This window comes from Streptomyces fulvoviolaceus (assembly GCF_000718165.1).
Lineage (GTDB): Bacteria > Actinomycetota > Actinomycetes > Streptomycetales > Streptomycetaceae > Streptomyces > Streptomyces fulvoviolaceus.
This window is the reverse complement of sequence record NZ_JOEY01000017.1, coordinates 1-175,846: the sequence shown is the minus strand read 5'-3', so window position 1 is coordinate 175,846 and position 175,846 is coordinate 1. Positions and strand designations below refer to the sequence as shown.

151 protein-coding genes, 2 tRNA genes, 1 other RNA gene and 4 pseudogenes are annotated in these 175,846 nt (G+C 69.7%); 98 read left to right on the top strand and 60 right to left on the bottom strand.

Annotation, left to right across the window (positions count from 1 at the left end; all coding sequences use genetic code 11):
* Window positions 1–144: 144 nt before the first annotated feature.
* The 5 genes from IG08_RS0120255 to IG08_RS0120235 all read right to left on the bottom strand — a co-directional run bounded on the left by IG08_RS0120255 (window position 145) and on the right by IG08_RS0120235 (window position 5,815).
* Entirely contained in the window at window positions 145–1,455 is a 1,311-nt protein-coding gene (locus tag IG08_RS0120255; protein WP_030604162.1) for a DUF58 domain-containing protein, read from the bottom strand.
* Complete coding sequence (locus IG08_RS0120250) at window positions 1,455–2,444, bottom strand: AAA family ATPase (protein ID WP_106980988.1); 990 nt, start codon at window positions 2,442–2,444, stop codon at window positions 1,455–1,457. Before IG08_RS0120250 ends, IG08_RS0120255 begins: the two co-directional genes overlap by 1 nt.
* Complete coding sequence (locus IG08_RS0120245) at window positions 2,444–3,640, bottom strand: DUF4350 domain-containing protein (protein WP_030604156.1); 1,197 nt, start codon at window positions 3,638–3,640, stop codon at window positions 2,444–2,446. The genes IG08_RS0120250 and IG08_RS0120245 overlap by 1 nt, the downstream gene beginning before the upstream one ends.
* Window positions 3,637–4,380 carry a DUF4129 domain-containing protein gene (locus tag IG08_RS0120240; protein WP_030604153.1) on the bottom strand — a complete coding sequence of 248 codons (744 nt, stop codon included), beginning with the start codon at window positions 4,378–4,380 and terminating at the stop codon, window positions 3,637–3,639. Before IG08_RS0120240 ends, IG08_RS0120245 begins: the two co-directional genes overlap by 4 nt.
* Before the next feature lie 76 nt (window positions 4,381–4,456).
* Entirely contained in the window at window positions 4,457–5,815 is a 1,359-nt protein-coding gene (locus tag IG08_RS0120235) for a DUF7847 domain-containing protein (RefSeq protein ID WP_030604150.1), read from the bottom strand.
* Window positions 5,816–5,955: 140 nt separating this feature from the next.
* Between IG08_RS0120235 and mtnA the strand changes: the two genes are divergently transcribed.
* From mtnA to IG08_RS0120200, 7 genes are all read left to right on the top strand, one after another.
* Window positions 5,956–7,104: an S-methyl-5-thioribose-1-phosphate isomerase gene (gene mtnA / locus IG08_RS0120230; RefSeq protein WP_030604148.1), complete on the top strand. Its 1,149-nt coding sequence runs from the start codon at window positions 5,956–5,958 to the stop codon at window positions 7,102–7,104.
* Between the two features lie 175 nt (window positions 7,105–7,279).
* Window positions 7,280–7,969, top strand: coding sequence for a two-component system response regulator MtrA (mtrA, locus tag IG08_RS0120225; RefSeq protein WP_199820881.1), 690 nt, complete (start codon window positions 7,280–7,282; stop codon window positions 7,967–7,969).
* A 1-nt stretch (window position 7,970) separates the two neighbouring features.
* Window positions 7,971–10,031, top strand: coding sequence for an MtrAB system histidine kinase MtrB (mtrB, locus tag IG08_RS0120220; protein WP_030604141.1), 2,061 nt, complete (start codon window positions 7,971–7,973; stop codon window positions 10,029–10,031).
* The gene (locus IG08_RS0120215; RefSeq protein WP_030604138.1) at window positions 10,021–11,853 is read left to right on the top strand and encodes an LpqB family beta-propeller domain-containing protein; all 1,833 of its coding nucleotides are present in this window, start codon (window positions 10,021–10,023) and stop codon (window positions 11,851–11,853) included. The genes mtrB and IG08_RS0120215 overlap by 11 nt, the downstream gene beginning before the upstream one ends.
* A gap of 221 nt (window positions 11,854–12,074) precedes the next feature.
* Entirely contained in the window at window positions 12,075–13,061 is a 987-nt protein-coding gene (locus IG08_RS0120210; protein ID WP_030604135.1) for a ComF family protein, read from the top strand.
* A gap of 310 nt (window positions 13,062–13,371) precedes the next feature.
* Window positions 13,372–14,064 carry a ribosome hibernation-promoting factor, HPF/YfiA family gene (gene hpf, locus IG08_RS0120205; RefSeq protein ID WP_030604134.1) on the top strand — a complete coding sequence of 231 codons (693 nt, stop codon included), beginning with the start codon at window positions 13,372–13,374 and terminating at the stop codon, window positions 14,062–14,064.
* A 202-nt stretch (window positions 14,065–14,266) separates the two neighbouring features.
* Entirely contained in the window at window positions 14,267–15,007 is a 741-nt protein-coding gene (locus tag IG08_RS0120200) for a response regulator (protein WP_030604131.1), read from the top strand.
* A gap of 14 nt (window positions 15,008–15,021) precedes the next feature.
* On the opposite strand, the gene IG08_RS0120195 is transcribed toward IG08_RS0120200, so the two are convergent.
* Window positions 15,022–16,194, bottom strand: a complete 1,173-nt coding sequence (locus IG08_RS0120195) for a winged helix-turn-helix domain-containing protein (RefSeq protein WP_030604129.1) — start codon at window positions 16,192–16,194, stop codon at window positions 15,022–15,024.
* Window positions 16,195–16,435: 241 nt separating this feature from the next.
* On the bottom strand, window positions 16,436–17,008 hold the full coding sequence (locus tag IG08_RS0120190; RefSeq protein ID WP_030604127.1) for a GNAT family N-acetyltransferase: 573 nt from the start codon (window positions 17,006–17,008) through the stop codon (window positions 16,436–16,438).
* A gap of 280 nt (window positions 17,009–17,288) precedes the next feature.
* On the opposite strand from IG08_RS0120190, the gene secA reads away from it, so the two are divergent.
* Window positions 17,289–20,126: a preprotein translocase subunit SecA gene (secA, locus tag IG08_RS0120185; protein WP_030604124.1), complete on the top strand. Its 2,838-nt coding sequence runs from the start codon at window positions 17,289–17,291 to the stop codon at window positions 20,124–20,126.
* 81 nt (window positions 20,127–20,207) lie between these two features.
* On the opposite strand, the gene IG08_RS0120180 is transcribed toward secA, so the two are convergent.
* Complete coding sequence (locus IG08_RS0120180) at window positions 20,208–20,840, bottom strand: Rv3235 family protein (RefSeq protein WP_030604122.1); 633 nt, start codon at window positions 20,838–20,840, stop codon at window positions 20,208–20,210.
* Between the two features lie 324 nt (window positions 20,841–21,164).
* Between IG08_RS0120180 and IG08_RS0120175 the strand changes: the two genes are divergently transcribed.
* Together IG08_RS0120175 and IG08_RS0120170 are read left to right on the top strand one after the other, a co-directional pair.
* Window positions 21,165–21,680: a DUF6912 family protein gene (locus IG08_RS0120175; protein ID WP_030604119.1), complete on the top strand. Its 516-nt coding sequence runs from the start codon at window positions 21,165–21,167 to the stop codon at window positions 21,678–21,680.
* A gap of 58 nt (window positions 21,681–21,738) precedes the next feature.
* Window positions 21,739–22,404, top strand: coding sequence for an HAD family hydrolase (locus IG08_RS0120170; RefSeq protein ID WP_030604116.1), 666 nt, complete (start codon window positions 21,739–21,741; stop codon window positions 22,402–22,404).
* Between the two features lie 202 nt (window positions 22,405–22,606).
* On the opposite strand, the gene IG08_RS0120165 is transcribed toward IG08_RS0120170, so the two are convergent.
* The gene (locus IG08_RS0120165) at window positions 22,607–23,173 is read right to left on the bottom strand and encodes a DJ-1/PfpI family protein (protein ID WP_030604113.1); all 567 of its coding nucleotides are present in this window, start codon (window positions 23,171–23,173) and stop codon (window positions 22,607–22,609) included.
* A 488-nt stretch (window positions 23,174–23,661) separates the two neighbouring features.
* Between IG08_RS0120165 and IG08_RS0120160 the strand changes: the two genes are divergently transcribed.
* Window positions 23,662–28,602: an NAD-glutamate dehydrogenase gene (locus tag IG08_RS0120160; RefSeq protein WP_030604110.1), complete on the top strand. Its 4,941-nt coding sequence runs from the start codon at window positions 23,662–23,664 to the stop codon at window positions 28,600–28,602.
* Between the two features lie 96 nt (window positions 28,603–28,698).
* Here the strand turns inward: IG08_RS0120160 and IG08_RS0120155 are convergent, their stop codons facing one another.
* Both IG08_RS0120155 and IG08_RS0120150 read right to left on the bottom strand, forming a co-directional pair.
* Window positions 28,699–29,553, bottom strand: coding sequence for an ABC transporter ATP-binding protein (locus IG08_RS0120155; protein ID WP_043454758.1), 855 nt, complete (start codon window positions 29,551–29,553; stop codon window positions 28,699–28,701).
* Window positions 29,546–30,463, bottom strand: coding sequence for an ABC transporter permease (locus tag IG08_RS0120150; RefSeq protein ID WP_030604104.1), 918 nt, complete (start codon window positions 30,461–30,463; stop codon window positions 29,546–29,548). Before IG08_RS0120150 ends, IG08_RS0120155 begins: the two co-directional genes overlap by 8 nt.
* 249 nt (window positions 30,464–30,712) lie before the next feature.
* Here IG08_RS0120150 and IG08_RS0120145 point away from each other — a divergent pair, with 249 nt between their 5' ends.
* Entirely contained in the window at window positions 30,713–31,351 is a 639-nt protein-coding gene (locus tag IG08_RS0120145) for a TetR/AcrR family transcriptional regulator (protein WP_030604101.1), read from the top strand.
* Between the two features lie 163 nt (window positions 31,352–31,514).
* On the opposite strand, the gene IG08_RS0120140 is transcribed toward IG08_RS0120145, so the two are convergent.
* On the bottom strand, window positions 31,515–32,198 hold the full coding sequence (locus IG08_RS0120140) for a Crp/Fnr family transcriptional regulator (RefSeq protein ID WP_030604097.1): 684 nt from the start codon (window positions 32,196–32,198) through the stop codon (window positions 31,515–31,517).
* A 118-nt stretch (window positions 32,199–32,316) separates the two neighbouring features.
* Here IG08_RS0120140 and IG08_RS0120135 point away from each other — a divergent pair, with 118 nt between their 5' ends.
* Window positions 32,317–32,592: a YciI family protein gene (locus IG08_RS0120135; RefSeq protein ID WP_030604095.1), complete on the top strand. Its 276-nt coding sequence runs from the start codon at window positions 32,317–32,319 to the stop codon at window positions 32,590–32,592.
* Between the two features lie 45 nt (window positions 32,593–32,637).
* On the opposite strand, the pseudogene IG08_RS59145 reads toward IG08_RS0120135, so the two are convergent.
* The 3 genes and pseudogenes from IG08_RS59145 to IG08_RS0120120 all read right to left on the bottom strand — a co-directional run.
* Window positions 32,638–32,748 (bottom strand): annotated as a pseudogene (locus IG08_RS59145) (ADP-ribosylglycohydrolase family protein); the annotation flags it as partial.
* Between the two features lie 9 nt (window positions 32,749–32,757).
* Window positions 32,758–33,738 carry a UDP-glucose 4-epimerase GalE gene (gene galE / locus IG08_RS0120125; RefSeq protein WP_030604092.1) on the bottom strand — a complete coding sequence of 327 codons (981 nt, stop codon included), beginning with the start codon at window positions 33,736–33,738 and terminating at the stop codon, window positions 32,758–32,760.
* Window positions 33,739–34,321: 583 nt separating this feature from the next.
* Entirely contained in the window at window positions 34,322–34,819 is a 498-nt protein-coding gene (locus IG08_RS0120120) for a MarR family winged helix-turn-helix transcriptional regulator (protein ID WP_043454757.1), read from the bottom strand.
* Between the two features lie 124 nt (window positions 34,820–34,943).
* Between IG08_RS0120120 and IG08_RS0120115 the strand changes: the two genes are divergently transcribed.
* Window positions 34,944–35,357, top strand: coding sequence for an organic hydroperoxide resistance protein (locus IG08_RS0120115; RefSeq protein ID WP_030604087.1), 414 nt, complete (start codon window positions 34,944–34,946; stop codon window positions 35,355–35,357).
* A 130-nt stretch (window positions 35,358–35,487) separates the two neighbouring features.
* Here the strand turns inward: IG08_RS0120115 and IG08_RS0120110 are convergent, their stop codons facing one another.
* The 5 genes from IG08_RS0120110 to IG08_RS0120090 form a co-directional block, all read right to left on the bottom strand.
* Window positions 35,488–37,767 carry a bifunctional glycosyltransferase/CDP-glycerol:glycerophosphate glycerophosphotransferase gene (locus IG08_RS0120110; RefSeq protein WP_043454756.1) on the bottom strand — a complete coding sequence of 760 codons (2,280 nt, stop codon included), beginning with the start codon at window positions 37,765–37,767 and terminating at the stop codon, window positions 35,488–35,490.
* Window positions 37,768–37,901: 134 nt separating this feature from the next.
* Window positions 37,902–38,810 carry a carbohydrate ABC transporter permease gene (locus tag IG08_RS0120105; protein WP_030604082.1) on the bottom strand — a complete coding sequence of 303 codons (909 nt, stop codon included), beginning with the start codon at window positions 38,808–38,810 and terminating at the stop codon, window positions 37,902–37,904.
* Window positions 38,807–40,150, bottom strand: a complete 1,344-nt coding sequence (locus IG08_RS0120100) for a carbohydrate ABC transporter permease (RefSeq protein ID WP_078655664.1) — start codon at window positions 40,148–40,150, stop codon at window positions 38,807–38,809. The genes IG08_RS0120105 and IG08_RS0120100 overlap by 4 nt, the downstream gene beginning before the upstream one ends.
* 4 nt (window positions 40,151–40,154) lie before the next feature.
* Complete coding sequence (locus IG08_RS0120095; protein ID WP_030604076.1) at window positions 40,155–41,543, bottom strand: ABC transporter substrate-binding protein; 1,389 nt, start codon at window positions 41,541–41,543, stop codon at window positions 40,155–40,157.
* Between the two features lie 712 nt (window positions 41,544–42,255).
* A complete protein-coding gene (locus IG08_RS0120090; RefSeq protein WP_030604074.1) occupies window positions 42,256–45,690 on the bottom strand; it encodes an FHA domain-containing protein in 3,435 nt (1,144 codons plus the stop codon).
* A 341-nt stretch (window positions 45,691–46,031) separates the two neighbouring features.
* Between IG08_RS0120090 and IG08_RS0120085 the strand changes: the two genes are divergently transcribed.
* The 4 genes from IG08_RS0120085 to IG08_RS0120070 all read left to right on the top strand — a co-directional run bounded on the left by IG08_RS0120085 (window position 46,032) and on the right by IG08_RS0120070 (window position 51,379).
* The gene (locus tag IG08_RS0120085) at window positions 46,032–47,696 is read left to right on the top strand and encodes a serine/threonine-protein kinase (RefSeq protein ID WP_030604071.1); all 1,665 of its coding nucleotides are present in this window, start codon (window positions 46,032–46,034) and stop codon (window positions 47,694–47,696) included.
* Between the two features lie 111 nt (window positions 47,697–47,807).
* The gene (locus IG08_RS0120080; protein ID WP_030604069.1) at window positions 47,808–49,046 is read left to right on the top strand and encodes a serine/threonine-protein kinase; all 1,239 of its coding nucleotides are present in this window, start codon (window positions 47,808–47,810) and stop codon (window positions 49,044–49,046) included.
* A 293-nt stretch (window positions 49,047–49,339) separates the two neighbouring features.
* On the top strand, window positions 49,340–50,446 hold the full coding sequence (gene prfB, locus IG08_RS0120075) for a peptide chain release factor 2 (RefSeq protein ID WP_030604066.1): 1,107 nt from the start codon (window positions 49,340–49,342) through the stop codon (window positions 50,444–50,446).
* 321 nt (window positions 50,447–50,767) lie between these two features.
* Window positions 50,768–51,379: a hypothetical protein gene (locus tag IG08_RS0120070; RefSeq protein ID WP_030604064.1), complete on the top strand. Its 612-nt coding sequence runs from the start codon at window positions 50,768–50,770 to the stop codon at window positions 51,377–51,379.
* Between the two features lie 107 nt (window positions 51,380–51,486).
* Here IG08_RS0120070 and IG08_RS0120065 read toward each other — a convergent pair whose 3' ends face one another.
* Window positions 51,487–51,678, bottom strand: coding sequence for a hypothetical protein (locus IG08_RS0120065; protein WP_030604061.1), 192 nt, complete (start codon window positions 51,676–51,678; stop codon window positions 51,487–51,489).
* Window positions 51,679–51,901: 223 nt separating this feature from the next.
* Between IG08_RS0120065 and ftsE the strand changes: the two genes are divergently transcribed.
* The 5 genes from ftsE to ssrA all read left to right on the top strand — a co-directional run bounded on the left by ftsE (window position 51,902) and on the right by ssrA (window position 55,903).
* Complete coding sequence (gene ftsE, locus IG08_RS0120060) at window positions 51,902–52,591, top strand: cell division ATP-binding protein FtsE (RefSeq protein WP_030604058.1); 690 nt, start codon at window positions 51,902–51,904, stop codon at window positions 52,589–52,591.
* Between the two features lie 36 nt (window positions 52,592–52,627).
* Entirely contained in the window at window positions 52,628–53,548 is a 921-nt protein-coding gene (gene ftsX / locus IG08_RS0120055) for a permease-like cell division protein FtsX (protein WP_030604054.1), read from the top strand.
* Between the two features lie 67 nt (window positions 53,549–53,615).
* On the top strand, window positions 53,616–54,788 hold the full coding sequence (locus tag IG08_RS0120050; protein WP_199820880.1) for a S41 family peptidase: 1,173 nt from the start codon (window positions 53,616–53,618) through the stop codon (window positions 54,786–54,788).
* A gap of 66 nt (window positions 54,789–54,854) precedes the next feature.
* Entirely contained in the window at window positions 54,855–55,400 is a 546-nt protein-coding gene (smpB, locus tag IG08_RS0120045) for an SsrA-binding protein SmpB (protein WP_030604049.1), read from the top strand.
* A gap of 115 nt (window positions 55,401–55,515) precedes the next feature.
* Window positions 55,516–55,903, top strand: a transfer-messenger RNA (tmRNA) gene (ssrA, locus tag IG08_RS56425).
* A gap of 76 nt (window positions 55,904–55,979) precedes the next feature.
* Here the strand turns inward: ssrA and IG08_RS0120040 are convergent.
* From IG08_RS0120040 to IG08_RS0120005, 8 genes are all read right to left on the bottom strand, one after another.
* Window positions 55,980–56,393 (bottom strand): nitroreductase family deazaflavin-dependent oxidoreductase, encoded by a 414-nt coding sequence (locus tag IG08_RS0120040; protein WP_030604046.1) that lies wholly within the window; start codon window positions 56,391–56,393, stop codon window positions 55,980–55,982.
* A 101-nt stretch (window positions 56,394–56,494) separates the two neighbouring features.
* Window positions 56,495–59,398, bottom strand: a complete 2,904-nt coding sequence (locus IG08_RS0120035) for a glycoside hydrolase family 3 protein (protein ID WP_030604044.1) — start codon at window positions 59,396–59,398, stop codon at window positions 56,495–56,497.
* Between the two features lie 72 nt (window positions 59,399–59,470).
* A complete protein-coding gene (locus IG08_RS0120030) occupies window positions 59,471–60,481 on the bottom strand; it encodes a LacI family DNA-binding transcriptional regulator (RefSeq protein ID WP_030604042.1) in 1,011 nt (336 codons plus the stop codon).
* Window positions 60,481–62,730 carry an alpha-xylosidase gene (yicI, locus tag IG08_RS0120025; protein ID WP_030604038.1) on the bottom strand — a complete coding sequence of 750 codons (2,250 nt, stop codon included), beginning with the start codon at window positions 62,728–62,730 and terminating at the stop codon, window positions 60,481–60,483. Before yicI ends, IG08_RS0120030 begins: the two co-directional genes overlap by 1 nt.
* Before the next feature lie 12 nt (window positions 62,731–62,742).
* Window positions 62,743–63,567: a carbohydrate ABC transporter permease gene (locus IG08_RS0120020; RefSeq protein ID WP_030604036.1), complete on the bottom strand. Its 825-nt coding sequence runs from the start codon at window positions 63,565–63,567 to the stop codon at window positions 62,743–62,745.
* On the bottom strand, window positions 63,564–64,520 hold the full coding sequence (locus IG08_RS0120015) for a carbohydrate ABC transporter permease (RefSeq protein WP_030604033.1): 957 nt from the start codon (window positions 64,518–64,520) through the stop codon (window positions 63,564–63,566). Before IG08_RS0120015 ends, IG08_RS0120020 begins: the two co-directional genes overlap by 4 nt.
* Window positions 64,517–65,812: an ABC transporter substrate-binding protein gene (locus tag IG08_RS0120010; RefSeq protein ID WP_030604030.1), complete on the bottom strand. Its 1,296-nt coding sequence runs from the start codon at window positions 65,810–65,812 to the stop codon at window positions 64,517–64,519. Before IG08_RS0120010 ends, IG08_RS0120015 begins: the two co-directional genes overlap by 4 nt.
* 451 nt (window positions 65,813–66,263) lie before the next feature.
* Window positions 66,264–67,526: an MFS transporter gene (locus IG08_RS0120005; RefSeq protein WP_030604027.1), complete on the bottom strand. Its 1,263-nt coding sequence runs from the start codon at window positions 67,524–67,526 to the stop codon at window positions 66,264–66,266.
* A 116-nt stretch (window positions 67,527–67,642) separates the two neighbouring features.
* On the opposite strand from IG08_RS0120005, the gene IG08_RS0120000 reads away from it, so the two are divergent.
* From IG08_RS0120000 to IG08_RS0119985, 4 genes are all read left to right on the top strand, one after another.
* Window positions 67,643–68,614 (top strand): LysR family transcriptional regulator, encoded by a 972-nt coding sequence (locus IG08_RS0120000; RefSeq protein WP_030604024.1) that lies wholly within the window; start codon window positions 67,643–67,645, stop codon window positions 68,612–68,614.
* Window positions 68,615–69,017: 403 nt separating this feature from the next.
* The gene (locus IG08_RS54305) at window positions 69,018–69,854 is read left to right on the top strand and encodes a hypothetical protein (protein WP_052424795.1); all 837 of its coding nucleotides are present in this window, start codon (window positions 69,018–69,020) and stop codon (window positions 69,852–69,854) included.
* Complete coding sequence (locus IG08_RS0119990) at window positions 69,854–72,055, top strand: bifunctional polysaccharide deacetylase/glycosyltransferase family 2 protein (RefSeq protein WP_030604018.1); 2,202 nt, start codon at window positions 69,854–69,856, stop codon at window positions 72,053–72,055. Before IG08_RS54305 ends, IG08_RS0119990 begins: the two co-directional genes overlap by 1 nt.
* Window positions 72,052–73,275: an acyltransferase family protein gene (locus IG08_RS0119985; protein WP_030604015.1), complete on the top strand. Its 1,224-nt coding sequence runs from the start codon at window positions 72,052–72,054 to the stop codon at window positions 73,273–73,275. The genes IG08_RS0119990 and IG08_RS0119985 overlap by 4 nt, the downstream gene beginning before the upstream one ends.
* Window positions 73,276–73,293: 18 nt before the next feature.
* Here IG08_RS0119985 and IG08_RS0119980 read toward each other — a convergent pair whose 3' ends face one another.
* Both IG08_RS0119980 and IG08_RS0119975 read right to left on the bottom strand, forming a co-directional pair.
* A complete protein-coding gene (locus tag IG08_RS0119980; RefSeq protein WP_030604012.1) occupies window positions 73,294–73,539 on the bottom strand; it encodes a hypothetical protein in 246 nt (81 codons plus the stop codon).
* A gap of 90 nt (window positions 73,540–73,629) precedes the next feature.
* On the bottom strand, window positions 73,630–77,094 hold the full coding sequence (locus tag IG08_RS0119975) for a DNRLRE domain-containing protein (RefSeq protein WP_030604009.1): 3,465 nt from the start codon (window positions 77,092–77,094) through the stop codon (window positions 73,630–73,632).
* 591 nt (window positions 77,095–77,685) lie between these two features.
* Between IG08_RS0119975 and IG08_RS0119970 the strand changes: the two genes are divergently transcribed.
* Window positions 77,686–84,792: a polymorphic toxin-type HINT domain-containing protein gene (locus IG08_RS0119970; RefSeq protein ID WP_234342920.1), complete on the top strand. Its 7,107-nt coding sequence runs from the start codon at window positions 77,686–77,688 to the stop codon at window positions 84,790–84,792.
* Window positions 84,792–85,067 (top strand): hypothetical protein, encoded by a 276-nt coding sequence (locus tag IG08_RS60180; protein ID WP_158812261.1) that lies wholly within the window; start codon window positions 84,792–84,794, stop codon window positions 85,065–85,067. The genes IG08_RS0119970 and IG08_RS60180 overlap by 1 nt, the downstream gene beginning before the upstream one ends.
* A gap of 12 nt (window positions 85,068–85,079) precedes the next feature.
* Here the strand turns inward: IG08_RS60180 and IG08_RS61405 are convergent.
* The 3 genes and pseudogenes from IG08_RS61405 to IG08_RS0119965 form a co-directional block, all read right to left on the bottom strand.
* Window positions 85,080–85,363 (bottom strand): annotated as a pseudogene (locus IG08_RS61405) (tyrosine-type recombinase/integrase); the annotation flags it as partial.
* Window positions 85,364–85,413: 50 nt separating this feature from the next.
* Window positions 85,414–85,632 (bottom strand): DUF397 domain-containing protein, encoded by a 219-nt coding sequence (locus IG08_RS57255; protein WP_078655663.1) that lies wholly within the window; start codon window positions 85,630–85,632, stop codon window positions 85,414–85,416.
* A gap of 11 nt (window positions 85,633–85,643) precedes the next feature.
* On the bottom strand, window positions 85,644–86,498 hold the full coding sequence (locus tag IG08_RS0119965; RefSeq protein WP_030604004.1) for a helix-turn-helix domain-containing protein: 855 nt from the start codon (window positions 86,496–86,498) through the stop codon (window positions 85,644–85,646).
* A 240-nt stretch (window positions 86,499–86,738) separates the two neighbouring features.
* On the opposite strand from IG08_RS0119965, the gene IG08_RS0119960 reads away from it, so the two are divergent.
* Genes IG08_RS0119960 through IG08_RS0119950 form a run of 3 tightly spaced genes read left to right on the top strand, consistent with a single transcriptional unit; the run spans window position 86,739 to window position 88,302 of the window.
* On the top strand, window positions 86,739–87,221 hold the full coding sequence (locus tag IG08_RS0119960) for an ATP-binding protein (RefSeq protein WP_030603999.1): 483 nt from the start codon (window positions 86,739–86,741) through the stop codon (window positions 87,219–87,221).
* A gap of 47 nt (window positions 87,222–87,268) precedes the next feature.
* Complete coding sequence (locus IG08_RS0119955) at window positions 87,269–87,619, top strand: hypothetical protein (protein ID WP_234342918.1); 351 nt, start codon at window positions 87,269–87,271, stop codon at window positions 87,617–87,619.
* Window positions 87,616–88,302 (top strand): nucleotidyl transferase AbiEii/AbiGii toxin family protein, encoded by a 687-nt coding sequence (locus tag IG08_RS0119950; protein ID WP_030603993.1) that lies wholly within the window; start codon window positions 87,616–87,618, stop codon window positions 88,300–88,302. Before IG08_RS0119955 ends, IG08_RS0119950 begins: the two co-directional genes overlap by 4 nt.
* 46 nt (window positions 88,303–88,348) lie before the next feature.
* Here IG08_RS0119950 and IG08_RS0119945 read toward each other — a convergent pair whose 3' ends face one another.
* Window positions 88,349–89,044 (bottom strand): hypothetical protein, encoded by a 696-nt coding sequence (locus tag IG08_RS0119945; RefSeq protein WP_030603990.1) that lies wholly within the window; start codon window positions 89,042–89,044, stop codon window positions 88,349–88,351.
* Window positions 89,045–89,182: 138 nt separating this feature from the next.
* Here IG08_RS0119945 and IG08_RS59135 point away from each other — a divergent pair, with 138 nt between their 5' ends.
* The 4 genes from IG08_RS59135 (at window position 89,183) to IG08_RS0119925 (ending at window position 93,364) form a co-directional block, all read left to right on the top strand.
* Window positions 89,183–90,292: a formylglycine-generating enzyme family protein gene (locus IG08_RS59135; protein WP_030603988.1), complete on the top strand. Its 1,110-nt coding sequence runs from the start codon at window positions 89,183–89,185 to the stop codon at window positions 90,290–90,292.
* Window positions 90,293–90,366: 74 nt separating this feature from the next.
* Window positions 90,367–90,507, top strand: a complete 141-nt coding sequence (locus tag IG08_RS60170) for an FG-GAP repeat protein (RefSeq protein WP_158812260.1) — start codon at window positions 90,367–90,369, stop codon at window positions 90,505–90,507.
* Window positions 90,508–90,664: 157 nt separating this feature from the next.
* Window positions 90,665–92,047 carry a nitrate/nitrite transporter gene (locus tag IG08_RS0119930; protein ID WP_030603984.1) on the top strand — a complete coding sequence of 461 codons (1,383 nt, stop codon included), beginning with the start codon at window positions 90,665–90,667 and terminating at the stop codon, window positions 92,045–92,047.
* A gap of 153 nt (window positions 92,048–92,200) precedes the next feature.
* Window positions 92,201–93,364 carry a uroporphyrinogen-III synthase gene (locus IG08_RS0119925; RefSeq protein WP_030603981.1) on the top strand — a complete coding sequence of 388 codons (1,164 nt, stop codon included), beginning with the start codon at window positions 92,201–92,203 and terminating at the stop codon, window positions 93,362–93,364.
* A 227-nt stretch (window positions 93,365–93,591) separates the two neighbouring features.
* Here IG08_RS0119925 and IG08_RS0119920 read toward each other — a convergent pair whose 3' ends face one another.
* Window positions 93,592–94,068 carry an anthrone oxygenase family protein gene (locus IG08_RS0119920; protein WP_052424794.1) on the bottom strand — a complete coding sequence of 159 codons (477 nt, stop codon included), beginning with the start codon at window positions 94,066–94,068 and terminating at the stop codon, window positions 93,592–93,594.
* A 213-nt stretch (window positions 94,069–94,281) separates the two neighbouring features.
* On the opposite strand from IG08_RS0119920, the gene IG08_RS0119915 reads away from it, so the two are divergent.
* From IG08_RS0119915 to IG08_RS0119890, 6 genes are all read left to right on the top strand, one after another.
* Window positions 94,282–94,878: a CGNR zinc finger domain-containing protein gene (locus IG08_RS0119915; RefSeq protein ID WP_030603977.1), complete on the top strand. Its 597-nt coding sequence runs from the start codon at window positions 94,282–94,284 to the stop codon at window positions 94,876–94,878.
* Between the two features lie 319 nt (window positions 94,879–95,197).
* Complete coding sequence (locus IG08_RS0119910; protein WP_010039908.1) at window positions 95,198–95,719, top strand: sigma-70 family RNA polymerase sigma factor; 522 nt, start codon at window positions 95,198–95,200, stop codon at window positions 95,717–95,719.
* Window positions 95,720–95,766: 47 nt separating this feature from the next.
* The gene (locus tag IG08_RS0119905; protein ID WP_275937271.1) at window positions 95,767–96,543 is read left to right on the top strand and encodes an anti-sigma factor family protein; all 777 of its coding nucleotides are present in this window, start codon (window positions 95,767–95,769) and stop codon (window positions 96,541–96,543) included.
* A 107-nt stretch (window positions 96,544–96,650) separates the two neighbouring features.
* Entirely contained in the window at window positions 96,651–99,089 is a 2,439-nt protein-coding gene (locus IG08_RS0119900) for a HelD family protein (RefSeq protein ID WP_030603969.1), read from the top strand.
* 309 nt (window positions 99,090–99,398) lie between these two features.
* Complete coding sequence (locus IG08_RS0119895; protein WP_030603967.1) at window positions 99,399–100,811, top strand: NAD-dependent malic enzyme; 1,413 nt, start codon at window positions 99,399–99,401, stop codon at window positions 100,809–100,811.
* A 318-nt stretch (window positions 100,812–101,129) separates the two neighbouring features.
* Window positions 101,130–101,411 (top strand): HU family DNA-binding protein, encoded by a 282-nt coding sequence (locus tag IG08_RS0119890; RefSeq protein WP_007382399.1) that lies wholly within the window; start codon window positions 101,130–101,132, stop codon window positions 101,409–101,411.
* A 102-nt stretch (window positions 101,412–101,513) separates the two neighbouring features.
* Here IG08_RS0119890 and murA read toward each other — a convergent pair whose 3' ends face one another.
* A complete protein-coding gene (murA, locus tag IG08_RS0119885) occupies window positions 101,514–102,854 on the bottom strand; it encodes a UDP-N-acetylglucosamine 1-carboxyvinyltransferase (protein ID WP_030603964.1) in 1,341 nt (446 codons plus the stop codon).
* A gap of 254 nt (window positions 102,855–103,108) precedes the next feature.
* Between murA and IG08_RS0119880 the strand changes: the two genes are divergently transcribed.
* From IG08_RS0119880 to IG08_RS0119810, 15 genes are all read left to right on the top strand, one after another.
* Window positions 103,109–103,681 (top strand): YqgE/AlgH family protein, encoded by a 573-nt coding sequence (locus tag IG08_RS0119880; RefSeq protein WP_030603960.1) that lies wholly within the window; start codon window positions 103,109–103,111, stop codon window positions 103,679–103,681.
* A gap of 29 nt (window positions 103,682–103,710) precedes the next feature.
* Window positions 103,711–104,004 (top strand): DUF3039 domain-containing protein, encoded by a 294-nt coding sequence (locus IG08_RS0119875; protein ID WP_234342917.1) that lies wholly within the window; start codon window positions 103,711–103,713, stop codon window positions 104,002–104,004.
* A 182-nt stretch (window positions 104,005–104,186) separates the two neighbouring features.
* A complete protein-coding gene (locus IG08_RS0119870; RefSeq protein ID WP_030603954.1) occupies window positions 104,187–105,479 on the top strand; it encodes an extracellular solute-binding protein in 1,293 nt (430 codons plus the stop codon).
* Between the two features lie 4 nt (window positions 105,480–105,483).
* Window positions 105,484–106,371, top strand: a complete 888-nt coding sequence (locus IG08_RS0119865) for a carbohydrate ABC transporter permease (protein WP_030603952.1) — start codon at window positions 105,484–105,486, stop codon at window positions 106,369–106,371.
* Between the two features lie 14 nt (window positions 106,372–106,385).
* The gene (locus IG08_RS0119860; RefSeq protein ID WP_106980984.1) at window positions 106,386–107,228 is read left to right on the top strand and encodes a carbohydrate ABC transporter permease; all 843 of its coding nucleotides are present in this window, start codon (window positions 106,386–106,388) and stop codon (window positions 107,226–107,228) included.
* Between the two features lies 1 nt (window position 107,229).
* Entirely contained in the window at window positions 107,230–108,870 is a 1,641-nt protein-coding gene (locus tag IG08_RS0119855) for a beta-N-acetylhexosaminidase (protein ID WP_030603945.1), read from the top strand.
* Window positions 108,871–109,126: 256 nt separating this feature from the next.
* A complete protein-coding gene (locus IG08_RS0119850) occupies window positions 109,127–110,020 on the top strand; it encodes an FAD binding domain-containing protein (RefSeq protein ID WP_030603942.1) in 894 nt (297 codons plus the stop codon).
* Entirely contained in the window at window positions 110,017–111,546 is a 1,530-nt protein-coding gene (locus IG08_RS0119845) for a (2Fe-2S)-binding protein (protein ID WP_030603940.1), read from the top strand. Before IG08_RS0119850 ends, IG08_RS0119845 begins: the two co-directional genes overlap by 4 nt.
* A complete protein-coding gene (locus tag IG08_RS0119840) occupies window positions 111,543–113,852 on the top strand; it encodes a xanthine dehydrogenase family protein molybdopterin-binding subunit (protein WP_030603938.1) in 2,310 nt (769 codons plus the stop codon). The genes IG08_RS0119845 and IG08_RS0119840 overlap by 4 nt, the downstream gene beginning before the upstream one ends.
* Window positions 113,849–113,977, top strand: coding sequence for a hypothetical protein (locus IG08_RS62505; RefSeq protein WP_261723875.1), 129 nt, complete (start codon window positions 113,849–113,851; stop codon window positions 113,975–113,977). The genes IG08_RS0119840 and IG08_RS62505 overlap by 4 nt, the downstream gene beginning before the upstream one ends.
* An 11-nt stretch (window positions 113,978–113,988) precedes the next feature.
* Complete coding sequence (locus tag IG08_RS0119830) at window positions 113,989–114,522, top strand: AAA family ATPase (protein ID WP_030603936.1); 534 nt, start codon at window positions 113,989–113,991, stop codon at window positions 114,520–114,522.
* 143 nt (window positions 114,523–114,665) lie between these two features.
* Entirely contained in the window at window positions 114,666–115,781 is a 1,116-nt protein-coding gene (locus tag IG08_RS0119825; RefSeq protein ID WP_030603934.1) for an SUKH-4 family immunity protein, read from the top strand.
* A gap of 3 nt (window positions 115,782–115,784) precedes the next feature.
* Window positions 115,785–116,273 carry a GNAT family N-acetyltransferase gene (locus tag IG08_RS0119820; RefSeq protein ID WP_030603932.1) on the top strand — a complete coding sequence of 163 codons (489 nt, stop codon included), beginning with the start codon at window positions 115,785–115,787 and terminating at the stop codon, window positions 116,271–116,273.
* Between the two features lie 24 nt (window positions 116,274–116,297).
* The gene (locus IG08_RS0119815; protein ID WP_030603930.1) at window positions 116,298–116,846 is read left to right on the top strand and encodes a YciI family protein; all 549 of its coding nucleotides are present in this window, start codon (window positions 116,298–116,300) and stop codon (window positions 116,844–116,846) included.
* A gap of 91 nt (window positions 116,847–116,937) precedes the next feature.
* A complete protein-coding gene (locus IG08_RS0119810) occupies window positions 116,938–117,657 on the top strand; it encodes a DUF6333 family protein (protein ID WP_158812259.1) in 720 nt (239 codons plus the stop codon).
* A gap of 83 nt (window positions 117,658–117,740) precedes the next feature.
* Here the strand turns inward: IG08_RS0119810 and IG08_RS0119805 are convergent.
* Window positions 117,741–117,815: transfer RNA gene (locus tag IG08_RS0119805), tRNA-Cys, on the bottom strand.
* Between the two features lie 217 nt (window positions 117,816–118,032).
* On the opposite strand from IG08_RS0119805, the gene IG08_RS0119800 reads away from it, so the two are divergent.
* The 7 genes from IG08_RS0119800 to dapE all read left to right on the top strand — a co-directional run bounded on the left by IG08_RS0119800 (window position 118,033) and on the right by dapE (window position 125,676).
* Window positions 118,033–119,454 carry an MFS transporter gene (locus tag IG08_RS0119800; RefSeq protein WP_030603926.1) on the top strand — a complete coding sequence of 474 codons (1,422 nt, stop codon included), beginning with the start codon at window positions 118,033–118,035 and terminating at the stop codon, window positions 119,452–119,454.
* 42 nt (window positions 119,455–119,496) lie between these two features.
* Entirely contained in the window at window positions 119,497–119,697 is a 201-nt protein-coding gene (locus IG08_RS0119795; RefSeq protein WP_030603925.1) for a ribbon-helix-helix domain-containing protein, read from the top strand.
* A gap of 5 nt (window positions 119,698–119,702) precedes the next feature.
* Window positions 119,703–120,086 (top strand): type II toxin-antitoxin system death-on-curing family toxin, encoded by a 384-nt coding sequence (locus tag IG08_RS0119790; RefSeq protein ID WP_030603922.1) that lies wholly within the window; start codon window positions 119,703–119,705, stop codon window positions 120,084–120,086.
* Window positions 120,087–120,229: 143 nt separating this feature from the next.
* A complete protein-coding gene (locus IG08_RS0119785) occupies window positions 120,230–122,020 on the top strand; it encodes a DEAD/DEAH box helicase (RefSeq protein WP_030603919.1) in 1,791 nt (596 codons plus the stop codon).
* 356 nt (window positions 122,021–122,376) lie between these two features.
* Window positions 122,377–123,018, top strand: a complete 642-nt coding sequence (locus tag IG08_RS0119780; RefSeq protein ID WP_030603917.1) for an IclR family transcriptional regulator — start codon at window positions 122,377–122,379, stop codon at window positions 123,016–123,018.
* A gap of 154 nt (window positions 123,019–123,172) precedes the next feature.
* Entirely contained in the window at window positions 123,173–124,624 is a 1,452-nt protein-coding gene (locus IG08_RS0119775; protein WP_052424793.1) for an amino acid permease, read from the top strand.
* Window positions 124,621–125,676, top strand: a complete 1,056-nt coding sequence (gene dapE, locus IG08_RS0119770; RefSeq protein ID WP_030603912.1) for a succinyl-diaminopimelate desuccinylase — start codon at window positions 124,621–124,623, stop codon at window positions 125,674–125,676. Before IG08_RS0119775 ends, dapE begins: the two co-directional genes overlap by 4 nt.
* Here dapE and IG08_RS0119765 read toward each other — a convergent pair.
* A complete protein-coding gene (locus tag IG08_RS0119765; protein WP_030603911.1) occupies window positions 125,657–127,198 on the bottom strand; it encodes a PucR family transcriptional regulator in 1,542 nt (513 codons plus the stop codon). The genes dapE and IG08_RS0119765 overlap by 20 nt on opposite strands.
* A gap of 106 nt (window positions 127,199–127,304) precedes the next feature.
* Here IG08_RS0119765 and IG08_RS0119760 point away from each other — a divergent pair, with 106 nt between their 5' ends.
* From IG08_RS0119760 to IG08_RS0119750, 3 genes are read left to right on the top strand one after another with little or no spacing between them, the layout of a single operon-like run.
* On the top strand, window positions 127,305–128,066 hold the full coding sequence (locus IG08_RS0119760) for a chorismate synthase (protein ID WP_030603910.1): 762 nt from the start codon (window positions 127,305–127,307) through the stop codon (window positions 128,064–128,066).
* Window positions 128,063–129,172, top strand: a complete 1,110-nt coding sequence (menC, locus tag IG08_RS0119755) for an o-succinylbenzoate synthase (protein WP_030603909.1) — start codon at window positions 128,063–128,065, stop codon at window positions 129,170–129,172. Before IG08_RS0119760 ends, menC begins: the two co-directional genes overlap by 4 nt.
* A 42-nt stretch (window positions 129,173–129,214) precedes the next feature.
* Window positions 129,215–130,006 carry a YlbL family protein gene (locus IG08_RS0119750; protein WP_030603907.1) on the top strand — a complete coding sequence of 264 codons (792 nt, stop codon included), beginning with the start codon at window positions 129,215–129,217 and terminating at the stop codon, window positions 130,004–130,006.
* Here IG08_RS0119750 and IG08_RS0119745 read toward each other — a convergent pair.
* From IG08_RS0119745 to IG08_RS0119715, 7 genes are all read right to left on the bottom strand, one after another.
* A complete protein-coding gene (locus IG08_RS0119745; RefSeq protein WP_030603905.1) occupies window positions 130,003–130,182 on the bottom strand; it encodes a hypothetical protein in 180 nt (59 codons plus the stop codon). The genes IG08_RS0119750 and IG08_RS0119745 overlap by 4 nt on opposite strands.
* Complete coding sequence (locus IG08_RS0119740; RefSeq protein WP_043454739.1) at window positions 130,182–130,778, bottom strand: ArsR/SmtB family transcription factor; 597 nt, start codon at window positions 130,776–130,778, stop codon at window positions 130,182–130,184. Before IG08_RS0119740 ends, IG08_RS0119745 begins: the two co-directional genes overlap by 1 nt.
* 53 nt (window positions 130,779–130,831) lie before the next feature.
* Window positions 130,832–131,713 (bottom strand): glycine betaine ABC transporter substrate-binding protein, encoded by an 882-nt coding sequence (locus tag IG08_RS0119735; RefSeq protein ID WP_078655666.1) that lies wholly within the window; start codon window positions 131,711–131,713, stop codon window positions 130,832–130,834.
* A 299-nt stretch (window positions 131,714–132,012) separates the two neighbouring features.
* Window positions 132,013–132,867, bottom strand: a complete 855-nt coding sequence (locus IG08_RS0119730; protein WP_030603898.1) for an ABC transporter permease — start codon at window positions 132,865–132,867, stop codon at window positions 132,013–132,015.
* Window positions 132,864–134,144: a betaine/proline/choline family ABC transporter ATP-binding protein gene (locus IG08_RS0119725; RefSeq protein ID WP_030603896.1), complete on the bottom strand. Its 1,281-nt coding sequence runs from the start codon at window positions 134,142–134,144 to the stop codon at window positions 132,864–132,866. The genes IG08_RS0119730 and IG08_RS0119725 overlap by 4 nt, the downstream gene beginning before the upstream one ends.
* Window positions 134,137–134,784 carry an ABC transporter permease gene (locus IG08_RS0119720; protein WP_030603894.1) on the bottom strand — a complete coding sequence of 216 codons (648 nt, stop codon included), beginning with the start codon at window positions 134,782–134,784 and terminating at the stop codon, window positions 134,137–134,139. Before IG08_RS0119720 ends, IG08_RS0119725 begins: the two co-directional genes overlap by 8 nt.
* Before the next feature lie 22 nt (window positions 134,785–134,806).
* The gene (locus tag IG08_RS0119715) at window positions 134,807–135,295 is read right to left on the bottom strand and encodes an Lrp/AsnC family transcriptional regulator (RefSeq protein ID WP_030603891.1); all 489 of its coding nucleotides are present in this window, start codon (window positions 135,293–135,295) and stop codon (window positions 134,807–134,809) included.
* 124 nt (window positions 135,296–135,419) lie between these two features.
* Here IG08_RS0119715 and hppD point away from each other — a divergent pair, with 124 nt between their 5' ends.
* The 4 genes and pseudogenes from hppD to IG08_RS57235 form a co-directional block, all read left to right on the top strand.
* Window positions 135,420–136,574, top strand: coding sequence for a 4-hydroxyphenylpyruvate dioxygenase (hppD, locus tag IG08_RS0119710; protein WP_030603889.1), 1,155 nt, complete (start codon window positions 135,420–135,422; stop codon window positions 136,572–136,574).
* 25 nt (window positions 136,575–136,599) lie between these two features.
* Window positions 136,600–137,076: a phage baseplate protein gene (locus IG08_RS55885; protein ID WP_052424792.1), complete on the top strand. Its 477-nt coding sequence runs from the start codon at window positions 136,600–136,602 to the stop codon at window positions 137,074–137,076.
* 359 nt (window positions 137,077–137,435) lie between these two features.
* Window positions 137,436–137,717 carry an SH3-like domain-containing protein gene (locus tag IG08_RS62500; RefSeq protein ID WP_030603888.1) on the top strand — a complete coding sequence of 94 codons (282 nt, stop codon included), beginning with the start codon at window positions 137,436–137,438 and terminating at the stop codon, window positions 137,715–137,717.
* A gap of 629 nt (window positions 137,718–138,346) precedes the next feature.
* Window positions 138,347–138,535, top strand: a pseudogene (locus IG08_RS57235) (nitrile hydratase subunit alpha); the annotation flags it as partial.
* Here the strand turns inward: IG08_RS57235 and IG08_RS0119690 are convergent.
* Window positions 138,498–139,928 (bottom strand): tetratricopeptide repeat protein, encoded by a 1,431-nt coding sequence (locus IG08_RS0119690; RefSeq protein WP_052424791.1) that lies wholly within the window; start codon window positions 139,926–139,928, stop codon window positions 138,498–138,500. The pseudogene IG08_RS57235 and the gene IG08_RS0119690 overlap by 38 nt on opposite strands.
* A gap of 92 nt (window positions 139,929–140,020) precedes the next feature.
* On the opposite strand from IG08_RS0119690, the gene IG08_RS0119685 reads away from it, so the two are divergent.
* Window positions 140,021–141,427, top strand: a complete 1,407-nt coding sequence (locus IG08_RS0119685; protein WP_030603884.1) for an FAD-binding oxidoreductase — start codon at window positions 140,021–140,023, stop codon at window positions 141,425–141,427.
* 11 nt (window positions 141,428–141,438) lie between these two features.
* Here IG08_RS0119685 and IG08_RS0119680 read toward each other — a convergent pair whose 3' ends face one another.
* Entirely contained in the window at window positions 141,439–141,915 is a 477-nt protein-coding gene (locus IG08_RS0119680) for an SsgA family sporulation/cell division regulator (protein ID WP_030603882.1), read from the bottom strand.
* 253 nt (window positions 141,916–142,168) lie between these two features.
* Between IG08_RS0119680 and IG08_RS0119675 the strand changes: the two genes are divergently transcribed.
* Entirely contained in the window at window positions 142,169–143,707 is a 1,539-nt protein-coding gene (locus tag IG08_RS0119675; RefSeq protein WP_030603878.1) for an RDD family protein, read from the top strand.
* A gap of 89 nt (window positions 143,708–143,796) precedes the next feature.
* The gene (locus IG08_RS0119670) at window positions 143,797–144,453 is read left to right on the top strand and encodes an RDD family protein (protein WP_030603877.1); all 657 of its coding nucleotides are present in this window, start codon (window positions 143,797–143,799) and stop codon (window positions 144,451–144,453) included.
* A gap of 26 nt (window positions 144,454–144,479) precedes the next feature.
* On the opposite strand, the gene IG08_RS0119665 is transcribed toward IG08_RS0119670, so the two are convergent.
* Window positions 144,480–144,740, bottom strand: a complete 261-nt coding sequence (locus tag IG08_RS0119665) for a hypothetical protein (protein ID WP_030603876.1) — start codon at window positions 144,738–144,740, stop codon at window positions 144,480–144,482.
* 353 nt (window positions 144,741–145,093) lie between these two features.
* Between IG08_RS0119665 and IG08_RS0119660 the strand changes: the two genes are divergently transcribed.
* Together IG08_RS0119660 and IG08_RS0119655 are read left to right on the top strand one after the other, a co-directional pair.
* Window positions 145,094–147,436, top strand: a complete 2,343-nt coding sequence (locus tag IG08_RS0119660; protein ID WP_030603875.1) for an immune inhibitor A domain-containing protein — start codon at window positions 145,094–145,096, stop codon at window positions 147,434–147,436.
* A 132-nt stretch (window positions 147,437–147,568) separates the two neighbouring features.
* Window positions 147,569–147,913, top strand: coding sequence for a hypothetical protein (locus tag IG08_RS0119655; RefSeq protein WP_030603873.1), 345 nt, complete (start codon window positions 147,569–147,571; stop codon window positions 147,911–147,913).
* 4 nt (window positions 147,914–147,917) lie between these two features.
* On the opposite strand, the gene IG08_RS0119650 is transcribed toward IG08_RS0119655, so the two are convergent.
* Both IG08_RS0119650 and IG08_RS0119645 read right to left on the bottom strand, forming a co-directional pair.
* Window positions 147,918–148,502 carry an isochorismatase family protein gene (locus tag IG08_RS0119650; RefSeq protein ID WP_030603870.1) on the bottom strand — a complete coding sequence of 195 codons (585 nt, stop codon included), beginning with the start codon at window positions 148,500–148,502 and terminating at the stop codon, window positions 147,918–147,920.
* Window positions 148,503–148,656: 154 nt separating this feature from the next.
* Entirely contained in the window at window positions 148,657–150,003 is a 1,347-nt protein-coding gene (locus tag IG08_RS0119645) for a nicotinate phosphoribosyltransferase (RefSeq protein ID WP_030603865.1), read from the bottom strand.
* A gap of 58 nt (window positions 150,004–150,061) precedes the next feature.
* Here IG08_RS0119645 and clpS point away from each other — a divergent pair, with 58 nt between their 5' ends.
* The 8 genes from clpS to IG08_RS0119605 all read left to right on the top strand — a co-directional run bounded on the left by clpS (window position 150,062) and on the right by IG08_RS0119605 (window position 156,137).
* Complete coding sequence (gene clpS, locus IG08_RS0119640; RefSeq protein WP_030603862.1) at window positions 150,062–150,379, top strand: ATP-dependent Clp protease adapter ClpS; 318 nt, start codon at window positions 150,062–150,064, stop codon at window positions 150,377–150,379.
* A 118-nt stretch (window positions 150,380–150,497) separates the two neighbouring features.
* Window positions 150,498–151,100, top strand: a complete 603-nt coding sequence (locus tag IG08_RS0119635; RefSeq protein WP_030603859.1) for a DUF2017 domain-containing protein — start codon at window positions 150,498–150,500, stop codon at window positions 151,098–151,100.
* 355 nt (window positions 151,101–151,455) lie between these two features.
* On the top strand, window positions 151,456–152,895 hold the full coding sequence (locus IG08_RS0119630; RefSeq protein ID WP_030603856.1) for an amino acid permease: 1,440 nt from the start codon (window positions 151,456–151,458) through the stop codon (window positions 152,893–152,895).
* A 196-nt stretch (window positions 152,896–153,091) separates the two neighbouring features.
* Window positions 153,092–153,514, top strand: coding sequence for a M67 family metallopeptidase (locus tag IG08_RS0119625; protein ID WP_030603853.1), 423 nt, complete (start codon window positions 153,092–153,094; stop codon window positions 153,512–153,514).
* Window positions 153,515–153,548: 34 nt separating this feature from the next.
* Window positions 153,549–154,607, top strand: coding sequence for a LacI family DNA-binding transcriptional regulator (locus IG08_RS0119620; protein WP_030603851.1), 1,059 nt, complete (start codon window positions 153,549–153,551; stop codon window positions 154,605–154,607).
* A 102-nt stretch (window positions 154,608–154,709) separates the two neighbouring features.
* The gene (locus IG08_RS62825; RefSeq protein ID WP_315904032.1) at window positions 154,710–154,805 is read left to right on the top strand and encodes a putative leader peptide; all 96 of its coding nucleotides are present in this window, start codon (window positions 154,710–154,712) and stop codon (window positions 154,803–154,805) included.
* Between the two features lie 86 nt (window positions 154,806–154,891).
* Window positions 154,892–155,170 (top strand): MoaD/ThiS family protein, encoded by a 279-nt coding sequence (locus tag IG08_RS0119610; RefSeq protein WP_030603849.1) that lies wholly within the window; start codon window positions 154,892–154,894, stop codon window positions 155,168–155,170.
* A gap of 16 nt (window positions 155,171–155,186) precedes the next feature.
* Window positions 155,187–156,137 (top strand): PLP-dependent cysteine synthase family protein, encoded by a 951-nt coding sequence (locus tag IG08_RS0119605; RefSeq protein WP_030603847.1) that lies wholly within the window; start codon window positions 155,187–155,189, stop codon window positions 156,135–156,137.
* Between the two features lie 7 nt (window positions 156,138–156,144).
* Here IG08_RS0119605 and IG08_RS0119600 read toward each other — a convergent pair whose 3' ends face one another.
* Window positions 156,145–156,600, bottom strand: a complete 456-nt coding sequence (locus IG08_RS0119600) for a type II toxin-antitoxin system PemK/MazF family toxin (RefSeq protein WP_030603845.1) — start codon at window positions 156,598–156,600, stop codon at window positions 156,145–156,147.
* 235 nt (window positions 156,601–156,835) lie between these two features.
* Between IG08_RS0119600 and IG08_RS0119595 the strand changes: the two genes are divergently transcribed.
* Complete coding sequence (locus IG08_RS0119595; RefSeq protein WP_030603843.1) at window positions 156,836–157,588, top strand: MBL fold metallo-hydrolase; 753 nt, start codon at window positions 156,836–156,838, stop codon at window positions 157,586–157,588.
* Between the two features lie 80 nt (window positions 157,589–157,668).
* Here the strand turns inward: IG08_RS0119595 and IG08_RS0119590 are convergent, their stop codons facing one another.
* Together IG08_RS0119590 and IG08_RS0119585 are read right to left on the bottom strand one after the other, a co-directional pair.
* Window positions 157,669–158,919: a PTS transporter subunit EIIC gene (locus IG08_RS0119590; RefSeq protein ID WP_030603840.1), complete on the bottom strand. Its 1,251-nt coding sequence runs from the start codon at window positions 158,917–158,919 to the stop codon at window positions 157,669–157,671.
* 190 nt (window positions 158,920–159,109) lie between these two features.
* Window positions 159,110–160,396 carry a PTS transporter subunit EIIC gene (locus IG08_RS0119585; protein ID WP_030603838.1) on the bottom strand — a complete coding sequence of 429 codons (1,287 nt, stop codon included), beginning with the start codon at window positions 160,394–160,396 and terminating at the stop codon, window positions 159,110–159,112.
* A gap of 127 nt (window positions 160,397–160,523) precedes the next feature.
* On the opposite strand from IG08_RS0119585, the gene IG08_RS0119580 reads away from it, so the two are divergent.
* The 4 genes from IG08_RS0119580 to rdgB all read left to right on the top strand — a co-directional run bounded on the left by IG08_RS0119580 (window position 160,524) and on the right by rdgB (window position 162,759).
* Window positions 160,524–160,757: a PTS sugar transporter subunit IIB gene (locus IG08_RS0119580; protein ID WP_030603836.1), complete on the top strand. Its 234-nt coding sequence runs from the start codon at window positions 160,524–160,526 to the stop codon at window positions 160,755–160,757.
* Between the two features lie 85 nt (window positions 160,758–160,842).
* Window positions 160,843–161,580: a ribonuclease PH gene (rph, locus tag IG08_RS0119575; RefSeq protein WP_030603833.1), complete on the top strand. Its 738-nt coding sequence runs from the start codon at window positions 160,843–160,845 to the stop codon at window positions 161,578–161,580.
* 144 nt (window positions 161,581–161,724) lie between these two features.
* Window positions 161,725–162,123, top strand: a complete 399-nt coding sequence (locus IG08_RS0119570) for a hypothetical protein (protein WP_030603831.1) — start codon at window positions 161,725–161,727, stop codon at window positions 162,121–162,123.
* Between the two features lie 33 nt (window positions 162,124–162,156).
* The gene (rdgB, locus tag IG08_RS0119565) at window positions 162,157–162,759 is read left to right on the top strand and encodes an RdgB/HAM1 family non-canonical purine NTP pyrophosphatase (RefSeq protein ID WP_030603829.1); all 603 of its coding nucleotides are present in this window, start codon (window positions 162,157–162,159) and stop codon (window positions 162,757–162,759) included.
* A 65-nt stretch (window positions 162,760–162,824) separates the two neighbouring features.
* Here rdgB and IG08_RS0119560 read toward each other — a convergent pair.
* From IG08_RS0119560 to IG08_RS60165, 3 genes are all read right to left on the bottom strand, one after another.
* Window positions 162,825–162,907: transfer RNA gene (locus IG08_RS0119560), tRNA-Leu, on the bottom strand.
* 54 nt (window positions 162,908–162,961) lie between these two features.
* The gene (locus IG08_RS0119555) at window positions 162,962–163,762 is read right to left on the bottom strand and encodes an HNH endonuclease signature motif containing protein (protein WP_234342916.1); all 801 of its coding nucleotides are present in this window, start codon (window positions 163,760–163,762) and stop codon (window positions 162,962–162,964) included.
* A 56-nt stretch (window positions 163,763–163,818) separates the two neighbouring features.
* Complete coding sequence (locus IG08_RS60165) at window positions 163,819–164,442, bottom strand: HNH endonuclease signature motif containing protein (RefSeq protein ID WP_030603825.1); 624 nt, start codon at window positions 164,440–164,442, stop codon at window positions 163,819–163,821.
* Between the two features lie 158 nt (window positions 164,443–164,600).
* On the opposite strand from IG08_RS60165, the gene IG08_RS0119545 reads away from it, so the two are divergent.
* The gene (locus IG08_RS0119545) at window positions 164,601–165,110 is read left to right on the top strand and encodes a GNAT family N-acetyltransferase (RefSeq protein WP_030603824.1); all 510 of its coding nucleotides are present in this window, start codon (window positions 164,601–164,603) and stop codon (window positions 165,108–165,110) included.
* Here the strand turns inward: IG08_RS0119545 and bcp are convergent.
* Complete coding sequence (bcp, locus tag IG08_RS0119540; RefSeq protein ID WP_030603822.1) at window positions 165,107–165,574, bottom strand: thioredoxin-dependent thiol peroxidase; 468 nt, start codon at window positions 165,572–165,574, stop codon at window positions 165,107–165,109. The two genes, IG08_RS0119545 and bcp, sit on opposite strands and share 4 nt — an antisense overlap.
* A gap of 95 nt (window positions 165,575–165,669) precedes the next feature.
* Between bcp and IG08_RS0119535 the strand changes: the two genes are divergently transcribed.
* The 3 genes and pseudogenes from IG08_RS0119535 to IG08_RS0119525 all read left to right on the top strand — a co-directional run.
* A complete protein-coding gene (locus IG08_RS0119535; RefSeq protein WP_030603820.1) occupies window positions 165,670–165,999 on the top strand; it encodes a DUF3618 domain-containing protein in 330 nt (109 codons plus the stop codon).
* Window positions 166,000–166,043: 44 nt separating this feature from the next.
* Window positions 166,044–166,394, top strand: coding sequence for a GroES family chaperonin (locus IG08_RS0119530; protein ID WP_030603818.1), 351 nt, complete (start codon window positions 166,044–166,046; stop codon window positions 166,392–166,394).
* A gap of 66 nt (window positions 166,395–166,460) precedes the next feature.
* A pseudogene (locus tag IG08_RS0119525) lies at window positions 166,461–166,718 on the top strand (DMT family transporter); the annotation flags it as partial.
* Window positions 166,719–166,722: 4 nt separating this feature from the next.
* On the opposite strand, the gene IG08_RS0119520 reads toward IG08_RS0119525, so the two are convergent.
* A complete protein-coding gene (locus IG08_RS0119520; RefSeq protein ID WP_030603813.1) occupies window positions 166,723–169,143 on the bottom strand; it encodes a transglycosylase domain-containing protein in 2,421 nt (806 codons plus the stop codon).
* A gap of 213 nt (window positions 169,144–169,356) precedes the next feature.
* Here IG08_RS0119520 and IG08_RS0119515 point away from each other — a divergent pair, with 213 nt between their 5' ends.
* The 4 genes from IG08_RS0119515 to IG08_RS0119500 are packed head-to-tail and all read left to right on the top strand — an operon-like array spanning window position 169,357 to window position 172,808.
* Window positions 169,357–170,157, top strand: coding sequence for an ABC transporter permease (locus IG08_RS0119515; RefSeq protein ID WP_030603811.1), 801 nt, complete (start codon window positions 169,357–169,359; stop codon window positions 170,155–170,157).
* Window positions 170,150–170,971 (top strand): ABC transporter permease, encoded by an 822-nt coding sequence (locus tag IG08_RS0119510; protein WP_030603808.1) that lies wholly within the window; start codon window positions 170,150–170,152, stop codon window positions 170,969–170,971. The genes IG08_RS0119515 and IG08_RS0119510 overlap by 8 nt, the downstream gene beginning before the upstream one ends.
* Window positions 170,972–170,981: 10 nt before the next feature.
* Window positions 170,982–171,953, top strand: a complete 972-nt coding sequence (locus IG08_RS0119505) for an ABC transporter ATP-binding protein (protein ID WP_030603806.1) — start codon at window positions 170,982–170,984, stop codon at window positions 171,951–171,953.
* 33 nt (window positions 171,954–171,986) lie between these two features.
* Window positions 171,987–172,808, top strand: a complete 822-nt coding sequence (locus IG08_RS0119500) for a DUF1707 SHOCT-like domain-containing protein (protein ID WP_030603803.1) — start codon at window positions 171,987–171,989, stop codon at window positions 172,806–172,808.
* 27 nt (window positions 172,809–172,835) lie between these two features.
* Here the strand turns inward: IG08_RS0119500 and IG08_RS0119495 are convergent, their stop codons facing one another.
* Window positions 172,836–174,170, bottom strand: a complete 1,335-nt coding sequence (locus IG08_RS0119495; protein ID WP_030603800.1) for an SGNH/GDSL hydrolase family protein — start codon at window positions 174,168–174,170, stop codon at window positions 172,836–172,838.
* Window positions 174,171–174,365: 195 nt separating this feature from the next.
* Here IG08_RS0119495 and IG08_RS0119490 point away from each other — a divergent pair, with 195 nt between their 5' ends.
* Window positions 174,366–175,718, top strand: coding sequence for a DUF445 family protein (locus IG08_RS0119490; RefSeq protein ID WP_043454761.1), 1,353 nt, complete (start codon window positions 174,366–174,368; stop codon window positions 175,716–175,718).
* Window positions 175,719–175,846: the final 128 nt, after the last annotated feature.

The following is a 175,846-nucleotide window of genomic DNA, read 5'->3' as shown; positions in this document are numbered from 1 at the left end:
TGGTACTGCAGGGGGGACCCTGTGGGAGAGTAGGACACCGCCGAACAAATTTTGGGAAAGGCCCACACCTTATGGTGTGGGCCTTTTCGCATTTCCGGGCCGATTACATAAATACAAATACGGGGTGCCCCGATACCCCTCCTATTACAGACGCCCCGCAGCCTTCAATGCCAGATACGCGTCCGCCAGTGCAGGGGCCAGGTTGTCCGGCGTTGCGTCGACGACCGTGACACCGTGGCGACGGAGTTGCTCCGCGGTGCGATGGCGCTCGGTCTGAGCCTGTGCGGCGGCCGCAGCCTCGTAGATGGAGTCGGTGGTTCCCCGAGCTGTGGCCATTTGGGCGACGTGGGGATCCGCCACCGACGCCAGCAGGAGCGTATGCCGTTGGGTGAGCTGGGGGAGAACCGGCAGCAGGCCCTCTTCGACCGGTGCTGCGTCGAGGCTGGTGAGCAGCACGATCAGGGATCGGCGGGGAGCCGCCCGGAGCGCTGTGGCCGTGAGACCTCGGGCGTCCGTCTCGACGAGCTCGGGTTCGAGCGTTGCCATCGCGTTGACCAGGGAAGGGAGCACGTCGCTTGCCGTGCGGCCCTGGACCAGGGCGCGCACCCGCCGGTCGTAGGCGAGCAGGTCCACTCCGTCGCCGGCGCGGGATGCCAGTGCGGCCAGGAGCAGGGCCGCGTCCATGGAGGCGTCGAGGCGTGGGGCGTCGCCCACGCGGCCTGCCGACGTCCGGCCGGTGTCCAGGACCACGAGGATGTGCCGGTCGCGTTCGGGGCGCCAGGTGCGTACGGCGACCGTGGAGTGGCGGGCTGTGGCGCGCCAGTCGATGGAACGGGTGTCGTCGCCGGGGACGTACTCGCGAAGGCTGTCGAACTCCGTGCCTTCGCCGCGGGTGAGGACGCTGGTGCGGCCGTCCAGTTCGCGTAGGCGCGCGAGCTTGGAGGGGAGGTGCTTGCGGCTGGTGAACGGGGGCAGGACGCGCACCGTCCACGGCACTCTGTGGGTGCCCTGGCGGGAGAAGAGGCCGAGAGGGCCGTAGGAACGGATCGTGAGGCGATCGGCCTGGCGGTCGCCGCGGCGGGTGGGGCGTAGGCGGGTCGTGAGCCGTCGGCGCTCGCCGGCGGGGACCGTCAGGCGGTGACGGGAGGCTTCTACTTCCGTGCCGGGCTGCCAGCTGCTGGGAGGCCACGCGTCGCGCAGGTGGGCGCGCAGCGGGCGGCTGGAGGGGTTGGTGACCGCGAGGGTGACGTCGGCGGCGTCGCCCAGGCGTACGGAGTTGTCGCCTGCGCGAGTCAGGCCGAGACGTCGTACGGGTGCCGCCAGCGCGAAGTCGCAGGCGCAGGCCACGGCCAAGGGCGCGTTGACCGCGAGGATGCCCGTCCAGCTGGGCTCCCAGATGCCGACGGGGAGGGAGCCCAGAGCCGCGAGGAGAGCGGCGCGTCCGGTGAGGGCCATCAGCGGGGGACCGGGACGTGGGCGAGGATCGCGTTGATGACGGAGTCGGCCGTCACGCCTTCCATCTCGGCCTCCGGGCGGAGCTGTACGCGGTGGCGGAGGGTGGGGAGGGCCAGTGCCTTCACGTCGTCGGGGATGACGTAGTCGCGGCCCGTCAGCCAGGCCCAGGCGCGGGAGGTGGCCAGGAGGGCCGTGGAGCCGCGTGGAGAGACGCCCAGGGTGAGGGACGGGGACTCGCGCGTGGCGCGGCAGATGTCCACCACGTACGCGGTGATCTCGGGGGAGATCGTCGTCTTGGCGACCGCGGCGCGCGCGGCTTCCAAGGCTGCGGGTCCTGCCACGGGGCGTACGCCGGCTGCGCGCAGGTCGCGGGGGTTGAAGCCCTCGGCGTGGCGGGTGAGGACGTCGATCTCGTCCTGGCGGGAGGGCAGCGGGATCGTGAGCTTGAGGAGGAAACGGTCCAGCTGGGCTTCGGGGAGGGGGTACGTGCCCTCGTACTCGACCGGGTTCTGGGTCGCGGCGACCAGGAACGGGTCGGGGAGGAGGCGTGGGGTGCCGTCGACCGTGACCTGCCGTTCCTCCATGGCTTCCAGGAGGGACGACTGGGTCTTGGGCGGGGTGCGGTTGATTTCGTCGGCCAGGAGGAGGTTGGTGAAGACCGGGCCGGGCTGGAAGGAGAACTCGGCGGAGCGGGTGTCGTAGACCAGGGAGCCCGTCACATCGCTCGGCATGAGGTCCGGGGTGAACTGGACGCGCTTGGTGTCGAGTTCGAGCGCGGATGCGAGCGCGCGGACGAGCAACGTTTTGGCGACTCCGGGGACTCCTTCTAGCAGGACGTGTCCGCGGCAGAGGAGGGCGACGACGAGGCCGGTCACGGCGGGGTCCTGGCCGACCACGGCTTTGGCGATCTCGGCGCGCAGGGCTTCCAGGGAGGCCCGGGCGGTGTCCGGGTCCCCGGCGTACCCGGCGTTGTCAGTGGTCGGGTCCATCATGAACGGCGTACCTCTCTTTCGAGGGCGTCGAGTTGATCGGCGAGGGAGATGAGGGCTGCGTCGTCTCCGGGCGGCCGGCCGAAGAGGAGGGGGTGCAGGGACTGTCCGTCGCCGTGTAGGTGGTCGGACAGGGCGGGGAGCAGGGCTTCGGGCGTGTTTGCCTGGGCGACGGGGACGCCTACGAGGGGGGCGAGGCGGGTGCGGGTGGTGGAGCGAAGAGCGGACGCCGCGCGGTCGCGGGCGTTCGACTTGCGGTAGAGGCGGGCGCGGCCTTCGACGGTTTCGGAGGCGCGGATCGCCACGGGGAGTTTTTCGGGCACGAGGGGGCCCAGTCGGCGTGCCCGCCAGAGGGCGGCGAGGGCTGCCGCGATGAAGAGCTGCAGTGTGCCCCAGAGCCATCCCGAGGGGAGTAGGTCGAACAAGCCGCGTTCGTCGTCGGGGTCGGCGGCAGAGGTGTCGGACAGCGAGGGGAGGTACCAGACCAGATGGTGGCGGGAGCCGAGGAGTTGGAGGGCGAGCGAGGCGTTGCCCTGCTCGTCGAGGGTGTCGTTGTAGAGGATGTCGGGAGCGCCGAGCACGACCGTGTCGCCGTCCCCGGAGGCCGCCGGGACGTGCACCAGGGTGGGCAGGCGCTCGCTGGGGTAGCACTCGTCGGGGCCGGGGTGGGTGACGGTGTAGCGGATGCCGCCGGTGTCGGCGGTTCCCGCGCGCTGGGCGGCCGGCAGGTCGCAGGCGGGGGAGAGCGTCGAGTCGAGGCTGGTGGCGGGGTCTGCGACGACGCCGGGGACGAGCCGTTCGACGGACCAGCTGCCGGGAGCGACGAGGACGGTGCGGCCGCCGGAGTCGGCGGTCGCGGAGTGCAGCCGGCTCTGTTGACGGTGGGTCAGCAGGTCGGGGACGGCGATCAGGAGGGTGGTGTCCGGACCGGCCGCAGCTCCGGCCTCGTCGAGGGTCGTGACCACGCGCGTGGAGACACCTCGATCGGCCAGGAGTTCGGCGACGGCTCGGCTGCCGTACGGGTCGGCGGAGCGTGGGTCGAGGCTGCCGTGCCGGGTGTCGGAGCGGATCACGGCGATCGCGACGGCCGCCGCCAGCAGGAGCACGAGGGCGAGTGCGACGCCTCGCGCGCGGGTCCACGCCTGGCGGGCGGTGGGCGAGGCCGAGGTGGAGGGGAGCGTGGCCTCGGTGGTCATTCGGCGGCTCCCTGGCGGGCGTTGTGGGCCGCGCTGTGGCTGCTGCTCGCGAGCACCGGCCTGGTGCGCTCCAGGGCACGGTCGAGTTCGGTGATGCGGTGGTACGACTGCTCGGTCGCGGCCCGGCCGCCGTACGTCACGTCGTCGAAGTCCCGGGCGGCGGTGCCGAGTCGGTCGGCGTGGGAGGGCAGGGTGCGGCCCGCTTCGGCGGCGGCCTCGTCGGCGGTGCGGCCGGGGCGGATGTCGAGGAGGGTGCGCTCCTCCAGGGAGCGGACGATGGCGCGCATGCGTTCCTGGACGGCCTGGTTCCAGTGGCCCTGGGCGGCGTGCGCCTCGGCTGCCGCGCGGTGTTCGGCGGCACTGCGGGGACGGTCGTCGAACAGGGCGGCGGCGGAGGTGGGTTGGCGGCGGGGGGCGCCGAGGCGCCACCACAGCGCGCCCAGGACCGCGAGGACGGCCACGATGACGACGACCAGGCCGAGCGCTCCTCCCGGCGTCGCGGCCGAGGCGGCGTTGAACAGCTTGCCGACCCAGTCCCAGAAGGCGTCCAGGGCGCGCTGGAACCAGCTGGGGTCGTTCTCGTGGTACATCCGCTTGGACAGCTCGCGTCGAGCCGCCTCCCGCGCGGGGTCACGTGGGATCGTCAGCGGCGGTTCGTCGTCCGAGCGCGCCAGTGACAGGGCGGACGCGTCGGAGGTGCGCACCAGCGTCCGTACGGTCGTGTCGGCGGTGTGCAGCAAGCTTCGTACGGCTCTGTCGGCGGCGTGCGGCAAGGCGTGTGCCGCGGTGAGAACTCCCCCCGTCAGGTTCACCGCATCAGCCCCCGGGCGTGGGGCCGGTGCTGTAGCCCTGGACGCCCGCCGCGCGGGCCAGTTCGAGGTCGAGGGCCTCGCGGCGGATGCGCTGGTCGATGTAGAGGAGCACGGTGACGCCCGCCGTGATCGGGAAGGTGATCATGGAGCCGATCACCGAGCCGACGCCGCTGATGATGAGGAACGTCCAGCCCAGATCGCCGGTGCCGTTGACGAGGCCGCCGATGCCGTCGCCGCTCAGGGCGGCGGCGAGGAAGGTGAAGGGGATGACGACGATCGCCGCGACGATGTTCGCGATGATCGTGGCGAGCAGCTGGATGCCGAAGACCCGCCACCAGGAGCCGCGGACCAGCTTCGCGGAGCGGCTCATCGACTTCACGATGCTCTGCTTCTCCAGCATCAGCGCAGGCGAGGCCAGCGAGAAGCGGATCATCAGCCACAGCGCGACGATCCCGGCACCGAGGCCGCCCAGGACGGCCAGGGCGGCACCGGCGCCACCCGCGCCCGCGACGGCCACGAGGATGCCGGGCACCGTGCCCACGAGGACCACGCCGAACGTGATGAGCAGCAGCAGGAAGATCAGGCCGAACAGCTTCGGGACCTGCGGGCGGGCGTCGCGCCAGGCCTCGCCGGTGGTGACCGACTTGCCGAGCACGGCACGGCTGGTGACGGTCGTGAGCAGGGCGGTCGCGGCGACCGTGCCGATGAGGGAGATCACGAAGACGACGGTGGTGCCGAGCATGGCGTCGCCCATGGCCCGGGTGAGTTCGTCGAAGGTGGCGCTCGGGTCGTTGAGGGCTTCGGTGCTGGTGCTGTCGTTCAGGACGAAGCCCTGGAGCAGGATGACGAGGATCTCGGTGACGACCGCGACGGTCAGGGAGATGCCGAGGACCGTGCGCCAGTGGGTGCGCATGGTGGAGACCGCGCCGTCGAGGATCTCGCCCACGCCGAGTGGGCGGAGCGGGATCACGCCGGGCTTGGCGGCCGGCGGGGGACCGCCCCAGCCACCTCCCCACGCGGGGTATCCGGGAGCACCGTAGCCCGGGTGGCCGCCGGGACCGGGAGCGCCGTAGCCACCGGGACCGGCGGGCGGCTGGGTACCCCAGCCCGGGCCGGGCGGTGGGGGTGGCGGAGGCGTCTGGCCGGGGCCGGTGGGCGCGGACCACTGGCCCGGGGGCGGCTGCTGCGGGGACCACTGCGAACCGGGGCCCTGCGAGCCGGTGTTGTTCGGGTCCGGGCTCGGCTGGTCCTCGGGCTGTGGAGCATCGGCGCGGTCGTTGGGCTCGGCAGGACCGGACGCGCCGGGCTCGTGCCCGTCGGAGGGGGCGGATCCGGGCGAGGCCCAGCCCGGAGTGTCTTTCATCGTCGCTCCTTCACGGTGCCCGTCCGCGGTCGCGGCGGCAGGTTGGCAGCCATCGTGCCATGGGGTGGTTGTCGACGGACCAGCCGCGGTATGGGCTGGACACCTTCAATTGTCTGCCGGATAACGGGCAGACTGACCGCATGGCTGATCAGTACGCGCAATCCGGTGAGGACAGCAGGCCGACCGAGATACCGGCGATCCGCTGGGAGGAGCCACCCGAGGGCCCTGTTCTGGTGCTTCTGGACCAGACGAGGTTGCCGGCAGAGGAGGTCGAACTGGTCTGTACGGATGCGTCCGCACTGGTGGAGGCGATCCGCTCGCTCTCCGTGCGCGGGGCGCCGTTGCTCGGCATCGCGGGGGCGTACGGCGTCGCGCTCGCCGCCGCGCGTGGGTTCGACGTGGACGAGGCGGCGACCGTACTGGCGGGCGCCCGTCCCACCGCGGTGAACCTCGCTGTCGGGGTGCGCAGGGCTCAGTCCGCGTATCGGGCCGAGCTCGCCAAGAGCGGCGATGCCGGACAGGCGGCCGGGGCGGCGCTGGCCGCTGCGCGCGGGCTGCACCGGGAGGACGCCGAGGCGAGTGCCCGGATGGCCGAGTGCGGGCTGGCGCTCCTGGACGAGCTGTTGCCCGGTGGCGGGCACCGGATCCTGACGCACTGCAACACGGGATCGCTCGTGTCGGGCGGCGAGGGGACGGCGTTCGCGGTGGCGCTGGCGGCGCACCGGGCGGGGCAGCTGCGGAGGCTGTGGGTGGACGAGACGCGTCCGCTGCTGCAGGGTGCCCGTCTGACGGCGTACGAGGCGGCGCGCAGCGGCATGGCGTACACCTTGCTGACCGACAATGCGGCGGGCTCGCTGTTCGCGGCGGGGGAGGTGGACGCGGTGCTGATCGGGGCGGACCGTATTGCTGCCGACGGGTCGGTGGCGAACAAGGTGGGAAGCTATCCGCTCGCGGTGCTGGCGCGGTACCACCATGTGCCCTTCATCGTGGTGGCGCCGGTGACGACGGTGGATCCGGACACGCCGGACGGGGCGTCGATCGAGATCGAGCAGCGCCCCGGCCATGAGGTGACTGAGGTCACAGCACCCCAGGTGCCGGTGGCGGGTGCAGAAGCGGGAGGCGGGATTCCGGTGGCGCCGCTGGGGACGCAGGCGTACAACCCGGCGTTCGATGTGACGCCGCCCGAGCTGGTGACCGCGATCGTCACGGAAGAGGGCGCTGTTTCGCCCGTGACGGCGGAGGCGCTGGCTGAGCTGTGTGCCAGGTCGCGGCAGGTGACGATCGGTTGAGCGGGGTGAGTGGGTCACGCGTGGATGGCATGGACCGCACGCGCTGCCGTCGGCTCGAGCACCGCCACCTGATCCTCCCGAGTCACGAACCGCAGACAGTAGTGACGTCGTACGACTATCGTCACAGGTCAGTGACCTCGCTCACCAGCGCCCCGGTCACTGTTACAAGAATGGGATGATGTCGTTTATGAAGGGACGAGTCCTTGTCGTCGACGACGACACCGCACTGGCCGAGATGCTCGGCATTGTGCTGCGTGGTGAAGGTTTTGAGCCGTCTTTCGTAGCCGACGGTGACAAGGCGCTGGCCGCTTTCCGTGAGTCCAAGCCCGATCTGGTGCTGCTCGATCTGATGCTGCCCGGGCGGGACGGTATCGAGGTGTGCCGCCTGATCAGGGCGGAGTCCGGGGTACCGATCGTGATGCTCACGGCCAAGAGCGACACCGTCGATGTCGTCGTGGGCCTGGAATCGGGTGCCGACGACTACATCGTGAAGCCGTTCAAGCCGAAGGAGCTCGTGGCCCGTATCCGGGCACGGCTGCGGAGGTCGGAGGAGCCGGCGCCCGAGCAGCTCGCCATCGGCGACCTGGTCATCGACGTGGCCGGTCACTCCGTGAAGCGGGACGGGCTGTCGATCGCGCTGACGCCGCTGGAGTTCGACCTGCTGGTCGCGCTCGCGCGCAAGCCGTGGCAGGTGTTCACGCGTGAGGTGCTCCTCGAGCAGGTGTGGGGCTACCGGCATGCGGCGGACACCCGCCTGGTCAACGTGCATGTGCAGCGGCTGCGCTCCAAGGTCGAGAAGGACCCGGAACGGCCGGAGATCGTGGTGACCGTCCGTGGGGTGGGATACAAGGCAGGACCCAGCTGACATGTCCGGAGACAGTGCCGCTTCGTCGCCCGGGCGGACCGGGGCTCGCGCGGGGCGGCCTGTCGGCCGGAAGACGGCGGGCTCGCGCTGGGGACGTTTCTTCGAGGGCGGGCTGCTTCAGGGCGGAGTCCAGGGCAGTCCGGTCCTCCGGCTGTTCATGCGCTGGGTGCGCCGGCCGTTGCTGCCCGTCATGCGGTTGTGGCGGCGCAACATCCAGCTCAAGGTCGTCGTCACGACCCTGCTGATGTCGCTCGGTGTGGTGCTTCTACTGGGCTTCGTCGTCATCGGACAGGTGCGCAACGGTCTGCTGGACGCGAAGGTGAAGGCGTCGCAGAGTCAGGCCACCGGCGGGTTCGCGGTGGCCAAGCAGAAGGCCGACGAGGCCGGGACCGACGACGACGCGAGCACGGTGGACGGGCGGCCCGACCAGAACGTCATCGAGTGGATGAGCAACCTCGTCTATTCGCTCTCCAGCGGCGGCCAGGGAGCGTTCGACGTGGTGACCCTGCCCGTGGGCGACGACAGCGGCAGCGGGCGTGGACCGCGCGCCTCCGGTGACGTCGACCCGTCGGCGAGTGTGCCCGAGGACCTGCGCGAGAAGGTCGACGACAGCACGGCGGCGGCCCAGAGCTACACCCGCATCGTCTACGACGCCGACAAGGAGTCCCAGCCGGCGCTGGTCATCGGCCAGCAGGTCAACGACCCGAACGACGACCCGTACCAGCTCTACTACCTCTTCCCGCTCACCCAGGAGGAGAAGTCGCTGAGTCTGGTCAAGGGCACACTCGCGACGGCGGGGCTGTTCGTCGTCGTACTCCTCGGGGCCATCGCCTGGCTCGTGGTGCGTCAGGTCGTCACCCCGGTGCGGATGGCGGCCGGGATTGCCGAGCGGCTGTCGGCGGGGCGTCTGCAGGAGCGTATGAAGGTCACCGGTGAGGACGACATCGCCCGGCTCGGTGAAGCCTTCAACAAGATGGCGCAGAACCTGCAGCTGAAGATCCAGCAGCTGGAGGACCTGTCGCGGATGCAACGGCGGTTCGTGTCCGACGTGTCGCACGAGCTGCGGACGCCGCTGACGACCGTACGGATGGCCGCGGATGTCATCCACGAGGCGCGGGAGGACTTCGATCCGGTGACCGCGCGGTCGGCGGAGCTGCTCGCCGACCAGCTGGACCGGTTCGAGTCGTTGCTCGCGGACCTTTTGGAGATCAGCCGCTTCGACGCGGGTGCGGCGGCGCTGGAGGCCGAGCCGATAGACCTCCGGGAGGTCGTGCGGCGAGTCGTGAGCGGGGCCGAGCCGCTCGCGGAGCGCAAGGGCACGCACGTACGCGTGGTCGGCGACCAGCAGCCGGTCGTCGCCGAGGCGGACGCCCGGCGCGTGGAGCGAGTGCTGCGCAATCTCGTCGTCAACGCCGTGGAGCACGGCGAGGGCAAGGACGTCGTCGTCAAGCTCGCCTCGGCGGGCGGGGCGGTCGCCGTCGCGGTGCGCGACTACGGCGTCGGGCTCAAGCCCGGCGAGGCGACCCGGGTCTTCAGCCGTTTCTGGCGGGCCGACCCGGCACGCGCGCGTACCACCGGTGGTACGGGTCTGGGGCTGTCCATCGCCCTGGAGGACGCGCGGCTGCACGGCGGCTGGCTGCAGGCGTGGGGTGAGCCGGGTGGCGGTTCGCAGTTCCGGCTGACGTTGCCGCGGACCGCGGACGAGCCGCTGCGGGGCTCCCCGATACCGCTGGAGCCCAAGGACTCGCGCCGCAATCGTGGACTTGATGACGCCGGTCTGCCGCGCGGGGGCGGGGACAAGGCGGCCACCGTGCCCGCCCAGCCGACGGGCGATCCGGCGTCGTCACGGGACCCGATCGTGCCGCGGGCGGCCGCTGTGGCGCCCACGGCCGATCCGACGGCGCTGCCCGGCAACGGCGCGCGCGTGGTGCCCCGGCCCGCCTCGGGTGTGCGACGGCAGGACGACACGGCCGCTGCGGAGGGGCAGCGTGAGACCGCGAGCCGTGCGGACACCGGGTCGGCGAACTCGTACGAGCAGGGGGAGGCATTTCGTGGGCGCTGACCGCGAGGGGGGCGCCCGGCGCACGCCGGGGCACGCGGTGGCGTACGCCGTCTGTGGCGTCGTACTGCTGGCAGGGTGCGCCTCCATGCCCGACAGCGGGGATCTGCGCGGCGTCGACTCCACGCCGCGCCAGGACACACAGGTGCGGGTCTTCGCCATGCCGCCGCAGGAGGACGCCGAGCCCACGGATATCGTGCAGGGCTTCCTTGAGGCGCTGACCAGCGACGATCCCAACTACGAGACGGCGAAGAAGTACCTGACCCCCCGCACCGCGCAGACGTGGCAGCCGGAGCTGTCCACCACGGTGCTCGACGACGGGCCCGGTGCCAGGTTCGAGCCTTCGGTCGACCGGGAAGAGACCGGCGACGCCTCGTTCGTGCTGACCGGCACCAAAGTGGCCGTGGTGGACGCGCAGCAGTCGTACTCGCCCGCTTCCGGTGACTACAGCGAGTCGGTGCACCTCACGCAGGACCAGAAGACCAAGCAGTGGCGCATCGACGTGCTGCCGTCGGGTGTCGTCATGGGCAAGTCGGACTTCCAGCGCAACTACATGTCCGTCAACAAGTACTACTTCGCCTCGAACACGACGACTGCCCCGCAGATCACGGCCGTCGCCGATCCCGTGTACGTGCGCGAGCGCGTGGATCCCATGACGCAGCTGGTGAAGTCCCTGCTCAACGGGCCCACGACCTGGCTCGACCCCGTCGTCAGGTCGAGTTTCCCGACCGGTACGACGCTGAGGAAGGGGGTCACCTCGCTGACGCCCGACGATCAGAACAAGCTGACGGTGCCGCTGAACGCGAAGGCCGCCGGGGTCAGTTCGACCAAGTGCGAGGCGATGGCCTCTCAGCTGCTGTTCACCCTGCAGGACCTGACCCCCGTCGTGGACGAGGTCGAACTGCGCTCGGGCGGGAAGCAGTTGTGCGCCGTTACCGAGGGTCGGGCCGACGCCGTCGCCGCGCGCGGTTCGGTGCAGCACCCCGAGTACCTGTACTTCATCGACGGCAAGCACCGGCTCGTACGGATCGCGGCCGGACAGGACGTGAGTGGCGCGACTCCCGATCCGGTGCCGGGGGCTTTGGGCGAGGGCGACAAGGATCTGCGGTCGGTGGCGGTGTCGCGTGACGAGCACACCGCGGCCGGGGTCGGCATTGACGGCAAGGCGCTGTACGTCGGTTCGCTGGTCTCGGGTGGTTCGCTCGGGGATCCCGTGCTGGTCAGCGCCGGCAAGACCGCGGACGACCGGCTGACCGCCCCCAGTTGGGACGCGGAGGGCGATCTGTGGGTGGCCGACCGCAATCCCGAGGACCCGCGGCTGCTGGTGCTTCAGGAGGGTTCGGGCACGCCACTGAAGGTGGACATGCCCGGGCTGGACGGACGTATCAAGGACCTTCGCGTGGCCGCCGACGGCGTACGGATCGCACTCGTCGTGGAGAAGGACGACAAGCAGTCCCTGCTCATCGGGCGGATCGAGCGGGAGGGCAAGTCCGGGGAGCGGCCGACCGTCGCGATCCAGGAACTGCGTTCCTCGACCCCGGGGTTGGAGGAGGTCACGACCATGTCCTGGGCGGGTGACAGCCGGCTCGTGGTCGTCGGGCGCGAGCATGGTGGCGTGCAGCAGGTGCGGTATGTCCAGGTCGACGGCTCCACGCCGGAGGGGCCCGCGCCCGCGGCTCTGACCGGGGTGAAGGAGATCGCCGCGTCCGAGGACGACCAGCTGCCGTTGGTGGCGTATTCGGAGGACGGGATCGTACGGCTGCCGTCCGGGGCGCAGTGGCAGAAGGTGGACGCGGACGGGACGGCGCCGGTCTATCCGGGGTGAGCGGTTCGGATCGTTGAGAGAGGCGGCCGTTTCCGCCGGGGGAAGCCCTGGTGGGGGCGGTGCCTTTCGCATGGGCAGGTACGGGTGGCGGTGGTCGCGTTGCTGCGCGGGGACCGGGGATTCCTCGTGGGTAGGGCCTCTCGTGTCGGCGTCCGGAGTTTTCCACAGGGAGTTATCCACAGGGGTGGCCGGTCGGCGTCGCCGTTGGCACAGTGGTGGGCATGCGGGGGTGGTGGCAGGACCTCACCGATCTGGTGCTGCCGGCCGAGTGCGGAGGCTGCGGGAGGCCTCGCACGGTGCTCTGCCCGGAGTGCCGTGCCGTCCTGAACGGGGCCGCACCGGGCCGGGTGCGACCGGTGCCGGAGCCGCCCGGACTGCCGGTCGTGCACGCGGCGGCTCGGTATGCGGACGCGGTGCGGGCGGTGCTGCTGGCCCACAAGGAACGGGGTGCGCTGGCGCTTGCGGCACCGCTCGGCGCGGCTCTGGCGGGTGCCGTGCGGGCGGGGCTGCAGGAGGCCTGTGCGCCGGTCGACGGGGTGGGGTGGGCCGGATGGCCGGGGATGCCTCGGGAACGGGGTGACGGGGCCGTGACGGGGCTTGACGGGGCGCATGGCGGACAGCTCCCGGCCGACGGCGAGAGGTCGGCCCGGAGCGTCGGCGCGCCTGTGCTGCTGGTTCCCGTTCCGTCCGCGCGCGGGGCGGTGCGGGCGCGGGGGCACGACCCGGCGCGGCGGATCGCGCTCGCGGCGGCGGGTGAGCTGCGGCGGGCGGGGACGCCGGCACGTGTGCTGGCCGTACTGCGGCAGCGGCGTGCCGTGGCCGACCAGTCGGGGCTCAACTCCCGGCAGCGGCTGGACAATCTCGCGGGCGCCCTGGCGGTGGCCCCCGGTGGCGGGCGGTTGCTGTCCGAAGGGCCGGTCGTGCTGGTCGACGACCTGATGACGACGGGTGCGTCCCTGACGGAGGCGGCGCGTGCCGTGCGGGAAGCGAGGGCGGCAGGGGCGGTCGCGTACGGCGAAGCGGCGACCGGTGTGTACCGGGTGGTGGCTCGGGAAGGCAGAGGGGAAGGGATGGCTGGAGCGACGGAGGAGGCGACGGGCCGGGAGCGCGTCGGGCCGGGAACGACGGCTGTATGCGGCATCCGTGACGTGATCTGCGCAGCTGTGGTCGCAGCCCCGCCGGATTCCTTCGAAATAAACCGGAACTGACTGAGAACTTGCATCGTTGCAGGTAATGAGAGGGCCAATTCACCTGAACGGAGGTACGCCGCGGTAGAGGGTGACGACATCCGCCCAGGCGAGATATGTTCGGTTGTGAGGAAAGGCCCAGGCCACACCTCTCGCACCCGAATGCCGTGCCGCGGGTTTTTCACTATCACCCGCCTCGGTGGAATGGAGATCTTGCCCGCGGGGGAGGAGGTGGAAGTCACCGAGTCCGAGGTTCCGGGACTCACCGGAGCCTGGTGCAAAAGGGAGATGCTCCGCAGCGAAGCGGAGCGATCCGGGAACGGAGTTCTGCGTGGACATCGTCGTCAAGGGCCGCAAGACCGAGGTGCCCGAGCGGTTCCGCAAGCACGTGGCCGAGAAGCTGAAGCTGGAGAAGATCCAGAAGCTCGATGGCAAGGTGATCAGCCTCGACGTCGAGGTGTCCAAGGAGCCGAACCCCCGTCAGGCCGACCGCTGTGACCGAGTGGAGATCACGCTCCGCTCCCGCGGTCCGGTGATCCGGGCGGAAGCGGCAGCCAGCGACCCGTACGCGGCACTCGACCTGGCGGCGGAGAAGCTGGACGCCCGACTGCGCAAGGAGCACGACAAGCGCCACACACGCCGCGGCGCACGGCGGCTCACGGCCGCCGAGGTCGCCGACCACGTTCCGGGCGCGGCGACGCTCAACGGCAACGGCCACGCCGTTCACGAGGAAGAGTCGGACGGCGTGCCCACCAAGAAGATCGGCTCGCTGGAGGTCAAGGGTGAAGGTCCCCTGGTCGTCCGCGAGAAGACCCACGTCGCCTCCCCGATGACCCTCGACCAGGCGCTCTACGAGATGGAACTGGTCGGACACGACTTCTATCTGTTCGTCGACTCCGAGACCAAGGAACCGAGTGTCGTCTACCGGCGACACGCCTACGACTACGGCGTCATCCACCTCAGCACGGACCCGATGGTCGCCCAGGGGCACTCTCCCGCGGCGGGTGGCACGCTGGGGGGCTGACCCTCCCGGATGACAGCTGAGCCGGTGCCCCTGGAGCGCGTGTGCGCCCCCAGGGGCACCAGTGTGCGACCACTTCGCGCCCCGCTCTGTCACCTCACTGTCGTCCGGGCATGAAATCATGGCCCCACCGGCCCAACCGGTGGGTCGTTGCCTTGGGTTGGCGATGGCACAGGACCAGCCACAGCCTTCAGGGGGAGGAACGATGGCGGACAGCTTCGGACCGCTGCATGACGAGGACGCCGGCGACGGCGATATGAGCCCGGACGTGGGTTCCCCACGCAAGGAGCCGATCCGTGTCCTGGTCGTGGATGACCATGCCCTCTTCCGCCGCGGTCTGGAGATCGTGCTGGCGGCCGAGGAGGACATCCAGGTCGTCGGGGAGGCGGGAGACGGTGCGGAAGCCGTCGACAAGGCCGCCGACCTGTTGCCGGACATCGTCCTGATGGATGTGCGGATGCCCAAGCGGGGCGGGATCGAGGCGTGCACCTCGATCAAGGAAGTGGCGCCCAGCGCCAAAATCATCATGCTGACGATCAGCGACGAGGAAGCCGACCTCTACGACGCGATCAAGGCCGGCGCGACCGGATATCTCCTCAAGGAGATCTCCACCGACGAGGTGGCCACCGCCATTCGCGCGGTGGCCGACGGACAGTCGCAGATCAGTCCGTCCATGGCGTCGAAACTGCTCACCGAGTTCAAGTCGATGATCCAGCGCACCGACGAACGCCGTCTGGTGCCGGCTCCCCGGCTCACGGAGCGTGAGCTGGAGGTTCTCAAGCTCGTCGCCACAGGCATGAACAACCGGGATATCGCCAAGGAGTTGTTCATCTCCGAGAACACCGTGAAGAACCACGTGCGCAACATCCTGGAGAAGCTGCAGCTGCACTCCAGGATGGAGGCCGTGGTGTACGCGATGCGGGAGAAGATCCTAGAGATCCGGTAGCAGCCGGACAGGGATCAGCCCAGGGCTCGGGTGAGTTCCTTCGCCAGGGGCTCGCGCAGTTCCGGCGCGTCCACCCGTTCCACGCGTACGTCCGTGCAGTCCACCCAGCTCGCCGCCTCGACCAGCGCCTGGGCCACCGCGGGGACCGCCTTCGGGCCGTCCAGGGTGACCTGCCTGGCCACCAGGGTGCGGCCCTCGCGGGCCGGGTCCACGCGGCCGACGAGGTGGCCGCCGGCCAGCACCGGCATCGCGAAGTAGCCGTACACCCGCTTCGGCTTGGGGACGTAGGCCTCCAGGCGGTGGGTGAAGCCGAAGATCCGCTCCGTGCGCGCGCGTTCCCAGATCAGGGAGTCGAAGGGGGACAGCAGCGTGGTGCGGTGACGGCCGCGCAGGGGTGTCTCCAGGGCCGCGGGGTCGGCCCAGGCGGGCTTGCCCCAGCCCTCGACGGCGACCGGTACCAGGCCGGAGTCGGCGATCACCGCGTCGACCTGTTCGCCCTTGAGACGGTGGTAGTCGGCGATGTCCGCGCGCGTGCCGACACCCAGGGACCGGCCCGCGAGGGCGACCAGGCGGCGCAGGCACTCGGCGTCGTCCAGATCGTCGTGCAACAGGGCCTGAGGGACGGCGCGTTCGGCGAGGTCGTACACGCGCTTCCAGCCGCGGCGCTCCACGCACACCACCTCGCCGTACATGAGGGCGCGTTCGACGGCGACCTTCGCGCCCGACCAGTCCCACCACTCGCTGGTGCGCTTCGCGCCGCCCAACTCCGTGGCCGTGAGGGGGCCCTCGGCGCGGAGTTGCTTGATGACCTGGTCGTAGGCGCCGTCCGGGAGTTGGTGGTTCCAGTGCGGGCGGTTCCGGTAGGCGCGCCGGCGGAAGGCGAAGTGGGGCCACTCCTCGATGGGGAGGATGCAGGCCGCGTGGGACCAGTACTCGAAGGCGTGCGTCTCGGTCCAGTAGGCGTGCTCGACCGTCTTGCGGCTCACCGCGCCGAGGCGGGCGTACGGGATGAGTTCGTGGGAGCGGGCGAGGACGGAGATGGTGTCGAGCTGGACCGCGCCCAGGTGGCGGAGGATGCCTCGGACGCCGCCCTTGCGGTCGGGGGTGCCGAGGAAACCCTGGGCGCGGAGGGCGATGCGGCGGGCTTCGTCTGCCGAGAGGGTGGCCGTCGGGCGCGGGGTCGTCATGGGCCGCACGATAGGACGTGGCACTGACAGTGGGGGGTGAGCTGCGGGTTTGCCGCTACGCGCTCCGCTGGGGGTGCCGCGCTATGCCGTCGTTCGTCTGCGGTGCTGTCGTGGCTGGTCGCTCGCCCACTCCCGGCTTCTCCCCCATGAGCGGGGGCCCCATCGCGGCAGAGCCGCATATAGACACAGCCCAACGCCCCTCAGGGCGTCGGCGAACCGCAGTGGACTTCGCCGGACCCGCCTAGTCGCGTGCGGGGAGGTACGGCGCCGTCGACGGCAGTCCCAGGTCCGAGGGCAGCAGTGCGCCCACCCAGCAGTCCCGTCGGGCGCCCCGATGGATGATCGCGGAGCGCAGGGTGCCCTCGATGACGAATCCGGTGCGCTCCGCCACCGCGCGGGAGGGCTTGTTGCCGACTTCCGCCCGCCATTCCACGCGGTCGATCGACAGGTCGGTGAAGGCCCAGCGGGAGACGGCGAGGACGGCCTCGGTGACATAGCCGTTGCCGCGGTGCTCCTCGGTGCCCCAGAAACCGATCTCGGCGCCCCCCAGGGAGCGCATGGAGAGGCTGAGCATGCCCACCAGGTCCTCCCCTACGGAGAGGAAGATGCCCCAGGTGAGCAACGAGCCGTCCACCCAGCCTTCGGGGACCAGCTGATCCGTGAAGCTCTGGGCGTGCTCGCGCAGGTACGGCGAGGGGATCGTGGTCCAGCGCTGGATGTCGGGGTCCTGGGCGGCCTCGTACACGGCATCGGTGTCCTGCGGGCCGACCACGCGCAGAAGGAGTCGGCCGGTGGTGAGCGTGACGGGTTCCATCGGCCGATTCTGCTCGGGGGTTCGCCAAGGACGCCATCTTTTTGCCGTGCGTGAGCGGGTGATCACAATTCGCGCAATTCGTGGGCGGCTCGCGGCACCATCGGCGGGGCCCGGGCGTTGTCCCCTTTGAAGAGATTTGAATCAGGTGCGTGAAGCGACGGACGGTCGTCGTCCCAGCAGGCTCCCGACGCGGCGGGGTCCTCGCATACGATGGCCGTTGCTCAGTAAGCCAAATGGAAACCGACCGTCCCAGGCCCGACCGGCAAGGAGACCAACCCCCGTGTCCGTCCTCTCGAAGATCATGCGTGCAGGCGAAGGCAAGATCCTGCGCAAGCTGCACCGCATCGCGGACCAGGTCAACTCCATCGAAGAGGACTTCGTCGACCTCTCCGACGCCGAGCTGCGGGCCCTCACCGATGAGTACAAGCAGCGGTACGCCGACGGCGAGACCCTGGACGACCTGCTCCCCGAAGCCTTTGCCACCGTGCGTGAAGGCGCCAAGCGCGCGCTCGGCCAGCGCCCCTACGACGTGCAGATCATGGGCGGCGCGGCCCTCCACCTCGGCTACGTGGCCGAGATGAAGACCGGTGAGGGCAAGACCCTCGTCGGCACGTTGCCCGCGTATCTCAACGCGCTGTCCGGCCAGGGCGTCCACCTGATCACGGTCAACGACTACCTGGCCGAGCGCGACTCAGAGATGATGGGCCGCGTCCACAAGTTCCTGGGCCTGAGCGTCGGTTGCATCCTCGCCAACATGACGCCGGCCCAGCGTCGCGAGCAGTACGCGTGCGACATCACGTACGGCACGAACAACGAGTTCGGCTTCGACTACCTGCGCGACAACATGGCGTGGTCCAAGGACGAGCTCGTCCAGCGCGGCCACAACTTCGCCATCGTCGACGAGGTCGACTCGATCCTCGTGGACGAGGCCCGTACGCCGCTGATCATCTCCGGCCCGGCCGACCAGGCCACCAAGTGGTACGGCGACTTCGCCAAGCTGGTCACGCGCCTGAAGAAGGGCGAGGCCGGCAACCCGCTCAAGGGCATCGAGGAGACCGGCGACTACGAGGTCGACGAGAAGAAGCGCACGGTCGCCATCCACGAGTCCGGTGTCAGCAAGGTCGAGGACTGGCTGGGCATCGACAACCTCTACGAGTCGGTGAACACCCCTCTGGTGGGCTACCTGAACAACGCCATCAAGGCGAAGGAGCTCTTCAAGAAGGACAAGGACTACGTCGTCATCGACGGCGAGGTCATGATCGTCGATGAGCACACCGGCCGTATCCTCGCCGGCCGCCGCTACAACGAGGGCATGCACCAGGCGATCGAGGCGAAGGAAGGGGTGGACATCAAGGACGAGAACCAGACGCTCGCCACGATCACCCTGCAGAACTTCTTCCGCCTCTACAAGCGCCACGACCAGGAGGGCAAGGAACAGCCCGGCCTCTCCGGCATGACCGGTACGGCGATGACCGAGGCAGCCGAGTTCCACCAGATCTACAAGCTCGGCGTCGTCCCGATCCCGACCAACCGGCCGATGGTCCGCAAGGACCAGTCGGACCTGATCTACCGCACCGAGGTCGCGAAGTTCGAGGCGGTCGTCGACGACATCGTCGAGAAGCACGAGAAGGGCCAGCCGATCCTCGTCGGTACGACGTCGGTCGAGAAGTCCGAATACCTCTCGCAGCAGTTGAGCAAGCGCGGCGTCCAGCACGAAGTGCTGAACGCGAAGCAGCACGACCGTGAGGCGCCGATCATCGCCCAGGCCGGCCGCAAGGGCGCCGTGACGGTCGCCACCAACATGGCCGGCCGAGGTACGGACATCAAGCTCGGCGGCAACCCCGACGACCTCGCCGAGGCCGAGCTGCGTCAGCGCGGCCTCGACCCCGAGGAGCACATCGAGGAGTGGGCCCAGGCCCTGCCCGCCGCCCTGGAGAAGGCCGAGCAGGCGGTCAAGGCGGAGTTCGAGGAGGTCAAGGACCTCGGCGGGCTCTACGTCCTCGGCACCGAGCGGCACGAGTCGCGCCGTATCGACAACCAGCTGCGCGGTCGTTCCGGCCGTCAGGGCGACCCGGGTGAGTCCCGCTTCTACCTGTCGCTCGGCGACGACCTGATGCGCCTGTTCAAGGCCCAGATGGTCGAGCGCGTGATGTCGATGGCGAACGTCCCGGACGACGTGCCGATCGAGAACAAGATGGTCACGCGCGCGATCGCGTCCGCCCAGTCGCAGGTCGAGCAGCAGAACTTCGAGACCCGCAAGAACGTCCTCAAGTACGACGAGGTCCTCAACCGCCAGCGCGAGGTCATCTACGGCGAGCGGCGCCGCGTCCTGGAGGGCGAGGACCTGCAGGAGCAGGTCGTGCACTTCATGGACGACACGATCGACGAGTACGTCGGTGCGGAGACCGCCGAGGGCTTCCCGGAGGACTGGGACCTCGACCGGCTGTGGGGCGCGTTCAAGCAGCTCTACCCGGTGAAGGTCACCGTCGAGGAGCTGGAGGAGGCGGCCGGCGACCGCGCCGGACTGACCGCCGAGTACATCTCCGAGTCCATCAAGGACGATGTCCACGAGCAGTACGAGCAGCGTGAGACCCAGCTCGGCTCCGAGATCATGCGTGAGCTGGAGCGCCGGGTCGTGCTGTCGGTCCTCGACCGCAAGTGGCGCGAGCACCTCTACGAGATGGACTACCTCCAGGAGGGCATCGGCCTGCGCGCCATGGCGCAGAAGGACCCGCTGGTCGAGTACCAGCGCGAGGGCTTCGACATGTTCACCGCCATGATGGAGGGCATCAAGGAGGAGTCCGTCGGCTACCTGTTCAACCTGGAGGTCCAGGTCGAGCAGCAGGTCGAGGAGGTCCTGGTCGAGGACGAGAAGCCGTCGCTCGACAAGCAGGACTCGGTTCCGGCGCAGGCCGGCTCGCGTCCCGAGATCCGCGCCAAGGGGCTCGACGCTCCGCAGCGCCGGGACCTGCACTTCTCCGCGCCCACCGTGGACGGCGAGGGCGGCATCGTCGAGGGCGAGTTCGCCGACGACGACGCGGTGCGCTCGGAGTCGGACGGCCTCACGCGCGCGGAGCGGCGCAAGCAGTCCCGTGGCGGGCGACGCCGCAAGAAGTGACGCCGCGGTCGCCTGCGGCGCCGTAGCGGCTTGAAGGGCCGGGTCACCTGCGAGGTGCCCGGCCCTTCGGCATGCCGACCCTCAGTCGTCGTCGGTGTACGGAGTGCGCGGGCCGCCCAGTTCCACCGCGGTGCAGCGCCAGCGGAGGTCCTGACTCTGTTCGAGGCGGAAGGCCATGGCACGCAGCTGGTCGCCGGCGCCGATGCGGGCGAAGGCCTCCACGGCGCCGGGGCGGGGGACGTAGTAGCCGACGTCGCGGACCACGGGGCGGGTGCCGCGGGTGCGGAGGGGGCCGTGTTCGGCGAGCTGGGCGAGTTCGTCGTAGGCGCGGCCGACGGTGTGTCGGAGCATCGAGTGGACGGGACGCTGACCGCTGAGCACCCCGAGGAGGAGGTCGGCGAAGACGTCCGTGGGGCGGGGCTGGGGCACCGGCGGCCTGCGGGGGGTCTGGAAGGGGACGACCGGTGCGGTGGCGCTCCTTGCGGGGCTTGCGGGGCTCGTGCCCGGTGCGGCCGTCGGGCGGCCGTCGGCGGGCCTCGTGCGGCTGCGTGGGCCGCCGTCTCCGGGGGAGCCGGGCGGGCGTCCGCCTGCCGTCGTGCGGGCCGAGTTGCCGCCGGGGGAGCGGGGCGGGGTGCCGCCCGGGCGACGCGGGTCGCGGCGGCCCGGCGGACGGGCGCCGGAGGGGTGCTGTGCCCTGGTCATGACCTTGTTCATCGGTGTCCCCGCTCGGTGGGCCCGGGTGATACCGGGCAGTAACTTGCTGGTGGGGATCTTGTACGGGGCGGCCGAGGGCGGCGGCAAGCGGACTCGCGCTCGGGGCGGGGGCCCGGAATCTTCACTTATCCGGGTGAGCGAGGGGTGCGGGAGCCCATGACTGTGGGCCTTCACCGGGTGAATTCCGGGCCGGAGGTGGACGCCTCCGCAGGGCTGGGTGGGGACTCGAAAGGGGACGCCCGCACGTATCCTGAAGGCCTTTGCGGGGTCTTCCGACCACGTCCTGCGATCAGGTCCTGCGACCACGAACGAAAGCGGCCAGCCATGCGCGTCTACGTCCCCCTGACCCTCTCCGGTCTCGCCGAGGCGTACAAGACGGGGGAGCTGGGATCCGGGCCGCTCGCCGCGTACGCCGTCACGCCCGGGCTGCGCGAGTGGTACGTCTCCGACGACATCGAGGAGCTGGAGTACGCGGCGCTGAACCGTGCCGCGCTGGCCTCGCTGCGGCTCCTGGCGGCCGACGCCGGAGCGGTACGGCGCCGGGTCGTGGTCGCCGTCGACGTGCCCGACGGTGCGGCCAGCTCCGATCCCGACCGGGCGCTCGATCCGAAGGCGCTCGGCGAGGTGCGGGTCGCCGGGCCGGTGGCGCTGGCCAAGGCGGCCTCGGTGCACGTCGACTCGGGGGACGCGGAGGAGGACGTGACCGCCGCGACCGAGGTGCTCGCGGCGGCGGACGGCGGGGACGACGACGCGCAGTTCGTCGTGGACGGGGCCGAGGACCATGAGCTGCTGTGGTTCGCCACCCAGGAGATCCCGAATCTGGTGGTGCTGGGCGGCTGAGAGGCAGCGCTGACCTGCGGGTCTCTTGATTGTCAGTGCGGGCGGGTACGTTTTTGTCATGGGGAAGCTGACAGGCGCGCACATTGTCTGGGACTGGAACGGGACGCTGTTCCACGACAATGACGCGATCATCGGGGCGACGAACGCGGCGTTCAACGAGCTGGGGCTCGAGCCGATCACGATGGAGCAGTACCGGGCGCTGTACTGCGTGCCGGTGCCGAAGTTCTACGAGCGGTTGATGGGGCGGCTGCCGACCGATGCCGAGTGGGAGGTCATGGACGAGACCTTCCACCGGTACTACGCCGAGCACCGCATAGGGTGCGGGCTCACCGAGGGGGCGACCGACCTCCTCGCGGGGTGGCGGTCGGCGGGACGCAGCCAGTCGATCCTGAGCATGTACGTGCACGACGAACTCGTCCCGCTGGTCCGGGGGTTCGGGATCGAGGCGCACTTCCTGCGCGTCGACGGGCGGACCGGGCCCTCCGGCGGCAGCAAGGCCGAGCACATGGTGCGGCACCTCGGTGCGCTCGTCGGCGTGGATCCGGCTCGTACGGTGGTGATCGGGGACGCGGCGGACGACGCGGTGGCGGCGTTGCATGTGGGGGCGCGGGCCGTGCTGTACACCGGGGGGTCGCACGGTCGGGCCAGCCTCGAGGAGGTCGGGGTGCCGGTGGTGGACACGTTGGGGGAGGCGGTCGTGGAGGCGGAGCGGTTGGCGGCGTGAGGGGCTGGCCGGGCTGAGCTGGCTGTGAGGGCGCCCGGGGTTTGTGCCGGCCGGGGGTGGGTGCGCCCGGACGGGGTGTGCAGGTGCCCGGCGTGGGGCTGGGAGGGGTGGGCTCGCTTGCCCGCGCTGGCGGGGTGCCGCTTCTGTGGGTCGGGAGCCGCCCCAGCGGCACGACTACCCGCAGCTACGCCGGCCGGCGGAGTCAGGTCACCGGCGCCTTCGCCCTCAGTACCGTCAAGAACTCCCGCATCCACCCCGAGTGGTCCGGCCACGCCCGTGACGAGACCAGGGTGCCGTCGACCACCACCTCGGCGTCCTGGAAGGCGGCGCCGGCGGTCTGCATGTCCGGTTCCAGGGCCGGGTACGCCGTGACGCGGCGGCCGCGGAGGCCGTCGACCGCGGCGGTGAGCAGGGGGCCGTGGCAGATCTGGGCGATGGGCTTGTCGGAGTCGAAGAAGGACTTGAGGATCTTGCGGAGTTCGGGGTCGTTGCGCAGGTACTCGGGGGCCCGGCCGCCGGGGATGACGAGGGCGGCGTACTGACCGGGGTCCACCTCGGCGAAGGCGAGATCGGCGGGCCAGGTGTAGCCGGGCTTCTCGGTGTAGGTGTCGAAGCCGGGTTCGAAGTCGTGGACGACGAACCGGAGCTTTTTGCGGGTGGGAGCCGCGATGTGGACGTCGTAGCCCTCTTCGCGGAGGCGCTGGTAGGGGTACAGGACCTCCAGTGACTCTGCTGCGTCGCCGGTGACGATGAGGATTTTCGCTGTCATGTCGGCAACGTGCATCCGCGGGGGCCGCTTGCCAAGGGGGTGGGCGCGGCCGGGCGAGCGCACTGTGCAGACTGTCAAAGTTCCACCCCCGGTTTTGTACACATACGGCTCATGACGACCCCCCGGTCCGGAGCGATAGCCTTGTGGCGTGATCAGCGCGATAGTTCGCGGGGGCGCTGTAGCCCCTGCCCCGCGCCCGGAGAGCACGGACCACATCCGTGACCGGGCGGCGGTCGCTGGTCTTCGCGGGCGGGACGGGGTCCACCGGGCCCCCAGGACGCCGATTGCACCCCCGGGACCGGCGCCGCAGAGAGCAGCGTCACACCCGTCGGGCGTGTCGAGAATGGCTGATATCCCCCCGCTCATCTCACCTTGCGGCATAGCGTCGGAGCCGACCGGAGAACCCGGGCCGTGGCGTCGAGCCGCAGGGGAAGACACCGTACTTCCTTCTACGTCACGCAACGGCGCGCGACAGGAGCCAGAGGACAATGCAGACCAAGCTGGACGAAGCCAAGGCCGAGCTGCTCGAAAGGGCCGCCCGGGTAGCTGAGAACAGCCCGGTCGGGGGGCACCTACCGACTGGGACGACGGACAAGAGCAGCCCCGACCGGGACACCGTGCTCGCGTTCCTCCAGCGCTACTACCTGCACACCGCCCCGGAGGACCTCACCGGCCGCGACCCGGTCGACATCTTCGGAGCCGCTCTCTCCCACTACCGGCTGGGCGAGAACCGGCCGCAGGGCACGGCCAACGTGCGGGTCCACACCCCGACCGTCGAAGAGAACGGGTGGACCAGCAGCCACTCCGTCGTCGAGGTCGTCACCGACGACATGCCCTTCCTCGTCGACTCGGTGACGAACGAGCTCACACGCCAGGGGCGTGGGATCCACGTCGTCATCCATCCGCAGATCATCGTCCGGCGCGATCTCACCGGCAGGCTCATCGAGGTCCTCGCCGCCCCGCCCGCCGGGGCCGACCTCCCGCACGACGCGCACACCGAGTCGTGGATCCACGTGGAGTTCGACCGCGAGACCGACCGCTCCGACCTGAAGCAGATCACCGCCGATCTGCTGCGCGTCCTGTCCGACGTCCGTGAGACCGTCGAGGACTGGGAGAAGATGCGGGACGCGGCGCTCCGGATGGCCGACGAGCTGCCGAAGGAACCCGTCGCCTCCGACCTGCGCGAGCAGGAGATCGAGGAGGCCCGAGAGCTGTTGCGCTGGCTGGCCGCAGACCACTTCACCTTCCTCGGCTACCGGGAGTACCAGCTGCGGGAGGACGACTCCCTCGTGGCCGTCCCCGGCACCGGGCTCGGCATTCTGCGCTCCGACCCGCATCACGCCGAAGGTGACAGCCACCCCGTCAGCCCCTCCTTCGAGCGGCTGCCCGCCGACGCCCGCGCCAAGGCCCGTGAGCACAAGCTCCTCGTCCTGACCAAGGCCAACAGCCGGTCGACCGTGCACCGGCCGTCGTATCTCGACTACGTCGGCGTCAAGAAGTTCGACGAGAACGGCAACGTCGTCGGTGAGCGCCGCTTCCTCGGACTGTTCTCCTCCGCCGCCTACACCGAGTCCGTCCGCCGGGTTCCGGTCATCCGGCGCAAGGTCGACGAGGTGCTGGAGCGCGCCGGGTTCTCGCCCAACAGCCACGACGGGCGCGACCTGCTCCAGATCCTGGAGACCTACCCGCGCGACGAGCTCTTCCAGACGCCCCCCGACGAGCTGCAGTCCATCGTCACCTCCGTGCTGTACCTGCAGGAGCGGCGGCGGCTCAGGCTCTACCTGCGGCAGGACGAGTACGGCCGCTACTACTCCGCCCTCGTCTACCTGCCCCGCGACCGCTACACCACCGGCGTGCGCCTGAGGATCATCGACATCCTGAAGGAGGAACTCGACGGCACCAGCGTCGACTTCACCGCCTGGAACACCGAGTCGATCCTCTCCCGGCTGCACTTCGTCGTCCGTGTCCCGCAGGGCACCGAGCTGCCGCAGCTGTCCGACGCCGACAAGGAGCGCATCGAGGCCCGCCTGGTCGAAGCCGCCCGCTCCTGGGCCGACGGCTTCACCGAGGCGCTCAACGCCGAACTCGGCGAGGAGCGCGCCGCCGAACTCGTGCGCCGGTACGGCAACGCCTTCCCCGAGGGCTACAAGGCCGACCACACCCCGCGCGCCGCGGTCGCCGACCTAGTCCACGTCGAAAAGCTCACCGAGGCCGAGGACAACGACTTCGCGCTGAGCCTGTACGAGCCGGTGGGCGCGGCCCCCGAGGAGCGCCGCTTCAAGATCTACCGCAAGGGCGCCTCCATCACCCTGTCCGCCGTCCTGCCGGTGCTCAACCGGCTCGGCGTCGAGGTCATGGACGAGCGGCCGTACGAACTGCGCTGCTCGGACCGCAGCGTCGCCTGGATCTACGACTTCGGCCTGCGCATGCCCAAGTCGCAGAACGGCGCCGGTGACTACCTCGGTGACGACGGCCGCGAGCGCTTCCAGGAGGCCTTCGCCGCCACCTGGACCGGCAAGGCGGAGAACGACGGCTTCAACGCCCTCGTGCTGAGCGCCGGCCTGAGCTGGCGGCAGGCGATGGTGCTGCGGGCGTACGCCAAGTACCTGCGGCAGGCCGGGTCCACCTTCAGCCAGGACTACATGGAGGACACCCTCCGCCACAACGTCCACACCACCCGGCTGCTCGTCTCCCTGTTCGAGGCGCGGCAGTCACCGGACCGGCAGCGCGCCGGGCACGAACTCGTCGACGCCCTCCTGGAGGAGCTGGACGCGGCCCTCGACCAGGTCGCGAGCCTCGACGAGGACCGGATCCTGCGGTCCTTCCTCACCGTCATCAAGGCCACCCTGCGCACGAACTTCTTCCAGGAGGCGCTCGGCGGCCAGCCGCACGACTACGTCTCCATGAAGTTCGACCCGCAGGCGATCCCCGATCTCCCGGCCCCGCGCCCGGCGTTCGAGATCTGGGTCTACTCGCCGCGCGTCGAGGGCGTGCACCTCAGGTTCGGCAAGGTCGCGCGAGGAGGCCTGCGCTGGTCCGACCGGCGTGAGGACTTCCGTACCGAGATCCTCGGCCTGGTCAAGGCGCAGATGGTGAAGAACACCGTCATCGTGCCGGTCGGCGCCAAGGGCGGCTTCGTCGCCAAGCAGCTGCCCGACCCGAGCGTGGACCGCGACGCGTGGCTGGCCGAGGGCATCGCCAGCTACAAGACCTTCATCTCGGCGCTGCTCGACATCACCGACAACATGGTCGGCGGGGAGGTCGTGCCCCCGGCCGACGTCGTCCGGCACGACGAGGACGACACCTACCTCGTCGTCGCCGCAGACAAGGGCACCGCGACCTTCTCGGACATCGCCAACGGGGTGGCCGAGCAGTACAACTTCTGGCTCGGCGACGCCTTCGCCTCCGGCGGCTCCGCGGGCTACGACCACAAGGGCATGGGCATCACCGCCCGCGGCGCCTGGGAGTCCGTCAAGCGGCACTTCCGGGAGCTCGGCGTCGACACGCAGTCCGAGGACTTCACCGTCGTCGGCATCGGCGACATGTCCGGCGACGTGTTCGGCAACGGCATGCTGCTCAGTGAGCACATCCGCCTGGTCGCCGCCTTCGACCACCGGCACATCTTCATCGACCCGAAGCCGGACGCGGCCACCTCCTACGCCGAGCGCCGCCGGGTCTTCGAGCTCCCGCGCTCCAGCTGGGCCGACTACGACACCGGCCTCATCTCCACCGGAGGCGGCGTCTTCCCCCGCAGCGCCAAGGCCATCCCGGTCAACGCGCACATCCGCGAGGCCCTCGGCATCGAGGGCAAGGTCGCCAAGATGACCCCGGCCGACCTGATGAAGGCGATCCTCAAGGCGCCGGTGGACCTGCTGTGGAACGGCGGCATCGGGACGTACGTGAAGGCGAGCACCGAGACGCACGCCGACGTCGGCGACAAGGCCAACGACCCGATCCGCGTCGACGGCGCCGACCTGCGCGTCGGGGTCGTCGGCGAGGGCGGCAACCTGGGCCTGACCCAGCTCGGCCGGATCGAGTTCTCGCTGCACGGCGGCAAGATCAACACCGATGCCATCGACAACAGCGCGGGCGTGGACACCTCCGACCACGAGGTGAACATCAAGATCCTGCTCAACGGCCTGGTCACCGAAGGTGACATGACCGTCAAGCAGCGCAACAAGCAGCTCGCCGAGATGACCGACGAGGTCGGCCACCTGGTCCTGCGCAACAACTACGCGCAGAACACGGCCATCGCCAACGCACTGGCCCAGTCCAAGGACATGCTCCACGCCCAGCAGCGGTACATGCGCCACCTGGTGCGCGCGGGCCTGCTGGACCGGGCGCTGGAGTTCCTGCCCACCGACCGTCAGATCCGCGAACGCCTCGGCGCCGCACAGGGCCTCACCAGCCCGGAGACGGCCGTCCTGCTGGCGTACACGAAGATCACGGTCGCCGACGAGCTGCTGCACACCTCGCTCCCCGACGACCCGTACCTGCGCACCCTGCTGCACGCGTACTTCCCGACCGCGCTGAGCGAGAAGTTCCCCGAGCACATCGACAGCCACCCGCTGCACCGCGAGATCATCACGACCGTGCTGGTCAACGACACGGTCAACACCGGCGGTACGACCTACCTGCACCGCCTGCGCGAGGAGACCGGCGCCTCGCTGGAGGAGATCGTGCGGGCGCAGACCGCGGCCCGGGCCATCTTCCGCTCCGGCGCCGTGTGGGACGGGGTCGAGGCGCTCGACAACCAGGTCGAGGCCGCCGTACAGACCCGGATTCGGCTGCACTCGCGGCGCCTGGTCGAGCGCGGCACCCGCTGGCTGCTCAACAACCGGCCCCAGCCGCTGCAACTCGCCGAGACCGTCGAGTTCTTCGGCGAGCGGGTCGGGCAGGTGTGGGCACAGCTGCCGAAGCTGCTGCGGGGCGCGGACCTGGAGTGGTACCAGAAGATCTACGACGAGCTGACGGGCGCCGGTGTCCCGGACGAACTCGCCATGCGCGTGGCCGGGTTCTCCTCCGCCTTCCCGACGCTCGACATCGTCTCGGTCGCCGACCGCATGGGCCGGGACCCGATGGACGTCGCCGAGGTCTACTACGACCTCGGCGACCGGCTCCACATCACCCAGCTCATGGACCGCATCATCGAGCTGCCGCGCGCCGACCGCTGGCAGTCCATGGCCCGCGCCTCCATCCGCGAGGACCTGTACGCGGCCCACTCGGCCCTCACGGCCGACGTCCTGGCCGTGGGCAACGGCACCTCGACTCCCGAGCAGCGCTTCAAGGCCTGGGAGGAGAAGAACGCGCCGATCCTGAGCCGGGCGCGCACGACCCTGGACGAGATCCAGGGCTCGGAGACGTTCGACCTCGCCAACCTGTCGGTGGCCATGCGGACGATGCGGACGCTGCTGCGGGCGCATTCGTAAGGCGTACGACGGTTTCGTCGCCGCTACGACAATGAGGGCGCCCCGGGCCGGAATGGCTCGGGGCGCCCTCGTCGTCGTACGCCTGGTGCCGGTGCCTCAGGAGGCGGCCGCGACCTTGGGCTTCGCCTTCGGCCTGGGCTTGGGCTTGTCGCTCTTGTCGCCGGTGAAGGCTTCGTACTCCTGCAGGACGTCCTCGGTCGGCCCGTCCATGCGGAGTTCGCCGCGCTCCAGCCACAGCACGCGGTCGCAGGTGTCGCGGATCGACTTGTTGTTGTGGCTGACCAGGAAGACCGTGCCCGCGTGCTTGCGCAGCTCGCGGATGCGGGCCTCGGAGCGCTTGCGGAAGGCGGCGTCGCCGGTCGCCAGCGCCTCGTCGATGAGGAGGACGTCGTGGTCCTTGGCGGCGGCGATGGAGAAGCGCAGCCGGGCGGCCATGCCGGAGGAGTACGTCCGCATCGGCAGGGTGATGAAGTCGCCCTTCTCGTTGATGCCGGAGAAGTCGACGATCTCCTGGTAGCGCTCCTTGACCTGCTCGCGGGACATGCCCATGGCGAGGCCGCCGAGGTAGACGTTGCGCTCGCCGGTCAGGTCGTTCATCAGGGCCGCGTTCACGCCGAGGAGGGAGGGCTGGCCGTCGGTGTGGATCCGGCCGTTCTCCACCGGGAGCAGGCCCGCGACCGCCTTGAGCAGGGTCGACTTGCCGGATCCGTTGGTGCCGATCAGGCCGATCGCCTCGCCGCGGTACGCCACGAACGACACGTTCTTCACGGCGTGCACCTTGCGCACACCCGCCGCCTTCTCGGCCTGCTTGCGGCGCAGCATGCGGTTGAGCGCGGCGGTCGCGGAGCCACGGCCGCCGCCGGTGCCGTTGACGCGGTAGACGATGTCGACGCCGTCGGCGATGACGGTGGGGATCTTCTCGTCGGTGATGTCGGGGGTGTTCTCAGCCACGGCCGTACGTCTCCTCAGCCTTCCAGAAGTAAATGAAGCCGCCGACGCCGGCGAGCAGCGCCCAGCCGGTCGCGATCAGCCACACGTGGTGCGGCAGCTGGCTGGAGTGGAAGCTGTCGATCAGCGCGTAGCGCATCAGGTCGATGTAGACGGCGGCCGGGTTGGCCTGGAGGACCGGGACCACCCAGGACGGCCAGTTGTGGTGCTTGGCGGCCAGGTGCTCGATGCTCCACATGACACCCGAGACGTACATCCACGTGCGCAGGACGAACGGCATCAGCTGGGCGATGTCCGGGGTCTTGGCACCGAACCGGGCCATGATCATCGAGACGCCGGCGTTGAAGGTGAACTGCAGCACGAGCGCCGGGATCGCCAGGACCCAGGACGCCGAGACCGGCACGCCGAAGCAGAGCAGGATCACGACCAGCGCGCACATCGAGAACAGCAGCTGCTGGAGCTGCTGCAGGCAGAAGGAGATCGGCAGCGCGGCCCGCGGGAAGTGCAGGGCCCTCACGAGGCCGAGGTTGCCGGAGATCGCGCGGGTGCCCGCCAGGATCGAGCTCTGGGTGAACGTCCAGATGAACACGCCCGTGACCAGGAACGGGACGTAGTCCGGCACACCCTTCTTGGTGCCAAGGAGTACACCGAAGATGAGGAAGTACACCGCCGCGTTCAGCAGTGGGTTCATCACCTGCCAGACCTGGCCCAGCTTCGCCTGGCTGTACTGCGAGGTGAGCTTGGCGGTCGAGAAGGCCGCGATGAAGTGGCGCCGGGCCCACAGCTGGCGGATGTACTCGGGCAGGGAGGGGCGGGCGCCGCTGACCGAGAGACCGTGGTGGGCGGCGAGGGCCGCGAGGTCGTCCTCGGCCGGGGCCGATGTCGGGGGCGGTGTGTCGAGAACCTGGCTCACATCCGCTGCTTTCACTCGGGGGGTGGGGGTGCGTGCGTCCGGCCCGTCGGCCGTCGGTCCGTATCCCGGCGTTTGCTTACGCTTCTCTTCACGTTCTCTTACGTCGGGACGGGACCGTATCGTCGCAACGTGAGCGTAGGCCGAGTGGACGTCGGAACGCAACCGTTTCGTCGTGCCGATTGCGTTGGGACGGGACCGTATCGTCGTAACGATTCGCGTCGGGACGGGACCGTTTCGTCGCAACGCCCTATGCTGGTCCGCATGACGACGAACGCCGACGAGCCGCAGACGCGTCCGCGCCGCCGAGCCCCGGCGGGAGCCGCCGTACTCCGGGAGGATGTGACGGAAGCCATTCGGGCGGCCGTCTTCGAGGAGCTCGCGGCCGTCGGCTACGCGCGGATGTCCATCGAGGGGATCGCGCGCCGCGCGGGCGTCGGCAAGACCGCGGTGTACCGCCGCTGGCGCTCCAAGCTGCACCTGGTCCTCGACGTGGTGTCGGCACTCGCCGTGCAGGGCCTGCCCGCGCCGGACACCGGCTCGCTGGAGGGCGACCTGCGGTTGCTGTACGAGGTGACGTCCCGGGCGCTGCGCCACCCCGTGGCCTCGCAGATCCTCCCGGACCTCCAGGCCGAGGCGGCCCGCAACCCCGAGATCGCCGAGGCCGTCCAGAAGGCCCTGCGGGACGGGCAGGAGGGCGTCGCGAGCAAGATCATCGTGGCGGCGGAGCAGCGCGGTGAGGTCCGCGTGGGCCTCGACGACGAACTGGCCCTCGATCTGATCTCCGGGCCCCTCTACTGGCGCTCGGTGGTGATCCGCGCCCCGAAGCTGCCGAAGGGGTATCTCGCGGCGCTGGCCCGGGCCACGACGGCGGCGCTCAAGGCGTTGTGAGCGTGGGCGCTCCGCTGGGTGCCGCGACGATGGTGGGTGCCGTGATGGGTTGTTGGTTGTCTGCGGCGCCGTCGTGGCTGGTCGCGCAGTTCCCCGCGCCCCTTTGGGGTGCTGCCGAACCGTAGGGGAATTCGTCCGGCCTGCTTGGCGGTGGGTGACCAGCTCATCGGCCGCCTTCCGGTGCGGCGCGCAGTGCTAGGAGCTCCGGGGCGTGCACCGTGATCCGGCCGTTCTCCGTGGGGCCGATCAGGCCGTCGTGCCGGAGCCGGGACAGGGCGCGGTTGACCGTGACGCGGGTGACGCCCAGGAGGTCGGCGAGCTCGCGCTGGCCGCCGCTGAGTTCTACTCGCCCGTCGGCGGCCAGCGCGTCCAGGAGCCAGGCCGCGAGCCGGGCCTCGCAAGGAAGCGTGGCCGTGTCGGTGAGCCGGTCCTGCTGGGTGCGGGCCTGGGTCGCCAGGAGGCGGAACACATGGGCGCGTACCGCGGCGGAGTCGTCCAGCAGGGCGGTGAAACGGGCCCGCGGCACGGCCCGTACGGCGCACGGCGCGAGCGCGGTGAACGTCGCGGTGTGACCGGCCCCGTCGAGCAGCGCGACCTTGTCGAGCGCGCACGGCCCGGTCCAGGTGCCGAACCGTACGACGCGCCCGCCGACGGTCGTGACGGACGCCGCCGCGCTGCCGTCCAGCAGGACGAGCAGGTGGTCGGCGGGGGTGCCCTGGCTCCGCAGGGTCTCGCCGGTGTCGTAGTGGCGCGGGACGGAGGCGTCCCACAGGCGGCGCAGGTCCGGGTCCGGCAGTGGGGCCAACAGGGGGACGTCTCGCAGCCGTTGCCAGTCGTACCCGTGCACGGTGACCTTCCTCTCCTTCCCGGCGCCCCTGGCTGTATCGGCTGATACAGCCCTGAGTGGCGCGCTGAGCCTAGCCTCACGGTCGAAGCCGTAGCCGTACGAAGCGGAAGGGATCCCCGTGCTGGTCGTAGAACTCGCCTTCACTCCCGCCCCCGAGCGCCTCGCCGCCCGCCCCGCGCACCGCGAGAGTCTCGCCCGCCTCCACGGCGAGGGGAAACTCGTCGCCGCGGGACCCTGGGTCGACGACCGTGGCGCCCTGTTGGTGTTCGCGGTGGATCGGCCGGAGTTGGAGGAGCTCCTCAAGGAGGACCCGTACTACCGCGGCACTCCCGGAGTCGAAGTCCACGCGATCCGCGAGTGGTCGCCGATCGTGGGAGGCCCGGAGCTCGCCTAGGAGCCAGCCGCAGGGCGAGGTCCGTCAACTCCGCTGTGCGCAGCACGCGTTCGCGGCGCCCTCGGGCCCGAACTCGAAGGGTGCGCCCAGAGCGTCACCGACGGCTGAACCGACGACGGCGCCGAGGGCGCGCTCGGCACGGAGGGAGCCGGTCATCCGCGCAGGCTAGCCCCGAGCCGCCCCCGGATGCAGTCGTACCCACCCCTCCCACGCCGACGTGATCATGTCCTGGACGTCGTGCTTGGCCTTCCAGTCGAGTTCGGCGGCGGCGCGGTCGGCGGAGGCGACGACGCGGGCCGGGTCGCCGGGGCGGCGCGGGGTGACGGTGGGGGGGCGGTCGTAGCCCGTGAGGGCGTTGATGCGGTCGATCATCTCGCGGACCGAAACGCCTTCCCCGCGGCCGATGTTGACGGTGAGGTCGCGGCCGGGGGAGGCCTGGAGGGTGCGGGCCGCGGCGACGTGGGCCTCGGCCAGGTCGGCGACGTGGATGTAGTCGCGGACGCAGGTGCCGTCGGGGGTCGGGTAGTCGTCACCGAAGATGCGCGGGGGCGCGTCGTCCGTCAGCTTCTCGAAGACCATGGGGATGAGGTTGAAGACGCCCACGTCGGCGAGTTCGGGGCGTGCCGAGCCGGCCACGTTGAAGTAGCGCAGGGACGCCGTGGACAGGCCCGTCGCCCGGCCGGTGGCCCGCACCAGCCACTCGCCGGCCAGCTTCGTCTCGCCGTACGGCGACATGGGCAGGCACGGGGTCTCCTCCGTGACCAGGGACACGTCCGGCATGCCGTACACCGCGGCGGAGGACGAGAACACGAAGGACGGGACCCCGGCCGTCGTCACGGCCTCCAGGAGGACGCGCAGCCCCTCCACGTTCTCCCGGTAGTAGTGCAGGGGCAGGTCCACCGACTCGCCGACCTGCTTCTTCGCCGCGAGGTGGACGACGCCGGTGACCTCGTGGTCCGCGAGGGTGCGGGCGAGGCGCTCGCCGTCCAGCGTGGAGCCCACCACCAGCGGCACGTCGGACGGCACGCGCTCGGCGATCCCCGTCGACAGGTCGTCGTACACCACCGTCTGTTCGCCGGCCTCGGTCATCGCGCGTACGACGTGCGCCCCGATGTAGCCGGCGCCGCCGGTGATCAGCCAGGTCATGTGCGGCCGTCCCCTCATCAGTTGGCCCGTGATGGTGCGTGGTCCGATGTCAGTGGTCGGGTATCAGTGAAGCAGGCGAAGGTGTCGCTCGTACCCCCCTTGTCACTCCCCGCATCACTGGTGCCACACAGCGTCAACGCCTTCGGGGCGGGCCGAGTTCCCGCTCGGGGCGCCCGGGGAGGCGGCCGACCCGAGAACGCGCGGGACCGGGCCCGGCGGCGGATCTCGTGGGACGCCACGGATACGGGCCGGTGTACTCCATCGCGCCGTACTGGTACCGCACCTCGCCGTGCCGGCCCGTGTGGGTCGCGAGGGCGAGGGTCGTGCCGCCGGGATGTCGCGCCCGGGGAGTCCGGTGCGCGGTCCGGGACGCTGTACCGGGGGGCGGGTCGGCGGAGGCCGGCCGCGGTCGACCGGGTGTGGGTCGTTGCCGGGACGTGTGCGTTGCGCCCCCGCTGGTATCCCCCTGAACCGGCCGAGCGCGTCGAACTCGCCGTCGTGGGCGCGGAGTTCGTCCCCGAAGGGCCCCGGCGGCAGGCCGTACGCGACGGCGTGGCCCTACGGCTCTCCATCCGCCGCCCGCCTACTCGCAGCCCGGCGTCTCCGTCAGCGCCGCCGCGTCCAGCATCGAGGTGAGCTGGTCGAGGCGGGTGCGCAGCTCGCGGATCTCCTCGATGTCGAAGCCGGTCGAGGCGGTGATGCGGCGCGGTACCTGAACCGCGCGCTCGCGCAGCGCGACGCCCTGCTCGGTGAGGCGCACCTCCACGGAGCGCTCGTCGCGGGCGCTGCGCTCACGTCGGACCAGACCGGCCGCCTCCAGCCGCTTGAGCAGCGGGGACAGGGTGCCGGAGTCCAGGCGCAGGTGTTCGCCCAGTTTCTTGACCGGCAGGTCGCCGTGCTCCCACAGGGCCAGCATCACCAGGTACTGCGGGTAGGTGATGCCCAGGTCCTTGAGGACCACTCGGTAGACGCCGTTGAAGGCGCGCGACGCGGCGTGCAGGGAGAAGCAGATCTGCTGGTCGAGGCGGAGCCAGTCCCCCTGGGAGGCGGGGGCCTGGTCGGTGGGTGCTGGCGTGGTCATGTCTCCATGGTACCTCTTGTCCGCCATTTAGTTGTGCGCAATTTAATTGTGTGCTCTACTTGTGGTCGTAAGGCGGCCGGGACAGAGCCGCCGGACCCTGACTTTGATGCGAGGGATGGATTCCATGGACGCGATCTACACCGCTGTCGCCACCGCCACCCACGGCCGCGAGGGCCGTGCCGTCACCAACGACGGCAAGATCGACCTCGCGCTGGCCATGCCGGTGGAGCTGGGCGGCAACGGCGCGGGCACCAACCCGGAGCAGCTGTTCGCCGCCGGCTACGCCGCCTGTTTCGGCAGCGCCCTCGGCCTCGTCGGCCGTCAGGCCAAGGCCGACGTCAGCGAAGCCTCCGTGACCGCCGAGGTCGGCATAGGCCAGCAGGGCGAGGGCTTCGGCCTCAAGGTGACGCTGCGCGTCGAACTGCCCGACACCCTGGACGAGGCGACGGGCCGCAAGCTCGTCGAGACCGCCCACCAGGTCTGCCCCTACTCCAACGCCACCCGCGGCAACATCGAGGTCGACCTCGTCATCGAGTAGAACCGGAAGCCGACGGCTACCGACCCGCCCGTCCACCGGGCCGCCCCGCCGGGCGCCAGGTGGACGGGCGGGTCGGCGTCGGTCGTGAGGGACTGGACGGCATGCGAACTCCCGGGAGCGAGAACGGCGTTCAGATCCGGTCGGTGAGGGTGCGGTCGGTCAGGGCCGGGGACACGGGCCCCGCCGGCTGTGGCACCGTCGCCAGCGGAGAGTGCGCGAGCGTCGCGGCCGCGGACGGCACGGGATGGCGCGCGTCGAGCGGCACGACCGACGGAAGCGCCGGCTCGTCCTCGCCCAGCACGACACGGCGTACGACGCGTTCGGCGGCGCGTCCGTCGTCGTACGGGCAGAAGCGCTCGCGGAACGCGGAGCGCAGCTGGGTGGAGCGCGAGCCCCGCCAGTGGCCGGTGGCGAAGATGTCGATCAGCTCGTCCTCGCTGCGCGCGACCGCGCCCGGCGCGAAGGAGCGCAGGTCGAAGTAGGTGCCGCGGGCCGCCTCGTACGCCGCCCAGTCGTCGTCGGCGGCGTGGATCACGACCGGTCGGTCCAGGTTGGCGTAGTCGAACATGATCGACGAGTAGTCGGTGACCAGGGCGTCCGAGGCGAGGCAGAGCGACTCGATGCTCGGGTGGTCGCTGACGTCGACGATCCGGGTGCCCTTCGCCAGCGGGGCCTCGTGGAGGCGGTGGCCGCGGGCCAGGACCATGAACCGCGGACCCAGGCGGCGCAGGACGCGCTCCAGGTCGAGGGCGGCGCGCTGGGTACGGCGGTAGTCGCGGTGGGTGGGTGCGTACAGGATCGCGACCGTGCCCTCGGGGATGCCCAGGGACTCGCGCAGACGGGCCACGTCCGCCGAAGTCGCCTGCTGGAAGACGTCGTTGCGCGGGCTGCCGTACTCGAGCGTGGTGTAGCCGCCCGGGTAGACCCGCTCCCAGGTCAGCGTCGTGTGGCGGTTGGCCGACAGGAGGTAGTCCCACTGGTCGACACCGGCCAGCAGCGCGGCGAAGTCCGTGTCACGGGCCGCCGCCGGACGCTCCTGGAGGTCGAGGCCCATGTGCTTGAGCGGAGTGCCGTGCTGGGTCTGCACGAGGATCTGACCGGGGCGCTTGACCAGCCGGCGGTCGAACTCGGTGTTGTCCACGAGGTACTTGGAGCGGGCCAGCGCCGTCCAGTACGCGGCCGTGCCGGGACGCACCCGGCGCGCGGCGGTCGGGATCGTGTGGTGGTGCTCGGGGCGGGCGACCCACGCCGTGCGGATGTACGGGGCGTGGGTGCGGAAGGCCTGCTCCAGCGCGCCCGGGTTGCAACCGTGGCCGCGGCCGCCGTAAGCGGCGAAGACGGCCCGGTCGGCGCGCAGGGGGAGGCGGCGCTGGACGCGGTAGTGCAGACGGAGGGTCGCCGTCCGAACTGCCTTCAGCAGACGCCTGGTTGCCTTGCCGGTACGGCGGCGCAGGGCCGACGCCAGCTGCAGCGCGCGGAACGTGCGGTGCAGGCCGAACCGCACCAGCACGTGGCGCAGACGGGAGCGCAGTGGGACGGGGGAGCCGGGGGCACGGTAACGCCGGTAGTGGGCGCGGGCCTTGCGCAGGAACTCGGCACGGATGCCGCGCGCCACGCCGCCCGTGCACACGGTGGCCAGGTGGTCGACCATGCGGCGGAACAACGCCGGGCGCCAGGAGGCGAGTTCGGGGTGCTGCTCGACGTACGCGAAGAGGCGGTCGTACTGCTCGAAGACGTCGAAGTGCCGCGGGCCGGCCATGCCGGGGACCCCGCGGCGCTGCCGCTGGTGGACGCAGACCCGGTCGAGGGTCGCGAGCGACTCCGCGGCCAGCAGGACCGGGTACGTCCACGGGGTGTCCTCGAAGTCGCCGGAGGGGAAGGCGAAGCCCTCGCGCTCGACGAACTCGCGGCGGTACGTCTTGTTCCAGGCCACCGTCGGGAGGTGCAGGAGCCCCGGCCGGTCCTCCAGGCGGAAGGGGGCCGGGCCCTGCTCGGTGAGCTGGAGGCCGGCCCGGTCGCGGACGGACCTGCCCGTCCAGTCCGCGCGCGCGAAGTCGTGGACCAGGACGTCCGGTTCGCCCGCCTCCTTCAGCCGGTCGGCGATCGCGCGCAGCGCGTCCGGAGCGAGGGTGTCGTCGCCGTCCAGGAAGAGCAGGTAGTCGCCGGTCGCCCGGGCGAGGCCCGCGTTGCGGGCCGGACCCGGGCCCTGGTTCTGCGGCAGGTGCAGCGGCCGTACGCGCGGATCGCGGGCCGCGCACTCGTCGAGGAGCGCGCCGCACGCGTCCGGCGAGCGGTCGTCGACGGCGATCAGTTCCAGATCGGGATACGACTGGGAGAGCACCGATTCCAGGCACTCCTGCAGGTACGCCTGAACCTTGTACGCGGGGACGATGACACTGAACCTGGGCAAGGGGCATCCATGGGTCGGCGCGGGCGTTTGCCCGGGAACGTCCGATGGAGTGACCTGGTTACGCCGCGTACGGCAAGTGGGTGAACGTCGGCGGGGACGCGGTCCGTCCCCGCCGAAGAGCGCTCGGATCGTGCCTACTTGACCGCGCCCGCCATCACCCCGGACACGAACTGCCGCTGGAACGCGAAGAACACGGCCAGCGGGACCACCATGGAGATGAACGCACCGGGTGCCAGGACGTCGACGTTGTCGGCGAACGCCCGCATCTGCGTCTGCAGCGCGACCGTGATCGGCTGGCTGTCGGCGTTGGAGAACACCAGCGCGATCAGCATGTCGTTCCACACCCACAGGAACTGGAAGATACCCAGGCTCGCGATCGCGGGGCCGCCGAGCGGCATCACGACTCGGGCGAACAGCCGCAGTTCACCCGCCCCGTCGAGCCGGGCCGCCTCCAGCAGCTCCTTCGGGATCTCGGCGAAGAAGTTCCGCAGCAGGAACACCGCGAAGGGCAGGCCGAACCCCGTGTGGAACAGGACCACGCCGAAGATGGAGCCGAACACCCCGATCTTGCCGAAGAGTTCGGCGACCGGGATCAGCGCCACCTGCACCGGAACCACCAGCAGGCCGACCACACCGAGGAACCACCAGTCGCGGCCCGGGAACTCCATCCACGCGAACGCGTAGCCCGCGAGCGCGCCGATGACGACCACGAGGACCGTCGCCGGAACCGTGATCAGCACGGTGTTGAGGAGCGAGTTGGTGATGTCGCTGTTCTGCAGGAGCTTGTCGTAGCTGTCGAGGGTGAGTTGGGACGGCTTGCTGAATACCTGCCACCAGCCGCTGGCCGTCATCTCCTCGGGGGGCCGCAGCGAGGACACCAGCAGACCGATCGTCGGGACCAGCCAGAACAGGCCGACGAGGATGAGGAAGACACGGACCAGACCGCCGCTGACACCTTCCGTGAGCCGCGCGGCGAGCGACCGTTTGGGCTTCACGCTCTCTACCGGTGGTGCCTGGGTGAGACTGCCGGCCTCTGCGGTCATCGCCGTACCTCCCGCCTGAGCCTGCGGACGTTGAACCACATCACCGGAATGACGAGCAGGAGCAGGAACACCGAGATGGCGCTCGCGATGCCCGGCTGGTCCTCGGAGAAGCCCTTGCGGTACAGCTCCAGCGCGAGGACGTTCGCGTCGTCCTGCGAGGAGCCCGGGGCGATGATGAAGACCAGGTCGAAGATCTTCAGCACGTTGATCATCAGGGTGACGGCGACGACCGCGAGGACCGGCGCGAGCAGCGGGACCGTGACCCTCCGGAACACCTGCCACTCGGTCGCGCCGTCGACCCGGGCGGCTTCCAGGAGCTCACGCGGGATGCCCGCGAGCCCGGCCGCGATCAGCACCATCGCGAAACCGGCCCACATCCAGATGTACGACCCGATGATCGCGGGCGTGACGAGGGACGGGCCGAGCCAGTCCAGGCCGTTGTAGGGCTCCTTGAAGTTGCTTGCGGGCAGGCGGAGTTGGGCTCCGTCGGCCTTCTCCGACAACGAGAACGTGCCGTCGTCGCCGGCCTTCGTCGACTCGACGACCTTGCCGTCCTTCACCGCCTCGATCTTCATCCCGGGGTAGCCCAGCTCGGTCGCGTCGACACCGCCGAGCGTGCCGACGCCCTTGCCGCGCGTGAAGTCCTGCCAGGTGGTGCCGGTGATCCTCCCCGGATCGGCCTGTGGTGCTACGGCCTTCCTCGCGCTGTCGGGGATCTGGTCGGGGGCGACGCCCACGAGGGGGAGGGTGACGGTGTCGCCCGTGTGGACCGTCGCCTTGGTGATGAACCCGCCGCTCTGTGCCACCAGCGGCGACTCACGGCCCGGGTGCGCCTTCGGGAACGCGGACGAGTCGGCGAAGGTGTCGTGGATGCCCACCCACACCGCGTTCGCGAAGCCCTTGTCCGGGTCCTGGTCGTAGACGAGCCGGAAGATGATGCCCGCCGCCAGCATCGAGATCGCCATCGGCATGAAGACGACCAGCTTGAACGCCGTGCCCCAGCGCACCCGTTCGGTCAGCACCGCGAAGATCAGACCGAGCGCGGTGGCGACCGTCGGGGCGAAGACCACCCAGATGATGTTGTTCTTCAGGGCGGTGCGGATGCCGTCGTCGGTGAACAGGGCCTTGTAGTTGTCGATTCCGGCGAAGCCGTCGCCCGACTGGTTGTAGAAGCTGCGGACGAGCGAGTACCCGATCGGGTAGACCACGAGCGCGCCCAGCAGCACGAGAGCGGGCAGCAGGAACAGCGCTGCCACGGTCTTTCGGGTGCCGGTCACACTCTTGCGCGACTTGGGTGCGGCAGGGGGCGGTGGGCCCCCTGCCGCCGTGGCGGACGTCATGCCCTCAGCCTCCGTAGGCGGCCGCCGCGTCCGCCTCCAGTTTCTGCTGGGTGCCCGCGATGTCCTTCGGGTTCGTCAGGAAGTCCTGGAGGGCCTTCCACTCGCCCTTGCCGGGCGTGCCGCCGAAGGCCTGCGGGGCCTGGTCGGACATGTCGAAGCGGAAGTCGTCGCCGGCCTCGATGAGCGCCTTGGCGATCTTCTGCTGCACCGCGTTCGGATACACCGAGTTGTCCACGCTCTTGTTCGGCGAGAGATAACCGCCCAGCTTCGCCTGGATGGTCGCCGCGTCCGGGGAGGCCAGGAAGGTGGCCAGCGCCTGCGCCGCCTTGGAGTCCTTCAGGATCACGGCCGCGTCGCCGCCGGAGACCACGGGGGCGGTGTCGCCCACGGCCGGGAACGGGAACACCTTCGCGTCCGTGCCGACCTTCGCACCGGCCGTGCCGATGTTGACCTGCGCGAAGTCGCCCTCGTAGACCATCGCGGCCTTGGGCTGGTCGCCGCCACGGAAGGTCTGGGTCACCGAGGCCGGGAAGTCCGTCTGCAGCGCGCCGGTCGCGACGTAGTCCTTCTTGCCCCAGACCTGGGCCAGCGTGGTCAGCGCGTCCTTCACGGACGGGTCCGTCCACTTGATCTCGTGCTTCGCCAGCTGGTCGTACTTCTCCGGGCCCGCCTGCGAGAGGTAGATGTTCTCGAACCAGTCCGTCAGGGTCCAGCCCTCGGCGCCGCCGACGGAGAACGGGGTGACACCGGAGTCGTACACCGTCTGGGCGGTGGTGAGCAGTTCGTCCCAGGTCTTGGGCTCAGTGGCGCCCGCGTTCTCGAAGACCTTGGCGTTGTACCAGATCAGGGACTTGTTGGCGGCCTTGTAGTAGACGCCGTACTGCTCGTCGTTGACCTTGCCGATGTCCTGCCAGCCCTGCGAGTAGTTCTTGGCGAGTTCGGCCTTCGCCTCGGCGCCGAGCGGCTTGGCCCACTTCTTGTCGACGGCCTGCTTGATGGCGCCGGGCTGCGGGAGCATCGCGACGTCCGGCGGCTGGCCGCCCGCGATCTTCGAGCCGAGGAAGTTGACGATCGGGTCCTGTGCGGGCACGAACGTCACCGTGGCGCCTGTGCGCTTCTCGAACTCCGCGAGAACCTTCTTGAAGTTGGCCTGTTCCGCGCCGGACCAGACGGCGGCGACCTCCAGGCTTTCGCCGTTCAGTTTGGGCAGGGTGACGGTGGTGCCGGTTTCCTTGGCGCCGGTGGCGTTGCTGTCGCTGTCCTTGTCGTCGTCTCCGCCACATGCGGTGAGCGAGAGCGTCAGCGCTCCCGCGAGGAGGGCGGCTGCGGTTTTTGCGGCCCTGGGTTTCCGGTTTGTGCGGCTGGTGCGGCTGGTGCGGCTGGTGCTGCGCATCACGACCCCGTTCTTCGTTCCTCGTCGAACGTCCGAGCGCTGTCCCGTGCGGTCTGGTCTACGCCGTGTTAGTTGGGGTCGGCAAGGGCGCGTTCGGTGTCAACCGGGGGATCGTGATGCCGTCGTGACCAGTGCGGGTGCGTTGTGGCTCGCGTCTGCTGGGGGCTGCCGCCCCCAGACCCCCGCTTCGGCCCTGAAGGGGCCTCGTCCTCAAACGCCGGACGGGCTGGGAGTGCCTGGCCGGGGCTGAAAGGCAACCCCCCCGGCTCTGCGAGGGACCCCTCGCCCTGCGCAGGTCCCAACTCCCGTGGGGGCTCCCGGCCTGTGCAGGTCCCAACTCCCGTGGGGACTCCCGGCCTGTGCAGGTCCCAACTCCCGCGGGGACCCCCAGCCCTGCGAAGGCTCCAGCCCCGCGGAGGACCCTCAGTCCCGCAAGGGATCACGTCCCGCGCAGTGGTGCAGTGGCGCGATCTTGGTACGTCTCTGCGTCGTGTGGACCAGGGGGTTGGTGCACGCGCGACCTGAGAGGTGATCGCTGCTGCACCACTCGGCGGGACGCGACCCCGCAAGGGCTCCAACTCCCCCGTCAAGGACCCCCAGGCCCGCGAAGGCCCCAGCCCCGTGAAGCTCCAGCCCCCGTTAAGAACCCCAGCCCCGCGAAGACACCAGCCCCCGTCAAGAACCCCCAGCCCCGCAAAGTCACCCCAAACCCCTACAGCAGCGACGGCACCTCAGTCGCCGCGACCTCTCGTGCCGCCCTCTCCAACGCGCTTGCCAGCAGTGCCAGGTCCGTCGGGCCGTTGCCCAACTCCCTTACCGGGCGGCGGGTCGGTGGGTCGCCCATGCGTTCCCACTCCACCGGGACGACCGTCGGGCGCAGAGTCGCCGTGCGGGGGATGCGGCCGGTGACGCGGCCGGCCTGGAAGGCGGTTACCCGGCCGTCGGACCAGGTCAGGCGGCCGCGGCCCGGGGCTGGTTCGTCGGGGCCGGAGGTCGGGGCGTCGAGGGTGACGCGGAGGGTGGCCTTCTTCGCCGGTTCCGACTCCGCCGTGCGGCCGCCGACTGCGGCCGCGGCCACCAGGTGGACGCCCAGCCGCTCGCCCTCCCTCGCCACGGCCTCCAGCGCGCGTATGACGGAACCGGCCGCGGGCCTGCCCGGCGAACCCAGTGGCGGGGAGACCAGGGCGTCCAGGTCGTCCACGATCACGACCAGCCGGGGCAACGGCGGTGCCGTCTCCGTCCGTCGGCGGGCCGCCGCCGGGCGCAGGCGGATGGTCGAGCTGGGCGGGGAGTCGAGGTCACCGGACGATTCCCCGGCGCCGGACGCACCGCGGTTCGTCGCCGTGCGCTGGGCGACCATGCGGCCCGACAGCTCGCGGCCGGTGTGCCACTCGGTGAAGTCGGACCGGCCGAGCAGCTCCGCGCGCCGCTTCAGTTCGGCGCTCAGCGACTGGGCGAACTCCCGCATGCGCACGGGGTCGTTGGCCGTGAGGTGGGTGGTGACGTGCGGGACGTCCGTGCACACGCGCAGGCCGTCGCCGTGCCCGGCACCTCCCGCGCCCACGCTGTCCCGGCCGTCCATCAGCACGATGCTCAGCCGGTCGGGCCGTTCGGCGGCGGCGAGTGAGGCGACGACGGCCCGCAGCAGTTCCGTACGGCCGCTGCCCGCCGGGCCCTCGACCAGCAGATGCGGGCCCTCGGCCACGAGGTCCGCGCAGACCGGCCCACGCGGCCCGGCCCCGAGCACGGCCCAGGCCCGGCCGCCGAGCGACTCCGCGTCGTCGGCCGCGTCCGCCCAACGGGTCATCAGCGACGCCGGGGTGGCCCGGGCGAGCCCCAACTCGTCCAGCAGCCGCGCCGCCTGGGGCAACGGCGAGGACACGCGCGCGTGCCGCTCACCGGCACCGCCCTCGGTGCGCAGCGGTGCCAGCGCCCGGGCGAACCGCTCGGCCCAGGCCAGGGACACGGCGTCCACGGCGGCCACGGTGCCGTGCCCGACGGGGGCGGGGCGGGAGGGGGCGTCGGTGCCGGCCCCGCCCTGCGGTGCCTCCGCCTCCGCCCGCGCCACCCGCATCAGCCGCAGCGCCGTCGCCACATCCCCGCTGAGCAGCGCGACCGCGCCGCACTCCCGGAACGTCGGCGCCGCCGTACAGGCCGCCTCGTACGTCTCCGTCACCGGTGACGCGGGCGATGCCGGTGCGGTCTCGGCCAGGCACACGACGTGTATGCCGGCCCGGGGGCCCTCCAGCGCCAGCTTCGCCACCGCCTTGCGCACGTCGGCGCCGCCGGGATCGCCGTCCACGACGACCACGGTGTACGGCCCCTCGAAACCGTCCGTCTCCTCGTCCGCCGAGTCGTCCCGGGCCCAGGAGGGTCGCCGGACGGCCTCCCGGGGGGTGGGGACCGGTGTGCGTGCCGCGCCGGCGAGAGGGGCGGCTCCCGTGTCCGTCAGGTGGTCCTCCAGGCGGCGGAGGAGCTCGTCGGTGCGGGCGGCGGCCTGTTCGCGGTCGTAGGCGAGGAGGAGGCGGCAGTCCTGGCCGTGGCCCGGACGCAGATGGGGGAGCCAGCCCAGCCAGGACCACTCGGCCGTGCGCTCCTCGGCGGGACGGGAGCGGTCCGCGCTGATCAGGACGATTTCCAGGCTCTCGGGGGAGTGCAGCGCGGCGAGCTGGGCCACCACCGCGCGGGCCAGTCCGTCGAGCCGCGCGCGCGGCCCGGCCAGCCCCAGCGCCCCGGCCTCGCGCAGGTCGGCGGTCACCGGCACCGCGGGCAGCAGTCCCGAGCCGTCGGGCGCCGCCCGGTCGGCCGTGCCGAGCCGCACGGTGAGGGCCTCCGGATGCCCCGGTCCGCGCTCCCACAGGCGGGCGCCCGGGCCCAGTGCGGTCAGCAGCAGGGCCGCCGGGTCCGGCCAGGCCTCGGGTGCCTGGGGCACGGTGGCCGGCGACGCCGGAACGGAGGCCGCCGACTCGCCGTCGTAGGAGCCGGGGGAGTCAGGGGAGTCGTAGGACGACGTCCCGGGCTCGGCCGCGTCCTGCTCGCCGCGTCCGCCGGCCAGCCGTCGCGCCCAGGCCGTGAGGCCTCCGCGTTGGCGCAGGCCCTGCGGTACGTCGGTTCCGCGCAGGGGGGTTCCCTTGCGGCGGCCGGCTCCGGGGTTGTCCGGGGCCTCTTCGCCGGCGGGGTCCTCAGCCGGCGCACCGGGTGATGCGCTCATGGCGTCCCCGAGCGGGCCGATCCCGGACCTGCCGCCGTGTGTGTCCCCGCGGCCGCCGGAAGCGCTCCCGCCACGGCTCTCGATCAGTGGGGCCCCGCCCTGCCCCGGCACGACCACCGGCGGCTCGACGGAGCCGTGACCCTGGACCCCCGCGGACCCCGGGGCTCCGCCCGAGGCGCCCCAGCTCGCGGAGCCGTAGGCGTGGTGTGTCCGGTCGGAGGGCGGCCCGGGCGGTGTGCCGGGTCCGTCGGCGGCGGGCACGCGCGCGTGGGCTGCTTCCTGCCCGTCGGATGCCGCCGGGGACACCCGCACATGTCCTTCTCCGTCCGGAGCCGTGCGGATGCGCGGGCCGCCGCCCGGGGCCAGCCGCAGGGCCGACTCGCCGATCCGCAGCAGGGCGCCGGGGATGAGCCGCACCGGGCGGGTGCCCACGCGCGTGCCGTCCAGGGTCGTGCCGTTGGTGGAGCCGAGGTCGGCGACCGAGACGCGGCCGTCGGGGCCGACGGTCACCGCGCAGTGCAGCCGGGAGACGTCCGGGTCGTCGAGCGGGACGTCGGCGTCGGCGGAGCGGCCGAGGTGGATCTGACCGCCGTGCAGAAGGTGGACGCCGCCCGCGTCGGGGCCGGCGACGACATGGAGTTGGGGCGGGGCGTCGTCCGGCTCGGGATGGGACTCCGGCTCGACCGGGGCGCCCAGGGACAGCACGCCGCCGTCGATCAGCGGGGGTTCGCCCAGGGTGGCGCGCTGGGCGTCGAGGCGGTCCCCACCCGCGTACAGCACGACCGGGCCGTCGCTCCCGGAGACCGCCGAGGCGAGCGCCGACGCGATCGCGGCCAGGGCTGTGCCGACGGGCGCCGTGACCAGCACGTCGCAGCTCGCGGTGCGGGCCCGGTCGGGCGAGCCCAGCGGGTCTACGACGGTCAGCCGGATCTGCATCGCCGTCAGCGGTCCCTTCTGTGCGGGCGCGCCGGGCTGTCCCCACCCCGCACGAGCACGTCGGCCAGTACTGCAGGCATCCTCGCACCTGTCACTGACAACGCGCCCGCCCCTCGGTGGCAAGTGATCTTGATTGGTCAGCTCTGCCCCTAAAAGTGCCTGACCAGTGCCGCACCGGCGATCACTTGAGATCGGTCACGCCAGGGTTCGGCAACCATTCGGCAACCAGGCGACCGACGAGGGCGTCTTTCCTCCGAACGGGCTTGGGAACGCTTACGTAGTGCTTTGAGAGGCGGCACTACAGTGGGTCGGAACACAGGCAAGCAGCAGGGAGCGATCGGGTGCGGCCGGTAGGCAGCAAGTACTTCCTCGAGGAGCCGCTCGGACGCGGGGCCACGGGGACCGTCTGGCGAGCCCGCCAGCGGGAGACCGCGGGCGCCGAGGCCGCTGTGCCCGGACAGCCCGGCGAGACCGTCGCGATCAAGGTCCTCAAGGAGGAGCTCGCGAGCGACGCGGACATCGTGATGCGCTTCCTGCGCGAGCGCTCCGTGCTCCTCAGGCTGACCCACCCGAACATCGTCCGGGTGCGCGACCTGGTGGTCGAGGGCGATCTGCTCGCCCTGGTCATGGACCTCGTCGAGGGCCCCGACCTGCATCGCTACCTGCGCGAGAACGGCCCCTTCAGCCCCGTCGGCGCCGCCCTGCTCACCGCCCAGATCGCCGACGCGCTCGCCGCCAGCCACGCCGACGGCGTCGTCCACCGCGACCTCAAGCCGGCCAACGTCCTGCTCCAGCAGTACGGCGGCCAGATGCACCCCCTCCTGACCGACTTCGGCATCGCACGCCTCGCCGACTCGCCCGGCCTCACCCGGACCCACGAGTTCGTCGGCACGCCCGCGTACGTCGCGCCGGAGTCCGCCGAGGGCCGCCCGCAGACCTCCGCCGTCGACATCTACGGCGCCGGCATCCTGATGTACGAGCTCGTCACCGGCCGTCCGCCGTTCGGCGGTGGCTCGGCCCTCGAGGTCCTGCACCAGCACCTGAGCGTCGAGCCGCGCCGCCCGTCCACGGTCCCCGACCCCCTCTGGACGGTCATCGAGCGCTGCCTGCGCAAGAACCCGGACGAGCGCCCCAGCGCCGAGAACCTCGCGCGCGCCCTGCGCGTCGTCGCCGAGGGCGTCGGCGTGCACGCGAACTCCGCGCAGATCGCCGCCGCGGAGAACGTCGGCGCGCTGCTCGCCCCCGACCCGGCCCCGGCGGCCGTCCCGGGCATGCCCGGCGCCGCCGACCCGACGCAGGTGCTGCCGCACGGCGCCGGTGCCTACGACCCGGGCGCCTACGACCCCAACGCCAGGACCAGCGTGCTGCCGCACAGCGGTGCCGGGAACCCGGTGGGCGCCGCCGACCCGACCGCCGCCATGCCGTCGATGCCGCCCGGGCAGCCGGGACAGCAGGGGCAGCAGGGCGGGCCCGAGGAGCCGCACCCCTGGCAGAACCAGCTCCGCGCCGCCCGCGACCGCAACGAACAGACACAGGTCCAGTACCTCGACCCCAGCCAGGACCCGCTGCGCCGCCGCCCCCAGCGACAGGTCGCCCGGCCGCAGCAGCAGCCGCAGCAGCCGAGGCCTCAGCAGCAGCGGCCCCAGCAGCGACCGCCGCAGTCCGGCTACGGCCATCCGCAGCAGCAACAGCCCCAGCAGTACGCCCCGCCGCCCCAGCAGCAGCCGCAGCGGTACGCGCCTCCGCAGCAGCCCCAGCAGCCGACGCGCGAGCCCCGGCAGCGCGGCGGCAGCCCCAACCGGATGAAGATCCCGGGTCTCGGCTGCCTCAAGGGCTGCCTGTTCACGATCGTCATCCTGTTCGTCGCGGGCTGGCTGATCTGGGAGCTGAGCCCGCTGCAGGACTGGATCGGCACGGGCAAGAGCTACTTCCAGCAGATCGGTGACTGGATCGACACGGTGAGCGGGTGGGTCGGCGATCTGGGCGGGGGCTCGGGCACGAACTGACCGTTGGGTTGGTGATTTGTCGACACCTGGCGGGTGATTTCCGTCTCCGCGGTGAAGGTTGGCTCGTCGGACGCGTAGTTTTAGCGACAACACGCGTCTGTAGGAGCAGTCTTGGCACGGAAGATCGGCAGCCGGTACACCGCCAACCAGATCCTGGGGCGGGGCAGCGCCGGCACGGTGTGGCTGGGCGAGGGACCCGAGGGGCCCGTCGCCGTCAAGCTGCTGCGCGAGGACCTCGCGTCCGACCAGGAACTCGTCGGACGCTTCGTCCAGGAGCGCACGGCGCTGCTGGGCCTGGAGCACCCGCACGTGGTCTCCGTACGCGACCTGGTGGTCGACGGCAACGACCTCGCGCTCGTCATGGACCTGGTCCGCGGCACGGACCTGCGCACCCGGCTCGACCGGGACAAGCGGCTGGCGCCCGAGGCCGCGGTGGCGATCGTCGCGGACATCGCGGACGGACTGGCGGCCGCACACGCGGCCGGGGTCGTGCACCGCGACGTGAAGCCGGAGAACGTCCTGCTGGACATGCAGGGCCCGCTCGGCCCGGGCGGTTCGCATCCCGCCCTGCTGACCGACTTCGGTGTGGCGAAGCTCATCGACTCACCGCGGCGGACCCGCGCGACGAAGATCATCGGCACGCCGGACTACCTGGCGCCGGAGATAGTCGAAGGGCTGCCGCCGCGCGCCTCGGTGGACATCTACGCGCTGGCGACCGTGCTGTACGAACTGCTGGCGGGCTTCACGCCGTTCGGCGGGGGACATCCGGGGGCGGTGCTGCGGCGGCACGTCACGGAGACGGTCGTACCGCTGCCGGGCATCCCGGACGAGCTCTGGCAGCTGATCGTGCAGTGCCTGGCCAAGGCGCCGGCCTCACGGCTGCGCGCCTCCGAGCTCGGGGCGCGGCTGCGGGAGCTGCTGCCGCTGCTCGCGGGGATGCCGCCGCTGGACGTGGACGAGCCGGACGCGGAGGCGGAGGAGGACGAGGCGGAGGCGCCTGCGGAGGAGCCGGTGCGCTCCGGTGCGGTACGGCGGGGAGCGGTGCCGCTGGTGCCGGGGGCGAAGCCGGCCGACTCCAACCGGGACACGCACACGTCGATGAGGGTGCCGGGGCCGGACGAGCTGGCCGGGGGTGCGCTCGGCACGGCCCGGGTGCCACGGGCCGCGGGCGCTCCTCGTCCCGGGTCCGCCCGGCACCGGGCTGCCACGCGGCGGCGTCGTGTGGTGCTCGGGGCGGCTGCGGTGATCCTGGTGGCCGCGGCCGGGGTCGGTCTGTGGGCGGCGACTGCCGGGGACGACGCGGGGGCGACTCCGCAGGACACGAAGAATTCGGCACCGGCGTCCCCTTGACCGTCCCAGGGGGCTCTGCCCCCCCCTGGACCCCCGCTTGGACCCCCGCTCCTCAAACGCCGGAGGGGCTGAATTTGACGGCGGGCGGAGTTCGACGGCGGGCGGAGTTCGGCGGAGGGCTGATTTCTCCCGAGCTTCTCAACGCCGGTCAGGCAATTTCAGCCCGTCCGGCGTTTGCGGACGAGGCCCTTTCAGGGCCGAAGCGGGGGTCTGGGGGCGCAGCCCCCAAGGGCGGTCACCGTGAGGTACGGACACCGGCCATCCCCGCTTGGCGGAGCCGTTACGCTGGGGGTGTGGCAGTCGTCGATGTATCCGAAGAGCTCAAGTCCCTCTCCTCGACCATGGAGTCGATCGAGGCCGTTCTGGACCTCGACAAGCTGAGGGCAGATGTCGCCGTGCTCGAGGAGCAGGCGGCCGCGCCGTCCCTGTGGGACAACCCGGACGAGGCACAGAAGATCACCAGCAAGCTCTCCCACCTCCAGGCCGAGGTGAGGAAGGCGGAGGCACTGCGCGGGCGGATCGACGATCTCTCCATCCTCTTCGAGATGGCTGAGGAGGAGGACGACCCGGACACCCGCGCCGAGGCCGAGACCGAGCTCACCGCCGTCAAGAAGGCGCTGGACGAGATGGAGGTCCGGACCCTCCTCTCCGGTGAGTACGACTCCCGCGAGGCGCTCGTCAACATCCGCGCCGAGGCCGGTGGCGTCGACGCCGCCGACTTCGCCGAGAAGCTGCAGCGGATGTACCTGCGGTGGGCGGAGCAGAAGGGCTACAAGACCGAGATCTACGAGACGTCGTACGCCGAAGAGGCCGGCATCAAGTCGACCACCTTCGCCGTGCAGGTGCCGTACGCCTACGGCACGCTCTCCGTCGAGCAGGGCACCCACCGGCTGGTGCGGATCTCCCCGTTCGACAACCAGGGCCGTCGGCAGACCTCCTTCGCGGGCGTCGAGATCCTTCCCGTGGTCGAGCAGACCGACCACATCGAGATCGACGAGTCCGAGCTCCGGGTGGACGTGTACCGGTCCTCCGGTCCCGGCGGCCAGGGCGTGAACACCACCGACTCCGCGGTGCGCCTCACCCACCTCCCCACCGGCATCGTCGTCTCCTGCCAGAACGAGCGGTCGCAGATCCAGAACAAGGCGTCCGCGATGAACGTCCTCCAGGCGAAGCTGCTCGATCGGCGTCGGCAGGAGGAGCAGGCCAAGATGGACGCCCTCAAGGGCGACGGCGGCAACTCCTGGGGCAACCAGATGCGTTCGTACGTCCTGCACCCGTACCAGATGGTCAAGGACCTGCGCACCGAGTTCGAGGTCGGCAACCCCGAGGCCGTGTTCAACGGCGAGATCGAAGGGTTCCTGGAGGCCGGAATTCGCTGGCGCAAGCAGCAGGAGAAGTAACGCGAGGCGCACTCGCCGCTTTGTCGACAAGGCAACTGCCATCCCCGCGGTGGCAGTTGCCTTTTGCGTGCCCTGTTGTATGCCCGATGTCTGGGTTTTACATCACACTCACACACTCCATCCTCCGACAAAGAACCCGCACTTGGACATTGCGCGCGCAATGGCCTTGACGTTGCTGTGAAAAATGGGAAAGGTAAAGCGCGGCATGCGTATCTCTGGGGCGCATGTGAACCGGGGGACTTGAGTTACACCTACCTCTTCCGTCGATCACGGCCCCAAGCACCGCCTCACTGACGATGAGCTACTGGGGGTAGCAACCACATGACCAACAAGACGCGGATCCGTGTCGCGCGGGTAGTCGCCGGTACCGTGATCGCCGTCGGTGCCTCGCTGACCGCCGCGGGCGCCGCTTCCGCCGACGACTGCGGGCTCCTGGGCGACGTTTTTGGGTGCGGTACGCCCACCCCGTCGCCGACCATCCCGACCGACCCGGACCCGACGCTCCCCACCGACCCGGACCCGACCCTCCCGACCGACCCGGGCATCCCGACCGACCCCGCGCCGACCGCGACGGACCCGACGGAGCCCACCGAGGAGCCGACCGAGCCCACCGAGGACCCGACCGACGGCTCCGGCAACGGGAACGGCAACGGGAACGGGAACGGGAACAACGGCGGCGGCAACAGCAACACCAACCCCGACGGCGGTTCCGGCGACTCCGCCCAGAGCGACGGCTCCTCGGGCCTCGCCGACACCGGCACGGACACCACCACGACCGACACGTCGGCCCAGGGCAGCGGCGACCAGCTCGCCGAGACCGGTTCCGGCCAGACCACCTTCCTGGTCATCGGTGCCGCCACGATGATCGCCGGCGGTGTCGGCTTCCGTATCCTGCCGCGCCTCGTGGGCGGCCGGGGTGGCGCGGCCGCCTGACGGTAGCCGTACCCGCACGGAACGTATGCACGTCGTACGTCGAGGGGCCCGGAGCGAAAGCTCCGGGCCCCTCGTGCGTCGTCCCTCTGTCTTCTGCGGACCGCTTCCTAGGCGGTCTGGTGTGCCAGCAGCGCGACCGCCGCGATCAGCACCGCCAGCAAGGCGATCAGTGCCATGGGGTTCAGACCTGCGAAAAGGTTCCCCTGCTGCAGCCGCTCGCGGTTCGCGCGGCACACGGGGCACCGGCCCTCGCTCACGGGCGCGGCGCAGTTAGCGCACACCAGCCGGTCGTACGTCATGCGCTCGCCCTCCTTGCACCGGTTCCACGTACACAACGCCTACGGGGACGCGAACGTTCCCCCTCCACTGTGCCAGGTTCCCCGGATTTCAGCGCGGGGTCCCATGGGGTCGGGGCAGGCACATAACGCACAACTGGCACACAACCGCAACCTGTGCCTGCGCTTGCCCGCCCGGTTCGCGTATGGTCACGCTCATCTACCCCCGGCGACCCGTGGTGCATCCGTGATCCGATTCGACAACGTCTCCAAGGTCTACCCAAAGCAGACCCGCCCCGCACTCAGGGATGTCTCCCTGGAAGTGGAGAAGGGCGAGTTCGTGTTTCTCGTGGGGTCCTCAGGCTCCGGGAAGTCCACCTTTCTGCGGCTGGTCCTCCGCGAGGAGCGGTGCAGCCAGGGCCAGGTGCACGTTCTGGGGAAGGACCTCGCGCGCCTCTCCAACTGGAAGGTGCCGCAGATGCGGCGCCAGCTGGGGACGGTGTTCCAGGACTTCCGGCTCCTGCCCAACAAGACGGTGGCGGAGAACGTCGCCTTCGCGCAGGAGGTCATCGGCAAGTCGCGCGGCGAGATCCGCAAGTCCGTGCCCCAGGTGCTCGACCTCGTCGGGCTGGGCGGCAAGGAGGAGCGGATGCCCGGTGAGCTCTCCGGCGGTGAGCAGCAGCGCGTGGCCATCGCGCGGGCCTTCGTCAACCGGCCCAAGCTGCTGATCGCCGACGAGCCCACCGGCAACCTCGACCCGCAGACCTCCGTCGGCATCATGAAGCTGCTCGACCGGATCAACCGGACGGGCACGACCGTGGTGATGGCGACGCACGACCAGAACATCGTGGACCAGATGCGCAAGCGCGTCATCGAGCTGGAGTCAGGCCGCCTCGTCCGCGACCAGGCACGCGGTGTCTACGGCTACCAGCACTGACCGCGACCGTCCACGGAAAGGCCTGAAGAAGACGCCATGCGCGCCCAGTTCGTACTCTCCGAGATCGGTGTCGGTCTCCGCCGCAACCTGACCATGACCTTCGCGGTCGTCGTCTCCGTCGCCCTGTCGCTCGCCCTGTTCGGCGGGTCGCTCCTGATGAGCGACCAGGTCAGCACCATGAAGGGCTACTGGTACGACAAGGTCAACGTCTCGGTGTTCCTCTGCAACAAGAGCGACGCCGAGTCCGACCCGAACTGCGCCAAGGGCGCGGTCACGGACGACCAGAAGAAGGAGATCCTCGCCGACCTGAAGAAGATGTCCTCGGTCGTGCAGACGGTCACCTACGAGTCGCAGGACGCGGCGTACAAGCACTACAAGGAGCAGTTCGGCGACTCCCCGCTGGCCGCCTCCCTCACGCCGGACCAGATGCAGGAGTCGTACCGGATCAAGCTGAAGGACCCGGAGAAGTACCAGGTCATCGCGACCGCATTCGACGGGCGGGACGGCGTGCAGTCCGTGCAGGACCAGAAGGGGATCCTCGACAACCTCTTCGGGCTGCTCAACGGCATGAACTGGGCCGCGCGGGCGGTGATGGCGCTGATGCTCGTCGTCGCGCTGATGCTGATCGTCAACACCGTGCGCGTCTCCGCGTTCAGCCGTCGCCGTGAGACCGGGATCATGCGGCTGGTCGGCGCCTCCGGCTTCTACATCCAGGCCCCGTTCATCATGGAGGCCGCGGTCGCCGGACTGATCGGCGGCACGGTCGCCTGCGGCTTCCTGGTGATCGCGCGGTACTTCCTCATCGACCACGGCCTCGCCCTGTCCGAGAAGCTGAACCTGATCAACTTCATCGGCTGGGACGCCGTACTGACGAAGCTGCCGCTCATCCTGGCGACCAGTCTGCTGATGCCCGCGTTGGCCGCGTTCTTCGCGCTGCGCAAGTACCTGAAGGTGTGACGCACGCCAAGAGGGCCGTACGGTCAACCGACCGTGCGGCCCTTCGTGTTGTCCTAGACTCACCGGCATGTCAGGCCGAGACCTGTTCTGTCAGCCCCGCCGCATCCGCCGCGGGGCCGCCCTGACATTGGTGTTCGCGAGCGTGCTCGTCGCGGGTGCGGCGACCGGCTCTTTTCCCGAGGCGGACCGCTCCGACCGGAAATCCACGCCCGACACGGCCCGTTCGGCCGCTCCCGCCAGTCATCACGAGGACGTGGCGAAGGCGGCCGAGGAGGCCATGGCCGACGGCAAGTCCCCCATGGAGGCCGCCGAGCGGGCCGTCAGCCGCAGCGGGGACCGCTGGGGCGCCGTCTACTCCCAGGGCGAGTACGAGGAGTTCGAGGAGGCCCTGGACGGCCAGTACACCGGCGTCGGCCTCTGGGCGCGGCGCGAGCAGGACGGCCGTATCGAGGTGACCAAGGTGCGCTCCGGCTCACCCGCGGCCGCCGCCGGGATCCACAAGGGCGACCGGCTGCGCAGCGTCGACGGCGCCGAGGTCGACGGGCGGCCCGTCACCGAGGTCGTCTCCTTACTGCGCGGTGACGCCACGGACGCGGCCGCCGGTACGACCGTGAAGCTCGGCCTGGAACGCGGCACACGCGTGTGGAGCCTCACACTGCGCCGGGCCCTCCTCTCCACGGACGACGTGACGGTACGACGGCTCGCCGGCGGGGTCACCGTCATCACGATCGCCGCCTTCACCAAGGGCTCCGGCAGTGCGGTCCGCAGCGCCGTCCAGGAGGCCCCGGCCGGCTCCGGCATCATCCTCGACCTGCGCGGCAACTCCGGCGGTCTGGTGACCGAGGCCGTCACCGCCGCCTCCGCCTTCCTCGACGGCGGCCTCGTCGCGACGTACGACGTCGACGGGGAGCAGCAGGCCCTGCACGCCGATCCCGGCGGCGACACCACCAGACCCCTGGTCGCGCTCGTCGACGGCGGCACGATGAGCGCGGCCGAGCTCCTCACGGGTGCTTTGCAGGACCGCGGCCGCGCGGTCGTCGTGGGCTCCCGCACCTTCGGCAAGGGCTCGGTCCAGATGCCGAGCCCGCTGCCCGACGGCTCCGTCGCGGAGCTGACCGTCGGCCACTACCGCACCCCCTCCGGCCGCGGCGTCGACGGCCACGGCATCACCCCCGACCTGGACGCCGACCAGGACGCGCTGGAGCGCGCGGAGACGGTTCTGAGCGGTCTCGGCCGCTGAGCGGTTAATCGGCTTCCCGTACACCCCCTCCGTAGTGCGAAAATGGACGGCACTATGAGCAAGGGAATGTACGTACCCAAGGAGTCCCAGCCCAAGCAGGGCAGCGGGGCCGCAGGCAAGGCCAGGGACGGCGAGAAGGGCGGCAAGCGCAAGATCGTCGCCCAGAACAAGAAGGCGCGGCACGACTACGCGATCATCGACACCTACGAGGCCGGGATCGTCCTCACCGGCACCGAGGTCAAGTCGCTGCGCGAGGGACGCACCTCGCTGACCGACGGATTCGTCCAGATCGACGGGGGCGAGGCGTGGCTGCACAACGCCCACATCCCCGAGTACCACCAGGGCACCTGGACCAACCACTCCGTGCGCCGCAAGCGCAAGCTGCTCCTGCACCGCGAGGAGATCGACAAGCTGGAGTCCAAGTCCCAGGAGACGGGTCACACGATCGTGCCCCTCGCCCTGTACTTCAGCAACGGCCGTGCCAAGGCCGAGATCGCCCTCGCCCGAGGCAAGAAGGAGTACGACAAGCGCCAGACCCTGCGCGAGAAGCAGGACCGGCGGGAGTCGGACCGCGCGATCGCGGCGGCGAAGCGGAAGCAGCGGGGCCAGTAGCGCGAGGCCGCCGGGAATACGGTGGCATCGGCGTGCGTTGGTCACGTACGATGGGCACAGCCCCGCTGGTAACGGGGCGCACCTTGAGCAGCATCTAATTGAATACTGTAAACATGGGGATGATCGGTTTCGACAGCGGATGTCGAAGCAGGGGAAGCGTGTCGAGGAAGCGGCAATGATCTCGTAAACCATATGTCGCAACCAATAATCGCCAATACCAAGAGCGATTCCCAGTCCTTCGCCCTCGCTGCCTAATAACAGCGACTGAAGGACCCTAAAAGGGTGTCAGCCCGGGAGTGTTCCCGACCCGGATCCTGGCATAATCTAGGGAACTAAACCATCGAGCCCGGTCACGGGGTTCGATGGGAAATCAAACAGTGACTGGGCCCGTCGGCGACTTGTTCGCGTGATCACCGGGGCCGAGAAAATCGAAGCGAACTGCACACGGAGAAGCCCTGATTCTGCACCGGTGGACGCGGGTTCGATTCCCGCCATCTCCACTCATCCCATGTTTTGTACATGGTAAAGGCCCCGTCGCTTTCGAGCGGCGGGGCCTTTACCATGTGCCCAGTCATTCGCCTATGGACGTGGCCGTACGAGAAACACCGGATGGTCCGCGGGATCCGGCAGCGCCGTCAGGACGGCGGACACCGTCGGCATGCTGCCGTAGCGCTCGCGGTAAGCCGCCAGGAGGGGTGGGCGGTCGGACTCCGGGACCTCCTCCGTGGTGATGTTCTCCGTGCGACCCCGGGTGACGAGGCGGCCCTCGGGGGCGGCCCGCAGGTTGAGGGCCCAGTCGCTGAGGCCGCGATAGGAGACGAGGTAGCGCTCGCCCTCGTGCTCAAGTACGGCGACGGGGACGGTCCGCTCGCGGCCCGAGCGGCGGCCGCGCACCGCCAGCCGGGACACGACGGACCGGCCGAAGAGCGGGGCCAGGCGGTTGCCGACGTGGCGCTGCATCCAGGGTGGCTTGAGGTAGGTGCGGTCGGTCATCGAGATCGACTCCCCACGAGAGTTTCGTCAGGCCTCAATGCCTCAAAGATAGAGTCACCCCACATTTCCGCTACCCCGGAAAGCAGCCAGTTCGAACCTGCTCAGCGCAGACTGAACGTCGACAGTCGTACGCCCGCGCTCAGCACCAGATACACATCCGTACGGCCCTTCGCGGCCCCGGAGAGCTTCGCCGTCACCGTCTCGTAGGTGTACGGCGACGCCGTGCCGTCGGTCTCGGCCGTACCGGCGAGGGGGCCGGTGGGGGAGCCCAGGCGGACTTCGAGGGTGCCGGACGCGCCCGCCACGTGGGCCGTCAGTTCATCGGCGCCGGAACCGAGTTGGGCGTCCGCGAACTTCAGCCACGCGCCGTCCGCGGAGGCCGACACCGCCGTACCGCGGGCCTTCGACTCGTCGACCAGGCGGATGCCCTCGTAGTCGTCGAAGTTCTCGGCGCGGGTGACGCGGGCCAGGTCGCGGGGCGGGATCGTCTCGCCGCGTACCTGCCAGGACGTACGGGCACGGATGTCGGCGGACGAGGAGCCGACCAGGACGTCGTAGGTGCCGCTCTCCACCGTCCACTTGGAACGGGTGACGTCCCAGTGGGCGAGGTCAGCGGCGCGTACCTTCAGGATGACCGTCCGTGTCTGGCCCGGCTTCAGGGACACCCGGTCGAAGGCCTTCAGCTGCTTCAGCGGCTGTTTGTCGCGGGACGCGCGCTGGTGGGTGTAGAGCTGGACGACCTCGTCGCCGGCGCGGCTGCCCGTGTTGGTGACCTTGACCTCGTAGCCGCCGTCGACCTTCTTCAGGCCGCTGTAGCGGAAGCTCGTGTACGACAGGCCGTACCCGAAGGGGTAGAGCGGCCGGCCCTGGAAGTACTGGTAGGTGCGGTCGGACTTGATGATGTCGTAGTCGAGGATCGACGGGAGGTCGGCGGTCGACTCGTACCAGGTCTGGGTGAGGCGGCCCGCCGGGTTCACGTCGCCGTAGAGGACGTCGGCGAGCGCGTTGCCCGTCTCCTGGCCGGCGTGGGAGGTCCACAGCAGGGCCGGGACGTCCTTCTGGAGGGCGCCGAGGGTGGTGGGGTAGCTGTTCTCGACGATCACGACCGTGTTCGGATTGGCCTGGTGAACCGCCTTGACCAGGGCTTCCTGGGCGGGAGCCAGGGCCATGTCGGTGCGGTCGTGGGCCTCGCGGCCGTTGATCGACGGGTTCGAGCCGACCACCACGACCGCCGTGTCCCTGCCCTTCACGGCGGCCACGGCCTCGTCGATGCCGCTGCGGACGACGTCCTTCGTGTAGTGGGCGGCGGCCTCCTTCGTCACCAGGCCGAGGGTGCCGTCCTCGCCCGTCGGGCCGAGGTAGACCGGGTTCGTCCACCAGGACTCCTCGGTCTCGTAGCCGGCGTACCGCAGCAGGTACGTGCCGTCGGTCTGCTCCTCCAGCTTGAACTGCTGCTGGACGAACCAACCGTTGGGCTGTGTCTGGTCGTTGACGAATCCCGACCAGTTGTAGCCGACGTACTTGCCGTTGGCGGCTGAGCGCAGGGTGACGACGCCGGAGCCCCAGTCGAAGACGTCGAACTGGGTGGCCGTACCCGAGGCCGTGGTCTCCTGCAGCAGCTCGCCGTCCGCGTCCGTCCCCGCCGTGACGTACTTTCCCGTCTCCGCGTTCTTCAGTGCGATCCGGTCCACGCCCTCGCTCTGCGCCACTTGGGAGACGCCGAGCTTCGCCGCGATGCCCTCGGCGGGGGTGACGGCGTAGGGGAGGGTGCCGGAGTACCAGTCGGTGTAGAGGGTGTCGGCGAGGGGGCCGACGACGGCGACGTCCTTGGCGGACTTCTTCAGCGGGAGTGTTCCGGAGTTCTTGAGCAGCACTGCCCCCTCGGCCGCCGCCTTCCGCGCCAGCTGCTGATGCGCGGGACTGTTGATCACCGACGCGTCGATCGAGCCGTACTTCCCGCCGCCCGGGTCGAACTCGCCGAGCCGGACGCGCACGGACAGGATGTGGGACACGGCCTCGTCGACATCCGACTCCTCCAACAGGCCTTGTTCCAGAGCCGAGTTGACCGCCGCGATCGTCACCCCCGAGTTCGCGTCGTTGTCCGTGAAGCTGTCGATGCCGGCCTTCATCGCCGCCGCGTCGCCCTCGGCGAGGGTGGGGTAGTACTGCTGGTCGCCGGGGAGGTTGCCGGGGGCGAAGGCGTCGGTGACGTTCAGGAGGTCCTGCGAGGTCCACTTCCGTACGACGTCGTCCAGGTCCGGATTGACCGTCGCGGGACGGCCGTTGACCAGGTTGTACGAGGACATCACGCCGGTGGCCGCGTCCGCCTCGATCGCCGGCTTGAAGGCCGGCTCGTCGTACTCCTTCTGCACGCGCGGGCGCAGGTCGGAGGAGGTGGTGGTGCGGTGCCACTCGTTGTTGTTGGCCAGGTAGTGCTTCAGGGTCGGGGCCGTCTTGAGGTGGTCCGGGTCGCCGCCCGTCAGGCCCTCGCCGTACGCCGTCGACAGGGCGCCGGTCAGCTCCGGGTCCTCGCTGTAGCCCTCTTCGTTGCGGCCCCAGCGCGGGTCGCGCAGCAGGTTGACCACGGGCGCCCAGAGGTTCAGGCCCCAGCCGGCCGGACGTTCCTGCTGGAAGCCGCGCGCCTCGTCGCCGACCGCCGAGCCGACCTGCTCCATCAGCGCCGGGTCCCAGGCCGAGGCCAGCCCGATCGCCTGCGGGAAGACGGTGGCCTCGCCGAGCCAGGCGACGCCGTGCAGGGCCTCGGTGCCGGTGCGGAAGGACTGGATGCCGAGGCGGGGGATCGCGGCCTGGTACTGGTGGAGGAGGGAGATCTTCTCGTCGAGGGTCAGGCGGTCGAGCAGGTCGTCGACGCGCTTCTCGACGGGGAGGGCCGGGTTGCGGAAGGGGGACACGGGGTCGGCGTGGGCGGGGACGGTGGCGCCGAGGCCGGCGATCAGGGTCAAGGCGAGGATCAGGCTGGATCTGCGTCTCTTGGTGCCTTTCATGTCACGGCTCCTTCAAGTAGGGCCTTGCATGTACAGGTCTTTTTCGTGGTCTTTCTTGTGGTCCTTTGCGGCTCAGGGCACGTTGCGCGGCGCCGTGCTCGCCCGTTCCGTCAGCCGGGGCGGCAGCAGCGTCGCCTCCGGTACGGCCGTGCCGGCCAGCTTCCGCATCAGCAGCTCGACCGCTCGGGTGCCGACCTCGGCGGAGGGCAGGGCGACCGAGGTGACCGGGACGCGGACGGCCTCGGCGAGTTCGTCGGGGCAGATGGCGGTGACGGACAGATCGCCGGGGACGCGCAGGCCGAGCTGCTCGAAGGCGTCGATCAGGGGCTCCAGCAGGGGCTCGTTGTGGACGACGACCCCCGTCAACGCAGGCTGTTCGCGCAGGAGTTGCTCGGCGACCACGCGGGCGGCACCGGGCGCGGCCTCGCAGGGATGGACCGAGGACGACATCCCGCTGCGGTCGGCGGCGGCCGTGAAGCCCTGGACCACGCGCTGGGCGAACGCGGTCTGGCGGACGTACACCTCCGGCGGCGAGCCGACCAGGGCCACCATCCGATGTCCCAGCCTGGCCAGATGCTCCACGCAGGCCTCGCCGGCCGCCTTGAAGTCGAGGTCGATGCAGGTCAGGCCCTCAGAGGAAGAAGGAAAGCCGATCATCACCGACGGCCGCTCCAGCGCCCGCAGCAACGGCAGCCGGGGATCGTCGAGTTGGACGTCCATCACGATCAGCGCGTCGACGAGTGCCGTGTCCGCGACCCGCCGCAGCCCCTCCTCGCCCTCCTCCTGGGTGAGCAGGAGGACGTCGTGGTCGTACCGGCGTGCCGTCGTCACCACCGACACCGCGAACTGCATCACCACCGGGACGTGGATCCCGGCCCGTAAGGGCACGACCAGCGCCAGTACGTTCGACCTGCTGCTGGCCAGCGCCCGGGCGCCCGCGTGCGGCCGGTACCCCAGCTCGCGGATGGCCGCCTCGACCCGCTGCCGGGTCTCCTCGGAGATGGGCCGCTTGCCGCTGAGGGCGTAGGAAACGGTGCTGGGGGAGACCCCGGCGTGCCGCGCCACATCAGTGATCTTCACCATCAGCTCAGCTCCAGCGAGAGAAAGCCCGTGCCCGCCTTCGCCCGTGCCGTCCTCTCCCCGGCCGCCAGACTCCACGGCGCCGACGGATCACTGCACGAGGCCCGCAGCGTGTCCCCTTCCCGTACGACGACGAAGGTCACGTCCCCCACCGGCACCGTCACCTGGGCGCCCCGCTCCAGGCCGTACGCCCGCAGCGTGACCCCGTCGGCGTGGTCGTAGTCGGGCCGGTCGGCCACCGCGCCCACCGGGATCACCGCACCGGGCCGGACCAGCAACGGCACGCTCAGGAAGTCGTGCCGCTCGCGCACCCAGCGTGGGCCGGTCACCGTCTCGCCGGTCACGAAATGGGTCCAGATGCCTTCGGGGACGTAGTACGGGACATCGCCGGAGTCGCTGAACACCGGCGCGACCAGCAGATCAGGGCCGAGCATGTACTGCCGCTCCAGATACGCGCACCCGGGATCGTCCGGGAACTCGAGGACCATCGCCCGCATCATCGGCGTCCCCTCGGTGTGGGCGGCGCGGGCGGCCTCGTACAGATAGGGCATGAGGCTCAGCTTCAGCCGGGTGAAGTGGCGCAGCACGTCCACGGATTCGTCGTCGAACAGCCAGGGCACGCGGTAGGTGGAGCTGCCGTGCAGCCGGCTGTGGGACGACAGCAGCCCGAAGGCCAGCCACCGCTTGAACAACGAAGGCGTCGGCGTCCCCTCGAAGCCGCCGATGTCGTGGCTCCAGAAGCCGAAGCCGGACAGCCCGAGGGACAGCCCGCCGCGCAGCGACTCGGCCATCGACTCGTAGGTCGCCTCGCAGTCGCCGCCCCAGTGCACGGGGAACTTCTGGCTCCCGGCCGTCGCGGACCGCGCGAACACGACGGCCTCCTCCTCACCCCGGTGCTTGCGCAGCACGTCGAAGACCGTGCGGTTGTAGAGGTACGTGTAGTAGTTGTGCATCCGCTCCGGGTCGGAGCCGTCGGACCACCGCACGTCGAGCGGCACCCGCTCGCCGAAGTCGGTCTTGAAGCAGTCCACGCCCTGCGCGAGCAGTGCCTCCAGCTTGGCCGCGTACCAGTCGCGGGCGGCGGGGCTGGTGAAGTCCACGAACGCCATGCCCGGCTGCCAGTGGTCCCACTGCCAGACGCTGCCGTCCTCTTTCCGAAGCAGATGACCCAGCTCCTTGCCCTCGGCGAAGAGGGGCGAGCGCTGGGCTATGTACGGGTTGATCCACACGCAGACCCGGAGACCCCGCTCTTTCAGCCGCGCGAGCATGCCCTCCGGGTCCGGGAACACCCGCGGGTCCCACTCGAAGTCGCACCAGTTGTGCTCGCGCATCCAGAAGCAGTCGAAGTGGAAGACGGAGAGCGGGAGTTCACGCTCCCGCATGCCCTCGATGAAGGACGTCACGGTCTCCTCGTCGTACGACGTCGTGAAGGACGTCGACAGCCACAGCCCGAAGGACCAGGCGGGCGGGAGGGCCGGGCGGCCGGTCAGGGCCGTGTACGTGCGGAGGATGTCCTTCGGGGTCGGGCCGTGGATGACGTAGTACGTCAACTGCTGGGTCTCCGCGCTGAACTGCACCCGGGACACCGCCTCCGAGGCGACCTCGAAGGAGACCTTGCCCGGGTGGTCGACGAAGACGCCGTAGCCGGCGTCGGTGAGGAAGAACGGGACGTTCTTGTAGGCCTGTTCGGTGGTGGTGCCGCCGTCGGCGTTCCAGATGTCGACGACCTGGCCGTTCTTGACGAGGGGGCCGAAGCGTTCGCCGAGGCCGTAGACGGAGGTGCCGACACCGAGGTTGAGCTGTTCGCGCAGGTAGTGCGCCCCGGACGCGTCCCGCATGATGCCCATGCTCTTGGTGCCGCTGGAGGTGAGGACGCGGCCGTTCGCGAGGAAGTCGACGTGCCAGGGGCCGGAGCGGGCGAATCTGACGGACAGGGCGCCGGAGGTGAGGGTCGCGTGCTCGTCGTCGTACTCCGTGTGCGGAGCGAACTCCTCCTTCCCGAGCTCGAATTGAGGCCCGTCCGGCCGCTCGCCCACGAAGTGGGTGAACGTGACGCCGATGACGTCCGGCATCGGGGCGTGCGCGCTGATCGTCATGACCGGTCCCGTCATCAGGTCGCCGCGGGTGCGGATGGGGCGGGACGGCGCGTGGATCTCCAGCGTGCCCTCCGTCGCGGTGACGTCGTGGACCTCGGCCGGGTGGTCCGCGGTGACGCCCTCGCGCAGCAGCCAGTAGCCGTCGGTGAACTTCATGTGGGGGGTTCCTTACTTCACGGCACCCACGGCGATCCCGCGGGTGAGGGTTCGCTGGAAGACGAGGAAGAACACGATCGCGGGGAGGACGCCGAGCAGGGCGGCCGCGTTGGTCATCGTGGCGTCCATCAGGCGCTGGCCCTGGAGGACACCGAGGGCCACCGACACCGTCTGGTTGTCGTTGGAGATCAGCATGACCAGGGGGAGCAGGAACTCGTTCCAGGTCCAGATGAAGAAGAAGACCAGGAGCACGCCGAGGGTGGGGCGGCTGACGGGGACGACGATCCGCCAGAGGACCTGCCACTTGCTCGCGCCGTCGATCCGGGCGGCCTCCAGGATCTCGCGGGGGAACTGGCCGAGGACCGAGGACAGGAGATAGGTGCCGAACGCCGCCTGGACGACCGTGAACACGATGATCACGCTGAGCCTGGTGTCGTAGAGGCCGACCTCCTTGCTCAGGTAGTAGATCGGGTAGACCAGCGCCTCCTGCGGCAGCATGTTCGCGAGGACGAAGAAGGCGAGCACCCAGGTGCGGCCCTTGATACGGCCGATGCCGATCGCGTAGGCGTTCAGCACCGACAGGACGACCGCGAGCACGGCCACTGCCCCGCTGATCAGCACCGAGTTGACCAGCTTCTGCCCGAAGTCGACGCGCTCCCAGAAGTCCCTGATGCCGTCGGTGTAGAAGCCGTCGGGGAGGCTGAGAGGGCCGTTCTGGGCGTACTCCGTGGGGGACTTGAAGGCGTTGATCGTGACGATCAGGAACGGCACGATCATGAAGAGCGCCGCGATGCACAGGGCGATCAGCACCGGGTAGCGACGTAGGGCGGTGGTCATGACTCGGCTCCCTCCTCCGCGCGGGTCTGGAGCTTCAGGCCGACCAGGGACAGCAGCAGGATGATCACGGTGAGCACCGTGGAGATCGCGGCGCCGTAGCCGACCTGCGTCTTCTCGAAGAACGTGGTGAAGGAGAAGTAGGAGGGGACGTTGGTGGCGCCGCCGGGCCCGCCCTTCGTCAGGACGTACACCGCGCCGAACACCTTGAGCGCGGCGATCGAGCACCAGGTCAGGACGACGTAGATCTCCGGGCGGATCTGCGGCAGCGTGATGTGCCAGAAGCGGCGCCACCAGCCGGCGCCGTCCAGCTCGGCCGCCTCGTACAACTGGGGGTCGACGCGCTGCAGGCCCGCCATGAAGATGACCAGCGGGAAGCCGAGCTGGACCCAGACCATCACGCCCATGACGCTGTACAGCGCGAGGTCGGGGTCACCGAGCCAGTCCTGCTGCCAGCTGCTCAGCCCGATCGCCTTCAGCAGGGCGTTGAGCGAGCCGTTGTCCGGCGCGAGGATCCAGCTCCAGACGATGCCGGCGACCGCGATCGGCAGCACCTGGGGGAGGTAGAAGCAGGCCCGCAGGACGGCGGCGATGCGACTGCCGAAGTGCTTGCCGACGTAGTCGAACAGGGCGGCGGCGAGGACGAGTCCGATCACCGTCGGTACGGCGGCCATGGCGACGACCATGAACAGGCTGTGCCGGAACGACGCCCAGAACTCCGAATCGTCCATCAGCTCGCGGTAGTTGGCGAGCCCGGACCACTCCGGGGAGCCCACGCCCTGCCAGTCGGTGAAGCTCACGTAGGTGTTCATCACGAACGGCAGGACGATGATCGCGAGGAAGGCCAGGGCCCCCGGGAGCAGGAACAGGGCGTAGGAGTCACGGGGGCGGCGCGGGGGCCTTGAAGGGTTGCCCTTCCCGACCGCCCGCGCACCCCGTTCGACGGTCACCGTCATTGCTTCGGCGCGCCCTTGTCGTAGGCCTCCTGCAACGAGTCGAGGTAGCCGTCCGGTTGGTCGCTGCCCGTGATCAGCTTCTGGGTCTCGGAGACGAGGACGTCGTAGAAGCCGGGCACCGGCCAGTCGGGGTAGAAGGCCAGGCCGTCGCGCTGGGAAAGGGTGTTGAAGTTGTCGATGAGGGTCTTCGACTTCGGGTCGGTGATGGCGTTCGCGTCCGCCGCGACCGGGACGCCGCCCTTGTTGCCGAGCAGGTTCTGGATCTTCTTCGACATGGTGATGTCGATGAAGTCGTAGGCGAGTTTCTTGTTCTTGGCGTTCTTGGGGACGACCCAGAGGTTGCCGCCGGAGCCGAGGGTGAGATTCGAGTCGGGCCACAGGAAGGTGCCCCAGTCGAACTTCGCCTCGTCCACGAAGCGGCCGTACCACCAGCTGCCGGAGAACAGGATCGGCGCCTTGCCCTGGATGAAGGAGACCCCGGTCTCCTCGGCCTTCACGCTGCTGGACGTCTTGGCGATGTAGCCCTTCTTCACCCAGTCGGCGAAGGTGTCGGCGGCGTACGTCCAGGCCGCGTCGTGGAAGTCGGTCTTGCCCTTGTACAACTCGTAGGAGTCCACCCAGGAGCGGTCGGCCTTGGACAGGGCCAGCTGGTAGAGGTACTGGTGGGCGATGTACTCGGCGCCGCCGTTGGCGAGCGGGGTGACCTTGTTCTGGACGAACTTGTCCATCGCGGCGGTCAGTTCGGCGAACGACTTCGGCTCGGCGATCTTGTACTTCGCGAAGAGGTCCTTGTTGTAGAAGACCATCGTGTACTCGGCGTAGTTGGGCACGCCGTACCACTTGCCGGAGCCCATGACGCCCTCGGCGTCGTACACGCTGGTGGTGCGGACACTCGCGCTGAGCTTCTTGTCCCAGCCGCGCTTGGTGGCTTCCTCGGTGAGGTCGGTGAGGAGCCCCTGCTTGGACAGGAGGCCCGCCGTCGCGTTGCCCTTGTTGTACTCCATGACGTCGGGCGCGTCGGAGGAGTTGAGCACCATCGGGGCGGTCTTCTGGATCTGGTCGAAGCCCTTGGCCTCGAACTCCACCTTCACACCGGGGTGTTTGGCCTTGAACTCCTTGACGGCCTCGTTCCAGGCCTGTCCCATCGCGCTGTTCGGGGCCTCGTAGTGCCACAGCTTCAGCGTCTTTCCGTCTTCGGAGGATCCGCTGTCCGAGTCACCGCAGGAGGCCATGACCAGTGATCCGGCAAGGACCACCGCCGTCGCCACCACACGCCTTCGTACCGTCAACATCCTGTGCCTCCAAGGGAGTCGGATGGGTCTCGGGGCGGCGTCACGCGGTGTTCGTCGAATCGATTCGATGCGTGACGTCGAAGCGCTTCGACGGGGGAAGGTATGTGGCAGCTGTGAGGGCGTCAATGGGGTGCGCGGGAATTGGGGCGGGGGTTCGACGGGTCGGCCGTCCCCGCCGCCGTCGCTGGTAACTGCCGGTGATCTGGCCCTGGTCGTTGATCCCGACGGCGCCGGTCGCGGGGGCGCCGGTCGCGGGGGCGCTGGGGAAGTCGACGGGGGTGAAGGGGCCCCGGATGCCGTCCTTTACCGACCCGCGGCCCGTCGTCCCCACGACGCCCGCGATCCGGGCCCGGTTGCCGATGCCGATGCCGCTGAGCGGACCTGGTGAATCGGCCGGGGAACCGGGCCTCGTGAGGGGAGCGTCGCGACTGCCGTCCGCCGCGGATTGTGCTCACAGTCGTACCGCCCGGACGAGCGCGATCATCAGCGCGCCAGCCGCCGCCGTCACCGGCACCCCGAACCCCGCCGTCGCCGACACGTGCTCCGCGACCCAGCCGCCGACCGCGCTGCCCCCGGCGATGCCGCCGAGCAGGCCCGTCACGGCGAGGGTCATGCCTTCGTTGATACGGCCTTCAGGTGTGCGTTCCTGGACCAGCGTCATCCCCGTGACCATCGTCGGGGCCGTCGCCATGCCGGCGATCAGCAGCGCGCCCGCGAGGACGAGGAGGGACCCGGTCAGGGACGCGGCGAGCAACGGCAGGATCAGCAGGGCGGTCATGGTGGCCACGCACCACGGGTAGCGGTCCTCCGCCGATCCCGCCGGCTTCAGGGCGCCGTAGAACAGTCCGGCGGCGCACGAACCGGCCGCCTGGAGGCCGAGGACGACACCGGCCGCCGACGGGTGTCCCTGTGCGTCCGCGAACGCGATCGTGACGACCTCCATGGAGCCGAACACCGCGCCCATGGCGAGACAGGCGGCGAGCAGCGGGGGCATGCCCGGGGTGCGGAACGGGGCCTTTGTGGAGGCCTGTTCGCGGACCGGCGGTTCCGTCGAGCGTTGCGCGGTGAACAGCAGCATGCCGGTCACGAGCAGCACCGCGCCGACGAGTGTGCCCGCCTCCGGGAACAACACCCCGCACAGCAGGGCCGCGAGCACCGGGCCCAGCATGAAACAGAGCTCGTCCGCGGCCTGTTCGAAGGAGTTCGCCACGTGCAGGGACTCCGGCCGGCCCTTGAGCAGGTGGGCCCAGCGGGCCCGGGACATGCCGCCGATGTTGGGGGTCGTCGCGGTGGCGGCGTACGACGCGAAGAGCGTCCACGCCGGCGCCCCGTACCGCACGCACAGCAGCAGCGACAGCGAGCCGAGGGCCGCAAGTACCGTCGCCGGTACGGCGATTCGGGCCTGGCCGTGCCGGTCGACGAGCCGCGCCGTCCACGGGGCGATCACCGCGGTCGCAGCGAGCCCGGTCGCGGTGACGGCGCCGGCGAGGGCGTACGACCCCCGCGTCCCGGCGATCATGACGACCGCGCTCACGCTGAACATGCCCATGGGCAGGCGGGCCAGCAGATTCCCGATCGTGAAGGCGCGGGCGCCGGGGGTGGAGAGGAGACGGCGGTACGGGCCGGGCGGGCGGTTTCGGGTGCGGGGGCTGAAGTCGACGGCGACGAGCATGTCGCCGGTGGTCGTGAACATCGGTCGGGTCGGTTGCGGCATGCACCCACCGTCGCCCCGAGTCGATCAAGCGGTCCAACACCTTCTCCGTACCGATTCACACACCTGTGTTGTGAATTCCCCTACCGATTCACGCATCCGCGTCGTAAGTTCGCCGGATGCCCGCCCCCGCCCACCTCGACCCCCGCCTCCTGCGCGCCTTCCTGGTCGTCGCCGAGGAGCTGCACTTCACGCGCGCCGCGGCCCGCCTCTACGTCGCCCAGCAGGCGCTCAGCAGGGACGTACGGCGGCTGGAGCGGGAGCTGGGCGCCGAACTGTTCGTCCGGACCACCCGCCAGGTGACGCTGACGGCCGACGGCGAGCGGTTGGTGCCGTACGCGCGCAGTGCGCTGGAGGCGCAGGACGCACTGCTCGCCGCCTTCGGGCAGGCCCGGCCCCTGCTGGTGGACCTGAACTCCCCGGGCCTGGCCACCGGCCGCCGGGTACTGCACCGGGCCCGGGAACTCGCCCCCGAGCAGGAGCTGATGGCCCGCTACGAGAGCGGCCTGACGGGCGCGGCGGCCGAGCTGCTCGCCGGTCGCCTCGACGCGTCCTTCGGGCGGTTCGCCGGACTGGACCCGGCACTCCGGGCGGGCCTCGACCACCAGCCCGTGCGCTACGAACCCATGGCGGTCGTCCTCCCCGAGGACCACCGGCTGGCGTCCCTCCCGGCGGTGCCGCTGGCCGCGCTGGCGGGCGAGACCGTATACGCCGGGGCCGGGAACCAGCGCACGCCGGAGTGGACCGACCTGGCCCGCGGGCTGTTCGAGGGGCGCGGCATCGAGGTCGCACCGCCCGCTCCGCTCGCCGTGGGAGACGAGGAATTCCAGCGGCTCATGGCAAAGACAGGGAACTTTGTCCTCGCCGTGGTGGACTTTCCGGCCATGCCCGGGGCCGTACTGCGTCCCCTGATCGATCCCGTACCGCTGTCACCTGTGTCACTGGTGTGGCGGAAGGGGCTGGTGCACCCGGGTTTCGATGCGCTGCGCCGGGCGGCATTCGAACTCACCGTCGAGGAGGGCTGGCTGCGTCGGCCGGCCGATGGGTGGGTTCCAGCCATAGACGAGCGGACAATGAACATCCACAATTGACACGCGGCAAACACAGCACCCCTGGGTGCGCTACATTCGTGGCCTGAGCACGGTGTGGTAAAGGGGGCGCTCGGACCGGGTGGGGGCTCGGTTCGACGGGCGTGTGCTCGGGGTCGTATGCGCACCCGGAACTGTCCCGTGGGGGGATTGCGTGCGCGTGAAGAAGTGGCGAGAAGACGCCCAACCGGAGTGGCCCGAGGTCGCATCAGTGACCCAGGACATACCGACGACGGGGGGTCATACCCAGGCGTTCCCGGAGGCCGGAGAAACCGGAGTCCCGTACGGGGGCTTCTCCGACGCCGGTGAAACAGAGGTGTTGCGCGGGGGTAGACGACCCGTTGCGGACGCCGGCGGGACGGAGAGCGGGACGGAGATACTGGCGTCCTCGGCCGACGAGACCGACGTGCTTCCGCGGACGGACCGGACCCGGGACGTCCCGGAGGCCGACCGCCCGGCAGCCGTACGCGATCCGTGGGCGGAGTCCGGCCCCGCGGGCCATGCCCACGACCCGCACGAGGTGACCGTCCAGCTGGACGCCGTCAGCCTGCGCGGTGACGCCGGCATCGAGCGCCCGGCCGGCGGTGACGGCGGCTCCGAGGGCTCCGACGGTCCGGTCTTCGTGGACGAGTCGGGCCGCCGCAGCCGCAGATTCCGCCGGATCGGCATCGCCGTCGGCATGGCATGCGCGGTCTACGCCGTCGTCATCGTCGCCACGCTGCTGTCGGGCAATTCCAACGCGCCCTGGCTGCCGGTGACCGGCCCGAAGGACAACACGCCCGCCGGCAAGGTCGACACCAGTCCGCTGCCCGCGGAGTCGGCGGAGCCCTCTGTCTCGGCCGGCGTCACACCGGGGTCCACCCCGACGGCGAGCGACGGTACGACGCCGAGTCCGGGGGCCAGCGCCACGGCGCCCGGCGCCTCGACGAGCCCGGTCCAGCCGGGCGGCTCGACCGACCCGGACCCGACGGCGACCGAGACCGACACGGTCCCGGACCCGGACCCGACCGACGTCGACCCGACGCCGACGGACGACACGACGGTCACACCCGACCCCGACCCGACACCCACCGACGGCGGAGAGCCCTCGACCGATCCGACCGAGACGACGGGCACCGGCGACAGCGCCGGAACCGGCACGGTGGCGGACGGTCCCAGCTCCTCGTCGCCCATCGCGGAGGAGCCGAGCACCGCCGTGCCCTCCGACTCCCCGCTCTCCCCGTCCCCGGAGTACATCCTCTGATGGCATCCCGCACCCGCCGTCGGGGGGCGACGCCCGGAGCCCCCGACGGCTCCAGGCGTCGTCGCCTGTCCATGCGCCTCCTGCTGCCGCTGCTCGTCCTCGTCGCCCTGATGGCGATGCTGATGCTGCGCGGCTACGTCCACAGCGAGATCCTCGCCGACCACCGCGTCCAGCCCGAGGCCTCCTCGGACAAGGTGCCGGAGAAGATCATCGACGGCGGCCCGGTGATCGACACCCGCAGCGGCCGCACCACCAGCCTCCAGGTGCCCGACCGCCGCCTCGTCCTCACCTTCGACGACGGCCCCGACCCGACCTGGACCCCCAAGGTCCTGGACATGCTCAAGAAGCACCACGCACACGCGGTCTTCTTCGTCACCGGCACGATGGCCTCGCGCTATCCGGAGCTGGTCAGGCGCATGGTGGACGAGGGCCACGAGGTCGGCCTGCACACCTTCAACCACCCCGACCTGTCCTTCCAGTCGAAGAAGCGCATCGACTGGGAGCTGTCCCAGAACCAGCTCGCGATCACCGGCGCGGCCGGCATCCGCACCTCGCTGTTCCGGCCGCCCTACTCCTCCTTCTCCGACGCCATGGACAACAAGTCCTGGCCGGTGACCGAGTACATCGGCACCCGCGGCTACATCACCGTCGTCAACAACACCGACAGCGAGGACTGGCGCAAGCCCGGCGTCCGGGAGATCCTGCGCAACGCCACCCCGAAGGGCGGCAAGGGCGCGATCGTGCTGATGCACGACTCCGGCGGCGACCGCCACCAGACCGTGCAGGCGCTGGACAGGTTCCTGCCCCAGATGCAGAAGCAGGGCTACGAGTTCGACAACCTCACCGAGGCCCTCGACGCGCCCAGCGCCCACACCCAGGTCACCGGCCTGGGCCTGTGGAAGGGCAAGGCGTGGGTCTTCCTGGTCCAGGCCTCCGAGAACATCACCGGGGTCATGGTGGCCGGGCTCGCGATCATCGGCTCCCTGGTCATCGGCCGCTTCGTGCTCATGCTCCTGCTGTCGGCCATCCACGCCCGCCGGGTGCGCCGCCGTGACTTCAGCTGGGGGCCGCCGGTCACCGAACCGGTGTCGGTGCTGGTCCCGGCGTACAACGAGGCCAAGTGCATCGAGAACACCGTCCGTTCGCTGATGGCGAGCGAGCACCCGGTCGAGGTCATCGTCATCGACGACGGCTCGAGCGATGGCACGGCGAGAATCGTCGAGGCGATGGGCCTGCCGAATGTGCGGGTGGTCCGGCAGCTGAACGCGGGCAAGCCGGCCGCGCTCAACCGCGGTCTGGCGAACGCCCGTTACGACATCATCGTGATGATGGACGGCGACACCGTCTTCGAACCGGCCACGGTCCGCGAGCTGGTCCAGCCCTTCGGTGACCGGCGGGTGGGCGCGGTGGCGGGCAACGCCAAGGTCGGCAACAGGGATTCACTGATCGGCGCCTGGCAGCACATCGAGTACGTGATGGGCTTCAACCTGGACCGCCGTATGTACGACATCCTGCGGTGCATGCCGACGATTCCGGGCGCGGTGGGAGCCTTCCGCCGTTCCGCTCTGGAACGCGTCGGCGGCATGAGCGACGACACGCTCGCCGAGGACACCGACATCACGATGGCCATGCACCGGGACGGCTGGCGCGTGGTGTACGCCGAGAAGGCGAGGGCCTGGACGGAGGCGCCGGAGACGGTCCAGCAGCTGTGGTCCCAGCGCTACCGCTGGTCCTACGGCACCATGCAGGCGATCTGGAAGCACCGCAGGGCGCTGGTGGAACGGGGCCCGTCGGGCCGCTTCGGCCGCGTGGGCCTGCCGCTGGTGTCACTGTTCATGGTGCTGGCGCCGCTGCTGGCCCCGCTGATCGACGTGTTCCTCCTCTACGGCGTCGTGTTCGGCCCGACCGAGAAGACGATCGTGGCCTGGCTGGGCGTCCTGGCGATCCAGCTGATCTGCGCGGCGTACGCCTTCCGCCTGGACCGCGAACGCATGACCCACCTCATCTCGCTGCCCCTGCAGCAGATTCTCTACCGCCAGCTCATGTACGTCGTGCTGCTCCAGTCCTGGATCACGGCCCTCACCGGCGGCCGCCTGCGCTGGCAGAAGCTGCGCCGCACCGGCGTCGTCGGGGCGGCCCCCGGCGGCCCGGTACCGCGCCAGCGGACGCGCAGCGGCAGTGATCGGAGGCCGGTGGGATGACACAGGAACACACACAGCCGTCGTACGACATCCCGCAGCAGCGGACGCCCGAGCCTTCTGTTCCCCCGGCTCCGAAGAAGCCGGGCCGCGACCGCTACCTGGACCTGTTGAGGTCGATAGCCCTGGTCCGGGTGGTCGTGTACCACCTGTTCGGCTGGGCCTGGCTGACGGTCCTGTTCCCCTCCATGGGCGTGATGTTCGCGCTGGCGGGCTCGCTGATGGCGCGCTCGCTGAACCGCCCGGCGTGGGGCGTGATCAAGGGCCGTGTCCGTCGCCTGCTGCCCCCGCTCTGGGCGTTCAGCGCGGTGGTGCTGACGCTGATGTTCGCGGGGGGCTGGGACCTGTCGAAGGACCCGGACCACAGCGGCGTCCTGGGCCTGGTCGAACTGTTCAACTACATCGTCCCGTTCGGCGCCCCGCCCTTTCCCTGGAGCATCGGCTCCAAGTCGGGCCTGCTGGAGAACACGTGGGCGGTGCAGGCGGCGGGCGTGCTCTGGTACCTGCGCGCTTACCTCTGGTTCGTGATCGCGTCCCCGCTGCTGCTGTGGGCGTTCCGCAGGGCACCGTGGGTGACGCTGCTGGCGCCGCTGGGTCTGACGGCGGTGCTGGGCACGGGCCTCGTCACGATCCCCGGCGAAACGGGCAACGCGGTATCGGACTTCACGGTCTACGGCGGCTGCTGGGTCCTGGGCTTCGCCCACCACGAGGGCGTCCTCGCGAAGGTCCCGCGCTATGTGGCCGTCTCCTGCTCGACCCTGCTGATGGCTTTCGGCCTGTGGTGGGCGTCGGGCCACCTGGGCCCGGACGGCTGGGACCTGAACGACATCCCGCTGGCCCAGGCGACCTGGTCCTTCGGCTTCGTGGTGATCCTGCTCCAGTACTCACCGTCGTGGCAGGAGCTGCCGGGCCGATTGGCCCGCTGGGACAAACTGGTCACGCTCTCCAACAACCGCGCGGTCACGATCTACCTGTGGCACAACATGCTGATCATGGCCACGGTCCCGCTCATCGACCAGGCCTACAACCTCTCCTTCATGCAGGGCGACCGCGCGGTGGCCGCGCTCGACTCGACGTACATGATCTGGATGTTCGTCCTGGTGTGGCCGCTGATCGGCCTCGCGATCCTGGGAGTCGGCTGGATCGAGGACCTGGCGGCGAAACGGAAGCCTCGGCTGTGGCCGAACGGGGTGCAGCGTGGGGGTTCTCGGCGAAAGGGCTGATCAGACGGGCTAGTCTCCTTATCGGCCTCGGCGGTCCGTGAGGAAATACCAGAGCGGGAGCGGACCGCAGACGAAGAGCGCGCCGCCGAGCAGGTACCAGCCCCCGCCCATGAGGGTGACTGCCCAGGCGAGTGCGGCGGCGAAGAGAACCAGAGCCGCAGCCTGAATCCACAGGAGGGTGTGGGCCACCCGCACACCTGTGGTGTTCTCGCGCTGTGGTCCCGCCTCGGCCGAGTTGTCTTGAAGGAACGTTTCTTCGTTCATGGTCCTTGAGCTGTGGGGGGATACGGGTTCCTGCTGGACGGTGGCACATGGTGGGCTCCGCATCCGCGAGAGATGCGGAGCCCACCCGCGTCACCCGATGGCGATCCGTGTCTGCCAGTAGCTGTTCGCCGTGACGATCTCAGTGCCGGAGCCCGACAGCGCGGTCTTGCTGCCCGAGAAGAACCGCACGGAGCCGTCGGAGCGGACGGCCCAGATGTCGGGGATCGTGTCGGCGTCGGCGCTGGGCGTACCCATCAGCAGCGGGACATCGGCGCTGAGCCAGCCGGAGGCGCCGTACTCGGCGTCCGCCCCGCCCGAGGAGTTCGCTGCGGACGACAGGGAGTTGAGGTCGGTCCCGCCGCCGCTCGCGGCGATGCCCTTGCGGAGCAGCAGTCGCCCGGATGTGTCGGAGCGGTAGACCATGTCGGAGACACCGTCACCGCTGACGTCCGCGACGGTCACCAGGTCGCGATTGGTCCAGGAGGCGGAGGACAGGCGGATCGCCTGGTCGACCGTTGCCCCGTGGTAGCCGGTGAAGGCCCACAACTCGTCGCCGACCGTGGCGAGGAAGTCCGTGCGGCCGTCGCCGGTGATGTCGCCGGCGGCGACGATCTGGGTCAGGGACGAGAGGCTCGGGGCGTCCGACGGCAGCAGGATCTCCTGCCGTCTGTCGATGTTGACGGCGCCGTAGCCGTCGCCCGGGTAGACCCAGAGCCTGCCGCCGACCCGGACGACGAGGTCCTGGAGGCCGTCACCGCCGTAGATGTCGCCGTTGTGGGTGATCAGGGCGCCCTTGAAATGGCCGTTGGGAGCGGCTACGTAGGGCGGCAGATCGTCGCCGTCGGGGTCCTTGTCGGGATTCGCCCGGTAAGCCCCTGGCATCGAGTAGTCCAGGTCGCCGGTGCCTTTGCTCAGGTCGGTCACCGTGGCCTGGGAGGGGTAGAGGGCGAGGTTGCCGGCCTCGGTGACCACCATCATGTCGGGCAGCAGGTCACCCGTGAAGTCGCCGACCTTGTCGGCCTGGTCGCGCGGGGTGACGTAGAAGAAGTACTTGGTCGGCTCGGAGACGTTGTCGGCGCTGTCGACGGTGCGGACGTAGAGCACGTTGGGTCCGGCGGTGGGCGGCTTGGCGTCGCTGATGGTGGCGCTGAGGATGGTGGACGAGCCGGGGGTGCGAGGGACGCTGCCGGTGTAGCTGGGCGAGTTGTAGCCGTACTCGTAGCGTTTGACGTCGGCGTTCACGGCGCGCACGGTGAAAGTGCCGGGGGTGCCGAACTTCTTGGTGGACCAGGTGGCGTCCTCTGCGCCGCTGCCGAAGCCGTTCTCGCTGCCGTCCGCGTTGGGGAAGTCGGTGGAGGACACCTTGGGCGGGCGGGGCGCGGTGGTGTCGAGGACGAACCGGCAGGGCTTCTTCGGGTACCAGGCGGAAGCTGCGCTGGGGCCGACGTCGTCGAAGGCCCGGACCCGCCAGGAGTATGTTGCGCCGCTCTTGAGTCCGCTGGTGGAGAACTTGTCGGTGGTGCGCAGCGCGGTGCCGGTGTCAATGCCTGCGGAGACCTTGCCGGTGGACTTCAGCAGGTCGCCGGTGGCGGCCCACTTGTTCATCTCCCACAGATCGAAGTCGAGGTAGTCGAGGTTCTTGTCCTTGTCGGTGGCCTTGGCCGTGAACGTCAGGTCGCCGGAGCCCATGCGGACGTACGGCTTGGTGGTGGTGCACTTGCCCTCGGGGCCGAGGTCGAGTGAGTTGGGGACGATCGACGGCTTGCGGTTGTAGACGAGTTCGAGCGTGGGTGCGTAGTCGCCGTTGGCCTGGAACTTCTTCCACGCGTATTGCGCGTCCTCGTCTCGCGCACGCAGCCCGAAGGTGATCATTTCCTCGCCCGCGTCGGCTTGTTTCTGCGCGCCCTTCTTCACGTCGAAGCGCTCGAAGTCGTTGCCGCAGCTGGACTTGTAGCCGTGCGCGAAGCTCTTGGTGGCCAGCTTGTTGCCGTCGTGCAGCTCGGGCGCGTTGTTCCAGTTCGTGTGCGAGTCGATCTCGCTGGTGAGGTGCACGCTCATCGAGCGGGCCTGGCAGGACCAGGCGTAGGTCTCCAGCATGCGCAGTTTGGCGCTGGTGATCTTGGTGCCCTTGAGATCCTTGTCGAACTCGATGTTGAAGAACGACCGCGAAGTGCCCCAGGTGTCCGACTCGAAGCCGACGCGGGCCTCGTGCGTGCCGCCCTTGTTGAAGTCCTTGCCGTTGTAGAACGTGGCTTTGGGGTGGCGGTCGTAGGCCGTGGTCCAGTCCTGGGTGTGCTTCTTGACCGACGGGTCGATGAAGACCGGGTAGGTGGTGGCGGGGTCGCTCAGGAAGTCCTGGTCGGGTGTGAGCGTCCACTGGCCCGTGGACAGGTCCGCCTCCACGAGGTCACCGCGCGAGTCCGGCGACGGCCCGTTCAGGGAGGGCAGACTCAGCGTCGCGGCGGAGCCGGTCTGGGACGGTTCGGGGGTCGGCTTCGCGGGCGGGCTCGGCAGCGGGGAGTCCGAGACGGTTGGTTCCGGGCCGTCGCTGTCCGAGGGCAGGACCTCGATGTCGGTGTCGCTCTGCTCGTCGGACTCGACCTCCTCCTCGGAGGGGCTCGGGGTGTCCGAGGGTGTCTCACTCGGCAAGTCCGTCGGGTCCGGGGACTCGGACTCCGTCGGCTGGGCGGTCGCGCCGACGGTGCCGTCGGTGACGGCGGGGGCGCCGCTGCTGTCCCACATCAGTGGGGTGGGGGAGACGGCGACCTCGTCGCCGTAGGCGTTCACCGCGGTGACCATGCGCGACAGCGGATCCAGCCGGAAGGTGAGATCGGCAGAGTGCAGGCCGTAGGCCATCTGCTGCACATGGGGGTCGGACGCGGCCTGCCGGTTCTTGACGACGAGGACCTGACCGAAGCCGTCGTCGTCCGCCGTCAGCACCAGGTCGCCGCCCGGGAAGATCTCCGGGTACAGGATCCGGTTGCCGTCGACGATCGGCGTCGGCACGGCGTCCGGCCAGGTCAGTTGGATCGCGTAGTCGCCGCCGCCGACGTACAGCGTGGCCAGGGGAGTGCCGGTGTCCGCGGCAGCGCTCTTCACCAGGGAGACCCGCTGAACGGTCGAGCGGGACGCCCGCTGCTCGCTCCGCCCGTCGGACCCGGCGGAGAAGACCATCCGGGTGTTGGTGGCCTGCGGCTCCCACCCCTGCTCGGTGCGGTGCAGACTCGGGTCGATCTTCTTCCACTCGCCGCCCACCTTGGCCCGGATCGGGGAGGAGTGCAGCCGCTTCATCATCTGGCCGTCGGGTCGGGCCCACGTCGTCGAACGCGCGGTGCGCGCTGCCGTCACCTCGACGGCCTTCCCGGTCCGCGCGGCCTTGGTGAGCGCCGCGGACTCGGTGACAGTCGTGGCGTGGCCGTCGCGGCCACCGCCTTCGTGCGTGACGTCGTCGCTCAGCCGGAAACCGGCGTAAACGATGCCGGTCGTGGTGACCGCGGCGGCGAGCAGTGCCGCACCGGCCCGACGGCCGGGCACGCGGCCCCAGTTGCGCGTCATCGGGCGGGTTCCCCTTCCCCCTCGTTCCCCTCGGCGACGCAGGACAGGGCGCGGCCGGGCCAGCAGATCATGACCTATGAAGGAACTGTCGTCACCCTGTGGAGATGTCACCGGCGGGGCATGAGGGGCCGGGGGCCGCCCCTGGACTGCGAGGCCACGGGCACCGTGGTGGGCCTCAAGCGCTTGAGGAGGACGGCCCAGAAAGGCATTAAACACCCGCAAGTGCCGCTAATTTGCTTGCTGTTTATTACTAAAAACCACCGCATTCTCTAATCATGAGCAACGGGGTAATTAACCCCAAGTAAAGTGATATTCACCTTTCGCGCGCATTCGAAGCGTAGCGATGCGTTACACACCGTGACGATGATCACATCGTCATGTCGCCTCTGGCTTTGCTTCACAGAGTGATCACAGAATCTACGCTGTCTGATAAGTCGTCACGCGTGGTCTGTCACCGGCCCCGCTCCAACCGGTCCGGGGGACCTCGTCGTGTTCGATCGACTTCCGCATGCTCGCAGGCGCCGCGTGGCGCGCACAGCCGTACCGGTCACGGCTGCCGCGCTGTTGGTCGGGCTGCTTCCCGCGCAGGCGATGGCTCTGCCCCCGGATCCGGCGAAGGCGGAGATCGGGCGCGAGACCGTGACCCTGGAGGAGCTTGAGCAGGAGACGCCGGTCCTGGGCAAGAAAATCAGCCGGGACCGGTGGTCGCTGCGGGCCAAGGTGCCCACGGACCTGCTCGCCGCGCCGGCCAACACGACGACCACACCCGCGGGCACAGCGCCGGTCAACTTCGGCTCGACCACGACGACGGCCTCGGCCCGAACGGCTGCCACGAGTGGACAACAGGCGGCGCTGAGCCCCGCCGGCACCTTGCCGGTGAGCCTCGGCCAGGCCACCGACCAGCCGGCGCCGACGGGGACCTGGCAGGTCACGATCCCGGAGCGAACCACCGCAACCGGGCAGGGCGTTGACGGTGCCGTAGTGGTCGTGGAGGCACCCGCCAGTGGCTCGGTGCCCGTCTCCGTCAAGCTGGACTACTCCAAGTTCAGAAGCCTCTACGGCGCCGAATGGGCGTCCCGACTCCGCTTCGTTCAGTTCCCCGACTGCTACCTGACCACGCCCGACGACGAGGCGTGCCAGACGTACGAGGAACTGGAGACGACGAACGACACGGCGTCGACGTCGCTCACGGCCACGGTCGACCCAACGGCCGACGGCACGGTGACGACCGCCTCGGCGGAGTCCACGGCACCCGCGAACTCCGGTGTGGTCCAGGTGACTTACCGAACGGCGACGCCGGTAGCCGCCGCGGGCAGCAGTACGGCGGTCGTCGGCGCGGTGGACTCCGGCACCAGCGGTGGCGGCAGCTTCAAGGCGACGCCGCTCGCCTCGGACGGCAAGTGGGAGGCGGGCGGATCGGCGGGTGCGTTCACCTGGTCCTACCCGCTGACCGTGCCGGCCCCTCCCGCGGGACCAACACCCAAGATTTCCTTCGACTACAGCTCGCAGACAGTGGACGGCCGTACGGCGGTCTCCTCGCCCCAGGCTTCCTGGATCGGAGAGGGCTGGTCGTACGACCCCGGCTACATCGAGCGCCGCTACCGCGCCTGCCAGGACGACCGCAAGACGCTCAAGGCCGGAACTCCCAACAACACGGCCAAGAAGGACAAGACGTCCGACCTGTGCTGGGTGTCGTACAACGCGGTGATGTCGCTGGGCGGCAAGACCACCGAGCTGGTCCGGGACGCGGCCTCCGGGAGCGATCCGGAGAAGGACACCGAGGTCTACCGTCCCCAGCAGGACGACGGCACCCGCGTCGAACACCGCGTCGGTGGCACCAACGACGACAACAACGGTGAGTACTGGGTCGTCACCACCAAGGACGGCACCCAGTACTACTACGGCCAGAACAGCGTCGGCGGCGGGCACGCCACCACCAACTCCGTCTCCACCGCGCCGGTCTTCGGCAACCACCCGGGCGAGCCCTGCAATGCCACCGCCTTCGCCGACTCCCGCTGCGGCGCGGGCAAGCAGCAGGCCTGGCGCTGGGGTCTGGACAAGATCGTCGACGTCCACGGCAACACGATGATCGTCAACTGGACGCAGGAGACGAACTACTACGCCGTCCGCAAGAAGTTCAAGTCGCCCGAGCAGTACGACCGTTACGCCTACCCGACCTCGGTCGAGTACGGCATGCGTCCGGACAGCCTGACCAAACCGTCGGCGACTGTGGACTTCAACGTCAAGCAGCGCTGCCTCAAGTCGGAAACGGCCTGCACCTCGGCCAACTTCGCCAAGACCGACGACCCGGGCGCCTACCGCCCGTGGTGGGACACCCCCGGCAACCTCAACTGCAAGTCCAGCTCCAAGCTCTGCCCGCCGTTCCCCTCCTTCTGGACGCAGATGCGCCTGGACACGGTGACGACGAAGGCGGCTCGCGCGGGCCAGACAGGCCTGGGCCTGGTCGACAAGTACACCCTCCGTCAGTCCTTCCCGGCTGACTGGTACGACACCTCTCCCGGCCTGTGGCTCAACTCCATCACCCGCACCGGCTATGCGCCCGGTGACACCACCGGCACCCTCCAGTCCGAGAACGGCATCAGCTTCGCGCCGTACACCGTCGGCTCCACCGCACCCCTGCACGCCCGCCTGAAGGACCGCCAGCTGCCCAACCTGGTGCCGAGGAGCAAGACCGATCAACGCCCCGGCTTCACCCGCCCCCGCATCGGCACGGTCTCCACCGAGTACGGCGGCGACATCGAGGTCGAGTACACGGGCGGTTGCGCGACCGAGCCCGCGGAGGACAAGGGGAAGAGCAACGGCACCTGCTACCCGGTGCGTTGGTCGCCCGACGGCGACGACAAGACCCCGGCGAAGGTGTGGTTCAACAAGTACGTCGTCGACTCAGTGACCGAGACCGACAAGGTCACCTCGCACGGCGTGCCGGTCACGACGAAGTACAGATACGACGGATCGGCCTGGGCCAAGACCGACGACGAGTTCACCCGCCCCGCGCTGCGTACCTACAGCGACTGGCGTGGCTACCGGCAGGTCGAGGTCACCAAGGGCGCCAAGTCGATATCCGAGCAGGGTGACCCGCAGACCCAGTCCCGCTCGATGACCCGGTACTTCCAGGGCATCGGCGGTGAGGTCAAGGACTCCAAGAGCACATACACGCTCCTTGCGGACGACGCGCCGCAGTACGCCGGCATGACGGCGGAGACCATCACCTACCGCGATTCCGACGGCCAGCAACTCAAGCGAACCCTGAACTACCCCTGGTCGAAGCAGACCGCGTCCCGAGCCCGCGAGAACGAGGACGGCACCACCGCGGACCCGTTGCTCGCCCATCGCACCGGCGTCAAGCGCACGGACGAGATCCAGACGGTGGACGACGAGAGCTGGCGCGCCGTACGCACGCTTACGACTGTCGACGACACCTACGGGCTGCCCGTCCAGGTCGAGACGGCCGTGGTAAAGCCCAACGGGACCGGCGAGACCCTGTCCGACCAGACATGCACCGTCACGAAGTACCTGCATAACACCACGGCCTGGCTGATAGGCCTGCCCAAGGAGCAGCGCAGCACAGGCACGTCCTGTGCGGGTTACTCCGCGGCCGACCCGGCCACCAAGCTCAAGTCGGCAGCGCAGTACAGCTACGACGACCTGGCCTACGAGGCCACGCCGACCAAGGGCATGGTCACCTTGAAGGCCGAGATCGACGGCGCCGGCACGGCGTACTCGCTCGGGACCAGGACGACGTACGACCCACTGGGCCGGGTGCGCACGGTCACGGCTCCCGGCACCGGCACGACCGAGAGCCAGTACACCCCCGCCGACGCGGGCGGCCCGGTCACCCAGGTGAAGTCGATCAACGCCAAGAGCCAGACCACCACCACGACCTTCGACCCCGGACGAGGGCTCGCGCTGTCGTCCACCGACCCCAACGGCCGTGTGACGCGCAACGAGTACGACGCTCTGGGCCGCCTGGTGAAGGGCTGGTCCCCGTCCCGCTCGGACGGCAAGTCGCCCAGCGTGACGATCGACTACCAGCCCGCGACAGCCACGGCCTCGGAGAACAAACCGGCCGCGGTGATCGTCAAGGCCCTGAAGGACGACGGCTCCTACAGCACGGGCGTCACTCTCTTCGACGGCCTGGCACGCGAGGTCCAGACACAGACCGAGGCCCACGGCCCCGGCCGGATCATCGTGGACACCACGTACAACGACCACGGCCTCGTCGACAAGAAGACCAGCGGGTACCTGGCGAAGAGCGAGCCGACCGCGAGCCTCTTCGCCCCCAGGTCGCTGTCGCTGATCCCCAGTTGGACCAAGTACCGCTACGACGGCCTGGAGCGCGAGGTCCGGGCGTCGGTCTACCACAGCGGTGACTACAAGTACGCGACGTACACCACGTACAGCCTGACCAGCACGTACGTGAACCCGGTGGGATCGACGGCACCGAGAACGCGGATGTACCACGACGCGCTGGGCCGGGTCACGTCCCTCAAGCACTACACCCAGGACGACTCCGGCTCGTCCGCAGGTCGCACGACCACCTACGAGTACGACGCCCGCGGCAACCGCGTCAAGGTCACCGACCCGGCGGGCAACATCTGGTCGTACACCTACGACGCCCGCGCCCGGGTGACGTCCGCGACCGACCCCGACACCGGCACCACGGAGACGGCGTACGACGCGGCCGACCGCCCCAACTGGGTGAAGAACGCACGCCAGCGGGAGACCTTCACCGAGTACGACGTCCTGGGACGCGTGAAGTACGTACGGCTGGACTCGGCGAACGCCACCCCGGTCAGGGAATACGCCTACGACGAGGCGTCGGGCGGCATCGGCCAGCCGTCAAGTACCAAGCGCCACACGGATACTGGCGACTACATCAACCGCGTCACGGGTTACGACGCCGAGTACCACGTCACCGGCAGCGAGACGGAGATCCCGGCCAACTCGATGACCACCGGCCTGTCCGGCAAGTACTCCTACGCCTACACCTACACGCCGACGGGCAAGCCGCAGTCGGTCACGCTGCCCGCCGTGGGCGGCCTGACGCAGGAGAAGGTCGTCACCCGCTACAACGGCGACGGCCTGGTGGAGTCGACGTCGGGTCAGACCTGGTACACGGCCGACGCCACCTACTCGCCCTACGGCGAGGTCCTGCGCACCGTCTCCGGATCCCAGCCCTATCGCGTCTGGACGACGAACTTCGTCGACCCGCACACCGGCCGCCTCCAGCGCACGGTCGCGGACCGCGAGACGGCCGACCCGCACCGCATCACAGACAGCTACTACTCCTACGACACATCCGGCACCATCACCTCCAACACTCGTCAACTCGGTGACCCGGCAACGGGAACCTGGGACACCCAGTGCTTCACCTACGACGTGCTGGGCGAGCTGGTGCACGCCTGGACGTCGAGCGTCACCCCGGCCGGCAACGGCACCGGCTGCAAGGCGGCGAACGGCACAGCCTGGGGCCACCGCACCGACTACGCGACCTCGTCGGGCCCGGTGACCGACGCCCCGGACGCGGCGACGGACTCGACCAGCCCGGACAGCACGCTGAGCTCGACGCTCTCGGCGGCGGCCCCCGACGCGGCCACGGTCTCGACGGGCACGACCGCCTACCGCCAGTCGTTCACCTTCGACTGGCTCGGCAACCGGGCGACGATGACCGAGCAGGACGTCACGTACACGTACGGCTACGGCAAGACGGTTGCCGCGACGCCGACCACCCCGGCGTACAAGACGCAGCCGCACACGATGGCGTGGGTCAGCTCCAACCCGTCGGGCAAGGGCGGGTCCTACACCTACGACGCCACGGGCAACACCGAGGTCCGGGACCTGTACAACACCACCCAGAACCTGGTCTGGACACCCGAGAACAAGCTCGACTCCATCACGGACGACGGCAAGAAGACGACCTACGTCTACGACGCCGACGGCAACCGCCTGCTGGAGAACTCGCCGTCGGGCTCGACCCTGTACCTGGGCGAGACGGAACTCACGACGGACTCGACGGGCACGATCACCAAGGCCTCACGCTCCTACGGCCAGGCCGGCGCCCCTACGGTCGTCCGCACCACGACCAACGGCTCGACGACGGGCCACAAGCTCAGCGTCCTGCTGGCCGACCACCTGGGCACCGCCAACACCTCGGTGGACATGGCCTCCGGCCAGACCGTCACCCGCCGCGCCTTCAAGCCGTACGGCGAGGTCCGCGGCACCAAGCCGACCGCCTGGCCAAACAAGCGCAGCTACCTGGGCGTGGGCATCGACGACACGGCGACCGGCCTGACGCACATTGGCGCTCGCGAGTACGACCAGAACTCGGGTCGTTTTCTGTCCGCCGACCCGCTCCTCGTCATCGCGGACCCGCTCCAGATGAACGGGTATGCGTACTCCAGCAACAGCCCTGTCAGCTTCAGCGACCCGTCGGGTTTGTGCAGACGAGACATCTGCGGAGACGGCTATCCCGTTGCAGGAGACGGGAAACGTGCGGGCTATACGGGTCAGCGCAAGGGGGAGAAACCGTGCACGTCCTGCAACGGTCCGAGCAGTAGCTACAACTACGACCCCACAGAGATATTTCCGGGCGTCAGTATCCCGACGAAGTGGAAGGGGCGGGACGAGTTCATTGACCGCTTCTACGCATATGTGCATACCGTCCGGTCGACCAATGGTGTCCTTCCGGGATATTTGACAGATGAAACAAACCCGGATGGAGCGCAGCAGCAACTCGGTTATTGGGGGCTCAACGTCTGCTGGGCCATGAAGTCGTGTCCCCGAGCCGTGATGACGAACTTCCACAATATGTCGATGGGAATGGCTGCAGCGACCAGCGCAATTGGTGGCCCGTCGGACGGGCCGGGCGCGGGGCGAATAACCATCGGTGGCCGACCAGGTAAGGGCATAGCAGGAGGATGCACTCAGTGCTTCCTGGCCGGTACTGACGTCCTCATGGCTGACGGCAGTACCAAGGACATCGAGGACATCAGAGTTGGTGACGAGGTCAAGGCCGCAGATCCTCGCACAGGCGAGTCCGGCCCCAGAAAAGTCACGCGTCTCATCATCACCGAGCACGACAAGCACTTCAACGAGCTGTCCATCGCAACAGATGACGGCATCGAGAAGCTGACGGCCACGTTCGAGCACCCGTTCTGGTCCCCGTCGGAGGGGAACTGGGTCGAAGCGGGATCCCTGAAGCCGGGCATGACCCTCCTCACGGACGAGGGTGCCACCGTCATCGTCACCGGCAACCGCTCCTTCACCAAGCATGCCCGTACGTACAACCTCACCGTTGATGACCTGCATACGTACTATGTACTCGCCGGGGACACTCCAGTTCTTGTGCATAACAGTGGTCCCGGCTGTGGATCTGCGTGGATTGATTCGAACAGCATTCCCCACCACTTCAAGCACGCTGAAGACTTCGGAATCATGGGGAAAGAAAGCAAGGCGACCAAGCAAGCATTCGTTGGCGCGATAGGGGACTTTGTGAAGAATCCTGGGAACGTTCAGATCGCGGGAACCTATCGGGGAACCCCGGCTCGGCATTATGTGGATTTGAATTCAGGGCGCCACGTATCTGTTGACCTCGATAGTGGAAAGATGCTAGGCGCCTGGAAATCCGATCCAGGATCAGACCAGTTCTGGTACTTGACGATGCATGGGAAGCTGTAATGGCCAAGCTAGAGCCGTTCCTGGTGCTTGCCTCTGCGGTTGCAGAGGGCAGGCTGTCGGCAGTTGATTTTTCGACTGTGTGCCTTCCCCTGTACAAGCACTATTCGGGATCTTATCCGTCGCCCGACCACTATCAGTTGGCCACTGACCTGTTTTATCTGGCGCATGATCACTATGCGGGTGAAGGTGACCCAATCCCGGGCACGCTTAGTGATGCTCAAGTGCAAGCGGGGGCGGCGGAAATTGTGCAGCGGATGCGTTCACTTCTGCGCTGACGCGTGTTCGAATCAAGGACCTTCGGTGCTCGAAAAGTCGGGCTTGCGGAGGGCATTACCAAGAAGATCGATGGCGTCGCACTGGAGGCGGAGCCGGACGTGGGCGTAGACGATGGCGGTGACGCCGATGTGGGCGTGCCGAGGAGTTCCTTGATCACGAAGAGTTCGGCCCTCTGCTCCAGGAGCAAAGTGGCGGTCGAATGGCGGAGGTCATGGAAGCGGATACGAAGGAGGCAGGCCTTGCGGAGGAGTGTCGTGAAGGCGCGGGTGAAGTTTGTCGGGTCGACCGTTCTGCCATGCATAGAGTGGTGAATTGGTGCGGTACTCCAGTTGCCGTTGCGGTCAATCAGGAGCGGGTTCGCACCCGGGGTCCTGCACTGGAAGCGAGATGATCGGCCCTGAGCCTGGATATCAACGCGCCGAGTTGGTGGGGGCCGGTGGTGAGGATGGTTTCGGGTTCGTCGCTTTCGCGGAGGAGGATCGTTCCGGTGGGGGTGGTGGCGAGGTAGACGCAGGCGGAGGCCTCCTGGCTGTATGTGGACTTTTGCCAGTGCGGTTCGGGCATGGTGGGCTCCTTCAGAGGTCTTGAGTGAGCTGGGTGATGAAGTCGCGGGACTTCGCCGGGGGGAGTGCTGCTCGTTCGGCGCGGTCCAGGATCTGGCGGTAGCGCTCCAATTGGGCTGGTGCGTCGATGAGTTCTGCTCCGTGGTCGGTGTCGAGCTGGACGGTGTCGAGTTGCTGTACCGGGCCGTGGAAGTAGTCGATGCCTTGTCCCGAGGTGTGGAACGGTCCGTTGTCGAAGGGGATGACGGTGATCGTGACGTGGTCCAGTTCGCCGACCTCGTTGAGGTGGTGGAGCTGGGCCCGGATGGTGGCACGGTCACCGAAGCGCATGCGGAGCGCGGCCTCATGGATGATCGCCGTGTAGGGCGGGGGTTGTTCTCGGTGCAGGATCTCCTGGCGCTTGATGCGGTGCGAGACTCGGTGCTCGATCTCGTGGGGCTTCAGCGGCGGCACCGTGTGGCCGAACAGGGCTCGGGCGTGGTCGGTGGTCTGCAGTAGGCCGGGGATGTTGATGACGTGCGCCACGCGCAGTGCGGTGGCGTGGTGCTCGACCTCGGTGAGGTCCAGCATGCGGAGGGACAGGATGTCCTGGTACTCCTCCCACCAGCCGCGCCGGCGCTCGCCGGTCAGCGTGGCGAGGGTCTCGATCAGGGGCTCGTCGGTGCAGTCGTAGTGCCGGGCGATGGTGCGTACGCGCTCGGCGCTCACTCCGTAGCGACCCGCTTCGATGTTGCTCACCCGTGACTGGGTGGCTCCGATCAGTGCCGCGGCCTGGGTGGCGGAGAGGTCGGCCCGCTCGCGCAGCCTGCGCAACTCGACCCCGAGGCGGCGGCGCCGGGCGGTGGGGAGGGGGCTTGGCTGCGGCATCGGCTGCGACTTCCCGTTCGTACGTATGTCGTGAGGGGTCACCCACGCGAAGGCAAGAAGGGCTACATTCCCTGCTTCTCGTGGAATGTATTCCATGTGGCGCTCTATGGTGAGACCTGAACCGCTCAACCGGCCCTGCCGGTAAGCCGGAAGTGCACCGCGCCGCACCTCGCGCGCGGCACAGCCACCGCCCGGCCGGGCCGTCGAGCGAACCAAGTCCCCCCACCGCAGGAGGCGTTCATGGTCACCGTATCCCCGTCGGAGTGCGAAGGGTCCCCAACTTGGGCGTACGCCCTCCAACTGCCCCACGACGCACGCGCCGCGCGCATCGCCCGGGTTACGTTGCGTGCCGTTCTCGTCGGCCACGGCATGTCCCAACTGCAGGATCCTGCCGAGCTGTTGACCTCGGAGCTGGTCACGAACGCCTACCGGCACTCGACCGGGCCCGCGACCCTGCGCCTGCGGGGTATCGCCCCCGGCCGGCTGAGGGTGAGCGTCTGGGACACCAACCCGCACATCCCGCCTCCCTTCGACAAGGGGCCGGGGCCACTGGCCCCCGTCCCGACGGAGGCTGTCGGTGGGCGTGGGCTGTTCCTCGTCTGCCATTACGCAGACGCGTGGGGTGGCTGTCTGCTCGGGGACGGTCTCGTCGGTGCGGGCGGGAAGCTGCTGTGGTGCGAGGTCGGGCCGTCGGCCGGGAGCGGTGCGAGGGTCGCCGCGTGATCGCCTCTCCGGCCGCGGCTGTCGTACGGGCCCGGCATACTGCTGTCGTGGTCGAGAACGCAGACGGAAGCAGCAGAGTGCCCTCCCGCTGGGGGTATGGGACGGAGCGGCTGCCGGCGACGCTGGACGAGCTGGCCGGCCCCGAGAGCGGGTCGGTCGAGCTTCCGTTGGAGCTTGCGTGGTCCGGGCTGCGGGTCTTCAGCCTCGGGGACGTGAAGCTGCTGCTGGGCCTGTACCGGATCGTCCTCAACAACGGCTCCCGGGACGACTTCGTGCACTACCTCAACCGCGACCATCTCGTCCGCCACTGGCCGATCCTGCGCAAGATGCTGGGACGTGGCGTCCGCGAGACGTGGGAGGGCACCTTTCCCGAGCTTCGTCGCTCCGGCGCCGCATGAAGCTGCCCGAACTGCACCGCCGTCTGCTGGCGGATGCGCTGGACGCGGGTGGGGAGTACGAGCTGGCCTTGGCCGGTGGATACGCCGTACAGGCGCACGGTCTGGTCACTCGCCTCAGCCAGGATCTGGACTTCGCGACTCGGCACCCCGCCTCGATGTCGGACATCGTGCCGCGCCTCGCGGACGGACTGCGCGGCAAGGGATGGACGGTCGCTGTCGTCGACGTCAGACCGCTGAAGGCGCGGCTGCTCGTCACGGACCCGGACAGCAGGGAGGCCTGCGAGGTCGGCCTCCTCAAAGAGGCGCTGTCCCGCAGGCCCGTTGCCATGGATGTCGGGCCGGTGGTCGATCTCGAGGACCTCGTGGTCATGAAGGTGCGCGCGCTCGGTGATCGTGGCCTGCCGCGGGACGTGATCGACGTACATGCGGCCTGCCGGTACTACTCCGTGATCGAGCTCGAACAGCTGGGTCTGCGGGATCAGACCGAGTTCGACCTGAGCGAGCTGCGCGACCGGCTGGAGAGCGTCGTCTGGGTGAGCGACGAGGAGTTCGCGGCGTACGGGATGGAACCAGAAGAGATCACCGAGCTGCGCCAATGGGCGCTGGACTGGGAATCCGACCTCGGGCTTCGACTTGCCGAGGAGTACGAGGACTACGAGGATCCCGAAGACGGCGACAGCTAAGGCCGGCTGCTCTGCTGGTCGAGCAGGGCGCTCCGCTCAAGAGTGCTCAGAGGCCGAGATCGCCCGCGTCCAGCACCTCCGTCTCGGCCGGGGCCCGCACCTCCAGTGGCTCGTCGAAGGCGCTGTAGCTGGTGGTCGTTCGGTACTGGGTGCCCTTGTAGGCGACCTTGAGGATGTACGGCTTGCCCTCGGTGGCGACGTAGAAGGTGTACGTGCCGCCCTTGTCCTCCTTGTCGGTCACCACCAGCTGGAGAGCCGGGGTGCCGTCGACCTTGGTCGCCTTGCCCTTGGTCGCGGTGCCGAAGGAGGTGAACTCCCTGGGGCAGGCGGAGAGTCCGTCTCCGGGCTGTGCCTTGCTCGCCGGGGTCTTGATCCAGGTGTCCTGGCCCGTCGTGACCGACCGGCCCGACCACTTATTGAGGTAGGCGCGGTTCGGGCGGACGTAGTCCGTCTCGCCGATCCGGATCTGTTCGAGGGCCGCGCCCGTGGTGGACCAGGTCACCTTGGACGTGCACCTGTTCTTGAGGTCGGTCGTGAAGCGGCTGGATATGGTGCCGCTGGTGGACGACGTGGTGGTCGCTTCGACGGTCACCGACTTGAGCGCGTCCATCGTGTCGTTCGCATCGTCGAGCATCTGCTCGGCGGACGGTTCCTCCGCGGTGCCGTCCGAGCAGCCGGCCGTCGCGGCGCCCGTCAGCAGACAGGCCAGTGCGGCCGTCACAACCGTCGATGTGGTTCGCATGGACCCCCCAGGTCACGAGGCGTTCAGGGTACCTACGGGTCCAGCCGTGCCGGCGCCGCCCCCGCCCCCACCACGCTGGGTCCGCCCACAGCCCGGTGACACGCCCGGCACAGACACCCTCACTACGTTCCGGAGTTCATGACGGGAAACGAGCGCACCAACGAGCCCCCCACTCGACGCAGACTCCTTCTCTACGGCGGTGGCGGCGCCGTCGCTCTCCTGGGCGGCGGCGTGCTCGCGGCCACCACCTCCGCCGAGCCGACGACGGCGAGCCGGAGCCGACGGGCCACGTCCACTCCCACCCCGTCGATCACCCCGGCAGTCACCCCGGCCGTCACCTCGGCCGCCGCCGGACAGACCCTCGTCCAGATCCCCGCCAACCCGTCCTTCACCTTCACCGCCGACCTCGGCAACACCACCGGCGCCGGCGAGGCCTCCGCGATCTCCGCCGCGTACATGCTGGGCGCCTACCAGGTCACCAACGCCCAGTGGAAGGACTTCCTCGACGACAGCGGCGGGGACGCGCCCGGCCACTGGAGCGACGGGACGTATCCGACGGACAAGGGCCGGCACCCCGTACTCTCCGTGTCCGCCGAGCAGGCCCAGGACTTCTGCGCGTGGCTCACCACACGCTCCGACGGCGTCACCTTCCGCCTCCCCACCGAGGCCGAGTGGGAGAACGCGGCGCGCGGGCCGTCGTCGTACACCTATCCCTGGGGCCACGACGCGGGGACGACATACAGCGACGGGACTCTCACCAGCCGCTACACCTACAACGCCGTCTGCGCCGCCTACTACCTCGCCCACCACGGCGACACGGAGGCGACGTACAACGACGAGAACTCGCCCCGCCACGGCGAGAGCGACCCCGTCTCCGAGATCCTCGCCGTCACCTCCACCGGTGGCGTCAGCGGATGGATCGACCACTCCACCTACACCGGCTTCGTCTACACCGACCTCTTCGACGAGCTCACCGAGACCGGCGGCTACACGTCGGTGGTCGGGAGTCACCCCGACGGAACCAGTGCCTACGGCGCCCACGACATGGCGGGAAACGTCTTCGAGTGGACCTCGTCCCTCATCACCGCCGTCAACGGGGCCGAAGCCGGCAAGAAGGTCAACGCCGTCCGCGGCGGCTCCTGGTACTCGACCGGCCGCAGCTGCACGACCGGCTACCGAGGGGAGGGCCGCGACGGCAGCGGCGGATACACGACCGTCGGCTTCCGGGTCGCGGCCGACGCCGTATGACGCCGACTTGGTCGCGGTCCAGCAGAGCACCAGCAGGGGACTCCGTCGCCGTCTACACGGGTAGCAGTGGTGAAGTGACGCTCCTCACCACCCTCACCGCCGACACTGCATACGATGCCTCCGTCGCCGACCTCGACGCCGACGGCTCCGCGGACATCGCGGTCGCGGCCAGCAGGGCTCATCGGATCGCGGTCTTCAAGGGGAGCTGTTCGTAACAAACAGCCGTAAGGACCTCTCATCCCGCCTTCGGTCAGGGTGAGAGCAAAGTTCCTTTCCGGTCACCCGGTGCCACAGGCAGGAAACGCGCCCTCCCTACCTTCGGGATCAGCCACTCGAAGTACGACCTGAGCCCCGGAGCCCCGTGGAGGCGTCATGACAGCCCCAAGCACAGCCCCCGCACCCCCGAGCAGGGGCGGCCGCTGGATCCAGCAGTGGGATCCGGAGGACGAGACCTTCTGGAACGAGACCGGAGAGAAGGTCGCCCGCCGCAACCTCATCTTCTCCGTCCTCTCCGAGCACATCGGGTTCTCGATCTGGACCATGTGGTCCGTGCTGGTGCTCTTCATGGGCCCGGAGTACGGCCTGACCCCGGCCGACAAGTTCCTGCTGACCTCGATGGTGACCCTGGTCGGCGCCGTCGTCCGCGTCCCCTACACCTTCGCCGTCGCGATCTTCGGCGGCCGGAACTGGACGATCGTCTCGGCCGGCCTCCTCCTCGTCCCCACCGTCGCCGCGTTCACGGTGATGGAGCCCGGGACCTCCTTCAACACCTTCCTGCTGGTCGGCCTGCTGGCCGGTATCGGCGGCGGCAACTTCGCCTCCTCGATGACCAACATCAACGCCTTCTTCCCCCTCCGTAAGAAGGGCTGGGCGCTCGGCCTCAACGCGGGCGGCGGCAACATCGGTGTGCCGGTCATCCAGCTGGCCGCGCTCGCGGTCATCGGCGCCAGCGGTGGTCCGCGGGTGCTGCTCGGGATCTACATCCCGTTCATCGTGGTCGCAGCCGTCCTCGCCGCGCTCTTCATGGACAACATCGAGAACGTCAAGAACGACACCGGCGCCGCCAAGGACGCCGCGAAGGACGCGCACACCTGGATCATGTCCTTCCTCTACATCGGCACCTTCGGCTCGTTCATCGGATACAGCTTCGCCTTCGGGCAGGTGCTGACGAACCAGTTCGGCCGGACCCCGCTGGAGGCGGCGTACGTCACCTTCATCGGTCCGCTGCTCGGTTCGCTGATCCGGCCCTTCGGCGGCTGGCTGGCCGACAAGTACGGCGGCGCGAAGATCACCCTCTACAACTACGTCGGCATGGGCGCCGCGACCGCCGTCCTGGTCTTCGCCAGCATGGAGAAGTCGCTGGCCCTGTTCACCTGCGCCTTCGTGGTCCTGTTCGTCCTCACCGGCCTCGGCAACGGGTCGACGTACAAGATGATCCCCGGCATCTTCCAGACCAAGGCCCTGGCCAAGGGGCTCGAGGGCGAAGAAGCCGCTGCCTACGGTCGCCGCCTCTCCGGCGCCTCCATGGGACTCATCGGTGCGGTGGGCGCGCTCGGCGGCGTGGGCATCAACCTCGCCTTCCGGCAGTCCTTCCTCTCCTACGGCTCCGGCACCGGCGCCTTCGTCAGCTTCCTCGCCTTCTACGCCGCCTGCTTCGGGGTCACCTGGGCCGTATACCTTCGGCGCCCGGCCGCCAAGGCGCAGTCCGAAGCGGCCACCGACACGAAGCCGCAGCTCAACTACGCCGAGGTGTGACGTAACACTGGCGACATCAAGTGGAACCGAGCCTGTCACGAGCCGTTGACAGGCTCGGTTGCCATGCAGGTGAAAGACCACCTCTTGTAGGCGCTACGCGAGACAGGGCGCTTCCACATGCAGGTGCTACGACTCGAGTGCGGGACGAGAGTTATGTACGACGAACAGCAGCAACCAGCACAGGTTCCCGACCACGGCCCCCTCGCGGGCTTCACCGTGGGAGTGACCGCCGCGCGCCGGGCCGACGAGCTCGGGGCGCTGCTCCAGCGCCGCGGTGCCGCCGTCGTGCATGCCCCTGCCCTGCGTATCGTGCCGCTCTCCGACGACAGTGAGCTGCTCGCCGCCACCAAGGAGGTCATCCACCAGGCGCCGGACGTCGTGGTCGCCACGACCGCGATCGGCTTCCGCGGGTGGGTCGAGGCCGCCGACGGGTGGGGGCTGGGCGAGGACCTCCTGGACCGGCTGCGCGGGGTGGAGCTGCTCGCACGCGGACCCAAGGTCAAGGGGGCGATACGCGCCGCCGGGCTGACGGAGGACTGGTCGCCGTCGTCCGAGTCCATGGCCGAGGTGCTCGACCGGCTCCTCGAGGAGGGCGTCGAGGGCCGCCGGGTCGCCCTGCAGCTGCACGGCGAGCCGCTGCCCGGTTTCGTGGAGGCACTCCGGGCCGGGGGAGCGGAGGTGCTCGGGATCCCCGTCTACCGGTGGATGCCGCCCGAGGACATCGCACCGATGGACCGGCTGCTCGACGCGACGGTCTCGCGCGGGCTGGACGCCCTCACCTTCACCAGCGCGCCCGCCGCCGCGTCCCTGCTGTCCCGGGCCGAGGACCGGGGCCTGCTCCCCGAACTCCTCGCCGCCCTGAACCACGACGTGTTGCCGGCCTGTGTCGGCCCGGTCACCGCCCTGCCGCTGCAGGCCCAGGGCGTCGACACGGTCGCGCCCGAGCGCTTCCGGCTCGGGCCCCTCGTGCAGCTGCTCTGCAAAGAGATGCCGGGGCGGGCCCGCACCCTGCCGATCGCCGGGCACCGGGTGGAGATCCGGGGCCACGCGGTCCTGGTCGACGGTGCGCTGCGGCCCGTACCCCCCGCCGGGATGTCGCTGCTGCGCGCGCTCTCCCGGCGGCCGGGCTGGGTGGTGGCCCGGGCGGAGCTGCTGCGGGCCTTGCCGGGGGCCGGCAAGGACGAGCACGCGGTGGAGACCGCGATGGCCCGTCTGCGTACGGCCTTGGGGGCGCCGAAGCTGATCCAGACCGTGGTCAAACGGGGGTACCGGCTGGCGCTGGACCCGGCGGCGGATTCCAAGTACGGGGACGTGTGACCCGACAGCGGTTCTCGCCCCCGCCGCCCCTTCCCGTCCCGTCCCTGGGGGCTGCCGCCCCCAGACCCCCGCTTTCGGCCTGAACGGCCTCGTCCTCAAACGCCGGACGGGCTAGGAATAGCCTCTCCGGCGTTTGAGGAGCGGGGTCTGGGGCGGAGCCCCAGGGACGGGAAGGGGCGGCGGGGGCGAGAAAACACAGGCGCCAACCCCCACCCACCCACAGGCGACTACACGGCCCGGCGTCGCATCGCGCCCCGCGCCAAGCACACCAGCGCCACCGTCGACAGCACCGCCCGCACCACGTTCCACGCCACCCACGGACCCTCGAACTCCTCGCGCAGAGCACCAGGGTCGCCGCTCCGCGCGAGCGCATCGTTGAGCGGGATGTTCACCGCCACGGTGACGAGAAAGACGAGCGCGTACGCGACGAAGGCCGCCCAGACCCAGACACGGTACGGCTCGCCGCGCGCCTGCCACGCCGCCATGCCGCTCAGCAGCAGCGCCCCGAGGAAGCTCAGGAAGAACACCGGGTTCTGGATGACGTCGTTGATGTCGCGCATGACGGCCACGTAGACCCGGTCGTCGCTGCGGGCCAGCCCCGGCATCACGGCGCAGCCGAAGACGTAGAAGGCCCCGGCGATCAGGCCCATGGCGACCGTGGCCGCGCCCAGTACGAAGCTCTGTGTCCTGTCCCGTGTCGTCATGGCTCCAGTCAACGGACCTGACCGGCCACGGAACATGGCCCGAACGCGCAGCCGCATAAGCGGGCGTCCAGGCAGACGAGGTACGAGGGGTTCCGGCCGCCGAAGCGGGCAGGCACTGTATGAGGGAACGGTTCTCCCCCCTACACCCTCCTCTCGCTGGCATCTCACCGAGCCCCCTCACGACCGGGGCAACCCCTAGGCGGTGACAGGCACATGGCACTGGGTACGGCTATGGCCGCGTACGAGCTGCGGTTCGACTCCGGGCGGATCTGCCTGGACCTCCTCGCGACCACCCACCCCGAGGAACGGCTCGACTCCGTGGAGGTGCTGTGCGCCTGGATCACCGGGTCGGGCCTGGTTCCCTACGGCACCCCGCTCGCGCACGCCGACGCCTCCTGGCTCGTGGGCTTCCGTGAACTGCGCGGCCGTATCGGACAGTTGGTGCGCGGGGGACCGGCGCCGCAGACCGGTCTGCCGTACGGCCTCGCGCTCGCCCGGGTCAACGAGTTCGCCCTCGCCCCGCCCCCGGCACCGCGTGCCGTGGCAGGCGAAGACGGCAAGCTCGTAAGGGAGTTGGACGGTCCGCCCGCGTGCGCGGCGCTGCTCGGAGCCGTCGCCCGGGACGCCGTGGAGCTGCTCACCGACCCCGTCGCCCGGGCGGGGATCAGACAGTGCGAGGGCGACAACTGTCCGATCGTGTACCTGGATACGTCACGGGGGCGCAGGAGGCGCTGGTGCTCCAGTGAGGTCTGTGGGAACCGGGAAAGAGTGGCCCGGCACCGGCGCCGGGCGGCACTCGCCCGGACCTGAGTGCCCGTTATGTTCCTTCTATGGAGCGACTGTCGAAGTGATTTCGATTACAGGTCGTTTACCTTCGCCGCCTCACGGGCAGTCGTCGCGATCTTGCCAATGTGGCGGAAATGTAAAGATCACGCGGCGGGAATGTGCGCGCATGTCCCGTCTCGTCACGTCACTCAGAAGAAAACTGTCATGACACTTTGAACACTCAACTCCCCGCGTCCGTACCCCTCGTCGAGCGACCGACTGGGGGAACCCCCGGACATCGGAGGTGGGCGTGCGCAAGGATTCCGTCGTGGCCAATGAACGTGGATCGAGGGCCCGACATCGCATGTCCCAGCCCTCGGAACCTGATGAGGAGCTGATGCGTGCCCTGTACAGAGAGCATGCCGGACCGCTCCTGGCGTATGTCCTCCGGCTGGTCGCGGGAGACCGGCAAAGAGCCGAGGACGTCGTGCAGGAGACACTCATCCGTGCCTGGAAGAACGCCGGCCAGCTCAATCGAGCGACCGGATCGGTACGCCCCTGGCTGGTGACGGTCGCCCGGCGCATCGTCATCGACGGCCACCGCAGCCGGCAGGCCCGGCCGCAGGAGGTTGATCCGTCGCCGCTGGAGGTCATCCCCGCGGAGGACGAGATCGACAAGGCGCTGTGGCTGATGACGTTGTCCGACGCACTGGACGACCTGACCCCCGCTCACCGGGAGGTGCTGGTCGAGACGTATTTCAAGGGGCGTACCGTCAACGAGGCGGCAGAAACCCTGGGCATACCCAGCGGCACCGTCCGCTCACGGGTGTTCTACGCGTTGCGGTCGATGAAGCTGGCACTGGAGGAGCGGGGGGTGACGGCGTGATGAGTGTTTACGGGGGAAACCAGGGATTCGGCACAGGTGGTTCGGGTATGTCTGGCTCCATGATGGGATCTCCGGTGCCGAACGAGCACGAGACCGTCGGCGCCTACGCCCTCGGGATCCTCGACGACGCCGAGGCGACCGCCTTCGAGGCCCATCTCGCCACCTGCGAATGGTGCGCCCAGCAGCTCGACGAACTCGCCGGAATGGAACCGATGCTGGCCGCGCTCGCGGACCTGCCAGGTTCCGGCACCCCCGCGATCGGCGAGTCCCTGTCCGCCAAGCCCAGCCCACGGGTGGTGAACAAGCTCGTCGACGAGGTCGCCGAGCGCCGCGCCCACAAGCGCCGTCGCAGCTTCTACATGGTGGCGGCCGCGGCCGCGCTGATCATCGGCGGCCCGTTCGTCGCCATGGCGGCCAGCGGCGGGGACTCGGGCGGCAGCGAGCAGCCGCAGGTCCTGGCGAGTACCGCGAAGGAACTCTTCGAGTCCATGGACGACAAGGTCTCGGCGACCGACGCGTCAACGGGCGTCAGTGCGACCGTCGCGCTGTCGGAGAAGGACTGGGGCACCTCGGGGGTCCTCGAACTCAAAGGCGTCAAGGGGCCGCTCAAGTGCTCCCTGATCGCCGTCGGCACCAACGGCGAGCGCTGGACGATGTCCTCCTGGACCGTCGGAAAGTGGGGCTACGGCCTCCCCGACGGCAAGACCGAAGAGTCCAAGAACCCTCTCTACATCGCCGCAGCCGGGGCACCGAGCCCGAACGACATCGATCACTTCGAGGTCGTGACCTCCGACGGCAAGAAGCTCGTCCAGGTGGACGCGTGAAGGGACACGTGAGCAGACGCGTGAATTCCCGCAGAGCGCGCACATAGCTTCCCGGGCCCCCCTTCGCGTAAGTTTGACGGCTGCCCAGCACGTCAGAAGGGGGCCCGGTGGCCGCTCAGGCTCAACCATCTGCGGTCGGCTCGGTTCACGACTCGGTTCGGGATCGGGAGATCAGCGTCGAACAGGAACACCTGGACCGGGTGTACCAGCGCCTTGAGGAGAAGATTCACGAGGCCGAGTTCCTGATGAACGACGCGGCCAAGCGTGGCCAGGTCGGTACGCCCGGCGCGCTCGCCGAGCGGGACGCGCAGGTATTCCGGGCCGGAATCCATCTCAACCGGCTCAACAACGAGTTCGAGGACTTCCTCTTCGGACGGATCGACCTGCTCCTCGGCAAGGACGGCAAGAAGGGACCCGACGGCGCCTACACCGCCGTGGAGCCCGCCGAAGGCGCCGTGCGGGACGACAACACCGCCGACATCGCCGAGACGCTCCACATCGGCCGCATCGGGGTCCTGGACTCCGATTACGCGCCACTCGTCATCGACTGGAGGGCGCCCGCCGCGGCGCCCTTCTACCGGTCCACCCCGGTCGACCCGGGGCGTGTCGTGCGCCGCCGTGTCATCCGCTCCAAGGGACGCAAGGTGCTCGGCGTCGAGGACGACCTGATGCGTCCCGAGCTCAAGGCCACCCTCGACGGCCACGAGCTGGCCGTCATCGGCGACGGCGCCCTGATGGCCGCGCTCGGACAGGCCCGCAGCCACACCATGCGGGACATCGTGGCGTCCATCCAGGCCGAGCAGGACCTGGTCATCCGAGCCCCCGCCGCCTCCGTCACCTACGTCGAGGGCGGCCCGGGCACGGGCAAGACGGCCGTCGCCCTGCACCGGGCCGCCTACCTCCTGTACCAGGACCGGCGCCGGTACGCGGGCGGCATCCTCATCGTCTCGCCCACCCCCCTGCTCGTGGCCTACACCGAGGGCGTTCTGCCCTCCCTCGGCGAGGAGGGCCAGGTCGCCATCCGGGCGATCGGCTCGCTCGTCGACGGCGCCGAGGCCACGCTGTACGACTCCCCGTCGGTGGCCCGCGCCAAGGGCTCGTACCGCATGCTCAAGGTGCTGCGGAAGGCGGCGCGGGGGGCGCTGGAGCAGGGGGCGGGCGGCGGTACACGCCCGGGCGGTTCCGCGGGGCGCCCGGGCGCGGGCGCCCCGGCACAGCTCGCCTTCGGTGACGACGACGCCGATGGCGATGCCGCGACGCCGCAGACCCCCTCCGGCCCGCCCACCCGCCTGCGGGTCGTCGCCTTCGGGCGCCGGCTGGAGCTGGAGGCCGGGGACCTGGACCGCATCCGCCACAACACGCTCGGCGGCACCGCCCCCGTGAACCTGCTCCGCCCCCGCGCCCGCAAGCTCCTCCTGGACGCCCTGTGGGCGCAGTCCGGCGCGGCCGGCCGGCACACCGACCCGGAGCTCGCCGCCGAGCTGCGCTCCTCCTTCGACGAGGACGTGGCGAGCGAGGACAGCTTCATCGAGTTCCTCGACGCCTGGTGGCCGGAGCTCACCCCGAAGGCCGTCCTCACGGCGATGTCCGACGAGCGGCGCCTGGGCCGCTGGGCCCGCCGCATCCTCAACCCCGGCGAGGTCCGCAAGGTCGCCCGTTCGCTCAAGCGCGACGGCCTCTCCGTGCACGACATCGCCATGCTCGACGAGCTCCAGTCGATCCTCGGCACCCCGGCCCGTCCGAAGAAGAGGCGCGAGCTGGACCCGCTCGACCAGCTCACCGGCCTCGAGGAGCTGATGCCGACCCGCGAGGAGACGCAGCGCGAGCGGGCCGAGCGCCTCGCCCAGGAGCGCGTCGAGTACGCCCACGTCATCGTCGACGAGGCCCAGGACCTCACGCCGATGCAGTGGCGCATGGTCGGCCGCCGCGGCCGGCACGCCACCTGGACGGTCGTCGGCGACCCGGCGCAGTCCTCCTGGTCCGACCCCGACGAGGCGGCCGGCGCCCGCGACGAGGCCCTCGGCAGCCGCCCCCGCCGCCGCTTCCAGCTCACCGTCAACTACCGCAACCCCTCCGAGATCGCCGACCTGGCCGCCAAGGTCCTCGCCCTCGCCATGCCGGGCTCCGAGTCCCCGAGGGCCGTACGGTCGACCGGTGTCGAGCCGCGTTTTGTGGCCACCAACACGGGACACAGCGGCGTCGTACGGGGATCCCTGGGCCAGAGAGTCCGCGAGGAGGCAGCCCGGCTCCTCGACCTCGTCGACGGCACGGTCGGCGTCGTCGTCGCCATGCAGCGCCGCGAGGAGGCCGCCCGCTGGCTCACCGGCCTCGGCGACCGCGTCGTGGCGCTCGGCAGCCTGGAGGCGAAGGGCCTGGAGTACGACGCGACGGTCGTCGTCTCCCCCGCGGAGATCGCCGACGAGTCACCGGCGGGCCTGCGCGTCCTGTACGTCGCCCTGACCCGGGCCACGCAGCAGCTCACGGTGGTGTCGGGAGACCGGGACCAGCCGGACGCGAGCGGGGTGCCGGACCTGCTGAGGGACTGAGCCGGAGGTCAGGTGAACTTGCGGTACGGGAATGGCCTTACGGGATCTGTTTGTTAGCCTGGGTGTGGCACCGGCCCGATCCAAGCCCCCGGGCCCAACCTTCGTCGCTACGAGCGACCACTTGCCGCGAGGCGAGCATGGCGGGTCGGTGCCACTGAATGTGCGAGAGGTCCACGTCACCAAGTGACGTGGACCTCTTTCGCTGTGAACAAAACGTTCGCAATCCGGGGTGGCTAACGCCTACTCGGCAGTAGGTGCGACGATCGGACGGCATACAAAGCGTCACGGTGAAAGCAGAGGAAGTCGGCCATGGCAACGGCGCCCAGCGTCTCCTACTCGATCACGGTCCGTCTGGAGGTGCCCGCGAGCGGAACCGCGGTCTCCCAGATCACGACGGCCGTAGAGTCCCACGGAGGCTCGGTGACCGGCCTCGACGTGACCGCCTCCGGCCACGAGAAGCTCCGGATCGACGTCACCATCGCGGCGACCTCCACGGCCCACGCCGACGAGATCGTCCAGCAGCTCCGCGGCATCGAGGACGTCACGCTCGGCAAGGTCTCCGACCGTACGTTCCTCATGCACCTCGGCGGCAAGATCGAGATGCAGTCCAAGCACCCGATCCGCAACCGTGACGACCTGTCCATGATCTACACCCCGGGCGTGGCCCGCGTGTGCATGGCGATCGCCGAGAACCCCGAGGACGCCCGCCGCCTCACCATCAAGCGCAACACCGTCGCGGTCGTGACGGACGGCTCCGCGGTGCTCGGCCTCGGCAACATCGGCCCGATGGCCGCCATGCCCGTCATGGAGGGCAAGGCGGCCCTCTTCAAGCGCTTCGCCGACATCGACGCCTGGCCGCTGTGCCTGGACACCCAGGACACCGACGAGATCGTCGCGATCGTCAAGGCGATCGCCCCCGGCTTCGCCGGCATCAACCTCGAGGACATCTCGGCGCCGCGCTGCTTCGAGATCGAGGCGCGCCTGCGCGAGGCCCTCGACATCCCCGTCTTCCACGACGACCAGCACGGCACCGCGATCGTCGTCCTGGCCGCCCTGACCAACGCACTTCGCGTGGCCGGCAAGGCGATCGAGAACATCCGGGTCGTCATGTCCGGTGCCGGCGCGGCCGGTACGGCCATCCTCAAGCTGCTGATCGCCGCGGGTGTCAAGAACGCCGTCGTCGCCGACATCCACGGCGTCGTGCACGCCGGCCGCGAGGACCTGGTGGACGCCGCGGCCGACTCGCCGCTGCGCTGGATCGCCGACAACACCAACCCCGAGGGCCTGACGGGCACGCTCAAGGAGGCCGTGCGCGGCGCGGACGTCTTCATCGGCGTCTCCGCCCCGAACGTCCTGGACGGCGACGACGTGGCCGCCATGGCCGAGGGCGCCATCGTGTTCGCGCTCGCGAACCCGGACCCCGAGGTGGACCCGGCGATCGCCCGCCAGACGGCGGCGGTTGTGGCCACCGGCCGCTCCGACTTCCCGAACCAGATCAACAACGTGCTGGTCTTTCCGGGTGTCTTCCGCGGCCTGCTGGACGCCCAGTCCCGCACGGTCAACACCGACATGATGCTCGCGGCCGCGAAGGCCCTGGCGGACGTGGTGACCGAGGACGAGCTGAACCCGAACTACATCATCCCGAGCGTCTTCAACGACAAGGTCGCGGGCGCGGTGGCGGGTGCGGTGCGGGAGGCCGCGAAGGCTGCTTCCGCTTCCTAGCGGGATATGCCGGAATGTGCTCGGGCTGTGAGGATCGCCACGGCAAGGCCTTGCATCGGCGCGTCGGGGAACCCGGCCCGCGTGACAGCCGTTTATCGTGTCGGCCAGGCTGCGGGCCCTCTTTTCGTGTGACCCCCAAGGGTGTTCTCGCGACTCCTAGGGGTGCCGGATTGGCTTTCCCGCCGCAGGTAGGGGCAGGATGCGTCTCTGGGCGCGAGGGTCTGACGACGGACCCGGGTCCGGGGACTCTCCGAGGACCCTGGCAGCATCGGCTTTCGATCTCCGCCTACACGGCAAGAAGAACACGGGAGTAACAACATGAACCGCAGTGAGCTGGTGGCCGCGCTGGCCGACCGCGCCGAGGTGACCCGCAAGGACGCCGACGCCGTGCTGGCCGCGTTCGCCGAGACCGTCGGCGAGATCGTCGCCAAGGGCGACGAGAAGGTCACCATCCCCGGCTTCCTGACCTTCGAGCGCACCCACCGTGCCGCTCGCACCGCGCGCAACCCGCAGACCGGCGACCCGATCCAGATCCCGGCCGGCTACAGCGTCAAGGTCTCGGCGGGTTCCAAGCTCAAGGAAGCCGCCAAGGGCAAGTAAGCCTTCACGTACGCGACGGGACCTGCGTACGAGGCACAGCAACGCGAATGGGGCGGCCACCCGGTGAGGGTGGCCGCCCCATCGTCGTACTCAATCAGTGGGCTATCCGAGGGCCTTGCCCGGCAGCTCCACCTTGGCGCCCAGCTCGACCAACTTCTCCATGAAGTTCTCGTAGCCGCGGTTGATGAGGTCGATGCCGTGGACGCGGGACGTGCCCTGGGCCGCCAGAGCGGCGATCAGGTAGGAGAAGCCGCCGCGGAGGTCGGGGATGACCAGATCGGCGCCCTGGAGCCGTGTGGGGCCCGAGACGACGGCCGAGTGGAGGAAGTTCCGCTGGCCGAAACGGCAGACGGAACCGCCCAGGCACTCGCGGTACAGCTGGATGTGAGCACCCATCTGGTTGAGCGCGGAGGTGAAACCGAGCCGGGACTCGTAGACCGTCTCGTGGACGATGGACAGCCCGGTCGCCTGTGTCAGGGCGACGACCAGCGGCTGCTGCCAGTCCGTCTGGAAGCCCGGGTGGACGTCCGTTTCGAGCGCGATGGACTTCAACTGGCCGCCGGGGTGCCAGAAGCGGATGCCCTGGTCGTCGATCTCGAAGGCGCCGCCCACCTTCCGGTAGGTGTTCAGGAACGTCATCATCGAGCGCTGCTGGGCGCCGCGGACGTAGATGTTGCCCTCGGTCGCGAGCGCCGCGGACGCCCACGAGGCGGCCTCCAGGCGGTCCGGGAGGGCGGCGTGGTTGTAGCCGCCGAGCTGGTCCACACCGGTGACGCGGATGGTGCGGTCGGTGTCCATCGCGATGATGGCGCCCATCTTCTGCAGGACGCAGATGAGGTCCTCGATCTCCGGCTCCACCGCGGCGTTCGAGAGCTCGGTGACGCCCTCCGCGAGGACGGCCGTCAGCAGCACCTGCTCGGTAGCGCCGACGGACGGGTACGGCAGCCGGATCTTCGTGCCGCGCAGCCGGCGCGGCGCCTCCAGGAACTGACCGTCCGCCCGCTTCTCGATGGTCGCGCCGAACTGCCGCAGCACCTCGAAGTGGAAGTCGATGGGCCGGCCGCCGATGTCGCAGCCGCCGAGGCCCGGGATGAACGCGTGCCCGAGGCGGTGCAGCAGCGGACCGCACAGGAGGATCGGGATACGGCTCGACCCCGCGTGGGCATCGATGTCGGCGACGTTCGCGCTCTCCACGTGCGTCGGGTCCATCACCAGCTCGCCCGGCTCCTCACCCGGACGGACCGTCACCCCGTGCAGCTGCAGCAGCCCGCGTACGACACGCACGTCACGGATGTCCGGAACGTTGCGCAGTCGACTTGGCGCACTGCCGAGCAGAGCGGCGACCATCGCCTTCGGTACGAGGTTCTTCGCACCGCGGACACGGATCTCACCCTCCAGCGGGGTTCCGCCGTGGACAAGGAGGACATCGTCGTTGACGGTCATGTATCTCGCGTTCCGATTGGTGGGGCAGGGGGACAGAAGGGAAAGGGTAATCGCCGCCCACCCCCCTTCCGTAAGCCCAAGGACCGCCCAGCCGCGTCATAGCTCTGTCACAACACGAACGGTTCCCTGTCCGGCACATGGGGTCACCGGGCGCAGGCGTGCGCGTGGGGCGCACCGGTGCGCCCTCACCTGCATTCACTGCCGTACGGGCATTGCCGCCCCACTCCAGGGGAAGATGCGGGATCATGTCTGGCATGACCGAGGTGTCCTCGCTCACAGGGCGGCTGCTCGTGGCAACGCCCGCCCTGGCGGACCCGAACTTCGACCGCGCGGTGGTGCTCCTTCTCGACCACGACGAGGAGGGCTCCCTCGGCGTCGTCCTCAACCGCCCTACTCCGGTGGACGTGGGCGACATCCTGGAGGGCTGGGCGGACCTCGCCGGCGAACCGGGTGTCGTCTTCCAGGGCGGCCCGGTGTCCCTGGACTCGGCCCTGGGGGTCGCCGTCATACCCGGCGGCGCGTCCGTCGACGGGGCCCCGCTGGGCTGGCGCAGGGTGCACGGCGCGATCGGCCTGGTCGACCTGGAGGCCCCGCCGGAGCTGCTCGCCTCGGCCCTGGGTTCCCTGCGCATCTTCGCCGGCTACGCGGGCTGGGGCCCCGGGCAGCTGGAGGACGAACTGGTCGAGGGCGCCTGGTACGTCGTCGAGTCCGAGCCCGGCGACGTGTCCTCCCCGGCCCCGGAGAGACTCTGGCGCGAGGTCCTGCGCCGCCAGCGCAACGAACTGGCGATGGTGGCCACGTATCCGGACGACCCTTCGCTCAACTGATGCCAGTGAGCTTCAGTACTCTTGGCGTTATGAGCACTCTTGAGCCTGAGACCCAGCCCCAGCGAGGCACTGGGACGGGGACCCTCGTAGAGCCGACGCCGCAGGTGTCGCACGGCGACGGGGACCACGAGCGCTTCGCCCATTACGTCCAGAAGGACAAGATCATGGCGAGCGCCCTCGACGGGACGCCCGTCGTGGCGCTGTGCGGCAAGGTCTGGGTGCCCGGCCGCGACCCGAAGAAGTACCCCGTGTGTCCCATGTGCAAGGAGATCTACGAGTCCATGGGCTCCGGCGGGGACGACGACAAGGGCGGCGACAAGTAGGTCCTCCACCCGACTGGGCTTCACAAGGCCCCCCGGGCGCGTTCCGCGCGCCCCGGGGGGCTTTTGCGTGTCACGAAGTGGTTGAGACCTCTTGTGAGCGTGTTCATGTAACCCATAACCTCCGTTGCGTTGAGCGAAACCGTCATTGCACATGTTGCAACGCACGCCCGGAGGGTCACTCCATGAAGCTCGCCCCCAGACTGGCCGTGCTGCTGACGGCCCTGGCCGTCACCGCCTGCGCCCCCCAGACCTCCAACAACTCCTCCTCCGACAAGGACGAGAAGACCGGCACCCTCCGTGTCTGGCTCTTCCAGGAGGTCGGCAACAAGCCGAAGGAGAAGGTCGTCGACTCCGTCGTCGCCGCCTTCGAGAAGGCCCACAAGGACACCAAGGTCGACATCGAGTACATCCCGATCGACACCCGCGCCCAGCGCGTCAAGGCCGCCTTCAACGACCCGGACTCCGCCCCCGACGTCATGGAGTACGGCAACACCGACACGGCCGGCTATGTGAAGGACGGCGGACTCCTCGACGTCACCAAGGAGTTCGGCGACTGGAGCGAGGCCAAGGACACCGACCCCACCGCGAAGCAGTCGGTCACGGTGGACGACAAGATCTACGGCGCGCCCTTCTACGTCGGTGTCCGCGCCCTGTACTACCGGACGGACGTCTTCAAGGAACTCGGCCTCGAAGTCCCGAAGACCATGGCCGAGTTGGCCGAGACCGCCCGCAAGATACGTGCCGCCAAGCCCGAGCTGTACGGCCTGGTCGTCGGCGGCGCCTACACGTACGGCGCGATGCCGTTCATCTGGGCCAACGGCGGCGAACTCGCCACCGGCAAGGGCGGTTCGTACGCCTCCGCGATCGACAGTGCGGCCGCCCAGAAGGGCATCAAGGCGTACACGTCGCTGTTCTCCGACGACAACTGTCCGGCCGCCAAGTGCGCCGGCATGGGCGGCAACGACACGATCACCGCGTTCGCGGCCGGCAAGTCGGGCATGGCGATCGGCGGCGACTTCAGCCACACCGCCGTCGAGGCCGGGAAGGTGAAGGGCAAGTACGCGGTCGTACCGCTGCCGGGCGTGGCGTCCGGCTCGATCGCCCCGGCGTTCGCGGGCGGCAACAACATCGGCGTACTGAAGAGCACCTCGCACCGCACCCTCGCCGTCGAGCTGATGGAACAGCTCACCTCGAAGAAGACGCAGGCCTCGATGTTCGACGCGATGGGCTTCCTGCCGACCTTCGCGGACGTACGGCAGCAGGCGGCGGCGGAGGAGCCGTACGTGAAGCCCTTCGCGCAGACCCTCGCCGCCGGCACCAAGTTCGTGCCCGCCTCGCCCGCCTGGGCGCAGATCGACTCCTCGCTGGTGCTGCCGACCATGTTCCAGGAGGTCATCAGCGGCAAGAAGGACGTGGCCGGGGCCTCCAAGGAAGCGGCGACGAAGATGAACGACGCGTTCGGCTCCGTGGGTTGAGCCGGTGAATCCTCGCACGAAGCCCGCCTGGACCCCCTGGCTCTACCTCGCTCCCGCGCTGGTGGTCCTCGGCGGGCTGCTCCTCTACCCGATCTACCAGCTCGGTCTGATCTCGTTCTTCCAGTACACCCAGGCCCAGGTCAGCGGCGGTGAACCCACCACCTTCGAGGGCTTCGGCAACTACACGGAGCTCTTCGGGGACCCGCAGTTCTGGCAGGTGCTGCTGGCGACCGTGGTCTTCGCGGCGGCCTGTGTCGTCTCCACCCTGGCGGTCGGCTGCGCGCTCGCCGTGCTCCTCACGCGCGTGCGTGCGGTGCCGCGGCTCGCGCTGATGCTGGCCGCGCTGGGTGCGTGGGCGACGCCGGCCGTCACGGGCTCGACGGTCTGGCTGCTCCTGTTCGACCCGGACTTCGGCCCGGTGAACCGCATGCTGGGCCTCGGCGACTACTCCTGGACGTACGGACGGCTCAGTGCCTTCTTCCTCGTCCTGCTCGAAGTGGTGTGGTGCTCCTTCCCGTTCGTGATGGTCACGGTCTACGCGGGCATCCAGGCCGTACCCGCCGAGGTCCTGGAGGCGGCCTCCCTCGACGGCGCCTCGCAGTGGCGGATCTGGCGCTCCGTCCTCGCGCCGATGCTGCGGCCGATCCTGGTCGTCGTCACCATCCAGTCGGTCATCTGGGACTTCAAGGTCTTCACGCAGATCTACGTCATGACGAACGGCGGCGGCATCGCGGGCCAGAACCTGGTCCTGAACGTGTACGCCTACCAGAAGGCGTTCGCGTCCTCGCAGTACAGCCTCGGCTCGGCGATCGGCATCGTGATGCTGCTGATCCTGCTCGCCGTGACGCTCGTGTACCTGCGGCTGCTGCGCCGGCAGGGGGAGGAACTGTGAATCTTCTGCTTCGCATGGGGGTACGGCTGGGTGTACGGCGTCCCTGGCGACTGGCCGCCGAGGCTTCGGCGCTGCTGATCGCGGTCGTCGTCGCCTTCCCCCTCTACTGGATGGTGCTCAGCGCCTTCAAACCGGCGGGTGAGATCGAGTCGACCGAGCCGCGGCCCTGGACGCTGTCGCCCTCGCTGGATTCCTTCCGGCGCGTGTTCGAGCAGCAGGATTTCGGTCGGTATTTCGTCAACAGCCTTGTCGTGGCGTGCAGTGTCGTGATCGTCTCGGCGCTGATCGCGTTTCTCGCGGCGACCGCGGTGACGCGATTCCGCTTCCGCTTCCGGACCACCCTGCTGATCATGTTTCTGGTGGCCCAGATGGTGCCGGTGGAGGCGCTCACGATCCCCTTGTTCTTCCAGATGCGGGACTTCGGGCTGCTGAACACGCTGGGCTCGCTGGTCCTGCCGCACATCGCCTTCTCGCTGCCGTTCGCGATATGGATGCTGAGGGGCTTTGTGAAGGCGGTCCCGGAGGCGCTGGAGGAGGCCGCGTACATCGACGGGGCGAGCCGTGCGCGATTCCTGTGGCAGATCCTTTTCCCGCTCGTCTTCCCCGGCCTGGTGGCCACGAGCGTGTTTTCCTTCATCTCGGCCTGGAACGACTTCCTGTTCGCCAAGTCCTTCATCATCAGCGACACGTCCCAGTCGACCCTGCCGATGGCACTGCTGGTGTTCTACAAGCCGGACGAGCCGGACTGGGGCGGGGTCATGGCAGCCTCCACGGTGATGACGATTCCGGTGCTGGTGTTCTTCGTACTCGTACAGCGACGCCTGGTCTCGGGGCTGGGCGGAGCGGTTAAGGACTGACGTGACTGAACTGATTCCGGCACCTCGCAGCGTCGTCGCCGGTTCCGGCGAGGTGCGGCTGACAGCGCACTCGCAGCTCTACGCCGGCACCGCGACGGAGGGCGTCGGCCACTGGCTGCGCACCGTCCTGTGCCAGGCCACCGGCCTGCCGCTGCGCGAGGGGTGGGAGCTCGACGACACCGAGGGCGACGGCATCGGGCTCCAGCTCGACCCCGGACTGGGCCCCGAGGAGTACCGCCTCGTCAGCGACCCGACCGGCGTCCTCATCGAGGGCGGCAGCGCGGCCGGTGTCTTCTGGGGCGCCCAGACACTGCGTCAGCTCCTCGGCCCTGACGCGTATCGCAGGGCCCCGCTCGGTCGCGACCGCACCTGGGCCGTGCCGCACGTCACGATCGAGGACGCGCCCAGGTTCGGCTGGCGCGGCCTCATGCTCGACGTGGCCCGGCACTTCATGCCCAAGGACGGAGTCCTGCGCTACCTCGACCTGATGGCCGCGCACAAACTCAACGTCTTCCACTTCCACTTGACGGACGACCAGGGCTGGCGCGTCGAGATCCAGCGGTACCCGAAGCTGACCGAGACCGGTTCCTGGCGATCACGCACGAAATTCGGCCACCGGGCCTCCCCGCTGTGGGAGGAGAAGCCGCACGGTGGCTACTACACCCAGGACGACATCCGGGAGATCGTCGCCTACGCCGCCGAGCGGCATATCACCGTCGTCCCCGAAATCGACGTACCCGGCCACTCGCAGGCCGCCATCGCCGCGTACCCGGAACTCGGCAACACCGACGTCATCGCTGCATCCATGGAAGGCGCGCCCTCCCTCTCCGTCTGGGACACCTGGGGCATCTCTCCGAACGTACTCGCCCCCACTGACAACACCCTGCGCTTCTACGAGGGGGTGTTCGAGGAACTCCTCGACCTGTTCCCCTCGGAGTTCATTCACGTCGGCGGTGACGAATGCCTCAAGGACCAGTGGCGGCAGTCGCCCACCGCACAGGCCCGCATCAAGGAACTCGGGCTCGCGGACGAGGACGAGCTGCAGTCCTGGTTCATCGGACACTTCGACAAGTGGCTCACCGCGCGCGGCCGCAGGCTCATCGGCTGGGACGAGATCCTGGAGGGCGGGCTGGCCGACGGGGCGGCCGTGTCCTCGTGGCGCGGCTACCAGGGCGGGATCGCGGCCGCGCGGGCCGGCCACGACGTCGTCATGTGCCCCGAGCAGCAGGTGTACTTGGACCACCGGCAGGCCCCGGGCGCGGACGAGCCGGTCCCCATCGGCTACGTCCGCACCCTGGAGGACGTGTATCGGTTCGAGCCCGTTCCACCGGAGCTGACTTCGGCGGAGGCGGCGCACGTCCTCGGCGCGCAGTCCAACGTGTGGACCGAGGTGATGGAGGACCCCGCGCGCGTGGACTACCAGACGTTCCCGCGGCTCACGGCCTTCGCCGAGGTGGCCTGGAGTGCCTTGCCCGCCCCGGCGGAACGGGACTTCGGCGACTTCGAGCGGCGGATGGCCGCCCACTACCGCCGACTTGACGCCCTGGGCGTCGCCTACCGGCCGCCCGCGGGGCCGTTGCCGTGGCAGCGGCGCCCCGGGGTGCTCGGTCGCCCGATCGAGGGGCCGCCCCCGAACAGGTAGGCCTCCTGAACGGGCATGTGTCCGAACAGATACGGAAAAAGACCCCAAGAGTCACCGAAGAGTGTCAATCGACATGCGCCGGTGATGCCGTACCAAAACGGACCATGTCCCAGGTGAGGCGGGCGAATGCCTCCTAGTGGACCCCTGTCTTCGCGTGTTGCGAAGATGTGCCAGAGTTGCCACGTCCGCCCTGTCAGCACGTACCGTACGGCAGCACAGGTGGGACCAGGTGGGGCAGCGGGAAGGGGTAGCCGGTTTGACCACGCACGCACCGCAGGCGGCGCAGTCCGTCACGCTGCCCACAACGCTGGACGAGGCCGTGGCGGCACTCGCCGCCGTGCCCGCCGCCGTGCCCGTCGCGGGCGGCACCGACCTGATGGCCTCCGTCAACTCCGGTCAGCTCAGGCCCGCCGCACTGGTCGGCCTCGGCCGGATCAGCGAGATCCGCGGCTGGCAGTACCAGGACGGGCACGCCCTGCTCGGCGCGGGCCTCACCCACGCGCGGATGGGCCGCCCCGACTTCGCCGCCCTCATCCCCGCCCTCGCCGCCTCGGCCCGCGCCGCCGGTCCGCCGCAGATCCGCAACGCGGGCACCCTGGGCGGCAACATCGCCTCGGCGTCCCCCACCGGGGACGCGCTGCCCGTGCTGGCCGCCCTGGAGGCGACGCTGATCATCGCGGGCCAGGGCGGGGCCCGCCGCGAGGTGCCGGTCTCGCACCTGCTGGCCGGCATGGAGATGCTGCGCGCCGGCGAACTCATCGGCTACGTGCGCGTGCCGCTGTTGCACGCGCCGCAGGTCTTCCTCAAGGCGACCGGCCGCACCGGTCCCGGGCGCGCGATGGCCTCCGTCGCCCTGGTCCTCGACCCCGCCCGGCGCGGAGTCAGGTGCGCCGTCGGAGCCATAGCGCCGATGCCGCTGCGGCCCCTGGACGCCGAGCAGTGGGTCGGCCGGCTCATCGACTGGGACAACAACCGGGCGATCGTCCCGGAGGCGCTCACCGCCTTCGGGGAGTACGTCGCCGCGGCCTGCATCCCCGACCCGGCCCCGGCCGAGGACGGCTCCGTACCGCAGCATCCGCCCGCCGTACTGCACCTGCGGCGCACCGTCGCCGCGCTGGCCCGACGAGCACTGGGGAGGGCACTGTCATGAGCGACGACCAGCACGGAGAGGGCACGCCCAGGAGCGGGGGCCGCTGGGACCCGCTGCCCCAGGGCGACTACGACGACGGCGCCACCGCCTTCGTGAAACTCCCCGAAGGAGGCATCGAGGCCCTCCTCGCCTCTGCCGACCCGCTCGCCGCACCCGGTCACGGCTATGTGCCCCCGCCGATAACGGTCACACCCGCCACCGGGACCGACGACCCGGCGGCCACGGGCACCTGGGCCGTGCCCGCCGACGGCGACCGGTGGCCCGACCCGAACGCCGTGCCCCAGGAGCAGACCGGGCACGACTCGTTCGCGTACAACCCCGCGGCCACTCAGCAGTGGAACGTCGAGGAGACCGCGGCGGCGCCGGGCCACGACGTGACCGGACAGTGGTCGATCCCCGTCGCCGGCGGTGACATCCCGGATGAATCGGGCGAGTTCACCACCTCCTCCCTGGTCGAGCAGTGGGGCGGCACCCCGCCGGCCACGCTCCCCGGCGGCGCGGCCGCGCCCTGGGCGACGGAGGCGGCGGGGCAGCCGTGGGGGCAGGAGCCGCCCGCGGAGGAGCCCGCGCACGAGCAGCCCGCGCCGGCGGCCCACCTGCACACGGCACCCGCCGACCCGGCGTCCCACACGCGCGTGGAGCCCGTTCCGGCCGAGCACGAGCCCGAGCAGCCGCGAGCGCACGAACCCGAGCAGCCCGCCGAACCCGTCGTGTCCGCCGTAGCGGCCTCACGGGCCCCGCACAGCGCCGGTGAGGCGGCCGAGGAGGCCTCGGGTGCTCCGGAGGTCGTTGAGGACGCTGAAGAGGCCGCTGAGCCTTCTGCGGAGCCCGAGGCGGAAGCCGCCGAGGAGCACGACGACACGCCCGCGCCCACCGGCGAGGAACACCCCCTCGCCTCCTACGTGCTGCGCGTCAACGGCGTCGACCGTCCCGTCTCCGACGCGTGGATCGGCGAGTCGCTGCTCTACGTGCTGCGGGAGCGGCTCGGCCTCGCGGGCGCCAAGGACGGCTGCTCGCAGGGCGAGTGCGGGGCCTGCAACGTCCAGGTCGACGGACGGCTCGTCGCCTCCTGCCTGGTGCCGGCCGTGACCGCCGCCGGCAGCGAGGTCCGCACGGTCGAGGGTCTGGCCGAGGACGGACAGCCCTCGGACGTGCAGCGGGCGCTCGCCCGGTGCGGTGCCGTGCAGTGCGGCTTCTGCGTGCCGGGCATGGCGATGACCGTGCACGACCTCCTGGAGGGCAACCCGGCGCCGTCCGAGATGGAGACCCGCCAGGCGCTGTGCGGCAACCTGTGCCGCTGCTCCGGCTACCGGGGCGTGGTCGAGGCCGTCAAGGAGGTCGTCGCCGAGCGCGAGGCCCACCACGCGGCCCCCGACTCCGAACAGGACGGCGACGAGGCCCGTATTCCCCATCAGGCGGGCCCGGGAGCAGGCGGCGTCAACCCGTCGGCGTTCGAAGCCCCGGGCCCACCGGGAGCGCCGAACCCGCATGAGCAGGCGTACGGACAGGACGGAGGCCAGGCGTGAGCAACGAAGCCGCCACCGCGACCACCCCCGCGGAGGCAGCACCCGCCCCCGAGCCGATCCCGCACGGCCTCGGCGTGTCCTTGCGGCCGGCCGACGCGCGCGCGAAGACCGAGGGCACCTTCCCGTACGCGGCCGACCTGTGGGCCGAGGGCCTGCTGTGGGCGGCCGTCCTGCGCTCCCCGCACGCGCACGCGCGCATCGTGTCCATCGACACGACTCACGCGCGTGAGATGCCCGGCGTCCGCGCGGTCGTCACGCACGAGGACGTGCCGGGTTCCGCCCACTACGGCCGCGGCAGGGCCGACCGCCCGCTGTTCGCCTCCGAGGTCGTACGGCACCACGGCGAGCCCATCGCGGCCGTCGCCGCCGACCACCCCGACACCGCGCGCATGGCCGCCGCCGCCGTCATCGTCGAGTACGAAGTACTCGACCCGGTGACCGACCCGGAGCAGGCCTTCGAGGCCGAGCCCCTGCACCCCGACGGCAACCTGGTCCGGCACATCCCGCTGCGGCACGGCGACCCCGACGCGGCCGGCGAGGTCGTGGTCGAGGGCCTGTACCGCATCGGCCGCCAGGACCCCGCCCCCATCGGTGCCGAGGCCGGCCTCGCCGTGCCCCGCCCCGACGGCGGCGTCGAGCTCTACCTGGCCTCCACCGACCCGCACACCGACCGCGACACGGCCGCCGCCTGCTACGGCCTGGAGCCCGAGCGCGTGAAGGTCGTCGTCACCGGTGTCCCCGGTGCCACCGCCGACCGCGAGGACCAGGGCTTCCAACTCCCGCTCGGCCTGCTGGCGTTGAAGACGGGCTGCCCGGTGAAGCTCACGGCGACGCGCGAGGAGTCCTTCCTCGGCCACGCCCACCGCCACCCGACCCTGCTGAGATACCGCCACCACGCCGACGCCGAGGGCAAGCTGGTGAAGGTCGAGGCGCAGATCCTGCTCGACTCGGGCGCCTACGCCGACACCTCCTCGGAGGCGCTGGCCGCCGCGGTGTCGTTCGCCTGCGGCCCGTACATCGTCCCGAACGCCTTCATCGAGGGCTGGGCCGTACGCACCAACAACCCGCCCTCCGGCCACGTACGCGGCGAGGGCGCGATGCAGGTGTGCGCCGCCTACGAGGCGCAGATGGACAAGCTGGCGAAGAAGCTGGGCATCGACCCGGCGGAGTTGCGCCTGCAGAACGTCCTGGCCACGGGAGACGTCCTCCCGACCGGCCAGACCGTGACCTGCCCGGCCCCGGTGGCCGAACTCCTGCAGGCCGTACGGGACTTCCCGCTCCCGACGCTGCCCAAGGACACCCCCGAGGACGAGTGGCTGCTGCCCGGCGGCCCCGAGGGCGCGGGCGAACCGGGCGCGGTGCGCCGGGGCGTCGGCTACGGCCTGGGCATGGTGCACATGCTCGGCGCGGAGGGCGCGGACGAGGTCTCCACGGCGACCGTACGCGTCCAGGACGGCGTGGCGACGGTGCTGTGCGCGGCCGTCGAGACCGGCCAGGGCTTCACCACTCTGGCCCGCCAGATCGTCCAGGACACGCTCGGCATCGACGAGGTCCACGTGGCCCCGGTCGACACCGACCAGCCGCCGGCCGGCCCGGGCTGCCGCGGCCGCCACACGTGGGTGTCCGGCGGCGCGGTGGAACGCGCGGCGAAAATGGTCCGCACGCAACTGCTCCAGCCCCTGGCGCACAAGTTCGGCATGTCCACGGAGCTGCTCCAGATCACCGACGGCAAGATCACCTCGTACGACGGGGTCCTGTCGACGACCGTGACCGAGGCGATGGACGGCAAGGAACTCTGGGCCACGGCCCAATGCCGCCCGCACCCGACGGAACCCCTGGACGAGACGGGCCAGGGCGACGCCTTCGTGGGGCTCGCCTTCTGCGCGATCCGCGCGGTGGTGGACGTCGACATCGAACTGGGTTCGGTACGCGTGGTCGAGCTGGCGCTCGCCCAGGACGTCGGCCGGGTGCTCAACCCCGCCCAGCTGGAGGCCCGCATCGAGGCGGGCGTCACGCAGGGCGTGGGCATCGCGCTGACCGAGAACCTGCGCTCCGCGCGCGGGCTGATCCGTCACCCGGACCTGACGGGTTACGCGCTGCCGACGGCCCTGGACGCGCCGGACATCCGGATCGTCAAGCTCGTCGAGGAACGTGACGTGGTCGCCCCCTTCGGGGCGAAGGCGGCCAGCGCGGTGCCGGTCGTGACCTCCCCGGCGGCCATCGCCGCGGCCGTACGGGCCGCCACGGGCCGCCCCGTGAACCGGCTGCCGATAAGGCCGCAGGCAGCGGTGGTGACAGCACAGTGAGCGCACCGGAACCGGATCCGCCGCGTTACGAACCGCCGCCCAGTGTGGGTAAGTTGGCGATCTGGATCCTGCTGTTCGTCGTGGCGGCGATCGTGGTCGTGCTGGGCGGCGTGTACTTCGCGTGACGCGTGAGGTGCTGCGTGGAGTGGTGCTTGTCACCGGCGTGATGGCGGCCGGGAAGTCGACGGTGGCGCAGGCGCTGGCCGAGCGGCTGCCGCGGGCGGCACACGTGCGTGGGGACGTCTTCCGGCGGATGATCGTGACGGGCCGCGAGGAGTATCTGCCGGGGGCTTCCTGGGCCGATGAGTCCGTGGCCCAACTCCGTCTGCGGTACCGGCTGTCGGCGGCGACGGCGGACGCGTACGCCGAGGCCGGGTTCACGGCGGTCGTGCAGGACGTGGTGCTGGGTGAGGACCTGGGGGCGTACGTAGGCTTGGTGCGCACTCGTCCGCTGTACGTCGTGGTCCTGGCGCCGGGTGCCGATACGGTCGCCGCCCGGGAGGCGGAGCGGGCGAAGACGGGCTACGGCGCCTGGACGGTTCCGGAACTGGACGGGGTGCTGCGGGAGTCGACGCCGCGCATCGGCCTGTGGCTGGACAACTCCGCGCTGACGCCGGGGGAAACGGTGGACGCGATCGTGGCGGGAAGGGAACGCGCGAGGGTGCTCTGACGTCTCTCCTGGTACGGGGGCGTTGTCAGTGGTGGCGCGTAGTGTTCTGGGAAGTGGGGGACGAGCGCGGGGTCCTGACGGATCGGCCGTGCTGTGCCGTGCCCCGCACGGGGACCGTGAGCGAAAGCACATGCGGGGGAACCATGAGCACGATCGAAGCCGCTGTCGCGGCGATTGTCCTGACCGAGAACGAACTGGATCCGTACATCACACACGCGTCGACACGCCGCTGGCTCAGCGGCCCCGGACTTCCGGGTGACAGCGACCTGTTCACCTTCGCCGAGCTGCGCCGCGACTGCCTGCGGACGGTCGAGGACCCGACGGGCGACCAGTTGGTGATAGGTGCGCTGACGGACCTGGACGGGCTGGAGACGGAGTCGGTCCTTCTGGACGGCACGACGGGGGAGATCTCGACGACGTCCTTCGTCTACGAACGCTCCGAGCTGATCGACCGCACCCCGCTGGCGCCGTCGCTGCCCACCTTGGTGCGTTTCGCGACGGCGACGGACGAACTCCGGGACCTGCGCGGTCAGTTCGCCTCCTACGCCGGCCGCTTCGGTCCTACGGCGGTGGAGGAGGCGTCGCGCCAGCTGCAGACGGTGTTCGCGGAGGGCACGGGCGGCGAGGTACCGGCGTTCTGGAAGATCGCGGCCCTGATCCGCCCCCTGGCCCTGGTGGCGGGCCCCGGCACGGACTCGGAGCTGGCCCTGGACCTTCCGTCCCGCCTCCTGGACCAGGAGTTCGGCCGCGGCAAGGTGATGCGCTACGAGGACATCGACTTCCCCTTGACCCTCACCCACGAACCGACCCGCCGCTTCCTGCGCGAGACGGGTCTGCCCGAGGACGGCATCCTCTTCCACCTGGACCCGGACGCCCCGCTGGCGACGCTGGCGGAGCTGTACCCGGAAGCCCTGGTGCCGAGGTCCGCCCACCTGATCCGCCTGGGCGATCTCCAGGAGAACAACAGCCTGGTGGTGGACGGCGAAACGGGCGCGATCCTCAACTGGAGCGAGCCCGACGCCACCCTCTACCCCCTGAACACGGACATCTCCACCCTCGCCTTCACCCTCTGGCTCCTGCACCGCGAGCGGACGATAGACAACGCCCTGAACCACGAACTCACGGGCGACCTCTACGCCCAGGTGGCCAAGACGATGCTCCAGGTCCTCTCGACGATCGACCCGACGGGGACGACGACGGACGCCGACTGGCACTACTGGACGGAGCTGTTCCAGGACGAGGCGGGAGGGGTGCTCTGAGGCGTGGAAAACATCGTGATCCGCGTCGCCCAGCCCAGTGACCTGGCCGCCGTGGCCGATCTCCGATGGCGGTGGGTCGCAGAGAACGGCAACAGCCCGGATCCGGCTCCGGTCGAACGCGACGAATTCGTACGGCACTTCGTAGCCTGGGCGAAGGAGAACGCGTCCTCGCACCGGTGCATGGTCCTGGTCCGCGACACAACGATCATCGGCATGGCCTGGCTGGCGGTCCTCCACCGCGTGCCGGCCCCACACGCCCTGAACCGGGCCTCCGGCGACTTGCAATGTGTGTACGTCATACCGGAGGCCCGAGACACCGGCCTCGGCGGCCGCCTCATCGAAGCGACGCTGGCCGCGGCCCACGAACTGGGCCTGGAGCGAGTCACCGTCCACTCCTCACCCCGAGCGATACCGGCCTACGCCCGCCACGGCTTCGAGCCGTCGACACGGCTCCTCCACGCCCACGTGGCCAGGACGACGTCGTATCCCTGACCCACACGGGAAGAGTCTGTGAGCATGGAGTTCTTCTGCTACCACCGCGACCGGCCGGGCTCTGTCCCTTTGCGCGAGGAACTGCTGGAGGAGCACTGGTCCTACATGGACCGGTACGCGAAGGAGCTGATCGCCCGCGGCCCGACCTTCGCCGCCGACGGCGAGACACTCACCGGCAGCGTGCACATCGTCGACCTGCCGGATCCCACCGCCGCCCGAGCATTCGTCTTCGACGAGCCGTGTTACCAGGCCGGCGCATACCGGGATGTCCTGCTCCGCCGCTGGCACAACAAGCTGGGCCGCACGATGTGGGACTTCCCCGGCGGCCGTACCGGCGGCAACCGTTACCTGGTCCTGGGCCTCGGCGCAGGCGAGCCCGCCGACCTCGCCGTACCGCCCGCCGGGGACGACCTGATCGCGTACGGCCCACTGCTGTCCGACGACGGCAACACCTGGCTGGGCACGGCGGCACTACTCCGGGCCCCGGACCCGGCCTCGGCCCGCGCGGTCCTGACTGCGGACCGGTACGCCGACATAGAGGTCCACGACTGGGAGTTCGGCGGGCGGCGCTGAGGAACCGGGGAGGCGGACGGATCGCACCCCCACGCGATCAAACTGGGGGAACGCGACTCTCCCCGGGGCCCTGCCCGTTAGCGTGACGGGCATGACGGAAACCTCTTTCTGGGACTTTCCCGCGGACGCGGGTGTTCTCCGCTACGGCGAATACAGCCTCACCATCGTCCACCCCGGATCCCCCACGGAAGCGGTCGATCTCCCCGCTCGTGATCGGGTCGCGGCCCGTCGATTCGCCGAATCCTTCGGCACCATCGACACGATCCTCGAAGACCTGGGCACTGTCCCTGCGACCGATGACGTGGCCGCCGGCACCCGAGCCGACCTGGAACTGGTCCGCGTCGGATGCTGGGGCGGAGTGGTGGAGATCATCGACCCCGCCCTTGGACACACCGCGGACGACTTCCCCGTCCTGGAGCTGACAGAAGAACTCCACAAGAATCTCCCGGACGCGGTGATCATCGCCGCGTGCACCATCGACGACAGCACCACCCATGGAGCCTGGGCGATCTTCCACCCCAGCGGTACGAAGCTTCTGGCATCGGGCCGTCACGACCAAGAAGACGACTGGTACGTGGAAGGAGAGCCGCAAGCCGTCATCGACGCGTTCGGCATCACAGGCGAGGCCCTGGCGCAGGAAGGCATCCACCTCGACGAGCCCGACCACACCTTCCCCTGGGACGCGCTGACCCAACTCGCCCTCGAACGTGTCGCCCCTCTCAACCATGACGGCCGCGCCATGTCCGTGTTCCGTGTCCGCCACACCGAAGACGCCACTTCGATCATGCAGGAAGCGTGGCTCGAAGAGTAAAGCTCCGACCAGGCGTGCCAGGTCAAAAAGGGGCGGCACCCCATCGGAGGTGCCGCCCCTTTTGTTCTGCCTGGTCAAGACGTTGGAGGCCGTGGCGGGAATCGAACCCACGTAACTCGCTTTGCAGGCGAGTCCCTAAACCACTCGGGCACACGGCCGGGTCGGTGGAGCGTGGTGCTCCGGGCCGAACTCGGTGGAATGACCGTAGGGCGGGGCAGGGGCACGACTCAAGGGAATCGCGGGTGCCGCAATGGGACTGCCATACGCCGTTCATGAATGGGCCGCGATGCCCTCGTGGGCGTACGACCAAGGTCTCAGTCCGTGCCCGCCTCCCGACAGGGGCCAAACCGCCCCGTGGCCCTTACGCTGGCGACCATGGCCGCCCTCGACACCACTCCTGACCTGCCCACCGAGCACGAGGAGGGCGTGTTGGGGCGTTCCTATCGGGCGCTCAGTATCGGGATCGTGTCGGTCGTGCTGTTGATCGCGTTCGAGGCGACCGCCGTCGGGACGGCGATGCCCGTCGCGGCGCGGGAGTTGGACGGGGTGTCCCTGTACGCGTTCGCGTTTTCCGGGTACTTCACGACGAGTCTGTTCGGGATGGTGCTGGCCGGGCAGTGGTCGGATCGGCGGGGGCCGCTCGGGGCGGTGACCACCGGGATCGGCGCCTTTGCGACTGGGCTGCTGTTGTCCGGGACGGCTACCGCGATGTGGCTGTTCATTCTCGGGCGGGCCGTGCAGGGGCTCGGGGGCGGGCTGGTGATTGTTGCCTTGTACGTCGTCGTCGGGCGGGCCTATCCCGAGCGGTTGCGGCCGGCGATCATGGCCGCGTTCGCCGCCAGTTGGGTTGTGCCGTCCATCGTCGGGCCGTTGGCGTCCGGTGCCGTGACCGAGCACCTCGGGTGGCGGTGGGTGTTCGTCGGGATCCCGGTGCTCGTCGTCTTTCCGCTGGCGCTCGCGTTGCCGCAGATACGGCGGCGGGCGGCCGGGGCGGTGGACCACGCGGCGGACCACGCGTCGTTCGACCGGCGGCGCATTCGGCTCGCCCTCGGTATCTCGCTCGGTGCGGGGCTGCTGCAGTACGCCGCCCAGGACCTGACCTGGCTCTCGCTCGTCCCCGGTGTCGCCGGTGCCGCGCTGCTCGTGCCGGCCGTGCTCGGGCTGCTGCCGCGCGGTACCTACCGGGCCGCCCGCGGACTGCCCTCCGTCGTGCTGCTGCGCGGGGTCGCCGCGGGGTCCTTCATCGCCGCCGAGTCCTTCGTGCCGTTGATGCTGGTCACCCAGCGGGGGCTGTCGCCGACGCTCGCCGGGTTCTCGCTCGCGGCGGGCGGGGTGACGTGGGCGCTGGGGTCGTGGGTGCAGTCGCGGGCGCGAGTGGAGCCGTACCGGGATCGGCTGATGACGTTCGGGATGGTGCTGGTGGCCGGTGCCATCGCCGCCGCGCCGAGCGTGCTGATCGACTCCGTGCCCGCCTGGAGCCTCGCCGTGGCCTGGGCGTTCGGGTGCTTCGGGATGGGGTTGGTGATCTCCTCCACCAGCGTGCTGCTGCTGCAGCTCTCCGCCCCGGAGGAGGCCGGCACCAACTCCGCCGCCCTCCAGATCTCCGACGGGCTGTCGAACGTCGTCCTGCTCGCGATCGGGGGTGCGGCCTTCGCCGCGCTGGGCGGCGGCACGGTGAGTCACGCGGCGACCGAGGCGTCCGGTTCGCATCCGGCCGCCTTCGCCGCTGTGTTCCTGCCGATGGCGGGGGTGGCGTTGGTGGGGGCGTGGGTGACTACGCGGCTGCGGGAGGCGTAATTCGGTCGTGAGCGTGTGATCGGGTGCCTAGGCTCTGGGCGCATGCACGAGCTCACTCTTCACCTCGACCCCGCCGCCGGGCAGGCCCTCGAAGACCTCGCCGACGCGTGCGGCCGCCCGCCGGAGGACATCGCACGGGAGGCCGTGGACAGGTATCTCCACGAAGAGAGCACGCTGGTGCGGGCTGTCGGCGAGCGGATCGCGCGGGAGCACGCCGACCTGCTGAGGAGGCTCGGCGAATGAGGCGGATGAGAGGAACGACCCGCCACCTCACCGTCGTCGAGGTCACCGCCCTCGCCGAGGTCGCCTTCGGCGGACGTGCCCCCGAGGCCCGGGAACCCGGACTGCTCGCCTCCGCCGTACATCGCCCGCGCGCCCGCATGTTCGGTACGGCGGCCTACGACGACCTGCACGAACAGGCGGCCGCCCTCCTGCACGCCATCGCCACCAACCACCCCCTCGTCGACGGCAACAAGCGCACCGCCTGGCTCGCTGCGGCGACCCTTCTCGGCGTGAACGGCGTCGACCTCGCCGACGTCGACCAGGACGCGGCGTACGCGCTGGTCATCGACGTGGCGTCCGGCACCGAAGGCGAAGTGGCGGCGATCGCGGGACGGCTGCGCGAGCTGTGACGTGGATCCCACCCACGGGTTACCCGGGCTTGTCTGCGCGTTGACACGAAAGCGGCGCCGGTAGGGTGGCCCGGTTGTCATACCCAGCCCAACCGTCTGACCCCTTCACCGAGCCGAGCCGCCCGACCCACCAAACGGAGACCGTGACTACCACCGCCGCCTCCTCCCATCACCTTTCCCCGGCCTTCCCCGGCCGCGCCCCCTGGGGCACCGCCAGCAAGCTGCGTGCCTGGCAGCAAGGGGCGATGGAGAGGTACGTCCAGGAGCAGCCGCGTGACTTTCTCGCCGTCGCCACCCCCGGCGCCGGCAAGACGACCTTCGCGCTGACCCTCGCCTCGTGGCTGCTGCACCACCATGTCGTGCAGCAGGTGACCGTCGTCGCGCCGACCGAGCACCTGAAGAAGCAGTGGGCGGAAGCAGCGGCGCGGATAGGGATCAAGCTCGATCCCGAGTACAGCGCGGGGCCGCTCGGCAAGGACTACCAGGGTGTCGCCGTCACCTACGCCGGTGTCGGCGTACGGCCCATGCTGCATCGCAACCGTGTCGAGCAGCGCAAGACCCTCGTCATCCTCGACGAGATCCACCACGCCGGTGACTCCAAGTCCTGGGGCGAGGCCTGCCTGGAAGCCTTCGAGCCCGCCACTCGGCGGCTCGCGCTCACCGGTACGCCCTTCCGGTCCGACACCAATCCCATCCCCTTCGTGACGTACGAGGAGGGGAACGACGGGATCCGTCGGTCCGCCGCCGACTACACCTACGGGTACGGCAACGCGCTCGCCGACCACGTCGTCCGGCCCGTCATCTTCCTTTCCTACAGCGGCAACATGCGCTGGCGGACCAAGGCGGGGGACGAAATCGCCGCGCGGCTCGGCGAGCCCATGACCAAGGACGCCATCAGCCAGGCGTGGCGTACGGCCCTCGACCCACGCGGCGAGTGGATGCCCAGCGTGCTGCGCGCCGCCGACCAGCGGCTCACCGAAGTGCGGAAGGGCATCCCGGACGCCGGCGCCCTCGTCATCGCCTCCGACCAGGACTCCGCCCGCGCGTACGCCAAGCTGATCCGCGAGATCACCGGCAGCAAGGCGACCCTCGTCCTCTCCGACGACACCGGTGCGTCCAACAGGATCGACAAGTTCAGCGAGAGCAACGACCGGTGGATGGTCGCCGTGCGCATGGTGTCCGAGGGCGTGGACGTGCCTCGGCTCGCCGTCGGGGTGTACGCCACCACCATCTCCACCCCCCTCTTCTTCGCCCAGGCCGTCGGGCGTTTCGTGCGTTCGCGGCGCCGTGGCGAGACCGCCTCCGTCTTCCTCCCGACCGTCCCCGACCTCCTCACCTTCGCCAACGAGATGGAGGTCGAGCGCGACCACGCCCTCGACAAGCCGAAGAAGGACGGCGAGGAGGACCCGTACGCCGAGTCCGAGAAGGAGATGGAGGAGGCGAACAAGGAGCAGGACGAGGACACCGGCGAGCAGGAGCAGTTCGCCTTCGAGGCGCTGGAGTCCGAGGCCGTCTTCGACCGGGTGCTGTACGACGGCGCCGAGTTCGGCATGCAGGCGCACCCGGGGAGCGAAGAGGAGCAGGACTACCTCGGGATTCCGGGGCTGCTCGAGCCCGACCAGGTGCAGCTCCTCCTCCAGAAGCGGCAGGCCCGGCAGATCGCGCACAGCCGTAAGAAGCCGGACGAAGAGGCCGACCTCCTCGAGTTGCCCGCTGAGCGGCGGCCCGTCGTCTCGCACAAGGAGATGATGGAGCTCCGCAAGCAGCTCAACACGATGGTCAGTGCGTACACCCACCAGAGCGGCAAGCCGCACGGGGTCATCCACACCGAGCTGCGGCGCGTGTGCGGCGGACCGCCGAGCGCCGAGGCCACGGCCGGGCAGCTGCGGCAGCGGATCGCCAAGGTCCAGGAGTGGGCCACGCGGATGAAGTGACGCCCGCCTCCTAAAGGGAGGGGGCGTGCACCGCAGCGTGTGCGCTCTGTGCGGGAGTGGTGCACTCCGGGTGGCGCGCGCCGTATGTATCGGGACAAAAGGAAGTAGTCCGTACCGGACAGTGACCGGATTCTGGACGGAGCCTTCCGCTCAGCGAACCGCCTTCGCTACTGTCCCGCTACGCACACGCCCCGTGGCAGCGCCGCCGCGGAGCGCAGCCGTGAAGCGACGCGGTCCGGGACAGCCCGGGCCGCCAGCCGATCGGCGGCCTCTGACGCGCGTCACCGACGGGACTCGGTGACGCAATTTCCGCCGCGACGGGGGCTGCCGACCTCACCACTTAAGGAGTGGGCGTCGTGACCGCGGAGACCTCTCAGACGCTCGACCGGGGACTGCGCGTCCTCAAATTGCTGGCCGATACGGACCACGGGCTGACCGTCACCGAGCTATCCAACAAACTGGGCGTGAACCGGACCGTCGTATACCGGTTGCTGGCCACACTCGAACAGCACGCACTCGTACGACGAGACCTGGGCGGCCGTGCCAGGGTCGGGCTCGGTGTGCTGCGACTGGGCCGCCAGGTGCATCCGCTGGTCCGCGAGGCGGCGTTGCCGGCCCTGCGGTCGCTGGCCGAGGACATCGGAGCCACGGCCCATCTGACCCTCGTGGACGGGGCGGAGGCGCTGGCCGTCGCCGTCGTCGAGCCGACCTGGACCGACTACCACGTGGCCTACCGGGCCGGGTTCCGGCATCCGCTGGACCGGGGTGCCGCGGGCCGGGCCATCCTCGCCCAGCGGCAGCAGGGGCTCGGTGAGCCGGGGTACACGCTGACGCACGGGGAACTGGAGGCGGGCGCGAGTGGAGCGGCCGCTCCGCTGCTCGGGGTCACCGGTGTCGAGGGAAGCGTCGGCGTGGTGATGCTGGCGGACGCGGTGCCGGAACGGGTGGGCCCGCGGGTCGTGGACGCGGCTCGGGAGGTCGCCGAAGCACTGCGGTGAGCGCTTCGGTGAGCTGCCGCGTTTCCATCTCGCCCCTGGCTTTGGCCAAGACTCCAAACCGACCCGCCAACCTCTGGCCGTTCCCCCCACCGTCACCCGCCCGTCCCTCCGCATCATCAGGGGCCAGAAGCGGAACTGCGGAGGGAACGGCACGGTGGACACAGTCGGTACACGGCCCCCAGGTGGACAACGGACAAGCCCCACAAGCCGGTTGACCCGGCGGCAAACCGTCGGCGCACTCGCCGACGAAGCCGCCGGCAGCTCGCTCAAGCGGACCATGGGCGTCACCCAGCTCACCCTGCTGAGCGTCGGCGCCACCCTCGGCACCGGCATCTTCGTCGTGCTCGGCGAGGCGGTGCCCGAGGCCGGACCCGCGATCGTCGTGTCGTTCCTGCTCGCCGGTGTGACCGCCCTCTTCTCCGCACTGTCCTACGCCGAGCTGGCCGGCATGATCCCGGGCTCGGGATCGTCGTACAGCTACGCCTACGCGACCCTCGGCGAGCTGGTCGCCTGGGTGTGCGGGTGGTGTCTGATCCTCGAGTACGGCGTCTCGGTCGCCGCCGTGGCGGTCGGCTGGGGGCAGTACGTCAACGAGCTCCTCGAACTCACCGTCGGCGTGACCCTGCCGGACGCCCTGAGCGCACCGCCCGGCGACGGCGGCACGCTCAACATCCCCGCCGCCCTCATCGTCGTACTGGCGATGGTCGTGCTGCTGCGCGGGGCCCGCGAGAGCGCCGTCGCCAACGCGATCATGGTCGGCGTCAAGGTCGCCGCGCTCGTCCTCTTCTGCGCGGTCGCCTTCACCGCCTTCCAGGCCGGGAACTTCCAGCCGCTGTTCCCGCTGGGCGCCGCCGGCATGAGTGCCGGTGCGGCCTCCCTCTTCTTCTCCTACATCGGCTTCGACGCCGCCTCGACCGCGGGGGAGGAGGCGAAGAACCCGCAGCGGGACCTGCCCCGGGCCATCCTGCTGTCCCTCTTCCTGGTCACCGCCCTCTACGTCCTCGTCGCCGTCGCCGCGCTCGGTGCGATGCCCTGGCAGAAGTTCGAGGGGACCGAGGCCACGCTGAGCGAGGTGCTCGTGCAGGCCGTGGGCGGGGGGAGCCTGTGGCCGATCCTGCTGTCCGTCGGTGCCGTGATCGCCACGACGAGTGTCGTGCTCACCGTGCAGTACGGCCAGATCCGCATCCTCTTCGCGATGTCCCGGGACGGGCTCGTGCCGCCGCTGTTCGCGCGCGTCCACCCCCGCACCGGAGTCCCGCGCGCCAACACGGTGATCGTCTCGTCCTTCATCGCGATCCTCGCGGCCCTCGTCCCGCTCGGCAGCCTCGCCGACGCGACCAGCATCGGCACCCTCTTCGCCTTCATGCTGGTCAACCTGGCGGTCGTGCTGCTGCGCCGGCGCAACCCCGAGGCGCCCCGCTCCTTCCGCGTCCCCTTCTCTCCCGTGACCCCGATCCTGGGCGTGCTGTTCTGCGGCTACATGCTGTTCAGCCTCGGGACCGACACCTGGATCGCGTTCGGTGTGTGGATGGCGGTCGGGCTCGTCGTCTACGGCCTCTACGGCGTCCGGCACTCCAAGCTCAACCGGAAGACCCCCACCGCATGACCGCCCTCGACCTCCGAACCTCCGACGTCGTCGATCTCACCCGCGCTCTCGTGGACATCCCCTCCGAGAGCGGGGAGGAGGGCCGGATCGCGGACGCGGTGGAGGCCGCCCTGCGCGACCTGCCCCACCTCGCCGTCGACCGCATCGGCAACTCCGTGGTCGCCCGTACCGACCTCGGGCGGCCCCAACGGGTCGTCATCGCAGGGCACTTGGACACCGTCCCGGCCGCCGGGAACCTGCCGTCGCTCCTGCACGAAAGCCGTGTGTACGGCCTCGGCGCCTGCGACATGAAGGGTGGTGTCGCCGTCGCCCTCCGCCTCGCGGCGACCGTGCCCGAGCCCACCCGCGACCTCACCTACGTCTTCTACGAGTGCGAGGAGGTCGAGGGCGACCGCAACGGCCTCCGCGTGATCGCCGAAAGCCGCCCCGACCTCCTCGAAGCCGACCTCGCCGTCCTCATGGAGCCCTCCGACGCGGGCGTCGAGGCAGGCTGCCAGGGCGTGCTGAGCGCCGACATCGTCGTCCGCGGGGAACGCGCCCACACCGCCCGCGCCTGGAAGGGCGTCAACGCCGCCCACCTCGCCGCCCCCGTCCTCCAGCGGCTCGCCGACCACAGGCCCGAGCGGGTCGTGATCGACGGGCTGGAGTACCGGGAGGGGCTGAGCGCGGTTGCCCTGCGGGCCGGGGTGGCCGGGAACGTCGTACCGGACGAGTGCGTGATCACCGTCAACTCCCGCTTCGCGCCGAGCCGTTCGGCCGAGGAAGCGGAGGCGTACGTACGGGACCTCTTCCCGGAGTACGAGGTGCACGTCACCGAGGTCGTGCCGGGGGCGCTGCCGGGGCTGGACCGGGTCGCCGGTCTGGTCGAGGTGCTCGGAGCCGAGCCCCGCCCCAAGTTGGGCTGGACGGACGTGGCCCGGTTCGCCGCGCTCGGGGTGCCCGCGCTCAACTACGGGCCGGGGGACCCGTCGCTCGCGCACACGGCGGGGGAGTACGTGCCCGTGGAGCAGTTGCGCGAGTGCGAGGACCGGCTCAGGAAGTGGCTCCTCTGAGCCCGGCGAGGGTTCTCAACTGCAGCCACAGCACCAGTCGTTCGTCGGGATCGTCGAGGTCGATCCCGACGTGCTGCTGGGCCTGCCTGAGCCGGTAGCGGCAGGTGTTCGGGTGGACGGCGAGCAGCTTCGCCGCGCCCGCCATGTCGCAGCCCGCGTCGAACCAACTCACCAGCGTGCGCGCGTAGTCGGTGCCGTGCTCACTGTCGTACGACAGGACGCGCCGCCATGCCCCCGCGCTCAACTCCCGCCGCTCACCGAGAACTTCGGTCAGCCGCAGCAGCGTCACCCGCGGGCGCACCTCCTCCACGGTGGCCACCGGCAGGCCGGGGCCCAGCACCCGCAGCACCAGATCGGCGTCCGCCCGCGAGGCCGCGATCTCGCCGAGCTCCGGCACCACCTCGCCCAGCGCCGCCCGCACGGGCACCCGCAAGGCCTGCCCGGCACGCGCCACGATGTCCACGGCGAGCCGCTTGTGACGCTCACCGGGGGCGGGCAGCAGCGCGTACACCACCCCGTCGACGAGCACGCACGCGTGCCGCCCGTACCGCGCCTCGCACTGCAGCCGTACGACGTCCAGGAGCCGCAGGAGGGTCTGTTCGGTGTCCGGGAGGCTGGCCGCGTCCAGCACGAACGCGGCCACCCGCACGGAACCCTCAAGTCCTAGACCGCGTACGGAAGTTGACGCGTCCGCCGTACCGTCGAGCAGCCGCCGCAGCAGCTCGCTGTTCTGGTGGCGGGTCAGTTCCTGGGCCGCCCGGGCCCGCAGCAGGAGCAGCGCGGCGGTGGACGCGCCCTGCGCGAGGGTCTCCTCGGCGTCGGGCGCGAGCGTGCCGTCGTCGACGACCCAGACCGAGCCGAGCGTCTCCCCGCCGGCCCGGACGGCGACCGCGAGGCGGGGCAGGTCGCCCTCGCGCAGGGCGGGCAGCCGTACCGGGTCGCCGGCCGCGAACAGCGTGCGGTACTGCTCGGAGTTCTCCGTGCTGGCCGGCACCTGGAGGCCGAGGATGCCCTGCCGGCGGTCCTCGTCGACCGGCTGGCCGGGGACGGTGGAGTAGGCGAGGATCCGCTGGCGCGGGTCCTCCACGGCGGTGGCCCCGCCGACCGCCGCCGCGATGGCGTCGGCGAGGGCGAACAGGTCCCCGTGGCCGCCCGCGGACGGCACCGGCCGGGCGCCGATCGCCGAGGCCAGCAGCAGGTGCACCTGCTGCCAGGCCGCGTCCTCGTCGACGGACAGCAGTGCCACGCCGTACGCCTCGGCCTCACCGACCGGACCGCCGTCGCCGCGTACGACGAGCCCGGTCATCCCGGCCTCGGCGGCCGCCCGCGCGAGCGGCCCGGCCGCGGCCGCCCGTACCCCGACCGCCAGCAGCAGCGCGCCCGGCGTCCGGGGGAGCGGGGCGTGGGCGTCGTAGAGCACGGCCTCCGTGACCGGGGCGGTGAGCCCGGCGGGGGCGGTGTGCAGGCGTACGGAGGGGCCGCCGATGACGTCCAGCAGGTCGCCGAGGGTGCAGGCGTCCATGGGGCTCCTCGCGGTAAGGGTGATTGGCCGATCCGGAAAGGAACGTACGCACCGGTTGTCCAGGTGCACAACCCGGGGAGCTCCGGTGGCTCCGAGACTCGGTTCCATGACCGGAGTGAGCATCCGCACCGTCCACGACGTGACCGGCCTCGCCGCCGTCACCGACTACTTCAGCGACGTGTGGCAGACCCCCCGCAGCGCCCCGCCCTACCCGGCCGAGGTGCTGCACAGCCTGGTCCACGCGGGCGGCGCGGTGCACGCCGCGTACGACGGGACCCGGCTGGCCGGGGCGTCCGTCGCCGTGTTCGGGGCGCAGGGGGACACGTACTCCCTGGTCGCCGCGGCCGACCAGGGGCTCGGATACGCCGTCAAGCAGGCCCAGCGGGCCTGGGCCCTCGGCCTCGGTGCCCGCATCATGCGCTGGACCTTCGACCCGCTGGTCGGCCGCAACGCCCGCTTCAACCTGGCCAAGCTGGGCGCCGCCGGCACGGAGTACCTCGTCGACTTCTACGGCCCCATGGCGGACGGCGTGAACGACGGCGACGAGAGCGACCGGCTGACGGTGACGTGGGAGCTGGGGGCGTCGGTGACGTCGTACGAGACACCGGATCGCGAGGGTGCACCTGCCACTCACCGTGCCCCCGACGGCGACCCGCTCGCCCGCCGCGACCTCGACGACCGCCACGTCTGGTGCCGCGTCCCGGAGGACATCGTGAAGCTGCGGGCCGCCGATCCGGTGCTCGCGCTGCGCTGGCGGCACGCCGTCCGCGAGGTGTTCACGGAGGCCTTCGCGCAGGGGTTCAGGGCGACGGGGATGTCGCGGGACGGTTGGTACACGCTGACCCGGTCGATGGGGGCTGCCGCATGAAGCTCGAACGCGTAGAGATCGTCCATGTCGCGATCCCGCTCGTCACCCCCTTCCGGACGTCCTTCGGCACGATGACCACGAAGGACACCTTTCTGCTGCACGTCGTCACGGACGCGGGGGAGGGCTGGTCGGAGTTCGCCGCCGATCCCGAGCCGCTGTACTGCTCGGAGTTCGTGGCGGGGGCGGAGATCGTGCTGCGGGACTTCCTGCTGCCGCGGGTGGCGGGGCTGCCGGGGCTGACGGCGGCTGCGGTGGCTCCGGCGGTCGCCAAGGTAAAGGGGCACGAGCTGGCGAAGGCGGCGCTGGAGACGGCGGTGCTGGACGCGGAGCTGCGGTCGTACGGGATGCCGTTGGCCGTGTATCTGGGCGCGGTGCGGGAGCGGGTGCCGGCGGGGGTGTCGGTGGGCATCAAGGAGTCGCTGCCCGCGTTGCTGGACGACGTCGAGCGCTACCTCGCCGAGGGCTACGTCCGGATCAAGCTGAAGATCGAGCCGGGCTGGGACGTGGAGCCGGTCCGGGCGGTGCGCGAGCGCTTCGGGGACGGGCTGCCGCTCCAGGTCGACGCGAACACGGCGTACACGCTCGCGGACGCGGACCACCTGCGGCGGCTGGACGAGTTCGGGCTGCTGCTGATCGAGGAGCCGCTGGAGGAGAACAACCTGTACGGGCATGCGCGGTTGCAGGGGCGGTTGTCGACCCCGGTCTGTCTCGACGAGTCCCTGCACAACGCCCGTGACACCGCCTCCGCGATCGCGATGGACGCGTGCCGGGTCGTGAACGTGAAGCCGGCGCGGGTCGGCGGCTATCTGGAGGCGCGGCGGGTGCACGACGTGGCCCACGCGCACGGCGTGCCGGTGTGGTGCGGCGGCATGCTGGAGACGGGAATCGGCCGCGCGCCGAACCTTGCTCTGGCGGCTCTGCCGGGGTTCACGCTCCCCGGCGACACCTCGGCCTCGTCCCGCTATTTCGCGGCGGACATCACGGAACCCTTCGTGCTGGAGGACGGCCACCTGCCGGTTCCCCGGACACCGGGGATCGGCGTCGAACCGCTCCCCGAGGCGCTACGGCGCTTCACTCTCCGTCGGGAGGACCTGTACGTGGGCTGACCGGCCCCTGGCCGGAAGTCACCGCCGCGTTAGATTGATCCCGTGCTCTCTCGCCTCACGCGCCCCCAGGCCGTCGCCGTCTGTGCCCTGCCCGCCGTGGCCCTTCTCGCCACGGCTGCCTTCGCACCGCTGCCGTTCTCGCTGACGCAGCCTGGGATGACGGCGAACGTCCTCGGGGAGAACAAGGGCACGCCGGTGATCACGATCTCCGGTGCGGCGGCCCGCAAGACCAGCGGGCAGCTGCGGATGACGACGATCGAGGCGACCGGCCCGGACACCCATGTGTCGCTGGGTGACCTGGTCGACGCCTGGTTCGCCACGGACCAGGCCGTCATGCCGCGCGACGCGGTCTACCCGAGCGGGCAGAGCGTCAAGGAGATCGAGGAGCACAACACCGAGCAGATGAAGGAGTCCCAGGACGCCGCGACCGACGCCGCGCTGAACTACCTGGACCTCGGCGACAAGAACATCAAGGTTTCGCTGAAGCTCGCGGACGTGGGCGGTCCGAGTGCTGGTCTCCTGTTTTCGCTGGGTGTCATCGACAAGCTCGACGGCGACGGCAGCGGCGGCGACCTCACCGGCGGCCGCAACATCGCCGGCACGGGGACGATCGACGCCGACGGGACGGTCGGTGCGGTGGGGGGCGTGGCGCTGAAGACACAGGCCGCGCGGCGGGACGGGGCGACGGTGTTCCTGGTCCCCAAGGACGAGTGCGCCGACGCCAAGTCCGAACTGCCCAAGGGGCTACGGCTGATTCCGGTGACGACGCTGAAGGGGGCGGTCAACTCGCTTACGGCGTTGGAGAGCGGGAAGGGCTCGGTTCCGAGCTGTTAGACGATCGCCGGCCTCGGGGTCGCGAGACGCAGGCCCAGCTCTACGAGGGTCCAGCCGAGGCGGGTACGGAGGCCACGTGGGGGCTCGGCTTCGGCGGCGAGACGGTAGGCGTCTGCCTGGGCGCGGAGCTCGGCGGCGCGTATGCGGTGCAGGGCGAGATGGGTCTCGGGGTCGATCACTGGGGCCTCTTTCGATCCGTCGTGATGGGGAAGACGTGGGTGTGGAGGCGGACCTGTTCTGCTTCCGGGTCGTCCTCGTCGGCCTCGAAGGCGTCGTAACTCTTGAGCAACTCGTGCATCTTGCCGATGAGTTCGCGGGAGCGGTCGGGCGTCAGCCGTAGTGTGAAGTCGCTCAGGTCCATGGCGTGGTTCGACCAGTTCGGGAGCCAGTCGTCGCGCGTCGCCACCCAGGCCGACAGTTCGCGGCCGTGGTTGGTCGCGAGCTCGTGCAGGAACGTATCGGCCGCCCCGCGTACCTCCGGGTCCGGGTTCTGCAGCAGGTCGTCGGTCATGCTGATGCCCTGCTCTGCCGGCTTCCACCACCGCTCCCGGCCCTTCCCGTGGTCCGGCGCGTCCTCGACGAAACCGTGTGTGGCGAGCTGCCGCAGGTGGTAGCTGGTGGCTCCGCTGGACTCGCCCAGCCGCTCGGCGAGCATCGACGCGGTGGCCGGGCCGTGCCGTCGTAGGGCGTTGAGCAGTTCCATGCGCAGGGGATGTGCGAGTCCGCGCAGGGAACGGGCGTCGAGTTTCCGCACGTTGGGCTGTTCCGTCACGCGTACAAAGGTAGCGTTGCAAAGAACCCGTTGCAAGGATTTCTTTGCAACCCCTACTTCACGAACCCCTCCGCCTTCATCCAGTCCAGCGCCACCTGATGCGGATCCTCACCGTCCACGTCCACCTTCGCGTTCAACTCCTGTGCCACCGCGTTGTTCAGCTTCTTGGTGACCGGGTCGAGGACGTCCGCGATCGCCGGCCACTTCTTCAGGGCCTTGGAGTTGATCTCGGGGGCCGCGTTGTAGTTGGGGAAGAACTTCTTGTCGTCGGCCATCACCGCGAGGTTCATGGACTTGATGCGCCCGTCGGTGGTGAAGACCTCGCCGTAGGTGCAACTGCCCTTCTTCACCTGGGTGTAGATGATCCCGGTGTCCATCTGCGTGATGTTCCCGGCGGGGACGCTCATGCCGTACGCCTTCTCCATGCCCGGCAGCCCGTCCGCCCGGTTGGCGAACTCGCTCTCCACGCAGAGGGTCACGGCGCCCGGATCGGACTTGGACAGGGCCGCCACGTCCGACAGCGTCTTCGTGCCGTACTTCTTGTAGTTGGCCTGGTTCATCGCCAGGGCGTAGGTGTTGTTGAGCGCGGCCGGCGGCAGCCAGGTCAGCCCGTTCTTCAGGTCCGCCTTGCGTACCGCCTCCCACTGCTGCTGCGGGTCGGCGATGGGCTCGCTGTTGCCGAGATACGTGATCCAGGCGGTGCCCGTGTACTCGTACATCCCGTCCGCGTCACCGGACTTGACCGCTTCCCGCGCCCCGACGGAACCCTGGATGCCGGTGCGGTCGAGGACGTCCGCGCCGGCCGCCTGGAACGCGATGCCCATGATCGCGCCGAGGATGAGCTGCTCGGTGAACTCCTTGGACGTGACGGTGAGGTCGGCGCCCTCGAGCGGCAGGCCCTTGCCGACGGAGCCGGGTTTGACGTCGTCGACCATCGGCGAACCGCTGGTCAGACCGCATGCGGAAGCCAGAGAGGCCAGCACCAGTGCTCCGGCCGCTGGCAGACACGCACGACACGTCCACTTGATCGGGTAAGCTGCAGGACGTGCGTTGCGAGAACCAAGCGCGTACACAGTGCTGATCGAGAGCCAAGACAGCACATGCACCTCCAAGCTTTGCCGTATCAAACCGGGCTGGTTTCAACCCGGCTGGTGTCGATCGTGTAAGACCTGTTGGGTCGCTGACTCGCAGGCAGCGTGAGCCAGGGATCCCCCTGCTTCGGCTGGGGGAGGATTCAAGTCCCCACCTCCAACCCCCGTGGCCTGAGCAGCAGTTCCGCCAGCGAGGCCAGCCAGTCGACCAGCAGGGCGAGCGCGACCGTGAGGATCGAGCCCAGCATCAGCACCGGCATGCGTTGGTTCGTGATGCCCGTCGTGATCAGCACGCCCAGACCCCCGCCACCCCCGAACGTCGCCAGCGTCGCCGTACCGACGTTCAGGACCAGCGCGGTCCGTACGCCCGCGAGGATCAGCGGTACGGCCAGCGGCATTTCGACGCGGGACAGTACGCCCAGCGACGACATGCCGATGCCGCGCGCCGCCTCCAGGAGGGTCGGGTCGTTCGCCTTCAGGCCCGCGATGGTGTTGGAGAGGACCGGGAGAACGGCGTAGATGGTGATGCCGATCAGGGCCGCCTTCGTCCCCGTGCCCAGCCAGATCACCAGCAGGGCGAGGAGACCGATCGCCGGGGTCGCCTGCCCCATGTTGGCGAACGCCATCGCCACCGGGGTCGCCTTCCGGAACGCCTTCCTCGTCAGCAGCACGCCCAGCGGGATCGCGATGATCAGCACGAAGAACGTCGAGATCACCGTCAGCTGCACGTGCTGCCAGAGCGCCTTCGACACCTGGCCGTTGGACAGCGCGTTCTCGGAGATCGGGTCCAGGTCGGCCTGCTGGAACCACAGCCAGGTCGCCAGCAGCACCGCCACCAGGAACGCGGGCAGGAGGGTCAGCTTCTGCCAGGTGATCCGGCGTTCGGCCGTGGCCGGCGGGGGCGGTGCCTCCTGCTCGGCCTCGCCCTCGTCCCGGAAGGCGAGGCCCTTGACGTCGTGCTCGCCGGCGGGCCGTTTCTGGTCCGGAGAGGTGGTCACGCCCGCGTCTCCCCTCCGTCGCCCTCCTGCTCGGCGTGCGTCTGGGTGGCCCGGGTCTCCTGCAGCTCGTGCTGGTGCTCCATGGCCTCGAGCCGGTCGGCGTCCAGCAGTTCGTGCACGGAGTTCATGAGCGTCTCCATGTCGACGACGCCGTCGTACTCGCCGCGCCGCCCGGTGACCGCGACCCGCCCCGCGTTGTCGGTGAGGACCGCCTCCAGGGCGTCCCGCAGGGTCGCGTCCCGGGTCACCGTGTCGTGCACCAGCGTCCCGGCCCGCGCCAGCGAACCCTTGGCGCGCATCATGTCGCCGCGTCTCAGCCACTTGTACGGCCGCCCGCGCTTGTCGAGCAGCAGGATCTCGTTCGTCCCGCTCGCCCGGAGCTTGTTGAAGATCTCCTGGAGGGGGTCGTCGACGGTCACCGTCGGATAGTCGGTGATCTCCACGTCCCGCACCCGGGTCAGGTTCAGCCGCTTCAGTGCCGCCCCCGCGCCGACGAACCCGGACACGAAGTCGTCCGCCGGGTTGGTGAGGATCGCCTCGGGGGTGTCGAACTGAGCGATGTGCGAGCGTTCGCGCAGGACGGCGATTCGGTCACCGAGCTTGATCGCCTCGTCGAAGTCGTGCGTGACGAAGACGATCGTCTTGTGCAGCTCGTGCTGCAGCCTGATCAGCTCGTCCTGGAGGTGATCACGGGTGATCGGGTCGACCGCGCCGAACGGTTCGTCCATCAGCAGGACAGGGGGATCGGCGGCGAGTGCCCGCGCCACGCCCACCCGCTGCTGCTGACCACCCGACAGCTGGCGCGGATAGCGGCCGTGGAACTCGCCCGGGTCGAGCCCGACCAGGTCCAGCAGCTCCTCCACCCGCGACTTGATCCGCGACTTCGACCAGCCGACCATCTTCGGCACGAGCGCGATGTTCTGGGCGACCGTCATGTGCGGGAAGAGCCCGGCGGACTGGATCGCGTACCCGACCTTCCGGCGCAGCTTCACCGGGTCCATGTCGGTGACGTCCTCGCCGTTGATGCGGATGCGCCCACCGGTCGGTTCGATCAGCCGGTTGATCATCTTGAGCGTGGTGGACTTACCGCAGCCGGAGGGGCCGACGAAGATGACGAGCTCGCCCGCCTTGATCTCCATGTTGACGTTGTCGACCGCCGGCTGGGGACTGCCGGGATAGCGCTTGGTCAGATTCTCCAGCTCGATGGAAGCACCCGACGTGGCACCCGACGTGGCACCCGAGGTGCCGGCCGAAGACGAGGTGCTGGTCTCAGACACGGATCCCCCTGGGAATGGTCAGCCGTCCGATCAGGACGTACGCGGCGTCGAACAGCAGGGCCAGGATGATGATCCCGAGCGTGCCCGCGAGTACCTGGTTGATCGCGTTCTTGCTGCCCAGGGAGGCGAGGCCGCGGAAGATCACGTTGCCGAGGCCGGGCCCGGAAGCGTAGGCCGCGATGGCGGCGATGCCCATCAGCATCTGCGTCGAGACCCGGATCCCGGTCAGGATCGGCGGCCACGCGAGCGGCAGCTCGACCCGCACCAGCCGCATCACCCGGGACATCCCGATGCCCGTCGCCGCGTCCACGAGCGAGGGATCGACCCCGCGCAGACCGACGATCGCGTTCCGCACGATCGGCAGCAGCCCGTACAGGGTCAACGCGATCACCGTGGGCGGTACACCCAGCCCGACGATCGGAATGAGCAGACCGATCATGGCGAGCGACGGGATGGTCAGAATGGTCGAGGTGGCCGTGGTCGCCAGGTTGCCGGCCCAGTCGCTGCGATACGTGACGACACCGATCAGCACCCCGATCAGCGTCGCGACGACCATGCACTGGAAGACGGCGCTCGCGTGCTGATAGGCGTCCGTGAGCAGCTGTTGGTGGCGATTGCCCAGGTACTCCCAGAAGTTCACACGCGGTCACCTCAGAGGCTCGTCACTCCCGTCGGGCCCGGTCCTCCTGATGGCTCGCCTGTTCCACCAGCGGGATGATCCGCAGCGGAACGGGGTTCTCCATCACGATCGCGGTGGAGGCCCGGACAATGCCATCAAAACCGACAACCAGGTCGATGACCCGCTGGAGATCGGCGTTCGACCGGGCCACGAGCCGGCACAGCATGTCCCCGCTGCCGGTGGTCGTGTGCAGCTCCAGCACCTCCGGCACCGTCGCCAAGTGCGCTCGTACGTCGGCCCCTTGCCCCTGCCGGATCTGCAGCGTCGCGAACGCGGTCACCGGGTAGCCGAGCGCCGCCGGATCGACCTGCGGACCGAATCCGCGGATGACGCCATTCGACTGAAGCCGGTCCAGCCGCGCCTGCACCGTCCCCCGGGCCGCCCCCAGCCGCCGGGACATCTCCAGCACCCCGATCCGCGGCTCCCGCGCCAGCAGCACGATGATCCGTCCGTCCAGATGGTCGATCCCCACGGCAGCCTCCAGGCGCTGGTCATCCTGTACAGAAAGCCCGCCGACACGGCCGTACGACTGCGCACATTGTTCAGCGATTACGCAAACTATTGCGCACCTTGCGAGACCGGACCAGGCTGCCGCTATGGCCGTGACTTCTGCGAACACAGACCACACACCCGACACCGCCCGGCAGGCCGACCCCTTCCCGGTCAAGGGAATGGACGCGGTCGTCTTCGCCGTGGGCAACGCCAAACAGGCGGCGCACTACTACTCGACCGCCTTCGGCATGCGGCTGACCGCCTACTCCGGACCGGAGAACGGCAGCCGCGAGACCGCGAGCTACGTCCTCACCAACGGCTCCGCCCGCTTCGTGTTCACCTCGGTCATCAAGCCCGCCACCACCTGGGGCCACTTCCTCGCCGAGCACGTGGCCGAGCACGGCGACGGCGTCGTCGACCTCTCCATCGAGGTCCCGGACGCGCGCCGGGCGTACGCCTACGCGATCGAGCACGGCGCCCGCTCGGTCGCCGAACCGTACGAGCTGAAGGACGAGCACGGCACGGTCGTCCTCTGCGCGATCGCGACGTACGGCGAGACCCGCCACACCCTCGTCGACCGCTCCGGCTACGACGGCCCGTACCTGCCCGGATTCACGGCCGCGAGCCCCCTCGTCGAACCCCCCGCCCACCGCACCTTCCAGGCCATCGACCACTGCGTCGGCAACGTCGAGCTCGGCCACATGAACGAGTGGGTCGGCTTCTACAACAAGGTCATGGGCTTCACGAACATGAAGGAGTTCGTGGGCGACGACATCGCCACCGAGTACAGCGCCCTGATGTCGAAGGTCGTCGCCGACGGCACGCTCAAGGTCAAGTTCCCGATCAACGAGCCCGCCATCGCCAAGAAGAAGTCCCAGATCGACGAGTACCTGGAGTTCTACGGCGGCGCGGGCGTCCAGCACATCGCGCTCAACACCAACGACATCGTCGAGACGGTACGGACGATGCGCGCGGCCGGCGTGCAGTTCCTCAACACCCCGGACTCGTACTACGACACCCTCGGCGAGTGGGTCGGCGACACCCGCGTGCCGGTCGAGACGCTGCGGGAACTAAAGATCCTCGCCGATCGTGATGAGGACGGGTACTTGCTGCAGATCTTCACCAAGCCCGTCCAGGACCGACCGACCGTCTTCTTTGAACTCATTGAACGGCACGGTTCGATGGGCTTCGGCAAGGGCAATTTCAAAGCTCTGTTCGAGGCGATCGAGCGCGAGCAGGAGAAGCGGGGCAATCTGTAGCCCCCACTGGACTACGGGGGGGACCGTGGCGACCGTCGACCACCGTTTCGACCTTGACGTACCGGCCGTCCGCTGGCTGTGGGGGAAGGGCTCGCTGCACGAGTCCACGGTCCTGCAGTCCTTCGCCTTCGACGAGGTGCACAAGCATCTCTACGTCCTTCAGGTCACCCGGGGCGGCATCGACGAGGGCGACCTGTGCCTGAACAAGCTCGACCTCGAAGGCAAGAACCTCGGCCACATGTACCTGCGCGGCTTCGGCCACGGGGTGAGCATGGGCGTCCAGAACGCCGACGACGGCACCGTGTGGATCTGGACCGAGGCCGACTCCGAGGGCGGTTACGGCCAGGGCGTCACCCGCTTCCGGTTCACCGACGGGGCCACCCGCACCGGCGAGGACGTCAAGATCCGCAAGCCGATAGCCAAGTCCACCAACAAGCCCCGCTATCGAACTCTTGCCCAGGCATCCAACCTTCAGGGTGGATGTGTAGGGCGTCCTGGCTAAGTGGCCCGGAGGGTCGCAGTGCCACGGTTATAGTCGCCTTGTCCGACAACGGAGTTGCCGGACCTACCGCCGGACGGGCGGGACGTGAAGCCTGTGGAGACCTTGTCAGACTGCCCTTACGGGCAGCAAGGGTCGGTGAAGCAGGAACCCAAGGGAGCACTGCGTACTGGTGCCGACCGGAATCGCCTGTGTTCATGCAGGCGAGGGCGTCAATCCCTCACCCACCGCGAGCCGGTGGGCGTCGCTGGACGCGAGGCCGCGGCGCAGCAGGTGCTGCGCCGCGCGTCCGGCGGGGCGGGAGCGCGCAGGTTCAACATTTACTACAAGCCGTTGTCGTAGGAGCCTCGTAGGCTGGCCGCATGGCCAGGATCAACGACGTGGGCGGCACCCAGGGCTTCGGCGCCATCGACACCACCGACGACACCGAGCCCTTCCACGCGGACTGGGATGCCCGGGTCGTCGGCCTCTTCAACACCCTGCGCGGACAAGGGATCTTCAACACGAACGAGTTCCGGGACGCGATCGAGTCGATGCCGCCGGCGGAGTATCTGGCGGCGTCGTACTACGAGCGGTGGTCCGTCGCGATCTGCGCCCTGCTGGAACGCAAGGGCGTGATCGAGCCGGGTGAGTTGGATGACTGAGCCGACCGCGACGGCTGCCGATCGCTTCGCACCCGGCACGCGCGTGCGTACCTTCCCGCACGACCCCCCTCACCACACCCGCCTCCCGCGGTACGCGCGCGGCGAGTGGGTCTCGTGGTGGAGGCGGAGGGTCGATATGTCCCGCTCCGGCGCCCGCGACCTGTAGGGCGTGGACGACCACCACGTCGTACTGGACCTGTGGGAACGCTCGGCCTGTTCCGAGTTGGTGCAAGTCCGAGGCGTACCGCTCCCGCGTGGTCCGCGAACCGTTCCTTGGGGCTGACGAGGCGTGGCTCTGATCAGCCGCACGCCCCGAACGGTCTTGGGCGCACTGGTCCCCGGCGTACTCAACCCCGGTCGGCGACACTCATCCTGTGAGTGCTCCGGTCCCGGGAGGCCAGTTCCCTGCACGATCTGGACGACTGAGTGCGGTCAGGGGCGACGGGGAGGCCTCATGCCATCCCTCTGGTGGCGCGAGAGCCCTGCACGCTGGCACCGCACTCGGTGAACCAGATCGCACGGCGACGTTACCCCGACTGGAGTGGGGCGCTGCAAGCCTGAAAGCCGACGATCACACGATCGAGCTGAACCGGTCTCACTCATGCTCCCCAGCCACTGGATGCCAATAACCTCCCGACCTCCTCGCAGAGTTCGGCCTCGAACTGCCCGCCTCGGTTGACATCACCGTGTGGGACTCCAGCGCGGAGAGCCGCTACATGGTGCTGCCGCGACGTCCGGAGGGGACCGAGGGACTGGCGGAGGAGGAGCTGGTCGCACTCGTCACGCGCAACGCCCTGATCGGCACGGCGGCGGTGTGACCGGTAGATCCTCGTCCGGCACCTCGCCCAACGCCGTCAACGCCGCCCGGGCCGCGCGCACGTGCAGCGGCGAGAAGTACGGATTGATCCGCAGCGCCTCCTGAAGATGCCGCCGGGCGGGCGCGTACAGCTCCAACTCCCGCTCGATCACGCCCCGGTGGTACATGTACGACGCACTGCGCACCCCGCCCCCGTGCACCTTGTCCGTCGCGACCGTGGCGTACCGCAGCGCCTCCTTGTCCGCGCCCGTCCGATGCAGCGCCCACCCCAGCGCGTCGGCGACGGCGATCCCCGGCTGCCGACGCCACTCGGCCCGCAACCGCCGCACCGCGGAGGCGGGATCGCCGTGGTCGGCCTCGAACTGGCCGAGGATCAGCGCCTCGTCCACCCCGCTCACGGCGGCCTGCTGGACCCGCGCCCGGAGCAGGTCGTACTGCACGCGGGCGGCCTGACCGAGCCCGAGCGATTCGTACAACTCGCCCAGTTCCAGGGCGTATTGGGGGAGCGGCTGCTTGGTGAGGGCCACCCGGTAGGCGTTCAGGGCCTCGGTCGTCCGGCCCAGTGCCGCCAGCGCCCGCCCCTGCCCGGCCTGGGCGGCCCGCTGGTCGGGGTCGAGGCGGACCGCCTCCTGGAAGTGCCGCAGGGCGTCCTCACGGTCGCCGCGCTCCCAGGCCAGCTGCCCGACCCGCTCCAGGTACGCCGCCCGCTCGGCCGGGGCCTGAGCGCTCGCCGCCGCGTCGGACAGTGTGGCCGCCGCGTCCTCGCGCCAGCCCCGGTCCCGGTAGACGGCCGCCGCCCGCGCCGACACCGCGGGGCCCGAGCGCAGCTCCATCAGCTTGTCCAGGGAGGCCCGCGCCGCCTTGTAGTCGCCGAGCCCCGTGTACGCGTCGATCAGCAGCGGATACGTCGTCCACCGCTTCGGCTCCAGTTTCCGTGCGGCCTCGCCCCAGGTCCGCGCCGACCGGAAGTCCCGGCGGGCGTTCGCGAGCGCGGCCAGCCCGCCAAGGGCCTCCGCATTGCCCTTCCCACGCACCTTCAACGACGTACGCAACGCCTTGTCGGCCTTCGGGAAGTACGCCGTCTCCGCGGTCCGCCGCCCCTGTTCCACATACGCCGTCCCGAGCACCGCCCACGACTCGGCGTCCCGGGGATGCCTGCGCAGATGGGTCTCGCGCTCACCGATCAGCACCGCCAGGTCGGGCAGCGCGGCCGGCACTCCGGCGGTGACCGCCGTCAGCGCCTGCGCCCCCGGTGCCGGTGCGGGCGCCCGGGTCGCCGTCCGCTCCGAGGGCAGCAGCATCAGCGCCCCGCCGAGCACGACACAGCCCGCGAGCGAGGCGATCACCAGGCGTCCGTGCAGTCGGCTGCGCCGCTCCTCCTGTGGGTTCTCCATGGCGCTCACTGTGCGTCAATACGACGACCACATCCCGGCATCCAACGGCTCGCGCGGACGGGGTTCACACCGATGGCCGTCGGTGCGACGCTGTGATCATGAGCCGTATCGAAGCGCCTCGTGACGAAGTCACCGGAAACCTGGTCGACCGTCTGCTGAGCGGTCTGCCCGCCGAGGCCGTCCTCACCGACCCGGACGTCACGGCCTCCTACGCCAACGACATGGCCAGCTTCTGCCCGGCCGGCGCCCCGGCGGTGGTCGTCCTGCCGCGCACGGTGGAACAGGTCCAGCACGTCATGCGCACCGCAACCGAGCTGCGCGTCCCGGTGGTCCCGCAGGGCGCCCGCACGGGCCTGTCGGGCGCGGCCAACGCCTCCGACGGCTGCATCGTGCTGTCCCTGACGAAGATGGACCGGATCCTCGAGATCAACCCCGTCGACCGCATCGCCGTCGTCGAGCCCGGTGTCATCAACGCGACGCTCTCCCGGGCCGTCAACGAACACGGCCTGTACTACCCTCCCGACCCCTCCAGCTGGGAGATGTGCACCATCGGCGGCAACATCGGCACCGCGTCGGGCGGCCTGTGCTGCGTGAAGTACGGCGTGACGGCGGAGTACGTCCTCGGCCTGGACGTGGTGCTGGCCGACGGTCGGCTCATGTCCACCGGGCGCCGTACGGCCAAGGGCGTCGCCGGGTACGACCTCACCCGTCTCCTCGTCGGCTCCGAGGGCTCGCTCGGCATCGTCGTACGGGCGATCCTGGCCCTCAAGCCGCAGCCGCCCGAGCAGCTGGTACTGGCCGCCGAGTTCGCGTCCGGGGCCGCCGCCTGCGAGGCCGTGTGCCGGATCATGGAGGGCGGGCACGTGCCGTCCCTCCTCGAACTGATGGACCGTACGACGGTCAAGGCCGTCAACGACATGGCGCACATGGGACTCCCGGAGACGACCGAGGCCCTGCTGCTCGCCGCCTTCGACACCGCCGATCCGGCCGCCGATCTCGCCGCCGTCGGCGCGCTGTGCGAGGCCGCCGGCGCCACCCAGGTCGTCCCGGCCGACGACGTCGCCGAGTCCGAACTCCTCCTCCAGGCACGGCGGTTGTCGCTGACCGCGCTCGAAGCGGTCAAGGGCACGACGATGATCGACGACGTGTGCGTGCCCCGCTCCCGGCTCGCCGAGATGCTCGAAGGCACCGACCGGATCGCCGAGAAGTACCAGCTCACCATCGGCGTCGTCGCCCACGCGGGCGACGGCAACACCCACCCGACCGTCTGCTTCGACGCGGCGGACCCCGACGAGTCCCGGCGCGCCCGCGAGTCCTTCGACGAGATCATGGCCCTCGGCCTGGAGCTCGGCGGCACGATCACCGGCGAGCACGGCGTGGGCGTCCTGAAGAAGGAGTGGCTGGCGCGCGAGATCGGCTCGGTGGGCGTGGAGATGCAGCGGGCGATCAAGACGGCGTTCGACCCACTGGGGATCCTCAATCCGGGCAAGCTGTTCTGACCCCCCTGATGTCATTCACCGTCCTTCGACTCGTCCGACGGCCACGGGTCCCGCAGCCACAGATCGTCGGCCGGGGTCGGTGCGAGCAGCTCGGCGAGGCCGTCGTCGATGCCGAGCTGCTCCGCCTCAGAGCCCGGGGGGACCGCCCGCAGCGTGCGCTCGAGCCAGGCCGACACCTGCGTGGTCGGGGCCTCCAGGAGGGCGTCCCCGTCGGGCGAGCTGAGCGCCATCAGGACGACGCTGCGGCCAGCGACCTTCGTCGGCCACACCCGCACATCCCCGTGCCCGCACGGCCGGAACACCCCTTCCACGAGGAGTTCGCGGGCGAAGGTCCAGTGCACGGGATGGTCGGAACCGATGTGGAAGGTGACGTGGACGGCGAAGGGATCGTCGCTGCGGTAGCTCAGTCGGGCCGGTACCGCGATGCTGCGCTCGGGCGACAGGATGAGTTTGAGCTCCAGTTCCCGCTCTACCACCGTGTGGTGCATGTCGTGCGTGTCCTCTCTCGCGACTCTGCTGCGAGCCCTGCGGTGGGCCCGTACGAGTGAGAGGGGAGCGGGGCCGGAAGCATTACGCGGGTTCGCGAAACTTTTTTCCGGCGGGGTCACGGTCAGGGTCACGATCGTGCTCATGACCGTGCTCAAAAGGAGTGGGTCCGGTGGGACTGGCGGTGGGGGTTGCGCCGGTCTGATAGATGTGGAGCCCCCATATTGACCCCCGAGCAGATACGGGACGACGGACATGAGCGCCCCAACCCCGGCACCTGGTGACGACAGGCCCCGCGACGGGTATTACCCGGACCCGTCCATTCCCGGATATGTCCGGTACTGGAACGGTGCGGCCTGGGTACCGGGCACCAGCCGTCCGGCACCGACGGACGGCGAACCGCTCGCCCCGCCGCCCGGTGCGAGCCCCGTACCCGCACCCGCGGCACCTCCTGCCCAGGCTTCGGCTCCGGTCGAGGAGACCGGCCCGCACTTCTTCGACGAGGACCCGGCGGACGCCCAGCACGGCAGCCGACCCGAGCCCGCGACCGCGTGGGGCGCCGACCGCTCCCAGCAGTCGGGCTTCGGCGGCGAGCAGGACCGCCGGGTGTCGTGGGGTTCACCGGAGGGCGCCGACCCGCGGATGCAGGGTGCTCCTCCGTCCCAGCCCGAGGGCCACGCCGCCCGCACGGACGGCACGGCCACGATCCCGCCCGCCGAGCCCGACGCGGGCAACGTCGACTCGGGCAACACCCGCATCTTCCGCCGGCCCACGGCCGGAGCCGGGAGAGCGGCACCTGCGCGGCCGGCCGAGGGTTCCCACCCCGGTGGCCCCATCGACGACCCGGGCACCATGACCTTCCGCGCGCTCTCCCAGCGCACGGGTCGGCAGAGCGGGGCGCAGAGCGGGAGCACGGGCCAGGCGGCGCCCGGTGCCGGCGCCCAGCCCGCACCCGGGACCCCCGGCTTCGGCGCCGGAAAGGCCGCCGCAGACCGCGCGGCGGCGGGCCAGGCAGGGTCGGCCGCCCCTGCGGCCCCCACGGCCCTCTCCGGCCCTCAGCAGACGCCCCCGGCGGCGCAGGCGCAGGCACCCGCCCCGAACGCGAGCGTGCCCCAGCAGGCGGGCCCGCAGCCCAACAACCCGGGCCCCCAGCCCGCCGCCACCCCCATGACCGCCGGCCCCGGCGGCGGCCAGCCCTCCTGGGCCCAGCAGGTGCACCGCCTCGCGGAAGCCCCCGGCGAGGGGCAGCCCGTCGCACCCTGGAAGCCGCCGGTCGAGGACATCTTCCAGGCGGCCGCCCGGCGCCAGGCCTCGGCCAGGCCCGCGAACCTCGGCAAGCGGCTGGCGGCACGCCTGGTCGACAGCCTCGTCCTCGGGGCCGTGACCGCCGTGGCCGCCGTCCCGCTCGGCACCAAGGCGATCGACCACGTCAACGAGAAGGTCGACGCGGCCAAGCTGTCCGGCGAGGCCGTCACGGTCTGGCTCCTTGACGGCACGACGTCGGTGTACCTGGGCATCGTGCTCGCCGTCCTGTTGGTCACCGGCGTCCTCTACGAGGTGCTGCCCACCGTCAAGTGGGGCCGCACGCTGGGCAAGAAGCTGCTGGGCCTCGAGGTGCGGGACATCGAGGGCCACGAGCCCCCGTCCTTCGGCGCGGCCCTGCGCCGCTGGCTCGTCTACAGCGTGCCCGGGCTGCTCGCCATCGGGATCGTGGGCGTCCTGTGGGGCCTGTTCGACAGGCCGTGGCGCCAGTGCTGGCACGACAAGGCCGCACATACGTTCGTAGCAGGCTGACCGGATACGGCGAAAGACCCACACGATTCGGTACTCCGGACGGCCGCTCGCCGGATGCGGAGCCGGGGGGTTCGCGGTCGACTCGGGCCATGAGCAGCGAACCGCCCCCCGGCTCCGGCCAGCCGCCGGAAGACGACCCGTTCAGGAAGCAGCCCCCGCCTGCCGAGGGCTCGGGATCGCCGTACGACCCCCCACAGGGCAGCCAGCCCCCGCCCTCTCAGGGCGGACAGTACGGCGGCGGCCCCTACGGCGGTGATCCGTACGGCGGCGGCTCGTACCCCACGGACCCGCTCTCCGGTATGCCCCCGCTCGCCGACAGCGGCAAGCGCACGCTCGCCCGGATCATCGACCTGATCCTGGTGGGCATCGTCGCCTGGCTGCTCACCTGGGGCTTCGGCGTGAGCGAGTACGACGTGGACAGCGACAAGGTGCAGTACGGCAAGTCGCTGCTGCAGTCGCTGGTCGCCGCCGTGCTCTACATCGGCTACGACACCGTCATGATCAGCAGGTCCGGCCAGACGCTCGGCAAGAAGTGGCTGGGTATGCGGGTGGCCAACCTGGACAACGGCTCCACGCCCTCCGTGCAGACCACGCTGATCCGCTCGGCGGTGCTGTGGATCCCGTTCGCGTTCTGCTGCGCCTGCATCTGGACCGCGATCTCGGGCGGCTGGAGCTTCTTCGACAAGCCCTACAAGCAGGGTCTGCACGACAAGGCGGCGAAGACGGTGGTGGTCAGCACCAACTGACCTGCACCGGCGCCGCCTCGCGTACGTCAGGCGGCAGTCTTGGAGCCCGTGGCCACGGCCGGCACGGGCTCTTCCGCTGTCTGCTCGGCGGGCCTGCTCATCGCGACCACGCGGGACTTGGGCAGCGGTACCGTCATGGCGACCAGGAGCCCGAGGGCGAGCGCCGCGACGGCGATGACCGCGATGCCCACGCTCGAACTCGCCTGTGACAGCAGCAGCATGGCGAACGTCGAGAAGATGACGGTGCACGAACCGTAGGCGAGTTGTGCGGCAGTCGGACGAGGCATGGCAATCGTGTCCTCGGAATTGGGGGTCCACGGGGGGCGTCGGCCTGGCTTTCCGCCGACATCCGGGCGTTCCGCCAATCGACTCTAATCGCCTGCATGCCCGAGTGGAACGAACGGTAAGCGTGACCTGACCAACAGTGCCGGAGCACGAGGGGCGCACGGAGTCATGCGGTCCATCAAGTGGACATATGTGCGCGCCTGTTGTGTTGCGGTCGTGTGTCCGTAATGCGAACACCAGCTCCTGATAATGCAGTTGACGGGTCCAAGTCAAGGTCTGTCTTTTCTCGTAAACCAGGAGTCAAATGTCGTCACTTGACTACACGCGTATAACGCGCGTCTAGGGGAGGCATCAAGTGACAGGTAGATCCTGGACGTTCAGAACGGCAGCGACCGTCGTCGCCATCGCGGCGGCCTCGGCCACGTTCTCGACGTTCGCCGTGGCACAGGCAGCGGACACCAAGTCCGCGGAGGCTCCCGCGGCCGACCGGCGCGACCCGCAGCCGGTGAAGGCCAAGGAGCACGACCTCGACGGCCCGCTGACCAAGACGCAGGAGGCCCAGCGCCAGGAAGCGCTGGACCAGGTCATATCCGGCGCCGCCACGGTCAAGGACCGGGACGGTTCCAAGGTCGTCGAGCTCGCGGGCTCCAAGGGCAAGGACAAGTACGTCGAGCTCGGCCGTGAGAAGACCGACAAGATCTTCACGATCCTGGTCGAGTTCGGGGACCAGATAGACAGCCGCTACGGCGGCACCGTCGGTCCGCTCCACAACGAGATAGCCGAGCCGGACCGCACCCAGGACAACTCCACGGCCTGGCAGGCGGACTACAACCAGGCCCACTTCCAGGACCTGTACTTCGGCGACGGCACCGCCACGATGAAGTCGTACTACGAGAAGCAGTCCTCGGGCCGCTACTCGGTCGACGGCGAGGTCACCGACTGGGTCAAGGTCCCCTACAACGAGGCCCGTTACGGCTCCAACGACGCCGCCACCGGCGCCTGGTACGCGGTCCAGGACGGCGTCACCGCCTGGGTCGCCGAGCGTGAGGCCGCAGGCGCCACGCCCGCCGAAATACAGGCGGAGATCGCCGAGTTCGACCAGTGGGACCGCTACGACTACGACGGCGACGGCGACTTCAACGAGTCCGACGGCTACATCGACCACTTCCAGATCGTGCACGCCGGCGAGGACGAGTCCGCGGGCGGCGGCGCCCAGGGCGCGGACGCCATCTGGGCCCACCGCTGGTACGCCTTCGGCACCGACATCGGTTCCACCGGCCCCGACACCAACAAGCTCGGCGGCACCCAGATCGGCGACACCGGCATCTGGGTCGGCGACTACACGATCCAGCCGGAGAACGGCGGACTCGGCGTCTTCGCCCACGAGTACGGCCACGACCTCGGCCTGCCCGACGAGTACGACACCTCCGGCGGCGGCGAGAACTCCACCGGCTTCTGGACGTTGATGTCCTCCGGCTCCTGGCTCGGCACCGGCAAGGAGGCCATCGGCGACCTGCCCGGCGACATGAACGCCTGGGACAAGCTGCAACTGGGCTGGCTCGACTACGACGTGGCCAAGGCCGGCACCAAGTCCAGCCACAAGCTGGGCGTCGCGGAGTACAACACCCAGAACCCGCAGGCCCTCGTCGTCGTCCTGCCCGAGAAGACGGTCACCACCGAGGTCGTCACTCCGGCGCAGGGTGAGACGCAGTGGTGGAGCGGCAGCGGCGACAGCCTCAGCAACACCCTGGCGCGCCCGGTCGACCTGACCGGCAAGTCGGCGGCGTCGCTGACCCTCGACGGCTGGTGGGACATCGAGCAGGACTACGACTACCTCTACACCGAGGTCTCCACCGACGGCTCCAACTGGACGCCGATCGACGGCACTCTGGCCGACGGCGCCGCCATCCCGCGCGACGGCAGCGACAAGCCCGCCCTCACCGGCACGGTGGACGCCTACCAGAAGCTGACGTACTCGCTGGACGCCTACGCCGGCCAGAACATCCAGCTGCGCTTCCGCTACCAGACCGACGGCGGAGTGGCCCAGAAGGGCTTCGCGGCCGACGAGATCACGGTGACCGCCGACGGCGCGACCCTGTTCTCCGACGACGCCGAGTCCGCCGACGCGGCCTGGACCGCCGACGGCTTCTCCCGCATCGGTGCGTCCATCACGGACGACTACGCGCAGTACTACATCGCCGAGAACCGCCAGTACGTGTCGTACGACAAGGTGTTGAAGGTCGGCCCGTACAACTTCGGTTTCTCCACGACCCGTCCGGACTGGGTGGAGCACTACGCCTACCAGAACGGCCTGTTGATCTGGAAGTGGGACACCTCCCAGGCCGACGACAACACCAGCCAGCACGCCGGTGAGGGTCTGATCCTGCCGGTCGACTCCCACCCGACCGCGCTGAAGTGGTCCGACGGCACGCTGATGCGCAACCGCATCCAGTCCTACGACTCCACCTTCAGCTGGTACCCGACGGACGCGATCACGCTCCACAAGGCGGACGTCGCGACGAAGATCAAGTCGAAGCCGGGAGTCCCGGTCTTCGACGACGGCAGGTCGACCTACTACGACGAGTCGAACCCGCTCGCGGGCGTCAAGATCACTGACACCAACACCCGGATCAAGATCGTCAGCGAGCCGCTGAGTGGCTCGACGATCACGCTCCAGGTCGAGCCTTCGGCAAAGTAATCGTAAAGTAGCAGGTCAGAAGCGTATCGGCGGCAACCCCTGGCGGGTTGCCGCCGATCGTGTTTAGGTGCGTCCTGTGGCTCTCTTATTGACACCGACTTCGACACCGACGCACACGGGGGGTATCACGGCATGGCCGTAGGAGGTTTCTGCAGGCTGCCGAACGGCAGAGTGGTGGTGGCGCTGAATCTGCCCCGCCCGCCCACCGACGGCTGCGGCAGCGTGCGCGTACTCGTGCACGCCCAGAACCGGGCGCGCGCCCTGACCAGGCTGCGCAACCTGGGCATGCGAGCGGTCTACCTCAGGGGCAACGCCGCGCCCCCGACCCCGGACGAGATCACGGCCGTACTGCACCACCCGGACGGCCTGATATGGCGTACGGCCCCTGACAACGCTGTCGCGACCGGCCCGGAGCTGGCCCAGGAACTGTGGCACCCGATCAGGGCGCTGCTGAGGCGCCCGGCAGCACCTGCCTGACAGCTCAGACGACGGGCTTGCCGGTGAGCTCCACGCCGGCTTCCCGCAGCTCCTCCAGCGCCCGCTCGGTGCTCTCCTCGGCCACCCCGGCGGTCAGGTCCAGCAGCACGTGCGTACGGAAGCCCTCCCGCACGGCGTCCAGCGCGGTGGCCCGCACACAGTGGTCGGTCGCGATGCCCACGACGTCCACTTCGCTGACCTCGCGGGCGCGCAGCCAGTCGCCCAGCGAGATCCCGTTCTCGTCGGCGCCCTCGAAGCCGCTGTAGGCCGCCGCGTACGCGCCCTTGTCGAAGACGGCGTCGATCGCGCCGGACGCGACGACCGGGGCGAAGTTCGGGTGGAAGCCCACGCCCTCGGTGCCGGCGACGCAGTGCGCGGGCCAGGAGTGCTGGTAGTCGGGGTTGTCGGCGAAGTGGCCGCCGGGGGCGATGTGGTGGTCGCGGGTGGCCACCACGTGCCGGTAGCCGGCGGGCGCCTGCCCGATCAGCTCGGTGATGGCGGCGGCCACGTCGGCACCGCCGGCCACCGCGAGACTGCCCCCTTCGCAGAAGTCGTTCTGCACGTCAACGACGATCAAGGCGCGGCGCATGGTCGGTGTCCTTCGACTATGTGGGTCGGGGAGAGAAGGGGTGCGGGCCCGGCCGGTGAACCTCCGAGCCTACGGACTTCGGCGGCGGGGCGGGAGGGGGCATGACCGGGCGCGTTCGCAGGCGCGTTACCGGGAGTACAAGGTGGCACCTGCTCTAGCTACCCGACCGCCCGTGTTCGTACTCCGTCGGAATGACCGGTTCCCCGCGCGACAGCTGGGTCGCCGACAGCGGCAGGTTGGCCCGGGCCGCCGTATGCCGGTCGCGTACGACGTCCAGCGGTTCGCGGGCCACGACCTCGCCGCCCTTGACCAGCTCGACCAGCAGCTGGCGGTCCGCGAGCTGTGCCGGGACGGGCCCGGTGCCGACGACCTCGGCCTCGGCGACCCCGTCCTCGTCGAGGCGCCGCGCGGCCCACTTGCGCCCGCCGACGGACGTCTTGCCACCGGCGGCCTTCTTCGCCACCGACACCAGCGGTGCCTTCGGATCGGCGGACTCGGCACGCGCGACCAGCTTGTAGACCATCGAGCAGGTGGGATGCCCGGAGCCGGTCACCAGCTGGGTGCCGACGCCGTACGCGTCCACGGGCGCCGCCGCCAGCGAGGCGATCGCGTACTCGTCGAGGTCGGAGGTGACGATGATCCGCGTGTCCGTCGCGCCCAGCTCGTCCAGCTGCTGGCGCACCCGGTACGCGACCAGCAGCAGGTCGCCGGAGTCGATGCGGACCGCGCCCAGCTCGGGCCCGGCGACCTCGACGGCCATCCGGACGGCCTCGGCGACGTCGTACGTGTCCACGAGCAGGGTGGTGCCCCGGCCCAGCGAGTTCACCTGGGCCTGGAAGGCGTCCCGCTCGTGGTCGTGGAGAAGGGTGAAGGCGTGGGCGGACGTGCCCACGGTCGGGATGCCGTAGCGGAAACCGGCCGCCAGGTCGGAGGTGGTGGTGAAGCCACCGACGTACGCGGCGCGCGCGGCGGCCACCGCGGCCAGCTCGTGGGTGCGGCGGGCGCCCATCTCGATCAGCGGCCGCTCGCCTGCGGCGGAGGACATCCGGGAGGCGGCCGCGGCGATCGCGGAGTCGTGGTTGAGGATGGAGAGGATCACGGTCTCCAGGAGCACGCACTCGGCGAACGACCCCTCGACCCGCATGATCGGCGAGCCCGGGAAGTACACCTCGCCCTCCGGGTAGCCCCACACATCGCCGCTGAAGCGGTAGGAGGCGAGCCAGTCCAGGGTCTCCTCGTCGACGATGGAGCGCTCGCGCAGGAAGCCGAGGACGTCCGCGTCGAAGCGGAAGTTCTCGACGGCGTCCAGGACGCGCCCGGTGCCCGCCACGACGCCGTAACGGCGCCCGTCCGGCAGTCGCCGGGTGAAGACCTCGAACACGCTGCGCCGCTCGGCGGTCCCCGCTTTCAGGGCCGCCTGCAGCATCGTGAGCTCGTACTGGTCCGTGAAGAGCGCCGTCGAGGGAACATCTACCGGCAGCCCAAGGTCCGCTGTGTTCATGACGACAGATGCTACCCCCCATTGCGTCAGTGTGACGATTTGTGGGGAGCGTGGCAGCATGGGCCGTGTGACGTCACCCGCTCCCGTAGAGATCGAACGCACCGAGTCGGCGGAAGAGGTATTCGCCGTCCCCGAGCCGGACGTCCCCTGGGTCACGATCGTTCACAACGACCCGGTCAACCTCATGAGCTACGTGACGTACGTCTTCCAGACGTACTTCGGCTACACCAAGGACAAGGCCACCAAGCTCATGATGGACGTCCATCACAAGGGCCGGGCGGTCGTCTCCAGCGGAAGCCGCGAGGAGATGGAACGCGACGTGCAGGCGATGCACGGCTACGGCCTGTGGGCCACCCTCCAGCAGGACCGGAAGTAGCAGGACCGGAAGTAGCAGGACCGGAAGTAGCAGGACCGGAAGTAGCAGGACCGGAAGTAGCAGGACCGGAAGTAAACGAACCCGCCGCGCAGGACCGGAAGTAGCTGAACTGACCTTCATGCCTGGACACTTCGAACCTCTTCCCGGCGGCGGCGCGGCCGTCGCGCTCGACGACGTCGAGATCTCCATCATCCGGTCGCTGGCCGTCCAGCTCCTGGAACTCGTCGGCCCCGGCCCCGCCGAGGACGCCCCCGACGACCCCTTGGCCGAACTCTTCGCCGAGGGTCCGAGCGAGCCGCCCGCCGACCCGGTCCTCAAGCGACTCTTCCCGGACGCCTACAGCGACCCGGAGGGCACCCCGGGCCCCAAGGCGGCCGAGGAGCAGAAGGCGTACTCCTCCGAGTTCCGCCGCTTCACCGAGAACGACCTGCGTGCCGGCAAGCGTGAGAACGCCCTCGCGGTGATCCGCTCCCTGGACGCGCTCAGCCCGGCCGGTGACGGCGGCGCGGTCCTCAAGCTCGCGCAGGGCGAGTCCCAGCAGTGGCTCGGCGCCCTCAACGACCTGCGCCTCGCGATCGGCTCCCGCCTGGACATCACCGCCGAGGAGGACACCGACCTCCTCTACCGGCTCCCGGACGAGGACCCGCGCAAGCCGATGGTGATGGCGTATCTGTGGCTGGGCGGGCTCCAGGAGACCCTCGTAACCACACTCCTGCCGTAATCTGTCGCGATTTGTGACTTTTTTGTGTTCGCTCAGCGGACGCTCAAATCCGGATAACGATCACGTCACCGTGTGGACGGCCTATGCCCGTCCTGGGGTTCGTTTGTCCGCTTCTTCCTGTGCACTGCGCCACATGTCGCCCAGGCGATCACTATTGCGGCCGTGATAAATCTTCACGACCGCCCGGCGAACACCACCCGTATGTTCGGCCGGGTGCGCCACCGAGCCGGTAGATCGCCGGCCAGGCACGAGCGGGCCCGCGAAGCCCGCTCAACTCCATCAATCCGGGGGGATCGAGACCCGATCCGAGGCCGACAAAGGCCCGGTTCGGCATGGAGAAAGGCGCACCACACTCATGACCTCCGCTCAGGTCGACACAGGCTCGGAGAAGGCCCCGAAGGAGTCGGAAGAGGGGTACGAGCGCGGGCTCGGCAGCCGCCAGGTCCAGATGATCGCGATCGGCGGCGCCATCGGCGTCGGCCTCTTCCTCAACGCCGGGGCGAACATCGCCAAGGCCGGACCGAGCCTCATCCTGATGTACGCCGTCGCAGGCGTGATCATCTTCTTCATCATGCGGGCCCTCGGCGAACTCCTGCTCTACCGCCCGGTCTCGGGCTCCTTCGCGGAGTATTCCCGCGAGTTCCTCGGCCCGTTCTTCGGCTACTTCACCGGCTGGACGTACTGGCTGCTGTGGGTCGTCACTGGCATGGCCGAGCTCACGGCCGCCGCGATCTACATCCACTACTGGTTCCCGGACATCCCGCAGTGGGTGACGGCCCTGGTCTTCCTGGTCGTCCTGTTCGTCGCGAACCTGATCTCCGTGAAGCTGTTCGGCGAGATCGAGTTCTGGTTCTCGATGATCAAGGTGACCGCGCTGATCGGCATGATCGTGATCGGCCTCGGCGTCCTCACCTTCGGCTTCAGCAACGCCGGTGACACCGCCGCCGTCTCCAACCTCTGGGCCTTCGACGGCTTCTTCCCCAAGGGCATCGGCTCCTCCCTGATGACCCTGCAGGGCGTCATGTTCGCCTACCTCGCCGTCGAGCTCGTCGGCGTCACGGCCGGCGAGTCCGAGAACCCGGAGAAGACCCTCCCCAAGGCCATCAACACCCTGCCCTGGCGGATCGGCCTCTTCTACGTCGGCGCCCTCACCGTCATCCTGTGCGTGGTGAAGTGGACCGAGTTCGCGCCGGGCGTCAGTCCCTTCGTGAAGGCCTTCGCGATGATCGGCATCCCGGCGGGCGCGGGCATCGTCAACTTCGTCGTCCTGACGGCGGCCCTGTCCTCCTGCAACTCCGGCATGTACTCCACGGGCCGCATGCTGCGCACCCTGGCGGACAGCGGTGAGGCCCCCAAGGCCTTCAACAAGCTCTCCGCCACCAGGACCCCGGCCCTCGCTATCACCGTCTCCATGCTCTTCATGGGCATCGGCGTGGTACTGAACTACATCGTCCCGGAGAAGGCCTTCGGCTACGTCGTCTCCGTGGCCACCGCGGCCGGCATCTGGACCTGGCTGATGATCCTGATCAGCCACGTCCTGTACCGCCGCGCGGTCGAGGCCGGCCGCCTGCCCGCGTCCTCCTTCCCGGCGCCGGGTGGTGCGAAGGGGTCGTATGTCGCCATCGCGTTCCTCCTCTTCGTCACCTGTCTGATCGCGTACGACGCGGACTCCCGGGTCTGCCTGTACGTGATGGCGGGCTGGGCCGCGGTGCTCGGTATCGGCTGGGCCGTCCTCAAGAGCCGCAACCCGGAGATCGCCGAGCGGCGGGAGCCGGAGTTCGAGAAGGTCGGCTAGGCGCTCCGCGCGGGGGGCCGTCGATCGTCTGCCGCCCCGTCGTGGCTGGTCGCGCCCACGCGGCGGAGCCGCATATCGATACAGCCCCGCGCCCCTTGGGTCGGCTGCTGAACCGCATCTCCAGAGGTGTCCGGCATGTGGGCCGCCCCGTACCACTCCTCGGTACGGGGCGGCCCTCCCGCTTATCCTGACGAACATGCTGACCATCACCCAGGCCCTCGTCGACCAGATCGTCGCGCACGCGCGCAAGGACCACCCCGACGAGGCGTGCGGCGTCGTCGCGGGCCCGGCCGGCTCGGACCGCCCCGAGCGCTTCGTCCCGATGCTGAACGCGGCCATGTCGCCCACGTTCTACGAGTTCGACTCGGGCGACCTCCTCAAGCTCTACCGCGACCTGGACGACCGCGACGAGGAGCCGGTGATCATCTACCACTCCCACACGGCCACCGAGGCCTACCCGTCCCGCACCGACATCTCCTACGCGAACGAGCCGGGCGCCCACTACGTCCTCGTCTCCACGGCGGACACCGACGGGCTCGGCGACTTCCAGTTCCGCTCGTTCCGCATCGTCGAGGGCGAGGTTTCCGAGGAAGAGGTGACAGTCGTAGAGGCATACTGACCTCGTACGCATCGCCCAACTCGCCGTATCGGAGATGGTGTTGACGCAGCGGTCGCACGGACGGCGCCCCACGCTGGAGGACGTCGCCCGAGAGTCGGGAGTCTCGAAGTCCACGGTGTCGCGGGTGGTCAACGGCGAGCTGAAGGTGCGCGCGGAGGTTGTCGACCGCGTCCGGGACGTGATCGCCGAGCTGGGCTACGTGCCCAACCAGGCCGCCCGCCAGCTCGTCACCCGCCGCACGGGCGCCGTCGCCGTCGTGGCGACCCAGCCGCAGGACCGGGTCTTCATCGATCCCTTCTTCGACTGCCATCTGCGCGGCATCCGCAAGGAACTCATCGCGCACGGCGTCCAGCCCGTCCTGCTGTTCCTGGAGGAGCCCGACGACTATCCGCGCGTCGGCGACTTCCTCGGCGGCGGCCATGTCGACGGCGCCCTGCTGTTCTCCCTGCGCGCCGACGACCCGTTGCCCGGCATGATCGAACGGCTCGGCCTGCCTGCCGTCTTCGGCGGCCGCCCGCTGCTGCGGGAGGGCGAGACCGTGCGCGGCCAGATCTACGTCGACGCCGACAACCGCGGCGGAGCCCGGGAGGCGGTCCGCCATCTGGTCTCGCTCGGCCGCGAGCGCATCGCGACCGTCACCGGGCCCTACGACCAGGAGGCCTCCGCCGTCGACCGCCTCGACGGCTACCGGGACGTCCTGCTCGACGCCTCGCCCCGGCTGATCGAGAAGGCCGACTACACCCGGCAGGGCGGCGCCGACGCCATGGCCGCCCTCCTGGACCGGTGCCCCGACCTCGACGCCGTCTTCGTCGCCTCGGACCTCATGGCGTCCGGCGCCCTGCAGGTGCTGCGGGAGCGCGGCCGCCGGGTACCGGACGACGTGGCCGTCGTCGGCTTCGACGACCTCGCGCCCATCGCCGAGTCGACCGACCCGCCGCTGACGACGGTCCACCAGGACGTCGAGGGCATGGGACGGCTGCTGGCCAGGCTGCTGTTCAGCAGGACCGCCGACACGGGGGAGGAGGCGAGTGCGGGTCACCCGCTCTCCTCCGTGGTCACCCCGACCCACCTGGTCCGGCGGGCGTCCGCCTGAACGGTGGGGTCTGAGCTGCCCCGTCTCACTCCCCGGCCGGGATTAGTCCGGAATGTGGGATCACATTCCGGGACCCGGACCGGGAATCGATACGATGACCCCATGGTTCTGAACGACGTGAGCGACAACGCGCCGAGCACTCTGCTCGTGGCGCGGCTTCACGTCGACCTGTGCAGGCTGAACAGCGCCATCTGTTGACGTTCCCTGCCGCCGTACGGCTGTGAGGCCGCGGCGTGCCGCCGTGCGCCCACCGACCCCAGATTTCCCGACAGGAGCCCGCAACCATGGCCATCGAGGTCCGCATCCCCACCATCCTCCGCACCTACACCGACGGCCAGAAGGCGGTGGAGGGCAACGGGGACACCCTCGCCGAGCTCTTCACCGACCTCGAGACCCGGCATGCGGGAATCCAGGCCCGCATCGTGGACGGCGGCGAGCTCCGCCGCTTCGTCAACGTCTACCTCAACGACGAGGACGTCCGCTTCCTCGACGGCATCACCACCAAGCTCGCCGACGGCGACAGCGTCACGATCCTGCCGGCCGTGGCCGGCGGCATGGTCTAAGGCCCGCTGACCCCCTATGCGTTACGACTCCCCGCTGGCCGCGGTGGGCAACACCCCCCTGGTGCGCCTGCCGCGGCTCTCGCCGTCCGCCGACGTCCGTATCTGGGCGAAGCTGGAGGACCGCAACCCGACCGGCTCGGTCAAGGACCGCCCCGCCCTGCACATGATCGAGCAGGCGGAGAAGGACGGCCGCCTGACCCCCGGCTGCACCATCCTGGAACCGACCTCCGGCAACACGGGTATCTCGCTCGCCATGGCGGCCAAGCTCAAGGGCTACCGCATGGTCTGCGTCATGCCCGAGAACACCTCGCAGGAACGCCGTGAGCTGCTCGGCATGTGGGGCGCCGAGATCATCCCGTCGCCCGCCGCCGGCGGTTCCAACACCGCCGTACGGGTCGCCAAGGAGCTCTCCGCCGAGCACCCGGACTGGGTGATGCTCTACCAGTACGGCAACCCGGACAACGCGGGCGCCCACTACGCCACGACCGGCCCCGAGATCCTCGCCGACCTCCCGTCCATCACGCACTTCGTGGCGGGCCTCGGGACGACGGGCACGCTCATGGGCGTGGGCCGCTACCTCCGCGAGCACAAGCCGGACGTCAAGATCGTCGCCGCCGAGCCGCGCTACGACGACCTCGTCTACGGCCTGCGCAACCTCGACGAGGGCTTCGTACCGGAGCTGTACGACGCGTCGGTGCTGACCACCCGCTTCTCGGTCGGCTCGGCCGACGCGGTCACCCGCACCCGCGAGCTCCTCCAACAGGAGGGCATCTTCGCGGGCGTCTCCACGGGCGCCGCCCTGCACGCGGCGATCGGCGTCGGCAACAAGGCGCTCAAGGCCGGCGAGAGCGCGGACATCGCGTTCGTGGTGGCGGACGGCGGCTGGAAGTACCTGTCGACGGGCGTCTATACGGCGGCCACGACGGAGGAAGCGATCGAGACGCTGCAGGGCCAACTCTGGGCGTAAGAGGGCTTCACGCCAGGTGACGGACCTGGTCCCACAGGACCGGGTCCACCACGCCCACCCTCCGCCGGAACTCCCACACCGACACCTCGCGCAGCTCGTCCGTCTCCAGGAAGCTCGCCCGGCCGTGCGCGTCGCCCACCGCCCCCGGAGGCAACGGGATCACCCCGGCCCGCTCGTCGTGGTACTTGCTGGTGATCTTCGCCACCGTGGCCCGCTCGCCGTGCACCGCGAGCACCAGACACGGCCGGTCCTTCACCCCCGGACCGTCCTCGTAGGGCACGTTCGCCCACCAGATCTCGGCAGGCCGCGGCCGCGCGCCCGGCGCGGAAGGGCGCCCCGGCGGCCGGGTCCGGTGATCCGCGCGCCCTCTGGGCCGCCGCCCGCGCCCCCACCCGTCGACGAGCGTGGCGACCAGCGCGAGCAGTACCACCGCAGCGAGCGCGAGCCACCAGGACGTGTCCATGAGGACGACGTTACCGGCGTGCGATCAGCCTCGCGCGCCCTCTTTAGAACCCGCGTTCCATCCCCCGCCTCCCACATGCCCCGGGGCCAGCCGAACCGGTGACAGCACAGGTGAGTTCGCCCACAACAGCCCTTGGCGGAGGAGCGACCGGAGGTTTTGCGCCTTACGCTCGACGCACCGCACGACCCCCGTCTCCTTTCCAGAAAAGTTATCCGCCAGCGGAGGTTTCTGCTTTATGAAGCTCACCGTCGTCGGCTGCTCGGGGTCGTTCCCGTCCGCGGAATCGGCCTGCTCGAGCTACCTCGTCGAGGCCGACGGCTTCCGGCTGCTTCTCGACATGGGCAACGGTGCCCTTGGCGAGCTGCAGCGCCACTGCGGTCTCTACGACCTCGACGCGATCTTCCTCAGCCATCTGCACGCCGACCACTGCATCGACATGTGCGCGTACTTCGTCGCGCGCTACTACCGCCACGACGGCGGCCGCTGCGACCCGATCCCGGTCTACGGCCCCGAAGGCACCGAACACCGCCTCACCACGGCCTACGCCGACACCCCCACCGCCTCCTCCATGAGCGAGGTCTTCGACTTCCACACGGTCAAGCCGTCCACGTTCGAGATCGGCCCGTTCACGGTGCACACGGAACGCGTGGCCCACCCCGTGGAGGCGTACGGCATCCGCGTCGAACACGGCGGCAAGTCCCTGACCTACTCCGGCGACACGGGCACGACCCCCGTCCTGGACGAACTCGCCCACGACAGCGACCTGTTCCTGTGCGAGGCCGCCTTCACGCACGGCAAGGAGAACATCCCCGACCTGCACCTCAACGGCCGCGAGGCGGGAGAGACGGCGGCCCGCGCGGGAGCACGGAAGCTCGTGCTGACCCACATCCCCCCGTGGACCGACCCCCAGGTCAACCTCGCCGACGCCCGCGCGGTCTTCGACGGCCCGGTGGAACTGGCGACGCCGAGACTGTCGTACGAGATCTAGGTTCTACGACGTTCTCTTCTACGACGTGACGAAGGCCCCCGGAGCTTCAGTGCTCCGGGGGCCTTCCTCGTGGTGCGGGCCTACGCCTTCGTGAGGTCCTCGAGCTCCTCCTCGGGCTCCCGGCCCGGGGTGGGGAGGTTGAACTTGGTGATGGCGAAGCGGAAGACGACGTAGTAGATCGCCGCGAAGACCAGGCCGATCGGGATGATCAGCCAGGGCTTGGTCGCCAGACTCCAGTTCAGGCCGTAGTCGATGGCGCCCGCGGAGAACGTGAAGCCCGCGTGGACGCCCAGCGCCCAGGTGACCGCCATGGAGACGGCGGTGAGGACAGCGTGAATCGCGTACAGCACCGGGGCGATGAACATGAACGAGAACTCGATCGGTTCGGTCACACCGGTCACGAACGAGGTCAGCGCGAGCGAGACCATCATGCCCATCACGGCCTTGCGGCGCTCGGGACGAGCGGAGTGAGCGATCGCGATCGCGGCAGCCGGCAGACCGAACATCATGATCGGGAAGAAGCCCGACATGAACTGACCAGCGGTCGGGTCACCGGCGAAGAAGCGGTTGAGGTCGCCGTGGACGACCTGGCCGGCCGCGTCCTTGAAGTCGCCGAGCTGGAACCACGAGACGGTGTTGACGAACTGGTGCATGCCGATGGGGATCAGCGCACGGTTGATGAGACCGAACAGGGCCGCACCGAAGGCTCCGAGGCCGGTCATCCACTCGCCGAAGTCGGAGATGACCTCACCGATCGGCTCCCAGACCAGGCCGAAGAAGACGCCCATGAGCGTGCCGACGAAGGCCATGATGATCGGGACGAGGCGGCGGCCGTTGAAGAAGCCGAGCCAGTCCACCAGCCTGGTGCGGTGGAACTTCTGCCACAGCACGGCGGACAGCAGACCCATGATGATGCCGCCGAGGACACCGGGGTTGTTGTAGGTCGCGGCTATGTCCGCACCCGCCTGGACCTTCGCCTCGGTGACCGGGAAGGCCTTCAGGACGTTGCTGTAGACCAGGAAGCCGACCAGGGCGGCCAGCGCGGTCGAGCCGTCCGACTTCTTGGCGAAACCGATCGCGACACCGATACAGAACAGCATCGGCAGGTTGTCGAAGATCGCGCCACCGGCCGTGGCGAACACCGCCGTGACCTTGTCGGGCAGGTGCAGCTTGTCGTGGATGTCCTGCTGGCCGAACCGGAGCAGCAGGCCCGCCGCCGGCAGCACGGCGATCGGGAGCTGCAGGCTGCGGCCGACCTTCTGCAGGCCCTGGAACAGGCCGGATCCCCGCTTCTTCGCGGGGGCCGCCGTTGTTTCGGTGGCGGAGCTCATACTTCCTCCATCGGGTGGTGGTCTACACCACTCAGTGGTGTAGACCATGTTGTAGCACGATGAAGGCCGTATAAGGAACCCGCGAATTCCGCAACCGGAGCACTACCCGCAGTGCAGGTCGAACGATCTACGACAGGCATGACAAAGGGCCCCCGGACGGTAGGTCCGAGGGCCCAACTCCCTTGTGACGTCAGACCTTTGTGACGTCCTCGATCTCCTCCTCCGGCTCCCGCCCCGGAGTCTTCAGATCGAACTTCATGATCGCGAAGCGGAAGATGACGTAATAGACGATCGCGAAACACAACCCGATCGGAATGATCGCCCACGGTCTCGTCGCCAGATTCCAGTTGATGACGTAGTCGATCAGACCCGCCGAGAAGCTGAACCCGTCGTGTACTCCGAGCCCCCACGTCACCGCCATCGACACACCCGTCAGCAGCGCGTGCACCACGTACAGCAGCGGCGCGATGAACAGGAACGAGTACTCGATCGGTTCCGTGATGCCCGTGACGAACGACGTCAGCGCCACCGACAGCATCAGACCGCCGACCTCTTTACGGCGGGCCGGCTTCGCGCAGTGCGTGATCGCGAGGGCCGCCGCCGGCAGCGCGAACATCATGATCGGGAAGAAGCCCGAGGTGAACTGGCCCGCGTTCGGGTCGCCCGCCAGGAACATGTTGATGTCACCGTGCACCATCGAACCGTCCGGCTTGGTGTAGCTGCCGAACTGGAACCAGATGGGCACGTTCAGGAACTGGTGCAACCCGATCACCAGCAACGCCCGGTTGGCCACACCGAACACACCCGCACCCCACGCGCCCGCATCGCTCAGCCAGTCGCTGAAACTCTCCAGACCGTCACCGATCGGCGGCCAGACCCACAGGCACAGCGCCGCGAACGCGATGGCCACGAACGCCATGATGATCGGCACCAGCCGACGGCCGTTGAAGAAGCCCAGCCAGTCCACCAGCTTGGTGCGGTGATAGCGCGCCCAGAAGAACGCCGCCATCAGCCCGATGACGATGCCGCCGAAGACACCCGGGTTCTGATAGCTGAACGCCGCCACCGTCCCGTCGGCCGCCTGACACCCCGTCGCGACCTTCTTCTCCCCGTCCGCGCAGTCCACCGGGAACTGGCGCAACACGTTGTAGTAGACGAGGAAACCGGCGACCGCCGCGAGCGCCGTCGACCCGTCCGCCTTCTTCGCCATACCGATGGCCACACCGATGCAGAACAACAGGGGCAGCCCCAACGACCCGTCGAGCAGCGCACCACCCGCGCCCGCCATCACCTTGGAGACGTTCGTCCAGCCCAGACCGTCATCACCGAACACGTCCGGCTGACCGAGCCGGTTGAGAATGCCCGCGGCCGGCAGCACGGCGATCGGCAGCTGCAGACTGCGGCCCATCTTCTGCAGCCCCTGGAACGCCGACTGCCACCGACGGCGCGCGGGAGAGATCTCGGTGTCGGCACTCATAGGTTGGCGACCGCCTGCCAGGTGGTGTAGACCAGTCAAGGACGATTGGGTAGCTGTGACGTCATCTTTCGGTACGTACGGCGCAATCGCTCGCGAAGTTGGGCCAACTGTGCATGAGGAGACCGACATGGCCACCAAGGCTGAGAAGATCGTCGCCGGGCTCGGCGGCATCGAGAACATCGAAGAGGTCGAAGGCTGCATCACCCGCCTGCGCACCGAGGTCATCGACCCCAGCAAGGTCGACGAAGCCGCCCTCAAGGCCGCCGGAGCCCACGGAGTCGTGAAGATGGGCACCGCCATCCAGGTCGTCATCGGCACCGACGCCGACCCGATCGCCGCGGAGATCGAAGACCTGATGTGAGCCGGTGAGTCTCCGCGCTCACCCGAAGGGGCCCCTTTCCACCGCGGAAGGAGCCCCTTCCACATGTACGGCTAGGCTCAACGCCATGTCTCGAATCGACGGCCGCACCCCCGAACAACTCCGCCCGGTCACCATCGAACGCGGCTGGAGCAAGCACGCCGAAGGCTCCGTCCTCGTCTCCTTCGGCGACACCAAGGTCTTCTGCACCGCCTCCGTCACCGAAGGCGTCCCCCGCTGGCGCAAGGGCAGCGGCGAAGGCTGGGTCACCGCCGAGTACTCCATGCTGCCCCGCGCCACCAACACCCGCGGCGACCGCGAATCCGTCCGCGGCAAGATCGGCGGCCGCACGCATGAGATCTCCCGCCTGATCGGCCGCTCCCTGCGCGCGGTCATCGACTACAAGGCACTCGGCGAGAACACGATCGTCCTCGACTGCGACGTGCTCCAGGCCGACGGCGGCACGCGCACGGCAGCGATCACCGGCGCGTACGTGGCGCTCGCGGACGCGATCACCTGGGCCCAGGGCAAGAAGCTGATCAAGGCCGGCCGCCAGCCCCTCACGGGAACCGTGTCCGCGGTCTCGGTCGGCATCGTGGGCGGAGTCCCGCTGCTCGACCTCTGCTACGAGGAAGACGTACGCGCCGAGACCGACATGAACGTCGTCTGCACCGGCGACGGCCGCTTCGTCGAGGTCCAGGGCACCGCCGAGGCCGAGCCCTTCGCCCGCGACGAGCTCAACTCCCTGCTCGACCTGGCGGTTTCCGGCTGCACGGAACTCGCTGTCCTCCAGAGCAAGGCACTTGATACGGTCCTCGAAAAGTAAAGGACGCACCAAGAAAGGCGGCCGGTACGGGCAACCCGGCCGCCCCGCCCCTGCGTCACTACAGGTACGGGCGTACGGCACACCGCTGTACGCCCGGCCAGTACACGGGGGCCCTTGGGGCTGAACAAGGGAGGGACCATCACCATGGCCGAGAGCCGACGCCGTCGAGGTACCGCCATCGCCGCAGTGCTGGCGGCCGTAGGACTGACGGTGGGACTCACGACCGGTTGCGACGCGGTCAGCAAGGCACTGGACTGCGTCCAGACCGCCGAAGCCGTCGCCGACAGCGTCACCGACCTCCAGCAGGCCGTCGAGAACGCGTCCAACGACCCGACCCAGATCAGCGAGTCCCTCGACTCCATCGACCAGAACCTCGACGAGATCGGCGACAAGACCGACAACGCCGACGTCAACAAGGCGGTCGACGACCTCAACGCGGCGGTCGGCAACGTCCGTACGGCCGTGGAGAACGGCGACGAGACGCCGGACCTCAGCCCGGTCACCGACGCGGCCGGCGAACTGACGAAGGTCTGCACGCCGTAAACCGGGGGCGGCGAGGCGGGGATACTGAACCCCATGACCCGCCTGATCCTCGCCACCCGCAACGCCGGCAAAATCACCGAACTCCACGCCATCCTCGCCGACGCAGGCCTGCCCCACGACCTCGTCGGCGCGGACGCGTACCCGGACATCCCCGACGTCAAGGAAACGGGAGTGACGTTCGCCGAGAACGCCCTCCTGAAGGCCCACGCCCTGGCCCAGGCAACGGGGTTGCCCGCGGTCGCGGACGACTCGGGCTTGTGCGTCGATGTCCTGAACGGTGCCCCGGGCATCTTCTCGGCCCGCTGGGCGGGAAAGCACGGCGACGACCGCGCGAACCTGGACCTGCTGCTCGCCCAACTGTCGGACATCGCGGACGAACACCGCGGCGCCCACTTCGCCTGCGCGGCGGCACTGGCGCTACCGGACGGCACGGAGAGGGTGGTCGAGGGCCAGCTGAAGGGCGTGTTGCGCCACGCCCCGGTCGGCACGAACGGCTTCGGCTACGACCCGATCCTCCAGCCCGACGGCGACTCACGGACGTGCGCCGAGCTGACGGCGGAGGAGAAGAACGCGATCAGTCACCGGGGGAAGGCGTTCCGGGCGTTGGTGCCGGTGGTTCGGGAGTTGTTGGGCTGAGGAGTGCTTACCAGCAAGGTCCGGATTGCGAAAATCGCAAGCCGGACCTTGCAAGTGAAGGCGAGTGCGGCCTGAGGGATTCGAACCCTCACGGGATTGCTCCCATCGCGCCCTAAACGCGAGGCGTCTGCCGTTCCGCCAAGGCCGCTAGCCGCCCGTCGTCGAGCATGACGGGCGGCTGCAAGTGTACGGCGATCTGTGGCTATCCGGCGAGCGGTTGCGGCGGGGCGGAAAGACAGCGAGAGCGATTGGAGAACGTGCTCGTCTGGCTGTGGCAGGACGGGCACAGGTACCGCAGGTTCTCCCGGCGGTTGTCCAGACGGTCGCCATTGATGTGGTCAATCTCCAGAACGAGGCGTCTGCCCTGCCAGGTGTCTCCGATGCCACACTCATCACAGACATGCGGTACGCCGAGATCGTCAAGTGCCCGCCTGAGCAGGATCGTCTTGGTGCGGAGGCATCCGGGAGCGAGTCGTACCAAGATCTCGGCTGCTGACTTGCGGTTCGGGGAACGGGTGCCTCGAAAGTGCCCCTGCCCTGTGAAGTGGACGGTCGACAGATCGTGGGCTTCGATGCTGCGTTTCACGAGCGCCCGAGCTGTGCCGCTGTTGCTTCGGCCAAGGGCAGCGAGGACTCCGGCCACGCTCGTGGCGGCCTCGACCGCTGCCGCCAGTTCGGTGCGGGGGAGAAGGCCGGGGCCATATCTGCGTCCGCTGGTGAAGTGCGAGGTGTCGATCCCGAACTTGTCCAGCTTCTTTCTGATGTGGCTGTACGGGCCGTCGCGTGGAGGAAGCCCCATGTACTCCAACATCTCCCTGATGCTGTGTGAATGAGCGGCCGCTTCCCTGAGGAGTCCCTCCGGATAGCTGCGTCGCTCGCGTTCTGGTAAAGGCTCCTCGCGGAAGTGTGAGGTATCGATGCCGTAGTGCTGCAGCCGCCTACTGACATAGCGGCGAGGGCCGGTCCCCATCGGTGTTCCCAGCATGCGCATCAGGTCGACCATGCTCGTTGCCTTGGCGGTAGATCGAGTCAGTAGATCGCGTGTGTACTTCGGATGGTTCACGCAACCGTCCCCCGCCTGCGGCCTCGGTACGTGTCCGTCACCGCATGGCAGTTGGGGCAGAGCAGCCGAAGGTTCTTGAGACGGTTGTCCCACCAGCCGCCGTTGATGTGGTCGACCTCCAACTGGAGCGGTTTGTCGTTCCACTTGGGCCCTGTGCCGCACATCGCGCAGGTTTCCGGGATTCCGATACTGAGCAGATGCCGAAGCAGCCGATTTCCCGGGATTCGGCCGGCCTGTGGTGTTCCGAGGCTCAGCACATCACAGCGCGAGTCTCTGGGCGCTCCCGGTCGTACGACGAAGTGGGACGTGTCGATTCCCAGCGTCGCGATACGGCGGCTGATGTGAGTGTGATTGCCGCCGACCGGGCTGATGCCCAGGCGGCGCACGACCTCTTTGATGCTGGTCGACACGGCCACCATCTTTCGGAGGGTCTCCTCGGTGTGGCGCGCCCACCGGACCGGGAAGTGTGAGACATCTACCTCCGCCTCCGCCATCTTCTGGCGCAGATAGCGTCTGCTGCCAGGCGTAGGCGTGCCTCCGCACCACCGCACGGCGTCATCCCAGTTCGCCGTCACTCGCGCCGCCTCTTCGAGCAGCTCGCGGGTGTACCTGACCCCCATCGTTCCCCTCCGCTCCCGGCCACACGTTCGTGACCTCGTACGGAGTAGCGAACCGCTAATCGGACAGTCGCGCTCGAGATGTAAAGGGGCTGATATTCTGCAGATCACCAGTGAGGCCTTCCGGGCGTGGACTCTTGTCCGCTCGGGAGGCTTTTTTCATGACCTCAGACCTGGACTTGACCGTTCGCCCAGCCACCCCTGCCGACCGCCCCACTGTCGAACGCCTCTGGCTCATGTTCCGGCATGACCTGTCCGGGTTCGGTGGGCAACTACCCAACCCCGACGGCACGTTCCGCAGTGAGCGGCTGGAGGCGGCCTTCTCCGGGGATGTCGACTGGGCGCCGTATCTCATCAGCCGTGGCGGGCATCCCGTCGGGTTTGCCTTTGTGCGGGGGCTCAGTGTGCCTACCCGGGTGCTCAACAGCTTCTTTGTGGTGAGAGGGGCTCGGCGGACCGGCACAGGGATGCGTGCCGTACAGGACGTCGTCGCGCGGCATCCGGGGCAGTGGACCGTCGCCTTTCAGGACGACAACATCGGCGCCGTCCAGTTCTGGCGGCGCGTCGCCGAGGCGCTGGCCCCCGGCGCCTGGACCGAGGAGCGCAGGTCGGTGCCGCAGCGGCCCGACCTGGCTCCTGATGTCTGGGTGTCGTTCGGATACCCGGGTTAGATGCCCAGGTCCTTGATGATCTTCGCCACGTGGCCGGTCGCGCGGACGTTGTACAGGGCTCGTTCGACCTTGCCCTCCTCGTCCACGATCACCGTGGAGCGGATGACGCCCATGTAGGTCTTGCCGTAGTTCTTCTTCTCGCCGAAGGCGGCGTAGGCCTCGGTGACCGTCTTGTCGGGGTCGGCGAGGAGGGTGACCTTCAGGGACTCCTTGTCGCGGAACTTCGCCAGTTTCTCCGGCTTGTCCGGGGAGATGCCGATGACGTCGTATCCCGCGCCGGCCAGCACCTCCAGGTTGTCCGTGAAGTCGCAGGCCTGCTTGGTGCAGCCGGGGGTGAGGGCCGCGGGGTAGAAGTAGACGATGACCTTGCGGCCCTTGTGGTCCGACAGGGAGACGTCGTTGCCGTCGGCGTCGGGGAGGGTGAAGGCGGGGGCTACGTCCCCGGGCTGGAGTCGCTCGCTCATCGGGCCAGCCTAACCGGGGGTCCTGACAGTGCGGCCGGGCCCGGAGCTGACAGACTGTCCGGAACAGCAACTGCAGACACCTCGGAGGCCCCACGGTGGCGGACACGTCGGACACCAGAACCCCGGCGCAGATCGAGGCGGACATCAAGCGTCGCCGTGAAGTGCTGGCCGAGACGCTCGACGAGATCGGGGTGCGGGTGCATCCGAAGACGATCGTCGGGGACGCCAAGGCCAAGGTTGTGTCCAATATCGATCACACGCTCGGGCGGGCGTACGTCGGGGTCAACAAGGCCGTCACCGACGTCAAGGCCCAGTTCGTGGACGAGGACGGCGCTCCCCGGCTGGAGCGCGTCATCCCCGTCGCCCTCGTCGCCGTCGGACTCGTGGGGCTGCTCGCCCTGGGTGCCCGGCGTCGTAAGGGCTGACCCGGCCGCCTCCACAGGCGTCTGAGACAGGTAGGTTCAGGGGCGTGAGCGCCAAGAGAATCGACACCCCGCACGACAAGCTGCCCATCCGGATGCTGCACGACCGAGTGCTCGTGCGGCAGGACGTCGGTGAGGGCGAGCGGCGTTCGGGCGGCGGCATCCTGATTCCGGCCACCGCGGCGGTGGGCCGTCGGCTGGCCTGGGCCGATGTCGTCGCCGTGGGCCAGAACGTGCGGGCCGTCGAGCCGGGCGACCGGGTGCTGTACGACCCGGAGGACCGTGCCGAGGTCGAGGTGCGCGGCGTCGCCTACGTGCTCATGCGCGAGCGTGATCTGCACGCCGTGGCGGCGGACCGGTTCGAGGGGTCCGAGGACTCGACCGGCCTGTACCTGTAGAACAACGGCTTCAGGGGCCGGTGACCATCGTCACCGGCCCATCTGGGGGACACCCCCAGACCCCCGTACACCGACGGTTTCACCCGGCTGGTCCCCGGCCTGCTCACCGGTGCGGGCATCGTCGCCAGCATGCTGCTGCTGTCGTATGCGGCCAAGTCCCTTCCCATCGGTACCGCCTATGGCGTGTGGGTCGGGATCGGGGCGGCGGGGGCGGCGGTGCTGGGGATGGTGGTGCTGGGGGAGCCCGCCACCGCCGCCCGGATCTTCTTCGTGTGTCTGCTGCTGGTCGCCGTGGTGGGGCTGAAGGCGACCTCCGGTCACTGAGCAGTCAGTCTCTTCTGGCTGTGCTCACCGGGCCTCCGCCCACGGTCGTGCCGCCTGTCGTGCCGCCGGTGTCCCCGGTGCTGCCGCCTGTCGTCGTCCCGCCGTCGGTGGTTGTGCCGCCGTCGGTCGTGTCGCCGGTGGTGCCGCCGTCTGTGGTCGTGCCCCCGTCGGTCGTCGTGCCGCCGTCCGTCGTGTCGCCCGTGGTGCCGCCGGTGGTGGTCGTGCCGCCGTCGGTCGTCGTGCCGCCCGTCGTGGTGGTGTCACCGCCGGTCTGGCCCTCGGTGTCCTGGCCGCCGGTGGTGTCGCCGCCCGTCACGCCGCCGTTGTCCTGGCCGCCCGTGGTCGGGTCGGTCGGGGCCTCGGGGATGGCGGGCGCGGTCTGCTCGGCGCCGGCCTGGAGCTGGAGGTCGAAGTCGGAGGCCGGTTCGTCCTTGAGGGCTTCCTTGGTGAACTGGGCCCAGATCTCGGTCGGGGCGCCGCCGCCGTTGATGCGGGGCAGGCCCATCACGTTGTAGAGCGACATGTGCTCGGCCGTCGTCGGGTCCTGGCCCATGACGGAGACGACGGTCGCGAGGTCGGGGGTGTAGCCGGCGAACCAGGCGGCGGTGTCCTTCTCGGCGGTGCCGGTCTTGCCGGCGGCGGGGCGGCCGGCGGCCTGGGCGGCGGTGGCGGTGCCGTTCTCGACGACGCTCTGCAGGATCGAGGTGGTGGTGTCGGCGGCCTCGCGGCTGACGGCCTGGGTGGTCTTCTGCTGGGGCAGTTCGACCGTCTCCGAGCCGTCCTTGGCGATCTTGTCGATCATCGTGTAGCCGCCGTGCCGGCCGTGGTTGGCGAGGGTGGCGTAGGCCTCCGCCATGTCGAGGACGCTGGCGGTGTTCACCCCGAGTGCGATGGACGGGTTCGCGTTCAGGTCGGGGGTGTCGGAGGGGATGCCGAGGTCGGTCGCGGTCTGCAGGACCTTGTCGGGGCCGACGTCGACGGCCATCTGCGCGTACACCGAGTTGACGGACTTGTCGGTGGCGGTGCGCACGGTGACGTCGCCGTAGGAGACGTCGTCCTCGTTGGCGGGGGCGTAGTAGCCGCCGTTCCAGCCCTGGACGGGCCGTTTGTTGGTGCCGTCGTAGTAGGTGTTGGGGGTGATGACCTCGTTGTCCTGGGTCTCGGAGTGGTTCTGGACGGCGGAGGCGAAGACGAAGGGCTTGAAGGTGGAGCCGACCTGGAAGTCGCCGCGGGTGGCGTTGTTCGTGTACTGCTTCACGTAGTCGATGCCGCCGTACATCGCGAGGACCTTGCCGGTCTTGGGGTCGACGGCGGCGCCGCCCGCGCGGACGTAGGTGTCGACCTTGCGGTTCTTCTTGTCGAGCTTGTCCATCAGCTGGTCGTTGACGGCGTCGACGAAGGCGTCCTGCTTGCTCTTCTGCAGGGTGGTGGTGATGCGGTAGCCGCCGGCGTCGAGCTGGTCCGAGGTGAGGATCTTGTTGTCGCGCAGGTAGTCGTTGATGGCGGTGACGATGTAGCCGCGCTGCCCGGACATGCCGGTGGAGACGGTGGCCTCCTTGGGCATCGGGAACTTCAGGCCGGTGCGTTCGGACTGGCTGAGCCAGCCCTTCGTGACCATGCCGTCGAGGACGTAGTTCCAGCGGGCCACGGCCGCGGCCTTGTTCTCGGGGTGGGCCACGACGTCGTACTCGCTGGGCGCGTTGAGCAGGGCGGCGAGGTAGGCGCCGCGGGCCGGGTCGAGGTCGACGGCGTCCTTGCCGTAGTAGGCCTGGGCGGCGGCCTGGATGCCGTAGGCGTTGCGGCCGAAGTAGCTGGTGTTGAGGTAGCCCTCGAGGATCTGGTCCTTGGTCTCGGTGCGGTCCAGCTTGATCGAGATGAAGAACTCCTTCACCTTGCGGGTGACGGTCTGTTCCTGGGCCAGGTAGTAGTTCTTCACGTACTGCTGGGTGATCGTGGAGCCGGACTGCTTGCCCTTGCCGGTGGCGGTGTTCCAGCCGGCGCGGAGCATCGCCTTGGGGTCGATCGCGGACTCGGAGTAGAAGTCGCGGTCCTCGGCGGCCAGTACGGCGTGCTGGGCGTCCTTGGAGACCAGGGCGAGGGAGACGTTCTCGCGGTTGACCTCGCCGTCGCGGGCGATCTGGGAGCCGTCGGCGTAGAGGTAGACGTTGCTCTGCTTGGTGGCGAGGGCGTTGGCGGGCGGGATCTTGACCAGGGAGTAGCCGAGGAAGAACAGGCCGACCAGGAGCATCACGCCGATGACGAAGGTGCCGAGCACCATGCGCCAGGTCGGGATGATCCGGCGCCAGCCGGTGCGCTTGCGCTTGCCCTTCGCCTTCTTGCCGCCGGGCGCCTCAGCCGCCTGTGGTTCTCTCGGTGCCCAGCCCTGGTTCGGCTGAGGCGACTGCGGCTGCGGCTCGTCGTTCATGTGGTGCACGGACTCCTGTTTCGCGTCGTACGTTCCCGTACGCCCTCGTACGCCTTCTGCGTCCCCTCTTGAAGACTCTCGCACCATGCGTTCCGTTCCGGATCACGGCACGCGTCCGGTCCGAAAAATGCGTGGCGTGCGTCACCACCGGCGGACTAGGCTCCTGCGCTTCGGTGTCTGAAGGGCTGCTGCGGGCCGAGGAGGGCTGCGGGTGTGGGTTCATGGCGGTTGTACGTCGCCGTCGCGGTAGGCGGGTTCCGGCGGTACGCGACGTATCGGGCGGCCACGGCGGCGGGGGTGTTCACCAACACCGTCTTCGGAGTGATCCTCGTCTACACCTATCTGGCGCTGTGGGACGAGAAGCCGCATCTCGGGGGGTACGACCAGGCGCAGGCCGTCACCTATGTGTGGTTGGGGCAGTGTCTTTATGCGACGCTGGCCATTCAGGGCGGCGGCGCGGAGAAGGACCTGATGGACCGCATCCGCACCGGTGAGATCGCCGTCGACCTGTACCGGCCGGCCGATCTCCAACTGTGGTGGCTGGCAAGCGACATGGGGCGGTCGCTGTTCCAGATGGTGGGGCGGGGTGTGATCCCGTTCCTGTTCGGCGCGGTGTTCTTCCCGATGGCGCTGCCGACGGAGGTCACCACCTGGGCGGCCTTCCTGGTCACGCTGCTGCTGGCAGCGGTGGTCAGTTTCGCGATCCGCTATCTGGCGGCCCTGAGCGCGTTCTGGCTCATGGACGGCATGGGCATCTCGCAGGCCCTGATGATCACGGGAGTCTTCTTCTCGGGCATAGTGCTGCCGCTGAACGCCTTCCCGGGCGCGCTCGGCGACATCGTGCAGGTGCTGCCGTGGGCGGCGCTGCTGCAGATGCCGGCGGACGTGCTGATGGGGGAGACCGGCGTGCCGGGGGCGTTCGCCTTCCAGGCGGTGTGGGCGGTGGTGCTGCTGGCGGCGGGGCGGCTCCTGCAGTCGGCGGCGACGCGGCGGGTGGTGGTGCAGGGTGGGTGAGCGGAGTGCGTTTGCCGAGGGGCTGCGGGCCTATGGGCTGATCGCCGGGATGTGGGTGCGGTCGAGCATGACCTACCGCACCTCCTTCGTGATCACGATGCTCGGCAACGGGACGATGACCGGCCTGGACTTCGTGGGGATCCTGCTGATGTTCTCGCAGGTCGACTCGCTGGGCGGTTGGTCGCTGGCCGAGGTCGCCCTTCTGTACGGGCTGTCGGCGACGGCGTTCGGGATCGCCGACCTGGTGCTCGGCTCGATGGATGTCATGGGAGCCCGGATCCGGGACGGTTCGTTCGACACGCTGCTCGTGCGTCCGGTGCCGGTGCTCGCACAGGTCGGCGCGGACCACTTCGCGCTGCGCCGCCTCGGGCGGATCACCCAGGGCGCGCTGGTGCTGGGCTGGTCGCTGGCGGCGGTCGACGTCGACTGGAGTGCGGCGAAGGTGCTGCTGGTGCCGGTGATGCTGGTCAGCGGCGCGGCGATCTTCTGTGCGGTGTTCGTGGCGGGCGCGGCCTTCCAGATCCTCGTGCAGGATGCCGCCGAGGTGCAGAACGCGTTCACGTACGGCGGGACCACGCTGTTGCAGTATCCGCCGAGCGTGTTCGGGAAGGAGCTGGTGCGCGGCGCGACCTTCATGCTGCCGCTCGCCTTCGTCAACTGGGTCCCCGCTTCCTACGTGTTGGGGCGGCCGTACCCGATCGCGCTGCCCGAGTGGGCGGCCTTCGCGTCGCCGCCGGTGGCGGTGGCGTGCTGTGCGCTGGCGGGTCTGGCGTGGCGGTCGGGGCTCAGGGCGTATCGGAGCACGGGGAACTAGAGGGCAGGCGATGGACGCATTCATTGAACTCGACCGTGTCGAGAAGGTCTTCGACGTGCGCAAGAAGACGGGCTTCCTGAAGCGGGAGCGGCGGCAGGTGCGGGCGGTCGACTCGATCTCCTTCAGCGTGGCGCGCGGCGAGATGGTCGGCTACATCGGCCCGAACGGCGCCGGCAAGTCGACGACGATCAAGATGCTCACCGGCATTCTGACGCCGAGCGGCGGCCGGCTGCGGGTCGCGGGCATCGACCCGTCCCGGGAGCGGACGCGGCTGGCCCGCCGTATCGGAGTGGTGTTCGGGCAGCGGACGACGCTGTGGTGGGACCTGCCGCTGATCGACTCGTACAAGCTGATGCACCGCATGTACCGGATCCCCGACGAGCGTTACCGCGAGAACCTCGACCGCTGCGTCGAACTCCTGGAACTGGGCGACCTGTTGGACGTGCCCGTGCGTCAGCTCTCCCTCGGGCAGCGGATGCGCGGCGACATCGCGGCGGCCCTGCTGCACGACCCCGAGGTGCTGTACCTCGACGAGCCGACGATCGGGCTCGACGTCATCTCCAAGGCCAAGGTCCGTGGATTCCTGCGGGAGTTGAACACCGAGCGCGGCACCACGGTGCTGCTGACCACCCACGACCTGCAGGACATCGAGCAGTTGTGCAAGCGCGTGATGGTCATCGACCACGGGCGGCTCATGTACGACGGTCCGCTCGCCGGTCTGCACGAGATCGGGGAGAGCGAGCGGACGCTGGTGGTGGACCTGGAGCGGGAGCTCCCGCCGATCGAGGCGCCGGGGGCCCGGGTGGTGAAGGTGGAGGGGCCGCGGCAGTGGCTGGCCTTCCCGGCGTCGGAGTCGGCGGCGGCGCTGGTGGCGCGGGTCGCGGCGGCGTATCCGATGGTGGATCTGTCGGTGCGGGAGCCCGACATCGAGGCCGTGATCGCCAAGATGTATGCGGAGCAATCCGAGAAAGCGGTCTCATAGCCTGCCGTGCCGGGAACTCGTAGGCTGCTGTGCATGACCGACGATGTCCCGGAGCTCCGCGCCTCCGATGCCGATCGTGAACGTGTCGCCGAGGTCCTGCGGGACGCCCTCGCGGAGGGCCGTCTCGACATGGAGGAGTTCGAGGAGCGGCTGGACGCGACCTACAAGGCGCGGACGTACGGCGAACTGACGCCGATCACCCGGGACCTGCCGACCGCTCCGACCGTGAACATGGTCAAGGGGCCTGCGCCGAGCGGGGGTTGGGCGGGCCGGATCACCGGCGGCGAGGGTTCGTCGTCGTGGGCCGTCGCCATCATGTCGGGCTTCCAGCGCAAGGGCCGCTGGACGGTGCCGAAGCGGTTCAACTGCTTCACCTTCTGGGGCGGCGGCGAGATCGATCTGCGCGAGGCGAACTTCGCGGACCGCGAGGTCGAGATCAACTGCATGGTGATCATGGGCGGGATGCAGGTGACCGTGCCGCCCGGCGTCGAGGTCGTCGTGCGCGGCATCGGCATCATGGGCGCCTTCGACCACCGCGAGGAGGGCGTGCCGGGCGACCCCGGGGCGCCGCGCGTGGTGGTGACCGGGTTCGCCTTCTGGGGCGGGGTCGGGGTCGAGCGGAAGCTGACCCGGGCGGAGCGGCAGAAGCTGAGGGAGGAGCGGCGCCAGGAGAAGCTGGAGCGCAAGGCCTCCCTCCGCGAGCTGCAGGAGTCGGACCGCGACGACGTCCACGACGTCCACCGCAGGATGCTCGAGGAGCACCACGACCTGATGGGGGAACGGCGCGAGGAGCGCCGGGAGCGGCAGCGGGAGCGCCGGGAGGAGCGGCACCGGCGCCGCAACGGCGACTTCTGAGGCCGGTCCCGCAGGGCCCCACAAGGCCTAGAGCCGTGCCGCGGCCGACCCCTCCAGGTTCTCCAGGTCGAAGACCTCCGCCATCCGCTCGTAGCCCCGGTCGCTCGGGTGGAGGTGGTCGCCGGAGTCGTAGGCCGAGCGCATCCTGCGCGGGTCGTAGGGGTCGCGTACCGCCTTGTCGAAGTCGGCGACGGCGTCGTAGACCGTGCCCGCCCGGATCTGTTCGTTGATCGTCTGCCGTACGCCTTCGCGGGCCTCGGACCAGCCGTTGTGTCCGCCGAAGGGCATGAGGGTCGCGCCGACGACCTTGATGCCGCGGGCGTGGGCCTGGTGGACCAGGTCGCGCAGGCCGTCGAGGATCTTTTCGGGGTCGGCGAGGTTCCGGTTGCGCAGGATGTCGTTGACGCCGAGGTCGACGACGACGACCTTCACGTTCGGACGGTCGAGGACGTCGCGGGCGAAGCGGCTGACGCCGGCCTCGTTCTCGGCGGGCCGGCCGAGGCCGTCGGTGAGGACCTGGTTGCCGCCGATTCCCCCGTTGACGACGCTGTAGCGGGGCAGGTCCCGGCCGGACTCGATCGCCGTGCGCAGCCGCCGGTTCAGGTAGTCGGGCCAGCGGCGGTTCGCGTTCGCGGTGGAGTTCTTGCCGTCGGTGAGCGAGTCGCCGAAGGCGACGACGGTGCCGTCGGCCTCGTCGCTGAGCACGTCCAGGGCGGTGAGGTAGCGCCAGTGGTCGACCTGCTCGGTGTACGCGGTCCCGGTCACGTCCTCGGTGAGGTCGCCCTGGGCGAGGTACGAGGTCTGGCGGGCCGTCGGGTGGTAGGTGACCGGGCCCGACTCGGTGGGGGAGTAGGTGGTGACCAGGACGTCGCTGTCGGCCGGGACGGTCAGCGCGACGGCGTCGCTCAGCACCTGGTCCCCGGCCGCGATGACGACCGTGGTGTTGCCGCCGAAGGTGAGCCGCCGCATGGTCTCGGTGGCCGCGGCGGCGGTCTCGGAGCCGGCGGCGAGGGCGATCGAGGCGTGGGTGATCGTCAGCGCGGACTGGCCGTAGAGGTTGGACAGCGTGATGCGGGCACTCGTACCGCCGATGCTCGCGTGCACGACGTTGCGCACCGAGCGGCCGACGAGGCCCTCGGTCTCGGTGTCGGGCTCGGCGCCGACCGGGGAGGCGGACCAGGCGCCGACCCAGACGTCGGTGGAGACGGGGGCGGCGGAGTTGTGCGGTGGGGCGCCGCCGGAGAGCGTGGTCCGGTCCTGCGTACCGGCGTCGGCTGCCACCCCGACGTAGATGGCGGTGGACAGGGCCACGATCACGGCGACGATCGCGGCGAGCAGGGCGTAACCATGACGCCGGGTCATGCGGTGTTGTTCTCCTCGGGCGATGGGAGCCCGAGGCTCCGATCTGATGAGCTCATGATGAGGCATGAGCCTGGGGGAAACGGACGGGACTCCGCCGCATTCCCCCGACCGGACAGACGCCGGGAACTCTTGTTCCGTTCCGGGAGTCGGTCAGGAAGGGACAATGTGTGAGGGATCACCGAACGGGTGGAGTGGATGGAACGTTCGAAACCTGAGGAAAAAGGGCCAACCGACGTAGAAGAGCATGCCCGGCCGACCGACGCCGCCAATCGTGTCGTGCGCGCCATGAACACCTTCAGCGCGGCGGACGAGGAGAAGCAGCGCGGGGTCCGGCGCATGAAGCTCACGGCGGCCGGGCTGCTGCTCTTCGTGGCGGTGGTGTACGTCCTCGCCAAGTGGGCGACGAACGAGGGCGCCGGTGCCTGGGCCGGTTATGTGGCCGCGGCCGCCGAGGCCGGCATGGTCGGTGCGCTCGCCGACTGGTTCGCGGTCACCGCGCTCTTCCGCCGTCCGCTCGGGCTGCCCATCCCGCACACCGCGATCATCCCGACGAAGAAGGACCAACTGGGAGTGTCGTTGGGGGAGTTCGTGGGCGAGAACTTCCTTTCGGAGGATGTCGTACGGCAGCGGCTGCGGGCCGTGGGGATCGGGAGCCGGCTGGGGGCGTGGCTGGCCGAGCCGGATCACGCGGACCGGGTGACGGCGGAGCTGTCGGCCGCGCTGCGGGGTGCGCTGACCGTGCTCCGGGACTCCGACGTCCAGGCCGTGGTGGGGGAGGCGATCACCCGGCGGGCCGATGCGCAGGAGATCGCGCCCGGTATCGGGAAGATGCTGGAGAAGATCGTCGCCGATGGTGGGCACAGGCGGGTCGTCGATCTTGTCGTCGCGCGGGCGCATGACTGGCTTGTGCTCCATGACGAGCAGGTCATGGATGCCGTGCAGGGTGGGGCGCCCGGGTGGACGCCGCGGTTCGTCGACAAGAAGGTCGGTGAGCGGGTCTACCGGGAGCTGCTGCGGTTTGTGACCGAGATGCGGGACATGCCGTCTCATCCGGCGCGGGGTGCTCTTGATCGGTTTCTCGGGGACTTCGCCTCCGACCTGCAGTCCGACACGGATACGCGTGCGCGTGTCGAGCGGCTGAAGGGGGAGGTGCTGGGGCGGGGTGAGGTCCAGGATCTGATCGCGTCCGCCTGGACCGCCGTACGGTCGATGATCGTCTCCGCCGCCGAGGACGAGCGCAGTGAGCTGCGGTTGCGGGTGCGGGCCTCGTTGCTGTCGCTGGGGGCGCGGATGGCGGTGGAGCCGCGGCTGCAGGCCAAGGTCGACGGGTGGGTGGAGGGGGCGGCTGTGTACGTCGTGACCACCTATCGGCGGGAGATCACCTCTCTGATCACGGACACCGTGGCCGGGTGGGATGCCGAGCACACGACGAAGAAGATCGAGGCGAACATCGGGCGTGACCTGCAGTTCATTCGGATCAACGGCACGGTGGTGGGGTCGTTGGCGGGGCTGGTGATCTATACGGTGTCGCGGGCGGTGGGGGCGTAGGCCTGCGGCGGGTGGGGGGGTGGGGAGGGTTTTCGCCCCCGCCGCCCCTACCCGTCCCGTCCCTGGGGGCTGCCGCCCCCAGACCCCCGCTGTCGGCCTGAACGGCCTCGTCCTCAAACGCCGGACGG

Excerpts from the sequence above, each read along its gene's own strand:
- IG08_RS57255 (WP_078655663.1), bottom strand. The coding sequence starts at position 85,632 with ATGCCCGAACCGCACTGGCAAAAGTCCACATACAGCCAGGAGGCCTCC.
- IG08_RS0119585 (WP_030603838.1), bottom strand. The coding sequence starts at position 160,396 with ATGAGTGCCGACACCGAGATCTCTCCCGCGCGCCGTCGGTGGCAGTCG.
- IG08_RS0120000 (WP_030604024.1), top strand. The coding sequence starts at position 67,643 with ATGCCCGCCCCCGCCCACCTCGACCCCCGCCTCCTGCGCGCCTTCCTG.
- IG08_RS0119945 (WP_030603990.1), bottom strand. The coding sequence starts at position 89,044 with ATGCGAACCACATCGACGGTTGTGACGGCCGCACTGGCCTGTCTGCTG.
- IG08_RS0120010 (WP_030604030.1), bottom strand. The coding sequence starts at position 65,812 with ATGTTGACGGTACGAAGGCGTGTGGTGGCGACGGCGGTGGTCCTTGCC.
- IG08_RS0119790 (WP_030603922.1), top strand. The coding sequence starts at position 119,703 with ATGAGAGGAACGACCCGCCACCTCACCGTCGTCGAGGTCACCGCCCTC.
- IG08_RS0120175 (WP_030604119.1), top strand. The coding sequence starts at position 21,165 with ATGCGCGTCTACGTCCCCCTGACCCTCTCCGGTCTCGCCGAGGCGTAC.
- IG08_RS0120165 (WP_030604113.1), bottom strand. The coding sequence starts at position 23,173 with ATGACAGCGAAAATCCTCATCGTCACCGGCGACGCAGCAGAGTCACTG.
- IG08_RS0119680 (WP_030603882.1), bottom strand. The coding sequence starts at position 141,915 with ATGCACCACACGGTGGTAGAGCGGGAACTGGAGCTCAAACTCATCCTG.
- IG08_RS0119860 (WP_106980984.1), top strand. The coding sequence starts at position 106,386 with ATGGGGGTACGGCTGGGTGTACGGCGTCCCTGGCGACTGGCCGCCGAG.
- IG08_RS0119890 (WP_007382399.1), top strand. The coding sequence starts at position 101,130 with ATGAACCGCAGTGAGCTGGTGGCCGCGCTGGCCGACCGCGCCGAGGTG.
- IG08_RS0119625 (WP_030603853.1), top strand. The coding sequence starts at position 153,092 with ATGCTGACCATCACCCAGGCCCTCGTCGACCAGATCGTCGCGCACGCG.
- mtnA (WP_030604148.1), top strand. The coding sequence starts at position 5,956 with ATGGCTGATCAGTACGCGCAATCCGGTGAGGACAGCAGGCCGACCGAG.
- yicI (WP_030604038.1), bottom strand. The coding sequence starts at position 62,730 with ATGAAGTTCACCGACGGCTACTGGCTGCTGCGCGAGGGCGTCACCGCG.
- IG08_RS0120250 (WP_106980988.1), bottom strand. The coding sequence starts at position 2,444 with ATGGACCCGACCACTGACAACGCCGGGTACGCCGGGGACCCGGACACC.
- IG08_RS0120200 (WP_030604131.1), top strand. The coding sequence starts at position 14,267 with ATGGCGGACAGCTTCGGACCGCTGCATGACGAGGACGCCGGCGACGGC.
- IG08_RS0119980 (WP_030604012.1), bottom strand. The coding sequence starts at position 73,539 with ATGAACGAAGAAACGTTCCTTCAAGACAACTCGGCCGAGGCGGGACCA.
- IG08_RS0120160 (WP_030604110.1), top strand. The coding sequence starts at position 23,662 with ATGCAGACCAAGCTGGACGAAGCCAAGGCCGAGCTGCTCGAAAGGGCC.
- IG08_RS0119520 (WP_030603813.1), bottom strand. The coding sequence starts at position 169,143 with ATGAACGACGAGCCGCAGCCGCAGTCGCCTCAGCCGAACCAGGGCTGG.
- hppD (WP_030603889.1), top strand. The coding sequence starts at position 135,420 with ATGGCCGTGACTTCTGCGAACACAGACCACACACCCGACACCGCCCGG.
- IG08_RS0119815 (WP_030603930.1), top strand. The coding sequence starts at position 116,298 with ATGGAGTTCTTCTGCTACCACCGCGACCGGCCGGGCTCTGTCCCTTTG.
- IG08_RS0119810 (WP_158812259.1), top strand. The coding sequence starts at position 116,938 with ATGACGGAAACCTCTTTCTGGGACTTTCCCGCGGACGCGGGTGTTCTC.
- mtrA (WP_199820881.1), top strand. The coding sequence starts at position 7,280 with ATGATGTCGTTTATGAAGGGACGAGTCCTTGTCGTCGACGACGACACC.
- IG08_RS0119880 (WP_030603960.1), top strand. The coding sequence starts at position 103,109 with ATGACCGAGGTGTCCTCGCTCACAGGGCGGCTGCTCGTGGCAACGCCC.
- IG08_RS0119765 (WP_030603911.1), bottom strand. The coding sequence starts at position 127,198 with ATGGACGCCTGCACCCTCGGCGACCTGCTGGACGTCATCGGCGGCCCC.
- IG08_RS0119735 (WP_078655666.1), bottom strand. The coding sequence starts at position 131,713 with ATGGTCGACGACGTCAAACCCGGCTCCGTCGGCAAGGGCCTGCCGCTC.
- IG08_RS0119905 (WP_275937271.1), top strand. The coding sequence starts at position 95,767 with ATGTCTGGCTCCATGATGGGATCTCCGGTGCCGAACGAGCACGAGACC.
- IG08_RS0119500 (WP_030603803.1), top strand. The coding sequence starts at position 171,987 with ATGACCGACGATGTCCCGGAGCTCCGCGCCTCCGATGCCGATCGTGAA.
- IG08_RS60180 (WP_158812261.1), top strand. The coding sequence starts at position 84,792 with ATGGCCAAGCTAGAGCCGTTCCTGGTGCTTGCCTCTGCGGTTGCAGAG.
- IG08_RS0120170 (WP_030604116.1), top strand. The coding sequence starts at position 21,739 with ATGGGGAAGCTGACAGGCGCGCACATTGTCTGGGACTGGAACGGGACG.
- IG08_RS0119620 (WP_030603851.1), top strand. The coding sequence starts at position 153,549 with ATGGTGTTGACGCAGCGGTCGCACGGACGGCGCCCCACGCTGGAGGAC.
- IG08_RS0119490 (WP_043454761.1), top strand. The coding sequence starts at position 174,366 with ATGGAACGTTCGAAACCTGAGGAAAAAGGGCCAACCGACGTAGAAGAG.
- murA (WP_030603964.1), bottom strand. The coding sequence starts at position 102,854 with ATGACCGTCAACGACGATGTCCTCCTTGTCCACGGCGGAACCCCGCTG.
- mtrB (WP_030604141.1), top strand. The coding sequence starts at position 7,971 with ATGTCCGGAGACAGTGCCGCTTCGTCGCCCGGGCGGACCGGGGCTCGC.
- IG08_RS0120115 (WP_030604087.1), top strand. The coding sequence starts at position 34,944 with ATGGACGCGATCTACACCGCTGTCGCCACCGCCACCCACGGCCGCGAG.
- IG08_RS62825 (WP_315904032.1), top strand. The coding sequence starts at position 154,710 with ATGGTTCTGAACGACGTGAGCGACAACGCGCCGAGCACTCTGCTCGTG.
- IG08_RS0119760 (WP_030603910.1), top strand. The coding sequence starts at position 127,305 with ATGACCGGAGTGAGCATCCGCACCGTCCACGACGTGACCGGCCTCGCC.
- IG08_RS0119495 (WP_030603800.1), bottom strand. The coding sequence starts at position 174,170 with ATGACCCGGCGTCATGGTTACGCCCTGCTCGCCGCGATCGTCGCCGTG.
- IG08_RS0120070 (WP_030604064.1), top strand. The coding sequence starts at position 50,768 with ATGACCAACAAGACGCGGATCCGTGTCGCGCGGGTAGTCGCCGGTACC.
- IG08_RS0119650 (WP_030603870.1), bottom strand. The coding sequence starts at position 148,502 with ATGCGCCGCGCCTTGATCGTCGTTGACGTGCAGAACGACTTCTGCGAA.
- IG08_RS0120255 (WP_030604162.1), bottom strand. The coding sequence starts at position 1,455 with ATGGCCCTCACCGGACGCGCCGCTCTCCTCGCGGCTCTGGGCTCCCTC.
- IG08_RS0120030 (WP_030604042.1), bottom strand. The coding sequence starts at position 60,481 with ATGGTGAAGATCACTGATGTGGCGCGGCACGCCGGGGTCTCCCCCAGC.
- IG08_RS0119665 (WP_030603876.1), bottom strand. The coding sequence starts at position 144,740 with ATGCCTCGTCCGACTGCCGCACAACTCGCCTACGGTTCGTGCACCGTC.
- IG08_RS0119630 (WP_030603856.1), top strand. The coding sequence starts at position 151,456 with ATGACCTCCGCTCAGGTCGACACAGGCTCGGAGAAGGCCCCGAAGGAG.
- IG08_RS0119610 (WP_030603849.1), top strand. The coding sequence starts at position 154,892 with ATGGCCATCGAGGTCCGCATCCCCACCATCCTCCGCACCTACACCGAC.
- IG08_RS0120105 (WP_030604082.1), bottom strand. The coding sequence starts at position 38,810 with ATGACCGCAGAGGCCGGCAGTCTCACCCAGGCACCACCGGTAGAGAGC.
- IG08_RS59135 (WP_030603988.1), top strand. The coding sequence starts at position 89,183 with ATGACGGGAAACGAGCGCACCAACGAGCCCCCCACTCGACGCAGACTC.
- IG08_RS0119985 (WP_030604015.1), top strand. The coding sequence starts at position 72,052 with ATGACACAGGAACACACACAGCCGTCGTACGACATCCCGCAGCAGCGG.
- bcp (WP_030603822.1), bottom strand. The coding sequence starts at position 165,574 with ATGAGCGAGCGACTCCAGCCCGGGGACGTAGCCCCCGCCTTCACCCTC.
- IG08_RS0119545 (WP_030603824.1), top strand. The coding sequence starts at position 164,601 with ATGACCTCAGACCTGGACTTGACCGTTCGCCCAGCCACCCCTGCCGAC.
- IG08_RS0119795 (WP_030603925.1), top strand. The coding sequence starts at position 119,497 with ATGCACGAGCTCACTCTTCACCTCGACCCCGCCGCCGGGCAGGCCCTC.
- IG08_RS0119800 (WP_030603926.1), top strand. The coding sequence starts at position 118,033 with ATGGCCGCCCTCGACACCACTCCTGACCTGCCCACCGAGCACGAGGAG.
- IG08_RS0120020 (WP_030604036.1), bottom strand. The coding sequence starts at position 63,567 with ATGACCACCGCCCTACGTCGCTACCCGGTGCTGATCGCCCTGTGCATC.
- IG08_RS0119645 (WP_030603865.1), bottom strand. The coding sequence starts at position 150,003 with ATGAACACAGCGGACCTTGGGCTGCCGGTAGATGTTCCCTCGACGGCG.
- IG08_RS0119845 (WP_030603940.1), top strand. The coding sequence starts at position 110,017 with ATGAGCGACGACCAGCACGGAGAGGGCACGCCCAGGAGCGGGGGCCGC.
- IG08_RS0119580 (WP_030603836.1), top strand. The coding sequence starts at position 160,524 with ATGGCCACCAAGGCTGAGAAGATCGTCGCCGGGCTCGGCGGCATCGAG.
- IG08_RS0119870 (WP_030603954.1), top strand. The coding sequence starts at position 104,187 with ATGAAGCTCGCCCCCAGACTGGCCGTGCTGCTGACGGCCCTGGCCGTC.
- IG08_RS0120145 (WP_030604101.1), top strand. The coding sequence starts at position 30,713 with ATGCTGGTCCGCATGACGACGAACGCCGACGAGCCGCAGACGCGTCCG.
- IG08_RS0119825 (WP_030603934.1), top strand. The coding sequence starts at position 114,666 with ATGAGCACGATCGAAGCCGCTGTCGCGGCGATTGTCCTGACCGAGAAC.
- IG08_RS0119925 (WP_030603981.1), top strand. The coding sequence starts at position 92,201 with ATGTACGACGAACAGCAGCAACCAGCACAGGTTCCCGACCACGGCCCC.
- IG08_RS0119930 (WP_030603984.1), top strand. The coding sequence starts at position 90,665 with ATGACAGCCCCAAGCACAGCCCCCGCACCCCCGAGCAGGGGCGGCCGC.
- IG08_RS0119895 (WP_030603967.1), top strand. The coding sequence starts at position 99,399 with ATGGCAACGGCGCCCAGCGTCTCCTACTCGATCACGGTCCGTCTGGAG.
- IG08_RS0119910 (WP_010039908.1), top strand. The coding sequence starts at position 95,198 with ATGTCCCAGCCCTCGGAACCTGATGAGGAGCTGATGCGTGCCCTGTAC.
- IG08_RS0119635 (WP_030603859.1), top strand. The coding sequence starts at position 150,498 with ATGCCTGGACACTTCGAACCTCTTCCCGGCGGCGGCGCGGCCGTCGCG.
- IG08_RS0119590 (WP_030603840.1), bottom strand. The coding sequence starts at position 158,919 with ATGAGCTCCGCCACCGAAACAACGGCGGCCCCCGCGAAGAAGCGGGGA.
- IG08_RS0119670 (WP_030603877.1), top strand. The coding sequence starts at position 143,797 with ATGAGCAGCGAACCGCCCCCCGGCTCCGGCCAGCCGCCGGAAGACGAC.
- clpS (WP_030603862.1), top strand. The coding sequence starts at position 150,062 with ATGGGCCGTGTGACGTCACCCGCTCCCGTAGAGATCGAACGCACCGAG.
- IG08_RS0120090 (WP_030604074.1), bottom strand. The coding sequence starts at position 45,690 with ATGCAGATCCGGCTGACCGTCGTAGACCCGCTGGGCTCGCCCGACCGG.
- rdgB (WP_030603829.1), top strand. The coding sequence starts at position 162,157 with ATGACCCGCCTGATCCTCGCCACCCGCAACGCCGGCAAAATCACCGAA.
- IG08_RS0120190 (WP_030604127.1), bottom strand. The coding sequence starts at position 17,008 with ATGGAACCCGTCACGCTCACCACCGGCCGACTCCTTCTGCGCGTGGTC.
- IG08_RS0120015 (WP_030604033.1), bottom strand. The coding sequence starts at position 64,520 with ATGACGGTGACCGTCGAACGGGGTGCGCGGGCGGTCGGGAAGGGCAAC.
- IG08_RS0119675 (WP_030603878.1), top strand. The coding sequence starts at position 142,169 with ATGAGCGCCCCAACCCCGGCACCTGGTGACGACAGGCCCCGCGACGGG.
- IG08_RS0119965 (WP_030604004.1), bottom strand. The coding sequence starts at position 86,498 with ATGCCGCAGCCAAGCCCCCTCCCCACCGCCCGGCGCCGCCGCCTCGGG.
- galE (WP_030604092.1), bottom strand. The coding sequence starts at position 33,738 with ATGACCTGGCTGATCACCGGCGGCGCCGGCTACATCGGGGCGCACGTC.
- smpB (WP_030604049.1), top strand. The coding sequence starts at position 54,855 with ATGTACGTACCCAAGGAGTCCCAGCCCAAGCAGGGCAGCGGGGCCGCA.
- IG08_RS0119990 (WP_030604018.1), top strand. The coding sequence starts at position 69,854 with ATGGCATCCCGCACCCGCCGTCGGGGGGCGACGCCCGGAGCCCCCGAC.
- IG08_RS0119950 (WP_030603993.1), top strand. The coding sequence starts at position 87,616 with ATGAAGCTGCCCGAACTGCACCGCCGTCTGCTGGCGGATGCGCTGGAC.
- IG08_RS0120245 (WP_030604156.1), bottom strand. The coding sequence starts at position 3,640 with ATGACCACCGAGGCCACGCTCCCCTCCACCTCGGCCTCGCCCACCGCC.
- IG08_RS0119920 (WP_052424794.1), bottom strand. The coding sequence starts at position 94,068 with ATGACGACACGGGACAGGACACAGAGCTTCGTACTGGGCGCGGCCACG.
- IG08_RS0119875 (WP_234342917.1), top strand. The coding sequence starts at position 103,711 with ATGAGCACTCTTGAGCCTGAGACCCAGCCCCAGCGAGGCACTGGGACG.
- IG08_RS0119600 (WP_030603845.1), bottom strand. The coding sequence starts at position 156,600 with ATGGACACGTCCTGGTGGCTCGCGCTCGCTGCGGTGGTACTGCTCGCG.
- IG08_RS0119555 (WP_234342916.1), bottom strand. The coding sequence starts at position 163,762 with ATGGTCGACCTGATGCGCATGCTGGGAACACCGATGGGGACCGGCCCT.
- IG08_RS0120100 (WP_078655664.1), bottom strand. The coding sequence starts at position 40,150 with ATGACGTCCGCCACGGCGGCAGGGGGCCCACCGCCCCCTGCCGCACCC.
- IG08_RS0120180 (WP_030604122.1), bottom strand. The coding sequence starts at position 20,840 with ATGAACAAGGTCATGACCAGGGCACAGCACCCCTCCGGCGCCCGTCCG.
- menC (WP_030603909.1), top strand. The coding sequence starts at position 128,063 with ATGAAGCTCGAACGCGTAGAGATCGTCCATGTCGCGATCCCGCTCGTC.
- IG08_RS0119690 (WP_052424791.1), bottom strand. The coding sequence starts at position 139,928 with ATGGAGAACCCACAGGAGGAGCGGCGCAGCCGACTGCACGGACGCCTG.
- rph (WP_030603833.1), top strand. The coding sequence starts at position 160,843 with ATGTCTCGAATCGACGGCCGCACCCCCGAACAACTCCGCCCGGTCACC.
- IG08_RS0119570 (WP_030603831.1), top strand. The coding sequence starts at position 161,725 with ATGGCCGAGAGCCGACGCCGTCGAGGTACCGCCATCGCCGCAGTGCTG.
- IG08_RS60165 (WP_030603825.1), bottom strand. The coding sequence starts at position 164,442 with ATGGGGGTCAGGTACACCCGCGAGCTGCTCGAAGAGGCGGCGCGAGTG.
- ftsX (WP_030604054.1), top strand. The coding sequence starts at position 52,628 with ATGCGCGCCCAGTTCGTACTCTCCGAGATCGGTGTCGGTCTCCGCCGC.
- IG08_RS0120065 (WP_030604061.1), bottom strand. The coding sequence starts at position 51,678 with ATGACGTACGACCGGCTGGTGTGCGCTAACTGCGCCGCGCCCGTGAGC.
- IG08_RS0120040 (WP_030604046.1), bottom strand. The coding sequence starts at position 56,393 with ATGACCGACCGCACCTACCTCAAGCCACCCTGGATGCAGCGCCACGTC.
- dapE (WP_030603912.1), top strand. The coding sequence starts at position 124,621 with ATGACCGCCCTCGACCTCCGAACCTCCGACGTCGTCGATCTCACCCGC.
- IG08_RS0120005 (WP_030604027.1), bottom strand. The coding sequence starts at position 67,526 with ATGCCGCAACCGACCCGACCGATGTTCACGACCACCGGCGACATGCTC.
- IG08_RS0120095 (WP_030604076.1), bottom strand. The coding sequence starts at position 41,543 with ATGCGCAGCACCAGCCGCACCAGCCGCACCAGCCGCACAAACCGGAAA.
- IG08_RS0119915 (WP_030603977.1), top strand. The coding sequence starts at position 94,282 with ATGGCACTGGGTACGGCTATGGCCGCGTACGAGCTGCGGTTCGACTCC.
- IG08_RS0119970 (WP_234342920.1), top strand. The coding sequence starts at position 77,686 with ATGGCTCTGCCCCCGGATCCGGCGAAGGCGGAGATCGGGCGCGAGACC.
- IG08_RS0120195 (WP_030604129.1), bottom strand. The coding sequence starts at position 16,194 with ATGACGACCCCGCGCCCGACGGCCACCCTCTCGGCAGACGAAGCCCGC.
- IG08_RS0120235 (WP_030604150.1), bottom strand. The coding sequence starts at position 5,815 with ATGAAAGACACTCCGGGCTGGGCCTCGCCCGGATCCGCCCCCTCCGAC.
- IG08_RS0119595 (WP_030603843.1), top strand. The coding sequence starts at position 156,836 with ATGAAGCTCACCGTCGTCGGCTGCTCGGGGTCGTTCCCGTCCGCGGAA.
- IG08_RS0120120 (WP_043454757.1), bottom strand. The coding sequence starts at position 34,819 with ATGACCACGCCAGCACCCACCGACCAGGCCCCCGCCTCCCAGGGGGAC.
- IG08_RS0119605 (WP_030603847.1), top strand. The coding sequence starts at position 155,187 with ATGCGTTACGACTCCCCGCTGGCCGCGGTGGGCAACACCCCCCTGGTG.
- IG08_RS0119655 (WP_030603873.1), top strand. The coding sequence starts at position 147,569 with ATGGCCGTAGGAGGTTTCTGCAGGCTGCCGAACGGCAGAGTGGTGGTG.
- IG08_RS0120210 (WP_030604135.1), top strand. The coding sequence starts at position 12,075 with ATGCGGGGGTGGTGGCAGGACCTCACCGATCTGGTGCTGCCGGCCGAG.
- IG08_RS0120035 (WP_030604044.1), bottom strand. The coding sequence starts at position 59,398 with ATGAAAGGCACCAAGAGACGCAGATCCAGCCTGATCCTCGCCTTGACC.
- IG08_RS0119505 (WP_030603806.1), top strand. The coding sequence starts at position 170,982 with ATGGACGCATTCATTGAACTCGACCGTGTCGAGAAGGTCTTCGACGTG.
- IG08_RS0119975 (WP_030604009.1), bottom strand. The coding sequence starts at position 77,094 with ATGACGCGCAACTGGGGCCGCGTGCCCGGCCGTCGGGCCGGTGCGGCA.
- IG08_RS0120050 (WP_199820880.1), top strand. The coding sequence starts at position 53,616 with ATGTCAGGCCGAGACCTGTTCTGTCAGCCCCGCCGCATCCGCCGCGGG.
- IG08_RS0119960 (WP_030603999.1), top strand. The coding sequence starts at position 86,739 with ATGGTCACCGTATCCCCGTCGGAGTGCGAAGGGTCCCCAACTTGGGCG.
- IG08_RS62500 (WP_030603888.1), top strand. The coding sequence starts at position 137,436 with ATGGCCAGGATCAACGACGTGGGCGGCACCCAGGGCTTCGGCGCCATC.